The sequence below is a fragment of the Peribacillus sp. NPDC097895 genome (assembly GCF_050277555.1).
Lineage (GTDB): Bacteria > Bacillota > Bacilli > Bacillales > DSM-1321 > Peribacillus.
Map to the genome: position 1 here is coordinate 818,112 of NZ_JBNNSH010000001.1, position 230,686 is coordinate 1,048,797.

Sequence of the window (230,686 nt, forward strand, 5' to 3'; positions counted from 1 at the left end):
CACCACGGCGCTTTGCTGGGATCAGATCGGAGGCAATCGTACCCGATGCGGTGGTCGTATATCCCCAGCCAATCCCTTGGAAAACCCTCATTGCACATAACAGGAAAATACTCAGCATAAATCCAAACGAACCAATAGCCACTGCCAAAAAGGCTAGACCGAACAGGAAAACAAAGCGTCTTCCCTTTGTTTCCAAGGCTTGTCCAGCAAAAGGGCGGACAATCAGAGCGGAAAATAAAAACATGCCAGCAACTAACCCAATATACCGTTCATTTCCGCCTAGCTCTTTTACAAAAAGCGGAAGGGTAGGGGAAGTCATTTGAAACGTTAAAAAAACAAAAAAGTTAGCTAGGAAAATCATAATAAAATCACGCGTCCAGATTTTATTAACAACCGGAAGTTCTTCTGTTAACAAGGGTGCACCCATAATAGTTTATCTCCTTAATCGATAGTGATAATCATTATCATTATACTAAAGATATAGTGAATTAATCCATAAGAAAAAGGAATTAGTGTCTTACAATCATCAGAACGATTTCTCCTACTTATTACCCCATGGAAACAATATTTGGGAGATTTGTTAAGAGTTCTTATCATTAATATGAAGTTTTAATGAATGACCTTTTATTTAGCATTCATAAGGTATATTATTTGGGAAAATGAGAGATTGAAGGAGTCAATTATGGCTAGATTTACAGAGACTGTTATGGAGAAGGAAGAAGATGCTCTAAATAATAGGAAGAAACCGATGGTTGTTAAACTGAATCCTGAAGAACTTGATGACTTTATTCAAAGATTTCCAAATACCGGAGAGTTTTTGGGTTTAACCTATCACATCCATGATGATAAGACGGTTACCTTTAACTATCATTCGAACGGCAGAGATCTAGAATTACTGAATTTGGTTAAGTGAATGTACGTTGGACAGACCAGCAGAAATGCTGGTTTTTTGAGTTTTGAGCATGACCCTTTAAAGATGAGGGATAAACGGTTTTACGGAGACTATTTTTTTGTACAAAAAAAGAAGCAATAGCGAATATTGCTTCTTTGAACATCTGTTGTTTCATCTTCGCTGCAATATCGTCCTACACGAAATCCCTTAAATTTCACCTTCTTCAAGCCTCCTCCGATACTCCACTTTACTTATTAATCCTTTTGCATTACAGGTTAGGCAATCCGTATAAATATCGTAGGCTCCAGTTCCGGCACAAACATGGCATTTCACATGAGTTTCTGGTATATCCTTTTGCATAAATGAAAAAAGCTTAGCAATATACTTCAGAAAAATCATCCCCAAAACCTCCTTTTTTTCAATCATACAACGAAAAAACGCGAAGGAAGCAGGGAATACAAGAACATTACTTAAAACTAATAAAACCATTACATACTTTACATGGGGTTAAAAATCCCATGAGGATTCATGTACTGTTTATTTTATATCCTTAAATAAGCAATAATATTTCAGATGAAACATAAAAAGAAAATAAGACATACCTATTAAAAATGGTTCTTATATTTTAATTTTTCCAATGAAATCGTGCCTTCCTCCCTATTGTTCATTATAAAGAACAGTTGTAAGATGTATAGTAATCTTCTAAAATACAGCACGAGCAAAAATCAAAAGAGACTCATTCAATAACTCAAAGATTTTTATGACTAAAAAAAGCAGTTTATGGTCTTTCTTTGTGTAATTGTAATTACCAAATATATATATTTGTATAAAGTTCATGAAAATGTTACTTTTAGTTGTAAATAATTATGAAGATTGTCCGACAGAGCGGAAAGAGGTTGAAAAGATGATTGATATACACTCCCATATTTTACCGGGTGTTGATGACGGAGCTAAGCATATTACAGAAAGTTTAGCCATGGCGAAGCTTGCTGTATCAGAGGGTATTCAGACCATCATTGCCACACCTCATCATAAAAATGGTTCTTTTGAAAATGACAAATTTGATATTATAGAAAAAGTAACAGAACTAAATGAAGCGCTGAAAGCTGAGTCCATTGATTTGGAAGTATTACCAGGTCAGGAAACGCGCATTTACGGTGATTTATTATTGGATTATCAAGAAGAAAAGATTTTAACACTTAATGATGGTGGAAGGTATGTGTTCATCGAATTGCCTTCAGACCATGTTCCTGCCTATACAGAACGATTAATATATGAGATTCAATTGAAAGGGCTGGCTCCTATCATTGTTCATCCAGAAAGGAATCAGGAGTTATTAGAATCTCCAAATCACCTTTACCAACTTGTTAAACACGGAGCTTTGACACAGATAACTGCAAAAAGTATTGTAGGTGGATTTGGAAAGAAAACCAAAAAGTTTGCCTTGCAACTCATTGAGAAAAACCTGACTCACTATATAGCATCTGATGCACATAATACGAAAAGCCGTGCGTTTCATATGAGCCAAGCTTTTACTGAAATTGAACATAAGTATGGTGTCGATATGAGGTATTTATTCATGGACAATGCTGAACATCTCGTTCAAGGGAAACAGGTCTACAAGGAAATGCCGCAAAAAATAGAATCAAGAAAATTCTTAGGCATATTTTAAAAACAAAAAAGCCATATCCCCTATTGGGAGATGCGGCTTTTTTTGCATTAATACTGTTTAATAAAGAATTCTTCCAAATACAAACTCCATATTTTATAGCCATTTTCATTAGGTAATTCACGTTCTTCGTTTAAGAGGTCTTTCATTTTATCGGATGCTGGATCAGGCCAGTTACTCCAATGATTGAGGTAAGGAATCTCCTTGTCTTTTGCATACCTTTCCAATTCCTTTACCTGATTAGGATAGTATGTTGCATTATATAAAGGGTTAGGCGGTTGCAAAATGAATTGTGTTTTTTTGCTTGCTGCTGTTACATCATTAATAATCGTCGTGATATTTGCGAGTGAATCTTCGATGGGGACATTCCCATTATCCTTTAAGGTGAAAGGCTCCAATAATATTAAATCGGCCTTAGCTTTTATTAAATCTTCTTGTTTATTTTGAAGAACAAATTGTGAACTCATCAAATCGTAAATTAAACCGTCTACCTGAACGGTGTCCCCATATACATGTTTCAGCTGGTCAGCTAGATCATCAGGCAAGTTATACTTCTCATTTCCAAGAGAATTCGAACCAACAATCAAAACTCTAAAAGGTTTTCTTTCTGACAATCTTTCTTTATATAATTCTTTGCTTTCCTTCGGCCAATTCCCAATGTATTTTACTAAATCCTCACTAGTGGAACTTGATTTACTAGTTTCCTTCTTTTCTTTTATTCCAGGCTGACTGATACTAGCATCTGTAATTTTATCCTTCCAATGAATATTACCTATAACTAAGGATATGACGCATGCAAAAACAATAAAAGTAGGTAAGAAGACCTTCATATGATTCCTCCATAATATGCCAAAATAAGACATTATTTTTTGTAATTTATACCAATAATAATATACCTATACCAATTTTTTAGGAAATAGGGTTTAATATAAATATCAAATTACCTAAAATTATGACAAAAAAAACAATGAATGGCAAGGTTTTGTGTTATAATACCAATGCTGTTATTTTTAAGTTGGAGGGAATCATGGAAGAAACAATAAGTATAAAAGACCTATTTTTAACATTACGAAAACGTGTAAGCCTCATTATCACCGTTACGGCACTTGCAGTTTTAGTTAGTGGAGCTGTCAGCTATTTTCTATTAACGCCAATCTATCAGTCTTCCACACAATTACTTGTCAATCAATCGAAGAATGAAGAAGGACTTTATAACTACAATGAAGTCCAAACCAATCTGCAATTAATTAATACATATAATGTCATCATTAAAAGTTCGGCAATCTTGGAATTAGTTAAAAAAGATCTGAATCTTGACATGACAGCAGCAGAGCTAAATGAAAAAATTTCGGTTGCAAGTGAACAAAATTCACAAGTTGTCAACATCATTGTCGAGGATGAAAATCCGAAAACGGCAGTGGATATTGCCAATAAAACGGCAGAAGTGTTTCAAAAACAAATAGTAGAGATTATGAACGTAGATAATGTGACATTATTGGCAAAAGCAGAGTATAAAGAAAATCCGTCACCAATCAAGCCGCAACCGTTACTTAACATTGCCATTGCATTAGTAGTCGGTTTAATGGCAGGTGTAGGACTTGCCTTCTTGTTAGAGTATTTAGATAATACGATAAAAACAGAGCAAGATATTGAGAAACTACTAGGTGTGCCTGTCCTTGGTGTCATCGGGACAATTGATGCTCAAGGAGAAAATGGCTTACGTTCCGAAAGAACCACTTCACGTGGAAGAGGTGAGAAAATTGGCTAAAAAGAAAAATTTGGATTCAAAACGAAAATTGATAGCGAAGTTCAATCCAAAATCGCCCATATCAGAACAATTCCGTACAATTCGGACGAATATCCAATTTTCATCGGTTGATGAAGAGATGCGTTCAATCATGGTCACTTCTACTGGTCCAGGGGAAGGAAAATCCACTACAGCAGCAAATCTTGCTGTCGTGTTTGCGCAGCAAGGAAAAAGTGTCCTTCTTGTGGATGCTGACTTAAGAAAACCAACCGTTCATTATACATTCAATTTACCGAATACGTTTGGTATGACGAATGTATTAACGAAACGAATGGATTTGAAGGATGCTGTCGTTGAGACGGATGAAAAAAATCTTTTTGTGTTATCCAGCGGTCCAATCCCACCCAATCCCGCTGAATTACTAGGCTCAAAATCAATGAATGAGTTATTCGAACGATTTTACGAAGAATTTGACGTCATCGTCATGGATACACCTCCAGTATTAGCAGTAACGGATGCACAAATTCTATCCAATAAATGTGATGGAACGATACTAGTCATCTCAAGCGGAAAAACAGGAACCGAACAAGCGTTAAAGGCCAAAGAATTATTGAATGCAGCCTCATGTAACCTTTTGGGTGTCGTATTAAATAACAAAAAAATGCAAAAAAACAGCCAATACTACTATTATTACGGAAATAAGTGAGGTCACTACTTATTTCCTGGTTTTTTGATTTACAATAGAGGTAAACATTGTAATTTTAGTAGGTGTAAAGAATCGCGAAAAGAGGTGGAGGCATGATAGACATCCATTCCCACATATTACCCGGGATTGATGATGGTGCTAAATCAATTGAGGATAGTCTAGAGATGGCAAGAATGGCGGTTTCAGAAGGTATACATAAGGTCATTGCAACGCCTCATCATATGAATGGGAAATATGAAAATCGTAAACAAGATATCATTTCCAGAGTGGCAGCACTGAATGAAGTGTTGAAAGCGGAAGCTATTCCGTTAGAAATACTGCCAGGACAAGAGACAAGGATATATGGAGAGATATTAAGAGATTACAAACTTGAAGAGATTGTCACATTGAATGATGGAGGAAAGTATCTTTTCATTGAACTACCATCGGCACATGTCCCGCGTTATACGGAACAATTGCTCTCAGATATACAATTCGAGCGTCTAACTCCGATTATCGTCCACCCAGAACGAAACCAAGAATTAATCGAAAACCCGGATCTTTTATATAAGTTTGTGAACAACGGAACACTTACCCAGGTAACTGCTGCTAGCGTTTCAGGTGCCTTCGGAAAGAACATTCAAAAGTTTTCGATGCAACTAATAGAGTCGAACCTAACACATTTCATTTCATCAGATGCTCATAATATCACAAGTAGGAGCTTCAAAATGACCGAAGCTTTTGATGTGATTGAAAAGAAATTCAACATAGACTATGTTGAACTATTCCTGGATAATGCGGAATTGCTAGTAGAAGGAAAAACGGTTTATAAAGAAGTTCCTGAAAAGATTAAAAAGAAGAAATTTTTGGGGATTTTTTAATGTGTAAAACTTCATAAATTCTATCTATTTCCATGGTATTGTGTGGTTTTTAAAATCCCGATATTAGTTGGATGTTTATTCCGAACGGAGTTACTTCATTTATTAGAATATTTCCAATTTGACGAATAATTTAACATTTCATATTGGATATTAATATTGTAACAGATTAATAACAAAATCAAGGTACATATATAATTATCGGCAGCCATGATTAATTCTTAATAGTAATAACTATATTGACATGAATAAATTTAGGGGGAGAAAGAATGAAAAAGGTAAAAAAAGCAATAATCCCAGCAGCCGGGCTAGGAACAAGATTCCTGCCAGCTACTAAAGCGATGCCCAAGGAAATGCTTCCTATCGTGGATAAACCAACCATTCAATACATTATCGAAGAAGCAGTAGCTTCAGGTATTGAAGATATTATTATCGTTACCGGAAAAGGTAAGCGTGCCATTGAGGATCATTTCGATAATGCTTTTGAACTGGAAAATAACTTAATGGAAAAAAACAAATTCGAATTACTGGAAAAAGTCCAAGCTCCTTCCAAAGTGGACATTCATTACATTAGACAAAAAGAACCAAAAGGTTTAGGCCACGCAGTTTGGTGTGCAAGAAAATTCATAGGAAATGAACCATTCGCCGTTTTATTAGGTGATGATATTGTCCAAGCGGAAACACCTTGCTTAAAACAGTTAATGAATGAATATGATAAAACCTTATCTTCTGTCATTGGTGTACAAACTGTTCCTCAAGAAGAAACGCATCGTTATGGAATTGTCGATCCAAGTAACCAAAACGGGCGACGCTACCAAGTAAATAACTTTGTCGAGAAGCCAGCAAAAGGAACCGCCCCATCCAACTTGGCAATCATGGGCCGATACATCTTCACCCCTGAAATATTTATGTTCTTGGAAAAACAAGAACTGGGAGCAGGCGGAGAAATTCAGCTGACAGATGCCATTCAAAAACTAAACGAAATTCAACGAGTCTTTGCTTATGATTTTGAAGGAAAACGATTTGACGTTGGTGAGAAATTAGGATTTATTCAAACAACAATTGAGTTTGCATTGAAAGATAACATTCTTAAAGATGATATTTTAGGATTTATAGAGAACCTCTTAGAAAAACAAAAGATATAAGAATAAAATTGAGTAGGGGAGGAGCCAATTTGAAAGCTGTAGCCGCTGAGCAAAGAGTCGCTTCATCTGAACACATGTTAACAGCAGATCAAGTAAATGCTAACTTGAGCTATTTAAGAATGAAAAGATTAATTGACATTGTTGGATCACTTTTAGGACTTATCTTTCTATTACCCATTTTTTTGATTGTAGCTATTTTGATAAAAATAGAAGACCCAAAAGGACCTGTCTTTTTTAAGCAGGTTCGAGTAGGGAAAAACGAAACTGAATTTCATATGTATAAATTTCGATCAATGGTCTCAAATGCTGAAGAGCAGTTAAAAGAGCTACTTGCATTAAATGAAGTAACTGGGGCAATGTTTAAAATGAAGAATGATCCAAGGGTAACTAAAATTGGGAGATTTATCCGGAAAACAAGTATAGATGAATTACCGCAGTTGTGGAACGTTCTTAAGGGTGATATGAGTTTAGTTGGACCTAGACCACCCCTACCAAGAGAAGTAGACACATATACTGAAAATGATAAACAGCGTTTACTTGTAAGTCCAGGTTGTACTGGATTATGGCAGGTAAGTGGTAGGAGTAATATTGGATTTAAAGAAATGGTAGAACTAGACTTAGTGTATATTCGTAAAAGATCTATACTTTTTGATTCAAAATTAATATTTAAAACTTTTTTGGTTTTATTTGGATCTAAGGACGCTTACTAATTTATTTAGAAAATAAAGATTAGGTTGTGATAATTTGACAACTAAGATAATGCACGTTGGAGAATATATTAAAGGCGGCGTTTATACATATTTATACGATATACTTGAGTATCAGTCTAATATGAAGGACAGTTTAATTTATTTGGTTGCAAGTAATTACAAATCAGAAAAAAAATATCCGATAAAAAAAGAAAATATTTTTTATTATAAATACAAAAGAAATCCCTTATATATGATTTATGCAACTATATATATTTTAATCTTAATAAAAAAAATAAAGCCTGATATTATACATGTTCACAGTACATTTGCTGGATTGTTTGTTCGGTTACCATTTATTTTTTCGCCGAAAAAAGATATTAAAATAATATATTGCCCACATGGATGGAGTTTCTTAATGGAAACATCCTCATTTGCCAAAAAACTATATATAAAAATTGAAAAAATTTTAGCTAAAGTTACAACAAAGATAATAAATATTTCAAAATACGAGCAAATAGAGTCTATAAAAGTTGGATTACCTAAATCAAAATCTAAACTTATTTATAATGGTTCAAAAAAAATAAGTGACAAAAAAAATTATCCTCTTAATAAACAAGATTTTGATAAATCTAAAATAAATATATTATTTGTAGGTAGGTTTGATAGACAAAAGGGTATAGATATTTTGCTAAATGCAATTAAAAATATACAACTGAAAAATATCCATCTATATCTTATTGGTGATTCAGTACTAAGCAAAGATGATACACTATTTGATTTACCAGAAAATGTTACAAAAATTGGGTGGGTAAAAAAAGAGGAAATCGATAACTATTATCAAAGCATTGATGCAGTAATTATTCCTTCAAGATGGGAAGGATTTGGGTTAGTGGCTATTGAAGCGATGAAAAATAAAAAAGCTGTCATAGCAAGTAATCGAGGAGCGCTGCCTGAGTTAATAAAAGATGGTACCAATGGGTTTATTTTTGATATTAATAATATAAGTACACTTTATTTTATTTTAGAATCTTTGGATAAAAAGACCTTAGAAACGTTAGGAGAGAATGGATATAAACATTATATCCAAAATTTCACATACGAGAATATGAATGTCGAAATTTTAAATGTATATTCTTCTATTTTAGGTGAAAAATTAGAAATATTAAATGTTTAAATAAATCTTAAGTAGTATATTTGGGGTGTAATGTGGTTAATTTGAGCGTAATAATACCAATTTATAATGTAGAGGCATACCTTTCTGATTGTTTAGATTCAATAGTTAATAGTATGAGGAAGGTAAATATTAGTGAAAATAAAGTAGATATTATATTAGTTAACGATGGTACCAAAGATCATTCAGGAGAAATAGCTAAAAAATATAGCGATATTTATAATTTTATATACGTTGAAAAAAATAATGGAGGCTTAGGTGACGCAAGGAATTTTGGACTTCAATATGCAAAATATGAATATGTGGCATTTATTGATAGTGATGATAAAGTATCAGAAAACTTTTTTTCTGATATTTTTCGTACCTTAAAGAGTAAACCTGATTTAATTATTTTTGATTGGTATGATTATTTTGAAGATAAAGAAAAAAAGGTAGTTAAAGGCATGGAAAACTCGCAGTTTCTTTGGACTGTTCAACCTAGTGCTTGGAATAAAGTATATAAAACAAGTTTTTTTCGGAATTTTAAATTTCCTAAGGGCAAAGTGTATGAAGATGTCGGTACCATTTATAAAATTCTTTCGGAAGTAAAAGTATATACGTATTTAGAAAGCCCATTATATATCTATAGAAAAGGACGACAGAATTCGTTATTAACAACAATAAGTCCCAAAATTAATGATATTTATGATGTTTTAGAAGATACCTATAATTATTATAAGGACGTGGTAGGTAAGGATAAAGTCATAGAAGAAGGCCTATCATATCAGTATATTAAATTGTTAATGTGGTCTAACATGTACCGTCAATTGAAGCTATATAGATTTAATATTTGGGGTTTTTATAAGAAAATGAAAAATACAAGGTTACTTATTAACGGTAAATTTCCAGGATGGAAAAAATCTGTACTTTTAGAAAAAAATTCACATTTTTTTATTGATAGATTCGGCAAAGGGTATATTAGTTTAATTGATAAAATGGGTAAAAATCTTTTCTCAACTATTTATTGCCTATTTATTGTAATCCTAAAAAATTCAAATCGAAAATAGAATTCACTGTAAAAAAAATCTAGTAATATTTTTTAAATATTTATAAGTCATAAGGCAGGAGTTTTGATAATGCAAACAAAAACATTAAAAAACATGTATAAAAGTTCCAAGGATATCTATAATACAATCAAGTTTATTTTAGGGTATATCAAATATATAATATTAAATATTAATAATGATAAAAATATTAGTAATCTAAAAAATAAAAAAAAGATAATATTAATGCAAACTCCCCTACATGGTAATTTAGGTGATCAAGCAATTGCTTATGCTGAAAAGAAGTTTATTAATGAAAACTTTAAAGATTATGCATTCTTGGAAGTAAGTTTTTCTAATGTATTAAAAAAGGCAAAAAATATAAAACGAGTTCTAGGGAAAGATGATGTGATTTTTATTCATGGCGGAGGGAATATGGGAGATATGTACCTTCCTGAAGAACTTTTAAGAAGATTTATTATTAAATATTTTAGAGACACCAAGGTTATATCTTTTCCTCAGACAATAAGCTTTAGTCCAAATGCTAAGGGTAAAAGGGAACTTGAAAAGTCGAAGGGGATTTATAAAAAGAATAAACACTTAGTACTTACAGCTCGTGAAAGTATATCATTAAAGATGATGGAAGAGTCTTTTGGTAAAGAAAAAGTCATTTTTACTCCCGACATAGTTTTATCCTTAGATGAGAGATCTAATTCAAAAAGAGAAGGAATATTAACATGTTTTAGAAATGATGAGGAACAAAATATATCTAGTGATCTCAAAACAAAAATAATAAACGAAATTAAAACTAAATATAAGAAAGTTACCGTTAGTGATACTGTGATAAATAAAAATGTAAATGATAGCACGAGAGAAATAGAACTTAATAATATATGGGGAAAAATGAAAGAATCTGAAGTTGTTTTAACAGATAGACTACATGGTATGATTTTTTGTGCTATAACTGGTACACCCTGCATAGTATTTAAAAATTTCAACCACAAAATAATTTCAAGCTATAACGATTGGCTAAAGGATATTAAATACATAAAATTCATTGATATAAATGAAGTCAAAAGCACTGATGAAATAATTGAAATCATTGAAGAATATCGTAACTTGAATTTATCTTCGCTGCCCTTTACTAAATGTAAAAATTATTTCCAAAATCTTATAAACGAAGTGAATAAAGGGATAAAAAAATAAAATGGATAGTTATAATAGATTAGCGAAGAGTTCAGTTATTTTTGCTATCGGAAATATAGGAAGTAAATTAATTTACATTTTACTCGTTCCCTTGTATACCTATCATTTATCTACTGCCCAGTATGGTACAGTCGATTTAATAATTACGACTCTTTCTTTATTAATCCCAATTTTCACCTTCAGCATATTTGATGCAGTTCTAAGGTTTTCACTAGACAATAATTATGATAGAAAGCTAATACTTGCACATGGTTTAACTATTACGATAATTGGATTCTTAATTTCGTTACTAATGTATCCAATCTTTGTATTGGTTTTTCCTTTTGAACAATATATTGTTTATTTGTATATATTACTTTTCTTTCAATCTATAAATAACACATTATTACAATTTGCACGAGCAATAGGAAAGGTGAAACTTTTTGCAGGGAGTAGCCTTATTAGCGCTTTTGTAGTATTGATATGCAATATAATATTTATAGTTATATTAGATTGGAATATTGAGGGCTTTTTATTATCTCTGATTTTTTCTTATATTATTAGTTGCCTTCTGCTTTTTATTTTAGGGAGAATGCATAATTATTGGTCAACTAATTTTTTAAATACAAAAATCATAAAGGAAATGCTTTTTTACAGTGTTCCTTTAATACCAAACGCCATTATGTGGTGGGTTATGGGAGCTTCTGATAGGTATATTATTAGTTATATGATGGGAATTGGTGCTAATGGAATGTATGCAGTTGCTACTAAATTGCCCAGCATTCTAAATATCTTAAACTCTGTCTTTATACAAGCCTGGCAAGTAGCTGCTATAGAAGAAGGAAGTTCTAAAGAGAAATCCCAATTTTATTCAAATGTTTTTAACGTATTTTCTATAGGGATACTTATTCTTACTTCAATATTAATTATATTTTTAAAATTAATTCTAAAAATATTTGTATCCCCTGATTATTTTGAAGTTTGGCGCTATGTTCCATTCTTATTTTTGGGAGTAGTATTTTCTAGCTTTTCTAGCTTTTATGGGGCTAATTACATTGCTATGAAAAATACTAAAGGGGTTTTTAAAACTTCAATTTTTGGAGCTGTTTTTAATATCATCGCAAATATAATTTTAGTCCCAATCATGGGGATAAACGGTGCAGCTATTTCGACTATGTTAAGCTTTTTACTAATGTGGATATTGAGGGTTTTTGATACACGTGAGTTTGTGAATATAAATATTAATAAAAAAAGATTCATTTTTACAATTTTTATTATTCTTATACAAATAGCTATTCTTTATATTAATTTAAATATGGAATATATCATTCAAACGTTATTATTTATTATTTTATTGTCAATAAATAGAAAAGATGTACAAATAATATTAACCAAAATAATATTCTTATTTAAAACTAAATTACTAAAAAAAGTCTAATCAAAATATTTCTTATACTTAATGTGAGAGGGGAATATTTTGATAGAATTTAACAATTTATCAGTTAAAGGATTGTTAATGAGAGGTGAAAGAGTAAGAGAGAAATGGTATAACACTCATAAAATGTGTTCCTACATACTTTTAAAATGATTTATACTTTGTAACAACTCTTAGTTTCACTAAAAGAAAAAACTTAAAGCTGTACTTTTAAGTCATTAACTTAGGAGTCTAAACTGATAATGGATAGGAGGGAAAAACCTTCCTGTCTTACAAATGTAAATCATTTTTTATTATTTCGTTAAATAAAAAGAGATAGGTGAAGGTTTTGGGAGTATACATTTTTTTATTTGCTTTGATCTCCATATTATATTTAATTAGGAGATCAATTTCTTTGAAATTTCAAAACGTAATTTTATTTTTAGTATTTTTAATAATAACTATTGTAGAAGGTTTTAGGTATCAAGTTGGAACAGATACTCGTATGTATGAAGTTATATATAATAATTCTTTAAATACACAATATTCAAGTACTTTCGTGGAGATTGGTTATCTTTATTTAAATAAGTCGTTTTTAATGATGGGTCTTAGTTTCCAAATGTTCTTGTTGGCTACGGCTGTTTTTATTAATTATAATTTTATTAAAGGGTTTGTTAAACTTAAACTGGATAGTGTATCAGCATTGTTCTTTTATATTACAACAGGAATTTATTTTTCTACCTTCAATACATTAAGACAAGCAATAGCTATTTCTATTATTTTTAGCTCTTTATATCTAGTTATAGAAAAAAAATATATTAAATTTACATCGTTAGTATTTGTTTCTTTTTTCGTACACAGGAGTGTATTTGTAGCATTAATTATAATTTTACTCAGTCGGATTACTATTAACCCTTTAGTTTTTTCTTTTTTGATTACTTCTTTATTTGTAATTATAAATAGTTCTATAATAGATGAATTAATTTTGTGGTCATTTAATTATTTACCCATTAAATATTCAATGTATATGGATGAAATACTTGAGGATGGTGGGGTAAAACTATTTAATTTGATATTACCAACATTAATTCTTATTATCATAATTATTGGATATAAGAGATTTATTAAGATTAATGAAAATAATAAATTTTTCATAAATTTATATTTTATGTATTATTTTTGCTTAATTATTTCTACAAAGTTTCTATTATTTTATAGGATTTCAAGCTATTTCGAAATTTCCTTATTACTAATACTTCCCTCAATAGTTCAATTATTTAAGATTAAAGATAGGGTAATTATAGATGTATTAATAGTAGTTATCTTTGTTACTTATATATTAGGGAAAATAATATTAGGGCATTATGGCGTTTTACCTTACAATGTAAATTTTAATCTGTAAATAACGCCTTAATTTTAATGTTACTTTAGGTTTTTGGTATGATTTTTTTTATATGAATAATAAACAAGGAGGTCGTTTGTGAACCAAATTAAGTTAAAAAAACTTATAGGATTCTTAATTATAACAATTTTAATTTGTTTAACACTAGCTTATTTTAACTTAGGTGGCGATAAACCTCTAATTAAAGATAAGAGTTCAGAATTGAATAAAGACTTGAGTAAACAACTCCCGTTACCTAATGGATTTGGAGTTTCCTTTCATTTTAATGGAACTTCACCAGATACGGTATTGATGAAAAATGCAGGAATAAATATTGCTCGTACTGACTTATTTTGGTCAGAAATTGAAAAGAAACGTGGATTCTATGATTACTCTGGATATGATCAATTAACTGAGGATTTAATTGAATCTGGAATAAAGCCGTATTATATTCTTAATTATAGTAATAAACTTTATGAAAAGAATTTTTCAATTGTTACAGAAAAAGGACAGAATGCTTTTGTTGATTACGTAGATGATGTTACCTCAAGATATAGTGGATATGGGATTGTCTGGGAGATATGGAATGAACCAAATCTTATCGAATATTGGGATACACGACCTAACTATGAGGATTACTCAAAATTGGTGAAAAATGTATCAAAAGTCATTCGTAAAAATGATCCTACTGGGATTGTTGTAGCTCCAGCCTTAGCAGGTTTAAATAACGATTCTTTAATATGGCTCGAAGAAATATTAAAGAGAGGTTTGCTGGAAAATATTGACGCTTTATCTGTTCATCCTTATCGCACATCTTCACCTGAAACAGTTATTGAAGACTACCAAAAGTTAAGAGATTTACTAAATAAGTATAATAAAAAAAATTTCCCAATAATATCTGGTGAATGGGGATATTCAACAGCTAGAGAATGGAATAATTTAAACATTTCAGAAAAGCAACAAGCTCAATATCTTATTAGAATGTTTTTAGTAAATGAATGGAGTAATATACCTATTACTATTTGGTATGATTGGAAAAATGATGGAATAGATTCTAAAGAAAGAGAACATAATTTTGGTATCAGACAAAATGATGTTTCCAAATCTAAAGAGTCTTACATTGCATTAAAAGTAATGACTAAAACTTTATCAAACTATAGCCTTTCAAAAAGAATTGATGTTGGAAATCCAAGCGATTTTGTATTTGAGTTTAAAAATAAGCTGGGTGATATTTTAATCGTATATTGGACTATTGAAGGGGACCATTTAATAAAACTACCTGAACCAGAGAATGGAAGTATAATTTCTATGTATGGAGACAATCTTGGTAGATATAATTTAGAAAACGATACCATACTTGAAATAACTGCAAGTCCAAGATATTTGATTTATAAATAATTAAGAAGTACTTTCTTCGAAATTTATTTTTATTGGGCTAAGCTGGATATATAGATAGTTATTCGTAAAAAGTATTAATTTAATTTGTAAGCTTAAAGTAATATGTAATATAAGAAGATCCAAACAATAAAGATCTTATATATGTTTTGTGTTTTTGAAAAGAAAATAATTGGTTGATAATAGGAGAAAAGAAATTTTTTAAAATGATTTACTTTTATTTACTATTTTCACATTCAAATACATATGATAAAAAAATTGGAGTTAAATATTTGATTGATTATTGGATATATTTTTAGATTCATTGCATTAGTTGAATTGAGCAGAGTGTTACTGTAAATTACTAGTGGAACAACTTAAAAAGAAATTAAGCGGTATTAGGGAAGGGTCAATTAACATATGAAAAGTAAGTGGATATACCCCATTTTGCTCGTTTTATGGGCAATGCTCATCTTCTTTTTTTCCTCGCAGACGTATGAGGAGCAAAGTGTTACCCATTTTTTGGCACAGTTCAATACGCCGTATTGGTATGATAAGTTAAGTGGCATATCATTTATGTATGGAGGGGTTGAAGTGAGTGCCCAGACGGCTGGGGTGAGTGGTTTTGTGGAGTTTTTCATTCGGAAGGGTGCCCATCTTTTTATCTTTTTTGTGTTTGGTTTTTTGACGTTGGGTGTTTGGCGAAGTTTTGTCAAAAATCGTATTCTTTCGTTTTCAGGGGCTCTTATCTGTGTCCTTTTTTATGCAAGTGCGGATGAATTGCATCAAAAACTGACGGGTGGCCGTACCCCTTTATGGCAGGATGTCATCCTGGACACGTTTGGCGGTTTGCTTGGAATCTTCTGTTTTCTTTTCATTTATCTATGGAGAAAGCGTCATCGGTTCTGAAGAACTTTTTTCTAATACATTTAATGAAGGAGCATGTCTAACAACATGCTTCTTTTTTGTTGTTTATGAATGATACCCTTTGAGGGGGAGGAGAAAAAAGTAAGACTATTATTCTCTGGTGCAGGAGCTTATATCATTTTTTATGGGTCGCGAGCAGTTGAAAAAGCGTTTCAAAGCTGCGATTTAACCTATGTGCAACATCGGTGCATTGTATTTTTAAAATATGGATGTGCAGGCCTTTCAGTATGAGTGATTAGGCCAATACTTAAGAAAGTGAAGAACTGGATTCTGAATAAGGTTGGAAGGCAGCATAAAACGGCCTATGAAATTCCAGTTACACAGGTCTTCAATTCTCGCATTGGGGTGTTTATATTTAACAAAATTGCTATGTCGTTAAAGAAAAAGGCGAATGCTGTTTGTTATGGGATATCAGTTTAAAATAGATTCCTCTCCTTTTTCAGGCTCAAGTTCGTTTTATTGAAAAGGGAGAGGCGATGCTCTCATGTATTGCCGGAAATATCTACTCATCATGAAACATATTTCATTCTAGAGCGATCACTGATGGCCTTCAGAATAAACATTTTGTCCTGTTTGCTTAGCATAGCCCAGCTGCCTGCTTTGATTTTCATACAAATCCACTCCTTTTGTTTAGGATTATTTATTAATAGTTGTTGAATGATAGATGATGGAATTCCGGGTCCAAAGAATAAAAGTGTCATTTGGTGATAGGGGCAAGGGGAAGATAGAATTTTGAGCTCATACTAGATTATACCGTCTTTTTATGCCTAATAAACAACAAAAATTCCAACAAATCTCTACAAATGGTGTTCGTTTTTTGTCAGAATATTGGACAGGGAAATTGAAAAAGCTGTCAGGATGCGGGTCCGGACAGCTTTTCATTTTTTTCTATTTGATGTCTAATTGTTCTTTTAATTCGTCTTGAACCTTTTCTTTTTCATCATCCGGAACTATATTATAGTAGATACCGTCGATTTTCGTTCCATTGCCTGGAATAGTTGCTTGAGTAATGCTTTTGCTTGCGTCACGATAGTTCTTTTGAATGTCCATCATGTCATCAAACGTCAAATTCGTCTGGATATTTTTACTTAGTGCATCGAATACATCATCATATTTTGTCAAAGATGAAACGCTTGCGCCCTCTTTAATGACAGCCTCGATGATGGAGCGTTGTCTGGATTGACGGCCATAGTCACCATTTGGATCATCATATCTCATACGAGAATATTTAAGTGCATCTTCACCATTTAGATTAATGCTTCCCTTCGCAAAATGGACGCCTTCATATGTGAAGTCCAAATCGTTTTGCACAGTCACGCCGCCGACTGCGTCTACGATATCCTTAAAGCCTTCCATATTGATCTTCATGTAATAGTCGATTGGGATATCGAGGAAGTTTTCAACGGTATCCATGGACATTTTCGCGCCGCCAAATGCAAAGGCGTGATTGATTTTATCCTGTGTACCATGACCGACAATCTCGGTCCGTGTATCACGTGGAATGCTTAGCATTTTGACAGACTTCTTTTGAGGATTGACAGTCAGGACGATCATTGTATCTGAACGTCCTTTGTCGCCATCACGTTCATCGACACCGAGCATGAGCATCGAGAAGGGTTCTTGATCTGATAGGGCTAGGTCTTTCGTTCGTTTATCCGAGTTGCGGTCTATTGGTGTATGCATCGTTTCAACGGTTTTAGTTAGAGAATTCCATACGGAGTAGGCAAAGGCTCCCCCTGCTAGTATAAAAAGTAGGACAATTATCCCGACTACTTTCAGCCATGTCCGTTTCTTTTTCTTCTTTTTTTCATGTCTCATATAATACTTCCTTCCTGTTTTTGTTACCACTTAATCTATTATATTTAATTTTCCTTTAAAAGAATAGTATATTTTGTTATTTTATAATACCTTTTACATTTTTTGGTGTAATTATGTTCTGTGTAACTAGAACACTTGTGAAGGCGTTGAAGGTTGAAATCGTTAAAAGGATTAGTGCAAAAGGAGTGGTTGGTTGAGAAATCCTTTCTTATTTGGTTATTGGTTGATTAGATGGAAAATATTTAAATTCCTTTTTAGCTGCGAGGTATACGGAGTGGTTGGGCTTTTTTATCTTTGTACATAGGTCATTTTCCAATAATAAAGGTAAGAAATTCTATCATTTTACTTTTAACTGAAGCAAGTGACGTTATCAATCAAGCGAAATGCCAAAGGTCTCAATGATACATTTCTTTATGGGCAGCCACTATGCCATATTAAGCTTTGAGAAAGTGCGAGTCGGTCTGCCAAAGGGAACGTTTTGGCCAAATCAACCGCCAAGGGGAAAATGAAGGGAAAAAAGTCAGGCAAGCTGAATGTGACAGTGACAAAATTCGGTTAAAACGAGTGCCTGAATGCCATTTCAAAATGATGATCGTAACTCCGGAAAAAATTCCGGAGTTTTTTTATCAAATAGCAGGGCCTTTTTTAACAATTTGAATAGACTGGAAAAAGTGATTCTCCATATGAGTTTTCTAGGCTTACGACGATTTACTACAAAATGGGTGATTAGCAGAGTCCGTATTAGAAATAAGGCGCATATATATGCAGTACGGATATCACTAAAGTATAAATAACTATTGGAGGCTAAAGGAAAAATGGAAGAAACTGTTGGTTTATCGTACCTTGAAGCTTTAACAGGGAAATTTGTGAAGGTGTTTAAAGGCGGGCCTGAATCTAGAGAAGGCAAGCTTTTAGCAGTGTTAAGCGATTTTATCGTTCTTCAAACAGAACAAAATCAAGAAAAAAATCAAGAACAAAATCAAGAACAAAATCAAGAACAAAATCAAATCGTGTATTTCGCCATCGAGCATTTGAAAATCGTTGTCGCGAATGCGAAGAAAGCTCAGGTTGATTTTTTGCCGATCAACGACGAAGAACTTGTATATCCAGCAACTTTTTTAGCAGTGCTAAAATCACTTCAAACTAGCTGCATTCAAGTGAATGGCGGCGGTCCGGCATCAAAAATTGGCCGGGTTATTGATGTGAAAGATGAATTTTTAGTGTTATCCACGGAGAAAGAAGGTCTTGTTTTATACCCGATTTCCCATATTAAAAGTGTAACATTGGTGGAACAATCGTTCACTGAGTTCTTGCCTGAATTTGTATATAACGGTACAGATACAATTAATGGCCTATTAACTCGGTTAGTCCACAACTGGGTATCCATTAGTGCTGGAGGACCTGAGAAAGTTGAGGGCATTCTGATGGAAGTGGCTGACACGTACCTTATCGTCGTGCATCATGAAGAATTATTTTATGTGCCAACTGACCATGTCCAATTCGTAGGTTTAACTGTGAAGAGAGAGGAAGAGAAAGAAGAAAAAGAAGAGAGCGGAGAAAACGCTAAAGCTGAAGGTTCTGCAAATGGAAGCGCGTCAAACGGGTCAACACAAGAAAGCAGCTCATCAGTCGAAAGCAGCTCATCAGTCGAAAGCAGCTCATCAGTCGAAAGCAGCTCATCAGACGAAAGCAGTTCATCAGACGAAAGCAGTTCATCAGACGAAAGCAGCTCATCAGACGAAAGTAGTTCTTCATTTGAACGCTCTGCATCAAATGGTTTAGGCCGAGGCAGACGTAATCGTTCAAATGCATTCAAGCAAATATGGATTGAGAACCTAATCAAAGCATCATCTCAAAACATACGTTAAAAGTAATACCTACAGGTACAGCAACCAAAAAGAGTTGTTGTGCCTTCCTATGGAGAATGGACATGCAGTTGTAGACTGATATACTTCTTGATTTCAATACTTTCATTCTATATCAGAGCTTTTTACTATTGGAACTAACGACACAATCGTATTAAAAGATAGGTAAGGCTGCAGTATTAAAAATGGGACAAAACATAATTTGCTTTTTGGATATGATTGATTTTAATAGAAAGGAGGACAACACTTGTTATCAAATCATATTGACCAGTATATGGAACTGGAACTAACTGAAAATATACATGAAGCGGGGATATTAATTGAAGCTAACTCGGACCTCATAGTCTTGTACACGGGAAAAGTGTACCGCTACATTCCTTTTAAGCACATTAAAAATTTTTCTTTTCCCATGATCGATGAGGAGATTGGTTCGGGGGAAGTGCCGGAAATCGACGAGACATCGTTCCGAAAATTGTTGATGAACGCGAAGGGGATGTTTGTAGAAATCATGCTCACTAAAAAAGATTCGGTTCATGGCTATATCGTTGGCATCATGAATAACTATTTTGTCTTTTATTCGCCTGTATTTAAAACGATGTTCGTCTCGATGGATCATTTGAAGTGGCTTTCAGTTTGTGATGATGTAAAAGGGCCTTACGGTTTGAACAAAGCAGAGCAACTTGCACAGGTCTCTACTATAAGCTGGGCAAGGACCTTGGAGGAACAGGTGAAAAAGTTAGCTAATAAACTGGTGGTGCTGGACTTAGGGATGCATCCGAAGAATATTGGGATGATCAGTAAGGTGAAAAACGGCATCATTGAGATGGTGGATGCTCATGGGGAGGAGATTTTTGTCAATATGAGACATGTAAAAAGCTTTCATTTCCCACAATAATAAAACTCCGGGTCTGAAGCGATCCGGAGTTATTTCTTTTTCTCGATATTTTCGTAGACCAAGGCAAGGGCTTGTTCAAATTTCCCGCTCTTTTTTGGTTTGTAATATTTTTTGCTGCGAAGTTTGTTCGGTAAGTATTGCTGCTTTACCCAGCCATTTTCGTAGTCATGCGGATATAGGTAGCCGATACCGCGTCCGAGATCCGTGGCCCCTTTGTAATGGGCATCTTTAAGATGGTCCGGTACGTCTCCACTATGGCCACTGCGAATGTCAGCAAGGGCTGCATCAATTGCGGCAATGGCTGTATTCGATTTAGGTGATAGGCATAATTCGACCACTGAGTTGGCAAGTGGAATCCGGGCTTCAGGAAAACCGAGTCGTTCAGCGGCTTCGACTGCAGCGAGTGCCCTGGGACCGGCCTGCGGATTGGCAAGACCGATATCTTCGTAGGCGATGACGACCAAGCGTCGTGCGATGCTGACAAGATCGCCCGCTTCGACCAAGCGACCCAAGTAATGAAGGGCTGCATTCACATCACTTCCGCGAATTGATTTTTGAAATGCCGACAGGACGTCATAATGAGCATCACCGTCCTTGTCATGTGAAAAGCTTTTTTTCTGCATGCATTCCTCGGCAATTTGCAGATCGATGTTGATCGTTTCGTATTCATCAGGTTCGGTCGAAATGACGGCGAGCTCCAGAGCGTTAAGGGCACTGCGGACATCTCCGTTCGAAGCAGTCGCGAAATGGGTAAGGGCATCAAAGCTGACATCCGTTTTATATGCACCAAGTCCTCGCTCATCATCAAGAAGCGCCCGTTCCAGGGCTTTGATTATATCATTGGTTTCCAATGATTTGAGCTCGAATATCTGGCACCTGCTTCGGATTGCCGGATTGATTGCATGATAAGGGTTGCTTGTCGTTGCACCGATCAAGGTAATCATTCCGTTTTCGAGATAAGGCAATAGGAAATCCTGTTTCGCTTTATCGAGACGATGAACCTCATCGAGCAGCAGAATCACTTTACCAGACATTTTCGCCTCGGCTGCGACGATTTCCATATCTTTTTTATTATTGGTCACCGCATTCAGCGTCCGGAAAGCAAACTTCGTGCTTCCGGCAATCGCACTTGCAATCGATGTCTTGCCAATTCCAGGCGGACCATACAGAATCATGGAGGACAGCTGCTTGGCTTTAACCATCCTCGCGATAATTTTACCTTCACCGACCAGATGCTCCTGCCCGATGATCTCATCAATCGATCGAGGCCGCATCCGGAAAGCAAGCGGTTTAATATTCATTGCGCACCTCTCCTTTTTATATAAGGTATCACAAGTTGTGGGGGAAATGCGCTGATTATGCTGTGAATGACGGTGAATTCGTATTTAATCCGACCATCAAGCACAATAAATCGTCCTACGCAGAAATAAATCGACCTACAAGCCTGATAATTCGTCCAACGCAGGAAAAATCCGACCTACAAGCACGATAAATCGTCCAACGCAGGAAAAATCCGACCTTCAAGCACAATAAATCGTCCAACGCAGGAAAAATCCAACCTTCAAGCACGATAAATCGTCCTACGCAGAAATAATTCGACCATCAAGCACAATAAATCGACCTACGCAGGAAAAATCCGACCTACAAGCACGATAAATCGTCCAACGCAGGAAAAATCCGACCTACAAGCACGATAAATCGTCCTACGCAGAAATAAATCGACCTACAAGCCTGATAATTCGTCCTAGCTTTCTATGAGTGAACTTAGTAGATAGACTCTGCCTTTTGTATGGCCGGAATGTTCCAGTTTCATTGAAGTTAATAATTTTTTTGCGCTTGAAGGGGATTGGAGTTGGAGGAAGTTTCGAAATTCGCTGTTGGTAATGGAAGGTTTAACGAGATATACATAATCTAAAAGTGCCGATATATGAGCATCATGGGAAGTATCCAAACATGTACGGCAAATCCACTTTCTTTGCCGCTCCATGGAATATGCATGACACTTTTGGCAGAAAACACCGGTTTGAAGGGCAGCAGTAGGTATTCCATAAGTCTCTAAAGGTTTAGGAATATAAGGGGTATGTCCATCGAGCAATACTTTCGATAAACATTTCATAGCTTTTGTTGATAGGAGCACTTCCGTATACTTGTTATTTAATTCCGCAATGTTAAGGAGAATCCGGTCCTTACGTATTATTTTTCTATTAATATCCCTATTCGCTGCCCGAATGATAGTTGAAGAATTGGCACTGACAACTAGTGTTTCAACTGGAAGGTTGTTCATTTTTTTTGTTTTTAACCAGTCTAACAGATGCTTTCGCTGCCGGTTCACTTGCAATATCGGATCGTCAAAGGCTTCGGTTTTTCCATCTGGATTTGTACGGATCAGTTGATTGAATGCGTTGTCGATAAAAATTTCACCAGCCATGTTTTTGATTTCAAGAATTAAAAGGAAGGAGGGTGTGAGAATGAGGATGTCCATTTGAAAGGGAAAAGGTGATCCGCTTAGACGGAGGTCATGAAAGAGTAGATACTCTTTTTCAGGAAGGGCTTTAAGAGAATGGAAGACTCTGTATTCACCGTTGAATCCTGCCCTGATTTTTTTGATATCTTCCTTTATTACCGGTTTCCTTGCATGTCCAGGAGGTAAACGCCTAATGAGAGCTTCTAGCATGTCAATTTTTAAAGGCATCATGCAATCTTTAATGATCATGGTAATCACTCCTTTATGGATTTAAGTAAAGTATTCTCCTTTAATAAATAGGTTTCCTGTAATTTGGTGAAAATAAATGAATCAAAGAATGGAACTTACGTTTAATCCGTCCGTTCAAGGAAGAATTCGTCCTAGAGAGCGGATAATTCGGCCGTCCAAGTGAAAATCCAGCCTAGAGGGCAGATAATTCGTCTGCCATAACACTAGTGATTTCATTTATCCTATCTCTCCAATTAGGATAATTTGACAAATGAAGGGTGGGTGAATGCATTTCTGGCGGGAATATGCTATAATTTCAAAAGAATTTAGAAACGGATAAATAATTTGAGGTGTATATGTATGAAGATATCTACTAAAGGCCGTTATGGTTTAACGATTATGATCGAGCTTGCTAAACATTATGGAGAAGGCCCGAAAAGTTTGAAATCGATTGCCCAGACGCATAATCTGTCCGAGCATTATTTGGAGCAGTTGATTGCGCCGCTTCGTAATGCGGGGTTGGTGAAGAGCGTCCGCGGTGCGTATGGCGGGTATGTCTTGTCTAAGGATCCTCAGGAGATCACTTCGGGTGATGTCATCCGTGTATTGGAAGGGCCAATCACTCCTGTGGAAGGGATTGAGGATGAAGAGCCGGTTAAGCGCCAGCTTTGGATCCGGATTCGCGATGCGGTGAAGGATGTATTGGATAATACGACTCTGATGGATTTGGCGAGCTACAAGGATACGGGTGAAATCGATTCTTATATGTACTATATTTAAGTGATTAGCAATGCGCCTATTATATAGGCGCTTGCGTTTTTTAATGGAGGCGACAATAAAGTGGAAAGAATATATTTAGATCATGCTGCGACTTCTCCTATGCATCCGAATGTGATCGATAGAATGATGACAGTCATGAGCCATGACTTTGGTAATCCGTCGAGCATTCATGCATTCGGGCGGGAGGCGCGCCATGTTTTAGATGAGGCGCGTTCGAGCATTGCAACAAGTATCGGTGCCGGAAGGAATGAAATCATTTTCACGAGCGGTGGAACAGAGGCGGATAATATGGCGATCCTCGGCGTTGCGAATGCGAATAAAGAAAAAGGCAAGCACATCATTACGACGGAGATTGAGCATCATGCTGTTTTGCATACATGTCAATTCCTTGAGAAGTCTGGCTTTGAAGTCACATATTTACCTGTGAATGAAGCGGGGCTTATTTCAATTGACGATTTAAGGGCGGCATTGAGGGACGATACGATTTTGGTTTCGGTCATGTATGGCAATAACGAGGTGGGGACAATTCAGCCGATTGCTGAAATTGGACAACTCCTTAAAGGTCATCAAGCCATTTTCCATACGGATGCGGTTCAGGCATATGGTTTGATCTCTATCGACGTTCGTGGGCTTGGTGTAGATTTGCTGAGTGTTTCAGCACATAAAATCAATGGTCCCAAAGGTATCGGCTTCCTATATATGCGTGAAGGCTTGAAGCTGAATCCACATTTATATGGCGGGGAACAAGAACGCAAACGCCGTGCGGGCACGGAGAGTGTGCCGGCAATTGCTGGTTTTTCAGAAGCTGTTTTCATAGCACAAAGCATGATGGAAAAGAAAACGGAGCAATACAAGCGATTTAAAGACGTATTGCTTGCCGTCTTTGATGAGACGGATGTACAATATGAAATTAACGGATCTATGGAACAGTCGCTGCCACATGTGCTGAATGTTAGTTTTCCGGGTACGAATGTGGAATCGATGCTCGTTAATATGGACTTGGCAGGTGTTGCGGTATCAAGCGGATCCGCTTGTACGGCAGGGTCAATTGATCCTTCGCATGTGCTTGTTGCGATGTTTGGACAAGATTCGGAGCGGACGAAGAATTCGATTCGTTTCAGCTTCGGTTTGAACAACACGGAACAGGAAGTCAGGCAAGCGGCTGAAATAACCGTGAAAATTGTTAAAAGATTAGTGAGAAAATAATTCTTGCTTTAAATAAATGAGGTGACAGGATGAATAAAGCACCACAGGATACCCGCGTCGTCGTGGGGATGTCAGGAGGCGTTGATTCCTCTGTGTCAGCCCTGCTGTTGAAGAATCAAGGCTATGATGTGGTCGGGATTTTCATGAAGAACTGGGACGATACAGATGAAAACGGGGTCTGTACAGCAACGGAAGATTACAATGATGTAATAGCGGTTTGTAATCAAATCGGAATCCCTTACTATGCGGTCAATTTTGAAAAGCAATATTGGGATAAGGTGTTCACATATTTCTTGGATGAGTATAAAGCGGGCCGCACTCCGAATCCGGATGTCATGTGCAATAAGGAAATCAAGTTCAAGGCATTTCTTGAACATGCGGTAAGTCTTGGTGCGGATTATGTGGCCACTGGCCATTACGCACAGGTTGAATACCGGGATGGCGAATACAAAATGCTTCGCGGTGTCGATAACAATAAAGATCAAACGTACTTCTTGAATCAGCTAACTCAAGAGCAATTGGAAAAAGTCATGTTTCCACTTGGGCACATTGATAAGAAGGAAGTCCGTGAAATTGCGAAAGAAGCGGGTCTTGCAACGGCAACGAAAAAAGATTCAACAGGCATCTGTTTTATCGGTGAACGGAATTTCAAAGAGTTTTTAAGTAATTACCTTCCAGCTCAGCCCGGTGATATGGTCACGATGGATGGCAAAGTGATGGGCAAGCATGATGGATTGATGTATTACACGATCGGTCAGCGCCACGGTCTAGGGATAGGCGGCAGCGGCGAACCTTGGTTTGTTGCGGGAAAAGACTTGAAGCGTAATGTTTTATATGTGTGTCAAGGCTTTGATAATGATGTGCTGTATTCCAATTCCCTTCTTGCAGTGAATGTCAGCTGGGTAGCGGAACATATACCTGCAGGGGAATTTGCATGCACGGCAAAGTTCAGGTACCGTCAAGAAGATAGCGGCGTAAAAGTGAAGGTCTTGGAAAATGGTGATGTCGAGGTCATTTTTGACGAGGCAGTCCGCGCGATCACACCAGGACAAGCTGTCGTATTCTATGATGGTGAAGTATGCCTTGGTGGCGGTACGATTGATGAAGTATTTAAAAAAGGTGAAAAACTGACTTACGTAGGGTAAAATGAGCATGTCCCCAGCTGTGTTTGCGGTTGGGGACTTCTTTTTGATTGCGGGTTCGGACTGAATTAGACCACTGGCTTATGCTATACTTTTTATTATAAAAATGGAGTGTGAATGAAAATGGATAAGAACCAACAAGGAATTGAATTAATGCAACAAGGGAAATACGAAGAAGCGGCGAAAGTCTTCAATGAGGCGATCGAGGAAAATCCGAATGAGCCTGTTGCCTACATAAACTTTGGGAATGTACTGACTGCCGTGGGTGAAACGGATAAAGCCATAAAGTTTTACAAAAAGGCGATTGAGCTGGATGAAAATGCAGCAGCGGCTTACTATTCATTAGGGAACCTATACTATGAGTCCGATGCAAAACTAGTCGAAGCGAAGGATATGTTTGAAAAAGCGATCCGTTTGGGACTGGAGAACAGCGATGCTTACTTTATGCTTGGATTGACATTGATGGCGTTGGATCAACCGAAATTGGCGATGCCTTATTTACAGAGAACCGTGGAGTTGAGCCCTGAGGATGTGGATGCGCGATTCCAATATGCGCTGTGTCTGGCTAATGCGGAATTGTATGATGAATTGATCAATCAACTGAATTTAGTGGTGGAACAGGATCCGGGCCATGCCGACGCCTATTATAATTTAGGCGTAGCGTTTGCCGGGTATCGTGAAGATGCGCAAGCGGCGATTGCCTATTTTGATAAAGCATTGGAAGCACAGCCTGATCATATGCTGGCTGCGCACGGTAAGAAACTGATGGAAGAAATGAATGCAGAGTAAATAGAAGACATATGCATGGAAAGGTGGGGAGAAGCGTTGAGCCAGCAAGATTCGTTGGATTTGTTTTCAGAAGAGAAAATGTTCATGAAAGGAAGTCATTTAGTGACGATCTTTCATAATGAAGAAAATATGTACTCGGTTGTAAGAATTCGTGTGCATGAAACGAATCTGAATTATGAAGAGAAGGAAGCTGTCGTAACCGGATATTTTCCAAGGATGCATGAGGACGAGATTTATATTTTTTATGGAGCCATGAAGGAACATCCGCGTTTTGGCCTTCAATATCATGTTGAGCATTTTCGCAAGGATTTACCCCAATCCAAGGAAGGCATCGTCAGCTATTTATCCGGTGACCTGTTCAAAGGCATTGGGAAAAAAACGGCCGAGAGCATTGTTGAGACACTAGGGGAAAAGGCAATTTCCAAAATTCTGGCTCAGCCTTCGTTACTTGATGATATCCCGAAGCTATCTGGGGAAAAGGCAAAGGGTCTCTATGATACATTAGTGGAGCATCAAGGTCTGGAGCAGGTGATGATCGCCCTGAATCAATATGGCTTTGGTCCTCAGCTGTCGATGAAGATTTATCAAATGTATAAACAGGATACGATCTCGATGGTTCAGGGAAATCCTTATAAGCTTGTAGAGGATATTGAAGGGATTGGTTTTGGACGGGCGGATGAGCTTGGGCATCAGCTTGGCATTTCCGGCAGTCATCCCGACCGAATCAAGGCAGCATGCTTGTACACCCTTGAATCACAATGCCTCCAGGATGGAAATATCTACATAGAAGCTGAGCAGCTTTTGGAAGCGGTCAAGCGCCTGCTTGAGGAAAATAAACGGGATCGGATTGAGTTTACGAACATTTCCTCGGAAATAATCGAATTGACGCAAGAAGGGAAAATCGTTGTCGAAGATCAACGAATTTATCCGCCCTCACTTTTTTATTCCGAAAAGGGAATCGTAATGAACATCAAGAGATTGCTTTCTCAAACCGAGTATGAAGACCAGTTCCCGGAATCGGAGTTCTTGCTGGCACTTGGCAAACTGGAAGAGCGGCTGGATGTATCCTATGCTCCAGCTCAAAAAGAAGCGATCCAAACAGCCCTGCAGTCGCCCATGTTAATCTTGACGGGGGGACCGGGTACCGGTAAGACAACCGTGATCAAAGGGATCGTTGAACTCTATGCAGAGCTGCATGGCGTATCGATGGACATTAACGATTATAAAAAAGAGGGCAGTGATCCATTTCCATTCGTACTTGCGGCTCCTACTGGCCGTGCAGCGAAACGCATGGCTGAATCGACGGGACTCCCCGCCGTTACGATTCACCGTTTGCTGGGGTGGAACGGAAGTGAAGGGTTTTCCCATGATGAGGATAATCAGTTGGATGGCCGTATCGTAATCATCGATGAGGTTTCAATGGTGGATACATGGCTTGCCCATCAATTGTTTAAAGCTTTGCCGGAAAATGTCCAAGTGATATTGGTTGGTGATGAAGATCAGCTCCCATCAGTCGGCCCTGGACAGGTATTAAAGGATTTGCTTGCATCGAATTGTGTACCGACTGTCAGTCTTGAGCATATTTATCGTCAAGCTGATGGTTCATCGATCATTGAATTGGCCCATGATATCAAAAAAGGAAGACTTCCGGATGATGTCACGAAGCAGCAAGAGGATCGATCCTTCATTCGCTGCCAGACTGGCCAAATCGCCCAAGTCATCGAGAAAGTGGTTGCGAATGCCAGGACGAAGGGTTTTACGGCAAAAGATATACAGGTGCTGGCTCCCATGTATAGAGGTCCTGCCGGGATTGATGCATTGAATAAAATGCTACAGGAAGTCTTCAATAGCAATGCGAATAAAAAGCGGCGGGAAATTAAATTTGGTGACGTGATATACAGAACGGGAGATAAGGTCCTTCAACTGGTGAATCAGCCGGAGGAGGGTGTCTTTAATGGGGATATGGGCGAAATCGTGTCCATATTGTTCGCTAAGGAAAATACCGATCATGTCGATAAAGTAATCATATCGTTCGAGGGGATAGAAGTCACATACACGAAACAGGATTTGAACCAGATTACACATGCATATTGCTGCTCCATCCATAAGTCGCAGGGAAGCGAGTTCCCTATTGTCATTTTGCCAGTAGTGAAAAGTTATTATCGGATGCTCCGTCGAAATTTATTGTATACGGCGATTACCCGCAGTAAAAATTTCTTGATTCTATGTGGTGAAGAAGATGCATTCCGTCTAGGAATCGAACGTAATGATGAGATGCGCCGGAAAACGACTTTGCGTGAAAAGCTTCGTGAGGTTCTGAGTGAAGAAGATCAGCCAGTGGAAAAGGGAGAGGTACCTGAGGAACAGGCAAGTTATCTTGATATCCTCATGCATGCTGACCCGATGATCGGGATGGAAAATGTCACGCCTTATGATTTCATGTAGGGTGATCACTGTTACGTTCTTTCATAAATTTTGTTTTAAACTCATAGTTTTGGTGGAACCATTATAAAATATAACTTATATGTGAAAGAGTAGGGGGGATTTGAATGAAAAAAGGATGGATAATAGGGTTAGTCATTGTCGTTTTACTGATCATTTATGGGGTATCATCGTACAACGGCCTTGTTAGTGCCAATGAAGACGTCGATAATAAGTGGTCACAGGTGGACAATCAATTGAAACGAAGAGCGGATTTGATTCCGAATCTTGTCGAAACGGTAAAGGGCTATGCAAAGCATGAAACGGAAGCCATTAAAGCGGTGAGTGATGCACGCTCGAAGTTAGCTGGTGCCAATTCGACTGAAGATGCGATAGCGGCCGATCAAGAAATGAGCGGGGCCTTAAGCCGTCTTTTGGTGGTTGTCGAGAACTATCCGGATTTAAAGGCTAATGAAAACTTTAAGGGCCTCATGGATAGTTTGGAAGGAACGGAAAATCGTCTGACGGTAGCCCGAAAAGACTATAATGATGAAGTTACCACATATAATAAGGCCATTAAACGCTTTCCGAAAAATATGATGGCAGGCGCGTTCGGGTTCGAGGCAAAACCATATTTTGAAGTGACCGATCAAGAAAAAGAAACACCTAAGGTTGATTTCGGGAGCGATAAATAATGAAAAAACTCGCTGTGTTTGCGCTATTCTTCATTCTCACGTTCCATTTAGCAAACGTAGTCGCAGCACAACCTAACATTCCTAAGCCTGTTGGGGATATCTATGTCCAGGACTTCGCTGGAGTACTCGATGATCAGGAAAAATCCGAACTCATCGAACTTGGAAAACGTTTGGATGATGCCACAAAAGCACAGATTTCCGTTTTGACTGTTGATTCGATGGAAGGATCCGAGATCGAGGAGTACTCGGTCGATGCATTTAGATCATTCAAGCTTGGTGATGCCGAGCTGAACAATGGAGTGCTCATTGTACTGGCCATGGAAGAACAGAAAATCCGTATTGAAGTGGGGTACGGTTTGGAAGGGGCCATTACCGATATAAAATCTGGACAGATTTTGGATAATGTGGCTATCCCTGCGCTGAAAGAGGGTAAATATGATGTTGCCCTGACGGAAACCTATAAGGCCGTGTATAACGATGTCACGAAAGAATACGACCTAGGTGACGATTTTTATCAAGATCTCTCCGTTCAGCAAGGATCAGAGTCAGATACCTTTCAGCCATCACGTTTACAGATTTTTCTCATCATCATTGGTGTCATCATTGTGTTCATCCTTGATGCCAAGTTCTTCAAAGGATTTTTCCTTCAAACATTACTTAATATCCTCTTGATGTTCATTAGTCGCGGAGGTGGCGGAGGCCGTGGTGGCGGCGGAGGCCCGCGAGGCGGTGGCGGAGGAAGTTCCGGTGGCGGAGGTTCCAGCAGAGGATGGTAAGATGGAGGTGACCGGGAAACCGGTCTTTTTTTATGCCATGTTTTTCGTAATGATGCACAATGGAAAACCTTTCAGCACATCTATTTACAGGATGAATGAAATAATAAAAATGTTCGGAAAGGCGGGATGACCTTGCGGACGTTTTCTTTATTGAAAGGGATGCCGGTTTTTACAAGCAAAGGACAAAGGATCGGCACGGTCCATGATTTATCGATCTCTGAATCGGGCCAAGTAACAGGCTTGGTCATTCATCAACAAGCATTGTTCAAGAGAGCCTTCCATTTGAAACTGGACGATATTACTTCTTTCGGTCCAGATGGGATCGTCATCATGCAACAGGATTCAACTCCAAGGAAAGTGCCTGACGGTTCCATCTGTCTAACAAAGGACGAATTATTGGGACGCATGATTTTTTCAGAAATGGGCGAGGAGCTTGGTTTACTGCAGGATGTATATTTCAAGGAAAAATTGGGCACGATTATAGCGTATGAAACAACGGATGGGTTTTTCTCGGAGTCGACAGTGGTCGAATCAAAACAGCCGCCTACATTAGGGAAGGATACCATCATTGTTTCAGTTTATGAACAGTGAGGTGTCCAATTTTGGAAATACAATGTCCGAATTGCCGCAGTAAAGATGTAGGGAAAATTGGCGTGAATCAATATTATTGTTGGAATTGTTTTATTGAAATGACCTTATCGGAAGGCATCATTAATACGCACCAGGTCGAGGAAGATGGAAGTTTAAGCTCATTGGACGATTTGTTTGAAGAAAATGACCGCCGCTTCAGTATGTAATTAACGGAAGAGGTGTTTGCAATGGCTAGACGTTCACGCAATAGTCTTATGAACATGGGTTCGGACATGATGAACTCAAAAATGATCAAACGTAGTATGAAGAAGATACGCAAAAGATTAAAGTCATTATTTTAATGCGTTTGGGTGTCCTGATCGTGGGGGCACTCTTTTTTATGTATGAAATCCTTCCGCCTTTCGAAGAATAAATGAGCGGGAGGTGTTTAGTGTGAGTATTCGTCTAAAATGGTTTTATCGCCTGGGTTTTTTATTGCTCTTATTTTTCGTTATTTATATTTTTATGAAACTTAAGCCTATGTGGGGACCTGTTGTAACTGTATGTGTGACGGTACTTTTACCTTTTTTGATTGGTGCGTTCATCAGTTACTTGCTGCATCCGGTAGTGGAATATTTAAATGAGAAAGGAATGCGTCGGTGGCTTTCGATTACGATCATCTATTTGTTATTTTTCGGAGGGATTGGCTTTGCCGTTTATAAAGGCATACCGGTGATGGTCAGTCAGGTTCGCGAGCTGTCGGAAAGCGTACCGGAACTGGTTGAACAGTACCGGAGCAGGATAGATAAGCTCAATCATCAAACAGCTACATGGCCGTTCGGTATTCATGAAAGGTTCGAAGAAGGTGTCACCCTTTTCGAAGGTTGGTTGAATCGTATGCCTGAAAAAGCGATGGAGTATGCCATGAAGATGATTGATTTCATCGTTCTGATTGCCTTGATTCCATTCATTGCTTTTTATATCCTGAAAGATTTCACGGACTTAAAAAAAATGGCTTGGTATATGACCCCGAAAAAATGGCGCAAACAGGGAAGGGCATTCGTTCGTGATGTTGATGCTTCGCTTGGCGGTTATATTCGCGGTCAAATCATTGTCTGTGTCGTGATCGGGTTGATTTCCTCGCTGCTCTTTTGGATAGTCGGAATGCAATATCCGCTGCTTTTGGGGGCGATAATCGGTATAACCAATGTCATTCCGTATTTCGGGCCGATTATCGGGGCCATTCCTGCAGTGATAATCGCCGCGACAATATCAGTGAAAATGGTGTTGATCATCGTGGTTATCGTGCTTGTCCTTCAATTTCTTGAGGGAAATATCTTGTCGCCGTTAATAGTCGGTAAAAGCCTCCATATGCATCCGCTTTTCATTATGCTAGCATTATTGGCCGGAGGTGAAATAGGCGGTATAACGGGCATGGTCCTTTCGATTCCCATTTTGGCTGTGCTTAAAGTTTTTGTGCTTCATGCCCGTGTTCACTTCAGAAAGAAGCCGCCGCTTATTGACAAATAAAAGCCTTGTGAATATAATCCATTACATAAGACAATTCGTTGAAGGATGAAGTATGCTGAAGTCCATCTAGAAGAGAGGGGTCCCCTAGGCTGAGAGGGATTGCCAGATGAAGAGCAGCAGAAAGCTAGTCCTGAGAGCAGCTAATACCTGCCGTCATGCCGCGTTAAGGCTTTTATGAAGGTGATGGACAGAGGATTTTCCTGCGTCCATAATCAGGGTGGTACCGCGAGTTAACTCTCGTCCCTGTTTTTGGGATGGGAGTTTTTTGTGTGCTCAAAATTACATAATTATTAGAAGGAGGATATATATATGAAGTATTTAACTGGTGCTCAAATCCGCCAAATGTACTTAGATTTTTTTAGTGAAAAAGGCCATAACATCGAACCAAGTGCGTCATTGGTTCCCCATGAAGATCCATCATTGCTTTGGATCAATTCCGGGGTTGCGACGTTAAAGAAATATTTTGATGGCCGGGTGATTCCAGAGAATCCAAGGATTACAAATGCACAAAAGGCCATTCGTACGAACGATATTGAAAACGTGGGGAAAACGGCACGTCATCATACGTTTTTCGAAATGCTTGGGAACTTTTCCATTGGTGAATATTTTAAAGAAGAAGCCATCACATGGGCATGGGAGTTTTTGACGGATGAAAAATGGATAGGGTTTGACAAAGAGAAATTAGCTGTGACAATCCATCCTGAAGATGACGAAGCATTCGAGCTTTGGAATAAAAAAATCGGTGTTCCTGCTGAAAGAATCATTCGTCTGGAAGAAAATTTCTGGGATATCGGTGAAGGTCCTAGTGGCCCGAATACAGAGATTTTCTATGACCGCGGACCAGCATATGGTGATGATCCGAATGATCCGGAACTATATCCAGGCGGGGAAAATGAACGGCATCTAGAAGTCTGGAATCTTGTGTTTTCTCAATTCAACCATAATCCGGACGGTTCTTACACACCGCTTCCAAAGAAAAATATTGATACGGGCATGGGGCTTGAACGTATGGCATCCGTCGTTCAAGATGTGGCGACGAACTATGATACCGATCTATTCATGCCAATCATTCGGGCGGTCGAAGAGATCTCCGATGTGAAATATGGTGTCGATACCGAAAAAGATGTTGCATTCAAGGTCATTGCCGACCATATACGTACTGTAGCATTTGCAGTAGGGGACGGAGCACTACCATCCAATGAAGGCCGTGGTTATGTGTTACGCCGTTTACTTCGCAGAGCGGTTCGATATGCTAAGCAAATCAACATCAATCGTCCATTCATGTTCGAGCTTGTGACAGTTGTCGGTGAAATCATGAAAGACTTCTACCCTGAAGTACTCAAAAATAAAGATTTCATTGCGAAAGTCATCAAAAATGAAGAGGAACGTTTCCATGAAACGCTTCATGATGGACTTGCCATCCTTTCTGAAGTCATCAAAAAGGAAAAAGAAAAAGGCAGCACAACCATTCCTGGCAGTGACGCATTCCGTTTATATGACACATATGGCTTCCCGATCGAGTTAACGGAAGAATATGCAGAAGAAGAAGGCATGATGATCGATCAGGCTGGATTTGAAAAGGAAATGGATGCACAGCGTGAACGTGCCCGTTCAGCGCGTCAAGATGTGGATTCCATGCAAATCCAAGGCGGAGTACTGGGCGATATTAAAGTTGAAAGTGATTTTGTCGGCTATGATCAAGTTGCGGTTGAAGCAAAAGTTGCTGCCATCATAAAAAATGGCGAGCTTGTAACGGAGGCACAAGAAGGTGAAGATGTTCAGGTGATACTGAACAAAACTCCATTCTACGCGGAAAGCGGCGGGCAAATCGCTGATAAAGGAACGATGGCCAGTGAATCCGTGAAAGTGGATGTCCATGATGTTCAAAAAGCGCCAAATGGCCAAAATCTGCACCGTGTAACGGTGGTTGCCGGAACTTTAACGTCAGATTCCGATATCGTTGCTGCGGTCAATCAAGAAAACCGCATCCATATCACGAAAAATCATACAGCGACACATCTTTTGCATCAGGCATTGAAAGATGTATTGGGTACACATGTCAATCAGGCCGGTTCACTCGTACAAGCTGAGCGTCTTCGCTTCGATTTCTCTCATTTTGGCCAGATAACGGCAGAGGAGATTGAGCGGATCGAAACGATTGTAAATGAAAAGATTTGGCAAAGTCTGCAAGTGAATACGGATTATAAAAATATTGAAGAAGCGAAAGCGATGGGCGCAATGGCCTTGTTCGGCGAAAAATACGGCAAGATTGTCCGTGTCGTTCAAATAGGCGATTATAGTCTTGAACTTTGCGGTGGTGTCCATGTCCCGAATACAGCGGTAATCGGCTTGTTCAAAATCGTTTCCGAAAGCGGCATCGGTGCAGGGACTCGCCGGATAGAAGCAGTAACGGGTGCTGGCGCATACAAATTGATGACTGACCAGATCGGCGTATTAAAGGACGCTGCTGCTAAATTGAAAACGAACTTGAAAGATGTACCTTCAAGAATTGAAACGGTCTTAGCCGAGGTGAAGGACCTTCATCGTGAGAATGAAAGCCTGACTGCAAAATTAAGTAATATTGAAGCAGGAAGCCTCGTTTCTAACGTAAAAGAAATAAATGGAGTACAAGTGTTGGTGGCAAAGGTTCAAGCTACCGACATGAATAATCTGCGTGCAATGGCGGATGATTTGAAACAAAAGCTAGATTCTGTCATTATCGTATTGGGATCGGCTCAAGGCGATAAAGTCAATTTAATTGCCGGTGTGACGAAAGATTATATCGATCGCGGTTTCCATGCAGGCAAATTGATCAAAGAAGTTGCTTCCCGTTGCGGTGGAGGCGGCGGCGGACGTCCAGATATGGCCCAAGCCGGCGGAAAAGACCCTGAAAAATTGGACGCAGCACTTAATTTTGTTGAAGAATGGGTCTTATCGATTTCATAATCAATGAAAAGTGTTGTACAATGTAGGTAATAGTGGATTCTGGACGCTGAGGAGAGGTGCATGTTAATGAGTTCCTTTGATAAAACGATGAAATTTAATTTTCCCGAAGAACCATTCGAAAGAGATGTACAAGAAGTATTGTCTCAAGTTTATGTTGCACTTCAGGAAAAAGGTTATAACCCGATTAACCAGATTGTCGGTTATCTATTATCTGGTGACCCGGCCTACATCCCGCGCCATATGGATGCTCGAAACATTATTCGTAAGCTTGAACGCGATGAAATCATCGAAGAATTGGTTAAGTCGTATCTTAAGAACCATCGAGAGGAATACTAATGCGCACAATGGGACTTGATTTAGGTTCAAAAACCATCGGCGTTGCCTTGAGTGACGCGATGGGCTGGACTGCACAAGGATTGGAAACGATCAAAATTAACGAAGCTGGAAATGACTTCGGCTTAAAACGTCTCAATGAAATCATAAAAGAACATGAAGTTTCTAAGATTGTCCTCGGTTTACCTAAAAATATGAATGGAACTGTAGGACCGCGCGGCGAGATCAGTCAAGAATTCGCCAAACGCTTAGAAAATAAATTCAAGCTGCCAGTGTTTCTCTGGGATGAACGGTTGACAACCATGGCGGCTGAACGTGTCCTTCTTGAGGCGGACGTGAGCCGAAGCAAACGTAAGAAAGTCATTGATAAAATGGCAGCTGTCATGATTCTGCAAGGTTTCTTGGACAGACAAACAAATTCAATATGAGGTGAATACAAATGGAACACGGCGAAAACAACATTACAGTAGTAGATGAAAACGGAAATGAGCAGCTTTGCGAAATCCTTTTCACTTTCGACTCAGATAAATTCAACAAATCTTATGTACTTTATTATCCGATGTCTGCAGAAGATGATGAGGAAGAAATTGAAATCCACGCTTCATCTTTCGTACCAAGCGAAGATAATAAAGATGGTGAACTAACACCGATCGAAACGGAAGAAGAATGGGATTTAGTAGAAGAAATGTTAAATACATTCCTTGACCAAGAAGAAGCTGAAGAAGAATAATCACCAGTAAAAAACTGACCTCCATCGAGGTCAGTTTTTTAGTTTGTAGACAAAAGGGGTTCTATTTGGAACCGGTGTGCGAGACTCCTGCGGGCACGTTCGAAATTGATAACATAGGCAAAATCAATTACTTATTGAGTTTGTCTACAGTAACCATCAAGGTCGGTTTTTTCAAATATGCACCAGTACCCCCTTATCTTTTCTCTACGAATAAAAGAATAAAAGTTGCAAGCGGACCTAAGAATAATGATAGCATGAACCAATTTAAGGCCGTTCTATTTTTACCTTGAGCAAGTCCGGCGTTTATGAGTGCCAACGTCCCCCAACCTACAAAAAAAGAATTTTCCATCTCATTCACACCTTTCTCTCATTGAATCAATAGTAGCATACGTAAATGAATATTCCTGGTCATTGCATGAAATGCCTAATACATGCAGGAAACAAATTTGAGTGCATTTTTTAAGCTGAGTAAATAATTTTAAAAAAGTGGAGCGGAAGCGGAAATCAACGTTCGAAATCAAGATAGTTTCTAGACAAAATTGGTGTTATCTAAATGTCAAATCAAAGTGGATTGGAACGGGAGGTACGAGACTCCTGCGGGAAATACGCGTCCAAGGGAGATCCCGCAGGTGCAAAGAGCGCTGAGATCGGACCGCCCTCGGAAAGAGTACCTGGAGTGTAAATTAACTACAACCCTCAAAAAAACTGTAGACAAAGATATCACTATTTTCCTATAAAATAACGCCTGTATATTGACAAAACTAGTGCGTTTTTGCCATAAATAGAGTAGTGAAGAATGTAGTTTTGCAAAAAACATGTAATTATTTGTTGATTTTAGTATAATGTTCGAAGCAAAGATTAATTAGAGAAAGCATCATCTAGAAACCATTCTGTAGTTGGTGTGAGTTTGCAGGGGGAATGAAAATGGATGAAAAAGATAAAAATTTATCTAAAAAGGAACATATCCAAATGAAATTGTTAGAACGGCAAGGAGAAGCAAAGCTTGTACGTAAAATTATCATGATTACGATAGCTTCGCTTATTTTACTAATCGGTATAGTTGGTCTGGTAGGTTTTTTATATATTAACTCTGCCATGAAACCAGTCGATCCCGATGATGATACCATCAAGAAAGTGAAAATCCCCATCGGTTCATCGGTGAACGGAATTTCGACACTGCTTGAAGAGCAGGGGATAATCAAGGACGCACGCGTTTTCAAATATTATATTAAATTCCGCAATGAGTCCGGTTTCCAGGCAGGTGAGTATAAATTATCACCTTCAATGCCAATTGAAGATATTGTCACAAGCATCAAAACCGGGAAACTCATGAAAGAAGCGGCAATGAAGATCACGATTCCTGAAGGGAAACAGCTTATCCAAATTGCCGATATCATTGCAGTGAAGACGGGCCAAGATCCGAAAAAAGTTTTCAAGGAATTGAATGATAAGAAATTCGTAAAGTCCATGCAAGAGCATTATCCGGAGCTATTGACGTCGGAAATTGAAAATGAAAAGATTTTATATCCGCTTGAAGGGTACCTTTTCCCGGCTACTTATGATTTTTATGAGGAAAAACCAACTTTGGAATCCATAGTCATCGAGATGCTGAAGAAAACGGATGAGACCTTGCAGGCATACGAACCCCAAATGAAAAAGAACGATTATTCCGTACACAAAATGCTGACCTTCGCTTCGCTGGTTGAAGAAGAAGCAACGGCACAAGTCGACCGCGGTAAAATAGCTTCCGTCTTTTACAATCGTATCGAGGAAGATATGCCGCTTCAAACGGATCCAACCGTCTTGTATGCAAAGGGTTCACATAAAAGTAAGGTGTTTTACAAAGACCTTGAGGTGAAGTCCCCATATAATACGTACAAGAACAAAGGGCTACCTCCAGGGCCGATTGCCAATGCTGGAGCGACATCGATCGAAGCGGTATTGAAACCCGAGAAAACGGATTTCCTATACTTCTTGGCGACACCTGAAGGGGAAGTGCTTTACTCCAAAACCTTGACGGACCACAATAATAAAAAGGCAGAGCATATTTCCAATAAATAAATGCTTAGCAACTGAGGGGGGAGAGATATTACTTTCCCCTTGTTTTTATGATAGAATAGTACAAGTGAATTTATTGGATCCGATTTTTTATCGGTGACCGTAACTCGGCGAATGCCGGGTTTTATTTTGAAAGATAAGGAAATGTAGATCGAAAAAGCATCTTGTTTCAGCTCTTTGTGAAATTTATTAAAGGATTTTGACTACTTTTTTTCATGAACTGACCAAGCGCTTTCGGTTTTCTTATAATTGGAGGAAACGTCTTGAACGGAAAAATAGAACAATATCTTCATTCCTTAATTCCGGAGCGTACGGGTTTGATTAAGGAGTTGGAAGATTTTGCGATGGAAAACAATGTGCCGATCATGGAGCCAGAAGGGATAGAGGTACTGCTTCAGATTTTAAGGCTTCATCAGCCGAAGTCGATATTGGAGGTTGGCTCGGCTATTGGCTATTCGGCCATTAGGATGGCTGAGACCCTTCCGGAAGCTCAAATCGTGACACTTGAACGGAATGAAGCCCGAATTGAGCAGGCAAGAGCTAACATCAAGAAGGCTGGCCTGTCGGACAGAATAACCCTCATCGAAGGAGATGCCCTTGAAGCAGGACCGAAAGTCATGGATCACGGTCCGTTTGATATCATCTTCGTTGATGCAGCTAAAGGGCAGTACAAGCGCTTCTTTGAGCTGTTTGAACCATTCCTTGCCGATGCTGGCATTATCATTACTGATAATGTATTATTTAAAGGCTTGGTTGCTGAAAACATTGAGGAAATGGAAATGACGAGAAGAAAGCGAGCTCTCATCAAAAAAATCAGAGATTTTAACATCTGGTTACATGACCATCCAAATTTCGATACCGTGATTTTGCCGATTGGTGATGGTGTGGCCATTAGTAAACATAGAGGTGACAAAAATGAAAAAGCCTGAATTACTCGTGACTCCGACAAGTGTCGATCATATAACAGAACTCATCGATGCTGGCGCTGACGCCTTCGTCATTGGCGAACAACGTTATGCGCTAAGGCTGGCAGGTGAGTTTAACCGTGAAGATGTCAAGAAGGCGATTGAGCTTTCACATGCCGCGGGCAAGAAAGTCTACGTGTCCATGAACGCCATTTTTCATAATGAAAAGGTGGACGAGCTTGAAGAGTATGTAGCATTCCTAGCCGAAGCTGGTGCTGATCGGATCGTTTTCGGTGATCCCGCAGTCTTAATGGCGGTCCGTGCAGTTGCACCTGATATGCCCTTGCACTGGAACACTGAGATGACGGTAACGAACTGGTACACATGTAATTATTGGGGAAAACGCGGTGCTGTCCGTGCCTTGGCTGCCCGTGAAATTAGTTTGGACGAGATCGTTGAAATGAAGGAAAATGCCGAAGTCGAGATTGAAGTGCAAGTGCACGGCATGACGTGCATGTTCCAATCGAAGCGCACACTCCTGGGGAATTATTTTGAATACCAGGGCAAGGCATTGGAAGTGGAAAATCGGAAGGAACATAGAAATATGTTTCTGCATGATAAGGAACGTGAAAATAAATACCCGATTTATGAGGATGAAAATGGTACACATATCATGAGTCCCAATGACATGTGCATGATTGATGAACTTCAGGAATTAATTGAAGGGGAAATAGATTCCCTGAAAATCGAAGGGCTATTACAAACACCGGAATATATCACGGAAATGACAAAGTTATATCGGGAAGCCATTGACGTATGTGCAGAAGATCCTGATCGTTATGATGATATGAAAACGGAACTATATGAAAAAGTCAAAGCGGTTCAGCCGGATAGCCGTGAGCTGGATACAGGGTTCTTCTTTAAAGAATCGGTTTATTAAAGAAAAGGGTAAGAGAAAGAGGAGGAATAGCCTTGAATGCTATTGCTGATAAAATTTCCAAGATCATTGATGGAAAGAGAGTCATTGTAAAAAAACCGGAATTGCTGGCTCCGGCTGGAAACCTGGAAAAATTAAAAATTGCCGTTCATTATGGAGCAGATGCCGTGTTTATTGGCGGGCAGGAATATGGTCTTCGGTCCAATGCCGGTAACTTCACGTTTGAGGAAATGAAGGAAGGCGTCGAATTCGCCAAAAAGTATGGTGCTAAAGTATATGTAACCACTAATATTTTCGCACATAATGAAAATATCGATGGTCTTGATGAATATCTCGAAGGGCTTCAGGAGGCCGGTGTTCATGGAATCATCGTTGCCGATCCTTTAATCATAGAAACTTGTAAACGGGTCGCTCCGAACGTCGAAATCCATTTAAGCACGCAGCAATCGCTTTCGAACTGGAAGGCCGTTCAGTATTGGAAAGAAGAAGGGTTGGAGCGTGTTGTTTTGGCACGTGAGACCAGTTCTGATGAAATCCGTGAAATGAAGGAGAAAGTCGATATCGAAATCGAAGCTTTCGTTCACGGGGCTATGTGCATCGCGTATTCAGGACGCTGCACCCTTTCGAATCATATGACTGCGCGTGATTCAAACCGCGGCGGCTGTTGTCAGTCTTGCCGGTGGGATTACGATTTATATGAGTTGGATCAAGATGGGGAAAAAGCCTTGTTCGAGAAAGAAGATGCTCCATTTGCAATGAGTCCAAAAGACCTGAAATTGATTGAATCTTTGCCGCGCATGATCGAAATTGGCATTGATAGTTTAAAAGTCGAAGGACGAATGAAGTCCATACATTATATTGCTACAGTAGTCAGCGTCTATCGTAAAGTGATCGATGCGTATTGTGCCGATCCGGACAATTTCGAGATTAAACAAGAATGGCTGGAAGAGCTTGATAAGTGTGCGAACCGTGAGACGGCATCATCGTTCATGGAAGGGGAAATTCCTGGGTATAAACAGCAAATGTTCGGGAATCATACCGTAAAGACTCGCTTCGACTTCGCAGGATTGGTGCTGGATTACAACGAAGAAACTCAAATGGTAACCATGCAACAACGTAACTTCTTCAAGCCTGGAGATGAAGTGGAGTTTTTTGGACCGGAAATCGAAAACTTCACTCAAAAAATCGGTACGATCTGGGATGAGTCAGGCAAAGAGCTGGAGGCCGCTCGCCATCCGCTTCAAATTGTCCGCATTCAAGTAGATAATCAAGTATATGTGAACAATATGATGCGGAAGGAGAATTGACATGACAAGGAAAAAACCAATGGTCATCGGAGTTACAGGAGGTTCGGGTTCAGGTAAAACAAGTGTTACCCGTTCCATTTTCGAATTCTTTCAAGGACATTCGATCTTGATGATCGAACAGGATTATTATTATAAAGATCAAAGTCATCTGCCGTTTGAAGAGCGGTTGAAAACGAATTATGATCATCCGCTTGCGTTTGATAATGATTTGTTGATCGATCACCTTAACGCATTGCTTCGCTATGAAACGATAGAAAAACCCGTTTATGATTATTCGATTCATACGCGTTCAGCAGAAGTCGTCACTGTTGAGCCGCAGGATGTCATCATCCTTGAAGGGATTCTTGTGCTGGAGGATGAGCGCCTTCGAGACTTGATGGATATGAAGCTATATGTTGATACGGACGCAGACTTGCGGATACTCAGACGGATGACGCGTGATATTAAAGAACGCGGCCGTTCTTTGGATTCCGTCATTGACCAATACATCAGTGTCGTCCGTCCGATGCATAATCAGTTCATTGAACCGACGAAACGTTATGCCGACATCATCATTCCTGAAGGTGGTCAGAACCATGTGGCGATTGACCTTATGGTGACAAAAATTCAAACAATCCTTGAACAAAAGTCTTTTTTGTAATAACATAGCATAAATAATGATAGGTGCCATTTTCCTCCGTTTTTTAAATAATCCCGTTTATTTATTGGGAAAGACTGGACAAATGTTGGAAAACGCAATACTCTATTCTTGATACAGAATGAACCGGCTGCTCACCGCAGTCGGTTTATATACTAAGGAACGGATTGTTTCTTAGTATCGATTGCGCGTACTTTTTAAGTCGCGCACTTATATATTTTGACTCAATTTTAGGGTTAAGCACTATATAGTACATAAACTTGTCACAGCGAATGCTTGCTGTAAAGAATTAGAAGGAGTGAAGGGTTTTGGCAATTGAAAAAGAATATCCAATGACTAAAGAAGGTAAGTTAAAGCTTGAACAGGAACTGGAACAATTAAAAACGGTTAAACGGAAAGAAGTAGTGGAAAGAATTAAAATCGCCCGCAGTTTTGGAGACCTTTCCGAAAACTCAGAGTACGATTCCGCAAAAGAAGAGCAGGCATTCGTTGAAGGACGTATTACAACAATCGAAAACATGATCCGTAATGCAAAAATCATTGAAGGCAATGATTCGAATACAGATACAGTTTCACTTGGTAAGTCGGTAACATTCGTAGAACTTCCAAACGGTGACGAAGAAACATATTCCATCGTTGGAAGCGTTGAAGCGGATCCATTCGAAGGGAAAATTTCCAATGATTCTCCAATCGCGAAAAGCCTGATAGGGAAAAGGGTCGGCGACAAAGTATCGATCCAAACACCTGGCGGCGAAATGAGCGTCAAGATTGTATCCATCAGCTAATCAACGGTTTAAGAGGGTGTCCTTAGGGGCATCCTCTTTTTTTTGGAAAAATGCCGCTTGAAATTTGTTCGTAATTGTTTAAAAATTCGCAACTCGTCAACAATGGTTACGAGGTGTATTTTATGAAAAAGAAACGAATGAGGTTGCTGGCTATTTTATTGACCACTTTTATGCTGATGCTCATAGGCAGGCTTGCCTACATCCAACTTGTATCGACAGAATCTTTTTCAAAACATGATGTGAACCTAATAGAAGCAAGTGTAAAACAGCGTTCACAAATATTAAAGATTGATGATGGACGTGGAAAGTTTTATGACCGAAATGGGGAACCACTAGCCCATGAAGAAATTCCGACGCTCGTCCTGTTTCCATTTTTGAACAAAATGACATGGCCTATAGATGAAATTGCCTCGATAATCGGCAGATCGGAAAGTGAGCTGAAAAGGGCAATTGAACAAGCGGATGAACCATTCGTATTTGGCGGGGATGATCCAATAGAATTGACGCCCAGTCAATCGAAGGCTATCAATCAATTGAAAATTCCAGGGGTCTTTGCCGTGAACGAAAAATTATATCACGATCAAACCCCTGCAGCTCAATTGATCGGCACGACGAATATATCAGATGCGGAAAAGAAAAAACGTTATCCCGACTTGAATTTATCTCCTGAAACGAAAATAGGCAATACAGGACTGCAAAGGACCTTTGATGAGTTCTTACTTTCCTCTGGAGAATCGAAGCTCGTATTTCACGTGGACGCCAGTGGAGGCCCCATGTTCGGTGTCGATGTTAAATACGTCGAACCAGCGAACCCTCTTTACCCAGTGAAGGTCGTAACGACGATTGATAAAGGAATTCAGGAAAAAGCGGAGAAGCTCGTCGATGAACGCGGCATAAAAAAGGGCGGCCTCGTACTGATCGACATCGAAAAAAGTGAAATCGTTGCCATGGTATCGCGTCCAGCACTTAATATAAAAGACCCGAATGGCGAAGGAGCCGTCAATATGATGCTGACTCAAAAAACTCCAGGCTCCGTCTTTAAAACGGTCACGGCAGCTGCAGCCATTGATTATAAAGCGGCTAGTCCTTCCAGGACGTTTAATTGTAATTTGACGATTGACGGAAAGACGGATAAACAGAGGGAACTCGGCATGCTTAATTTTGAAAATAGTTTTGCCCAAAGCTGTAACAGGACGTTTGCTGAATTATCACAGGAAATTGCTGAGAAGGATCCTGACTTTTTGGATAAATATGCAAAAATGTTAGGGTTGATTGGCGAAACGGGCTGGAATGGGGACGTATATCACACCAAAGTTACTCAGTTGCACCATGAACAAACCGGGAAGGTCTGGCACGATGATGATTTGAAAAAGGATCCTAAAATGGTTGCCAAAACCGCAATTGGTCAGCAGGATGTCCAAACGACGCCGCTTGCGATAGCAAATATGATGGCTACGATTGCCCGCGGTGGTAAGAAGGAACAGGTCAAAGCCGTTTCCAAGGTCGAATTCAACAATAGTACGACCGTAGTCGATTTTCCTAATCAAAACATGGAAGGGGAGACGTTGTCTCCATATACGACGATGAAGATGCAGCAACTTCTACGGAAGGTCGTTACGGAGGAAAAAGGGACTGGTGCGTCGTTGAGAGACCTGCCTGTAGAGGTCGCAGGCAAGTCTGGAACGGCTCAGACGAATATTGAAAAAGGGGAGCTGAATAAATGGTTTGCGGGCTACTTTCCTTATAAAGATCCCAAATATGCTCTTGTTACCGTAAGTTTTGAAACGAAGGAAAACAGTACCAGCATGACGCCTCTTTTTTCAGATATTGTAAAAGTCTTGTACTCGAAGAACCAGGGTGATAACGAGAATTGACGAAAAGTGTAGGAAACCCTTCCCTTCTATCTCCAGCGAAATCATGTTAAAATGAGGCAGTAAGAAATGGTAAGGGAGGAATGGACCTTGGGCTCACGTTTCAATCAGCGAGATCAAAAAAGAAAAGTAAATAGAATATATAATATCGCAATCACCATCGTTTCCATTTTAATCGTCATCGTCGCTATCACCATTTTCTTAAGTGATGATGACACTGAAACAGTAAAAACCACGACTGAACCAAAGCAAATTGCCGATAAAGATCAGGGCAAAGTGGACAAACCTGCTGGTAAAGGGGAAGAAGATTCAGAGAAGGAAGTTGAAGACGAAGATAGTAAAGCAACAGACGAAGATAATAAAGCAACAGACGAAGATAGTAAAGCAACAGAGGAAGATACAGACGAGAAGAAGGCTGAAGAAGGTACAGACTCAGAAAAAGCTGGGAAAGCCGAACTTGAGGAAGTGGAAGGCAGCGGAGATGGCAATGTCGCGGCTACGTATACAAGTGAGAGCTGGAAACCAGTTGGGACTGAACAATCCGGTGAACACACTACAAGCTTTCAAAGGGGCTCTGTCGATTGGAATGAAATGAGTAAAGCCATTGCCAATGGAGCAGGAATCGACGAAGGCAGCATGAAGCTGTGGTGGCTTCAAAACGGCGGTTCGCCAAACACGGCAATCGGTACCGTATCAGAAGGAGACGATCCTAAAACCTTCCGTGTCCATATTGAGTGGGTGGACGGATCGGGTTGGAAGCCTGTAAAAGTCGAAGAGTTGAAGACGAACGATAAAAGGTAATGGATAAAAAAATAATAACGAAAAACCCCCGAAAGGAATTCCACTTTTCGGGGGTTTTTCATGGTGTTCACTTTTTTGCTTTAAAGTGGACGACTGCACTGTAAAAACGTCTGCCTTCCTCACTAACATACATTTGGTGTGATACGGATTGAACCTGCAGCATAATCGCTTTATTGATTTCAATTTGTGATTGGATTTTCTCTTCAAGATTCTTAATGCTTTCTGCCTCAAAAAATTCTATTTTATCTTCGAATAAGTTTAAGTCGAGTTGAAAACTCATGACTGTTCCCCTCCAACATTTAGATACTGTTAGTTTAACACCATTTTGGGCGAATCTGAACCGAATGAGTGATTTGCCTAAAAAACAAGAACAGTTTGTGTGTTTATTTCATATTATGCATATAGGTTTTATTATAAAATTATAAAAAGGTGATTGAAATGGGCATGGAATTTATAGATTAATTTGAAGAATGGTCGAAATGGAATGATGATACGGTAGGTGGAGTCAATATTGAGCATCAGGAGGTTTTTAACCATTTTGATTGGATATTGGACAGCGTCACGGATCGGGTTTAATGGTTTGGTGATGAGATCGTCGTAGTTCCGTGAACAGAGAGTCTTTCCATCGATTATTTTATATTGCATAAATCACATTAAATAGGTAGGATAACTCAGTTAGGATGTTCGAATTTGATAAACATTCAATAGGTAATTGGGGAGACGGCGATGCTGGAATTCACCCATTTCCTGCTTCCTGATGAAGTCCGAATTTTTGTCTAACTGGAATACTTTAATCCGGGGGCGAACATCGTTCAGATATTCCCGGATTCAGTGAACGATACTTTAGCAAAAAAAATGATCAGGGTGGTATATAAAATGGGCAGAGAATTTATAGATTTATTTGAAGAATGGTCGAAATCGTATGATGATACGGTTGGTGGACACGATATAGAGTATCAAGAGGTTTTTAAACATTATGACAGGATCTTGGATAGCGTCACGAATCGGGCTTATGGTCATGTGCTGGAGTTCGGAGTAGGCACCGGGAATTTAACGGAAAGACTATTGAAAAAAGGTCTTAAGGTATCGGGAATCGAGCCGTCACCTGCCATGAGGGAAATAGCGGTAAGCAAGTTGCACGGAAAAACAGAAATTGTAGATGGCGATTTCATGGATTTTCCGAAGCCGGAAAAGGTTGATTCGATCGTGAGTACGTACGCGTTTCATCATTTAACCGATGAAGAAAAAGAAAAAGCGATAGCCAACTATGGAAAGTTACTGAATACTGGTGGTAAAATAGTGTTTGCGGATACGATGTATCAATCAAGGGAAGCGCATGAGCGAGCGATTTCTGATGCAAGGCAGGCTGGCTTTCATAATTTGGCAAACGATTTGCAAACGGAATATTATACCACCATTCCTTTTTTGGAAAAAGCACTTGAAGCACATGGATATAAAGTGAACTTCGAGCGCTGCAATCAATTTGTCTGGATTATGGAGGCGGAAAAATTATAGGAAGAGGTTTTTACTAATGAAAGTAGCCATAATCGGAGCAATGGAAGAAGAAGTTACGATTTTACGTGATAAATTGGAAGGTTTGGAGCAGGTGACTATTGCCGGTTCCGAGTTTAATACAGGAACACTGAACGGTGTCGAAGTGATTTTGCTTAAATCGGGAATCGGGAAAGTGAATGCGGCGATGTCCACTACGATCCTTTTAGAAAAATTCAAACCGGATGCGGTGATCAACACTGGGTCTGCCGGTGGTTATCATCCAGCACTTAATGTCGGGGATGTGGTCATATCCACGGAGGTTCGCCACCATGATGTCGACGTGACGATTTTCGGGTATGAGTACGGTCAAGTCCCTCAATTGCCAGCTGCATTCATCCCGGATGAAAAGCTTTTCGCCATCGCAGAAGAAGCGGCTAAAGAAATCGAAAATATACAAGTGGCGAAAGGGTTGATCGTGACGGGGGATTCTTTCATGAATGATCCAGTTCGTGTTGAATTCGTCAGAGGAAAGTTTACGGACTTATACGCGGTGGAAATGGAAGCGGCAGCCATTGCACAGGTAGCCTTTCAATTCAAAACACCGTTCGTCATCATTCGTTCCCTTTCTGATATAGCAGGTAAGGAATCCAATATTTCCTTTGATAAATTCTTGGAAACGGCTGCGCTTCATTCAGCGGCACTGATTTTGAAAATGGTCGAAAAAATGAAATAAATGCCCAGTGATCAGCGGGAATCTTTTCCGCTGATTATTTCTTGCATATAACACACTAAATTGGTAGGATAACTATGAAAGGATGTCCGATTATGAAATTCTATCAAAATATTCATGAATTGATTGGGGAGACCCCGCTAATGGAAATCACCCACTTCCCTCTTCCGGATCAAGTCCGGATCTTTGCCAAGCTGGAATACTTTAACCCTGGCGGCAGCGTGAAAGATCGGCTTGGCCAGGAACTTTTGGCGCAAGCATTACAGTCAGGGAATGTGAAAAAGGGCGGAACCATCATTGAACCGACTGCAGGGAATACTGGGATTGGCCTAGCCCTTGCTGCGATAAACAGTGGTGTTGATGTAATATTTTGTGTACCCGAGAAATTCAGCGCCGAGAAACAGGAACTGATGCGCGCCCTTGGAGCAAAAGTGGTCCAGACCCCGACAGAGGAAGGCATGCTAGGTGCAATCCGCAAAGCCAAGGCGCTGCTGGATGAAATTCCAGGATCCTATTGTCCAGAGCAGTTTTCCAACCCATCCAATCCGGATGCCTATTATAAAACATTGGGGCCTGAAATTTGGGAGCAGTTGGCTGGCAATGTGGATGTGTTTGTTGCCGGTGCAGGAACTGGGGGTACTTTCATGGGAACATCGCGTTATTTAAAAGAAAAAAATCCTGCGGTCAAAACGGTCATTGTCGAACCGGAAGGATCTATTATAAATGGAGGCAAAGCTGGTCCCCATAAAACAGAGGGGATCGGGATGGAATTTTTACCAAGCTACATGGATGAAACGTACTTTGATCAGATTCATACGATAAGCGATGATGAGGCGTTCCAAATGGTGAAGGAATTGGCGCTTAAAGAAGGACTTCTTGTTGGAAGTTCTTCCGGCTCGGCTTTTGCAGCGGCCTTGAAAGAAGCAGCCAAGGCTACCCAGGGTTCGAATATCATTGTGATATTTCCGGATTCCAGTGAACGTTACTTAAGCAAAAACATTTATCAGGGAGGTCTTTGAAAATGAGGAAAAAAACACAAATGATCCATGGCGGTATTTTCGGTGATGAAAAAACGGGAGCGGTGTCGGTGCCGATTTATCAAGTGAGCACCTATAAACAGGATGGTCTGGGGAAAGATCGAGGATATGAATATTCACGTACAGGCAACCCAACCCGCCATGCCCTTGAGGAATTGATCAAGGATCTTGAAGAAGGAAAAAGAGGATTCGCTTTCGGTTCAGGAATGGCAGCGATAACGGCGGTTATGATGCTGCTGAGTCAAGGTGATCACGTTTTATTGACGGATGACGTTTATGGAGGCTCTTTCCGAGTGATGACAAAAGTGCTGAACCGCTTCGGGGTGGAAGCTACGTTCATCGATACGAGTGACATACATTCGATCCAAAACGAGATCAAAGACAATACAAAGGCACTGTTCATTGAAACCCCGACGAATCCATTATTGAAGATTACTGATCTAGAGGCGGTTTCAAAAATCGCTAAAGAAAACGGTATCCTCACTATTGTGGATAATACCTTCAGTACGCCATACTGGCAAAATCCACTTACACATGGTGCTGATATCGTGCTTCATAGCGCTACGAAGTACTTAGGGGGGCACAGCGATGTTGTAGCGGGTCTTGTCGTGGTGAATGATGAAAAACTTGGCGAGGACCTTCATTTCATCCAAAACTCCACAGGAGGCGTGCTGGGGCCCCAAGATTCATGGTTGCTGATGCGTGGTATTAAAACGCTGGGAATCCGGATGGAAGAACATGAAAAAAATACCTCACAGATCGTTCGTTTCTTATCCGGGCATAAAGCCGTTTCGAAAATCTATTACCCAGGTCTTGAAGACCATCCAAACCATGATATTGCTAAAAAACAATCGCATGGCTTCGGCGGTATGGTTTCATTCGATGTCGGCAGTGCCGAAAAAGCCGAATCCGTATTGAATAAAGTGAAATACTTCACGCTGGCTGAAAGTCTAGGGGCAGTGGAGAGCTTAATTTCGGTTCCAGCCAGGATGACACATGCCTCGATTCCAGCAGAGCGCCGTGCAGAGCTTGGGATAACAGATGGGTTGATTCGTATTTCCGTTGGTCTTGAAGACGTTGAAGACTTATTGGAAGACTTGGAACAAGCGCTAAAAGGATAAGTCGGAAGAGGGACCGCTTTATAGCTAACTGCCATTATTTACACCCTGTCATTTGGAATAAATATGGTAGAATGAGATATCGATAGCTTATTAGCTTGAAAGAAGGTGGAATGTCATGAAAAACGGCAAAAAACAATCGGCGGCAATGCTGCGTTCGAAAATGGTCGATTATAAACAATTTGCGATCACCTTGTTATGTGTAGGCACGTTCTTTTATTTAGGAACCATCCTCCCCTCTGGAGCCAAAGCGCTGATGGACACATATGTCTATATGGGAGCGACAATCATGTTTCTTGGCATATCCATACTATTTTTCCGTTTATCCAATAAATATAAAAAGACACTGGCAGAAATGGATGACCAGGACTCTTTACAACAATAGAAGCACGAAGCAAACCTGATTCTTTAAAGAATCAGGTTTTTTCGTATCTCTAACGTTATTGCCTATGATTTGGGGAGGGTCATCGTTCTTATTGCCTCCTTTAGGGGAAAATCGCTTTTAAAATTGGGAAAAAAGAAAGAAATTTTAAAAAAATGGGCAAAAGTCGTTTACAAATATCGTTTTTATGGATATACTTACCAAGTAATAAAAAATATTCCAAAGGAGGTCGAAGAAAATGAAATTGTATTTATATGGAGTCGTTTTTAATCAGATCAACCGGTCCGTTTCAAATAACAATCACATACCATTCGACCTGTGCCAAGCGGAATATTTCTAAAGCAATTTGGCTTTATTAATCATTCGGACATTGCGGCCGCAGGGAGAAGTCTTTTATCCTGCGGCCTTTTTATATTTTCTAAAAAACCCGCAGGAGGACGTAACTTTCTGCGGCCTTTTTATGCCTTTTGTGGGCCGCTCCCTTAAAAGGAGGTGATATTATGACACTGAATATGCTTTTTTTCACGATCACGATAAAAATGAAAAAAATGACTGCCGAGGAATGTTTGCAGCAGGAGAGAATCCACAAGATTCGAGAAGAACATTTAGACAAAGCACTGAAGCATCGTCCTTTTTTCTAAGATAGGCGAGGTTGGTATTCCATTCATAAATTTTAGGAAAGGTGGAGGTTAATATGATGAAATTGGTTTACGTAAGAGGAGAAAAGCGTTGCTATTGGCAGGAGAAGGATACCGGCTAACGGAATGGTACATTCAGAAGCAGGGCAATTAGTATATGAAGAAGCTCGAAAGGAATATGTATAGGGAAAACTCGGCACTCGGCCGAGTTTTTTTCTTTGCATCAGCAGCATGGGCCTGGATCGCCAAAACCAAACCCACATCCCGGGAACCACCAAAACCCGAAAATGAGCAATAAAATCAAGAGGACAATAAACAGGCCATAACCAAATCCGTAACTGGATCCGCCATAACATGGCACTGGAGGCGGATAACCATAGTTGCATCCGTATGGTCCATAGTTATATCCCATCCTAAAAAACCCCCTTTCCTTAAAAATTCACTTCATTATATGACCGTTTGTCTTTGTCCGATTGGGAATTCATCCATTCTGGTTTTAAACATTCAATACTTTCTTGATTTCTTTTAGTGGGACAGACACGAACAAGCCCACTGTTGCATAGGTATTAATAGGGAAGCCAAAGAAACGGGGGATGAAACCAATGCCCGGAATACTTACAGCTGTCGGCTATATTATTAAAGAATTTTACTTATTAGTTTCCTATGTGAAAAATAATGCTTTTCCCCAGCCATTGTCCGCTCAGGATGAAAAGAGATATCTGAAACTGATGAGTGAGGGTGATGGTGATGCTCGTAATATCTTGATCGAGCATAACCTAAGGCTTGTTGCCCATATCGTCAAGAAATTCGAGAATACGGGCGAAGATACAGAGGATTTGATTTCGATTGGGACGATTGGTCTTATAAAAGCCATTGAAAGTTATTCGGATGGGAAGGGTACGAAGCTGGCAACATATGCGGCACGATGCATCGAGAATGAAATCTTGATGCATTTACGGGCGACAAAGAAAACGAAGAAGGATATTTCCCTGCATGATCCAATTGGTCAGGATAAAGAAGGAAATGAAATCAGTTTAATCGATGTACTGAAATCGGAATCGGAAGACGTCATCGATACGATTCAGCTTAATATGGAAATTGAAAAAGTGAAAAAGTATATTGATATTTTGGATGAACGGGAAAAGGAAGTCATTGTAGGCAGGTTCGGACTGGATTTAAAAAAGGAGAAAACGCAGCGGGAAATTGCTAAAGAGCTTGGGATTTCCCGCAGTTATGTATCAAGAATCGAAAAACGTGCTTTGATGAAGATGTTCCATGAATTTTACAGGGCAGAAAAAGAAAAGGAAAAGAAAGCTAAAGGATAGGAATGATACAGTCAAAGAGAGTGCGGGGAAATTTCCCCGCACTCTTTTTTTTTAATATTTATTTCGGAACATATCTGCCAATGCGTGATAGATCTCGATTCCCTGAAAAAGGAACAGGCGTGAAGCCGTTAAAGAAAAGACCCCTATCATAATTAGTCGGAACCACATATGAATCACTCCTCGATTTTATTTTTTATAAAATGTCAGAGTGTGTGGCTACGTAATTCGCCTGAAAAAATACTGGACTGAGATAACGCTGGCGAAGATTTGAGTGAAAATAAAGAAAACTTAAAATAGATAATTCGAAAATAACAAAATGGATAATGGTCTGCCAGGAACTGAAGAAAGGGACCAAAGGTATTTTCTTGTCGGCCTTTTCCCAGTGATGAACATCGGTATGTTCTTCAAGGGTCAGCTGCTGTGCATGATGATGAAACTGCATGGGCAGAGTCCAAAGGAGAAGGATGATGGCAGCCAGGTGGATAAAGTATTTCATATGAATCGACCACCCCTTTCCCAAGATTATATTTATCATAGCATGCTTTTAATGCGGGATAAAAGAAAAATGTTAAAAAATCTGAAAATTCCTTTTAATTAGAAAAATATTGGAAAAACCTCTATAATAAGTTTATTGATAAAAAGGGGGCAATACAGGATGAAATATTCTTTGACATGGGATTTGGATATCTTTTTTAAAGGAGGAAGCTCTTCTAGTGAGTTCCTGCTTTTTTTAGATGAAATCAATGAAGAGGTACAAGAATTCGACCGACTTGTAAGCAATATTAATTCAGAAGAAAATGATGAAAGCAGTTTGATTTCTGCTTTTGATCTTTTTAAAAATACAAATATGAAATCGAGACAGGCCAGTGCTTTCATCGGATGCCTGGAAGCTCAAAATGCGCAGGATAAAAAGGCAGGTCAGCTGCGAATTAAACAAATGAAGATTGTGGCTTCGCTAAAAATGGTGTTAAGTAAGCTGGATGAAAAGTTGATGCAGCTTGATGATGCGTTTTTTCAAAAAATCCTCGATAAAGAACCGTTGAATGAATTGAAATTCGTATTGAACGAACGTCGAGATAGAGCAAGGGAAAAGCTTTCCGTGAAGGAAGAATCTTTAATCACTCAATTGTCATTGGATGGTTTCGAAGGTTGGAGCCAAATGTATGATGCGATCGTCGGTTCAATGTCCATCCCCTATAAAGGTGAAAAGCTTTCTGTAGGACAAGCGGCTAATAAATTTTCTGAACCCGATAAAAGGGACCGTAAAGAATTGTTTACTGCTTGGGAACAGGCATGGGATGAAAAAAGTGACCTTTTTGCCCGGACTTTGAATCATTTAGCTGGATTTCGCCTCAGTGTGAATGAAAAAAGGGGCTGGGATGATATTTTGAAAGAACCGCTTGAGATCGGAAGGATGAAAAAAGAAACCCTGGAGATCATGTGGAATGTAATAGCCGATCATAAGGAGCCGCTAGTAAGGTTTTTACAAAGGAAGGCGGAGTTATTGGATGTGGATAAATTAAGTTGGGCGGATTTGGATGCACCGCTCGCTGTTACAGCAGAGTCCAAAGTAATGGATTATCAAGAAGGTGCAGACTTCATTGTGCAGCAATTCTCGAAATTCGGCACTCAATTAGCAAACTTCACTCAAAAAGCGTTTGAAGACCGCTGGATTGAAGCGGAGGACAGGCCAGGTAAGAGACCAGGCGGTTTTTGCACGGGCTTCCCATTAAATAAGCAGTCCAGAATCTTTATGACGTATTCGGGAACCCCTTCGAATGTGTCCACATTGGCTCATGAATTGGGGCATGCGTTCCATTCTTACGCGATGAGGGATATCCATCCATTGAATCGTTCATATGCGATGAACGTGGCTGAAACTGCTTCTACGTTTGCCGAGATGGTCGTTTCAGATGCAGCTGTGAAGGAAGCGGCAAGTGAGGAAGAAAAGCTGGTTCTTTTAGAAGATAAAATCCAGCGTTCCGTAGCCTTATTGATGAATATCCATGCCCGATTTTTATTTGAGACAAGATTTTATAGTGAAAGGAAACAAGGATATGTCGGGGCCGAACGATTGAATGAACTGATGATGGATGCACAAAAAGAAGCTTATGGTGATGCGTTAAGTGATTATCATCCAACGTTTTGGGCTTCAAAGCTCCATTTCTATATTACTGGAGTCCCATTTTATAATTTTCCGTACACATTTGGATACTTATTCTCATTGGGCATATACGCGAACGCCCTGAAAGAACCTGCTGGTTTCGAGGAAAAATATATCGCCCTTTTAAAGGATACGGGCTCAATGAAGGTCGAGGATTTGGCGGAGAAACATTTGGGCGTCGATTTGACGACCCGGGATTTTTGGGAAGAAGCGGTTCATGCCTGCATGGAGGATGTCGAAGAATTCATGCGTTTGACTGACCCCCTTGTCCGAAAAGCATAAGATACGTTTCAGGCTGGCAATATGAACAAAAAAGCGGATGTCCGTTTAGGACATCCGCTTTCCCATTTAAACTTTCTTCATTTTAATTGGACTGACCATAAGTAATGATAATATAATCATGAGGGATAAGAAAAAGACCGGATGGAAATATGGGATGGCCAGAAAACTCAACGTTGCGATGCAGCCGGCAACCGTAATTGGAACGCCTGTAAAATATCCATTGTTTTCACTAATATTGAAGCGGGCAAGGCGAAATGCGCCACAGCCAATATAGAAAACGGTGAAGAGTGTGCCAGGTGCCCCGAATTCTATTAATATTCCTTGGTATAATAATAGAGCTGGTGCGACGCCGAAAGATATGATGTCACACATGGAATCAAGTTGCTTACCCAATTCCGATTCAATGTTGAACTTCCGTGCAACCATACCGTCAAAGCGATCTGCAAGGGCAGCCAGGAAGATTAAAAGCAGGCTTAAATTCAATTGGCCGTGCATCACGGCAATTATCGCAAATCCACCAAGGGATAAATTCATTAACGTAAGTATATTTGCTGTTTGGGCTTTTAACTTTTTAATGGTTTGGTCGAGGGCGTGTAGTAAAAACATCTTCTCACTCCTTTCAAATGAAACAAAATAATAACAAAATATAGTAAACATAAGTATTTATTATATAATAATATTTTATTTAACACAATTTATGCAAGGCATTTTTGAATAATTTTACAATTTGGAGTGGTTTTATTTGTATCAGTCTTTGTATCGCATTCTTATTGAACTGACGAATGGTAGGTATTCATCAGGTTTATTAAAGCATTTTAGCCAATCGCGCTGGAGCAGACCCTTAATTTTACTATATGTAAAAACTTTCAACCTTAATCAACAAGAATTTGGAAAGGATATAAAAGCGTATAGCAATTTGCACGAGCTATTTACAAGGCAATTAAAGGCTCAAGCCAGGCCGATTACGGCAGTCCCGTCTGCGGTGGCATGTCCCGTGGATGGTGTTCTTGAAGATTCAGGGGAAATACGCACGGATAAAAAGATCGTCGTTAAAGGAAAAGTATATTCAATGGAGGAAATGGTCGGGGATGAGCTATTTTTGGAAAAGTACTTAGGCGGCAAATATCTCGTGTTATACTTAAGCCCGAGTCATTACCATAGGATCCACGCACCAATCAAGGGTTCAGTGGTCAAACGTTGGACGCTTGGAAGGAAATCGTACCCCGTTAATAAATGGGGGATGAAATATGGAAAAGAGCCTTTGTCAAAAAATTATCGCACAATAACTGAGCTTCAAAATGAAGCGGGAAATTTGGCAATGGTGAAAGTTGGTGCCATGTATATCAATTCGATCGTCATTACTGATGAATCGGATAAATTGGAAAAAGGACAGGAATTTTCCTATTTCAGTTTTGGCTCGACAGTCGTCCTTCTTTTTGAAAAAGGCAGTTTTGAACTGGAAGGGAATTTATCCATTCCCGCCGATGTCCGTGTCGGTGAAACAATCGGATACATGAGAGCCGTTTAACCTTAACCACATATTAAAAAATAAGAAGGCTGACATATGATGTCAGCCTATGTATTTCATATTAAAATATTGATCGGATTTTATGTGTTAAGGATCTTCGATGAATTTCCGTTTCTATGAGGCGGATGAAATCGGTACTTAACTTTAAATTCTGCGCTTTAAAATAGGATTCCAGCAACAGGTCATCAGATAGTTTTTGCATTAGAACGCCACTTACGGCTGCTCACCTCCAGTAGAAATTGCGAGGAATAGTTTGGTGTTTCCTTGCATATATTGATAAGTCATCCTTGATGTACCCCTACTGTATCAGAAATAAACGTGGAGAACAATCGTTCTGTTATCCACAGTTGAAAGTGGATAACCTGTGGTTAAGTTGTTTACAAAGTGAATGAAATGATGCACATCAGTATGGGAAATGTTAGTAAAGTTATCCACAGGTTGGATAAATGAATTTTTTGTCGAAATCTTTTGGGAATAATTAGTTCTTTCGTTCTGTTCGACCCACTAATTTCTCCTTCTTTAATAAAAAATGCCTTCCCATATCAGAAAACTTACATTATGATGTTTTTTTACCGTCAGCCATTCTTTACTAATTTTTTTTGAAAGTAAGCCGAAAATTCGATATGATGGAGACGGTAAATTTTAATGAAAATATAGAGGTGCAATTATGCTTAAATTATTTTTGCCGAGTGAACATGTTAAAAGCATTTTTAATATAGATCCTCAAGAATTGAAAAAAAGAGGGATTAAGGGAGTCATTACCGATTTGGATAATACTCTCGTTGAATGGGACAGGCCAACGGCTACCCCAGATTTAATCAAATGGTTCGACAATATGCGGGACCATGGGATTTTAGTGACGATTGTGTCCAATAATAATGAAAAACGGGTTCGATCATTTTCCGATCCGCTTCAAATTCCGTTCATTCATCAGGCTAGGAAACCGATGTCAAGAGCTTTCCATAAAGCCCGTAAGACAATGGGACTGAAGTTAGAAGAAACAGTGGTAATCGGCGATCAGTTATTGACGGATGTATTGGGAGGGAACAGAGGCGGGTTTCATACGATTTTAGTGGTCCCTGTCGCCCAAACCGACGAATTCAGAACGAAAATCAATCGTTATTTTGAAAGAAAGATCATGGCGTTTTTTAAACGAAAAGGAATGATAAAATGGGAGGATCACAATTGAACAATCATCAAGAATTAGTATGCATCGGGTGTGGCGTGAAGGTCCAGACGGAAGATCCGAAGGAGTTGGGCTTTGCTCCTCAATCAGCTCTGGAAAAAGAGAGCATCGTTTGTCAGCGTTGCTTTAAATTGAAACATTATAACGAAGTTCAAGATGTATCCTTAACAGACGATGACTTCTTGAAAATCTTGAATAAAGTAGGCGAAACCGATTCCTTAATCGTCAAAATCGTCGATATTTTTGATTTCAATGGAAGCTGGCTTCCGGGCCTACATCGATTTGTTGGAAGAAATGATGTTCTTCTCATTGGTAATAAGGTCGACTTATTGCCTAAATCAGTAAAACCGAACAAATTGATTAATTGGATGAAGCAATCGTCGAAAGAGCTGGGACTGAATCCGGTTGATGTCCTGCTTGTCAGTGCAGAAAGGGGAAAGCACGTACTGGAAGCGGCTGATGCGATTGAACGGTATCGCAGAGGTAAGGATGTCTATGTCGTGGGCTGTACGAATGTAGGTAAATCGACTTTCATAAACCGACTTATAAAAGAAGTGAGTGGAGAAGGTGATATCATCACGACATCCCACTTCCCAGGCACAACTTTGGATATGATTGAGATTCCTTTGGATGATGGACAGGCATTGATCGATACACCAGGAATCATTAATCATCATCAAATGGCTCATTATGTGGACAAACGGGATTTCAAGGTGATTATGCCGAAGAAGGAAATCAAGCCTAGGGTGTATCAATTGAATGAAGGGCAGACGTTATTTTTCGGAGGATTGGCTCGCCTGGATTATGTCTCAGGGGGAAGACGTTCACTGACTTGCTACCTTTCAAATGAATTGAACATCCACCGTACGAAATTGGAAAATGCCGATGAGTTGTATAAAAATCATGCCGGGGAATTATTGACGCCCCCACGTCCTGATCAAATCGAGGAGTTTCCGAAGTTGATTCCACATGAATTCTCCTTAAAAGATGGTAAAATGGATATTGTGTTTTCTGGTCTTGGCTGGGTTACGGTCAATGAGCCGGGAGCGAAAATCGTTGCGCATGTCCCGAAAGGCGTCAATGTGATCGTTCGTAAATCATTAATCTAAAAATATAGGGGTCGTCTAGTCTATGAAAAAGATATATGGGGTAATGGGAGATCCAATTGCACATTCAATGTCACCAGACATTCATAATGATGCATTTGAAAAAGAAAATATAGAAGCGGTTTATCACCATTTTCATGTGACGAAAGAAGGTTTGGGCGATGCTGTAAAAGGCATGAAAGCCCTTGGTATAGAAGGGTTTAACATCACGATTCCTCATAAGACTTCCATCATTCCGCTCCTTGATGAAGTGGATGAACTGGCCCTTGCAATTGGGGCTGTAAATACGGTTGTTAACAAAAATGGTCGATTTATAGGGTATAATACAGACGGAAAAGGATTTTTCAAATCTTTATGCGATGAAATATCAGGTGACATTAAGGCTAAAAAAACGTTAGTGATCGGAGCGGGCGGTGCTGCGCGTGCGATTTATTTTACCCTTGTAAAAGAAGGGGTAAAGCAAGTTGATATTGCAAATCGGACAAAGGAAAAAGCGGCCGGACTTGTTTCTGATTGCCCATATGATAAAGTATCGAAGGCACTCTCGATTATCGAAGCGGAAGAAAGCTTATCACAATATGATTTAATCATCCAAACGACTTCTTCTGGGATGAGTCCGGAATTGGATCATTCACCGTTGAAGATCGACCAGCTCAAAACCGGTGCAATCGTCAGCGATATCATCTATAACCCTCTGCAGACCAAGTTGCTGCGTGAAGCGGGGGAAAAAGGGGCGGAAACGCAAAATGGTTTGGGGATGTTCATCAACCAGGCTGCGCTCGCTTTTGATATATGGACAGGCATTATGCCGGATACAGCAAGAATGACAGATATTGTCTTGAACAAACTAGGAGGTAACACATGTTAACAGGAAAACAAAAAAGATTCTTACGATCAAAGGCCCATCACCTGAATCCAATTTTTCAAGTTGGTAAAGGCGGAGTCAATGATAATCTCATCAAGCAAATTGGTGAGGCGCTTGAAGTACGTGAAATAATCAAGGTCAGCATCCTGCAAAACTGTGAAGAGGACCGCAATGATGTGGGACTTTCTTTATCAAAAGGAGCAAGGGCGGAATTGGTTCAGATTATCGGCAACACAATTGTGCTGTATAAAGAATCAAAAGAAAACAAACAACTTAAATTACCTTAAGGAACCTACCTATGAAAAAAATTGGAATTCTTGGCGGTACATTCAATCCCCCGCATATCGGTCATTTAATTATAGCGAATGAAGTGCTGGACGCTCTTGAGCTAGATGAAATTAGATTCATGCCAAATCATGTTCCTCCCCATAAGGAAAAATCGGAGGAAGTAACCGATATGGACAGGCTGGCAATGTTGGAAAACGCGATAGCCGGAAACCCATCTTTTTATATTGAGGGTATTGAAATAGAAAGAAAAGGCACATCTTATACGTATGATACGATAAAATTGCTGAAAGAACTTGAGCCAACCAATGAGTTCTATTTCATAATTGGCGCAGATATGATTGAGTATTTACCTAATTGGCACCGTATTGACGAACTGATGAACCTGGTCAATTTCGTCGGGGTGAAGCGCCCTGGCTATAATGAAAAGACCGTATACCCAATCACGATGGTAAAAGTCCCGCAGATGTTCATATCATCTTCCATGATACGCAGGAAGTTAAGAACGGGAAAAACCGTGAAATATTTAATAGCAGATCCAGTGGTGAAGTATATTAAAGGGAATGGTTTATATGAATCGTGAGGAAGCATTGGCGCTGGTCAAGGAACAAATAACCGAGCGCAGGTACATTCATACTTTAGGCGTTGTAGAATCAGCGATTGAACTGGCCGAAATGTATGGAGCTGACGTCAAAAAAGCGGAACTGGCAGCAATTTTCCATGATTATGCAAAATTTCGTCCGAAAGAGGAAATGGAGCAAATTATAATCGCTGAAAACATGTCGCCGGATTTACTCCAATATAATATGGAATTGTGGCATGCTCCTGTCGGGGCTTATCTCGTGAAAAAGGAAGCAGGTATCACCGACGTTGAAATATTGGATGCGATTGCCTATCACACGTCTGGTAGGGTTGGCATGAGCCTATTGGATAAGGTCGTATACCTTGCTGACTATATTGAGCCCGGACGTTCTTTTCCCGGTGTCGATGATGTCAGGCAGACAGCCAAGCAAAATTTGGACCATGCTGTCATCCAGGCTTTAAGGAATACAGTTGTTTTTTTAATGAAAAGAAATCAGGCTATTTACCCTGACACATTTAAGACATATAATGATTTGATCATGAATTTGAAGGAGAAGATGTAATGACTGAACGTGAACTTCTTGTAATTGCAGCAAAAGCGGCGGATGATAAAAGGGCCGAGGATATCGTGGCACTGAACATGCAAGGGATATCCCTTGTCGCGGATTACTTTTTAATCTGTCACGGTAATTCTGAAAAACAAGTACAAGCCATAGCTCGTGAAATGAAGAGCAAAGCTGATGAATCAGGAGTCAATGTAAAACGCCTTGAAGGTTTTGACGAAGCGAAATGGGTGCTAGTGGATCTTGGCGATGTAGTGGCCCACATTTTCCATAAGGATGAAAGAAACTATTATAACCTCGAACGTTTATGGGGAGATGCACCTTTTGAGGATCTAGAGAGTGAACTGACTACATGACCTACGAACGCTTTGCCTATGTATACGATGAATTGATGAAGGACGCTCCCTATGAAAAATGGCTGGTGATCCTTACGGCGAAGCTGGAGCAGTATGGAATTGGCGGAAGGAAGGTCCTGGATCTAGCGTGTGGAACCGGGGAAATGACCGTTGAATTGGCGCAACACGGATTTGAAGTCACGGGCGTGGATTTATCTGATGAAATGCTTCTGGTTGCCAATGAAAAAGCGGTCAAGCTTGGATTAGCGATTCCCCTTTTCCAACAGAATATGGCAGAACTCGAGGGACTTGGTCAATTTGACTGTGTCACGATTTTTTGCGATTCGCTGAACTACCTTCGTGACGAAGCGGATATAGTGAAAACGTTCAGCCGGGTTCATGAGCATTTGAAGGATGGCGGATTATTTTTGTTTGATGTCCATTCCATTTATAAAATGGAAAAAGTCTTTCAAAATCATACGTTTGCGGTCAATGATGAAGAAGTATCTTATATTTGGGACTGTTTCCCGGGTGAAGAACCTTACAGTGTGGAACATGATTTAAGTTTTTTCGTAAGGGACGATGAAAGTGGTCTGTATGACCGTTTTGATGAGTTGCATTATCAACGGACCTATCCAGTTGAACAATATAAGAAGTGGTTGCAGCAAGCAGGTTTTACGGTTTCTGAACTACTGGCGGATCTTGAAGAAGCACCGCTTGTAAAGGAAACCGAAAGAATTTTGTTTGTAGCCAGTAAATAATGAAGAGGTCAAGAATCCCTGTTCGTACATCACACGTACGAGTGGAGGTCTGACCTCTTCTTTTTTTTATTTTAAGAAGGAAAAGAGATATAGATTACGAATATTAATAAGGATGGCCGAACTGCTTTTCAACTTCGTAAAGATCTTCAGCAAACTTTTCATGTGTCGCTTGAAAAAGATGATGGAACATTTCCCCGGTTTCAGCTTCTAAAACCTTGATCCCCTCACCTGTTATTCCACCCTTTACACACACCTTTTCCTGTAAGGCCGGCAATGTATAAACTCCCTTACCAAGTAATTCCCCTAAGCCAATCAACATGTTCTCAGTCAAAGTCGTAGCGGTTTCCTTGTCTATCTTCGTCGTTTGGCAGGCCGCGTCAATAAATGCTTGTGCTAAATAGCTAAAGAAGGCCGGACCGCAGCTGACGATGTCGGAAGAGACCCGGGTGATATCATTTTCAATGATGACCGGTGCCGATATGGCGGATGCCAAATCAAATAAAGATGTCTTTGTCTCTGCACTGCAGCCTTTTCCAAAGCTTAGTAATGATACCCCTGAACCCACACGGTTCGTTATGCTAGGGATAAAACGGGCACAAGGGGCATTCACTGCCGATTCAAGCTGGGAGACTGAAAGCGGACTTGTAATGGAGATAATTAGTTGTTCCTTTTTTATATGATGTTTGATGCCCTGTAAGAGGCTATCAATTTGTAATGGTTTTACACAGAGAAAAATAAAGTCCGCTTGTTGGGCTATTTCGACTGCGCTTTTTGCAACCTCGATACCTGGGTGCTTTTCTTTCAGCATTAATGCTTTGGAAAGTGTTCGATTCGTTATCAATAAATCTGCCGGATTCAATTTTTTTGCCTCCAGCCACGCCTCGATTAAGATGGTACCCATATTGCCGGTTCCAATTACACCGATTTTCTTCAATGCCGATCAACTCCTCTCACTTAAAGCGATTGATTCTCCTAAAAACACTATGTATTTTTAATCTGTCCTATGACAATGTATTATCCGATATCTAGCAAGGAGGCAATGGAATGGATGGAATTTTAAAAAAGAAAATGGTGATGACAGCCGCTGCAATGGCAACTGGAGTAGCGGCGATTTACTTTTTTTTGCAACCAGGAAAGGATCCGGTTGATCAGCCGGAAGATATATTTGCCGTTTCTGCAAAAAAGGATGGAGTGGAACAAAGTGAAAATGAAACCGATGAAGAACCTCCTATCATTAAAGTCGATGTAAAAGGAGCGGTACAGGCCCCAGGCGTATTTACTGCCCAGGCGGGTGACAGGGTAATCGATTTGATTTCGGCTGCGGGCAGTTTTACGGACAAGGCCGATAAGAATAAAGTGAACTTTGCCCAAATTGTCGAGGACCAAATGGTCATTTATGTACCGGAAGTAGGTGAAGAAGACTGGGGGCTAACGGAGCATATACAAGCCGCTTCATCTGGCTCTGCTTCACTAGGGACCTCAAGTGGGCAGGTGAACTTGAACACGGCTACTCAGGAAGAGCTGGAGACCCTGACGGGAATTGGTCCATCCAAAGCGGCAGCGATCTTGGAGTATAGGGAAACGGCAGGGAAATTCGAGCAGGTTGATGACTTGAAGAAGGTATCGGGAATAGGCGATAAAACATTTGAAAGGTTACAGGATTCTATTTCAGTGAAATGAATGATTGAATAGGCTACACAAAAGGACAAGAAGAGGGTAAAATTGAAGAAAATCATTCAACCGAATTAGGGGATTGGGGATAACAACATGAACAGAATTAGTTGGGATCAATATTTCATGGCGCAAAGCCATTTATTAGCTTTAAGGAGCACATGCACACGCCTCACAGTCGGCGCGACGATCGTTAGGGATAACCGAATCATTGCGGGAGGATATAATGGATCCATTGCAGGAGGGACGCACTGTATTGATGATGGGTGTTATGTCATTGATAATCATTGTGTCAGAACGATACATGCCGAAATGAATGCTCTATTGCAATGTGCGAAATTCGGGGTGCCTACTGATGAGGCAGAAATATATGTGACGCATTTTCCATGCCTACAGTGTTGTAAATCACTCATTCAGGCTGGAATCAAAGCTGTTTATTATGCGGAGGATTACAAAAATCATCCATATGCTCTTGAATTATTCAAGCAGGCTGGTGTCAAGACTGAAAAGGTTGAATCGAAAGGGGCCATCGATGTTAATGGAAAAGAAAAACAGGACTTTGTGCATTCATTGCTAGCCCAACTTGAACGTTCAGGTATGGGAAGAGAAGCAGTATTGGAGCTGGAAAGGCAGGCAAAGCAGATATTCGGTAATTAAATTGGACGGGAGGGCAGGCATGGCCAGACACCTTCTCTTATTAGCCATTTCGGCAACATTTGGAGTTTCGGCCCATTCATTTTTTAATGCAAGGTTTCTAATCGTTATCCTTATTTTTCTTTGTTTCCTTTATTATACGGCCGGGTTGAGGGTGAAGTCACTTAGCCTGCATTTAGTGATCATGGCAATTTTTTTAGGTGCCGCCACCTTAGCTGATCATCGAAACACCACCGTCTATAATGGAACGGAAAGCGACTTTATCATCACATTTACCCACCAACCGAATATAGATGGAAATGCATTGAAAGGATTCATCGAAAGTGAGCGAGGCGAACGGCTAATGCTTCGTTATAAAATTATCACCGAACAAGAAAAGGAGAATTTGATCAGGCTTCTGCAAATCGGCTTATCCTGTCGGGCCGAGGGGGACTTGCAAATTCCCGACAAAAACAGGAATGAAAACGGATTCGATTATCAGCGTTACCTTTTGCGGCAAGGCACCCATTGGATATTTAAAGCTGATTCCATTTCATTTCAAGAATGCTTTGTGGATGGAAATTCGATGGTCGTTTCGATTCGTAATCTGCGCATGAAGGGAATTGCTTATGTTAGAGAACACTTTCCGGAAGAATCAAGTGGTTTCGTCTCAGCTCTCGTTTTCGGTGACCAGACATATATTGATGCAAGTGACCTTACTAATTATCAGCGGCTTGGTCTGGTGCATTTATTGGCGATCTCTGGCCTTCATGTCAGTTTTTTAACGGGGTTATTATTTTATCTTGGCATCCGGATTGGCATTACACGGGAAAGGATGACGGTGGCCATCCTAATCTTCCTTCCGGTTTACATGATACTTACAGGAGCTAGCCCATCCGTGGTGAGATCATGTTTAATGGCCATGCTATTGTTTTTACTCCTGCTATTCAAGAAACGAGTCTCGGCTGGTGCCGCAATCGGAGCGGTTTATATGGCATTGTTATTTTTTCAGCCTAATATGCTCTATGATATAGGTTTTCAACTTTCATTCGCGGTCACGTTTTCAATCATCATGTCTTCACGCATTTTCTCACATTATCCGCAAAAAACGATGCAGCTTTTCATCATCAGTTCCATCTGCCAATTGGCAGCCCTTCCTATTTTGCTTTTTCACTTTTTTGAAGTATCTTTTCTTGGAGTGTTCTTGAACGTATTGTATGTGCCTCTTTATTCCATCATATTGCTTCCTTTTTCACTGATTTCCCTCTTTATTCATTTATTATTGCCTTCCATTGGACAGCCCCTTATATTGATATTGAACTTCACCTTCATACTCTGTAATAAAGCCGCAGATGCAGCATCAAGTTTGCCCCTATCCTCCATTTCATTTGGAAAACCACATTTCATCATGATGATATTTCTTGTTATTACCCTTTTAGGGTTATTCCTGACTTGGGAAGAATCTTTTGAAAAAAGTAAAATCTGGTGCGGAATTATGATTGTTCTTTTACTTTTTCAATATAATGTGCAAAAGCTTTCTCCCTTTGGTGAAGTACAAATGATCGATGTCGGACAAGGTGACTCCATTTTGATTATCCTGCCGTTCAACCGCGGAAATTATTTGATTGATACGGGCGGTCAAATTACATTCCCCATCGAAACATGGGCAAAAAAACGAAAGAAGTTCAATACGGCGGAAGATATCATTATTCCTTTATTGAAAAGTAAGGGTATTCACCAGTTGGACAAACTGATTTTAACTCATGCGGATGCTGATCATGTGGGCAGTGCAAAAGAATTAATTGATCATTTCAAAGTGGAGGAAATCGTGATTGGAGGCGGGAATGAAGAGCATTTTCGAGACCTGGATTTTGTCTCAAGAGCAAGAGAAAAAAAGATGAAGACAACGGTCATGAAAAGGGGGGACCAATGGGTAATGGGCGGAGCACGGTTTTCCGTTCTAGATCCTCATGAAAAAGAAGAAAATAAAAATGATTCGTCCATAGTCATATACGCAGAAATTGGGGGATTGTCATGGTTATTAACCGGAGATATGGAGGAAGAGGGGGAAAGGGAATTGTTGGCCACTTTTCCACAGTTACAGGGGGATATCTTAAAGGTTGGTCACCATGGGAGCAAGACATCTTCTTCCTCTTCCTTTCTTGAACAGCTAAAGCCAAGAGCTGCACTTATTTCAGTTGGAAAAGATAATAGATACGGTCACCCTCACGGAGACGTAATCAGGAATCTGGAGGAAAATGGAACACGGGTGTTCAGGACGGATGAAGATGGTTCTATTATTTACAAGTTTTACAAAAGTAAAGGAACCTTTCGGAAGACTCTTCCATAGTATGTAGAAAATCAAAAAGAAAGAGACTGCAACGGCAGCCTCCTTCCGGAAAAATAAGTGCATTTTTAAAATGAAATCAGGATCCGACAGCTTTAATGACGACAGCTATGGTGAACATGGCAGCGAAGAATACAAAAGAACCGATGAATCCCATAGCGGAATCAGCGACGTCATCTGTCTTTGATTGGACATTCTTTTCGAATTCGTTCATTATTTACCCCTCCTATTTCTGCTAATAGTATAAAACATTACCAAAAAAAAATCTACCGGCTGCATTACTTCATTTCCTTTACTGACAAGAGTTGTCACAAATAGTTTGGGACTTTGAGGTCAAAATAAAGGTACAAACAAAGCAAGCAAAAAAGAAAAGCTCAATTTATGTTCTACATGAATACTTTACCCGCTTTCAAGGGAGATTACCCGGGCCTTTCTTGAAAGTGTTCATATAGATCCGGAATTAGTCCTTTAGGGGGCTAGTTCCCTTTTAGCTTGTCAAATGGTCCATCCACCTATACCATTAGAGAAGAATACATAAAAAAGAGGCGGATTCTATTGGTATTAGACGTATGGAAAAGCATAAAAAAAGGGCAATTCGCGCCAGTATACTTGTTGTATGGAACGGAAGCCTATCTAATTAATGAAACGAAGCAGCTATTGATCGAGAACGTCCTTCACGAGGATGAGATGGATTTTAACTTTTCACAATTTGATTTAGAAGAAACGCCTGTTGAAACAGCGCTTGAAGATGTTGAGACCCTTCCATTTATCGGGGAAAGACGTCTTGTCTTCATGCAAAACCCATTTTTTCTGACAGCTGAAAAAACGAAGTCGAGAGTTGAACATAATGTCAAAAGACTTGAAGCATATTTGGCTGATCCTGTTCCTTATTCTATTGTCGTATTGACCGCACCTTATGAAAAACTGGATGAACGGAAAAAAATCACCAAGGAACTGAAGCGTAAAGCGGTTCTCGTTGAAGCGAAGAAGCTTGGGGACCATGAGTTAAAGGGGTGGGTGAAGGAGCGGGTTGAAGCTTCTGCGGTCCAAATAGATGAACAGGCCACAGAGCTTTTACTTGAACTTGCCGGAACGAATTTGATGATGCTGACGAATGAACTGGATAAAATGGTGCTTTATGTAGAAGCTGATAAACACATAACAGTCGAGGTTGTGGAAAAGCTAGTCGCTAAATCCCTGGAGCAAAATATATTCACGCTTGTTGATCATGTATTACAGCGGAAGATGGAGAGTGCCATGACGATTTTACATGATCTTCTCCGCCAGAATGAAGAGCCGATTAAGATATTGAGCGTCATGGCGGGACAGGTCAGGTTAATGTATCAAGTGAAGGAGCTTTCTCGACAAGGATATAGCCAGCAAAAAATTGCAGGACAATTAAAGGTGCACCCTTACAGGGTAAAGCTGGCACTTGAAAAGACGGGTAAATTCCAGGAACGCGAACTGTTGAGCATCATGAATGACTTAGCGGAGGCGGATTATAAAATGAAGACTGGGCAAGCCGATAAGGCGATAACGCTTGAATTGCTGCTCTTGAAAATTAGATGAAAAACAGGTGGCAGATACACTGTCACCTGTTTTTACACGAAAAAACACGCACAAAAAAAACGATCCTATTGGATCGTTTATTTTTTTGTCATTATGCGTTAAGAGCGTTAAGTCTTTTCGCTAAACGAGATTTTTTACGGGCTGCCGCATTTTTATGGATTAATCCTTTAGATGCAGCTTTGTCTAATTTTACAGCAGCTGTTAAAAGAGCTTCTTTAGCAGCTTCAACGTTTTCACCAGCTAATGCAACTTCAGCGTTTTTCACTGTAGTACGCATAGTTGATCTAACAGTAATGTTATGAACGCGTTTTTTGTCGTTGATTTTCACACGTTTAATAGCAGATTTAATGTTTGGCATTCCGTTCACCTCCTACAAAGAAATCGAGATTATATGAACTCGACTTTTCAAATCCATATCAAATAGCACAAGTGATATTCTATCAGACTGCTCATAAATATGCAATACTTCAGATTGAGAATCGAAAAGGAATTATAATTTCTGGAATAAATTCATCTCGTCATAATTGATTGTACCAAAAAAATGAATAATAAAAAAGCAAAAACGACAGAATGTTTAAGAGAGACTAGTGAAATTACTAGATTAGATACAATTCAAACAGCAGGAGGGCGCTATGGAAAAACATTTGGACCTTAGTAAATACGGAATACGAACAGATTTGGCGATTGAGGCAAAGGAAATTGCCCTTGAACATAAAGGTGTTGTTGAGGAAGTGAATGTATCCCATATTGAAGGGGTCATCATTAAGGAAAAAGAAGTGGATGATCTAAAGGTATCCTTAGTCGAAGTCACGGCGGAGGGGGAAAAAGAAATTGGTAAAAAACAGGGCAGTTATTTGACCATCGAAGTCCAGGGGATCCGTCAGCAGGATACGGATACGCAGCAGAGGGTGGAAAAGGTGTTTGCCGATGAACTGGCTTATTTCTTAAAACGGAATAAAATCACCAAGGAAAGCAGTTGTTTAGTTGTCGGTCTGGGTAATTGGAATGTTACTCCTGATGCCCTTGGGCCTGCAGTCGTTGAGAACCTTGTAGTCACGAGACATTTGTTCGAGTTGCAGCCGGAGTCCGTTAAGGAAGGTTATCGGCCAGTAAGTGCTATTTCTCCAGGTGTGATGGGTATTACAGGAATTGAAACGAGTGACATTATAAAAGGAGTCATTGAGAAAAGTAACCCCGATTTCCTGATCGTCGTTGATGCTTTGGCTGCCCGTTCGATCGATCGTGTAAATTCAACGATTCAAATTACGGATACAGGGATTCATCCTGGCTCTGGTGTTGGTAATAAACGAAAGGAATTAAGTCAGGATACACTGGGAGTTCCTGTAATAGCCATTGGGATACCTACTGTCGTTGATGCTGTATCGATTGCTAGCGATACGATCGATTATATTTTGAAGCATTTTGGCAAGGAAATGAATGAAGGGGACAGACCATCACGTTCATTGGCTCCCGCCGGATTCAGTTTTGGAAAGCGTACAAAGCTGACCGATGAAGATATGCCAGGGGAGAAGGAACGCCAAACCTTCATGGGAATGATAGGTGTTCTCCCTGATGAAGAGAAGCGGAGATTGATTTATGAGGTGCTGTCACCGCTTGGTCAAAATTTAATGGTTACACCGAAAGAAGTGGATGTTTTCATTGAGGACATGGCCAATTTGATAGCTAATGGGCTGAATGCAGCACTGCATAACTCAATAAATCAAGAAAATACTGGCTATTACACCCGTTAAATCCTTTTTAGTGCCCAAAAATGGTGTTCTACCCTTTCTAGCAAAGTCATAGGTATTAATAGACAAGCTATAGAGAGGGTGGAAGGATGAAGAGAAGATATTCCCCAGGGATCATAACAGCCATTCACGGATCAACAATTATAAAAACTTTTCTAGGTATTCTCGCCTTGCTTCTTTTTGTTTTTTCAGTCAGTGGGGTCATGACTTCCCTAAGACCTGAGTATCGGATATCTTCGGATTCCGTACATACTGTAGCCAACCAATTTTCAGGGAAAATGCTGTTCTCGATGCTGGCCAATGAAAACCATTATTTTTTTAATGCCCTGCCAGAAGGCAAACAAGAATCGATGATCACGAATCAATTGATAAAGGTCTCGACCAACATTTCATTAGAGGACCCGCGAAGTTTACTTGGCCGGGAACTTCCTGGCTTTTCAATTTTTGATAATGAGATCCTCGTCGCTGGGGAAGGAACGAATTATACGAATATGCCGTATGAATCGTCGCCGCCTGTAGACGTCCTGAATGAAGAAAGGGATGCATCACTGCAAAACCTGGATGAGATAGAAGAACCGGAAAAAGGAGTGGCCAATCAGCCTAAACAAACGACCAATGGGCGGAAAGTGGTTGAGATTTATCATAGCCATAACCGGGAATCGTATCTTCCTTATTTAAAAGGAGTGACCAATCCGGACCTTGCCTACCACTCTAAGATCAATATTACGAAACTCGGGGAACGGATGGTGGAAGATCTAGCTGATAAGGGGATTGGTTCCTCGCTCGATAGAACGGATATCATGGGTAGTCTGAATAATAAAGGATTGAATTATACTAAATCCTATCAAGAATCCCGAAGATCTGTACAGGCTGCAATGGCCAATAATAATGATTTGGAATATCTGATTGATATCCATCGCGATTCGAAACGGAAAAAAAATACGACCATTACAATCAATGGAAAAGAGTATGCCAAGATCGCCTTCGTAATCGGTGGCAATAACCCGAACTTTGAAAAAAATGCCGCGCTTGCCAATAAGCTTCATAAAGCATTGGAAAAAAAATACCCAGGTATTTCACGCGGTGTTATGAAACAGGGCGGATCTAGCCATAATGGTATATATAATCAAGATTTATCAGGCAATGCCATGCTCATTGAAATTGGCGGAGTCGATAATACTTTCGAAGAAATGTACTTGACAGTCGATGCCTTTTCCGATGTTTTCAGTGAATTCTATTGGGATGCCAAGGCGGTGGATAAAACGACTGGTGAATCGGAAGCGAAGTAATTTGAAAGGAGTTCTCGATCATGGTTCGATTTTGGTTGAAATGTACAGGGATTGTGCTCGTGTTATTTTTAGGTGTTCTAATTGGGATGCAGCAGGCGAACGATGGGATGAAAAAAATGAAGGGGTATGAAGATCCCTCCTTGAATAGTGCATTCATTATCAACCAATCGGACCAAGGGGAGATGGAAGCGGATATTCTTGGCCAAAAAGTAACGAGTCATGATTTGGAGACGAAAAAAGAAAAGCTTGAAGAAATGAAGGCCTTCAATTTTTTCTCATCGATCGGCAAAACGCTTGGTGATACCATATCAGGGGCCTTTCAAGCACTTATAGATATGATCTAGTTGAGTGAGCTCTATCAAAAGTCTGCATCCGAATCCGGAATGCAGCCTTTTTTTATGCTTTGCCTTACAATGATGCTTCTTTTGTAACTATTCTGTTGAATCTTGCATTTTCTATTGATATAATAAAAAATAGTGTATTGTGTCGACTAGTGGGAGTGAACGTCATGAATAGAGAAGAAAAATTAAAAAGACAATCAAAGATTCGTAACTTTTCCATCATCGCTCATATTGATCATGGTAAATCTACATTGGCGGATCGTATCATTGAAAAAACGAACGCCATGACTCAGCGTGAAATGAAGAGTCAACTGTTGGATTCCATGGATTTAGAGCGTGAGCGTGGAATTACGATTAAATTGAATGCCATTCAATTGAAATATAATGCCAAAGATGGCGAAGAATATATTTTCCATCTTATTGATACACCGGGACATGTCGATTTTACTTATGAGGTTTCAAGAAGCCTTGCGGCGTGTGAAGGTGCTGTCCTTGTTGTCGATGCGGCACAGGGTATTGAGGCCCAAACGCTTGCAAACGTGTATTTAGCTTTGGACAACAACCTTGAAATCATTCCGGTCATCAATAAAATTGATTTGCCGAGTGCAGATCCGGAACGGGTGCGTGGAGAAATCGAGGAAGTAATCGGATTGGATGCTTCTGATGCAGTTTTGGCTTCGGCTAAAGCGGGAATCGGAATCGAGGAGATTTTGGAGCAGGTCGTAGAATTGGTGCCGGCACCGCAGGGAGACCCTGATGCCCCATTCAAGGCGCTTATTTTCGATTCACTGTTTGATGCATATCGCGGTGTGGTTGCCTATATCCGTGTTGTTGAAGGTTCCATTAAAGTGGGCGACAAAATCAAAATGATGTCCACTGGCAAGGAATTTGATGTAACCGAATTGGGTGTGTTCAATCCAAAAACTCAACAGTTGGGTGAACTGAACGTCGGTGATGTAGGTTTCCTTACTGCAGCCATTAAAAACGTCAGTGATACAACAGTTGGTGATACGATCACCAGTGCCGTGAATAGTGCGGCAGAACCGTTGCCGGGTTACCGAAAGATGAATCCGATGGTATATTGCGGTTTATACCCAATTGATGCATCGAAATTCAATGATCTACGGGATGCTTTGGAAAAATTGGAATTGAACGATTCAGCGCTACAGTTTGAAGCGGAATCATCCCAAGCATTGGGCTTTGGTTTCCGTTGCGGCTTCCTTGGACTCCTTCATATGGAAATAATCCAGGAACGGATTGAACGCGAATTCAAGATTGATCTGATCACAACAGCCCCGAGTGTTATTTATGATGTTATCCAAACTGACGGAACGGTCCTGAAAGTGGATAACCCGTCTAATATGCCTGATGCTCAAAAGATAGAACGAGTTGAGGAGCCATATGTAAAAGCAACGATGATGGCACCGACGGAGTTCGTCGGAACGATCATGGAAATCTGTCAAAATAAACGCGGTAACTTCATTGATATGGAATATATCGATGAGACTCGTGTAAGCATTCATTATGAAATACCATTATCCGAAATCGTGTATGATTTCTTCGATCAACTGAAATCAAATACAAGAGGCTATGCTTCATTTGACTATGAGTTAATCGGTTACAAACCGTCCAAGCTTGTGAAGATGGATATCTTGCTGAATTCTGAAACTGTCGATGCCTTAAGTTTCATCGTTCATAAGGATTTCGCCTATGAACGAGGTAAAGTCATCGTTGAAAAATTGAAGAAATTGATTCCAAGACAACAATTTGAAGTGCCGATCCAAGCAGCTATCGGGCAAAAAATCGTGGCCCGTTCTTCGATTAGTGCAATGCGCAAAAACGTATTGGCTAAATGTTACGGCGGCGATATATCTCGTAAACGTAAGTTGCTCGAAAAACAGAAAGAAGGTAAAAAGCGGATGAAACAAGTAGGTTCCGTTGAAGTGCCGCAAGAAGCTTTCATGGCTGTTTTGAAAATGGATGATACAACACCAAAAAAATAATGAAAATAAACGATAGAAAGAAAAAAGAGGGTAGAGGAAATCTAGCCTCTTTTTCTATCGACTCATATGATTAAAGGTTGTGAACACAATGATTAAAAGCGCCTACCTCCATATACCATTTTGTGAACATATTTGTCACTATTGTGATTTCAATAAAGTCTTTTTACAGGGACAGCCGGTCGACGAATATTTACAGATGATGAAAAGAGAAATGGTGATGCAGCTGTCCAAGTACCCGACAACGGGATTGGACACGGTTTTCGTCGGTGGGGGGACACCAACCTCTTTGGATGAAAAGCAGCTGGCATTCTTATGTGAAGCAATAAATGAAACACTGCCATTTAATCCAAAAAAAGTTGAATATACTTTCGAAGCCAATCCAGGTGATCTTTCGAAAGAAAAACTCGAGATCCTTTATCATTCAGGTGTCAACAGGCTTAGTTTTGGAGTGCAAAGCTTCAATGATGAATTATTGAAACGAATTGGTCGGACTCACCGGGCTTCTGAGGTATATGAAACGATTCATTTGGCTCAAGAGGTGGGCTTTACGAATATCAGCATCGATTTGATTTATGGGCTGCCGGGGCAAACGATGGAGGATTTCAATGACACCCTGGATAAAGCCATCGCCCTTCATTTGCCGCACTATTCCAGTTACTCATTGATTGTTGAGCCGAAGACGGTTTTTTATAATCAAATGCGAAGAGGTAAATTAAACCTGCCGCCTCAGGAGCTTGAGGCTTCAATGTATGAGCGGCTGATGGAAGAGATGGAGAAGCATGGTAACCACCAATATGAAATCAGTAATTTTGCCCGGGCAGGGTTTGAAAGCCGGCACAATCTGACATATTGGGATAATGTGGAGTATTATGGGATTGGTGCCGGAGCTCATGGCTATACTGGTGGAAAAAGAGTGGCCAATCATGGACCGGTGAAGAAATATATCGCACCATTGATGGAAAACCAGCTGCCGGTATTGGAGGAACATCCAGTTCCGCTTCATGAACAAATGGAAGAGGAGATGTTTTTGGGACTCAGGAAAACAGAAGGAGTTTCATTGGAGAACTTCAAGAATAAATTTTTTGTTGAAATGACAGAGATTTTCAGGAAACCGCTCGAAGAAGAATCTGCAAAAGGTCTGCTATTGATTGAAGGTGGGTTCGTACGCTTGACCGAGCAGGGGAAACTGCTTGGGAATGAAGTGTTCCAATCGTTTTTAGGTGTTATTGAATCAGAATAAGAAAATCTCTTGTTATTTAACGATGAATTAGCGGTTTTCATTGTTGACATCATAAGCTTCATTTGATAATTTATTAGTATATTAGCACTCAGAGAGATAGAGTGCTAACAGAGGTGATCATACATGCTAACTGATCGTCAATTATTGATTCTGCAAGTGATAATCGAGGATTTTATCCATTCTGCCCAGCCAGTCGGGTCGCGAAGCTTGTCGAAGAAAGATGAAATTACGTTCAGCTCTGCCACAATCCGCAATGAAATGTCCGATCTGGAGGAAATGGGCTTTTTAGAAAAAACCCATACATCTTCCGGTAGAGTTCCTTCTGAAAAAGGGTATAGATATTATGTGGATCATTTACTTTCTCCTCAAGCTCCGAAAAAGAATGAAATGAAGTTATTAAAATCCGTTTTTGTGGAACGAATTTATGAATTGGAAAAGATCGTTCAGAAGTCAGCGAAAATCCTATCGGAACTGACAAATTATACGGCGATAGTACTAGGGCCAAAAGTGAATGAGCATAAGCTGAAAAAGATTCAGATCATTCCGTTGAGTCCTGAAACGGCGATCGCCATCATTATTACTGATACAGGTCATGTAGAAAATCGAATGATTTCCTTACCTCCTTCGTTTGATATTAACGAAATCGAAAAGATGGTGAACATATTAAATGCCCGATTGGTCGATGTTCCGCTTATAGATCTAAAGGATAAGATTTATAAGGAAGTGGCTGTTCTTTTGAGCCGCCACATTCATAACTATGGATCGATGGTCTCGGTCCTGGCGGAGACGCTGACTGATACTAAGCCCGAAAAAATCTTTTTCGGCGGGAAAACGAATATGCTGAGGCAGCCGGAGTTTCATGATATTGCTAAAGTAAGCACGCTATTATCAATGATTGAGCAGGAACAAGGATTTTATGAACTCATTACCCAAAATCCTTCTGGCATCCACGTCAAGATTGGTCGTGAAAATCAAAATACTGTGCTCGATGACTGCAGCTTGATTACCGCAACCTACTCAATCGGACAGGAGCAAGTGGGCACATTAGCTATCTTGGGGCCAACGAGAATGGAATATTCGAGAGTGATCAGTTTGCTTTCGTTTTTCTCGAAAGATTTAACGGCCCTGATGACAAAACTGTATCAAAAATAGGAGCAAAGGTAATATTGTTAAGGTGGCGGAGTGCAGATTCCGCAGCCTGGCATATTACTTTAGCATAAATTGTATAACCCTTTTAGGGAGGTGAGATTGTGACAGAAAATAAAAACGAAGAACAAACATTGGAAAATGAAACAATCGAGGAAAGCGCTGCAGAAGCAGTTTTCGCTGAAGAAGAAATTCCAGCGGAACAAAACCAGGAGGAAACTCCGGTTGAAAAAGATGAACTTCAATTGGCTCAAGAAAAGATTGCTGAGCTTCAAGCAAAAATCGAAGAAATGGATAACCGTTATCTTCGTCTGCAGGCCGATTTTGATAATTCAAGACGCCGTGCCAAGCTTGATATGGAGGCGGCTCAAAAATATAGAGTTCAAAGTATTGCGATTGATTTAGTGGAGGCTCTTGATAATTTTGAAAGAGCTACAAAAATCGAAGCGGAAAATGAACAGACAAAATCCCTGCTATCTGGCATGGAAATGGTCTACAAAGCGATTATAGATGCATTGACTAAAGAGGGCATCGAGCCGATCAGTTCGGTCGGGGAAGAGTTCGATCCGCGTTTACATCAAGCGGTCATGCAAGTTCAAGATGAAAACTTCGGTTCAAACATCATTGTTGAGGAATTCCAAAAAGGATACCTTCTTAAAGACCGAGTCATTCGACCTGCAATGGTAAAAGTGAACGAATAAAGATTTTACATATAAATAATTGGGAGGTAGTGAAACTATGAGCAAGATTATTGGTATTGACTTAGGTACAACAAACTCTTGTGTATCTGTACTTGAAGGCGGGGAACCAAAAGTAATCCCGAATCCAGAAGGAAACCGTACAACACCATCCGTAGTTGCATTCAAAAATGGAGAAAGACAAGTTGGGGAAGTGGCAAAACGCCAAGCGATTACAAACCCTAATACGATCATTTCCATTAAACGTCATATGGGTACAAACCATAAAGAAGTCATTGAAGGAAAAGAATACTCCCCACAGGAAGTTTCTGCTATTATCCTTCAATACTTAAAATCTTACGCTGAAGAGTATCTAGGCGAAAAAGTGACAAAAGCGGTCATCACTGTACCGGCTTACTTCAATGATGCAGAACGTCAAGCAACTAAGGATGCTGGACAAATTGCTGGTCTTGAAGTGGAACGTATCATCAACGAACCGACAGCTGCAGCACTTGCATACGGTTTGGATAAAACGGAAGAAGATCAAACGATTCTTGTATTCGACCTTGGCGGCGGTACATTTGACGTATCGGTCATGGAACTTGGAGATGGCGTATTCGAAGTTAAATCCACTGCCGGTGACAACCGTCTAGGTGGAGATGATTTCGACCAAGTCATCATTGACTATCTAGTAGAAGCATTCAAGAAAGAAAATGGAATCGATCTTTCTAAAGACAAAATGGCCGTTCAACGTTTGAAAGATGCAGCTGAAAAAGCGAAAAAAGATCTATCAGGTGTAACTTCTACACAAATTTCATTACCATTCATCACTGCTGGGGACGCTGGCCCGCTTCACTTGGACGTAACGATGACTAGAGCTAAATTCGATGAGCTTTCTTCTGGTCTTGTGGAACGTACAATGGGACCTACTCGTCAAGCAATGAAAGATGCAGGTCTTTCAGCATCTGAAATTGATAAAGTCATCCTTGTTGGTGGATCAACGCGTATTCCTGCGGTTGTTGAAGCAATCAAAAAGGAAATCGGTCAAGAACCAAGCAAAGGTGTTAATCCTGATGAAGTAGTGGCCATGGGTGCTGCGATTCAAGGTGGCGTATTAACTGGAGATGTTAAAGACGTCGTTCTTCTTGACGTAACTCCACTTTCACTTGGAATTGAAACGATGGGCGGAGTATTCACGAAATTAATCGACCGTAATACAACGATTCCAACAAGTAAATCACAAGTATTCTCAACAGCGGCTGATAATCAAACAGCAGTTGATATCCACGTTCTTCAAGGTGAGCGTCCGATGTCAGCAGATAACAAAACACTTGGCCGTTTCCAATTGAGTGACATTCCACCGGCACCGCGCGGAATTCCACAAGTCGAAGTAACTTTCGACATTGATAAAAATGGTATCGTAAACGTTCGTGCGAAGGATCTTGGCACAAACAAAGAACAAGCGATCACCATCAAATCATCTTCAGGTCTTTCTGATGAAGAAATCGACCGCATGGTACGTGAAGCTGAAGAAAATGCTGATAGCGACAAACAACGTAAAGAAGAAGTTGAACTTCGTAACGAAGCAGATCAACTAGTCTTCCAAACGGAAAAAACGCTTAAAGATCTAGAAGGAAAAGTGGATGAAGCGGAAGTAACAAAAGCAAACGAAGCGAAGGACGAACTGAAAGCTGCAATCGAGAAAAATGAGCTGGAAGAAATCCGCGTGAAAAAAGATGCACTTAACGAAATCGTTCAAGCTTTGACTATGAAGCTTTATGAAGAAGCGGCAAAAGCTCAGCAAGCTAGCGAAGCTGGTGCTGGCGAAGCCGGTGCAAAAGACGATAATGTAGTGGATGCAGAATACACGGAAGTTAACGAAGAAGAGAAAAAATAAAAAGTGACCCAATCGGGACACTGATATATTGGGCAGTGAATTTCTGCCTGCCATTACAGAAAAGTCAAAGTCAGGTTATCTTGACTTTGGCTTTTTTTACAATGGATGGAATCATTGTCAGGAAGTGTCGACATCAACAATTGCTGATGGGGAAAGGATTCCTGAAAAAAAAGTGTGCAAAATGATGTTGGCATGATCAGATACAAAAAAGTGTTCAGGCCGTTTGTACTTTTCTAGTTGATTATTATCTTCGTTCAGTGATAATATTACCTTTATGTGAAACGAATCGGGAGTGGATTTTAGATATGAGTAAACGCGATTATTATGAGGTGTTAGGCCTTTCGAAGAGTGCTTCGAAGGATGAAATCAAAAAAGCGTATCGAAAGCTCTCCAAACAATATCACCCTGATATTAATAAAGCGGACGATGCTGCGGATAAATTCAAGGAAATTAAGGAAGCTTACGAAGTATTGAGTGACGAACAGAAAAAGGCCCATTATGACCAATTCGGGCATACAGATCCAAATCAGGGCTTTGGCGGTCAGGACTTTGGTGGTTTTGGCGGCTTTGAGGATATTTTCAGCAGCTTCTTTGGCGGCGGCGGCGGACGCAGGAGAGATCCTAATGCACCGCGTCAAGGGGCAGATTTACAGTATACGATGACGCTTTCCTTTGAAGAGGCGGCATTTGGAAAAGATACTGAAATCGAAATTCCGCGTGAAGAGAATTGTGATACATGTAAAGGATCTGGTGCTAAACCAGGCACAAAAGTGGAAAACTGTTCACATTGTCATGGAACCGGTCAATTGAATGTTGAACAAAACACAGCGTTCGGAAGGATTGTGAACCGAAGAGCATGTCATCATTGCCAAGGAACAGGAAAAATCATTCCTAATAAATGTTCAACATGCGGCGGCGACGGTAAAGTACAAAAACGTAAAAAGATCCAAGTCAAGGTGCCGGCCGGAATTGATGATGGTCAGCAATTGCGTGTAACTGGCCAAGGTGAGCCAGGAATCAATGGCGGTCCAGCTGGAGACCTGTATGTAGTCTTCCATGTGCGCAGCCATGAGTTCTTTGAACGTGATGGCGATGATATTTATTGTGAAATGCCAGTTACTTTTGCTCAAGCGGCATTAGGGGACGAAATAGAAGTACCGACGCTGCATGGAAAAGTGAAGCTGAAAATTCCTGCTGGTACACAAACTAGCACTCGTTTCCGTTTAAAAGGCAAAGGTGTTCCGAATGTTAGAGGATATGGCCAAGGAGATCAGCATGTCGTCGTGTTAGTGGTCACACCTAAAAAATTAACGGAAAAACAAAAGGACCTGCTTCGTGAATTCAGCGATATCAGCGGACAAGGTATAGATGAACAAGATGATGGCTTTTTCTCAAAAGTAAAGCGTGCTTTTAAAGATAGGTGAATAGAAGTAAAAGAACAAATTGGGAGTTGGTAGATTATGAAGTGGTCTGAATTTGCAATCCAAACAACGAATGAAGCGGTTGAACCTGTTTCGAATATTCTTCATGAGGCAGGTGCCAGCGGTGTTGTCATTGAGGATCCTCTAGAATTAGTCAAGGAACGCGAAAATGTTTTTGGCGAAATCTACCACTTGAACCCAGATGATTATCCGGATGAAGGTGTATTGATTAAGGCATATTTGCCGGTTAACAGCTTCCTTGGTGAAACGGTTGATGCCATTAAGGAATCAATAAATAATCTCCTTCTTTTCGATATAGACCTTGGGAAGAATGTTGTTTCAATTAGTGAAGTGAATGAAGAAGAGTGGGCGACCGCTTGGAAAAAATACTATAACCCTGTCAAGATTTCCGAACGTTTCACCATCGTGCCAACATGGGAAGATTACACTCCAGTAAGCAGTGACGAATTGATCATTGAACTTGATCCCGGCATGGCCTTTGGAACGGGTACACATCCGACAACCGTCATGTGCATCCAAGCGCTGGAACGTACAGTACGCTCTGGTGATTTAGTTGTTGATGTAGGAACGGGTTCAGGCGTTCTAAGCATTGCGGCTGCATTATTGGACGCAAAAAAAATCCAGTCCCTGGATTTGGATGAAGTGGCTGTACAGTCAGCTATGCAGAATGTAGAGCTTAATAATGTGCAGGATAGAGTGACCGTTTCACAAGGCAACTTGTTGGATGGTGTGAATGAACAAGCGGATGTCGTCGTGGCGAATATTCTTGCCGAAGTCATCATGCGTTTTACGGATGATGTGGCGAAGGTGGTTAAACCTGGCGGATATTTTATAGCTTCTGGGATCATTCAACCAAAGAAACAAGATGTGAAGGATGCGATTATAGCTTCTGGCTTCACTGTTGAGGAAACGATCTTGATGGAAGATTGGGTAGCGATAATCGCGAAAAGAAATGATTAAATGAAAAAAAGTTACTCTGGTTATCGGGTCTTTTGATAGTCAGGGTACCTTTTTTTAGCTTGAATCTTTGCACGGCTTGCACTCGGGAAACCGGACTGTTAGCCTGTGAGTTTTTTAGACTAGACGAAGTAGGTGGCAGTGTGCAACGGTATTTTCTTAACGATGAAGACATCATTGAAAACACGGTGACGATATCAGGCGATGATTTTCACCATATCGCCAGGGTGATGAGAATGGGACCAGGAGAGCGGATCATTACGGTGAAAGCTAGCGGAATGGCTGCTGTCACGGAAATTTCGGAAATTACGGATCATGCTGTTATAGGAACCGTTATCGAATGGAAGAATGAAGAAAAGGAACTTCCTGTAAAGGTTGTGATAGCGAGCGGTCTGCCTAAAGGGGATAAATTGGAATATATCGTTCAAAAGGGCACTGAACTGGGTGCCAATGAATTTATCCCTTTTATTGCTGCTCGTTCGGTGGTAAAATGGGACCACAAAAAGGTAGGTAAGAAATTGGAGAGGCTCCAGAAGATTGCAAAAGAGGCGGCTGAGCAGTCTCACCGCACGGTAGTCCCTGCCATAAAGGATCCGATGACGGCAGATCAGATAGCTGGGTATGCTTCCGGTTTTGATCATAAATTAGTCGCTTTTGAAGAAGAGGCAAAACGGGGGGAAACTTCCGTTCTTGCTTCCGTCTTGAAAGATATCGCCGCTGGGCAATCGATACTGTTCGTGTTTGGTCCTGAAGGTGGCTTAGCAGAGAAGGAAATCGAAAAACTGTCCGATGCCGGTTTTGTAGCTTGCGGTCTTGGACCAAGAATATTAAGAACTGAAACAGCACCTTTATATGCACTTTCCGCTGTTTCTTATCATGTAGAACTTTTGAGGTGATGAAAAATGGCAACGGTCGCTTTCCATACATTAGGCTGTAAAGTAAATCATTATGAAACAGAGGCTATTTGGCAATTATTCAAAACTGGAGGATATGATCGTGTTGAGTTTGAAAACACATCAGATGTATATGTCATCAACACATGCACGGTGACCAATACTGGCGATAAGAAGAGCCGTCAGGTCATCCGTCGTGCCATTCGTAAAAATCCGAATGCCGTCATAGCGGTAACGGGATGCTACGCTCAGACATCGCCAGCTGAAATCATGGCCATACCAGGTGTGGATATTGTTGTAGGAACACAGGACAGGGTTAAACTTCTTGATTACATCGAGCAATTCAAGGTTGAACGTGAACCAATTAATGCTGTCGGAAATATCATGAAAAACCGTGTCTACGAAGAGCTGGATGTACCTGCTTTTACAGACCGTACCCGCGCTTCACTAAAGATTCAGGAAGGCTGCAATAATTTCTGCACTTTCTGTATCATACCATGGGCTCGTGGCTTAATGCGTTCCCGTGATCCAAAGGAAGTCGTTCATCAAGCAGAGCAGCTTGTCGAGGCAGGGTATAAAGAGCTAGTCTTGACAGGAATTCATACTGGGGGATACGGAGACGACCTGAAGGATTATAATTTGGCTATGCTGCTGCGTGACTTGGAAAAGATCGATGGGTTGAAGCGTATCCGTATTTCGTCCATTGAAGCCAGTCAAATTACGGATGAAATCATTGAAGTGCTTACCAAATCGAAAAAAGTGGTACGTCATTTGCATATTCCGATTCAATCGGGGTCAGATACGGTTTTAAAACGGATGAGACGAAAATATACGATGGATTTCTTCGGTGATCGAATTGAAAAGTTGAAAATTGCACTCCCAGGTCTTGCCGTTACCTCTGATGTCATAGTAGGTTTTCCAGGTGAAACGGAAGAAGAATTCATGGAGACATATAACTTTATAGAAAAATATAAATTCTCCGAACTCCATGTCTTCCCTTATTCAAAACGGACTGGGACTCCGGCTGCGCGTATGGAAGATCAAGTGGATGAAGATGTTAAAAATGAACGCGTCCACCGACTTATCGCTTTATCGGATCAGCTGGCAAAAGAGTATGCCTCCCGATTCGAGGGGGAAGTTCTTGAAGTCATTCCTGAGACGAAGCTTGAAAATGGTCTTTATGAAGGCTACTCCGATAATTACATGAAAATCGTTTTCCCAGCCACGGATGAAATGGTTGGTGAAATCGTAAAAGTGAAGATTACAAAGTCTGGCTATCCTTTTAGTGAAGGTCAGTTCGTGACGGTTGTGAAAGATTTTCCGTTGCAACAAGCCATTAATATTTAAGACAGCGTTTTTCGCTGTCTTTTTTTTATCCACTATTTGATGTGTTATCTTGGAACATTAGGGTAAAGACTATATATATCGTCAAAGTGGATAAACTATGGTATGATAAGAGGTACGTACAACTAGTTTTAGATTGTTTTTTTGAGGAGGATTATTAATGTCACAAAATGTAGCAGGTTTAATTGACCACACGTTATTAAAAGCAGATGCAACGAAAGAGCAAATAAAGGTATTATGCGAAGAAGCGAGAGAGTATAACTTTGCTTCCGTATGCGTAAACCCGACTTGGGTGAAGTATGCAAGCGAACTTTTGGAAGGTTCAGAAGTGAAAGTTTGTACGGTTATCGGGTTCCCTCTTGGTGCAACTACACCGGAAACCAAAGCATTTGAAACAAAAGATGCCATCTGCAATGGCGCTCACGAAGTCGATATGGTGATCAATATCGGCGCATTGAAGGACAAGGATGATGAGTTGGTAGAGCGGGATATTCGTGCTGTGGTAGCGGCATCCACTGGTAAGGCTCTTTCAAAAGTGATCATTGAAACTTCTTTATTGACTGATGAGGAAAAAGTCCGTGCATGTGAATTGGCCGTAAAAGCGGGAACGGATTTCGTAAAAACATCAACTGGTTTTTCAACTGGCGGTGCAACTGTTGAAGATGTCGCGCTTATGAGAAAAACGGTCGGCCCGGATATCGGTGTCAAAGCTTCAGGCGGGGTCCGCAACACGAGTGATGCCCAGAAAGTGATTGAAGCGGGTGCAACGAGAATTGGTGCGAGTGCAGGTGTGTCCATCTTAAAAGGCTTAACTGCTGACTCAGATTATTAATTTTATATGGGGCTGTCCCTAAAACAAAACAGGCGGAGAAAATTTAATTATTTTCTCCGCCTGTTTTATTGAGTGGTTTATCTTATTTGAAAATAATTTAATAAAAAAATACATTTGTGATCGTATACCGCCCTTGATAACTGTTGCGATTAGGTCATGTCTAATCTTCCTAGGGTCAGGTCCTTATTTTTTTACGTGAGGGCGATGCAATAAAAGAATGAAGTTTGAGAATTGTCGTGCTATAGGCAAGACTGCCAAAGAAGTCAAGATATTGAAAATGACACTTGCATGGGCGAGTTGTATGCCCTTGTTTTCGGTGAAAAAGGCAGCCGTTCGTTCCAGTATGTCCACGAAAGGAAGGAATGCACAAACCCCGAGGACGTTTAGCCAAATATGCGCATAAGCCGTAAATGCAGCTTGTCTGCCAGAACCGATGCTGGCCATGTATCCGGTGATGCAGGTGCCTATATTGGAACCAAGCATGATGATGATGGCGGATGCGACGGATAACTCCCCATTCATTAAGAAGCTCATGGCTATCCCGATGGTTGCTGAACTTGAGTGAATAAGTGCCGTTATTATAATCCCGGCCAATAGGGCATAACTCATATGGCCCTCTATGTAATGGATGAGTGTTTGAATGGAAGGATAGGCTGCGATCGGTGTGGAAAGCATTTTAAAACCACTCATCGCCGCGAAGATTGCTGAGATGCCGATCAAGGACATCCCTAAGCTTCTCAATAATACTTTTGGCATGAAGCAAAGGAAAGCGCCGCTGATGACTCCGGGAATGATCCAACGATCCAAAGAGAAGGTCATGAACTCTGCTGTAAGAGTGGAGCCGATATTCGTTCCAAGAATAATACCTATTGTTTGCGGGAATGATAAACTTCCTGCAGAAACGAGACCGACCGTCATGACCATGACAGCCGAGCTGCTCTGCAGGATGCCCGTAAATAGGGTTCCGGCGATAAAACCTTTCCAAGGCTTATCCGTTACCTTTGAGAGGAAAGTTTTTAATGCGGCACCTGACATATTGAACAGTCCGATTCGTAAAACCGACATACCTGCAAGAAATATCCCAATGAATAAAAGGAATAAAAATAGCTCATACATGACTCTCACCTCATAATAAGCTTATGGTCCATTAAGGGGAGACATGCTATAAACAGGATTTCTTAAACGTTTAGTGAAAAATTATGATAATAACATGATAATATTCAAAATAAGTTTGGTTTTATTGGTTGACCTGTTAAAGATGATATATTATAATTGTTTAGTACATGTATAACATGTTGACAACTTGAGTTAGTGTGTTGTTTTCGGAGGGAGGGAAAGAGATGTCTAAAACCGTCGTTCGTAAAAACGAATCGCTTGAAGATGCTCTTCGTCGTTTCAAACGTACTGTATCTAAAGCAGGATCGCTTCAGGAAGCTAGGAAGCGTGAATTTTATGAAAAACCAAGCGTAAAACGTAAGAAAAAGTCTGAAGCTGCAAGAAAACGTAAATTCTAAGAGAGGGTGGAAAGATGAGTCTTCTCGAGCGTTTAAATAATGATATGAAACAAGCGATGAAGAACAAGGAAAAGGACAAACTATCTGTTATTCGGATGCTGAAAGCTTCTATTCAAAACGAAGCCTTGAAGCAGAGACAAGATTTAACAGATGATGAAGAATTGACAGTGCTCTCTCGCGAATTAAAACAACGCAAAGACTCCCTCCAGGAGTTTGAAAACGCAGGTCGTTCAGATCTCGTGGATAAAGTCCGCACCGAACTAGTATACGTAGAGGCATATATGCCTGAGCAACTTTCAGAAGAAGACATTTCTAATATCGTTAAACAAACGATTGAAGAAGTCAATGCAACATCCAAAGCAGATATGGGCCGAGTTATGGGAGCTTTAATGCCTAAAGTTAAAGGTAAAGCGGATGGTTCACTAGTAAACAAATTAGTACAACAACATCTATCTTAAACTCTAAACTTAAAACTCGAAACCTAACCGCAGGCAAATTGCCTGTGGTTTTTGTGTATTTCATGATTTTTATGCGTATATTATTGAAACGAAGCCCAAGATAATAGGGCACTTTTAATTTTATTAGCTTTTTTTGAAACCTTTCTCATATACATACGTAATAACTAAAGAACAGGGTAAAGGGTTGCTTCATTTGCTCCTTATTCGAATTTTAGTTGCGTGCTGAATTTACTGGTAGGTTCTCCACCTGAATACTGGAGGCACTTACCGCGTTTAATACGGGAAAGGGGGCGTTCCGTTGAAAATTTGGCGTTATTTATCTGTACTCTTATTTGGATTGCTGTTCACCATGTCTTCTTTTGGGGGATCGCCGGTATCTGCAAGCGAGAAGATCGTTTACCATGTACCAATAGAAGAAACGGTGGAAAAGGGACTCTCGGCCTTTTTGGAACGCGCGCTGACCACAGCTGAAGCAGCTGATGCAGATCTTGTCGTTTTCGAGGTGAATACCCCTGGAGGTGCTGTGGATGCAGCAGGGGAAATTGCAAAGTTACTCTCGGATTCACCAATCAAGACAGTCGCCTACGTCAATAACAGGGCTTTATCTGCAGGGGCATACATTTCTCTAAGTGCAGATGAGATCTATATGGTTCCGAGTGCCACCATGGGATCTGCGGCTGTGATTGATTCAGCAGGGAACGCTGCAGGTAAGAAAGCGCAATCTTATTGGTTAGCTGCCATGAAGACAGCTGCTGAACAAAATGGACGTGATCCCATCTACGCCCAGGCGATGGCGGATGTTGACATCGATCTACCCGAATATGGAGCGGAAAAAGGGAAGTTGTTGACATTTACAGCTGAACAGGCAAAAAAGGCAGGCTATAGTGAAGGCACCGTCTCTGGGAAAGCTGAGCTGTATAGTATACTTGGAGTTGAGGATGCTGATATTCGGTCAATCGAAGAAAGCTTTCCTGAGAAACTTGCCCGCTTTTTGACCAACCCGATCGTCGTTCCGATTTTATTAACGATAGCGGGAATCGGGATTGTGATGGAATTATTTTCACCCGGTTTTGGTATTCCGGGGGTCATTGGAATCACCAGTCTTGTCTTATTCTTCTATGGTCATCTTGTCGCCGGTATCACCGGATACGAATCGTTAGCTATGTTCATCATTGGGGTCATTCTTGTACTGATTGAATTTTTTATCCCTGGGGGGATTATCGGGCTGCTCGGGTTTACAGCGATTGTGGGGAGTCTGTTCCTCGCAACAGGAGATCCGGTCCATATGACGATATCCTTGCTAATTGCGGTCACCGTATCCATTTTGGTATTCATCCTACTTGTAAAGGTGTTTGGAAAACAGATGAAATTTTTCAGGAAAATGATATTAACCGATGCAACAAAAACGGAACAAGGGTATGTCAGCAATCCTAATCGTTTGGATTTACTAGGTGTAGAAGGGAAGGCCCTTACAGATTTGAGGCCTTCAGGAACAGCCTTGGTCAAAGAAGAAAGAGTGGATGTCGTGACCGAAGGAAGCTTTATTTCCAAAGGTTCGTCAATCATTATTGTTAAAGTTGAAGGATCAAGGGTAGTCGTCCGGGAAATTCCGGAATCAAATTAAAATTAAGAGATACAGGAAGGATGAATCATTAAGTGATAACTTCAGGAACGATATTTATTGTACTGGCAGTGATTGCTGCTATCATCGTATTGGCAGTGTTTTTCACATTCGTACCAGTAATGTTATGGATTTCCGCCTTAGCGGCAGGAGTCAAAATCAGTATATTTACATTAGTGGGAATGAGGCTTCGCCGTGTTATACCAAGCAGGGTTGTCAATCCTCTTATTAAGGCCCATAAGGCTGGCATCAATGTTTCAACGAATCAATTGGAAAGTCATTACCTTGCAGGCGGTAACGTCGATCGCGTCGTGAATGCATTAATTGCGGCAGAACGTGCCAATATCGTGTTACCTTTCGAACGGGGTGCGGCTATTGACCTTGCCGGCCGTGATGTTCTGCAAGCCGTTCAAATGAGCGTTAACCCAAAAGTGATTGAAACTCCATTCATCTCTGGTGTGGCGATGAATGGGATCGAAGTGAAAGCGAAGGCCAGGATTACGGTCCGTGCCAATATTGAACGCCTAGTCGGTGGTGCTGGTGAAGAGACGATCATTGCCCGTGTAGGGGAAGGGATCGTATCAACAATCGGTGCTTCGAAAATGCATACGGATGTCCTGGAAAACCCTGATTTGATTTCAAGAACGGTTTTATCAAAAGGATTGGATTCAGGAACGGCATTCGAAATTCTTTCCATTGATATCGCCGAAGTGGATATCGGGAAAAACATCGGGGCCATCCTACAGACGGACCAAGCCGAGGCTGATAAGAAAATTGCCCAGGCAAAGGCTGAAGAACGCCGTGCGATGGCTGTTGCCCTTGAACAGGAAATGGTTGCCCGTGTTCAGGAAATGAGAGCGAAGGTTGTCCAATCCGAAGCGGAAGTTCCATTGGCCATGGCCGATGCGCTGAAAAGCGGAAACCTTGGAGTGATGGATTATATGAATATCCAAAATATAACGGCTGATACGGATATGCGTGATTCCATCAGTAAAATATCCGATAATCCAAAAGATAACAACAATAACAACCATAATAATTAGATTGGGGAAGGGAGGTCTCTAAATGGGAGATTTTATTGATTTCTTTCTCAAAAACCCATTCCTTATCATTGTCTTGATCGGTATTTTATCGTCCATGTTAGGTAAAAAAAAGCAGCAACAGCAAAATGATCCTAACACTCCTCCGAAAAAGAAATGGCAGGAGGTCATGCGGGAGCTTCAAGGTGAAATGGGGCAAGGGAATCAGCAGCAAAGGCCTGCACCTGCTCCTGTCAGGAAACCTGAACCGCAGGCAACGCAGGCTGTTGAAGTAATGGATGTAATGGATGAAACGAAGAACGAAGCGAACAAAAGGATTGCAGAACTTAGACGGCTTCAGCAGAAGTACGACCAAGAGCGTTTATATCAAAAAGCGAAGGCTGATAAAATCACATCAGCGATATCTGATACCAGCAGTCCTGTTTACCGGAAGGGACCGTCTTTTGGCAAAAAGCAGCTGATTGATGGCATCATCATGTCTGAAGTGTTGGGACCGCCAAGGGCGAAGCGAAGTCTTCAGAGGTCTAGAAGATAATTCGCCAGCGGGCTTTTTCAACTCGTATTTTATGCTTGAAAAAATAGACTTCCGTTCAGATATAATTTTGTGCTAGAACCCTCTTTCATCTCATACATTGAGATGAAAGGGGGTTCTTTTTTATGGCACGGAATTGGGGAAAAAAAATGAAACAGCTTATGACCAAAACAATGGACCTTCCGCAAGATGTCATGATGGACCTGCCGCGAATTACAATGATCGGACAATTACATATTTATATTGAAAACCATCGTGGCTTATTGGCTTTTACTGACAGCGAAGTACGATTGATGCTGAAAACTGGTCAGTTGCTGATAAAGGGAAACGCCTTTGTCATAAAGACCATCTTGCCTGAAGAAATCATGCTCGAAGGCAAAATTGACAAGGTTTATTTTATCAATGAATGATCCCGGGAGGTCTCCATGAAAAACCAATGGACAAACTATTATACAGGCTATGTTAAAGTGAAGGCTTATGGTAAAGGTGCGGAACGGCTGATTAATATGCTGACGAGAAGAGGGCTTCATGTCTGGGATGTGAAGCGCGTCGGCAGCGAAGCCCTAATTTTCCATATGGAGGTCAGGGATATCCCGAAACTCCGCCAGGTCATGCGTAAGAGCGACTGTAAAGTAAAATTCATGCAGGGAAAGGGTGTCCCTTTCCTGATGAAGAGAGTGATGAAAAACAGCGGGTTTTTAGTGGGTCTCATTGCCTTCCTTCTTTGTATTTTTGTCCTTTCCAATATGGTATGGGGGATCGAGGTGCAAGATGCCAAGCCGGCAACCGAGCATGCCATCCGAAAAGAATTGGACAAGATGGGTGTGAAGATCGGTAAAGTGCAATTCTTTGTTGATGATGTGGATACAATTCAGCGTAAGCTGTCGGACCGGATTGGTGCATTGACCTGGGTAGGGGTCGAGCTCAAGGGAACGACGTACCATTTCCGCGTCGTTGAAAAACGGCAGCCGAAAGAAGTCGAGAAAACATCTCCGCAGAATTTGGTAGCTTCCAAAAAAGCGATCATCACTGATATGTTCGTTGAAAAAGGACAATCTAAAGTAAATGTAAATGATTATGTAGGAAAAGGACAGCTTCTTGTTTCAGGCCTGATTGGAAAAGAGGATAAACAGGAAATTGTATCTGCACAGGGAGTAATAAAAGGGAAAACGTGGTATAAGGCGAAAGTGGAAGTTCCGTTAAAAACCAAGTTTTCTGTTTTTAACGGAAATGAAACGAGCAGGCACTTTTTAAAAATCGGGGACTTTTCCCTCCCTGTCTGGGGCTTCAGGGATCCGGGATATAAAAAACAGGAAAAAGAAACGACAGTGAGGCCATTTCACTTTCTTCAATGGGAATTGCCCATTTCCTATAAACAGGTGACCTTAAGGAGCAAGGAAGATATTGTTCGAAGTTATACGAAGGAAGAAGCGGTGAAGGAAGGGCGAAAAATGGCTAAAGCAGAATTGGAAAAACATCTGGACGAGGAAGATGAAATCGCCGGAGAAAAAATTTTGCACGAAAGCATGGAGAATGGTAAAGTTAAATTATCTATACATTACCAAGTTATTGAAGATATAGCGATTGGACAGCCAATCATTCAAGGAGACTAACGGATGACAGATGATGTGAAAGTAATTAAGCTGGAAATAGAATCACCTAATGAAGCGATCGCTTTATTGGGCAATGGGGATTCAAATGTAAAGGTGCTTGAAGAGGAACTTGGAATTTCCGTCATTACCCGAGGTGAAGCGGTGAGTGTTGCCGGGGATATCGAGCGGGCAACGATGGGGCAGGAAATCCTGAAGGCTCTATTGACAGTGATTAGAAAAGGAATTGCAATCAGTTCGAGAGATGTGCTTTATGCGATTGAATTGGCTAGAAAAGGTACCTTGGAGTATTTCGGTGAATTGTATGATGAGGAAATAGCGAAAACCGCTAAGGGGAAATCCATTAAGGTCAAAACAATCGGGCAGAGATACTATATCCAAGCTATAAAGAAACAGGACCTGGTATTTGGGATTGGACCTGCTGGAACAGGGAAGACCTATCTGGCTGTAGTGATGGCGATCAATGCATTGAAAAATGGACATGTTAAACGAATCATCCTGACACGTCCTGCCGTAGAAGCGGGCGAAAGCCTAGGTTTTCTGCCGGGTGATCTGAAAGAAAAGGTAGATCCGTACCTAAGGCCGCTGTATGACGCTCTCCATGATCTTCTTGGGATGGAACAGACCCTAAGGATGATAGAGCGTGGAACGATCGAAATAGCTCCTCTGGCTTATATGAGGGGCCGTACGCTTGAAGATGCCTTTGTCATTTTGGACGAGGCCCAAAATACGACGGAAGCCCAAATGAAGATGTTCTTGACCCGGCTTGGTTTCGGTTCAAAAATGGTCATTACGGGAGATCGGACCCAGATTGACCTTCCGAAAGGCATGAAGTCAGGTTTGGTACGGGTAGAAGAGATCTTGAAGAATGTTAAAGGACTTTCCTTTGTTTATTTTGAACAAAGTGATGTAGTAAGACATCCGCTTGTTGCCAAAATCATTACTGCTTACGAGCAGGCAAAGGAATAAGAAAAAATCCGCCATTTTCAATCGGCGGATTTTTCGCGATGTGTCTAGAATGACATACCTTTTTTGGGTAAAAGTGGTAATGGAACGAAAGAAGCTTTACATTTATCAATACGAAGGTGAAAATTTACATAAAAACTGTTATGATTTTACATATCTAGAATAATAAACATCATTTTTTTAGGAGGACCTTCCTTGAATCGAATCCAGAAATTTTTCACTAAAATAAAAGGGCTATTGGTCCATCGCTTTTTTCAGGTGCTTTTGTTTATCATACTTGGTTTGTTTGCTTATGCGTTAATGTTTTCAAACGTTAAACCGGAAAGGGTCCAGGTAGAGCTTTTCAAGCCTGCGGAACAAACCATCCGCTCAACCAAGACAGTGGAGGATACCTATAAGACGGAACAAGAAAAAGAAGAGATTTCAAAACAAGTGGCGGATGTATATACTTTAAAAAAAGAATATGCGAAAAATAAAGTCGATCTGATCTCATCCATTTTCGATTCAGCTATCGAGGTGAATAAAGAAACGGACCCCGATAAAGATCATAAAAAAGATGAGGGTAAGGAAAATAAAAAGGAGACCATAAAGACGGATGCCCAAAAGGTTTCCATTTTAAAAGAAAAATTGACAGATGAAGTCAATAAAAATATTGAAGAATCCGTCTTCCTTGCTTTAGTGCAGGCGGATGAAGATGAGTTGGAAATAGCGAAGGATTCAACCATAACTGCCGTGAATAATGTGATGAGCTCCAGGATCGCAGCCAGTGACGTCGAAAATGCCAAGAAAAAGGTAGTAGAGGAATTGGGCTATATGAGCATAAGCAGCGATATGAAAAAAGCCTCTAATTCCCTTGCCCGTACGGCAATCATTCAGAATGTGTTTTTCGATAAGGATAAAACAGAGGAACAGCGAAGGAAAGCCATCGAAAGCGTGGAGCCCATCAGGATCCTCCAAGGTCAGATCATTGTTGAAGAAAATCAGTTAGTGGATAGGGATGTATACCGGCAGCTTGAACTTGCAGGTTTTTTAAATACGGAGTCTACGATTTACCCGTATATTGGATTGCTGCTATTCATCTTTCTGACATTTACCGCATTTTATTACTTTTTCTACTATTCCATTTCCAAAAAGGATAACAAGTATAATCAATTATTGATCTTCAGCCTTGTCTTTATCCTTTCAATGGCTACAATGAAAACGGTCAGCATTCTTGCAGACCTGAAAAACTCGAATTTGGAATACGTCTTCCCGGGTGCGATGGCGGCGATGCTCATCAAGATATTATTGAATGATAAGTTGGCGGTAGCCATGATCATATTGTTAGGTTCGTATGGTACGATTATATTTAATGGTGATACACCTGGCAATTTGGATTTCTCGATGGGGCTTTTTATCATTTTCGGTGGATTGTCGGCAATCATCATCTTATCTAGGCCTAATTTCAAATCAAAGGTACTTGTTGCAGGGTTGCTATTGTCTTTAATAAATATGGCCTTTGTATATTCACTCATCTTTATTATGGACGGCCATTATACTAGAATGGAGTATTTGTATTATGCTCTTGCTGCCATTGGCTCTGGAGTGGGTTCAGCGGTTTTGACAATGGGCTTGTTACCGTTTTTCGAGGCTGGTTTTGGAATCTTGTCATCCATGAAGCTCATTGAACTTGCAAATCCTAATCATCCTTTACTGCGGAAAATCTTGATTGAGGCTCCAGGGACTTATCATCATAGTGTCATGGTCGCCAATTTGGCGGAATCTGCATGTGAAGCCATCGGGTCAAATGGATTGCTGGCAAGGGTTGGCAGTTATTATCATGATATCGGTAAAACGAAGCGGCCTCATTTTTTTATCGAAAACCAGATGAATGCGGAGAATCCTCATGATCGGCTCCTGCCGGAAACGAGCAAGGATATCATCATTGCCCATGCCGTCGATGGCGGGGAGATGTTGCGCAGTCATAAATTCCCGAAAGAGATTGTGGATATTGCAGAGCAGCATCATGGGACCACTTTATTGAAATTTTTCTACCATAAGGCAAAAAAGGAGGATGAGACCACACTGGAGGCAGCTTACCGCTATCCTGGGCCGAGGGCGATAATGAAGGAAGTAGCCGTCATAGGCATAGCCGATAGTGTGGAAGCTGCAGTGAGATCGATGCAGCACCCAACTCCGGATAAGATTGAAGAATTGGTAAGTTTCATTATTCAGGACAGGATTCAAGATGGTCAATTTGATGAATGTGACATTACTATGAGAGAATTGAGTATCGTGAAGCATTCCTTATGTGAATCGCTGAATGGTATCTTCCACTCCAGGATTGAATATCCGGAGCCGGATAAATTATGACAGAAGGTGAAAGAATGATTTTAGAAATCGATTTATTGGATGAAACGAACGAAGTAACGGAAGAAGCTCAGCAACTTGTTGAAAGCATTCTGCAATTTGCAGCAAAAAAAGAAAACATTGAAATAGATACCGAGTTGTCTGTCACATTTGTAAACAATGAGAGAATTCGGGAAATCAATAAAGAATATCGTCATAAAGATTCAGCTACAGATGTCATTTCTTTTGCACTTGAAGAAATGGGTGAAGATGAAGTGGAAATTGTCGGCGCGGAAATGCCTCGCATGTTAGGCGATATCATCATTTCCATTGAGCGGACGAAAGAGCAGGCTGAAGAATATGGTCATTCTTTTGACCGTGAACTTGGATTTTTAGCGCTGCATGGTTTTCTGCATTTATTAGGCTTCGATCACATGAATGAAGAAGAGGAAAAAGTGATGTTCACTAAACAAAAGGAGATCTTGGAAGAATATGGACTTTCAAGAGAAGGATAAAAAAAGGTATCCTTTATTAAAAAGTTTCTCTTTTGCCTGTCAGGGAATTTTGGAGGCAGTACGAACGGAGCGCAATATTAAGATTCATTTCGCGTTAACGGCAATCGTCGTTTTCTTTGGCTGGTACTTTTCATTGAATGGGATGGAATGGCTCTTCATTTTGGCAGCCATTGCCGGGACTATTACGCTAGAGCTAGTTAATTCAGCGATTGAAAGGGTAGTAGACCTGGTAACGGATCAAATCCATCCACTCGCCAAGCAGGCAAAAGATATTGCAGCCGGAGCTGTATTCATATATGCTATATTTTCTATAATAGTTGGTTTAATTATCTTTTTGCCTAAGTTTGGCCTGTAGGTGGCAAAAATGGTACTCAATTTGAAAGGACGATGTGAATTGAATACGAATGAATTGATTGAGGAAGCTAAAAAAGCAAGGGAAAAAGCTTATGTGCCTTATTCCAAATTTAAAGTGGGCGCAGCCCTTTTAACCGCGGATGGAAAGGTCTATCATGGTTGTAATATAGAAAATGCTGCATACAGCATGTGTAATTGCGCCGAAAGGACCGCTTTATTCAGCGCGTATGCCCATAACGATAAAACATTCACTAAACTTGCAGTCGTGGCAGATACCGATGGTCCCGTATCTCCATGCGGGGCGTGCAGGCAGGTTATTTCAGAACTGTGCGAACAGGATATGCCGGTTGTTTTGACCAACTTAAATGGGGATATAAAAGAACTAACAGTACAGGAATTGCTTCCAGGAGCTTTTTCACCGGAGGATTTAAATGGATAAATTATTTGACGATACACAAGCAAAAGGTTACAAATCAGGTTTCATTTCGATTATTGGCCGACCTAATGTCGGAAAAAGCACGTTTCTGAACAGGGTTATCGGTCAAAAAATTGCCATCATGAGTGATAAACCGCAAACTACTAGAAATAAGGTTCAGGGTGTCCTGACGCAAAACGATTCACAAATGATTTTCATTGATACACCGGGCATCCATAAACCAAAGCATAAACTTGGCGACTTTATGATGAAAGTGGCAACGAATACATTGAAAGAGGTCGATTTGATTCTCTTCATGATCAATGCGACCGAAGGATACGGACGTGGTGACGAGTTTATCATTGAAAAACTTCAAACCGTAAAAACGCCTGTTTTCCTTGTTGTAAACAAAATCGATGCGATGCACCCGGACGATCTGCTTCCAATCATTGAAAAATACCAACGACTATACCCTTTTGCGGCAGTCGTTCCGATTTCTGCGCTTGAAGGAAATAATGTCGATACACTGCTTGCCCAAATAAAGGATCACCTGCCTGAAGGTCCACAGTTTTATCCAGCTGACCAAGTGACCGACCATCCGGAACGTTTTATCATTTCCGAATTGGTCCGCGAAAAGGTACTGCACCTGACACGTGAAGAAATTCCGCATTCAGTGGCCGTTGTCATCGATTCAATTAAAAAAATGGATAACAGCGATACCATAAATGTAATGGCGACGATTGTTGTAGAGCGTGATTCACAAAAAGGCATCGTCATCGGAAAGCAAGGGAAAATGCTTAAAGAAGTCGGGAGCCGTGCGAGAGTGGACATAGAGAACTTACTGGGCTCGAAGGTATTCTTGGAACTGTGGGTCAAGGTACAGAAGGATTGGCGTAACAAGGCCAGCCAGCTTCGCGATTATGGTTTCAATGAGAGCGAGTATTAATTAGCAAAATTTACGCTTCATGAAAGTTTGGAAAACGGTCAAGCTAATCATATGGTCGGATATTCATATTGCTAGTTAAAAATGAAAGGTGGGCTTTATATGTTGGATTTTACCTGGGAATTATTTAGTGAAACAGGTAATGTGGACACCTATTTGCTGTTTAAGGAGATAGAAGTCGAAAGACAGGAAAGACCCTTGGTATTGAAAGAAGAGCTAGCAGAAATTGATTTTCCTGTTTCATAGGTTAGTCTTGGCAGCATGGGTGGTGTCTTGGTGCTCCAAAAATGTGAAGGCATTGTCATAAGGCGAACTGCATATGGAGAAAATAATAAAATCATTACTATATATACCCGTGAGCTAGGAAAAATTGGTGTGATGGCTAGAGGAGCCAGTAAACCTAACAGTAGGCTTTCTGCCGTCACCCAGCTTTTTTGCTCCGGGTATTTTCTTGTAACAACATCTACCGGACTCGGAAGTCTTCAGCAAGGGGAAATGGTCGACTCGCTTCGTTTCATTAGGGAGGATCTTTTTGCCACTGCCTATGCTTCTTACATTGTTGAATTGCTTGATAAAAGTGTCGATGATAAGAAACCGAATCCATATTTGTATGAATTGCTTTCGCAAACCTTGCATTACATAAACGAAGAATATGACGCAGAGGTTTTGAAATTCATTTTTGAAATGAAAATGCTTCCCGTCAACGGGATTAACCCGGTGCTTGATCAATGTGCTGTTTGTGGCGAAACGGAAGGGGAATTCTCATTCTCGCTTCGGGAGGCGGGTTTTATTTGCCATCGCTGTCTGGGAAAAGACCCCTATCATTATAAAATTTCACCGGCAGCCGTCAAATTGCTGCGGATATTTTATTATTTGGATTTATCAAGGCTCGGAAACATTTCCGTTAAGCCTGAAACGAAAAAAGAACTGCGAAAAATCATTGATGCTTACTATGAGGAATATTCTGGCCTTCATTTGAAATCAAAAAAGTTCCTAAAACAGATTGATACGATGAAAGATATGTTTTAAGTTCTGGCCTATTGACATTCCATGCTAGTTTGTATAAAATTCTAATCATCAAAATAAGAAGATTGCGTTGATGGAAAAGAGTATCTGTCATTCTCCATAAAAAGCGAACCCGGGATGGTGGAAGCCGGGATATGGATTTACAGGGAAGGGCGTTTCCGGAGCATATTGCTTTGAAAAGAGGCCGTTTTATAAACGGCAATTAGGGTGGAACCGCGGGTAAACTCTCGTCCCTATGCATTTCGCATAGGGACGGGAGTTTTTTGTTTGCAAAAAAGTGTATGAATTCCGTTCCCGAATTTTTCAAAGAGCCGTTTTAAATAACCTGGAGGTGTACGATGAATATTCAAAATATGATTTTAACGTTACAAAAGCATTGGTCTGAACAGGGCTGCATCTTAATGAATGCTTATGATGTCGAGAAAGGGGCTGGAACGATGAGCCCATATACGTTCCTTAGAGCCATTGGACCTGAGCCTTGGAGCGTTGCTTACGTGGAGCCATCACGCCGTCCGGCAGACGGCCGTTATGGTGAGAATCCTAATCGGCTGTATCAGCATCATCAATTCCAAGTGATCATGAAGCCGTCACCAGATAATATTCAAGAATTATATTTGGATTCACTGCGGGCATTAGGGATTAATCCACTTGAACATGATATTCGCTTTGTAGAGGACAATTGGGAAAATCCATCACTAGGATGTGCTGGTCTTGGTTGGGAAGTTTGGCTTGATGGTATGGAAATTACACAATTTACATATTTCCAACAAGTAGGCGGTCTTGAGTGTAAGCCGGTTTCTGTGGAGATTACATACGGGATCGAACGTCTTGCTTCTTACATTCAAGATAAGGAAAACGTATTTGACCTCGAATGGACAGAAGGATTCACAGTACGTGATATTTTTGGACAGCCGGAATATGAGCACTCAAAATATACGTTTGAAACATCGGACCTTGATATGCTGTTTCAACTTTTCACAATGTATGAAAAGGAGGCACATCGCCAAATGGAAGAAGGGCTTGTACATCCAGCCTATGATTATGTTTTGAAATGCTCACATACCTTTAACCTTTTGGATGCCAAAGGTGCCATCTCGGTGACGGAAAGAACCGGATATATTGCTCGGTGCCGTAACTTAGCGCGTAAGGTTGCCAAAACCTTCTATGAGGAGCGGGAAAAATTAGGCTTCCCGATACTAAAATTGAAAGGGGAGAATACAAATGAGCAAGCGTGATTTGTTATTGGAAATTGGATTGGAAGAGTTGCCGGCTCGTTTTGTGACAGCATCCATGAAACAGTTGTCAGATAAAGTGCAGAAATGGCTAACGGAAAAAGCGATTGAATTCGGAACGGTTGAAGCTTTTTCAACACCAAGACGTTTGGCCATATTGGTGAAAGACGTGGAAGAATCGCAAAAGGATATCGAAGAAGAAGCAAAAGGACCGGCTAAGAAAATCGCTTTGGATAGCGAAGGCAACTGGTCTAAAGCGGCTTTGGGATTCGTCAGGGGTCAAGGGATGACTTCAGAGGATATTTATTTTAAAGAACTTAAGGGTGTTGAATATGTCCATGTGAATAAATTCATTAAAGGACAGCCGACTGTTCAGCTTTTGTCTGAGCTTGCTGAAATCATCAGCGGCATGACGTTCCCGAAAAATATGCGTTGGGCCAATCAAGAGCTCCGCTTCGTCCGGCCGATTAAATGGCTAATTGCCTTGTTCGGTAATGAGGTAGTGCCATTTACCATCGCTGACGTGGAAACGGGCCGTGAAACGAAGGGACATCGTTTCTTGGGTGATAACGCAATCATCGAAGAGCCGGCACAGTACGAAGAAACATTAAGTAAACAATTTGTCATGGTGGATACTGATAAACGCCGACAAGTTATTTTAGATCAAATTAAAAAGCTTGAGCAGGAAAAAGGCTGGATCATCCCAGTTGATGAAGAACTGCTTGAAGAAGTCAATAATTTGGTAGAGTATCCAACGGCGTTATTTGGACATTTTGAAGAAGAATTCCTTGAGCTTCCTGCAGAGGTACTGATCACTTCGATGAAGGAACACCAACGTTATTTCCCGGTTAAAGATCAAGCCGGCAAGTTACTTGCTTTCTTTGTAACGGTGCGTAACGGGGATGATCGTCATTTGGATAAGGTTTCTAAAGGAAATGAAAAAGTATTGCGCGCCCGCCTCTCGGATGCAGCATTCTTCTATAAAGAAGATCAGAAAAAAGAGATTTCAGATGCTTTGAAAAAGCTTGACAGTATCGTTTATCATGAAGAAATCGGTACGTTGGCCGAGAAAACTGCCCGAGTTACTGCAATGACCGGTGACCTGGCGGATGCTCTGAATTTAAAGGCAGAAAAAGAAATGGCACTGCGTGCAGCAGAAATTGCCAAATTTGATTTGGTGAGTAATATGGTTTATGAATTCCCTGAATTGCAAGGTTACATGGGTGAGAAATATGCACTCCTAAAGGGAGAAGCCAAAGAAGTGGCCGCGGCAATCAATGAACACTATATGCCGAGACATGCGGATGACGATGTGCCGCCTTCAGTCATTGGAGCGGTTGTTAGTTTAGCTGAAAAAATGGATACTTTGGCGTCATTCTTCGCTATTGGTGTCATACCGACAGGTTCCCAGGATCCATATGCTTTAAGAAGGCAGGCCAGTGGTGTCGTTCAAATTCTAGCCGAGAAGAAATGGAATATATCTTTAGAAGAGCTTATTGTTTTAGGCCTTAAGGGACTTGTATCAAAGAACATCTTAAAACGCGATCTTGAGGAAGTTAAAGCGGATATGTTCACTTTCTTTAAAGCAAGGGTCAAGCATTTACTACAAGAACAGCAGATCCGTTACGATTTGATTGACGCAGTTCTGTTCAATGAGATCGGTTTTATACACTCTATCGTAGAACGTGGACACGTCTTGGAGGCGAAAAAAGACGAAGCAGGTTTTAAAGAAAGCCTGGAAGCTTTAAGTCGGGTCATGAACATTGCCGTAAAGTGTGACAATAAAGTGTCAGTGGATCCAAATGCTTTTGAAAATGATCAAGAAAAAGCCCTATACGAAAAATATCAAGATATAGCAAAGCGTTATACTGAAACTAAAAATGAGAATGAACGGTTTGAACTGCTTATTTCACTCCAATCGGAAATCGAGTCATATTTCGAGAATACAATGGTCATGGCAGATGATGAAGCAATCCGTAGTAACCGTTTATCCCTAATGAAGGAAATAAGTGATTTGGTTGCAGGTTTTGCAGCCATGAACAAAATCATCCTTTAATAATTGAAGGGTGTCTGGGAAATCGGAAACCCTCAAAATAAGGGTTTCCGATTTCTTAAACAGATAAAATCGTTAATCAATAGGACAAACATGCCTTTATTACATATTTAGTATATAATTATTAAATGAAAAACTTTTGTTACTTTACTCTGCGAAAGCAGTGGGGTGGTGATTATAATCCAATTAAATAAGCGTCAGGAACTCATTTTACAAATTGTTAAAGAGAACGGTCCGATTACTGGAGAACATATTGCCGATAGATTGAATCTTACAAGGGCGACTCTTCGTCCTGATCTAGCCATATTAACGATGGCAGGTTTTCTGGATGCAAGACCCCGTGTGGGATATTTTTATACAGGCAGGTCAGGAACTCAGCTTTTGACGGACAGCCTAAACCATCTTTATGTACGTGACTACCAATCCATTCCTGTCGTTGTTGACGAGGGCATTTCCGTATATGATGCGATCGTCATGATGTTTTTAGAAGATGTAGGGACCATGTTTGTTGTCGATAAGCATGCCTTGCTCGTAGGTGTCTTATCAAGGAAAGACTTGTTACGTGCGAGCATCGGGAAGCAAGAGCTTAACTCCATTCCAGTCAATATCATCATGACTAGAATGCCCAATATTACAATGTGTTCAAAAGAAGACCTTTTGATTGATGTTGCCAAAAAATTGATCGATAAACAAATCGACTCATTACCGGTTGTAAAAGAAACAGATAAAGGCTATGAAGTGATCGGAAGAATTACAAAAACCAATATAACGAAAGCATTCGTAGCTTTGGCTGATGAAGGCTATTAGGGGGCTTGCAAAAGGAATGACGGAGAATATGAACGGTTCTATTATATATGTTGTATCGGATTCAGTAGGGGAAACAGCGGAATTGGTTACAAAAGCGGCTGCAAGCCAGTTCTCGGGGTCTGCTTTTTCCATAAAGCGAATTCCGTATATTGAAGATGAACAAAACGTGGATGAAGTGATTTCACTGGCTAAATTAGATGGGGCGATCATTGCTTATACCCTTGTTAAGCCAGCTATTAGAGCGTATATGCAAGCACAGGTGGAAAAAGAAAACCTATCTGCTTATGACATTTTAGGGCCGCTCATGGACATCCTTCAGGAAAGAGCACCAAAAGGACCGCTTAATGAACCTGGTCTGGTAAGAAAGCTGGATGATGATTATTTCAAACGAGTTGAAGCCATTGAATTTGCTGTAAAATATGATGATGGACGGGACCCTAGAGGGATTTTACGTGCAGATATCGTGCTTGTGGGTGTTTCACGCACTTCAAAAACACCTCTATCACAGTATTTAGCCCACAAACGTTATAAAGTGGCCAACGTGCCTTTGGTGCCTGAAGTGGAACCGCCGGAAGAGCTTTTCCTTGTTCCTCCTGAAAAATGCATTGGTTTAAAGATCAGTCCGGAAAAGTTGAACCACATTCGCAAAGAACGGTTAAAGTCACTGGGGCTCAATGATCATGCGATTTACGCAAATGTGGAGCGAATTAAGGAAGAACTGACATACTTTGATACAATCATATCTAGATTGAACTGTCCTATTATTGATGTAACGAATAAAGCTGTGGAGGAAACAGCCAATTTGATCATCAATATCCTTCAAAACAAAGATCGTTGATGGATGTTTTTTTATTTTATTCTTACAATTAAGGTAAACAAAAATGTGAGCTAGACACTTTATGTGTCAGCTCACATTTTAATGCTAAGGTCCTTTTGGGAAATAGCAAACAAAATTAGAAATAATTACATATAATTCCGCTTCATTTCCAAATGCAAACCCATTGATTTGAATGAAAACACGATTGGAATTTAAATGTTGGCATCTTCTAATTAAATAGACTATAATAAAAAATTGTGAGAAAAAAGTAATCTTAAGGTTTAGACTTAATTAATAAGGAATAAACTAAAGGTTAATGAGATGTCAAGGTTTTTATCATAAAAATAATTCGACATGTTCCGTATAATTTTAAATGAACCGCCTCTGATTCATGACAAAGCAGCAATTTCACTTAAATATGCAGATATATTCTTTGGAGAATAATGTTTGCTCTTTTTGAAAGTTCTCTGAACCAATGCTAAAAATTCATGATATCTTCATAAAGTTTAGGGGAGAAAAAGGATTATGCAGAAAGATGTAGAATTTAAAGGTATGAATAAACCTACCATACACGTCGATGCCGATGCATGTCCGGTGAAAGACGAGATCCTTCATTGTGCACGAATACACGATGTCGAAGTCTGTTTTGTTGCATCATACAAAAATATGATGAATAACCCTGAAGGAAAATGGGTGTATGTCGATGCAGACAAAGAAGCGGCTGATCTTTATATAGTTAATTCAGTAAAAAAGGGTGATATTGTCGTTACTGCAGATATTGGGTTGGCTGGAACCTTACTTCCCAAAAGCGTTTATGTTCTTTCACCAAGGGGAAAAGAATACACGGACGAGAATATTTTCATGCTCTTGGATATGCGTTATCAATCGGCGAAACTCCGCAGACAGGGTAAACATACGAAGGGGCCGAAAGCATTCACAAAGGAAGATCGTACATGTTTTACAAATAAACTTTTGAAAACTTTGTCGAACATTGCAGGGAATTAGGAATCAGTATCGAATTAGAAACTATCACCAATATAGCAAGGTGGAAAAATGATAAATGGCCGTATAGAAGATGAAAAAATTAACCAAATTCGCGAAGCTGTAGACATTGTTGATTTAATTGGAGAGTATGTACAGCTGAAGAAACAGGGGCGGAATTACTTTGGCCTTTGTCCTTTTCATGGTGAAAACTCGCCCTCGTTTTCCGTTTCAACGGAAAAACAAATCTTTCACTGTTTTGGTTGTGGGGCAGGCGGAAATATTTTTACCTTCTTAATGGATATAGAAGGCTACAATTTTGTGGAATCTGCAAAAGTTTTAGCTGAAAAAGGAAATGTTCCTTTGGATGTTGAAATTAATAAAGATTCCAAGCGTTCTAACATGCCTGCTGGCTCGCAGCAAATGGTTGAAGCCCACGACCTGCTGCGAAAATTTTATCATCACCTCCTCGTTAATACGAAGGAAGGTCAGGATGCTCTCGAATATCTACTTAAACGAGGGTTTACTGAAGAGACGATAGAAAAGTTCCAAATTGGTTATTCGTTGGATTCATGGGACTTCGTTTCCAAGTTTCTTTTAAAACGTGGTTTTCCACCGGAATATATGGAGCAGGCAGGGCTTATAATTTTCAGGGAAAAAGACGAGTCATATTTTGACCGTTTCAGAAATAGAGTCATGTTTCCAATTATGGATCATCAAGGAAATACGATTGCGTTCTCAGGCAGAGCGATGGGGGACGATGAGCCCAAATATTTGAATAGTCCTGAAACGCCAATCTTTAATAAAAGTAAAACTCTATATAATTTTCATCATGCAAGACCTCACATACGGAAGAAAGAACAAGTCGTTATTTTTGAAGGCTTTGCCGATTGTATTTCAGCTGTGCGTGCCGGTGTTGAGAATTCAGTCGCTACGATGGGGACTGCCTTGACGGATCAGCATATCCAGCTATTAAAAAGAAATACTGACCAGATACTTATTTGCTACGATTCGGACTCTGCTGGATTGAACGCTGCCAATCGTGCTGTTAATATGTTACAGGAACACGACTTTTCAGTGAAGGTCGCTCTCATGCCTGATAACTTGGACCCCGATGACTACATAAAGGAATTCGGTGAAAAAAGCTTTGTTTCTGAAGTAATAGGGGCCAGTTTAACCTACATGGCATTCAAAATGCATTATTTGCGCCGAGGGAAAAATGTAAATAATGAAGGAGATCGAATTCAATATATCGAAGAAGTCCTTAAAGAAATTTCGCGATTGCCCAATGCAGTGGAGAGGGACCATTATCTACGGCAGTTATCATCTGAATTTTCCCTGTCATTGGATGCGCTGGAGCAGCAGCAGCGACAAGTGTTCTTTACAGAACGTAAGAAGGGGACATTGCCGCAGCCTGCAGCCCAAAAGAAAATGGAACTGCAATATGAGCATAAATTAAAGCCTGCTCACCATAATGCTGAAACGAAGTTGATTGCCCATATGCTCAAAAGCAGGGATATGACTTTCAAGATTCAGCAGTTGCTTGGGCAAACGGTCTTTCATGTAGACGAACATCAGGCAATCATCACCTATTTATATGCGTTCTATGAAGATGGACACGAACCGGATACAAGCTTTTTCCTTACTTATTTACCGGATCCAAACTTGAGAAGGATCGTTTCGGAAATAGAAATGATGTCAGTGAATGAGGAAGTTACCGATAAAGAACTGACCGATTGTATAAATCAAGTGTTGAAATATGAAAAATTGTTAAAGATAAAAGAAAAACAAGTCGAAGAAAAAGATGCAGTGAGACGAAGTGATTATGTCACTGCTGCAAAAATTGCCATGGAAATCATTAAATTGCGTAAAATGTTGTAGTTGTTTAGGTGTAAGTCCTGGAAGGAGGGGAACTAATGGCTGAAAAACCAGCACGTTCCAAACAAGTTGATAATGAATTTAGCCTTGAACAGGTGAAAGAAAAATTACTAGAGCTAGGTAAAAAACGAGGCTCTTTAACTTTAGAAAAAATCGCTGAAATGATTGGCGGTTTTGAGTTAGATTCCGATCAAATGGATGAGTTCTATGAGGTGTTAGCAGAAAACGGAGTCGAAATTCTCACGGATGGTGAGGAAGACGATGATGAAGATGATCCTGATGAAAAGAAACTTGCAAAAGAAGAAGAGTTTGACTTAAATGATTTAAGTGTTCCTCCTGGCGTTAAGATTAATGATCCTGTCCGTATGTATTTAAAGGAAATAGGCCGCGTTGACCTATTATCGGCAGAGGAAGAAATCTCTCTGGCGACGCGAATTGAAGATGGAGATGAAGAAGCGAAACGCCGTTTAGCTGAAGCCAATCTACGTCTAGTTGTCAGTATTGCCAAACGCTATGTCGGACGGGGAATGCTTTTCCTTGATTTGATTCAGGAAGGTAATATGGGACTGATCAAAGCGGTAGAAAAATTCGATTACCGCAAAGGGTTCAAATTTAGTACGTATGCAACATGGTGGATTCGCCAAGCCATAACCCGCGCCATTGCCGACCAAGCAAGAACGATACGGATACCGGTGCATATGGTGGAAACCATCAATAAATTGATCCGTGTCCAAAGACAGCTTCTTCAGGATTTAGGACGCGAACCTTCTCCAGAAGAAATTGCAGAGGATATGGATTTAACTCCTGAAAAAGTTCGTGAAATTCTGAAAATAGCTCAGGAGCCTGTTTCCTTGGAAACGCCAATAGGTGAAGAAGATGATTCCCATTTAGGTGATTTCATTGAAGATCAGGATGCTACTTCCCCATCAGAACATGCAGCATATGAACTATTGAAAGAACAGCTTGAAGACGTATTGGATACACTGACTGACCGTGAAGAAAACGTCTTGAGACTCCGCTTTGGACTTGATGATGGCCGTACACGGACGCTTGAAGAGGTCGGTAAAGTGTTTGGGGTAACCCGCGAGCGTATTCGTCAAATCGAAGCGAAAGCGTTGCGTAAGCTAAGACACCCAAGCCGCAGCAAGCGCTTGAAAGATTTCTTGGAATAAAATATATATGCCCTTCACAGAGCCCTCTTTGAATGCCCAGCGTTCGGGAGCGGCTTTTTTTTTACTAAATTGGATGTAAAAATATCCTTGTTACAACAATATTTATACAGATATCTATTTAATGGAGATCACTGTAACTAAGTTTCCCTGTATTAATCACCAACCAACTTGAAAAAGCGGCTAAAAGCCGTTACTCATAAGAACAGATCGGCATGAGGATGTGAAATTCATGGATGAGATGAGAAAGAAAATTATCATTCAAGAAATAAACTCCTGGAAGGAAAGTCGTATGCTTCCGGAGCAATATTGTAATTACCTGCTTGCATTATACTGTCAAGGCGAATTACCGCCAACAAGTTCGACTAAAACCGGAAATGATAAAAAAGACGTTCTTACCGGGCTGTTAATTGGAGCCCTTTTTGCATTTATTGTATTTTTGAATTATTTTACTGAAATACCCATAAGAATGCAAATGCTTGTGACAACTATTTCAATCATCATCTTTGTGTTAGCGGCCCGCCGATTAATGGGCAGGAAGGTCATTTTTCAAATGGCCTTGATGGGAATGGCGCTATCATTGCTTTTATTAACAGTCAGTTTGGCTGAATTAATAGCACCCGGAAAACTAAATATCCTTTATGTTTTCTTGTTTATTAATTGCGGTCTATGGATTTTGATTGGCAAAAAACTTAAGCTGCTCCATTTTTCCATAGCAGGAGCCCTGGGAGCTGTTGTCACTGTCTACTTTTTATTTATATAAATCAATGGTCACTCTAGCGGTTTTAAATAGAAGATTTAGGGTATTATTAAATATATGTAATAAAAAGTAAAATGAATTGGAAATATACTTAAATTTTTTACAATTTTAAGAAATTATATAATATCTTCTATTTTTGGGCTTTTACTTGAAACTCTTTTCAAGTAAAATAATATATAGCTGTTTGTATATAATATTAAATATGGTAAGTTTAGGTTCTACATAGGGGAGGAAATTCTATGAATCGAAATCCAGTAATGCCTTTTATTATTATCATGGTTTTTGGTATTGGACTTATGTTTTTACTTTCGTTTAAAGGTTTGGGTGATGCCAAGGATCTTGCTAAGGAAAAAGAGGGTGGCGGAAAAACAGAGGAAACGGAAAGTGCCTCTGCTTCACCTGAGGACATCTATAAGCAGAACTGTATCTCCTGTCACGGTAACGCCTATCAAGGCGGTGTCGGACCAGCTCTGAAGGGAGTTGGCGATCGTCTGTCGGTGGACGAGGTTAAAAACGTGATCACGAATGGACGAGGTGCCATGCCATCTGGCTTAGTCGAAGAACAGAACATTGACGCCATGGCGGAATATATTCATGGACTGAAATAATGATGAAAACTGACTCAAGTAATCGTTGGAAGGCGAGCTTTTGAGTCAGTTTTTCTTTTATTCGGAAAAGGAAAGATTCCAGATGAAAGTTTCCTTTTATATAGTGATAGGGAGAGCATATATCTCCTTTCTGTAATTTTTCGATTGAACTTGTTATAATCGAATGGGAAACTAATTAAAAGGAAGACATTATTTGAAATAAGAGAGTTGATAAATATGAACCATGAAAAACTATCGAAGAGATTAGAACGTGTTGCCATACATATACAAAAAGGAAGCATCCTTGCAGATATAGGTTCCGACCATGCTTACTTGCCGTGCTATGCAGTGAATAATGGCCTGTGTGACCATGCCATAGCAGGCGAGGTTGTAGAAGGTCCTTATCAGTCAGCCCGCAGGCAAGTGGCGATAACGGGACTAGAGGGCAAGATAGAGGTCCGTAAAGGAGATGGACTTGAAGTATTGAATCCTGATGAAGCGACGTGCATTACGATTTGTGGCATGGGTGGGACTTTAATATCAAGCATCCTGGAAAGTGGAAAAGGAAAGCTCGGCAAGGCAGAAAGGCTGATCCTTCAGCCAAATGTCGGTGCAGCGAATGTTCGTAGTTGGCTAATCGATAACGGCTGGGAACTTAGTGGAGAGGAAGTTCTTGAGGAAGATGGGAAAATCTACGAAATCTTAATTGCTGAAAAAGGGGATCCACTTCGCCCTTATCGTGCAAATATGCAAACTGGCCTTATGTTCGGTCCATACTTAATGGCGCAATTCAGTGACACTTTCATTAAAAAATGGCAGCTTGAGAAAAAACATCTGGAAAGAATCATCGAACAACTGGATGAAAGCGGACGAAGCGGATTGGAAACGAAGCGCAATGAATTAAAATCCCAAGTTTCAGTAATTGAGGAGGTGCTTAGAGGTTGAAAACAGTAAATGGCCAGCAAATCATTGAAATGTTTGAACAATTCTCTCCTAAGCAATATGCAATGGAGGGAGACCCAATCGGGCTGCATGTAGGACAACTGAATAAGCCAGTTACTAAAGTCGTGATTGCCCTTGATGTATTGGAAGAGGTTGTAGACGAAGCGATAGAACATGGGGCGGAATTAATCATTGCCCATCATCCGCTTATTTATCGACCATTGAAAAGAATCGATACAATGGTTGCCGGAGGTCGTATCATCGAAAAGCTGATCAAACATGATATCGCTGTCTATGCTGCACATACCAATTTAGATGTCGCGAAGGGCGGAGTAAATGATCTACTTGCCGAAGCGCTTCAGTTACAGGATACAGAAGTATTGATTCCAACTTACGAAACAGCTCTAAAGAAATTGGTCGTATATGTTCCAAAGGCCGATGAACAAAAGGTGAGGGAAGCCCTTGGAAACGCAGGGGCAGGAGCAATCGGAAATTACAGTCATTGTTCGTTTTCGGGGGAAGGCACGGGACGCTTCTTGCCAGGCGAAGGCAGTGAACCGGTAATTGGCTCCAGAGGAAATCTTGAATCCGTTACTGAAATGCGGGTTGAAACGATATTCCCCGAAAATATTGAGAAGAAAGTGCTTTCTGCGATGATTAAAGCCCATCCGTATGAGGAAGTCGCTTATGATATATATAAATTGGAGAATAAAGGGGAGTCACTTGGATTAGGAAAGATTGGTATCCTTGCGGAAGAAATGACCCTTGAACAATTTTGCGAACATGTTAAACAGACACTTGATGTTGAAAAGGTACGTGTCGTTGGTGATTTGCAAAGTCCGATAAAAAAAGTGGCTGTGCTGGGCGGAGATGGAAACAAATACTTCACGACTGCAAAATTCAAGGGCGCGGATGTATATGTTACAGGTGATATGTATTACCATACGGCCCATGACGCGATGATGATTGGTTTGAATATTGTGGATCCAGGGCACAATGTTGAAAAAGTGATGAAAAAAGGCGTTGCGCGAATCCTTGAAGAAAAGTGCCGCGATAAGAACTTCGATGTGGAATTCATCCCATCTCAGTTAAATACGGACCCTTTCCGATTTATTTGATAGCACAAAAAAGGGCAGCCAAAGCGGTTGCCCTTTTTGTATGTGCATTCATTTTTTCACTTTAATCTTAGGTAGAATTTTATTCAATGGCGTTTTCTTTTCGGTATTCCAGGTCAATTCAACATTTGGATCAAATTGTTCTAGAAATGCGATAACTTCTTTTGTGATTGGTGTTGGTGTAGAAGCTCCGGACGTAACCGCAACCGTTTCTGCATCTTTTAGCCATTCAAGGTTAAGCTCGGAAATGTCGGCGATACGATAAGCTTTCGTGCTCGCTATTTCTTCGGACACCTGTGCAAGGCGGTTTGAATTATTACTCTTTGGATCACCGACGACAATTAAAACATCAGCTTCGCCAGCTTGCTTGGCAACCGCTTCCTGACGTACCTGTGTCGCTAAACAAATTTCCTTATGGACTTCTGCATGTGGGAATTTTTCCTTGACCTTATCCATGATATCCAAAACATCCCATTGGCTCATCGTTGTTTGATTTGTGACGATGATCTTATCACTATTCAGTGTCAAAGCTTCAACATCTTCATCCTTTTGAACCAGGTGAACGACATCGGGAGCTACTCCGACTGCACCCTCTGGTTCCGGATGGCCTTTCTTGCCAATATAAATGATTTGATAGCCTTCCGCTTCTTTTTCACGAATTAGGTCATGAGTTGCAGTAACATCGGGACACGTTGCATCGAGGGTGACTAGCCCTTTTTCTGCAGCGATCTTCCTAATCTCAGGAGAGACGCCATGGGCCGTAAAGATGACGGTTCCGCTGTCCACTTGTTCGATGATATCGTTGCGGTTGCTGCCGTCCAACGTGATGATGCCTTCTTCTTCAAATGCATCCGTCACATGTTTGTTGTGCACAATCATCCCTAAAATGTAAATGGGGCGTGGCAAGGTTTTATCTAAAGCCGCATTTCGGGCGATGACCATGGCATCGACAACGCCATAACAATAGCCGCGCGGGGAAATTTTAATCACTTTCATCTATGTGTCCTCCTTCAAAGGCAAGAAACTCTCACTTTTATACCTTTCTATTATATAAGACCATAGATGATATTACAAAACATCCTATTTGCCTAAAAACATTAACTGGTAAAATTTTTTTAATCTTTAAATATAAAGCTTGGGGCCGGATGACCTTTGCCTATTGGTATTGTTTCGAACTTGAGCTGTGGGGCTAGCTTTCATAGCTTTTTCTTGTTCATTCGACTCAGGCTTTACCTCACTATTGTTTTGTGCCTCTACTTTAGGCTCGCTTTCAACGGATGCTTCCGAATTTTCGCTAACATCAGATGATGATATACTCTGGAAAACTTTCCACATGGACGGCAAATTTTTAATCACTGGTCCGTATTGTTCCACCATAGGGGTGAATTGTTCGGCTGCCTGCAACACTTTTTGCGTGTTGGTAAGCATGTTGTTCAGAGACTCAGGGTTTTTTAGTGTTTCTAAAATCCCCCCTCCGCTGCTTCTTGAAGAACTTTGGTTAGTGGAAGCGGCAGGTGCAAACGGGTTGCGGGAAGCAGGATTTTGTTTCGACTTACCGAGTATCTTCGACAATAGCCCCTCTTTCTTTGCAGGTGGAAATTCCTGACGCTGCTGCTGGTTGAACGGGCCTCGGAAACCTTGAGGTCCCTGTGGTCCCGGGGGTCTAACTTGTGCCATCGGCCGCCTCATCTGCTGATAAGATTGGGGGATTTGCTGAGGCTGCCTGAATGGCGCTTGTGGGTGCTGCATCCTTCGACCATTGGGTGCCTGAAAACCGGGTCCGGGGTGATGATTTCTATTTGGAAACATAGGGTTCACCTCCTCTGATTTTATATGCTGGTGTTATTCTTCTATATAAATTATGCAGCTAGACAAAAAAGGTTTGAGGAAAGAGTGACTGTGCTGTTGTGAAGTGACCGGAAAGAAGGTAAGATGGTTACGGTAAGTCTTTTAGCTCCATGTCTGCGGGGGATACGCTATGACCAGGACAGGGGCTTTTCGTTTGCAGAAGTCCATTTTAAGAGAACTAGCCTTAGCGCTTAAGCTCGCTGTGAAAAAGAAGATGGACCCCTTAAGGGTCAATCCTATTTTCTTCACGAGCTGACCAAGGTGCTTGCGCTTTTTGTATAATCCAGCTTCAGCACCTAGCTCGTTGTGAAAAAGAAGATGGACCACTTAAGGCAAAAAGCGCCTTAAGGGTCAATCCCTATTTTCTTCACGAGCTGACCAAGGTGCTTGCGCTTTTTGTATAATCCAGCTTCAGCACCTAGCTCGTTGTGAAAAAGAAGATGGACCACCTAAGGCAAAAAGCGCCTTAAGGGTCAATCCCTATTTTCTTCACGAGCTGACCAAGGTGCTTGCGCTTTTTGTATAAAATTTATTATAATAGTAGGACATGTCTAATGACTGACAAGGATAAAGGAGTTTTTTGATGAAACAAAACCAATTTGAACGATTTAATTTGAAAAGCTACATTCTAGATGCGGTTCGTACTTTAGGGTTCGATAAGCCGACGGAAATTCAAGAACGCGTGCTTCCGTCGCTTTTAAAGGGAAGTAGCTTAATTGGACAGTCGCAGACAGGTACAGGAAAAACACATTCCTATTTGCTGCCGATTATGAACAAGCTTGATGCTGGTAAAAATGAAGTTCAAGCGATTATTTCCGCACCAACCCGTGAGTTAGCGAACCAAATCTATAAAGAAGCTTTGAAAATTGCTGACCATTTTCCTGAAGATGAGCAGATTTCTGTTCGTTGTTTTATCGGTGGCACGGATAAACAGCGTATGATCGATAAATTGAAGACACAGCCACAACTGGTAATTGGAACGCCAGGCCGAATCAAGGATTTGGTTGAGGCTCAAGCGCTTCAGGTGTATACAGCAAAAATGCTTGTTGTCGATGAAGCGGACCTTATGCTAGACATGGGATTCCTTGAAGATGTCGATTTATTTGCATCACGTATGGCTGAAAAAATTCAAATGCTTGTCTTCTCGGCAACCATCCCAGAAAAATTAAAGCCGTTTTTGAATAAATATATGGAGAATCCGAAATATGTTCAAGTGAATCCCAAGCAGGCGACTGCCGCTAAAATTGAACATGTTTTGGTACCGCTTCGCCATCGGAACAAAGAGCAGTTACTTCATGATATCATCGTTCGTTATAATCCATATTTAGCTATTATTTTCACGAACACCAAAAAAATGGCGGATCATGTGGCTAATTCCTTGATCGAAAAAGGGTTGAATGTCGGTCGTATTCATGGGGATTTAACGCCTCGTGAACGTAAAAAAATGATGAAGCAAATCAATGATCTGGAGTATCAATTCATCGTGGCGACAGATTTGGCTTCCCGTGGAATCGATATTGAAGGCGTTAGTCATATCATTAACTATGAATTGCCTTCAGATCTCGATTTTTACATTCATAGGACGGGAAGAACGGCTCGTGCAGGATATTCAGGCATTGCCGCTACACTTTATGATACTTCCGATGAAGACTCTTTGAACCGCCTTGAAAAAATGGGCATCGAATTCCGGGATGCCGATATCCAAAACGGTGATTGGGTTGATATAGACGAACGTAATAAACGAAAAAACCGCAAAAAACAAAAATCTGATATTGATGTTAAAGCGAGCAGGCATGTCAAGAAGCCAACTAAAGTCAAGCCAGGTTACAAGAAAAAAATCCAACGTGATGTAGAAAACTTTAAAAAACGCGAACGTCGTATACAGAGAAAGAAATAAGGGAGTAATCAGATGCTGAAGATTGGATCGCATGTTTCAATGAGCGGGAAAAATATGCTTCTTGCTGCGAGTCAAGAAGCGGTTTCATATGGCTCCAACACATTCATGGTCTATACGGGAGCCCCACAAAATACAAGACGTAAAAAAATCGAAGACTTAAATATTGAAGCTGGATTATTGCATATGGAGGAAAATGGAATCAGTGATATCGTAGTCCATGCCCCGTATATCATCAACATAGCAAATACGACGAATCCAGCCACATACGAACTAGGAGTCAACTTCTTACGAAGCGAAATCGATCGGACAGAAGCGATTGGTGCAAGGCAGATCGTACTTCACCCAGGTGCACATGTTGGTGCAGGCAGTGAACTGGGAATCAAGAGAATCATCGAAGGTTTGAATGAAGTGCTGACTGCTGATGATAAAGTTCAGATTGCCCTTGAAACGATGGCGGGTAAAGGTACCGAATGTGGCAGGACTTTCGAGGAGTTGGCCATGATTATTGATGGTGTGACCCATAATGAAAAATTATCGGTATGCTTCGATACTTGCCATACTCACGATGCTGGTTATAATATCATCGAAGATTTTGATGGTGTTCTAAATGAATTTGATAAATTGATTGGTGTGGATCGCATCAAGGTCATTCATGTTAATGATAGCAAAAACGAACGCGGCATGCGTAAAGATCGCCATGAAAACATTGGATTTGGTCATATTGGTTTTAAAGCGTTGAATGATATTGTCCATCATCCGCAATTAAGCACTGTTCCAAAAATATTGGAAACACCTTATGTTGGAGAAGACAAGAAAGATAAAAAGGCACCTTATAAATTTGAAATTGATATGTTCAAGAACAATCAATTCGAAGAAGATTTATTGGAAAAGATCATGAACCAGCAATAATCATAGAAAGGACGATTCATCGAGATAAGGATGAATCGTCCTTTCATTTTATGGTTAAAAAGTATGTCTTTCAAATTCTTTAAAAATTGGATGTAAGGTTGTTAAAGAGTGTTTCTATTTCCCTGGCAGTACTTGCTCCAGCAACTTTTGTGATTTGACCTAGAACGTTTTGTCTTTGACGTATATCAAAAATGTTAATATTTTTACCTGCTAGAAGGGCAGTGATATCCTGTGCTTGTTGTTGCGTGAGTGCAACTCCATGCTGCTTTGCAAGGGAAAGCAGTTCATCAGGGCGTATTTTGTTGATTTTATGATTGACCATCATTTCAAATAATTTCAAACGATCTCCTCCTTTTTTAATACATATGAAGGAGGATGACGTATGTGAACATTAAACTTTGGTTTGAATTGAGCAAATTTGATTTTTGCTGCCGATTTTGGCAAATCAATGCTTGTGGGCACTTGTTTTTGAGATCAGGATTCTTTACATCTGGTCTTGTTTGATTTATACTAACGAATGTTAATCGTAATGATTCTTAAAAAATAGGTGATCTCTTTGGATAATGCAGTAAATGCCATAGTTAAATTAGAAGATATATCTTACAAATATACAAAAGATCTAGTGCTGGAACATGTTTCGCTTGAAATCCCTAAAGGGGCATTCTTAGCAATCGTCGGGCCGAATGGATCCGGAAAGTCGACACTTTTGAAGTTGCTGCTTGGTCTGTTCAAGCTCCAAAAAGGAAAAATAGAGATTTTCGGGGAAGACATACGTCGCTTTAAAGATTGGCAAAAGGTCGGATTCGTTTCCCAAAAGGCGAACTCCTTCAACTCAGGATTTCCTGCCACTGTATTTGAGGTGGTTCAAAGTGGTATGACCAAAAAAATTGGATTATTTAAGTTTGCAAGCAAAGAGGATAGGCAAAAGGTCATAAAGGCTTTGGAATCCGTGGACATGCTTGAATATCAGAACCGAAATATTGGTGAATTGTCCGGAGGGCAGCAGCAGAGGGTATTCATTGCTCGTTCACTAGTCAGCGAGCCGGAATTGATGATCTTGGATGAGCCCACAGTCGGTGTTGATTCAAAGAACGTCCACCAATTTTATGAAATGCTTGAGATGTTGAATAAAAAATTAGGAATAACCCTGATTTTAGTTACCCATGATGTTGGTACTGTGACCGATAAAGTCACACATGTCGCTTGCTTAAATAAAAAGCTTCATTTTCACGGGGATGCCTGTGAATATAATGAATTGAATGAAGGCGAGCTTTCGTCCATATACGGACATGACGTCCAATTATTAAATCATGATCATTAATATGTTTTGGAGGATAGCCCAATGATATCGGGGATATTGCAATTTGAATTTTTGCAGAACGCATTCTTGACCGGAATCATCATCGGAGCGATTGCGCCATTAGTGGGCGTTTTTGTCGTGGTAAGGCGGATGTCGATGATTTCCGATGCGCTTAGTCATGTAGCACTTGCAGGTATAGCGTTTAGTTTATTGCTTCAGAAGAGCTTTCTTTCACTTGCTGGATTGAATCCGCTTTATATAGGGATGGCTTTTTCGGTAGGTGGTTCATTATTTATTGAAAAATTAAGAGGGGTGTACAAGCATTACCAAGAGCTTGCAATCCCGATCATAATGTCCGGCGGAATGGGTCTTAGTGTCATTTTCATTTCCATTGCAGATGGTTTCAATTCGGATTTATATAGTTATTTATTCGGAAGTGTCAGTGCAGTCAGCCGGGCGGACTTATATGTTATATTGGCAGTGGGGGTAGTCGTTGCTTTGACGCTGACCCTATTGTATAAAGAATTATTTTTGTTATCATTTGATGAAGAGCATGCGAAAGCGTCCGGAATACCTTATAAAGCGATTCACTTTATTTTTATTGTCATGGTTGCGTTGGTCATTGCAGCTTCAATGAAAATCATTGGAATATTACTGGTCTCTTCGCTCATGACGCTGCCGGTAGCAGCAAGCCTCCGCTTTGCGAAGGGCTTTAAGCAGATGATTGCTCTAGCGGTATTATTCGGCGAAGTGTCCGTAGTAGGGGGATTATTTTTATCATACAACCTCGATCTCGCTCCAGGTGGGACCATTGTAATAATCGCTGTGCTAATTCTCATCTTGTCAATTTTGTTTGATAAGTGGAAAAATCGATAGATGGGGTGATGTTTTTTGAACGTAACTACTGCCATGCAATTACTAAAAGATAAAGGTTTTAAACATACAGGAAAGAGGGAAGAAATGCTTCAGCTTTTCTCTTCCAGCGATAAATATTTAACGGCAAAAGACGTATTGGAGAATATGAAACAGGATTATCCCGGATTGAGCTTCGATACGATTTACCGGAATCTTTCCTTGTTTGTAGAACTAGGGATTTTTGAAGCGACCGAGTTGGAGGGGGAGAAGCATTTTCGTTTTACATGCGGCCATTCTTCCCACCATCACCACTTCATCTGTTTGAGTTGTGGAAAAACGAAAGAAATCGAATTGTGCCCGATGCAAGAGCTTCAGGAAAGTTTGAAGGACTACGATGTTTCAGGGCATAAATTTGAAATTTACGGACGCTGTCCCGCATGTAGCGTTTCTCTAGAAGCTTAAAAACCATTGACCCTTTGTCAATGGTTTTTCTTTTATCATTTTATAGGTATTGGTTTTCCAGACATCCAATTATTCACCCAAATAGACGCCTCTTTCCAATTGTTGACCCGAATCACCTTTTTGGGCACCGGATCTTGGTTATAAGGGGTATTAAATAAAATTACTGGTATATTACACTCTTCCGAAATGGCCACTGCATTATCGTGCTTGTCCTCTAAAAAGAGATCGACAGCAAACTTCTTGGCTGCAGCCACTTTATCGTGTGAACCAACAAGCTCTATATGATCATACAGGACCTGGTTCGTAGTGAACCAATTTTTTGTTACATCCAATAAACGATTGCTTCTGGCACTGATGAAATAGAGGTCTGCTTGTTCTGTCCATTTTTCCAGTACATCTTTCGCTCCTTCAGCCATCAAAGATTCGGTATAAATGAGTGGCTCAGTCTCAATGAACCAGTTAGTGAAATCTTCCTTTGGAACATTCACGAATGGGAATAAGTCATACTCTGTAATATCTTCATAAGCTAAATTCAGCTGAAAAGCTTTATTTAAAAAAGGGACCATGGAATCCGGTCTTGTAACAGTCCCGTCAATATCAATGCCAAAACGTTTTTTCATGATGAATCTCTCCTCATTTTCAGGTACTTGTAATAGTGTAACATATACAAACATACCTATGGTAAAAACACGTATTTATTTCCAAGACATGAAACCTTTTTCACGGTGGATTCCCGCGGATTTACATACACTATAAATGCTCCTACAAACGAAAGTGAGGGATGCAAGAATGGAAAAAGATCAATACTCCAGTATTGACGATGAGATGCGATTGTCTAAAGAGGGAAGTGACCCATCCATTGCGGATGATGAGCATCATGAGAGGTATTATAATGAAGATACACCTGCAGATGATAGACGTTTCGAAAATCGTGGAACGGTTACACAGTTGGATAACCGGTATCATGAAGAAACGTCTGCTGAAATCTCGCCACCTCTGCAAAACAGGAGATATAAGGATGATGAGTCAGTAGGGTCAGGGGATGTGGCATCAAGAGGAACAGCCATTGGTGTCATAGCTTTGATCATCTCCATTGTATCGTTATTCACGATGCCCTTCATCTTAGGGATTGTAGGAATCATTGTAGGGATAGTGGCACGAAGCCGAGGGTCGAACATGGGTACATGGGCCATCGTCATTGGTGCAGTCTCCATCATCGTTGGCATATTCATCCTGCCGTTCTTTTAAGCTTTATGAGGCCTTTTGATGTCATTCTCCAAAATGACATCAAAAGGTTTTTCTATGATGGAAAACAAAAAAATCCCGATAATGAAATCTCGGGATTTTTTTGTTTTATTTATTTAGTAAAGCTGCAGCAGCAGCTTCCGCCCTTTGTTTTTCATAGTACTCTTCAGCAATCTTGTCGATTTCCTTTTTCAGTTCCTCGACCATTGTCTCTTCAGGGACTTTACGTACAATTTGCCCTTTTCTAAACAATAACCCTTCGCCACGAGCCCCTGCTATGCCGATATCAGCCTCACGAGCTTCTCCAGGACCATTTACCGCACAACCAAGCACAGAAACCTTGATTGGTGCTTTAATTGTCTGAATGTACTCTTCAACCTCATTAGCGATTGAGATTAAATCAATCTCGATTCGACCGCAAGTTGGGCAGGAAATTAAAGTGGCCATGTTAGAAGCAAGTCCAAATACTTTTAGAAGCTCCCTTGCCACTTTCACCTCTTCAACAGGGTCAGCACTTAAGGAAACGCGCATTGTACTTCCGATTCCTTGGCTTAGGATGGCACCTAGTCCGGCAGCACTTTTTACGGTGCCTGAGAACAGTGTACCTGATTCCGTAATCCCCAGATGTAAAGGATAATCGAATGCTTTTGAAGCTTTTTCATATGCTTCGATGGCTAAATTCACATCAGAAGCCTTCATGGAAACGATGATGTCATGAAAATCGTGATCTTCCAGGATCTTGATATGGTGTAAGGCACTTTCAACCATGCCATCGGCAGTTGGGTATCCGTATTTATCAAGGATCTTCTTCTCAAGAGAACCGGCATTGACCCCGATACGGATAGGGATTCCTTTTTCTTTCGCAGCTTTAACGACTGCTTCAACCTTTTCACGTCGTCCAATATTACCAGGATTTATCCTGATTTTATCCGCTCCGCCTTCAATTGCCTTTAGTGCCAGTTTATAATCGAAATGAATGTCGACTACAAGAGGGATATTAATCCGTTTTTTTATTTCAGGGATTGCTTCAGCAGCTCTTTCATCCGGACATGCGACACGTACGATTTGACATCCCGCTTCTTCAAGACGAAGGATCTCTGCAACAGTTGCTTCAACATCATGTGTTTTGGTAGTTGTCATGCTTTGTACAATAACTTCATTATTGCCGCCAATCGTTAAGTTTCCGACTTTAATTGGCCGCGTCTTGGTGCGATGTATGATTTCACTCAAGTGGAATTCTCTCCTTTAGGAAAAAATCAGTTTTGATTTTTAATTTACTTCTCTGAAATATTGTATCAATGTACTTACCTCTTGACAAGGAAATAGGATGTTTTATCTTTTTTCATCAAGAAACATTTCCTATTCCTGGATATAATCGATACTTAGAAACCTATCTTAATGATTCTTGGAAAAGCGCCCCTCCCATTTGGAGACTATTTATAAACAGGAATCTTATATGTTTTGCCAATCTGCATATTTTCAGGCTTTAAACCTTCATTCAAACTTTGAAAGTCAGATATAATTGTTTCAATTTCCTGATTTGATCCGTCTTTTTCCGTTTCAACAATGGAGAGTAAGGTATCCCCGGGTTTCATGACGATTTCTTTGTAATCAGCAGTTGCGGCGGATTGCGGCTGACTTGCCGGGACAGCCGTTTCACCTGAAGAGGCTGGTGGATGGGGAGTCGGCAAGGTACCCGTCGTCAGATCGAAATAAATGATAAATAAAGTGAAACAAAATGAGATAAAAAGCATTAGCCGTTTCAATTTTCCATCCTCCCAAGCTTGTCTTTAACATATATATACTTGGAAGGGTCTAAAGTTATGCCTAAAAATGGGCGCTTTTTCAGATGGAAATGAAGTGTCATCATTCAATTTTGCTTTTTCAGTTGTATAAAATCCTTATTATTTGAGTTGGAGTTAAGAAAGCATCTGATTTCTTTTGGAGTCAGACCTATCTCTTTTGCCTCCATTATAAGTAACAGCCACTGTACATCAAGATTACTCTTCTTCACGTCTATCACCTCTTAAATACTAATTCAACTATTAGTATAGGAATAACTTGGTGAGTATTTTGTCGAATTAAGGAGATGTGAAAAAATGATGACTGCAGTCATACGCAATGAAAGGCATGGATTATCGCCGGTAATTAAGAAAAACAAAAAGATCCGAACAAGATTTGTCCGGATCTTTTTACTTTTTAGGTCAATCTAGTTTCTTGTTAGCTGGGGTTTCTTTAATGGATAAGTATAACATCATCAATGTCACAAACCAGCTAATGAATGAAGCGAATGGAACCGTTGCTTGAAAGGAATCCATGATGGTGAAGAAAATAGTGGAAAGTGTAATGCTGTAAGCACCAATTCTCCATAGATGCCTATAGGAAGACGAACGGCCAAGGGCATTTTTGAAAAGAAGACCGAAAGCTGCAAGGATTGTCACTTTTATGAAGATCCCACTAGCAGTAAACAAATATAATATAAGTAGTAGCAATGGAAGGATAATCGGTAGCACAGATTCGACTGAATCAAGCCAAGTGGATATTTCCTGATTATCTCCTTCCAGAAGGGAATATGGAGAGGATTGCACGTTGCCTCCAGATACGAAAACGAGCTCAGACTTTAAAAGAGCGACAGCTTCATCAGATTTTGCAGCCACTTTTTCCGCAGTCAAGGTCCCGGTACCATCTACAAAAATTTGATATCCGTTTTTATTCATGGCGAAAGGTTCACCATTCTCAGTCGTCAATGTGCCATTTTTGATTTCAAATTGAGGTAAGTCTTCAGATACTGTTTCGTGCATGGCATCTATTCCATCAACCATCATTGTACCGAAATAATAAGCTGAAGGGAGAAAAGCGATGAGACTAACAAAAAATACGTACAAAATCGTTTTACCGATACCTTGGTTTTGAAAGGAAGCGATATCTTTAGGAGAATATAAGCTTACCCATAGTTGTTTGAATATGTTCAATGTTTTCAGCACCTAACTATATAAGATTCCTAACCAATTTTAACTATATGGGAAAAATAAAACAACCTGTATTCTGCTACATTGGTTTCAACCATCAATAAAGGGGCAATTATGGAGATAAAGAGGCAAATTACAAATGAAATGAGAAAGGGCGTTTTTAATTGTGGATACACTATTTTGGATCATAATTATCCTCATGTTCATAATGGGCTTTGTCGGTCTGATTTTTCCCATCATACCAAGTGTTTTATTCATATTTGGCGGAATGTTGTTATATGGACTATTTTATTCCTTTGAACCATTTGGCTGGTTCTTCTGGACGGTCCAAATTTTATTCGTCATCCTTCTGTTCGCAGCTGATTATATCGCAAACATGGTGGGGGTCAAAAAATACGGCGGCACGAAAGCGGGAGTTTGGGGCAGTACGATTGGGCTCCTTGTCGGACCATTCGTGATTCCATTTGTCGGAATATTAATAGGTCCATTCATCGGGGCATTCCTGGCAGAAATTCTAGTTCATAAAAAAGATCCGGTTACTGCTTCTAAAATCGGCCTGGGTTCCGTTGTAGGTTTTATAAGCAGTGTGATTACAAAAGGGATCATTCAACTTTTGATGATTGGATATTTTATATACGTGGTATTCTCATAGGAAATATTATTGAAAAATGAAAAAATGAGGCATATGGTTTGAAACGGTTATAAAAATTTGATACTCTATTGCTAGCGAGCTTTAGGTATCTTTCGAGAACTGAGGCCCTCAAAAAAAACAGCTTACATAGGGAGGAATTTTATTATGGCTTTTGAACTTCCACAATTACCGTATGCATACGATGCATTAGAACCACACATTGACAAAGAAACAATGAACATTCACCACACTAAACATCACAACACATATGTGACAAACTTGAACAATGCTCTGGAAGGCAATCAAGAACTTCTAAGCAAAAGCGTTGAAGAAATTGTCGCTAACCTTGATGCAGTGCCTGAAGCTGTTCGTACTGCTGTCCGCAACAATGGTGGCGGTCATGCTAACCACACATTATTCTGGGAAATCCTTTCACCAAACGGTGGCGGACAACCAACTGGCGAATTAGCGGATGCTATCACTTCAAAATTCGGCAGCTTTGACAGCTTCAAAGAAGAGTTCGCTAAAGCGGCTACTACTCGTTTTGGATCTGGCTGGGCTTGGCTTGCAGTCAACAATGGCGAGTTGGAAGTAACAAGTACACCAAACCAAGACAATCCATTATCAGAAGGTAAAACTCCACTTCTTGGATTAGACGTTTGGGAACATGCTTACTACCTAAACTACCAAAACCGTCGTCCTGAATACATCAATTCTTTCTGGAATGTTGTAAACTGGGATGAAGTTGCAAAACGTTTCAGCGCTGCAAAATAATTAGTAATAAAAAAAGACAGGATTCCTTTTGTGAAAAGGAATCCTGTCTTTTTTTGTTTCTTTTACCCGAACAGGAACATTAAAGAAAAACAATTTAGGGGCAACACGTAACGCTGTTTCGCCAAAAGAAGTGAAAGGAAATTACGAGTAAACGCTGTAAGTTCACGGGTAATGCACTAATTCACGAGTAAACACTCCAATTTAGGAGGGAAATCTCCTCGAATTCATGAACATCGCTCTCATCTCGTCAGTCGAAGAGTTTTCTTTATACTGTTCTGATGAAGGAGGGGAACATGGGGTTAGACCTTTAGAGGAAAACAGTATAAGTGCAACTACTTCTCTGTCTCCGACTTCGTCTTCGCCAATCAAAGAGTTTTCTTTATACTGTTTCGGAGTGGAAGAATCTAAAAGGAAAACAGTATAAGTGCAACTACTTCTCTGACTCCGACTTCGTCTTCGTCAATCGAAGAGTTTTCTTTATACTGTTTCGGAGTGGAAGAATCTAAAAGGAAAACAGTATAAGTGCAACTACTTCTCTGTCTTCTCTGTCTTCGACTTCGTCTCCGCCAATCAAAGAGTTTTCTTTATACTGTTTCGGAGTGGAAGAATCTAAAAGGAAAACAGTATAGGTGCAACTACTTCTCTGACTCCGACTTCGTCTTCGTCAATCGAAGAGTTTTCTTTATACTGTTCTGATGAAGGAGGGGAACATGCAGTTAGACCTTTAGAGGAAAACAGTATAAGTGCAACTACTTCTCTGACTCCGACTTCGTCTTCGTCAATCGAAGAGTTTTCTTTACTTTTTTTTACATAAATCTCCTTGTTTTTTCAAACACTAGAGTGGAATTTAAAGGAGAGTTAAAACAATGGGTATTTTAGAGAGATGGTTGGGTGAAGCGGGAGGGAAGAAGGATCTGCACCTCCTTTTGTTTATTGGCGGCCTGTACAGTTTAAGCATTGCTTTATCCAATACATTTGTTAATGTGTACTTGTGGAAACAATCCGGTCAAATTGTTGATATTGCCGTATATAATCTAACCGTTGTGCTTTTTCAACCGCTAACCTTTGTTTTTGCAGGCAGGCTGGCGAAAAAAGTGGATCGAATCATTGTTTTGCGTCTAGGTGTTATCTTTTTGGCCCTATTTTATTTATCTGTCCTTTTGGTCGGCACGCGGGCGACTGATTTCCTTTGGCTGCTTGGTGCACTGTTAGGAATGGGCTATGGGTTTTATTGGCTTGCTTATAATGTATTGACGTTTGAGATTACGGAACCTGAAACAAGAGACTTCTTCAATGGTTTTTTAGGGATTTTATCATCCCTTGGGGGGATGGTTGGTCCGATTCTTTCAGGGTTCATCATTTCGAGGCTTGAAAAATTCACAGGTTATTCCATTGTATTCGGGTTGTCTTTGCTCTTGTTTTCCGTTGCCGTGTTTCTTAGCTTTTCATTAAAAAGGCGTCCAGCTCATGGGAAATACTTTTTCCTTCGGATATTGAAAGAACGTAAAAACAATCGGAATTGGCTCTTAATCACTCGTGCACACTTTTTTCAAGGGATACGAGAGGGTACATTCATGTTCATCATTTCGATTATCGTTTTCATTCAGACTGATAGTGAGCTTGCTTTAGGGAGCTACGGTCTATTAAATTCAGCCATTTCATTCGTTGCGTATTATCTTGCTTCTCGTTATATAAAACAGCCGATGCGAAAAAAGGCGATTCTTATTGGAGGAATCCTGTTGTATGCAGGGGTCTTATTGATTGCATTTGATATCACTTTCGGAAAGCTTCTCATATATGGGGCGATGGTGGCAACTGCCTATCCGATTCTTTTGGTTCCCTATATATCATTGACTTATGACATTATAGGCCGCGCTTGGAAAGCAGCAGAAATGAGGATTGAATATATCGTAGTCAGGGAGCTTTTCGTTCATTTTGGAAGGATTGTATCAATATCGGGATTCATTCTGTCCGTCCTTTTATTCGACCTAAAGCAAATGCTGCCGTTTTATCTGTTGATCGTCGGGGCGGGGCATACCGTGATATATTGGTTTGTACGGAAAATCGATATCAATGATCAAGTTTAAAATAGAGGCCTTAGAGGCCTCTTTTCAATTTCGATGACTTGCGTTTATGTATGTTATGAGCCGTAAGTCACTTTTTATGGAAAGTTCGTTAGATGTTTAATATTTCTAGAACACTAAGGTAGAAAAAAATATAAATGTTCTATAGAATAGTATAGGACTATTATGACTATGTAAAAAGGATGTGTGGCTTAGTGTGAATAAAAAGAAAAAGAAAAAGACGCATGTGCCTTTCAGATTGAATATTCTTTTCTTTTTAGTGTTTGTTTTGTTTTCCGCTTTAATTTTACGCTTGGGTGTTGTACAGATTGTATATGGTGATGATTACCGGCGTGAGATTGAAAGAACAGAGGAAGTGACCGTGAATAATTCGGTGCCCCGTGGGAAAATGTATGACCGGAATTTAAAACTGATGGTCGACAACCAACCACTGGATGCAATTACATATACACGAAAGCAAGGTACGAAACAAGCAGAAATGGTGGAAACGGCTGAGAAACTCGCAAAATTGATTGAAAAAGACACTGATAAAGTGACTGAGCGCGATAAAAAGGATTTTTGGATATTGAATAATCCAAAATTGGCCGAGAAAAAGATTACGGATAAAGAGCGAAAACAAGTCGAACAGGGCGAGATGGAAGAAAGTGATTTGTATAAGCTTCAGCTCGAAAGGATTACGGCGGATGAAATAAAACTTTCGGAAAAGGATATGGAGACTCTTGCTATTTATAGGGAGTTTGCAAGCGGGTATGCCCTTACTCCGCAGATCGTGAAAAACAAGAAAGTATCGAAAGAAGAATTCGCCAGGGTGAGTGAAAACCTTGATTCGCTTCCTGGGGTCGATATATCAACGGATTGGGATCGTTTTTATACGTATAATAAAACACTTAAATCTGTATTGGGTAAAGTTTCCTCATCTGAAGAAGGATTGCCTAGTGAAAGCCTGAATTACTACCTTGCACGTGATTACAGCCGGAATGACCGTGTAGGTAAGAGTTATATTGAGGCGCAATATGAAGATATCCTACAAGGGCAGAAAGCGAAAGTAAAGAATGTGACCGATAAATCAGGAAATGTGGTTGATTCCGAAGTGATTACTGAAGGTTCGCGAGGAAAAGATCTTATATTGACAGTTGATATGGATTTACAGCTTGCAACGGAAGAAATCATTGAAAAGCAATTGATTGCCAAGAAGAAAATGGGGAACACTAAATTCTTGGATAGAGCTTTTGTCGTCATGATGGACCCAGATACAGGGGAAGTTTTAACGATGGCCGGTAAGAAATATGAGAAGGACCCTGAAACGGGCAAATCTTCCATTGAGGACTTTGCATTAGGTAATATCACGACTTCTTATACGATGGGTTCTGCAGTGAAGGGTGCTACGGTATTAACCGGTTATCAACAAGGGGCAATCCAGCCGGGTACATACTTTTATGATACGAAGTTGAAAATCAAAGGTACCCCCGCTAAAGGTTCATATAGTAATTTTGGGAACATTAATGATTTAACCGCCTTAAAAGTATCTTCCAACGTTTATATGTTCAGAACGGCCATTAATATTGCGGGTGCGCATTATGTGCCGAATGAACCTTTGAATATTAGTTCAAGCGCCTTTTCTACGATGCGGAATTCATTTGCCCAGTTTGGCTTGGGTGTCCGCACGGGGATCGATCTCCCGAATGAAATGAGTGGATTCAAAGGTTCCGAAACATCTCCAGGTAAGCTGCTTGACCTTGCAATCGGACAGTATGATACGTACACACCGATGCAGCTTGCGCAATATGTATCATCCATTGCGAATGGCGGTAACCGAATGAAGCCGCATATGGTTAAGGAAATCCGCGATCCAGTTGACAATAACGAGGAATTAGGTCCCGTTGCCGAAGATGTTTCACCGACTGTCCTTAATCGACTTGAAATGAAGGAAGAATGGATTGAACGTGTGCAGAGCGGTTTTGAGAAAGTTTCAATGGAACAAGGCGGAACAGCATATAGGTTTTTTGGTAACAAACCATATACGGTAGCGGCTAAAACTGGGACGGCGCAAGCGTTCTATGATGGCCCGAACCGAGCGGATTATAGCGAACCTCAAGATACGATGAATATCACAATGGTCGGTTATGCACCTGCTAAAAATCCGGAAGTTGCTTTTGCTGTTGTTGTTCCGTGGGCGTATCAGGGCCATTCGGGCCATGATATGAGTAAAGAAATAGGTGAAGAAATCATGGATACTTATTTCAAACTGAAAAAAGAACGGGCTAAGAAGGAAAATACCGAAACCTCGACTGATTTGAAAGTGGAGAATGGTAAAGAAGTTCAAAAGGACCAGGCTGAAGTTAGAAAAAGCCAGGAAAATGAATAAAAAGTTAAAACACGTTTTTGGGTAAAACCGAAAACGTGTTTTTTTGCATTTTTAAAAACGAGAGCAGTCCAATTCTTTCATCTTTACAATTAGTACACAATTATTTACTGAACATTTACATTCGCTTCAAACGGGGTTTACAGTCTAAAAGTATGATTTGGGTGTAGGACAAAATTCATATAAAATTCTTAGGGGGATTTACAAATGAAACGTTTCAAAGGCATGGCAATGACTGTAGTGATGGGTGGAGTAATTGCAGTAGCGGCGGGTTGTGGATCCGATGACACTAAGACAAGCGGCAGTGAAGGAAAAGGATCAGGTCAACTGCAGGGAGAAGTAATTACGGATGGTTCTTCAACGGTCTTTCCAATCATGGAGGCAGTTGCCGAAGAATATATGGGTGCACAGCCTGATGTGAAGGTTTCAGTGGGATCGTCAGGAACAGGTGGGGGATTCAAGAAATTCATCGCTGGTGATACGGACCTAGCCAATGCATCCCGCCCGGTCAAAGAAGAAGAAAGTGCCTTACTTGATGAAAAGGGAGTTAAATATACAGAATTGAAATTGGCTTTTGACGGTATTTCAATCGTCGCCAATAAAGATAATGAATTCATCGATTCACTAACAGTTGAAGAACTTCAAAAACTGTGGGTTGATAATGGAAAAGTGAAGAAATGGTCTGATATACGTCCTGAATGGCCGAAGGAAGAAATTAAATTCTACTCTCCGGGAACCGATTCAGGCACATATGATTATTTCAATGAAGTGGTCCTTGAAGAAAAACCTATGGTGGAAAATGCGACGCTTTCAGAAGATGATAATGTTCTTGTACAAGGTGTAGAAGGTGATAAAAATGCGATTGGATTCTTCGGTTATGCCTACTATGCAGAAAATAAAGATAAGTTAAAGATCATTTCCATCGACAACGGAAAAGGGGCTGTTGAGCCAACACATGAAACGATTAAAAGTGGGGAGTATGCACCATTGTCACGTCCGCTTTACACATATGTAGCTAATAAGTCGGTAGCAGAAAAAGAACAAGTTGCAGATTATACTCAATTCGTCATTGAAAATGCAGGAGAGCTTGCTGAAGAAGTGGGTTATGTCAGCCTGCCGGAAGAAGAGTACCAGAAAGATCTTGATAAATTAAAAGAACTGGAAAAATAAACGATATTACAGGCTACTGAAATCCCGCCTTGTCTATATTAAGGCGGGGGTAACAGCTTGTAAATCCAAATATTGTGTGTCTGAAATGGAGGATGCAAGTTGGAACTTAGAAAAACAGAAACCTATTCTGTCCAGGAAATGATCCTGGAAAAGAAAAGTAAGAAAAAAATGAATATGGAAAAAATCATACCTAAGCTTCTGTTCCTTACGGCGGCAATTTCCGTCTTTACTACAATAGGGATCATCTTGACGCTTATATTTGAAACATTTATCTTTTTTGACAGAGTATCTATCGTGGAATTTTTTACAGAAGCTAAATGGCTGCCATTTGCATCTGCACCTTCCTACGGAATTATGCCCCTTATCGTTGGAACGTTGAAGATAACAGTTATAGCAGCGGTGGTTGCAGTTCCAGTAGGGCTTGCAACAGCCATTTTCTTGAGTGAATATGCATCAGAGAAAACACGGAGAATCATCAAGCCGATTTTAGAGGTTTTAGCTGGGATTCCTACTATCGTTTACGGCTTTTTTGCCTTAACTTTTGTAACGCCGGTTTTGCGGGATTTATTTCCTTCCCTTGACATGTTCAATGCACTAAGTCCTGGGATCGTTGTAGGTATCATGATCATGCCGATGATAGCCTCATTGTCGGAAGATGCCCTTGTATCGGTACCAAAGTCGATTCGCGAAGGTGCGTATGCTTTAGGAGCAACGAAACTCGAAACGACAATTAAAGTGGTATTGCCGGCAGCCATTTCAGGAATTGTGGCATCCATCGTACTTGCTTTATCCAGAGCGATCGGGGAAACCATGATTGTGAGCGTTGCCGGTGGCTCGACCCCAAATATGAGCATGGATGTCACTTCATCGATTCAAACGATGACGGCTTATATTGTACAGGTCAGCTCGGGGGATGCAGGGTACGGGACAACGATTTACTACAGCATATATGCGGTTGGAATGACACTGTTCGTCTTTACGCTTGTCATGAATTTACTGGCGCAGTTCATCTCTCGCAAGTTCAGGGAGGAATATTAAGTCATGAAACTGATAAACAAAAGTCATGTTGCAAAAAAAATGCCTGCTAGGCTCGCTGTTAACACGATTTGTAAAGGATTATTTTTCTTGGCAACATTGGTTGGTCTCCTCGTATTGGCCATCTTATTTTATCGGATATTCACTCAAGGAATTGGCAGTTTGAATGGGGATTTCCTTCAGAATTTCGCTTCCAGGAAACCTGAAGAGGCTGGTATAAAAGCAGCACTGATCGGTTCGATATGGTTGATGGTAGTGGTGGCTCCAGTTTCCCTGCTGCTTGGTGTTGGAACGGCCATTTATTTAGAGGAATATGCCAGGAAGAATTGGATTACCACTTTTATCAAAGTGAATATTTCCAATCTGGCAGGTGTCCCGTCAATAGTATTTGGACTGCTGGGCTTAACGGTTTTCGTTCGTGCTCTAGCCTTGGACCGGTCCATATTGGCAGCAGGCTTGACCATGAGCCTGCTCGTTCTCCCGGTCATCATAGTAGCTGCCCAAGAGGCCATACGTGCCGTACCTCGTGATTTAAGGGAAGCTTCATTTGGAATGGGTGCAACAAAGTGGCAAACCATATTGAAAGTGGTCCTTCCGGCTGCGATACCTGGCATTTTAACCGGGGGAATACTTGCTTTGTCACGGGCAATCGGTGAAACGGCTCCATTGGTGGTGGTTGGTATACCAATGTTCATCGCCTTTTTACCGCAATCGTTCATGGATACATTTACAGTGCTGCCGATGCAAATCTATAATTGGACATCTCGTCCGCAGGAGGAATTCCAGCAGGTTGCCGCCGCGGGAATCATCGTCTTACTCATCCTGTTAATATTCATGAATTCAATAGCGGTTATAATTCGAAATAAATTCCAGAAAAGATACTGATAGGGGGAAGGAAGCATGAATATGACCTTAACGAGAGAAAAAGAGTCACCGGCAATCGGGATTGAAAATGTCGGATCAGCTGCCTTGACGGAAAAGGTGTATGAAACATCCAATCTTAATTTATGGTATGGAGAAAACCATGCTTTGAAAAATATTAATCTGGATATGCATCAAAATGAAGTTACCGCCATCATCGGTCCTTCAGGATGTGGGAAATCCACCTACATCAAAACATTGAACCGAATGATAGAGCTAGTCCCGGATGTGAAAACGACAGGCCAGATTAAATATAGGAACCGCAATATTTTAGATCAGTCTTACAAGGTAGAAGATTTAAGGACACAGGTTGGTATGGTTTTCCAAAAGCCTAATCCCTTCCCTAAATCAATTTATGAAAATGTTGTATACGGACCAAAAATCCATGGAATTAAAAATAAAAAAATTCTTGATGAGATCGTTGAAAAGAGTTTGAAAGGGGCAGCCATCTGGGATGAAGTGAAAGACCGGCTGCATGAAAATGCATATGGACTTTCAGGTGGACAGCAACAGCGCCTTTGTATTGCCAGATGTTTGGCAATCGAACCAGATGTCATATTAATGGATGAACCGACATCTGCCCTTGATCCGATATCCACTTTGAAAATAGAAGAATTGGTCCAAGAACTGAAAAAGGATTTCAGCATCATCATCGTTACCCATAATATGCAGCAAGCAGCACGTATCTCTGATAGAACAGCCTTCTTCTTAAATGGGGAAGTCATCGAATATTCTGATACAAACACCATCTTCTCTAATCCGAATGATAAAAGAACAGAAGATTACATTACCGGACGCTTCGGTTAAAGAGAAAGGGAGATGCGATAATGATCGTTCGTGAAAATTTTGAGCTTCAGTTGAAAGAATTACAGGAGAAAATCGTGAAGTTGGCTAATTTAGCTTCAGGGGCGATATCAAAATCTTATGCCGCACTGGAAAACAATAATGTCGATGCTGCTCTTGAAGTTATTGATGATGATACAATCGCTGATTTACTGGAAGAGGAAATTAATGACTTTGCGATTTTACTGATTGCTAAGCAGCAGCCGGTTGCGATTGATTTAAGGCGTATCATTGCTGCCATAAAAATCGCATCGGATATTGAAAGGATGGCAGACTTTGGTGTGAATATTGCTAAATCAGCCATCCGAATCGGTGACCAACCATTTATTCTGCCTTTAACACCATTAAAGGAGATGCATGATATTACATTAAAGATGATTCAACTTTCGATAGAAGCATTTGAGAAGGAAGATGTTGTTCTTTCGAGAGAAATCATTGAAATGGATGATGAGGTTGATCGCTTTTATGGAGATATGATTCGAAATCTTCTTCGCCTTTCAGATGAAAAGAACCTTCAACAGGTCACTCAACTTTCCTTAATTGCCCGATATTTGGAAAGGACAGCGGACCATACAACGAATATTGCAGAAAATATTTATTTCCTGGTAAGAGGGAGATATATTGGCAGGAATGAATGAACCTATCCCTAAGTTGAAAAAAAAGAGAGGCTTTTTGGTCGGACAACGTCCATTAAAAAGTCTCTCTTATTTATTAATGGGTCAAAGTATGGGCCAATTGTCTAAATGTCATAGTATTCGTAACCACAAATTCGCCGATTTGAATTTTTTTTGAGAAATCATGTTCATTCATATATGCTTCAAACCCAGCAGCATCATCGATGATTTTTTCCTTTGAAAGCCTACTGGCAATTTCCGATGTTGTCATATTCGATTTGATTTTGATTGTATAGGAAACGATGGACAGATCCTTTTTTGAAGGTGCTTTTTCCTCTAATTCTTGATCCGTTTCCTTTGGAGTCTGAACTGTCTGTTTAGCTTCCTTCATCGGAAGTGATACGACAAATCCCTCATTCTCCAGCAATTCCTTTGCTTCTTCTGTAGTCGGGGTGGCACCTTTGATTAATCCAGTACCATAATAACAGACAGCAAAGATTGTTGTTGTAAAGATGATACCTGCGGAAAGGCCCTGCATGCTTGCTTTATTCATCTTCATTTCCCCGCAATCTTTGTTGTTCGATGACAGAAATGGTTTGTTCCCTTGTTAGTGAGGATTGTTTGGCGATTTGGTCCAAAGGAAGGCCTTGACTATATAAAGATAGAACCTGGCTTTTTAGAATTTCATGAATCGGTTCGATATCATTGGAAGTGACAGGCGGTTGTTTGAATATTTCTTTTACAGGAGAAACAGGGTCATCCTGGATAACGAATTCTTCTTCAAGAATCTTCATTTTCTTTTTTATTTGGTACATATCCTGCATATATGTTATGGTCATCTGTTCTAAATCTTCTTCTAATTTGGCAACTTTGTCTTTTCTGAAAAAGGAAAGGACAAGAAGGACGATCGCCAGCGAGAATAGAAGGATGATAAGAGTTTCCATGTTTTCACCTCAGAAGATAAATTTCGACATATACATATATTTTACACATATTTTTAAAAAAATGGTGATTTTCATATTTTAATATCTTCTATGCGGCAGTTAACTTCATTTTTTGTCTGTTTTGTGTCAAATTATTGTCGAAAAGCATCATGACTATCGCCGAGAAAAAAAAAAAAAAGCACTAAAACGGAAAAAAAACCTTTGGTAGCTAACTTACATAAAATTCGACAAAATGTGTTTATTGTCCATCAGCCAATTCAGTGCTAACATAAAGGTATAATAAATTGAAAAAACGAAATATTATGAATATTACAAATCGATAAACCCATATGAAATGGTGTGCAGATTCCAAAGTGGATAGTTTCGCTGTCAGCGCCTAACGATAAGATATACAAAAATAAAGAAGGGGAAGGGATGATTATATGAATTCGCTATTCGCATATATGCCTCAGGATAACCAGGATCTATATCGTAAGGGATTGAAGGCTGGGTTATGGATGGATGAGAGTTTTGATTGGTATCCTGAGGAAGACATGATGAGTCATCCTAATGGGGATATACGGACACTATTACAAACCTTTACACAGGGGCAGGTGACCTTTTCGAAGTTCACGATTAGGAATACCTCATTTGAGACTAAGCGTCCTAAATTATTTTTTCACTATGAAAACGCTTTCGAAAGACAGGCGGTGGCTTTTTACAGTCCGAATGAACGGGCGATTTTACATGTAGCCCCTCAATCCATTGCCTTATTAGGAGGATTGGTAAAAGGGAAAAGCATTTCACAATATTGCATTCAAGGTAAGGGGAGCCTTTATCAAGAGGGATGCTTCAAATCACTGAAAGAAGGGCTCTTGGCTTACTCACCGCTCGCAAAAGGAGAGGTCACCAGCATGTTTACATTAGAGACGGAAATCTTGCCGAAGGAATGTGTGGAAGCGGTGGCTTGGGCGATTCATGCTGAAACGAAAGAAGAAGCGAAAGTCATCAATAATCAGCTCCTCCTGTCGATGCAAAACGTAACCAGTTAAAAAATAAAAAAGATATTGTCGGATTTCCCAAAAAACATACTAGCAATTCACAGTAAATAATGCTATTATAGAAAAGTCCTATGTGAAAAAGTCAATATGTTTGGAGGGAAATACACATGCGCGTGAATATTACATTAGCTTGCACTGAATGTGGAGACCGTAACTATATTTCTAAAAAAAATAAACGTAACAATCCAGACCGTCTTGAGCTTAAAAAATACTGCTCAAGAGAAAAACGCAGCACGACTCACCGTGAAACAAAGTAAGCAACAGGATTTTTCCTGTTGTTTTTTTTATGCATTTTTTTAATCCTTTCTTTCCTTCCTTTTTCAAGAACACCATTTGGTGTATCTATTTTCCATGCAGGGAATAATTCGGCAACTTCCCACTTCGTATTTTTCGTTAAGGAACAAATATTATGAGATAATAATAGAAGTAGACCAAAGGAGTCGGAAACGATGAAAGAAAACAAGAAAATGCTCCGCCAGGAAGTCAGATCCCGTCTAATGGAGCTGACCAAAGAGGACCATGAAGAACTATCGAACAGAATAGCTGAAAACTTATTTTCGCTTGAGGAATGGAAAAAAGCTAAAACAATTGGCATCACCATTTCCATTCCGCCTGAAGTTCCAACTGTACGGATCATCGAACAAGCATGGAGTGAGGGCAAAGAAGTGGCAGTACCTAAATGTGATCCCGAAAAAAGGACAATGGAATTCAAAAAGATTTCGTCCTTCAATCAGCTGGAGTCTGTTTATTCCGGTTTGCTTGAACCGGTATCCGAAACAGCTATGGCCCACAAGGAGGAATTGGATGTATTGATTGTGCCCGGCCTTGCTTTTACCCGAGATGGGTATCGCCTAGGCTTTGGGGGCGGCTATTATGACCGTTACCTTTCTTTTTACCGAGGAGTTACAATGGCCCTTGCATACGAGCTTCAGATAATGGATGAACTCCCGATAGAGGTGCATGATAAGGCAGTCGGTAAACTCATTACCCCAACTAAGGTTTTACGTTCGTATGCCCATTAGTAGAAGAAGTTCGTTAATTATCACTTTTAGCTCATAAAAATCCTGTCCTTATATCACACTAATGATAGGAGGGATTGTTATGCTTCGATTAATTATTCAAATCTTCTTGGTTGGTTTAGTGGTTTTTACAGGATATAAAAACCGGTACCGCTTGCTAAATGTGGCGCTATCCAATGGCATACTGAGAAGATTTCTAGTGACCAAGTCCTTGAATATGCCAATGTTCAGGGATAAAATGATGCAAAGCATGTTCAGTCAGACCAAATGATGATGCCGGCATCTTAAAAAAAGGAACCTGTTCAGGGGTTCCTTTTTTATTTATAAAGCGATGAAAAGTGAGATTAAAGCAGTCTCCTTTTTTACTTTTCACTTGATTTCGTCTATAGTTTTAGTTAAGCAACAGGATTCTTTTAGAAGCTTAAGATTCATTGGAAAGTGGGGAAGGCATTGGGATTTAAAGAGGATTATTTGTTTTGGGAGATAGTAAGGGAATTGTCGGCCCATTATGATTATCGAATGATCACTGTCACGGAAAACCATCAGGAGATTTGGCTTGAAAGCGATAAGAATAAGGAATTTCCTGTCATCAGACTCATTCGCCATGATTTGGATTGGGCTAATTGGCTTAAACGCGATATCGACCGAACATTGCAGAATGGGGAAAGGATCAGAAGGAAATTATATAAAAAGCCGATAAACATATTAAGTATCTATGTAAGTAAATTTGCCCCGGTCGATGATTATGACTTTAGTTTGCAGGTGGCTTCTTTTAAAAAAACGAAGGTTAACACGTTTATTCTAACCTGTGAAACCATTCATGATTCGTTGCAAAAGCTTGAGCATGTTTTGAAAAAACCACTTTCAATTCAGGTTCTTCAAGAAGATGAAATAGATGAAGAAAGTATTCTCGCAATAAAGAAGGACGCAATCTCGGAGTCAGTCAAAAAGGCTAAGGCTGAGCAAAAGGTATTTCAAAATGCCAATAAGCCAATCTTTACATATATATTCATGGCGATACAAATAGCTGTGTTTGTCCTGATGGAGTTTAATGGAGGCAGCACCAATTCCAAGACTTTGATTGAGTTTGGGGCTAAATTTTCTCCTTATATCATTGAAGGGGAATGGTGGAGGTTCTTTACCCCAATGATCGTCCATATCGGGTTCGTTCATTTACTGATGAATACATTTTCATTGTATTTGATCGGTGCTGAAGTAGAAAGGATTTACGGTAATGCCAGGTTCCTTTTCATTTATATATTTGCTGGTTTCGCCGGAACTCTAGGCAGCTTCATCTTGACCCCGAATCTTTCAGCAGGAGCGAGTGGAGCCATTTTTGGCTGTTTTGGTGCACTTTTGTACTTCGGAATTGTATATCCGAAATTATTTATGCGTTCGATGGGCTCATCGGTCATCGTGTTAATTATCATTAACTTAATATATGGTTTCAGTGTTTCGGGCATCGACAATGCAGGACATATCGGAGGTTTGATAGGCGGGTTCTTGGCTGCTGGGGTGGTCCATCTTCCAAAAACAAAAAACCTCTTGCGTCAGTTGGCTTTTTTAATTGGAACGGCGGTTCTGACCCTATGCCTGCTACAATTCGGCTTCAACCATCAGAGCAGTGCAGCTATAGATGATAATACGATGGCCATGCTAGCCCAAAAGTATATTGATCATGAAGAAGAAGATAAAGCGGAAGAGATGCTATCCAAATATGTGGAGGAAAAACCTGACGCACCCCTATCACTCTTTATTTTAGGAAATTTATCTTATGAAAAAAAAGACATCTCCAAAGCTAAGGATTATTATGAAGAAGCAATCGAAAGGAATCCGGATTTACATGGGGCCCATTACAACCTTGCCTTAGTCTACATGAATCTGGAATCATTCGATCAGGCGAAGGAGCAAGCAAAAAAGGCCATTGAGCTTGCCCCGGAGAATAAGTCATATACTAAACTTCTCAAAGAAATTGAAACTCGACTATAGCTTTTGACGTAGCATGATGGGGGTACCGTCTTTCAGTGTAAACATGACAAGTATTTCACTTTGATTCTTCGCCAATAGCAATTGGGGGATGGTGCTACCTTGTGAACTCATAGTGGAACCATCCTCCTTTTTTATTCCTAACACATAATTTTTATAAAGTCCTTCCCACAGCTTTCCAACGACTTCTTCACGCTTGAATTGCGGGAAGGCAGAAAGCCATTGGTTTTTTTTGGATGGAAGGTCGGTTAATGAAATGATTTTGTACTGATCGAGATTAATGTGAAATGCTTGATCGGCTTTCTCCAAACCGTTTTGAACCGTTTGATCGGTTAAGCTGTCCAGCGTTTTTTTCCATTGATTATGTTCTTCGGAAAGAGGTCGATGGAAATATTGGAAGGATGGTGTCGTTACTATATAAAGTTTATCTTTACTAAGCTGCTGGGCACTGGTGAAAATGGTGTCACTTGGATGAACCTCTGCATAATGAAATGTTACCGCTTCGTAACGTCCACTTTCACTTTCTTTAGATTTCGCTTTTTGAGAAAGTTCTTGTTTATTTTGCCGCCAATTTTTTAAAGCTCCAGTCAATTTTCCATTTTTGTATAAAAGGGATACATCTTGACGTAGGTAGGCAGGCTGGTCTAATGCAGAATTTACCTTCCAAGTGATGGTATAGGTGGAATCCCCGGTTCCCTTTGGTATTAGATGTGTGGAAGCATGGTCAAAATGGAGCGAGGAATCGATGGGAAAATAAATGATGGTTTCCTCAACCTGTTTATTATTTGAAAAATAAATGATGAAAAATATGGTAAGTAAGACTAAAAAAACGGTATACTTCAATTGTAATTTCATTTTTTCCCTCCGTTTTAAAGCATGATGACTGGTTTAAAAATATTAGGCTATTTCAAATTTTGAAATCAAATCGAATGAGTCCACATTTGGCGTTCACTATCCTGTTATTTCATCATATGAATAGAGTTGGACATGTATGAGGGTGGTGGGGAAAATTATCAAGAGGGGAAATGGTCGCTTGTTACAAAGCGGCTGATTCGTTATACTTTCCTTTAGAAAAGAGTAAAGAGGCTTATTATGAAAACATATTATGATCTTCAACAATACTTGAAAAGATTCGGTACATTTATCTATATTGGTGATCGCTTAGCCGAGCTTGAACTGATGGAAGCTGAAATCAGGGAAATCAATCGTATGCAGATGATGGATACGAAAGATTATCAAACGGCGATCCTTTTAATTAGGCAGCAATTGTCCCTTGAAAGGGAGAAACAGAAAAAAGTCGATAAAAAAGGTGAGAGATGATGGAAAAGTGGCTGATGGGTGTCGATTTAGGCGGTACAACTACCAAACTAGCTCTGATCAATTCATACGGAGAGATTATTCATAAATGGGAAATCAGCACGGACATCTCCGAAAAGGGCAAATTCATTACGATTAATATTGCCAAAGCGATTGATGCGAAGCTTGTTGAACTTAATGAACCGAAGAGTAAGATAGTAGGGATAGGAATGGGGGCACCAGGTCCTGTGAATTTTGTTAATGGTTCCATTTATGAGGCCGTTAATCTAGGGTGGAAAGACTATCCTTTAAAAGATTTATTGGAAGTGGAGACTAACCTTCCTACGGTAATCGATAATGATGCCAATATGGCCGCATTGGGAGAGATGTGGAAAGGTGCGGGTAATGGTGCCAAAGACCTCGTTTGTGTAACACTTGGAACGGGTGTAGGCGGCGGGATCATCCATAATGGGCAAATCGTTCATGGAACAAGTGGTGCCGCTGGGGAAATAGGGCATATAACCGTTGTAACGGACGGTGGGGCACCGTGTAATTGCGGCAAGACAGGGTGTTTGGAAACGGTTGCTTCCGCAACGGGAATCGTTCGTTTGGCTTTAAAGGCTTTGAATACATCCACTGAAACGTCCATGCTTCAGCAGAAAGTCGACGAAGGTATTGCGATTTCTTCCAAATTGCTATTCCAATGCGCAGAGGCAGGTGATCCCCTGTCCAAAGCTGTGGTTGCTAAGGTAGGCGATTACTTAGGGCTAGCACTATCACATGTTGGGAATGTCATGAATCCAGATAAAATCGTCATTGGAGGGGGCGTTTCACAAGCGGGGGACATATTGCTTGATACTGTCCGTTCGGCTTTTGAAAAGTATGCATTCAAACGGGTTGGTAAATCAACGAAAATCAGCCTTGCAACATTAGGCAATGATGCAGGGGTAATAGGTGGGGCCTGGCTGATTAAAAGCCATTTGAATTCTTGATCTGTTCTTGCAGTCCTGTGGTAAACAGGGCTGCAAGGTAAAATGACCGAATCTTCAAAAATCACCTCGCTTAAAGGGACGGAAAGACATTTTTGCTGTGTTTTTGAATTCACGGGAGAACTTATGACCCATGATGGAAGCACGCTCTGGATCATGGCTCCAGAGCTTATTCGATGAGGAGGGACCAGGCTTGAAAGGGGTCTTCAATAATCAGGGATATTCATTGTTTTGGGTCGTATTTTTATCGCTTTGGCTTAAAACATACATTGCTTATAAAACAAGTTTTGAGATAGATATTGAAAATTGGATCCAGGAATTCATTCTATTGATCAATCCAGTCAGTTTCTTGTTACTTACTCTTGGCATGAATATATTTTTAAAAGAAAATAGACGAAAAGCGTACTTATTGACCATGAGTTTCTTCATAACCCTCGTGCTCTTTGCCAATCTTGTTTTTTACCGCTTTTTTAATGACTTTTTAACCATTCCCGTTCTTTTCCAGACGAGCAATATGAGCGATCTTGGAAGCAGTGTACAAGATTTGATCAATCCGAGTGACCTTTTGTATTTTGCCGATCTTCTGTTCTTGATGTTTCTGACGATATACAAACCAAAAACATTCCATGAACGTTCGTACAATTTGCAGGACCGTAAATTCTTTATCTTAATGGCTTTAGGAGTGACATTTTTTAATTTAGCCGTGGCGGAAGCGGAGCGTCCGGAACTACTGACCAGAACTTTTGACCGCGAAATCCTCGTTAAGAATATTGGTACGTACCATTACCACCTCTATGATGCAATACTACAGACGAAATCATCGGCTCAGCGTGCCCTAGCGGATGGCAGTGAATTGTCGGAAATTGAAAATTATGTTCGTGCCAATCAAAAAAAGGTCAATGATGATTTATATGGTCTAGCAAAGGGCAAGAATGTGATTTTTGTTTCATTGGAATCCACTCAAAGCTTTGTCATCAATAAAACTGTGAACGGAGAAGAAATCACCCCTTTTCTGAATGAATTCATTAAAGACAGCTATTATTTCAATAACTTTTATCACCAAACAGGCCAAGGTAAAACATCTGATTCAGAATTCATCATTGACAATTCCCTCTATCCATTAGGAAGAGGTGCAGTATTTTTCACACATGCCCAAAATGAATACAAAGCCACCCCTGAAATATTAACGGAAAATGGCTACTATACAGCTTCCCTGCATGCCAATAATAAAAGCTTTTGGAATCGTGACATGATGTATGATTCGCTTGGGTACCAGCGGTTTTTTAATAGTGATGACTACGAAGTCTCTGAAAAGAATTCCGTCAATTGGGGGTTGAATGATAAATCGTTTTTCGAGCAATCAATCGCTCACCTCGAAGGGATGCCGCAGCCTTTTTATGCAAAATTCATTACGTTAACCAATCATTTCCCATTCACATTGAATGAAGAAGACCGGACATTGGAACCATACGATTCGAATTCCAAAACTTTAAATCAGTATTTTCCTACAGTGCGTTATACGGATGAAGCCCTGGAACGATTTATCGCAGATTTGAAACGTGTTGGCCTATATGAGGAATCAATTATTGTCATGTATGGGGACCATTATGGCATTTCGGAAAATCACAATTCTGCCATGAGCCAATTCTTGGGTAAGGAAATCACGCCTTTCGAATCCGTCCAGCTTCAGCGTGTCCCATTGATTATACATGTCCCAGGTCAGAAAGGAAAAACGATTTCCACCGTTTCTGGTCAAATTGATGTAAGGCCAACACTTATGCATTTACTAGGTATAAAAACGGGCGATTTTATTGAATTCGGCAAAGATCTGTTTTCAGAAGAGACTATTGAATTCACGGTTCTTCGCGATAGCAGTTTCATCACGAAGGATTATCTCTATACGATGGATACCTGCTATGATAAAAAGACAGGAGCGATGACGGAAAGGGATCCATGTGAGAAGTATTTGGAAAAAGCGAAGCAGGAGCTTGAATACTCAGACAAAATCATATACGGGGATTTGCTCCGCTTTTATGAGAAAAAAAGATGAAAAAAGAAAGAAACCTGGCGCAATCCAGTTTTCAGACTGTAGACAAACTCGATAATAATGGAGTTTGTCTACAGTTTTTTAGTTTGAAATTTGACCGTTGATTTCCCCTCCGGGCACTCGCTTTCCGCAGGAGTCTCCTACACCCGCTCCAATCCACTGTGTCTTAAAACTAAGATGGACCCCAATTGCCCAAAGTTTAGTTAAAGTTTTATACTCCATGAATAGAAGAAGATGCAAACTGGACATTGCGAGTGCCAGAAATGGGCTAAAATCAAAAAGGGTTTCGTAATGAGACCATTCCGGAACCTTTTGTCTACAAACTGGAAACCTGGCGTAATCCAGATTTTTTTGTTTTTTCAGCGAATTTATGCCCATTCAGAAACAGCGCCATCCAATTATGTAACACGAAACTTCCTGAACATCTTTCTGTTAATCGTTTCATAAAATCAAACAATGAAAGGGGCGGAGGCTTTAATGAAAGTCGTGAGCAGAAACGGGGATAATTTGGCATATTACAGTGAATTGTTCGAAATTCCTAAAGTTTTGATCGAGGATGCGAATCCGGCCATTACTGGCGGAGTCTTGCCGATTGGCATGGAAGTGCAAATACCGGGGTTCGTTGTTCAGGAAGAGCCTCGGGTAGATATCACATTAGCCGATATCGCTTTACAGTATCACTTGCCTATCGATGCGATAGTATTAATGAACCAAGTTGAAGAAAAACCATTTTCCGTACCCGTTCGGGTCATGTACCCTTTCCTTGTCACCGAAAAGCCCTATGATTATCAATCACTCCTTGATGACCTTGAAATTCTATCTTTTCATTACCCCTTCATTAAAGTCGAATCGATCGGGAAGAGTGTATTAGGAAAAGAGCTCTTAGAAGTAAGAATCGGTCAAGGTGATAAGGTTATACATTATAATGGTTCATTCCATGCAAATGAATGGATCACTTCGGCGGTCTTGATGAAATGGCTGAATGATTTGCTGCTGGCATTAACGAATGATTGTACACTATGCGGGTTGGATTGTATGCCCTACTATCACGATGTGACCATTTCGATGGTTCCGATGGTTAATCCGGATGGAGTGGAGCTAGTCCTAAAGGGGGAGCAGGCAGCGGAGGGGAAAGTCGATGTCCTAAAAATAAATAACGGCAATTCCGCCTTTTATGCTTGGAAAGCCAATATCCGTGGAGTAGACCTGAATAATCAATATCCGGCCAATTGGGAGATCGAAAAGCAAAGAAAGATTCCAAAAGCTCCAGCCCCGAGGGATTTTCCGGGAGAGACCGCTTTATCAGAGCCCGAAGCATTGGCCCTGAAGGAGTTGGCTGAAAAACGGAACTTTGAAAGAGTGCTGGCACTTCATACACAGGGAAAGGAATTCTATTGGGGATATGAAGGACATGAACCCGAACAGGCAGCAAGTATTGCGCGGGAGTTTGAGGAGCGAAGCGGATATCGGGCGGTTCAATACGTTGATAGCCATGCAGGGTACAAAGATTGGTTCATTCAGGAATTCAAGCGGGGTGGATTCACAATCGAGCTGGGAAAGGGAATTAATCCACTTCCATTATCCCATTTGCCTGGAATTTATGAAGATTCCGTTAAGATTTTGATGGCAGGCTTGTATATGTGATGTCATTATCATAAGGAATATACTTCCATAAAAATATAAGATAATTATTCGCCACATTTGCTCATTTTTACTTTATAATGAAAGTCGTAAGGGTTCGATTGGTTAATCCTTACACTCTTTCTAATGTCTCGCTCACATATGCCAGGCGTTTTAGTTTTGAAGTGGGAGGTGTGTGGGGATTAAAGTATCCAAAGCGGCACTTTGTATGCGGCTTTCCATTTGTAAGATGTTGTGTTTCGTCCCATTATTTATCTCCACTATCCTTCTTATCTCGGCTTGTGAGCCTTCCAAGGACCTTAGTAAACCCGTAAATGATACGGAAAAAGAACACTCCCAATCTACCCTGGAAACTCCAGTAAGCAAATTAAAGATCCCGACTGCAGAAACGGAAAAAATCGAAGCCATATATGGATGGCTTGATTCTAAAACCATTTTATATTCTGTAAAGCGTGATGGTAGTAAAATATCCCAGCTGATGGCATGGAATTTGGAAACGAATGAAACCTCCATTTTTTATCAGCCGGCTTTTGCGTTTTCTGAAGTGTCAATCAGTCCGTCTGGTACGCATATATTGGTATCGTCCTTCACGTCTTCTGGTAAAGCATCAATCACAATACTCGATCACACAGGAAATCCGCTTTATACTGTAGCGATTCCAGCCTATGAATTATCTTATGTGTGGAATACATATCAAGATGGCGTGTTGTTTTTATCGAGTTTTTATGAAGATTGGACGTATAGCAGTTATGTGTTGAATCCAGATGATCAAACAATGGAAACACTGGACTTTCCGCAGCCCTTTGCTCAATGGGCAAGTGAAAAGGAATTGATGTTTCTTGATTGGGATAGGGAAGAACCTGCTTTGACGGCTCCCTTAGAAAGAAAAGCGCTGAATGATGATGGAGCGGATAGTCTTATGCTCGATGTCATTCACTTCAAAAAAATGAAACAAGCGCTGATGACGATTCAAGTGGAGACAGAAAAACAAGATCGGGGTACATACGCATTTTATGATCAAGCAAACAAACCGATCCACTCTTTTTCCGTGCCACTATTGAAAAACTTTACAGATTGGGTGATTCCATCTTACGATTTCAATGAAAAAAACAAGGAATTCATAACGTTTATTCCTAATGAATCAAAAGATGCGGACCAATATGAAGGAAGGTTTACCTTAACTAAATTAAATTGGGAAAAAGGCACACAAGAAGAATTGATGAAGGACATGGAAAATGAACCATTAAGCTGTTCGCTTGATGGCAACCTCTGCTTATATGGATATCAATTTGAGAAAATCATTGATATGAAAACCCATCAAATACAAAGATTATTTAAACAAACATAATGAACAATAACAAAAGCTCGCCGGTTGGCGAGCTTTTTTCTTTAATGTGCAACAGGAAAACCGCTGTTGATGACAGTCATAACAGTAAACCAGCCAAACACGACAGCACTGCCGGCTGCAAAAATGAATCCTAAGAAGTTTCTCTTTTTTAATGAAGTAAATACAGCGGCTACTCCTAAGATAGCCACAAGTCCGAAAACAACCATTAATATCATATCAAAACCCCCTTTTTCGTAATGAATACCTCATCTCTAATAATATACCCAGAGAATAAAGCAACTACCAAAAATATGTAGAAAAGATTGCATTTGTTAATATTTTAATATTTTTTCAAATATTTGTCGAGGTTTAAAAGGTGACACTTGTATGGCTTAAGTAAACTGGATTAACATTAGCAGCTTGAATTGGTGTAAGATGGAGATAGAAAATTATATTGGAGTTGATGAAATGAAATGGACACAAATTCCTCTAGGCCCGCTGCAAACGAATTGTTATGTAGTTTCCAATGAAAAGGATTGCATCATTTTCGATCCGGGTGAAGAGCCTCAGAAAATCATTCAGTACATACAAACAAAAAAATTGAGGCCTTTGGCTATTTTATTGACACATGCACATTTTGATCATATTGGTGCTCTGGATGCCATTCGGGATTATTATGAGATACCTGCCTATATCCATGAAAAAGAGGCCAAGTGGCTACTTGATCCCGCTTTAAATGGTTCCCAAAACTGGTTTCCTGAAAACCCGATGCGCATGAAGCCGGCCGATCATATCCTGGCAAATGAGCAGGAACTTACTATTGGTGATTTCACTTTCGAGGTATTTGAAACCCCTGGACACTCACCAGGCAGCGTTTCGTATTATGCAAAGGAAGAACGTCTTCTCTTCTCAGGGGACGTCTTGTTCCAGGGAAGCATTGGCAGAACGGATTTAATAGGCGGTAGCGAGTCCGTGCTGTTAAAAAGCATTGATACGAAACTGCTGACACTTTCTGATGATACTATTGTTTTTCCGGGGCATGGGCCAGTCACGACAATAGTAGATGAAAAGAACACAAATCCCTTTTTGAGATAAGAACCTTTGCAGGTGCCATTTGGTACCTGCTTTATTTTAAGTTCTTTACATGTAAAAATATTGAAAAAAGACATTTTCGCAACTATACTGATTATGCTCCATAATAAATTGAACATTTTGTGAACTTTGAAATATAGTTGGAATTATTTTCTGTAGATTGTCGATGAAATAACTTATTTTTGACCATGTAGCTAGTTCACAAAATTAGGGGAAGGATTAATCTCTAAATATGATGGCGGAGGCGGTGGCATTGTGTTGAAAAATCACTTGATTAAATTGATAGAAAGCAGCCCCCAAAAAAGAATTTCCTATCATGACTATATGGATGCTGTTTTATATTCGCCAAATATTGGTTACTATGTACGGGAAAAAGAGAAAATCGGCTCAAGAGGGGATTTTTATACGTCTGGAAATGTTGGGGATGCATTTGGGAGGACACTCGCCAGATGGTTTATTTATTTGATAAAAGTGTGCGGAGTTTCACCGAGAATCGTTGAAATTGGTGCAGGTGACGGCAAGTTGGCTAATGACATCCTCGGTTTCATTAAAGAAACGGAACCGCGTATATGGGACTCTCTAACGTATATTCTTGTTGATAGCAGTCCGTATCACAGAAAGATTCAACAGAAGCGTCTAGGGATGTTCCAACAGGCAGTATTTGCTACCAGTTTAGAAAAATGGAAGAAAATAAATGGAGTCGTCTTTTCAAATGAACTATTCGATGCTTTACCTGTACATGTGATTGAAAAGAATAATGGAGCCCTTGAAGAGGTGTTCGTCGCTGTGAAGGAAGGCCATCTGGTTGAAGTGAGGGAACCTTTGGTAAACCCTGACGTTCTATCTTACCTAACAGAGAGGGCCATCATAATAAAAGAAAAACAAAGATACGAAGTTCCGCTAAAAATGGTCGAGGAATATGAGAAAATCGCTTCGAGTATCATATCGGGTATTTTCCTTACAATTGATTATGGTTATACCGAACAGGAATGGAAGGAGCCAGCTCATCTTCAAGGGAGCTTGAGGGGCTATTATCAGCATGAAATGATTAAAGATGCCCTTATGTATCCTGGTGATATGGATTTGACGACACATATCCATTTTGACACATTAATCGGAAGTGGAAAAAGAAAGGGTCTTTCCAATGAGGGGCTTTATCCGCAAAATGAATTCCTGCTTAAAACTGGGATACTTGAGGAATTGAAGGAACACCAAGAGACCGATCCATTCTCAAAAACGGCAAAACGCAATCGGGCAATTCGGGGGTTAATCGTACCAGGGGGATTTAGTGCACATTTTAGAGTGTTGCTTCAATCGAAGAATTTATTTCAAGAAGTAAAGCTCTTTCCTGTATAAGGACAAGTAAAAACCCATGAATCAAAATTCATGGGTTATGTAAATTGCTTGTTCTTAATGCGCAGTACCCGGAGTCATCATAAATACGCTCCAGTAGGAAAATCCTGCAAAGAAAACGGTAAGATAGGCGCCGAAAACGTAAATATACATGCGCTCAGATAATTTCAAATAACTTAAAAGTACAAAAAAGATAGTTTGTGCAAAGAAAAGTAAAGAAGTTTGATGCATATGGCCAAGATAAAAGAAAATTGCCATAATTCCTGTCCAAAATCCACATACTCTGAACATTCGTTCCATCCGAATCCCTCCTTATGTCTGTCGTGTACATTCCAAATAATTATAAATGAAATTGTAAGGTAATGTAAAGGATGCCTTTTGTTTCTATGTGAGAACAGAAACCTGATAAGAACATGTTGCGCAATTGGACATCATATTTTCTATTTCCACAATATGTACATTGTCAAACAAGGCTTCGAACATCCCTTTTAAAAATGAATTGTGCATGGAACACATTGTATCTGGCTCTACTGCAGTAACTTCCTTAAACGGACAATTGAAGATACGAAAGTAAATTTTATTTTCTACTTCGCTTGCTTGTATTTCAGGTGAGAAGCCTGCAATGGTAGCCGCATTTTTAAGCATGTCGACTTTTTCCGAAAAAGCAAGTCCATCAATCGGTGTTGAGTTCAAAGATAGTTGCTCTTTGATCAATTCCCCTCCGAATAATTTTCCCGTTTCATAAAGAGCCTGTTTCCCTTGTTCTCCTAATGTCATCATCGTCTGGATTGCAATCCTTGATAGCAGCTGATAGTCCCTATACGGAAAATGAAGCTGAATGACTTTATTAGACAATCGATAAAGCCTGCCGGGCCGTCCGCCTTTCCCCGTCTTGCGAGCATCCGAAGTGAGCATATCAACATCCTCAAGTTTTGATAAATGTAAACGGGCAACATTTGGATGGATTTTAAAAGATTCGGCGATTTGCTGTACCGATACATCGCCATGGTTGTTCACAATAAATTGATAAATATAAAATCGGGTTGGATCTGCTAACACGTTTGTTATTCTTAATGTTTGTTCCATTAATACCCTCCTGCTGTAACATAGTTAATTATGCCCATTATAATACAGGCAGAAAAAAATGGAATAACAGAAAGGGCAAACTCCCTTTAGTTTAAAAAAAGTTCACATTTTAAACGGTTTTATGGTGCAAAAAGATATACAATTATTATACATATATTATACACTCGTTATATATGATATAAATATATACAAAATGTGAACGGGGGAGTGTTTGAATGGAGCAGTTAACTTTCTTTTCATACCCAAGCTGTACATCTTGCCGAAAAACAAAAAAATGGTTAAAAGCCAATCATATTTCCTTCGATGAGCGACATTTATTCAGAGAAACTCCAACTGAAGCAGAGTTAAAAAGAATTCTTGCCTTGACAACGGAAGGCCTTGATGAAGTTTTAGCAACAAGAAGTGAAGCATACAAAGGCTTACATGTTAATATTGACGAAATGTTGCTTTCTGATGTCATCCAATTATTGACAAGAGAACCGAAGTTATTAAGAAGGCCCATCCTTATTGATGGGGAAAAATTAGTGATTGGTCACAATGAAGATGCATTAAGAAATTTGGTCTCACATAAGGTGGATTTGAAAATGAGCATGTAAGTTGATTCTCGAAATTTTTTTCGGGAATTTTTTTATTTTGAAGCAGGAATTTGTCGTGGGTTGTCGAATTTTTACTAACAAGAATCATAGGAGGTGATGAATGATTTGATATCGATTGAAAAGACAGCAGAAAAAATACTTACCCGGGCGATTCAGTTATCTGCATCGGATATCCACATTTTTTTTCGCAAGGAGGGCCCCCTCATCCAATTCAGAGTAGACAATAAGCTCGTTCCTCAAGAAACAATAACGCTCTTCGAAGCTGAAAGGCTCATAGCCCATTTGAAGTTCCTTGCCGCTATGGATATAGGGGAGAAAAGGAGACCTCAGAGTGGCGCAATCACCATCAATTTAGCTAACCAAGTGGTTGGTCTCCGTCTCTCCACATTACCCACTGCCCATCTCGAAAGTTTGGTCATCCGCTTAATACCCCAACAGAATATCCTTCCTCTAGAACAGTTATCTTTATTTCCAAACACCATTCAAAAATTAATTGCACTTCTGAAGCACTCCCATGGCATGCTCATATTTACCGGTCCAACCGGTAGTGGAAAAACCACGACACTATATTCCCTCCTTCATCATGCGCATGAGTTGATCAATCGAAATATCATTACACTTGAAGATCCCATTGAAAATGTATCCGAAAAGGTTCTGCAAGTCCAAATCAATGAAAAGGCGGGCATTACGTATTCTGTCGGCCTAAAAGCAGTGCTAAGGCATGATCCGGATGTGATCATGGTTGGGGAAATCAGGGATTCCGAAACGGCGAAAATCGCAGTGCGTGCCGCATTGACCGGTCATTTGATCCTTACGACCATGCACACAAGGGATGCACAAGGAGCGATCTCCAGGTTACTTGAATTCGGTGTCAGCATGCTAGAGATAGAACAGAGTTTGATTGGCGTGACAGCACAGCGGCTGGTTGAATTGAGATGTGTTCCCTGTAAAGGGGACTGTGCTTTAGCTTGCCAAATGACTGTAAGAAATAAAAGGGCAAGTGTGTATGAATTGCTATATGGAAAAAGTTTGGCGGAGGTTATACAGATGTTGGGGGAAAAAAGAAAGACATTAATAGACTACCGTCAATTAAAGGATGAAATAGGAAAAGCGGTTGCAATGGGCTATGTGGATTCACATGAATATGAACGGTTGGTATACCATGAAGCAAAAGAGTAAATGGAAGATAAAAGAACAAGCAATCTTTATTTCGAAGTTAGGGGAATTATTGAGCCATGGCTATCCATTGGCAGATGCTTTACATTTTCTCGAGTTTCAGGAATCAAAGAAGAAAGCAGGGGATTTTACTCATGCTATACAGGATTTAAGGAACGGATATACGTTGCATCAAGTGTTGACCCATCTTCATTTTCATCCACAACTTGTAAGTTATATTTTTTATGGAGAACAATATGGCGACCTGGATCGGGCGTTGAAAGATGGAGGGCGATATTGGAAGAAAAGAACGGAAGATATGGAAAAAGTAAAAAAGTTAATGGTGTATCCCTTGTTTTTGGTGTTTTTTGTAAGTATCGTGTTTTATATTCTGCAGAGTGTCCTCCTTCCTGAATTTCAGACCATTTTTTTCACGATGAATGTTGAGCAGAATATCTTCCTCAAAATATTGTCAGCTGCTTCATTCATTCTCCCTGTTTTCCCCTTCATTTTGCTCGGATTGCTCCTATTCATGTATGTACTCAAACGATTTTGGTTTAACGGATTATGCCCATTAAGACAGAGAAGGATTTTAATGGGCATCCCGATATCAGGGACCTTCATCAAGTTATATGAAACGTATTTTTTTGCATGCCAATTAAGTGGTTTACTTTCAGGAGGGCTATCCATTAACGAGAGCATTAAGTTGTTCTCTAAAAATCAGCAGCAGCCTTTTTATCAAAAACTATGCTCGATCATTAAGGATGATCTTACCGAGGGAAGATCGCTCGAAGTGATCTTTCGGGAGCTCCCTTATTTTGATGCGAATTTACCAGTTGTAGCTGCAAATGGCCAAAAATACGGCAGACTTGATGCGGAGCTGCTTCATTATAGTCGTTTTTTGCTTGAGAGAATTGAAGAGAGAATGAATGCAATCTTGAAAACCATCCAGCCTCTTATGTTTTCTTTGATAGGTCTTTTGATCGTTTCCATTTATTTAGCGGTTTTGCTGCCGATGTTCTCTCTGCTGGAAGGTATATAAATTTTACTAATGAATTTTGGAGGTGAATCTGCTCATGAAACCTTCTGGAACCTGATGGTTTCATAAGCAGGAAGATATGAAGAAAGTGATGAATGAAAAAGGTTTTACACTAATTGAGATGCTTATCGTTTTGCTTGTCATATCCATTCTTCTAATTATTACCATACCCAATATTACAAAGAATCAATCGACGATCCACTCTAGAGGATGTGAAGCATTCGTGAAGATGGCTCAAGCCCAGGTGCAAGCATATGAGATTGACAATGGAAAACTGCCCAAAAGTATCGATGAATTGGAAAGTCAAGGGTATCTTAAACAGACTTCCTGTCCTAATGGAGATGATATAAGTTTGGATAACAAAGGAAAGATTACAGTTGTTCAGTAAGAGAAACGTGAATGTACAGCATTCGAATGGGGGGTATACCCTGACGGAAACCCTTATTGTCCTCTTCATTTTTGTGCTTCTGATTTCCCTCAGTCCCAATTTATATCCTAGCTTCACGAAAGGAATGGAAAATAGGCTATTTCTTTCTCAATTGAAAGACGACCTTTTCTATGCACAACAGTATGCCATCAGTCATGAAAGCTTGGTTTACCTCCATTTTGATAATACGAACAAGATTTATACCGTTTCATCATTTTATGATGGAATCGTTCTAGAGAGAAAGATACCAAAGGATATACACTTTTTAAGTGGCACATTAGGGTTTAGTTTTCATTTCAATCAATATGGAAATGCTTCAAAAGCCGGAACGCTGACGATTGACACGTCAAAAGGAAATTACAAATTTGTGCTCAATATCGGTAAGGGGAGGTTCAGGATTGAGAAATTGTAAGGGATATGTCTACCTTGAGCTGATAGCTGCCTTTTCTGTTTGTATATTCTTGATCCTTTCCATTTTACCGATTCTTGAGGAGTTAATGATACTTCGGAAAAATGTTGTCATAAGGACAGAAGCCCACCATTTACTATATGAAAGATTGACGGCATTTGTGGATGGGGAGATACAAGCACTTGAACAGGAAATCATTATCCAAAAAAGATCGTATGAATTGATTTGGAAGGACAAAGGGGAATTACCGGGAATGATTGAAGGGTGTGTACGTTATGAAGATGCATCAGGTAAAAGTGAATCCATTTGTGATGCTGCGAAAAAATGATGGCTTTACGATGATCGAAATGCTTTTTTCTTTAATGATTTTAATGACGACATCTCTATTTGTCTTACAGCTTTTTTCAATCATTCACACCCAGATGGTGGCCAACGACAAATTGAATCCTAAAGAGTGGGAGGTCTTTACCATGCAAATGCAGCAGGAAGTCAGGAGTTCTAAAGTTCAGGATGTAATGGGAAATAAATTGTATTTGCTATCGGGCGAACAATTATCATCCATTGAGCAATATGAAGATATGGTCCGCAGACGTGTGAATGGTATGGGACATGAAGTCATCTTGCAAAATATTTTGGAATTCGAGGTAAAAAAGGATGGCAATTTCATTGTTATCCATATAACGGATAAAGCAGGGACTACTTTTAGTCGAAGATTTCACCCTTTCCTTAGAAATGAGAAGAAAGTCGATGAATAATCAAAAAGGAGTCGTTTTCCCGATGGTCATGATTGTAGCGAGTGTTTTTATCATGTTCACGATATTAATGATCGATCAATTTATCATCGATAAAAAATTTTATAAAGAAGTGGAAGAATCGTTGGTGGCAGATCATCTTGTCCATCTTGCCGTTAAGGATGTGACAGCAGAGTGGGCAGGAGAAATCCCCAAGATCACTCAAGGGGAGATTTCATACCCAAATGGTGTGGTGCGGTATTCCTTGACGAAACAGGATAGTCCTTATGTTTATATTGAATTTACTTCCACAACTAAAAATGACCGAGTGGGCAGGGTCATCATTCAGTACGATATAGAAGTGGGGAGAGTGACAGAATGGATAGAAAAACAGGCTGTGTGATGTTCTAGGTCAACGAAGTCTTAGTTGATCATTTTAAAAGCTCCTGAAGGGTGAGGGATGTGTTTATGGAACACATGAGGAATAAAAGTGGCGTAAACCGGGCATACTTTTCATAGGGTGATGTTATATGTCTACTAATGCTTATATTAAATATCTGACTCAACAGTTTGTCGAATATTTCAATCTGACTAGAAAAGAACGTAAAGAAAAGCGCCGTCATAGAAAAGAGGATAAAAATCATGGTATATCCCATTGGTTTGGCATTGTCCCTTTCGCTTTGTCGATGTTCGTAAGGAATAATATAAAAAAATAAATTAAATGTCCGATCTTAGGAGAAATCAGACTGTAGACAAATTCGAAGAAAGCGAGTTTGCCTACAGTTTTTTTCATTAAAAAACGTTCCAGTTGTTTTCAGAAATTCGCTCCCTTTCCGCCGACTTTCTGCCAAGCCTCCTCGCCGTAAGCGTCTGCGGGGTCTTGGCTAGCCAGTTATTCGAAAGGCGTGTCGCAAATTTCTTCAATCCAATAAGCATTTCACAAATCAGTAAAAACCATAAAATATCCCCTAGCCCTATTTAAATCATGGTTCCGGATGAGACCATTCTGAATCCCCTTTTGCCAACAGATGTCCCAATCCTAGGACATCTGTTTTTTTATTAAGCAACGTTTACCTATCCCAACGCTCTATCTGAAAGGTAAAATAATCCTCCGTTAATGATGGAGATTCTAATGTTCGGTTCATATTGCGCTTTTAATGCTTCTTTTTCGGTATAATAGCTGTCACTTTTCTCATCCATATCTTTGTAAAAATGCTCCAATAAATTCAAGTCATTCTGCCAGCGCAATATGGCTTCTTCCGCCCAAGAATGGTCATCCCCTTCGAAACTTCTTCTGATGTATGTATCCAGTCTTGCCAATCCACTCTTTGGCATGATTAGCGGTGAAAGTGTATAGGAGTAATCCGGTATTTTGGGGGTGACCTTAACCGGTAAAACCCGATGGTGAAAACCTTCCATGATCTCGCCTGAGATTAAATTCAATCCGATCGACATAAAGGTATCTTTTTTACGATCGCATTGATAAGATATCTTCACATTCATGGTTAGCCAGGGGTACAATGGATTATTCCCACCTTTTGATGGAGCGGTATTCTCAAAAAGCCGAGTATACCCTGCAAGCTTTTTTGTTGATTGAATGATCTGATGTAGGCGAGGAGATCCAAAATGAATCATTTCTCCCTTCAAATCTGGTGGAGCATGTTCTGGATCGGTAATGAAAGTAATCTTGGCCGGATTCGGAATGCCACCTGTTTTTTCTAGATAGTGCCAATAAAAGGGACGATTCATTAATTCTTTATCCATTTCAATCGTCAATTGAACTGTTAGGTGGGCTGATGTATTTTCTAGTATTTCACAATCATTGGCATTAAAGTATGTTATTAAAAATTCATGAATTTCCTGTTGCTGCATGAATCTCACCTTCTTTCATCGATTGAGCGAATTGAATTAACGACGAAAAATTATCCATCTTGATTTTCATTTCGCCCTCTGTCTTGGATTCACCGACCACATCAATTAAATATTCTTCAATGTTGCTAATATCCAGTTTGGTTAGAATATCATCCAATTCACCAATTACTTTTTCAAATAAATTAATTTTTTCGTAAAGTAACTTTAGAATATGTTCTTCAACTGTATTTTTCGTGGCAAAGTTATAAATCATCACATCTTCTTCCTGACCAAGCCGATGAATCCGGCCAATTCTTTGCTCAAGTCTCATGGGGTTCCATGGCAGGTCAAAATTAATCAAGTGATGACAAAACTGAAGATTTATTCCTTCCCCGCCAGCTTCTGTAGCAATTAGTACCTGTATATTCTTTTGGAATAATTCTCGCATCCAGTCTTTCTTTCCACGCTTAAAACCGCCTCGGAAAGGAACTGAAGAAATTCCATTCTGTTGTAGGTACCATTGAAGATATAGCTGAGTGGCCCGATATTCGGTAAAGATAATCACTTTGTCATCAATTTTCTTGATCAGTTCCAAGGCTTTTTCAGCCTTGGAATTCTGAACCGTTTCATTCACTTTAGTAAATAAATCATCAAGCTTGGCCAAAAAGTCAGGCGAGGGTTGTTCGTATTTAGCTTTCATATTCTTTAATGTATAAAAAACTGCCTCTCTGCTGCTGCATGCTTCCCTTTGGAGGGTGAGAGCCGAAAAGGCGCTACCTTTTGATCCATCTGAAATCGGCTTGAATTGGGAAACGGCGTCGTACAAGGCCTGTTCAGTTGGGGAAAATTCAATGTTGATCGTTTCCACATGCCTTTTCGTCCATTCAATACCAGTATCAGCCCGCCGATTTCGAATCATTACAGTGTTGACCAGTTCCTTTAGGTGTTCATCTTCAATTATGTTCCTTCCTTTCCCTTTATATTTTTCTGAAAAGAGTGAAGCATTTCCCAAGTGTCCTGGTTTCAATAACGAAACAAGGTGAAAAATTTCCTCTACTTTATTTTGAATCGGAGTTGCTGTCAGGAGTAAACAAAATTTCTTTTTCAGATTTTGGACGAATTCATAATTCTTCGTCTTATTATTTTTAAGTTTGTGAGCTTCGTCAATAATGATGAAGTCATATTCCTGATTGAAAATGATATCACGATGTGGAGCGCGTTTCGCTGTATCTATGGATGAAATGACCACATCGCAGGAGTCCCAAACATAACTTTTTCGCTGAACGACTGCTGGAATATGAAACTTGGTATTCAATTCAAAAGCCCATTGTGTCACAAGGGAAGCCGGTACAAGAATCAATACTTTTTTTACAAGGCCTCTAATCATATACTCTTTTAGGATCAAGCCAGCCTCGATTGTTTTTCCGAGCCCTACCTCATCGGCTAATATGGCCTTGCCATTCATCTTTTCCACTACTTGTTTTGCTGCTTCCAATTGGTGGGGAAGCGGGGTTAATTGCGGAAGGTGCTTGGGCGCCTGTAAACCTTCAAAATCAGGGATGATGAGATTTTCCTCCATTTGAACAGCAAGCTTATACAGCTCCCAATTTCCCCATGGACCATCATTCTCGATCTTTTGTAAAAACTCGTCATTCCATTCAGAATTGAAGGATATATTGATTTTCATAGAAATAACTCCCTCTTAAATCATAAATTCCTTAATATAAGGTCAAAATCCGAACGTTTCATATATAAAGTAAGAAAAATATTTATCTCCAAAAGATATTGCAGAGATAAGTTTCTTAGGGTAGGATATAAGTATATTTAGAAAATTCCAATTTCCAAACGCTGAAAATGAATTATTTTATATCGATTTTTCAGTTTACGTGCCCTTAGTATGGGCAATAGGCTCCTGCTTTATCCATGATAACTGAAGGAGATCATTCAATTGGTTCCGGAAAGTTTTTGGAGTGTGGGGTCTTTAAATGCTTCCGATGCTTTACTAATGGTTGGGAGTGGTTCACTTGCTTTCATTGGTAGACATTTTATATGCGGGTGAAGATAAGGGGAGAGACTACGGATGTAGCGCCGAAGGAGCAAACTTAGCAGTGAATCTCTCAGGCAAAAGAACTCTTATTGGACGCAACTCTGGAGAGCGCCGCCCGTATTGGGATGGCCACCAAAGGGGAAAACCTATTATATAGGTAAACTTTCAGGTTTCAGGACAGAGAAAAAGCTCAAACGGGCTTTCTCTGTCCTTTTTTGTGCTTTTTTTACATCATGACTCAGGATTTCTGATGGGTATGACAAGAAGCTTTTTGAAGCCGATTTAATTATAAAAAATCCGAGGGGGGTCATTTTTTGACCAATTTAAAAAGAACACCACTATTTGAGGTTTATCGTGAATGCGGAGGGAAAACGATTGATTTTGGCGGCTGGGAACTTCCTGTCCAATTTTCGGGTATCAAGGATGAACATGAAGCCGTACGTACCAAAGCGGGTTTATTCGATGTTTCCCATATGGGGGAAGTGGATGTTAAGGGTCCTGGAAGCCTTTCTTTTTTACAGAAGATGATGACCAATGATGTATCAAAGCTGCAACAGGGTGGTGCCCAATATACGGCTATGTGTTATGAAAACGGAGGCACGGTAGATGATCTCATCGTTTATAAAAGGGCTGAGGATGATTACTTGCTAGTAGTCAATGCAGCGAATACAGAAAAAGATTTCAATTGGCTGCAAGCTAATCTTTCTGAAGATGTCCAAATTACGAATGTATCTAGTGACTATACACAGCTAGCACTTCAAGGACCATCTGCAGAGAAGATATTGCAAAAACTATCAGAAAATACTGCCTTAAGTGAAATTGGATTTTTCAAGTTCAAGGAAAATGTCATGATAAATGGTATCTCCACAATGGTATCCCGTACTGGATATACGGGTGAAGATGGTTTTGAGATATATAGCCGCAGTGAAAATGGCCCGGATCTTTGGAAGGCAATTCTTGATGCTGGCAAGGAAGAAGGGATACAGCCGATAGGTTTAGGTGCCCGTGATACCCTGCGTTTTGAAGCAAAACTGGCGCTTTATGGGCAGGAGCTTTCAGCGGACATCACCCCAATTGAGGCCGGGATTGGCTTTGCGGTTAAAGTGGATAAGGAACCTGACTTTTTCGGAAAAGCCGTTCTTGCTGAGCAAAAGGAGAACGGGGCTCCTCGCAAGCTTGTAGGAATTGAAATGATTGACCGTGGCATTCCTCGTCATGGTTATAAGGTTTACAGCGGAGACAAAGTCATTGGCGAGGTCACCACTGGTACCCAATCTCCAACATTGAAGAAAAATGTTGGATTGGTACTTATCGATAAAGAATTTTCGGTATTGGATGCCGAAGTCGAAGTGGAAATCCGTTCCAAACGATTGAAAGCCGTTATCATACAAACACCTTTTTATAAAAAACCACGTAAATAGAGGGGAATGGTCATTAGATGAAACATCGTTATTTACCCATGACAGAGCAAGATAAAAAAGAAATGCTGGAAGTGATAGGGGTACCTACTGTTGAAGACCTTTTCAATGATATCCCTGAAAGTGTTCGCTTTCAAAGAGAATATGACATCAAACAAGCTAAATCAGAGCCTGGACTAATGAAAGAATTATCGAAGCTTGCTGCCAAGAATGCGGATCTAAAAAACTATGCATCATTCCTTGGCGCGGGTGTGTATGACCATTATGCACCAGTCATCGTCGATCATGTTCTATCACGTTCTGAATTTTATACGGCTTATACACCCTATCAGCCTGAAATTTCACAGGGGGAGCTTCAGGCCATCTTTGAATATCAAACGATGATCTGTGAATTGACGGGAATGGATGTAGCCAATTCCTCCATGTATGACGGAGGAACGGCGCTAGCTGAAGCAGCCATGCTAGCTTCAGGCCATACACGCCGTAAAAAGATCCTCATTTCAGGAGCAGTACACCCTGAATCAAGGGAAGTTGTGAAGACCTATGCAAAAGGCCAACGCGTGGAAGTGATCGAAATTCCTTATAAAGACGGTGTGACGGATATGGCTGCTTTAAGGGAATTGGCCAATGAGGACGTTGCGGGAGTGATTGTGCAATATCCGAACTTTTTTGGACGCATCGAACCATTGAAAGAAATGGAAGAAATCATTCATGGCGTTAAGTCCATGTTTATCGTTTCCAGTAATCCGCTTGCACTAGGAGCCTTGACACCACCAGGTTCACTCGGCGCAGATATCGTAACGGGAGATGCCCAGCCATTCGGCATTCCAGCTGCTTTTGGTGGCCCCCATTGTGGATATTTTGCAGTCACGAATAAACTTGTTCGCAAAGTGCCGGGCCGTCTAGTCGGTCAAACGGTGGATGAAGATGGAAAAAGGGGATTTGTGCTGACGCTCCAAGCACGTGAACAGCATATTCGCCGTGATAAGGCCACGTCCAATATTTGCTCCAACCAAGCTTTGAATGCCTTGGCAGCTTCTGTTGCGATGACCGCGCTTGGGAAAAAGGGAGTCAAAGAAATGGCCGTGCAAAATATTCAAAAAGCACATTATGCAAAAAAAGCTATTAGGGAAAAAGGGATAGAACTGAAGTTCGATGGTCCATCGTTTAATGAATTTGTGATTAAACTTCCTTCTTCGTTTTCAGAAATCAATAAAAACCTATTTGAAAAAGGAATGATTGGCGGCTTTGATTTAGGGACCGTTTATCCAGAGCTGAAAGACCATATGCTTGTCGCAGTAACGGAACTTAGAACAAAAGAAGAAATTGATGCACTTGCGCAGGAATTGGGGGATCAACATGAATAATCAAGATCAATCACTCATTTTTGAAATCAGTACATCCGGCCGAATCGGATACAGTCTGCCAGAAATGGATGTGGCAACTATTCCGCTCGAAGAAATTCTTCCTGCCGACTACATCCGTAATGAAGAGGCAGAGCTTCCTGAGGTGTCTGAACTGGATATCATGCGCCATTATACGGCACTCTCCAAACGTAATCATGGGGTGGATTCGGGTTTTTATCCGCTTGGTTCATGCACGATGAAATATAATCCGAAAATAAATGAAAATGTGGCCCGTTTTAACGGTTTTGCCCACATCCATCCATATCAGGATCCGACTACTGTTCAGGGAGCTTTGGAGCTTTTGTTTGATTTGCAGGAACATTTAACGGAAATCACAGGGATGGATCAAGTGACGCTGCAGCCTGCAGCAGGTGCACATGGTGAATGGACAGGGCTAATGATGATTCGTGCTTTTCACGAGGCGAATGGCGATACAGGACGGACGAAAGTGATTGTACCTGATTCTGCACACGGTACGAATCCAGCTTCTGCCACTGTTGCCGGACTTGAAACGATAACAGTGAAATCCGATGAAAATGGATTAGTCGACCTTGATGATTTAAAGCGTGTGGTTGGATCGGATACGGCGGCATTGATGCTGACGAATCCAAATACGCTGGGATTGTTTGAAGAAAACATTTTGGAAATGGCACAACTTGTCCATGATGCTGGTGGGAAGCTTTATTATGACGGAGCCAATCTGAATGCAGTTCTATCGAAAGCCCGCCCGGGTGACATGGGCTTTGATGTGGTTCACTTAAATCTCCATAAAACGTTCACAGGCCCGCATGGCGGCGGCGGACCGGGTTCTGGTCCTGTTGGCGTAAAGTCGGATTTGATTCCCTTCTTGCCTAAACCGCAGGTGGTCAAACAAGATGAGCAATTTGTTCTGGATTATGATCGCCCGCAATCCATCGGCAGGGTAAAACCTTATTATGGAAATTTTGGAATAAATGTAAGGGCATATACGTATATTCGTTCAATGGGTCCTGATGGTCTTAAAGCCGTCACCGAGAATGCGGTCATCAATGCAAATTATATGATGCGAAGGTTAGAACCATTTTTTGACTTACCATATAATCGCCATTGTAAGCATGAATTCGTATTAAGCGGACGTCGCCAAAAGAAATTGGGCGTTAGGACTCTCGACATAGCCAAAAGGCTGCTTGATTTTGGTTATCATCCGCCAACCATTTACTTCCCGTTGAACGTGGAAGAAGGAATGATGATAGAACCGACTGAAACGGAGTCAAAAGAAACACTTGACGCGTTCGTCGATGCAATGATCCAGATAGCCAAAGAAGTGGAGGAAACTCCGGAAGTTGTTCAGGAAGCTCCACATACAACTGTTATAAAGCGGCTTGATGAAACTCTAGCAGCAAGAAAACCGGTTCTGCGTTATCAAGTCTAACCTGATAGCTAACATGAAAAAAATCCCTGCCTGCCGGCGGGATTTTTTCATGTTATGTATTTTGTGAAAGAATTCATCAAAGTCGATGAGCTAACTTTCATTTTTACATGAAGGCATTTTAATTTAAAAGAGCCCATGCAAAGATGGGGTCTTATTTCTTTGCTTTGATTTTCCCGGTCCACATTTTGAAACCGCCCTTTAGATGAAATAGTTCCCTGTAGCCCTTTTTGTATAGCATGGCTGCAGCTCTTCCGCTGATGATTTCGCTTTGAGCGTACAAGTATACAGGCTTGTCCGGCCTGATTTCGACCAAGCGGGTTTTCATTTGCGTCATAGGGATGTTTCTTGCGCCTAAGATATGACCATTATCAAAATCATTCGGTTCCCGCACATCGATTAGTTGCACTTTTCTGTAGTTAGCGATAAATTCGTCCTGTGTTAATGTTTTAACGATTTTACGCTGGCGGTACCAATTAAAAAGTGAATACACAATAACCGCTCCTACGACGATGAGCAGTGTATATAATAGTTCCAAACATAAAAACTCCCTTCTACCTTAACGAATACAGACAATACTTATTATATAATTGCTTTACTTAATAATCAAAAAGAATTTTCATCAAATTCTCTATCGACTTAATAGCACTTTCTTTTTTAGAGTGTTAAAGTCTGTTAAACTACTACATGTGAGTTTTTTTGGGGAATAACGGACTTATCGAAAAACAGTCTATTTGAAATGAGGGGTAAGGATGACAAAAGTAAAATGGGGATTTATAGATTCTGGGTATTGTTCACCGGCTTTTAATATGGCGCTGGACGAGGCCCTTTTAAATTGGCAAAGCAAAGGGGAAATTCCGCCAATCATACGCTTTTACGGTTGGGATCCAGCGACATTGTCGATTGGTTATTTTCAAAAGGCAGAAGCGGAAATTGATTTGGAAGAGGTCAAAAGGCAGGGCCTTGGTTTTGTTCGCAGGCCAACAGGAGGACGAGCAGTACTGCACGAACATGAATTGACTTATAGCGTAATCGTTCCAGAATCATATCCGGGAATGCCAACTACCGTTACTGAGGCATATCGGGTCATATCGGAAGGAATATTAATGGGGTTCAGGAACCTTGGATTGGATGCTTATTTTGCCGTGCCTCGAACCGAGCAGGAGAAAGCGGCTTTAAAAGCACCGAAATCATCCGTCTGCTTTGACGCTCCAAGCTGGTATGAATTGGTCGTTGAGGGTAGAAAGGTGGCTGGCAGTGCGCAAACCAGGCAAAAGGGAGTCATCCTTCAGCACGGGGCCATTTTACTTGATCTTGATGAGGAAAAGCTATTTAGCGTATTTAAATTCTCGAATGACAGGGTTAAAGAAAGAATGCAAAAAAACTTAAGGAACAAAGCTGTGGCGATAAATGACATTGCCGGTAGAAAGATTTCCATCCCGGAAGCGAAAGATGCTTTTGAAAAAGGTTTTGCCGATGGACTATCGATTGATTTAGAGCCATATGTCCTCACTGAACAGCAATTGTTGGAAGTGAAAGCCATTGCAGAAAGCAAATATGAAAGCGATGAATGGAATTTCATGAGATAGAAAAAGCAGAGTGATTAGAATGGAAAATAAAAAAGTTTTTTCAGATTTGTTTGACCAAATTAGCTATTCCTTGCAGGGATAAGCCCTAAAAGGGATGGGGAAAAAGCAAGGTCCAAATTAGTTGAAATCTGATGAAAAATTATTGTAAATCGACATTTTCCTCCCTTTTGCTAACTATATTAATTGATTTATCGTTTGACAAAATTAAAAGTTATTCAAAACAAACACAATATATAGTGGTTGAAATATTTAAAGTGACACTATATGTTGATTTTTGAGTTTCGCTATGATAAATTTAGGGTACTTGTTAAGCGAAACGGACATGTAAGGCTACATATAGATTTTTGCGGCGGCAAGAACGGATCTTGAAACATATAAAGGAGAGGGAATTATGTCGGTTGTAATAAAAGAAGCTTTAAAGGTTGATCTAGAAAGGTTGAATAAGGATATTTCTTTATTTCCCCAGGTGCACCCTGTAACGGCTGATATGAAAATGACGCATAAGGGAGTGTCCCGTCTAGTCATGCTTGACCGCTATTCTTTTAAGGATACTGAAAAAGTCACGCTCTCGGCAGGAGATTTCGTCGTGTTGACGATTAAGGAAGATCCGAAATTCCCGGCACGGGGTCTCGGTCACATCGTTGAAATAGATTGGGAAACGAAAAAAGCCAAGGTATTGGTGGATGATGAATTCCGTGGTGTATTGGATAATCCGGAAGAAGTGAAGACGGGGATTATAAACCGCCCGTTGGATATTATCGAAAAGCCGCTTGAAATATACTATGAACAAATTGCGAAACGTAATGCAACGGGTTTGGCTTCAGTTGAAACCACGGAAGAAAAAAGAACGGAATGGTTCAATAAATTCTATGAAGAATTAAAGAACCTTAATTTTGTCCCGGCAGGACGCGTATTATATGGGGCAGGTTCCAATACGGATGTTACTTATTTCAACTGCTATGTGATGCCATTCGTACCGGATTCACGTGAAGGGATTTCCGAACATAGAAAACAAGTGATGGAAATCATGAGCCGCGGCGGCGGAGTGGGTACGAACGGATCGACACTGCGTCCAAGAAACACGCTGGCAAAAGGGGTTAATGGAAAATCCTCGGGTTCAGTGTCATGGCTTGATGATATTGCGAAATTGACGCATCTTGTTGAACAGGGCGGAAGCAGACGCGGTGCGCAAATGATCATGCTTGCTGATTGGCATCCGGATATTGCAGAATTCATCATTTCAAAAATGCAAAATCCCCGAATCCTGCGTTACCTAGTGGAAAACACTAAAGATGAAGCCATCAAGAAATATGCGATGGATAAATTGAAGTTCACGCCGCATACCGAACAGGAATCTGCTATGTACCAAGGAATCATCAATTATAAAGAGATTCCCGGTCTAGGTGGATTTAGCGAGAAAATCATTAAGGATGCAGAGGAAAAGGTACGTACTGGCGGAACGTACAGTGTCCATAATTCAGATTTTCTTACAGGTGCCAACATCTCGATTTGCTTGACCAAGGAATTTATGGAAGCAGCAGAACAAGATGCAGAATATGAATTGCGTTTTCCTGATGTTGAAAGCTATAATGCCGAAGAAATGGCTACTTATAATGAAGAATGGCATAAAGTCGGTGATGTTCGTGAATGGGAGAAAATGGGTCACAAAGTTCGTGTTTACCGTAAAATCCGAGCTAAAGAGCTTTGGAACTTAATAAACATTTGTGCGACATACTCTGCAGAACCTGGTATTTTCTTTATCGATAATGCTAATGAAATGACTAACGCTAAAGCATATGGTCAACAGGTCGTAGCTACGAACCCATGTGGTGAACAGCCATTGGCTCCATATTCAGTATGTAACCTTGCTGCTGTCAATTTAGCGGAAATGGCTGATAAAGACAACAAAACGGTTGATTTCGAAAAGCTTAAAGTTACCGTTGAAGTCGGTGTGCGTATGCAGGACAATGTCATTGACGCAACTCCTTACTTCTTGGATGAAAACAAAAAACAGGCTCTCGGCGAGCGCCGGGTTGGACTTGGTGTAATGGGTCTGCATGACCTGTTAATTTACTGTGAAACGGAATACGGATCTGAAGAAGGAAATATCCTGGTTGACAAGGTGTTTGAAACGATTGCGACTACAGCTTACAGGGCTTCCGTGGAACTTGCTAAAGAAAAAGGCAGTTTCCCGTTCCTGATCGGGTCAACGGATAAAGAAACCGATGAGCTTAGAACACGCTTCACACAAACAGGGTTTATGGAAAAAATGCCGGAAGATATCAGGGAAAGTGTTGCTGCACACGGAATCCGCAACTCTCATTTATTGACTGTTGCTCCTACAGGAAGCACAGGAACGATGGTTGGGGTATCAACAGGACTTGAGCCATATTTCTCCTTCACGTATTTCCGTAGCGGACGACTTGGTAAATTCATTGAAGTTAAGGCTGACATTGTACAGGAATATTTGGACCGTCACCCAGAAGCGGATACAGAAGAGCTTCCAAAATGGTTCATTTCCGCAATGGAATTAGCTCCTGAAGCACATGCTGATGTTCAGTGCATCATTCAACGCTGGATTGACAGCTCGATCAGTAAAACGGTCAATGCTCCTAAAGGATATACTGTTGAACAAGTTGAAAAAGTATATGAACGTCTATATAAGGGCGGAGCAAAAGGTGGTACGGTGTATGTGGATGGCAGCCGTGACAGTCAGGTTCTTACGCTCAAAGCGGAAGAAAACCAAATGGACGAGCAGCTTGAAATGGACGAATTGAATGATGTGGAAGTTAAGAAAAAAGTCGTATTGGTCGATACGATAAATGAACTGCGTTCGACGAATGTTACAATTGGGTCGGAAGTAGGCAACACTTGTCCAGTCTGCCGTAAAGGTGAAGTACAGGAAATGGGCGGATGCAACACTTGCACGAATTGTGGAGCACAATTAAAATGCGGGCTGTAAACTGAAAGAACGAAGGTCGTTAAGTGCGCTGGAAAGTTAATCTTAACGGGGTTTTATAAAAAATCAAAAGTTCAAGCAAGACAAAAAGTATAGATAAAGAAGAGAGGACCGAATCCAAGGATTCGGTCCTCTCTTTGCATTATTCAACCATTTTCATTTTGCTGGGCTATTTCCTTTTCGGCTAGGTATTGGTTCCCATCTTTCAATACGGAAAATTTATCGACAGAGTCTCCAGGGATATTCCTGGGATTTGGATATTTATTATCTGTTTGGACAGTCATCACTTGTTTTCCTATTCCATTTGTCAAGAATTCTTGTTTATTAGCCATTTTGCAACTCCTTCATTTGATTTTACCAATTAAAAACAATCATGAGGATAACAGAATAAAGAAAAACTATCCTTATTAATTAGATTGTCTAGTTTGATTGAAAATATGACAAATCCACAAAAGAATGGAGAAGGTAATGAAGCCATTTATCCCACAGTTAGTATATATCGAGCCTAGGGCACTGGATTACCCACTTGGCCGGGAATTGAAAAAGAAATTCGAGGATATGAATATTGAAATCCGTGAGACCACATCACATAATCAAATTAGGGATCTTCCTGGAGAAAATGATTTACAAAAATATCGTGTCGCCAAGTCGACGCTTGTGGTCGGGATCAGAAAAACATTGAAATTCGATTCATCCAAGCCCTCTGCTGAATATGCCATCCCGCTTGCTACTGGTTGTATGGGGCATTGTCACTATTGTTATTTACAGACAACACTCGGATCGAAACCATATATTAGGACATATGTGAATCTTGATGAGATTTTCGAGGCAGCCGAAAAATATATTAATGAGAGAAAGCCTGAAATTACCCGTTTTGAAGCAGCCTGTACATCCGATATCGTTGGAATTGACCATTTGACACATTCATTAAAAAGAGCAATCGAATATTTTGGGAAAAGTGAATATGGAGTTCTCAGGTTCGTAACGAAATTTCATCATGTTGATCACCTTTTGGATGCAAAGCATAATGGAAAAACAAGATTTCGGTTCAGTATAAATTCACGTTACGTGATAAAGAATTTCGAGCCCGGCACTTCGAGCTTTGAGGAAAGAATGGAAGCTGCGCGCAAAGTGGCAGGCGCCGGATATCCCTTAGGTTTTATCGTAGCTCCAATTTATCGTCATGAAGAATGGAAGGAAGGCTACCATGAATTATTCGAACGGTTAAGTGATGCATTAAAAGGGGTGGATATTCCGGATTTGACTTTTGAACTAATCCAGCATCGGTTCACTGGTCCAGCAAAAAAAGTGATTCAAAAAAACTACCCGAAAACAAAATTGGAACTGGATGAAACGAAGCGTAAATATAAATGGGGCAGATATGGAATTGGTAAATATGTTTATCAAACCGAAGAAGCCGCAGAACTGGAAACGACCATTCGAGGGTATATAGCGGAATTTTTCCCTAAAGCGGATATTCAGTATTTTACCTGATGAAGGGAATTTCTATATAAAACTGTCATAAATCGCTCTAATCCTGCTTAGAAATGTAAAGACCGGATTAGGGGAGGGCAGCTATGATTATTGACGGCGTTTTTTCCGGAGGCGGGATTAAAGCCTATGGTTTAGTGGGGGCCCTGCAGGAATTAGAGGAACAGGGTTTTGTATTCCATAGGACAGCGGGTACAAGTGCAGGATCCATCATTGCCGCTTTCGTAGCCGCTGGATACACGGGAAAAGAAATGGAAGAGCTTTTTTTTGATATAGATTTAAGCAGCTTGTTGGATAAAAGGCGTGGTCTTTTACCTATCCCGCTTGCCAAATGGCTCCTTGTATACTGGAAACTAGGCCTTTATAAAGGGGACGCTTTGGAAGCATGGATTGCCAGCAAGCTTTCCGAAAGGAATGTAGTTACTTTTAAGGATATCCGACCGAATTCCCTCCGTATCATAACCTCTGATATTACGAATGGTAAATTGGTGGTACTTCCTGATGATTTACCGAACTATGGAATTGATCCGATCACGTTTCCAGTCGCCAAGGCAGTAAGGATGAGTTGCAGCATTCCCTATTTCTTTGAGCCCGTAAAGCTTGATGTTGGGAAAAGCACATTCCTTTTCGTTGATGGCGGTGTATTAAGTAATTTTCCAATGTGGTTATTCAATTCAGATCATGTAAGAAAGGAACGGCCAGTCATTGGGCTGCGCCTTAGTGTCGATGAGATATGGAAACCTCACGAGGTTGATAATGCGCTTGAATTGTTCTCCGCTCTATTCAAGACGATGAAAGACGCCCATGATGCACGGTATATTTCCAAGAAACACGTACAGAATATTGTGTTTATCCCGATGAAAGGAATTTCAGCATTGGATTTCAATCTGAATGATGAAAAAAAGGGTGAATTGATGAATCGGGGCAGAGAGCGTACGAAAGAATTCCTAAAGTATTGGACATATTGAATAAAAAGAAAATCGGGCTCTTAAAAAGAAGCCCGATTTTTCTTTTTATTCTTTTTCCCTTCGATGACAGTTAAGTGACTATCGCTTTTCCTTCTTACTTTAAATTTTTTTGATGTTTTTGCTGCTGAGAAGCTAGCCACATTATCCTTTTTCGAAGTTCGGCTTTTTAGCCTTTTTTTCGATTGGCGGGCAGCCTTTCGGAATGCTTGCTGCTCTTTTTTTACTGGTTTCCCCTTTGTTAATCCGGTATAAATCATATAAATAATCCCTGCGACAATGGCTATTATGAGAATGTTTCTAAAAAAGCCAATCGGGTCATTAAATAGTCGGCTCATTAGTCCGAGGACTCCGAGGGCGATGATTCCGTATATCATGAAAGATATGAAACGTTTCAACAAAGACACCTCCTTAAGAGCATCATAAGCATTTTTTGCTTATTTTAAACATTCTTCAAGTGAAATTTTTGAAAAAAACGAAGATCTTTCCTTTAGGTAGTATATGCTTTTTCATAAACAGAATGTGTATGATGTTTTACACAATTACATCCGATTCCAAACCTTTTTCGGTATTTTTTTCCATCCTTAACAATTCGGTGAAGGATGCCAATGCGACTTCGACTTGATCGTCGGAAGGAGCTTTGGTTGTCAATAACTGAAGCCAAAGGCCAGGATAGCCAAGGTAACGCAGAACAGGTGTATCTCTTACTTTGTTGGTCAACTGCAATACCTCGAAGGCTATGCCAAGAACCACGGGGATAAGCAAAACACGATCCACGACACGGAGCCATAATGGATCGGTCGGAACAAGCAAGTAGACGAACATCCCTACAATGACAGTAAATAAAATAAAGCTGCTGCCACAGCGATAATGAAGGCGTGAACTTGCCTGCACATTTGCTACGGTCAATTCTTTTCCGCTTTCAAAGCAATTGATCACCTTATGCTCAGCTCCGTGATATTGAAAGACCCGCTTGATCAAAGGCGTCATGGATACGACGTAAATGTATACGAGCAATAATATCAATTTGAACAAGCTTTCCATTAAAACCTGGGCCATATGGCCATTGAAAATGGGCCTTGTCAATTCGGCAAGAAAGACAGGAATCAAAGTGAAAAGCAACTTCCCAAATAGGAAGGAGAGAACACCGATTACGGCAACTCCCAGCCATACGCTTAATTTAGATGATTCCTTTGTTTCTTTTTTCTCTTCTTCCTGCTTTTCCCCGTTTTCTTGTTCATACTGTTCAGTGGAAAAGTTTAAATGTTTCGAACCGGTAGCACTCGACTGAATCAGTGCTACGATTCCCCGTATAAACGGGACTTTTTTCAAGCGGTTTACAGCAGGTTTCGATTCACGCGGTAAATGATAATAGACAATCGTTGAATCTTTGCGGCGGACCGCAGTGACTGTGTGATGCTTGCCGCCGAACATGACGCCTTCCACAACAGCCTGCCCTCCATAAACGGGTTTTTGGACCTCAGACATTTCTACACCAACCTAATAGTTATTCACGTAGCTCTCTCATGGGTGCTAACATGTTTATTATCAAGTATCACAAGAGCTAATGACGCGCTTCAAAATGAATCGCGCTTTTATCCTTGCAAGTACTTTATGAATGTTGAATCACAGGAAGGTAGCATTATCCTGTGTACATTATAAACTTCAACAGAGGATGGATATTTTCCTCTGAAAAAAGCAGATTATTTATGATTTAATCATACAGAATAAATCATAAAACCTCTAGTGATTCTCCTTCTTAAGAATAAAAAAAAATAGTTCTATTTAACAGAGGGCATACTATGTAGCGGAGGTGTTTGATATGTCTTCTAATGAAAATGGACAAAATCAACTGGAAAATCAAAACGTGTTAATCTATGATGCACTAGCTATCGGTTTTGTTGGGGGGGCAGCTGCGAGTTTAGCCGGAATAATCGCGCATTATGTGAATTTTATGGAATTCAGCCCCAAATTCATACTTACTTCTTGGTCGAATATGACCTGGATTGATCACTGGCTTGGTACGGTCATGACCATACTTGTGTTTGGACTGATATCCGTAGGTATTGCTTTAATATACTATAGCCTCTTTAAAAGGATGAAGAGTATTTTTTCAGGTATTTTTTTTGGAGTGGTTTGCTGGCTTTTGCTGATATTTGTCTTAAAACCGATGTTCTCCGATTTGCCAACCGTTTCGAAAATGTCGTCAAATACAATTATAACCAGTATTTGCATTTTTATTTTATATGGTCTTTTTGTAGGATATTCTATATCATACGACCACCAGGAATATATACGTCAAAAAAGCAACAACGCCGAAAAGCAGTCGGAAAGCTGAATGCTTCTTGGTTGTAAAAAAGTAGTAAGACAATTTGTAATTATGATAGAATGTTCATGGAAAGCATTCTTTTAATTATGAGCAGGTGTTTAGTGATGATAAAAATCTTATTAATCAATGGTCCGAATTTAAATCGCTTAGGGAAGCGGGAACCTGCACATTATGGATCCTCGTCGCTTGCGGATTTGGAAGCTTTATTACAAAAGCAAGCTCAAGGGTTAAATGTGGAATTGACCTCTTTTCAATCCAATCATGAAGGAGCGATTATCGACAAGCTCCATTGGTCGGAAGATCATGGGTTTGACGGGATTATCATTAATCCTGGAGCTTTTACTCATTATAGCTACGCGATTCGTGATGCAATTGCCGGAATTGATGTTCCAGTTGTGGAAGTGCACATTTCGAACATCCATGCCCGTGAAAGCTTTCGGCATGAATCAGTGACCGCGCCGGTATCGGCGGGACAGATTGTCGGCTTGGGGATACACGGATATGAATTGGCGTTGCAGGCGATCACAAAGATTGCAAAGGGGGAGAAATTAAATGAATAAACTTACGCGTTTAAGAGCCTCAATGGAAAAGGTGGGCATTGATGGTTTTTTGATTACCAGTACATATAACCGCCGTTTCATGACCAATTTTACGGGAAGTGCAGGCGTTGTCCTGATCTCCCAAAAAGAAGCTAAATTCATCACTGATTTCAGATACGTGGAACAAGCGGGCAAGCAGGCGACGGACTATGAAATCGTACAACATAAGGGAACCATCATCGAAGAAGTCGGTAAACAGGCTAAAGAGATGAATATCGGCACGCTGGGCTTTGAGCAGGAACATTTGACTTTTGCGACATATAAGGCATACGAAACGGCCATTGAAGGCCAACTTAAGCCTGTGTCTGGAATTATTGAGAATTTACGCTTGATAAAGACTTCATCAGAGATTAAGATATTAAAGGAAGCGGCCGCTATTGCCGATGCTGCCTTTACACATATTCTGGATTTCATCCGCCCAGGGGTTACAGAACTGGATGTATCCAATGAACTTGAATTCTTTATGAGGAAACAAGGGGCAACTTCTTCTTCCTTTGATATTATTGTAGCCTCTGGTATAAGGTCCGCTCTTCCACATGGAGTGGCTACGGCTAAAATCATTGAAAAAGGCGATTTTGTCACATTGGATTACGGAGCATATTTTAACGGATATGTTTCAGATATAACTAGGACATTAGCAGTTGGCAAGCCGAGTGAAGAACTTATTAACATTTATGACATTGTTTTAGAAGCTCAACTGCGCGGAATGGCTGGGATCAAACCAGGGATGACGGGCAGGGAAGCGGATGCACTAACTCGTAATTTAATTGAAGAAAAGGGATTTGGGCAGTATTTTGGACATTCGACTGGACATGGAATCGGTCTTGAAGTCCATGAAGGTCCAGCATTGTCCTTAAGGTCCGATATCATTTTAGAACCAGGTATGGCCGTGACCGTTGAACCAGGCATTTACTTGCCGGGTGTTGGCGGAGTGCGGATTGAAGATGATACAATCGTTACAATTGAAGGTAACGAATCACTTACTCATTCAACGAAAGAGTTAATCATTCTGTAAACATGTACATGTAGGAGGACAATTTTATGATTTCTGTAAACGATTTTCGCACGGGTGTAACGATTGAAGTAGATAATGGAATTTGGCAGGTTATCGAGTTCCAACATGTTAAACCTGGTAAAGGTGCTGCATTTGTACGTTCTAAACTTCGTAATCTTCGTACAGGTTCAATCCAAGAGAAAACATTCCGTGCAGGTGAAAAAGTTGCGAAAGCACATATCGAAAACCGCAAAATGCAGTACCTTTATGCAAGCGGAGATAGCCATGTATTCATGGACAACGAAACATATGACCAAATCGAGCTACCAGCTTCAAGCATTGAACGTGAATTGAAATTCCTTAAAGAAAATATGGAAGTGCATATCATGACTTTCCAAGCCGAAACCCTTGGGGTCGAACTGCCAAACACAGTTGAACTTGAAGTGGCTGAAACTGAGCCGGGAATAAAAGGCGACACATCTTCAGGCGGAACGAAATCAGCCGTACTTGAGACGGGCCTTTCAGTTCAAGTTCCATTCTTCATCAACCAAGGTGACAAATTATTGATCAATACAAATGAAGGTTCATACGTATCACGCGCATAATTGGTAGAAGACCGAGATTAATATCTCGGTCTTTTTTTTGTTCTTTTTTGGTGATTGAAGTGATAAAAAATCAATAAAAGTCCAGTTTCTTTCTAAGCTTGTCATCATTACGATCGGATCTGCATATATTTTATTGCAAGTGGTGTATACAGGAGGATTGTCAAAATGGAAACGATTCTTTCTTTTTTACCGAAAAAATTATACGAGCAGCTCCGGGGTATGACACCGATGATGATCGAAAAAATGGAAGAGCTGCGGATTCGGGTTGGAAGACCGCTTGAGGTCATTGTAGGAGGGGAACCTTTCTTCTTTTCCTATCAAGTGAGCCAATCGGATGCAGATCAATTATTGAATCAAATAGGTCAATTTTCGTTATATACGCTTGAAGAAGAATTAAAGCGAGGATATATAACCATAGCGGGCGGACATCGTGTAGGTCTTGCCGGGAAGGTGATCCTTGAAAATGGGTCGGTCAAAGCAATCAGGGATATCTCCTCATTCAATATTCGGATTGCACGTGAAAAAATAGGGGCAGCAGAACCGCTCATTCCTTATTTATTCAATGGAGAATGGCAACATACAATGTTGATCGGTGCTCCGCAAACAGGAAAAACGACCATATTACGTGATATTGCAAGAATGATATCCAGTGGAAATGAAAAAAGAGGCATTCCCCCTCAAAAGGTGGGAATAGTGGACGAGCGTTCAGAAATTGCCGGATGTGTTCATGGAGTGCCACAGCTTGAATTTGGAACAAGGGTGGATGTGCTCGATGGATGTCCTAAAGCGGAAGGGATGATGATGATGATCCGTTCGATGTCCCCGGATGTATTGGTCGTTGATGAAATAGGACGCGCTGAGGATACACAAGCTGTGCTAGAAGCTGTAAATGCAGGTATTAAACTCATGATAACTACACATGGCCATACCCTGGATGAAATCAAGAAGCGGCCCTTTATCGCAGAAATATTAAAGCAAAACATCTTTGAACGTTTTATAGAATTACAAAGAAGTAAATCAGGAAAGAGGAGCTATAAAGTCCTTGATGCAGCAGGGGTTCCTTTATTCTTGAGTGAAAGTGTGAACCCGCATGTTTAAGATAATTGGAGCAGCCATCATTATTATTACCACGACATGGGCTGGCTTCGAGGCTGCGAAAAAATTAAGCATGAGGCCTCGTCAACTGAGACAGCTGAAAGTCGCCATGCAATCGCTTGAAGCTGAAATCATGTATGGTCATACACCCTTGAAAGAAGCAGCCAGGAAACTTTCTAAGCAGCTGGCCAAACCTTTATCCATCTTTTTCGATACATTTGCAAATCGACTCGAATCGGGTGAGACCACCGTTAAAGAAGCATGGGATGAAAGTTTGAAGAAAATATGGCAATCCCTAGCTTTAAAACAAGGAGAGTTCGAGATTCTTTCACAGTTTGGGGAGACCCTTGGAAAAAGTGATAAATATCATCAGCAAAAGCAAATCATGCTAACGATGGCACACTTGGAACGTGAAGAGATCGATGCGCTCGACCGACAGGGAAAGTATGAAAAAATGATGAAAAGTCTTGGTTTTTTAACAGGACTATTATTAATTATTTTGTTGATGTAGGAATATGTGGGGGGAATGAAAATGGGCATTGATGTGGACATCATATTTAAAATAGCGGGTGTGGGGCTTGTTGTTGCATTTCTTCACACGATACTCGATCAGGTTGGGAAGAAGGAATATGCCCAGTGGGTGACACTATTCGGATTCATCTATATTTTATTCATGGTAGCTTCTGTAGTAGAGGATTTATTTCAAAAAATTAAATCTGTATTCCTATTTCAGTAAGGGGGGATTCGCGATTGAAATCATAAAAATCGTGTCCATTGCCCTGGTCGCCACCTTTTTGGCCCTGATCGTCAAAGAACAAAAACCAAATTTTGCTTTCCTGCTAGTCGTTTTTGTAGGCTGCTCCATTTTTCTTTTTTTAGCGGATAAAATATATGAAATCATTCTTATGTTAGAAAAAATTGCAGTTAACGCGAATGTAAATACGGTATATCTAGAGACCATCTTAAAAATAATCGGAATTGCCTATATTGCTGAGTTCGCTTCTCAAATTACAAAAGATGCAGGGCAGGGATCGCTTGCTTCCAAAATAGAATTGAGCGGAAAAATCTTGATTCTGGCGATGGCGATTCCGATTTTGACGGTCATTATCGAAACGATTATACAAATGCTCCCAAGTTAACGGATTATTCCTACTAGTCAATGAGGTGAATGTATGAAGCAGCGGATGCCTTACTTATCCATTCTATTCGTTTTACTCTTTTTTTTGCATACATCTATTGGACAAGCTGCCGAAAATCCTGAGAATGGTGAAATCAATCAAGAGCCAATCATGCAGTCTGAACTGGTACAAGCCCAAATAGAAAGACTGGGTGTTGATGAGCTTAAACAATATTGGGATGACATTGTCACGGAATATGGAGGATTCCTGCCCGAAAGCCAGAAAGGGAGCTTCATGGATTTTGTAAGTGGTGATAAGAAATTCTCCTTTGACCAATGGATAAAGGGAATTATAAAATTCATTTTTCATGAGCTGCTCGTAAATGGCAAACTGCTGGGATCACTCATTTTGTTAACGGTTTTCAGCATGTTCCTGCAGACTTTGCAGAACGCGTTCGAGCAAAGCTCGGTAAGTAAGGTTGCTTATGCAATCGTTTATATGGTGTTGATCATCTTGGCACTTAACAGTTTTCATGTCGCGATTGAGTATACAAAAGATACGATAGATTTGATGATTTCTTTTTTAATGGCGCTGATCCCTTTGCTCCTGGCTTTAATAGCCGCTTCAGGTGGACTTGTATCAGCAGCATTCTTTCACCCGGTCTTAATGTTTTTAATGAATACCAGCGGCATCTTGATACAGTATATCGTCCTTCCGTTATTATTCTTTGCAGCGATTTTAAGCATTGTCAGCACGCTGACCGAACATTACAAAGTGACCCAGCTGGCACAACTTCTCCGTAACTTTGCCATCGGGATCCTAGGGGCATTCATGACGATTTTCCTTGGTGTCATTTCCGTTCAAGGAGCATCCTCCGCTGTAGCAGATGGAGTGACGATCAGGACGGCCAAATTCGTGACAGGTAACTTTATACCGGTAATAGGGCGCATGTTTACTGATGCAACGGATACGGTCATAAGTGCCTCCGTTCTTCTGAAAAATACAGTTGGCTTGTCAGGCGTCATTATTCTCTTGCTCATAACCACATTTCCCGCCCTGAAAATCTTAATGATTTCTTTTGTTTATAAATTGGCAGCAAGTCTTTTGCAGCCGCTTGGTGGGGGGCCTGTAATAAAATGCCTTGACATTATAAGTAAAAGCATGATTTATATTTTCGCTGCTTTGGCCATTGTCTCACTCATGTTCTTTTTAAGTATCACCGTAATCATAGCCTCTGGAAACATAACACTGATGGTTCGGTAGAAAGGAGGAGGGCTAGGTGAGTTTTTTAGCTGGCTGGGTATCCAATATTATCGTATTTGTATTGCTGGCTACTGTTATCGATATGCTTCTTCCCAATTCGGCTTTACAGAAATATGCCAAATTGGTGATCGGGCTTTTACTGATTGCGATCATCATCACTCCTATATTGGGATTATTCAATAAGGATTTCGACGAAATTCTGTCTGCGGCTACAAGTGAATTTGAAAGTCAGAAAAAAAAAGATTTAGGAAATTTGACAGAATTGAAGAAAAAAGAAATACAAGCTACCCAGGGTGCATATATTTTAAAACAAATGGCTGTTGACTTACAGGCAGAAGTGGAAGAGGAGCTGATGGTGGATTATAACATGAAGATTAGTTCTATTGATGTTGGAGTCAAGAATGAGGAAGAACCAAGTGTTGATAGTGTTGATGATTTGCAAAACATTACGATTTCATTGGAAAAGGCAGAAGAAAAAGAAGACTCGGAGATAGAGGCCGTAGCGAAGGTTGATATTAATGCAAAGACACCGTCCTCTACCAATGAAGCCAATCTAGATGCTGTCAAAAGGTTTCTGGCAACAAGTTGGTCTGTCGATGAAGAAATCATTGAAATCGCCGGGGAAAGGAAGTGACTGAGTATTGAACAAAGACAAAGGTCCATTATCCTGGCTGCAAAAACTATTAAATAAAGACCCTGACCAAAAAGAGCCTAAGGAAAAAAAACCTTCCCTGTATGTCTATGCTTTAATTGTAGTCCTTTTGGGAGCGGGAATTATGATGGTCGGGAATTTGTTAACCACCAACCAGACGGGACAAACACCTGAAGCAAAGTCTGTATTCAATAATAAACAGGAAGATGAGGGCAATGATGTAGAAACATTCGGCCAGAAGAATCAATCTGAATTCAAGACGACAAAAGATTATGAGATATATCTTCAGAATGAAATGAAGGAAGCGCTTGAATCCATCGCGGGTGTCAAGGAAGTGAAAGTCGTAATCTACGTGGATGCCTCCGAGAAAAAAGTATATGAAAGAAATAAAGTCACCCAAAAACAAGTCACTTCAGAAACTGACCAGGAAGGCGGCAAAAGGACGGTCGAAGACACATCGGTAGATGAACAGCTAGTTTTGGTCAAAAGCGGGGAAAAAGAAGGGCCAATCATTTCGGAAACAAAAAAACCTAGTGTGCGAGGAGTCCTGGTAGTCGCTAAAGGAGCCGAAAACATTCAAATAAAGAAGTGGATCATCGAAGCTGTCACACGATCACTGGATGTACCGAGTCATAGGGTTTCTGTCATGCCTAAAAAATAAGGGGGAAAATCTACATGTTATTAAAAAAACAAACCGTTTGGTTATTGACTATGCTAAGTTTGGTCGTTGTACTTTCAGTCTATTATTTAACCGCTCCTGAAGAAAATGCCGCCGATATGACGGCGACCGAACAAAAGGAACAGGCAGAGAATAAAACAGAAAGTAAAACCGAAAGCAAAGCGGACACAAAAGTTGAAAATAAAAGTGGAAAAGAAACGTCCAAAAATGCAGAAGGTTCCTCTGTAACCATTGCATCAGGGGATGAGTTCGAATCGTTAAGGATGCAGATTGAAGATGAACGGGCGAAGCTGAATGAAGAATTGACAGCAAAGATGGGCAACACAGACCTTTCCGCTGAAGAAAGAGACGAGGCTTATGCGAAAATCGAACAATTAAGTGAAACGAAAGTAAAAGAAAATATCATCGAAAACTTAATTGTGGCCATGGATTATAATGCAGCATTGGTTCGAGTGGATGGAACGGATGTAAAGGTAAGTGTCAAGGCTGATAAACAAACTAAAACAGAGGCCAACAACATTATCCGCCTTGTAAGAAAAGAAGTGAACGATGCACAAAATGTAGTGGTCGATTTCCAACCTGAAAAGTAAACTCACATACAGAAAAAAAGAGCTGATACACAACAGTCCGCAGCCGAAAAAAACTTGAAGGTCCCTCTTTATAAAAAAAGGGGTCTTTTTTATTTGTATTTTTTCCAATATCATAAAGGAGGGAAACTTTAGAGGAAAAGTATTTTTATGCCAAATGGTATGGGGAACTCAAATAGAAATGGCGTTTATACTTCTCCTTAATATTCCAGAAAAGTAATAATGGTAGAGGGGTCTGCTGAATTCCCAATCTGAATTGGTAAATTTCAAGGCAAAACGCCATGGGGTACAAGATGAAAAAATTCACAATATTATAATAAAGGTGTAAGATAGAAGTATGGATATCAAGTTCCAACTAATCTATCATTGAATTTGCATAAGCTAATATTGTATGATGTTAGAAGCTGGTCATAATCTTTTCAATTCTTTAAAGGAAACAATATTTTGATAAAGTGAAATATCTGTTATAATACAGATGAGGTATGCATTCAGTTTATTTGCAATCGTATCGAGAAAGCGCTCGATTGTGTAGAATTGGACAAGGTATGGATAAGCTACAGGTAAAGGATTACATAAAATATCATTGCCTCAAAAACTCATATTAAATTAGACAAGGGGTGCCACAAAATGAAAGTGCAAGAAATTCGTGAAATTATTAAGCTAGTCGATCAATCCAATATCAGTGAATTCGTTTTTGAAAATGAAGGAACGAAAATTAAATTGAAAAAAACGGAAACAGGTACAGTAGTACACCAAACAGCTGCTCCAGAAGTTGTTCAAGCCAATACAGCAGTAGAGGTCAAGCCCGCAGCGGCCCCTGCCCCTGTAGTGCCGAAAGCTGTTGAACCTGAAAAGCCGGCTGCTGCCGCAGCTGAACAGGAAAATTTACATAAAATCACTTCTCCAATGGTAGGGACATTCTACCAATCTCCAGCACCGGATTCACCTGCTTACGTAAAAACAGGTGATAAAGTAACGGGCGATTCCATCGTCTGCATCGTGGAAGCTATGAAACTTTTCAATGAAATCGAAGCTGAAGTAAGCGGTGAAATCGTTGAAGTCCTAGTAAAAGAAGGTCAGCTTGTGGAATATGGTCAACCATTATTTTTAGTAAAGCCGGAATGAGGAGCTGTTTCTAAATGATTAAAAAGGTATTAATTGCCAATCGTGGGGAAATTGCAGTCCGAATAATCCGGGCATGCAAGGAATTAGGAATCGAGACTGTTGCTGTCTATTCAGAAGCAGATAAAGAAGCATTACATGTTCAAATTGCTGATGAAGCATATTGCATCGGTCCTAAATTATCAAAAGACAGTTATTTAAATACAACGAACATCATCAGTACAGCCAAGAAAACGGGATCGGATGCCATTCACCCTGGATATGGATTCCTTGCTGAAAATGCGGATTTTGCTGAGCTATGCCGTGAATGTAATATCATTTTCATCGGTCCAAGCCCAGAAGCCATCAATAAAATGGGAACAAAGGACGTAGCTAGGGAAACCATGCGCAAAGCTAGTGTACCGATTGTTCCAGGTTCTAAAGGCATTATCAAAGATACGGATGAGGGTGTAGCCCTTGCTAATGAAATGGGCTATCCAGTCATCATCAAAGCAACTGCCGGCGGTGGCGGTAAAGGTATCCGCGTCGCAAGGACCGAAGAAGAACTCATAAAAGGCATAAACATCACGCAACAGGAAGCCGCGACTGCATTTGGTAATCCAGGTGTGTATATTGAAAAGTTCATCGAGGACTTCCGTCACGTTGAAATTCAAGTCATGGCTGATAATCATGGTAACGCGATCCATTTAGGTGAGCGTGATTGTACGGTTCAACGACGTTTGCAAAAACTTGTTGAAGAAACTCCATCTCCTGCACTTGATGGTGAAATGCGTGCGGAAATGGGACAGGCTGCAGTAACGGCTGCCCTTGCCGTTAACTATTCAGGTGCCGGTACCGTTGAATTTATTTATGATTATGTGAATAGAAAATACTACTTCATGGAAATGAATACACGTATCCAGGTTGAACACCCAGTTACGGAAATGGTAACGGGCGTGGATTTGATTAAAGAACAGATCAAAGTCGCTTCAGGAGAAAAATTATCACTTTCACAAGCAGATGTCACTTTTAATGGTTGGTCTATCGAATGCCGGATCAATGCGGAAAATCCGGAAAAGAATTTTATGCCATCAGCAGGTAAAATTCACATGTATTTACCGCCAGGAGGCTACGGGGTACGTGTAGATTCTGCTGCATACCCTGGGTACTCGATACCGCCGTATTACGATTCCATGATTGCTAAATTGATCGTTCATGCACCTACGAGAGAAGAAGCGATCGAGAAGATGAAACGCGCTTTAGGTGAGTTTGTCATAGAAGGTGTCAATACGACAATTCCTTTCCATATTAAGTTACTTCAGCATGACCAATTTGTTTCCGGAGAATTTAATACCAAATTCCTTGAAATATATGATGTAATGAACTCATAATGTAAAGGAAGACAGGAGGTGCTTTTGAATGAGTGAAATGGAAGGCCAATTACTCGAAATGAATGATTATAATAGTGGACTGGGCAAAGTGGAGATTGCGCCTGAGGTGATAGAAGTAATTGCGGGTATAGCTGCATCGGAAGTTGAAGGTGTTGCACATATGCGCGGGAATTTCGCTACAGGTGTAGTTGAAAAGCTTGGTAAAAAGAACCACGGTAAAGGCGTGAAAGTGGACTTAACGGGAGAATCCATCAAAGTGGAACTTTATTGTGTCATGAAATTTGGTGTCTCAATTCCGAAAGTCGCTCAGGAAGTGCAAGACAACATTCGCGAAGCTTTATTGAATATGACTGCTATCGACGCGGGTGAAGTGAACATTCATGTAGTGGGCATAGCGTTTGAAAACGCGAAACAAGAAGCGGATTACGAACAAGAAGTGTAAGTGGCATCATTCGATTCACACCTGCAAAAACCCGGCAAAAAGCCGGGTTTTTGTTTTTTTTAATGTATACTCGGTGATACACCGCTTTTGGAACCTGCTTATAATATTAAATTTAAATGAACATAATAAGGCAGTGTGTGGAAGTTTCCCTTTAATTCAAGGGTGATTTCTGTTAGAGTGTAAAAGGTGAAATATGAGCATGAAAGCTAGGCAATGAGCTTTTTGACACTTTTTTTATTGGCCGTTTACTAAGAGGGGCATCCTGGGGATTGTTGTCTGCAAAAATCCAGATGTTTGAGTCTTTTGGCCTTTGTTTTAATGGGATTGAGCTTAATTATGAAAGAATTTAGCGAAAATCTTAATATTTTCGAAAAAATGTTATTTAATGTTCGTTTGTTCTAGCATTTTCATATATAATAGTAGATGTTAAAGGAGTAAGATTATGAAAAGAAGAGTAGCCCGTGAAAAATCCCTTCAAGCACTATATCAAATAGATATTGCCAAGTCGAATGCAGAAGAAGCAATGGAAAGCGTACTGGATGGTGCTCCTACTGATGAATATTTCAAGAAGTTAGTAATGGGGATAACGGAAAATCGTGAACAACTTGATGGAATGATCAGGGACAATTTAGAGAACTGGACGCTGGAAAGACTGGCGAACATTGATCGGAATTTGCTGCGGATCGCGGTTTATGAAATGGTTCACAGTGAAGATGTTCCTGTAAGTGTTGCAATGAATGAAGCTATTGAAATTGCTAAGAAATTCGGTGATGATCAATCGAGCAGCTTTGTAAATGCCGTTTTATCCAAAATAAAGGTGAAAAGCGGCAGCTAAGCTGCAGCCTTGAACAAGGATTCACTCAGCAATTTCTTTAGCAAAAATCAACTTGGGAGGAATATACACATGTCAGCTCAAATCATTAATGGTAAAGAAATTGCAGAGGCAGTTAGGCAGGAAATCAGTAAGGAAGTTCAACAGTTACGTGAAAAAAACATCGTTCCGGGTTTGGCTGTAATTCTGGTGGGCGATAATCAAGCATCACAAACTTATGTGCGCAATAAGCAAAAAGCTTGTGAGGATTTGGGCATGCATTCTATATTAATTAAAAAGCCTGCGGAGCTTTCTCAGGAGGAATTAATTCAGAGCATTGATGAATTAAACCAGGATGACAGCATTCATGGTATTTTGGTGCAGTTGCCATTGCCTGGACATATTCAGGAAAAAGCGATCATTGAAGCGATTTCCCCTGAAAAGGATGTTGATGGATTCCATCCGATTAATATCGGGCGGATGATGACGGGCCAGGATGCTTTTTTACCTTGTACGCCTTACGGAGTCATGGTGATGCTGGAGCATATCGATTATGACCTTGAAGGTAAGCATGTGGTCATAGTAGGGAGAAGTAATATCGTCGGAAAACCAGCCGGACAATTGTTTTTGAATGCAAATGCAACCGTAACATACTGTCATTCAAAGACAAGGGACCTTGCTTATTATACCAAGCAAGCAGATGTCGTTGTAGCAGCTGTCGGAAAGAGGGACACGATCACGAGTGACCATATTAAAGAAGGTGCCGTCGTCATTGATGTAGGAATGAACAGGAATGATGAAGGAAAGCTTTGCGGTGATGTGGCGTTTGATGATGTAAAAAATAAGGCTTCATACATTACACCAGTTCCAAAAGGCGTTGGTCCCATGACGATTACAATGCTTATGAAAAATACAGTCAAATCTGCTCAAAAAACATTGAACAGGACTAGCAAGCACTAAAATGCTGAAATAAACGTTAAATTATTTTAAAGAAGCGGACCTCTTGTTTTATAATAACGGGAGACCGCTTTTTTCCATTCATAGATTTAATCAAGTTTTAAGTGTAACCTATAGGTGAGCTTTCTTTATATCCGATTTCCATCGGAAGGAGACATTATATGAGCAACCAACAATATTTGAGCGTGTCGGCTTTGACCAGGTACATTAAAAGGAAGTTTGATGCCGACCCGCATTTGCAAAATGTATACATAAAAGGCGAAATATCTAATTTTAAACAACATACAAGCGGACATATGTATTTTACGCTAAAGGACGAGAAGGCCCGCCTCCTCTCCGTTATGTTTGCCGCTAATAACAAAGGGATGAAATTTCTGCCCGAAAATGGAATGAAGGTCCTTGTAAAAGGTGATATTTCATTATACGAAGCGGGCGGGCAGTATCAGCTTTATGTGAAAAGCATGGCCCCGGATGGTGTGGGGGATTTGTATCTTGCATATGAACAGTTGAAGAAAAAGCTAGAGGCGGCCGGTTTGTTTTTGGCCGAACATAAGAAAACGATTCCACAGTACCCCAAGACTGTAGGCGTCATTACATCTCCGACTGGAGCTGCACTAAGAGATATCCTGACAACCATTAAGCGGAGATACCCAATTGCCAAAATCATCGTGTACCCAGCTCTTGTACAAGGGAATAATGCCGCTAAATCGATTGCTAAGGCAATATCGATGGCTAACGCAAGGGCGGAAAGCGATGTACTCATTGTCGGAAGGGGCGGTGGGTCGATCGAGGAGCTTTGGGCCTTTAATGAGGAGATAGTGGCTGAATCGATCTATGATTCTGATATACCGATAATTTCTGCTGTCGGACACGAAACCGATTTTACAATTGCTGATTTCGTCGCCGATATGCGTGCTCCGACACCAACTGGGGCAGCAGAGCTAGCGGTTCCTCACTTGAATGAAATACTAGAACGTCTGATGAACCGTAAGAATCGCTTGACCCGTTCCATTCGTGAAGGCGTGAATTTTGAACGGACCCGATTGACAAGGATGGAGAAATCGTATGCTTTCCGCTATCCACATAAAATGTATGAACAGAAGCTTGAACAACTAGATAAGACGATGGACAGGCTAGGGAAAACAAGTACGCGATATTTCATGAAAAAGAGAGATGAGCTTAAGCAGTTGAACGATATTCTGAAAAAGCAGCATCCTGAACAAGCGGTGAGGAATTCAAAAGATGAATTGCAGCAGCATGAAAAAAGTTTGCGGAGAGTCATGGAAGCCATCTATCGGCAGAAATCTCAGCAGTTCGTTCATCTTACAGCCACTTTGTCGGCCCTCAGCCCATTAAAAATCATGGAACGGGGCTATGGATTGGTTTTTGCTGAGGATGAGACGTTAGTGAAAAGTACACAGCAAGTATCAAAAGGGGATAAAATAGCCGTTTCCATAAAAGATGGAACGCTTGAATGTGAAATTAAAGAAATAAAGGAGCGAATTGAACCATGACAAAAAAACAAGAAGCTACATTTGAAGAAGCAATGGAGAATCTCGAGAAAATCGTAGAACAGTTGGAAGAAGGCGACGTGCCCTTGGAAGAAGCGATCTCCATTTATAAACAAGGAATGGATTTATCAAGGCTTTGCCACTCCAAGCTTAAGGCGGTTGAAGATCAGTTGACTCAAATCTTACGCGAAGACGGGGAACTTGAAAACTTCGTTGTACAGGAGGAAGAATAACATGGGTACTGCGTCCTTTGAAATGTTTTCTAAAGAATATAAGGCGGTTATAGAACGGGAAATCGTGGAATATGTCAATAAACTTAATGCGCCGGCAGTGGTCAAAGAAGCCATGATCTATTCATTGGAGGCAGGCGGTAAACGGATTCGCCCATTATTGGTCTTTGCGGTTCTGGAGGCCTTTGGGAAAAACTTGAGGATGGGGATTCCTGCAGCGGCTGCCATTGAAATGATCCATACATATTCTTTGATTCATGATGATCTTCCGGCGATGGATGATGATGATCTCCGACGCGGAAAACCGACGAACCATAAAGTGTTCGGTGAGGCGGTAGCGGTACTGGCAGGAGATGCCCTCCTTACATATAGCTTTCAATTGGTGACGGATATGATTGATCCCGAGGTAACGGCTGAAATGAAACTGAACCTTGTAAGTGAAATTGCTAAGTCTGCCGGAGCCGAAGGGATGGTTGGAGGTCAAGTTGCCGATATGGAAGGTGAAAATAAACAGTTGACCCTTCAGGAATTGGAGTATATCCATGAACATAAAACAGGAAAGCTAATGACTGCAAGCATCATTTCCGGTGCTATATTAGCCGGAGCGAATGAAGAACAGCACCTGAATTTACGGGACTTTGCATATCACCTGGGGCTTGCTTTTCAAATTCGGGATGATATTCTGGATATTGAAGGGTCAGTCGAGTTGATCGGCAAGCCGATTGGCAGTGATGTAGGAAATCACAAAAGCACATATCCTTCTTTACTTACGCTTCAAGGGGCAAAGGAAAAGTTGGAGCATCATGTTGGACTTGCTCATGCCGCGTTAGGAAAAACAAACTTACAAACGGGTTTGTTGAATGAACTAACTGATTTAATAGCGAACCGTAACCATTGATTGTGGCTAAATTTGTTATCAATTGAAGTTTTATGGTATACTCATTGTGCAAAAATAGGTGAAAATCATCATGAATTTTTTTATTGAGATACGTGATAAAATAGGTATAATTAAGCCGCCGAAATCACCTGGGTGTTGGCGGCTATTTTTTAACTTAAAACCAATTTTTCGGTCAAGTCTTCCATAGCCCTCTTTTATGAGGCTTTGTTTATGCTTACAACCGAGAATGACAGAAAGTGAGTGGTCCTGTTTGGATCTTCTATCTATAAAAGACCCTTCTTTTTTGAAGAAGATGAATAATGAAGAACTAGTCGAGTTAAGTGCGGACGTACGTAAATTCCTTGTGGAAAAATTATCGGTTACCGGTGGGCATATTGGTCCCAATTTAGGTGTAGTCGAATTGACTATAGCCTTGCATAAAGAATTCGACAGTCCGAATGATAAAATTTTATGGGATGTCGGGCATCAATCATATGTCCATAAAATCCTGACTGGCAGAGCTGGAGAGTTCGATACCTTAAAGAAATATAAAGGTCTTTGCGGCTTTCCTAAAATGATTGAAAGTCCTCATGATGTTTGGGAAACCGGTCATAGTTCCACTTCCCTTTCGGCTGCAATGGGAATGGCAGCTGCACGTGATATCAAAGGTGAAAAAAGTTTTATTTTACCTGTCATCGGGGACGGAGCCCTTACAGGCGGAATGGCGCTTGAAGCTTTGAATCATATCGGGGATGAAAAAAAGGACATGATCGTTATCCTGAATGATAATGAAATGTCGATTGCCCCTAACGTAGGTGCCCTGCACACGATTTTAGGAAGATTGAGGACAGCGGGTAAATATAAATGGGCAAAAGATGAAATGGAGTTGCTTTTGAAAAAAATCCCTGCAGTTGGAGGGAAACTTGCGGCTACTGCTGAACGGTTGAAGGACAGCATGAAGTACTTATTGGTCTCGGGGATCTTTTTCGAAGAACTCGGTTTCACATACCTTGGACCAGTTGATGGTCATAACTATGAAGAACTGTTAGAGAATTTAAGATATGCCAAGAAAACGAAAGGACCCGTTCTGCTGCATGTCATCACGAAAAAAGGAAAGGGCTATTCCCCGGCCGAGTTGGATACAACAGGGAATTGGCATGGGACAGGCCCATACAAGATCGAGACAGGTGATTTCGTAAAATCCCCTAGTAAAGGTCCTGCTTGGAGCGCTCTTGTAAGCGATACGGTCAGCAGGCTCGCACGTGAAGATGAGCGGATTGTCGCGATTACACCAGCAATGCCCGTAGGGTCAAAATTGGTGGGCTTTTCACGAGAGTTCCCAGAGCGTTTCTATGATGTAGGAATTGCCGAGCAGCATGCTGCCACTTTTGCAGCTGGATTGGCAACGCAAAAAATGAAACCATTCCTTGCCATTTATTCAACCTTCCTGCAAAGGGCGTATGACCAAGTGGTGCATGATATCTGTCGTCAGAATTTAAACGTATTCATAGGGATTGACCGTGCCGGATTGGTTGGTAACGATGGTGAAACTCATCAAGGGGTTTTCGATATTGCTTTCTTACGCCATATTCCAAATATAGTTTTGATGATGCCGAAGGATGAAAACGAAGGTCAGCATATGGTCAATACGGCCCTAAGCTATAATGATGGCCCGATTGCTATGCGTTTCCCTCGCGGTAATGGCTGGGGAGTTGTGATGGATACCGAATTGCAGCAGATACCAATCGGTTCATGGGAAGTTCTGAAAGAAGGAACGGATGCTGCCATCTTAACATTCGGCACAACGATTCCTATGGCTCTTGAAGCGGCAAAACAGCTAGAGAAAGAGGATTATTCCGTTAAGGTGATCAATGCCCGGTTCATCAAGCCGTTGGATGAGAACATGTTAAGCAGTCTCCTTGGTGAGAAAATGCCTATCTTGACTATAGAAGAAGCGGTTCTTCAAGGTGGCTTTGGCAGTTCTGTACTTGAATATGCTCATGATCAAGGGTTCTATGGGGCTATTATCGATCGCATGGGCATCCCTGACTATTTCATTGAACATGGCAGTGTCGATGAACTTCTTGAAGAAATCGGTTTAACGACTGAGACAGCCATTAAAAAGATTAAAATGATAACACTCAAAAAAGAAAAAAGGGCCTGACAATATGAAAGTAATGAAAGAAAGAGTAGATGTAGTACTTGTAGAACAAGGATTGGCCGATACACGTGAAAAAGCGAAGCGTATGGTTATGGCCGGTCTTGTCTACGCGAATGAAGAGAGGTACGAAAAACCGGGGGAAAAAGTTCCGGTCGATCTCGAATTTACGATTAAAGGTAAAGTTATGCCTTACGTTTCAAGAGGCGGGCTTAAACTTGAGAAGGCCTTAAAAGAATTCGACTTACAGGTGAACGGGAAAATCCTCCTTGATATCGGATCATCGACTGGGGGATTCACGGATTGCGCCTTGCAAAATGGTGCCACCATGTCCTATGCACTTGATGTAGGCTATAATCAACTTGCCTGGAAGCTTAGGCAGGATGAGCGGGTAAAAGTAATGGAACGGACCAATTTCCGCTACGTTACACCTGCTGATCTGGATGGAGAGATGCCAAACTTTGCAAGCATTGATGTTTCGTTCATCTCGCTCACGTTAATTTTACCGGTGCTAAAAACCCTGCTTGTTCCGAAAAGCGACGTCGTTGCCCTAGTTAAACCGCAATTCGAAGCCGGGAAGGATCAAGTGGGTAAAAAGGGGATTGTTCGCGATCCCAAAATCCATAAACAAGTGTTGGATAAGATCATTTCCTTTGCAAAAAAAGAAGGCTACGATATTTTGGATGCCTCCTTCTCACCGATTACCGGCGGCGATGGAAATATTGAATTTTTGCTTCACTTATACTGGCAAGGGTCAAAAGAAGATGGAGCGATATTGCTTTCTAAAACGATTGATGACATCGTTGGAGAAGCCCATGCCCAGTTTAAAAAAGAATAGCTGGAACTTTGTATGGCTCCTTTGGCTGATTGGTTGGCTAAAAGGAGCTTTTTACCTTTAAAAGAGGGTTGAAAGCACTTGAATGATTGGAGGAAGGCTACACAAATAGGTAAGAACAAAAAATAGTCTTGTTATGCAAATTAGAGAAAAAGTTGTACAATTGCATAAAAATCCGATAACATTAATATTAACCACTTATGAGAGCGGTCTATTTGCACGTACGGATGAACCGAAGCAATCCCATATTGGTCAGCCTGTCTAAGCCTGTTATGAAATGGATAATTTTTATAATTAAATGAGCAACAGTTGAGAAGAGGTGCTTCTACTTATGAATAAAGGACAACGACATATAAAAATAAGAGACATAATAACGAACAATGATATTGAAACCCAGGATGAACTGGTTGAAGAGCTGAAATTTGCTGGGTACAATGTAACTCAAGCCACGGTATCAAGGGATATTAAAGAGCTTCACCTTGTAAAGGTTCCGTTAACGGATGGAAGGTATAAATACAGCTTGCCTGCCGACCAACGTTTCAATCCACTTCAAAAATTAAAGAGAATCCTGGTTGATGCTTTTGTACGCATCGATGCGGCCAATAATTTGCTTGTCATGAAAATGCTCCCTGGTAATGCACAGGCGATCTGTGCACTAATTGATAATTTAAATTGGCAAGAAATACTCGGGACGATCGGCGGCGATGATACTTGTTTAATTATCTGCCGTTCTGAGGAAGATGCAAAGATCATTTCCGGCAAATTCTTGGACATGCTCTAATAATTTTGTGAGGTGACCCAGTTTGTTAACAGAACTATCGATTAGGAATTTTGCGATCATAGACAGCCTGTCCGTATCTTTTGAGAAAGGCTTGACTGTCTTGACCGGAGAAACAGGGGCAGGGAAATCAATTATCATAGATGCCGTTCATCTATTGGTTGGGGGACGTGGCTCGGCAGAGTTCATTCGGCATGGAGAGTCGAAGGCCGAAATAGAAGGATTATTTCAGATTGAAGATGAGTCGCATCCCGTCTTTGCCAAGGCAGAAGAATTTGGCTTGGATATGAATGATGGGATGGCCATTCTTCGAAGGGATATCTCACTCAGTGGCAAAAGCGTATGCAGGGTAAATGGTAAACTTGTGACGATTGCCATTTTACGTGAAATAGGCCGGACACTGATCGATATTCATGGTCAGCATGAACATCAGGAATTGATGGATGAACGACTGCATCTTCCGCTGCTGGATCAGTTCGGCGGTGAAAAAATCGCCTCGGCACTCACTGAATACCAAAAACTATATAAACGTTATGAAACCGCTTCTAAACAATTGAATGGTTTAAGCCAAAATGAACAGCAAATGGTCCACCGCCTTGATTTGATTCAATTTCAATTCGATGAAATCCATAAAGCTGATTTGAAACTTAACGAAGATGAAGAATTGATGGAAGAGCGGAAGAAAATTAATAATTTCGAAAAAATCCATGAAGCGCTGCAAACCAGTTATAATGCTTTAAATGGTGAGCAACATGCAATTGATTGGCTTTCCGTAGCCATGAATAACCTGGAGGAAGCGGCAGGGCTTGATGAGGGATTAAAAAACAGCTCCGAGACCGTTTCAAATAGTTACTTTCTTCTTGAAGAGGCAGTGTCAAACATCCGGGATCAATTGGACTCTTTGGATTATGATACCGAACGTGTTGAATTCATTGAAAGTCGCCTTAATGAAATAAATCAATTAAAACGCAAATACGGGAGGACCATCGAGGAAATCCTTGAATATGGTGCTGGTATCGAAGAAGAAGTTGAAAAACTGCAAAATAGGGAAACCCATATTGCGAAGCTTGAAAAGGAAATAAAATCGATTAAGGCTGATTTAATTGTTGAAGCAAAGAATCTGTCTGATCTTCGTCAGACATTCGCTTTGCAGTTAACAAAAAAAATTCATCAGGAATTAAAAGATTTATACATGGAAAAAACAATTTTCGAACCACATTTCCTTCAAACGGCTTATACTTTCGATGAGTTGTCAGATAGGGGCATTAATCAAACAGGCCTGGATAATATGGAATTTTATATTTCCACCAATCCAGGAGAACCGTTGAAACCTCTTTCTAAAATTGCATCGGGTGGAGAGTTGTCGAGGATCATGTTGGCTTTGAAAAGCATTTTCTCCAAGCATCAGGGCATTACGTCCATTATTTTCGATGAAGTGGACACCGGTGTAAGCGGACGGGTTGCGCAATCCATTGCCGAAAAGATCTATAAAGTGGCAACGGGATCTCAAGTTCTGTGCATATCCCATCTACCACAGGTGGCAGCAATGGCGGATACTCACCTTTTCATCGCGAAAAATGTGAAGGCTGGGCGGACGAATACCTCTGTAAAACCACTTATAGAAACGGAAAAAATAAAAGAAATTGGCAGGATGATTTCAGGTGTCGAGATTACGGACTTGACGAAGCAGCATGCCAATGAATTAATTCAGCTGGCCAAAAGGCTGAAGATCACATCTTGATAGGCCCACAAGAAGATTATTTAAAATTCTAATAAGCATTCATTGTAAAGCTATCCAAAAACGGATAGCTTTTATTTTTTGCTCCTGTTATAAATGACTGTCATGAGGGCTAAATTAAAGGTGTAGCCATAAAGTTTCAGAGAGCGAGGAGAGTGAATGGATTGAAATTTTTATGGATAAACAGGATCATCGGTGGAATTCTCCTTGTTTCGCTATTAACATTAGGGTTATACCAGCCATCTCGTGAATATTTTTTAATTCCAAATCATCTTGTACTATTTGAAGGAAGTCAATATAGTATTTCCAAATCATTACCTGTTTCTGCAAAAGCTTCGGGTTCCAGTGATGGGATTTCGCTTCATGATGAACAAGCTTCGATCACGCTTGGTGCCGAGAAACCAGGTACGAATGAAGTTTTACTTGATGTAGCGGGCTTGCCTGCCAAAAAGGTTGACATTAGGGTGTTAAAAGACTTTAAAGTCATGCCTGGAGGCCAATCCATTGGCGTTAAGCTTAATACTCTCGGAGTGCTCGTAGTAGGTCATCATCTAATTGATACTACACAAGGGAAAAAATCACCAGGAGAGAAAGCGAAAATCGAAATTGGTGATATTATTACAGAAATCAATGGTCAGACGATAAAGAAGATGGGGGATGTAACCCCTTTTGTTCAGCAGGCAGGTGAAAAGGGAGAAGCGTTGAATCTTGTCATCAATCGGGATAATGAAGTGCTTCATAGTACCCTTTTACCTTTAAAAGATAAGAATGAAGGAATATACAAATTAGGTTTGTATATCCGTGATTCGGCAGCTGGTATCGGAACGATGACGTTTTATCACCCGGATTCAAAAAAATATGGGGCTTTGGGACATGTCATTTCCGATATGGATACAAAAAAGCCGATTGTTGTAAAGGACGGGCAGATTGTTCAATCGACGGTCACTTCCATTGAAAAGGGAAGCAATGGTGATCCTGGGGAAAAATTGGCACGCTTTTCTTCTAATAAAGAAAAAATAGGAAATATTAATCGCAATAGTCCCTTTGGGATTTTTGGGAAATTAAATCAAGATTTTAAAAACGGCGTTAATGACAAGGCACTCCCCATCACTCTTTCCCATGAGGTAAAGGAAGGACCAGCAAAAATCCTGACAGTGGTGGATGGTTCTAAAGTAGAGGAATTCGATGTGGAAATCGTCAGTTCCATTCCACAAAAGTTTCCTGCGATCAAAGGAATGGTCTTAAAAGTGACGGATAAAGAATTGCTTCAAAAAACGGGTGGGATCGTTCAGGGTATGAGCGGCAGTCCTATCATACAAAATGGGAAATTAATCGGTGCAGTCACCCATGTATTTGTTAATGATCCTACTAGTGGGTATGGAGTCCATATCGAATGGATGTTAAACGAAGCCGGTATTAATATATACGACAAAGATAATTATGAAAAGGCAAGTTGAAGAAACCGGGTATCCTTTTGGATGCCCCTTTTTAATGGGGAGCGGTGATTGGCAATAATAAGGGATGGCAATGGTTTAAATATGAAATATAAAAAATAGAGGATTTTTTGAAACGATGTGATAAAATGATAACGATATGAAGATTTTTCGACAATCGGTTTATTCGAATAGCAAACGAAGTCGAAAACAAGAGATATCCGGAGAATAATATTGAATTCCTTATATTTTTTCAAAAATAAAAGGAATTTAGTTTCCATTGTCGAAAAGTTCAATTACAATAGAATTTAGTCATATAGAAAAAAAGACCAATTGTAGTTGAGGAGGAAATCAAGCGTGAAAAAAATTAAGGTGTGCGTTGTAGACGATAATAGAGAACTTGTTGGCCTTCTGGAAGAATACATTTCAGCACAGGAAGACATGGAAGTGATTGGGGTGGCACATAACGGACAAGATTGCTTGGGGATGCTTGAAAGCGTTGATCCGGATATATTGATCCTCGATATTATCATGCCTCATTTAGATGGGTTAGGTGTACTTGAAAAACTTCGTGAAGTAAAACGGGGTGCTATGCCTAATGTAATTATGCTTACTGCCTTTGGTCAAGAAGATGTCACGAAAAAAGCAGTTGATTTGGGCGCGTCTTATTTTATCCTAAAGCCTTTTGATATGGAAAATCTGGCTAATCATATTCGTCAGGTGAGCGGTAAAGGCCAGGCTGTTTTAAAAAATCATAGTCAGTTTAGCTATCGTCCCCAAAATGAACCAAAGCCGAAAAACCTTGATGCCAGCATTACAAGCATCATTCACGAAATTGGAGTGCCTGCACATATTAAGGGCTATTTGTATTTAAGGGAAGCCATATCCATGGTATACAATGATATTGAACTATTGGGATCGATCACCAAAGTTTTATATCCGGATATCGCCAAAAAATACAATACAACGGCAAGCCGAGTTGAACGTGCGATTCGACATGCAATTGAAGTGGCCTGGAGCCGTGGCAATATAGAATCCATTTCATCTTTATTCGGTTATACGGTCAGTATGACTAAGGCTAAACCTACCAATTCCGAATTCATAGCAATGGTTGCTGATAAGCTTCGCCTTGAACATAAAGCATCTTGACAGGGGTAGGGGCGTTGATTTGACGGCAATTTGGACGGGAATTTAACCGTGAATTTATCGCCAACTCCGGTAAACTTTGCGGTGGAATACCAATAAAGACTGATCGTATTTGGTAGATAAACCAGTCAGACTACGAGTCAGTATATAGGAAAATTCCGCAGTCGTCCAAACTGGGCGGCTATTATTTTCGCGTAAGGGGTTGGTACTTATGTCCATCCGTAATCGATTGAATGAATTACGTCATGATCTTCGTATGACCCAAACGGAATTTGCCGCATTTATAGGGCTAATATCAGTGTAACCGTTACGAAAGGAAGCCCGCGAACCTACGCTCGACAAAGCCATGCTCAATAGCGAAAGGCTCGGTATGACGGTAAACGAAATATTTTATAGGGAAAAATCATGACGTCCATTGCTGGGCGTTTTTTTTTATGCCTTAGTCTTGTCAACTCCGTTTAATTTTGTTAGGCCGCGACTTGGAACGTCCGATATGAAAACGGAGAAAGACAAAGATGTTCGACCAACTCTATGCGTAAAAAAGCCCCGACAATTAGCGGATCATTCCGTAAGGTCGGGGCTTTTTCTTGAACAAACGAAAGTGCTATACTGCTGATTTAATTCGTCACGATGCTTTCAAGTGGTATATGGGTGTTCAAACATAAACTTTAGGGTACGGGGATAGTCAAAAGGGACCTAAATAGTCCCTTTTGATTAATAAAATAATCGATGTGCTCGGTTATACAGACTATTAAAAGTTTTCTTTGACAAATTCTGCTTCTTGTTCAGGAGTAAGAACTCCGGTAGCTTTACCAACATTTCCATTTTGGGCACCCCAAAGGTAGTTGTGATCTTCCACTATATTTTCGAAGTTTCCTTCTTTCCAGTTTCCTGCGATTCTCAGCAATTCTCTTTTAAGTGTGAAGCCGATGTCAATATCTTTAATAAATGCATAAACGACATTAATGTTTTCGGGAGTCATCTCAAGGTTATACCATTTTTCTTCAGAAATTACTTTTTGATGAGTCATACTATGCATCGTTTTCATCACGTCTTTTGCAGTTGAAGCCGGGCCAAGACCTAATTCATATAGAACTTGTTCATATTCTGAAGTTTGTTCTTCCATATCCTTATCTTTCTTAATTTTCCCCTTAACATCCATAACAGCAATATCAGTATTTGGTTGATTATGCGTTGCTTCATACTTTTTAGCATTCTGCTGTAATGTTATTACCACTGCAAGAACGGCTGCAGCAACTATAACTGAAACCACTGACCATCTAAATTTATTCATGATAAGTTCCTCCGAGTCATAGTTCAATTATTCACTCATTTCAATTACAACCTTTTATGGATAAGCTAACCAGTATTATATTAACATAAAATATTCACAAATAATCGTGAAACAATGATGTAGCCATATAGGCAAATATAAATGGAAACCAATACAGAGTATCCTGAGACTACTGGTGACTAAATGAACAGGCGCATTGGCGATACGTCCGTATAAGTAAAAAAAGCGACTGCAATTGGTCACCTCCCTGCTTATATATAGTCGTCCACGTGCATTTTAGTGTTGCCTTTTTCGAAAAGGTTTTCCGGTAAATGATATGGATGAAAATAATCTTCCGTTTCTTTTCATAAAATTGGGGATATAACGATTTTTGGAGAGGTGGCAGATTTCATCATGACCTTAATCTTTGCTCATCGAGGCTCAGCAGGTACCCATCCGGAAAATACGATGTCGGCCTTCAAAGAAGCAGCCCGTGTTGGGGCAGACGGAATTGAAACGGATGTCCAGCTCTCGAAAGATGGAGAAGTAGTCATCATTCACGATGAAAAGCTCGATCGGACAACGAATGCCTCAGGGTATGTGAAAAATCGGACCTTAATGGAGTTGAAAACTCTCAATGCGTCCTCAAATTATAAAGGTAAATGGGGTAAAGAAAAAATTCCGACACTTGAAGAACTATTGATATGGCTCAACAATAATCAGCTTTTTTGCAATATTGAATTGAAAAACACGCTTTTTCCGTATCCAGGCTTAGAAGAGAAAGTCATAAGGCTCATCCGTGCCTACCAAATGGAAGAAAGGATCATTCTTTCTTCTTTCAATCATTATAGCTTGGTTCATTGCCACCGATTGGCACCTGAAATGGAAACGGCACCGCTTTATAGGGATGGGCTGTACATGCCGTGGATTTATGCCAAGGCAATAGGAGGGAGCGCCATCCATCCAAATATCCGGGTTGCCCCTGATGTCATTATTCGAGCATCGTTAAGCATGGGTGTTCCTGTACGGCCCTATACCATTAATAAAGAAGCTGAGATGAAGCGTTTATACAAACTGGGGTGCAGCGGCATCATAACCGATTTTCCCGAGGCAGCCGTACGGATCAGAGAAGGATTGAAATCAAAATAAAGAAAGAAGGTGCCAATTCTTACATGGCACCTTCTTTTTGCGCATTAAAATTTATTGAATCTGCTTTGAACCTTATTTTGTTTTCGATCTCGATGAAGGACGAAGCCGGCGATGAAGGCTATCCCGCCAATTGTGATAAGCAGGCCGATTAAAAATTGCAACCATAGGACTGGATAGGGAGGCTGTAAAATGCCGAACACCATGTCCCTCATTATTTTTATGCCATAGGCAGCAAATGCCCCGGGAATAAAAAGAATCAAAAAAGCGATCAAACGTTTCATGCGGTCAAATCCCTTCCGAAAATTCCGTCTTTTAAAAATGATAAAGGATATAAAATATTTGTCAAGTTTCGGGAAACTAGAAAATGACTGGAAGGGGTTGACTGTTTTAAAGGGATATCAATATGGTAAAATGAGAGGGTGTGGAGTATGAAAAAAATTGCAGAGATGAATCTTTTAATGGGGTAAATAAATCATAAGGGGGGATGGCTCATGCAAAAAGTCATGATAGTAGGGGGAGGAGTGGGAGGGACGACCGTGTTGAAACTCCTTTCGGAAAGCGAAGTATTCTCAATTGTTTGTATGGCTGATACGAATGGATCCGCAGAAGGGATGCTTGCAGCAAAAGAACGAAGGATTCCTACAGTGACTAATTGGAGCAAGGGATTGGATGGGGATTTGGATATCATTTTTGATACGACTGGAGATCCGTCTGTCTATAATGAGATAAAAAGGGATATGCATGATCAAACGATACTCATTCCTGGAAGTGTCGCCCACATCATGACGAAGTTGTTTGAAGAGAAAAATCGTTTAATAAATAAATTGGAGAATGCTTCGGCAAAAATGGACCTGATCCTGAATACGACCAGTGAAGGGATGGTGGTGATTGATCAGGATGGATTCATCATCATGTTCAATGATAGTGCCGAACGAGCATCTGATACAAAACGTGTGGACGCGATTGGCAGACATATTAAAGATATCTTCCCTACAACTGGATTGCTTCGAGTGATGGAAATGAACAAAAAAGAAGTAAATCAGGAGATCACCCTTTCTAATGGGATGGAACTCATAACGACAAGGATTCCTCTGGTAAATGCCGATAAGGAAATCATCGGGGCTTTTTCCGTGTTAAGGAATAAAACGGAAGCTGTACAATTGGCGGAGCAGATCACTGATTTAAAAGAGATACAGACAATGCTCCAGGCGATCATTCAATCCAGTGATGAAGCCATATCTGTCGTGGATGATCAAGGGAGGGGACTATTGATCAATCCGGCCTATACAAGAATCACCGGCTTGACAAAGAACCAAGTGATTGGTAAGCCAGCATCCATCGATATTTACGAAGGTGAAAGTATGCATATGAAAGTGCTGCAGACGAAAAAGCCTGTTCGGGGTGTCAATATGCGTGTCGGGCCAAAACATAAGGAAGTGATTGTGAATGTAGCTCCAATCATTGTGGATGGGTGTCTGAAAGGGAGTGTTGGCGTCATTCATGATGTATCGGAAATTCAAGCCTTGACTCATGAATTGAATCGGGCGAGACAGATTATCCGGACATTGCAGGCTAAATATTCCTTTGATGATATAATAGGAGCCTCCGAAGAGATGAAGCTTCCCATTGAGCAGGCGAAATTATCGGCAAGGACACCGGCTACTGTCTTATTGAGAGGGGAATCAGGGACAGGCAAAGAGTTATTTGCACACGCCATCCATAATGCAAGCGATAGGAGATTCAATAAATTCGTACGTGTAAACTGCGCGGCGATCTCGGAAGCATTACTGGAAAGTGAACTGTTCGGTTATGATGAGGGAGCGTTTACAGGTGCAAGCAGAGGCGGAAAGGTCGGTTTTTTTGAAGAGGCAAATCAAGGGAGCATCTTATTGGACGAAATTGGTGAATTACCAGCGAACATCCAAGCAAAATTACTGAGGGTTTTACAAGAGCGGGAAATCATCAGAGTGGGGGGAACAAAGCCGATTCCCATCAATGTCCGGGTTATAGCCGCTACGAATATCAATCTTGAACAGGCGATAGCAAGCGGATCATTCAGGGAAGACTTATATTTTAGACTGAACCGCATGCCGATTTTCATTTCTCCTTTACGAAAACGTAAAGAAGATTTAAGAGAATTGGCGGAGCATTTAATTCATAAAATCAATCAGGAGTATGGACGGAGCATAGAGGGAATCACTGCAGAAGCTATACATAAGATGCAAATTTATAACTGGCCAGGGAATGTGAGGGAACTGGAAAATATTTTAGGACGGGCGATCATTTTCATGAAATTGAACGAGACGATCATTGATGTACAGCATATTCCGGACTTTATCGAATCGATTCCAATAATACAGGAGAAAGACTCAATGGTGCCATCTGGTTACGTATCGGGCAGACCGCTCTCGGAGATAATAGACCAGTATGAAGCAAAAATCATTCAGCAAGCTATAAATACACACAAGGGAAATAAAACACTTACGGCAAAAGCGCTGGGGATATCGGTTAGAAATCTATATTATAAAATGGAAAAATTCGAACTGTGAATATATTTGCATGCTAAAAATTGCGCACTATGAAAAAAACTGCGTGGAATATTCTGATTTATTTTAATTTAAGTGTAAGTCCACTTCTAACATGAAATTTTTTTAAATTTGGTATAGGCTATAGTTGTTCACCTTATTAACCAGCATCTCCTTTTTTTGGTTAAAAAGGCTCTCGCATTTCAATTTATTGGCATGTTATTTGCATATTTAATGGTACATGGATTTTTCACGGGAACCATTCCCAATGGGGAAAATAACATGTGATTAGCGGATTTCATTTAAAAAGAACGTAGTAACCAGTAAGAATGAGGAGTAATGCATATCCTCATATCTGACACGACTTAAAACATCTAGGGAGGATTCCTTTATGGAAATTTTTAAATATCTTGAGAAGTATGACTACGAACAACTGCTGTTCTGTCAGGATAAACAATCGGGTTTGAAAGCGATTATTGCCATTCATGATACGACATTGGGACCTGCACTTGGCGGCACACGGATGTGGACGTATGCTTCTGAAGAAGATGCCATAGAAGACGCTTTAAGGCTTTCAAAAGGAATGACATATAAGAACGCAGCTGCCGGCTTGAATCTAGGCGGAGGAAAAACCGTCATCATCGGCGATCCGCGCAAGGATAAAAATGAAGAAATGTTCCGAGCATTCGGTAGGTATATCCAAGGGCTTAATGGACGTTATATAACAGCTGAAGATGTAGGGACGACGGTCGAGGATATGGATCTCATCCATGAGGAAACGGATTTTGTCACTGGGATTTCCCCTGCATTCGGTTCTTCAGGTAACCCGTCCCCTGTAACTGCTTATGGTGTATACCGCGGTATGAAAGCTGCTGCAAAAGAAGCATTCGGCACAGATTCTTTAGAAGGCAAGGTAGTAGCAGTCCAGGGCGTCGGGAATGTAGCTTATAACTTATGCCGTCACCTTCATGAGGAGGGCGCTAAGCTGATCGTTACGGATATCAATAAAGATAGTGTGGCCCGTGCGGTTGAATCCTTTGGGGCGATAGCAGTGAATCCTGATGAAATTTATGGGGTTGAATGTGATATCTATGCTCCATGTGCATTAGGGGCTGTCATAAATGATCAAACAATCAATAAAATCAAGGCGAAAGTCATTGCAGGTGCAGCCAATAATCAATTGAAGGAAGCTGTTCATGGTGATCAAATACATGAAAAAGGTATCATATATGCTCCTGATTATGTAATTAATGCAGGTGGAGTCATCAACGTTGCTGATGAGCTTTTAGGGTATAATCGGGAAAGAGCCCTTAAGAAAGTGGAAACGGTTTATGATACCATTGAACGAGTCATTGAGATTGCAAAACGTGATCAAATTCCAACCTATAAAGCAGCTGATAGGATGGCAGAAGAGCGAATTGCACGTATGAGGAACTCCAGGAGTCAATTTTTACAAAATGAAAAGCATATTTTGAATGGTCGAAAATGATTTTAGTAGTACAAGATTTTAATTCCTGTGTTTTTTTAACGAAACACAGGAATTTTCAACATTGATAACGTAATAAACATAATACAAGTAAAAACGGTGACTATCTTTTATTAGTGAGGAGGAGTGGTTTTGGCTGAAGAATTTGACCTAGTTATCCTCGGAGGAGGAACAGGCGGGTATGTTGCAGCAATAAGGGCTGCTCAATTAGGATTGAAAACGGCTGTCGTGGAGAAAGGCAAGCTCGGCGGAACGTGTCTACATAAAGGCTGTATCCCTTCGAAAGCACTTTTACGGAGTGCGGAGGTTTATCAGACTGCAGTGAAAAGTGAGGAATTCGGTATAGTTACCGGGGATGTAAAGGTAGATTTTCTTAAGGTGCAGGAAAGAAAGAATAAAGTGGTTGATCAACTCTATAAAGGCGTTCAACACTTGATGAAACAAGGAAAGATAACGGTTTATGAAGGGATAGGACGGATTCTTGGTCCATCGATATTTTCACCGATGCCTGGGACAATTTCCGTGGAAATGAACAATGGCAGTGAAAATGAAATGCTTATTCCTCAGAATGTCATCATTGCTACCGGTTCGCGTCCGAGGACACTGCCTGGTTTACAGATTGATGGGGAATTGGTGCTAACTTCCGATGAAGCCCTAAACCTTGAGAGCCTGCCAAAATCAATCATTATTGTAGGTGGTGGAGTTATCGGCATTGAATGGGCTTCGATGCTGAATGATTTTGGTGTGGATGTGACAGTGCTTGAATATGCAGATAGAATCATACCGACTGAAGATCACGATATTTCTAGTGAAATGCTTAGACTTCTAACAAAAAAAGGCGTCAAATTCGTTACAGGTGCCAAAGTATTATCGGAAACCCTGAAAACGGATGTTTCAGTTTCCATTTCTGCTGAAGTAAAAGGTTCGGTAGAGGAATTCACAGCTGAAAAAATGCTGGTTTCCGTAGGAAGATCAGCAAATGTTGAAGGGATCGGCCTGGAAAATACAGAAATTGTGAAGGAAAATGGTTTTATTGAAACAAATGAGTTCTTCCAAACGAAGGAAACACATATCTATGCGATTGGTGATTGTATAGGCGGTTTGCAGTTGGCTCACGTTGCCTCCCATGAAGGAATTACAGCCGTTGAACATATGGCAGGTAAAAAGCCGGAACGGATCGATTATTCACTGATTTCAAAATGTGTGTATTCAAGCCCTGAAGCTGCAAGTGTCGGTTTGACGGAAGAACAGGCAGAAAAGGAAGGCTATGAGCTTAAAGTGGGAAAATTCCCATTCCGTGCAGTTGGTAAGGCCTTGGTATTCGGGGAAGCCGATGGTTTTGTCAAAATCATTGCAGATAAGAAAACGGATGATATCCTTGGCGTTCATATGATAGGACCACATGTTACGGATATGATTTCTGAAGCAGGGCTTGCAAAAGTGCTTGATGCGACACCTTGGGAGATAGCAAAAACAATTCATCCGCATCCAAGTCTTTCTGAAGCAATTGGCGAGGCGGCGCTTGCAGTCGATGGACTTGCCATTCATTCATAAAGAATAAGGTCAGGAGGTTTTATGATGGTAGAAAAACGTCATGAGCAATTAGGCTTAAATGAGGAAACGGTTTTAGATATGTACCGGACAATGCTTTTGTCCCGCAGGATTGATGAACGGATGTGGCTGTTAAACCGGTCCGGAAAAATTCCTTTTGTGATTTCCTGTCAAGGGCAAGAGGCAGCGCAAGTAGGGGCAGCGTTTGCACTGGATCGGCAAAAGGATTATGTACTTCCTTATTATCGGGATGTGGGTGTGGTACTTACCTTCGGGATGACCGCAAAAGACTTGATGCTATCTGGTTTTGCGAAAGAAGAAGATCCCAATTCCGGCGGACGCCAAATGCCTGGACATTTTGGTCAAAAGAAAAATAGAATCGTCACTGGTTCATCCCCTGTAACGACACAGGTGCCGCATGCAGTTGGAATTGCCCTAGCAGGGAAGATGGAAGGTAAGGATTTAGTTACATTCGTAACGTTTGGGGAAGGTTCATCAAATCAGGGCGATTTCCATGAAGGTGCCAACTTTGCAGGTGTGCATAAGCTACCGGTCATTTTCTTGTGTGAAAATAATAAATATGCCATTTCCGTGCCTATTTCGAAACAGTTATCATGTGAAAATGTTTCCGATAGGGCGATTGGCTATGGAATGCCAGGAATAACGGTGGATGGCAATGATCCATTGGAAGTGTATGCAGCCGTGAAAGAAGCGGCAGACCGTGCACGAAGGGGAGAGGGCCCTACCCTTGTTGAAACCGTTTCTTACAGGCTTACGCCTCATTCCAGTGATGATGATGACCGAAGCTACCGAACTGCGGATGAAGTGGCCGAAGCGAAAACAAAGGATTCCATAAAGACATTTGGAGCGTATTTAAGAGAAGCGGGAATCATGGATGATGATATTGAGAAACAAATGAATGATGAAGTCATGAAAATAGTGAACGAAGCAACTGATTATGCTGAAAATGCTCCATATCCGAAGGCTGAAAGTGCGATGACTCATGTGTATGCACAAAAGTAAGGGGGTAATAGAATGCCAGTGATTTCATATATAGATGCCGTAACAATGGCAATGAGGGAAGAGATGGAACGTGATTCCCGTGTATTCGTATTGGGAGAAGATGTTGGGAAAAAAGGCGGGGTCTTCAAAGCTACTAATGGTTTATACGACCAATTTGGTGAAGCCAGGGTCATTGATACCCCGCTTGCTGAATCTGCAATAGCAGGAGTGGGGATTGGAGCAGCCATGTATGGGCTACGACCAATAGCAGAAATGCAATTTGCTGATTTCATCATGCCTGCCATTAACCAAATTGTCTCAGAGGCAGCCAAAATTAGATATCGTTCTAATAATGACTGGAGCTGTCCTATCGTAATTCGTGCTCCATATGGGGGAGGAATTCATGGAGCTCTTTATCATTCACAATCGGTTGAAGCAATCTTTGCTAATCAGCCAGGGTTGAAAATTGTGATGCCTTCCACACCATATGATGTCAAGGGGTTGCTTAAAGCTGCCATTCGCGATGAAGATCCAGTGCTTTTCTTTGAACATAAACGAGCCTATCGCTTGATTAAGGGTGAAGTGCCCACTGAAGATTATGTACTTCCGATCGGAAAAGCGGATGTGAAAAGGGAAGGGGAAGACATTACGGTCATATCCTATGGACTTTGCGTGCATTTTGCCCTTCAGGCTGCAGAAAAATTAGCAGCAGATGGAATCTCTGCACATGTTCTGGACTTGCGCACCGTCTACCCTTTAGATAAGGATGCTATCATAGAGGCAGCATCTAAAACGGGAAAAGTTTTACTGGTCACCGAGGATAATAAAGAAGGCAGCATTATGAGTGAGGTCGCAGCAATCATTGCTGAGCATTGCCTTTTTGATTTGGATGCCCCGATAAAACGATTGGCAGGACCTGATGTACCTGCCATGCCATATGCACCTACGATGGAAAAACATTTTATGGTGAATCCTGATAAAGTGGAAAAAGCGATGAGGGAATTAGCTGAGTTTTAATGACTGTTAAGAAGGAGGAACGATTCATGGCTATGGAATTAATGAAGATGCCTCAACTGGGCGAAAGTGTCACAGAGGGAACCATCAGTAAATGGCTTGTAAAGCCTGGAGATCATGTAACGAAATACGATCCGTTAGCTGAAGTGATGACGGATAAAGTAAATGCTGAGGTTCCTTCTTCCTTTACCGGCATCATCAAAGAATTGAAAGCGGATGAGAACCAGACGTTGGCAGTCGGGGAAGTCATTTGCTCGATTGAAGTTGAAACGACAAAGACGGATAACGAAAATGAAGGGAAAGCGATTTCTCATGGAGAGGAAAACGCTGATGCAGCCGTAACAAGAGATATACAGCAGGCAGTGGGGGAGCCGTCAAGAAAAGCTCGCTTCTCACCGGCAGTGTTAAAACTCTCCCAGGAGCATGGGATCGACCTTTCAAAAGTAAAAGGAACGGGAAGTGAGGGGCGAATCACCCGTAAAGACTTACTGAAACTTGTTGAATCCGGAACACTTCCTAAGGCGGATGAACCTGCCGCACTATCCGATTCGACTCATGAAGAGATCGCCCCTCAAGTTAATCGTCAAACCAGTCCAGTAACAAACGTGCAGACTGTTGCAGGCGACAAGGAAATAGCGGTTACCGGCATACGTAAGGCAATTGCGTCCAATATGTTAAAAAGTAAGCACGAAATTCCGCATGCTTGGACAATGGTGGAAGTTGACGCAAGCAATATGGTAAAGTTGCGTGATAATCTCAAATCCGATTTTAAACAAAAAGAAGGATATAACTTAACGTACTTTGCATTTTTTGTAAAAGCGGTCGCTCAAGCTCTTACCGAATTTCCAGAGCTCAATTCGATGTGGGCAGGCGATAAGATCATTCAAAAGAAAGAAATCAATATATCAATAGCCGTTGCAACGGAAGATGCCCTATTTGTCCCGGTCATAAAAAATGCAGATGAAAAATCCATTAAAGGGATTGCAAGGGAGATACAAGAACTTGCATCCAAAGTGAAGGCAGGCAAGTTAAAAGCAGAGGATATGCAAGGTGGCACGTTCACTGTCAATAACACTGGCTCATTCGGTTCTGTTCAGTCCATGGGAATCATCAATTATCCACAGGCAGCTATTCTACAAGTTGAAACGATTGTAAAACGGCCAGTGGTCATCAATGACATGATTGCAGTACGAGACATGGTGAATCTCTGTTTATCACTGGATCATCGTGTTTTGGACGGACTGGTATGCGGACGTTTCCTTGCAAGAGTTAAGGAGATCATTGAAAAGATTTCCAAAGATAACACGCCGATATATTAAAAAATTAAAGGAGGATAACCTTAATGGTATCCTCTTTTTTATGGTGTGGCCGGCATGGGTCTAATCTACAGGATGTTGCTCTCGAACCATGAAGGCGGTAGTGGTGGCTTCATGCTAGGTATACTTGAATGAGCTGACCAAAGGTCAACTATGAGCAATAGATGTATGATCCTAACTGTAACAGAACATCTTTCGGTCGAAGTCAAAGAAGATCCATAAGTATTGAATCAGGGAAATACAGAACCAAAGTAAATAGAATGAGAAAACTAAGTAAGATTTAAACTGATTTGCCGTATCCCAAACCATATGGTGGTATGAGGGGTAGGGGGCTAGGCGCCTCCTTCTGCTCGATTAATCTTTACCTGTTAATGGAATAAAATTCTATTCTATGTAGAAAAACATCGACAAATTTTTTTTTTATGCTTATTATTTTATAGAGAGCTGTTCTAATACACAACTGACTATACCTCATAAAAGATAATACATTGTTGATTATTTTACTAGCTGGGCATTGGTCTTTGTAAAAAAATCATTCATCCTTATCTGTGTGCAAAACCGGACCATTTCTTGTGTTAAGGTACATTTCCTTTTATTGTTCACAAAAATGGACACTTTTTTCATTTGTTAACTCGTGAAAGCAATCTTTTCAATGATATTATCTTTTGGCATTATTTTTGCATATTGAAATAAGGAATATATTTTTATCAGATCAAATTGATGGGAGGGTGGTTTTCTTATCTAAACTGACTGAGCGTTCGTTCTCCCAAGAATGGGTAGGTCGTTTTAAACGTCAGATGATAAGAAAGCGATTACAGATGGAACTGAAAGATGTAAAAAACATTACCTTTCCTAAGCCTTCTTATGAAGAGTGGAAAGAAGCTGTGGAAGTCAGTTTAAAAGGTAAAAGTGTAGAAAAATTAAAAACGAATACATATGAGGACATTACTCTATATCCGCTCTATACAGAAAATACAGATTCGAAAAACATTGCAGCGGAATTGCCAGGATTCTTTCCTTTCACGCGCGGTACGTCTCCAGCGGGTTATTATGAAAAGCCTTGGCTTGTCGTCCAACCTGTAAGCGGTATCACAGCTGAAGAGGCAAATGATAAAATGCGTGCGTCATTCAAGCGCGGTCAAAATGTCGTGGCATACCCTGCGCGATTGCTTGCTGAGGGAGCAAGGGTTGAAAAATTGCTTAAGGATATCCCATTAAAGGAAATCCCGATTTTCATTGACCTTAAAGGAAAACAAAAAGGTTTATTCCCGCAATTTAAAGCCGTTGCAGAATCACAGAATGTCCAATTGACAGGAGTAGTTGCAGAAGATCCGATTGCAGAATGGCTCATTTGCGGTCACCTACCTGAAGATACGGACCAATATTTTGCAGAGTGGTTGAAAACGATTCAAGATTATCAAAAGGTAGGTCCAGATTTAAAGACCATCATGATTAATACATCTGTATACCATAATGGAGGAGCTAACGCCGTACAAGAAATCGCCTACGGATTATCGGCTGCCGTCCAATATATATTGGAAGGGCAAAAACAAGGACTCTCAATTACTGAAGTTTCCGAAAGAATCGTATTTTCTTTTGCAGTGGATTCCAACTACTTCATGTCAATCGCTAAATTGCGGGCGGCCAGGAGGCTATGGGCCAGTCTAGCTGAAGCCTTTGATACAGCTCCGGACTATTTTAAAATGGCCATTCATGCCGTTACATCCGAATTGACTGAAACGCTATATGATCAACACGTCAACATTCTTCGGACCACCAACCAGGCATTCGCTGCCGTCATTGGAGGCATTCAATATCTTCAAATTCATCCATTTAATCACGCAAGTGGTGAATCTGATGATTTTTCAGAAAGAATTGCCCGCAACACTCACCTGGTTTTAAAAGAAGAAACAAATATCACGTCGGTTGTCGATCCTGCAGGCGGTTCATGGTATGTTGAGCAATTAACGGATGAATTGGCTGAAAAGGCTTGGGCGAAATTCCTTGAAATCGATGAAGCAGGAGGGATCATCGAACTGGTCAAGCAGGGCATCCTCCAGAAAGAAATAGCTGAAGTTTACCAAGGAAGAGTCCTTAATGCGGCATTTAGAAAAGAAAGTATCATCGGAACGAATGTGTATCCGAATCCATCGGATAAGATTAAAACTCAACCACAGGATAACGGTGTGTCATATATGAAAGTGGTGAAGCCGGTCGATATTACGCCCATTATCTTGGAGCGGGTATCGGTTCAGTTTGAACAGATAAGACAGCGTAGTGAAACATATAAAAAAAATGATGGAACGGCTCCGACCATCGGAATGATTAATTTGAAAGACCTTAAATCCTATAAACCTCGCGCGGATTTTGTTAAGGGGCTGGTTGCGGCAGGTGGCATTGAAACAGTAGGAAGTAAAGGGTGTCAATCGATTACTGAAGCAGTCGATTTTGTTGCTACGACCAATCTTCCCATCTATTGTGTTTGTGGAAGTGATGAAGACTACTCCGAATTAGCGGCGAACATCATCAAAGAAATTAAAAAGAAATTTCCTGCAATCAACATTTATATTGCTGGCAAGCAACAAGAAGAACTGGAAATGACGCTAAGTGAGGCCGGTGTCAAAGATTCTATTCATGTTAAAACGAATGCTATAGCCATTTTAAGAGAGCTATTGCATGAGCTAGGGGTGAACTGAAATGAAAAAACCGAATTTTTCTACTATTAATCCTGCCAAGGCTGAGACTAAAGGGACGGTAGAAGCATGGAAAAAAGAAGCTGCCAAGTCTGTTGGGCTTAATATTGATGATCTCCTATTTGAAACGAATGAACAAATCAAAATCAAACCGCTTTACGTTAAAGAAGATAATCACGCATTGGAACATATGGAAAGTGTACCAGGCATCGCTCCGTTTACAAGAGGCCCCTATCCTTCGATGTATGTCAATCGTCCTTGGACGGTACGTCAGTATGCAGGTTTTTCGACTGCTGAGGAATCCAATGCGTTTTACAGACGTAACTTGGCGATGGGGCAGAAGGGGCTTTCGGTTGCCTTTGATTTAGCTACACACCGTGGTTATGACTCCGATCACCCGCGCGTTGTCGGTGATGTGGGAAAAGCGGGAGTTGCCATTGATTCCATCCTTGACATGAAGATCCTGTTCGACGGAATCCCGCTAGATCAAATGTCAGTGTCAATGACGATGAATGGTGCAGTATTACCCATTCTGGCATTTTATATCGTGACAGCTGAAGAGCAAGGCGTTACACAGGATAAGCTTTCAGGGACGATTCAAAATGATATCTTAAAGGAATATATGGTTCGGAATACGTATATCTATCCGCCAGAAATGTCCATGAAAATCATAGCAGATATTTTCGAGTATACATCCAAGTACATGCCCAAATTCAATTCCATTTCCATCTCCGGTTATCATCTGCAAGAAGCGGGTGCACCGGCGGATATTGAACTAGCCTATACGTTGGCTGATGGTCTTGAGTATGCACGTACAGGCATGAAAGCCGGCATTGATATCGATAAGTTTGCACCACGACTGTCATTCTTCTGGGCTGTAGGATTGAACTATTTCATGGAAGTGGCGAAGATGAGGGCAGCTCGTTTCATTTGGTCAAAACTGATGAAACAATTCGAACCGAAAAATAAGAAAGCGATGGCATTAAGGACTCATTCCCAAACCTCAGGCTGGAGCCTCTCCGAGCAGGATCCGTTTAACAATGTCGCACGAACCTTGATTGAAGCGCATGCTGCGGCACTTGGGCATACACAATCCCTGCATACGAACGCACTGGATGAGGCGATTGCACTGCCAACTGATTTCTCGGCCCGCATTGCCCGTAACACGCAGCTTTATTTGCAGGAGGAAACGGGAATTACAAAGGTCATCGATCCATGGGCTGGATCATACTATGTAGAATCGCTCACGAATGAACTAATAGAACGCGCTTGGGCTCACATAGAAGAAATCGAGGGTCTTGGAGGGATGGCAAAGGCAATTGAAACCGGTCTTCCTAAAATGCGAATCGAGGAAGCGGCAGCAAAACGTCAGGCTAAAATCGATTCTCAAGAGGAAACGATCGTCGGCGTCAATAAATATCGTTTGAAAAAAGAAGATCCGATTGAAATACTGGAAATTGATAATACCGCAGTTCGTGAGAGCCAGCTTAAGCGGTTGAGCGAATTAAAAGCGAAACGTGATCAGACAAAGGTGGATGAAGCCCTTCAGGCGCTATCCATGGCTGCTAGAGCAGGTGAGGGTAACCTGCTTGAGTTGGCTGTACAGGCTGCTAGAGTACGGGCGTCACTAGGGGAAATCTCTGATGCAATCGAGGAGGTGGCTGGTCGTCACAAAGCAACGATCCGTTCTATCAGCGGAGTGTATAGCTCCGCATACTCTAAAGAAGCAGAAATCGAGGAAGTCGTCCGAATGACGGAAGAGTTCCTTGAAAATGAAGGAAGAAGACCCCGTTTGTTAATGGCTAAAATGGGTCAGGACGGTCATGATCGTGGAGCTAAAGTAGTAGGAACGGGGTTTGCAGATTTAGGCTATGATGTCGATATCGGTCCATTATTCCAAACACCAGAGGAAACTGCCTTACAGGCCGTGGAAAATGATGTGCATGTAGTCGGCATGAGTTCACTTGCTGCAGGCCATAAAACATTGTTGCCGCAGCTTATGGCGGAATTGAAAAAATTGGGCCGTGAAGACATTATAGTTATCGTCGGCGGTGTCATCCCTGCACAGGATTATGATTACTTGATGGAAAATGGCGCTTCCGCCATTTTTGGACCAGGTACGGTCATTCCGCAGGCAGCGAAAAAAGTGCTTCAGGAAATATACAATCGCCTCGGTTATGAGGAAGTGGCCCAATAATGAGTGAAGACAAGAAGCCGGAATGGGTCGATCTTAACAATCAGGAAGGTTTTGCTTCATCATTAAAGCCAGGTGTGGAAATAGAAGCCAGCCATAACAAAACTTCAAAAAGTAAATTCGTCAAAAAACAAAATGTAACCATACCGATCCAAGAACTTAAAGAAGGAATCATAAAAGGGGATAGGGCCAGGCTTGCTAAAGGAATTACACTGCTTGAAAGCAATGCTCCACACCACTTTGATCCTGCGCAGGAATTGTTGCACTCCATCCTTCCCCATACCGGGGATTCGATTCGAATCGGGATTTCCGGAGTGCCAGGTGCCGGAAAAAGTACGTTTATCGAGACGTTTGGAACCTACTTATGTGACAGGGGCCATAAGGTTGCAGTACTTGCGGTCGATCCAAGCTCTTCGATCAATGGGGGAAGTATACTGGGCGATAAGACGAGGATGGAAGAGTTGGCGAGAAATCCAAATGCCTTCATCAGACCCTCGCCATCCGAAGGTACTTTAGGAGGGGTTCATCGCAAAACAAGGGAAACGATGTTGCTTTGTGAAGCGGCAGGATTTGATGTCATTCTGATTGAAACTGTTGGTGTCGGTCAGAGCGAAGCAATCGTGAGAAGCATGGTCGACTTCTTCATGCTCCTTGTCCTAACGGGTGCAGGGGATGAATTACAGGGAATGAAAAAAGGGATCATGGAACTTGTTGACGGAGTTGTGGTCAATAAAGCGGATGGCGAGAATATTCCGCTTGCGATTCGGACAAAGTCCGAATATAGCAGAATCTTGCACTTCCTTCAGCCAGCAACAAAGGGATGGGCGGGAAAGGCCTATACTTGCTCTGCCATAACCGGTAAAGGAATTCCTGAACTTTGGGATGCATTAAATGAATTTTCCGTTATGACCAAGGAATCGGGTGTTTTCCAAGAACGGAGAAGAATGCAATCCAAGGAATGGCTGTATTCGTTAATGGATCACCAGCTTAAAGCGATGTTCTATAAAAATGAAACCGTCAAAGGACTGCTCCCTATACTCGAGAATCAAGTGATGTCAGGGAATAAAACGGTCACTGCTGCTGTTAAGCAGGTCTTTCAATCTTTTAAGGATACGTTTAAGACAGATTAAAAAAGAAAAGGATGGGGCATGCTTCTCACGCATGGCCCATCCTTCATTATGAAGTGAAGTCTTCTTGTTGATACATATTTGATTCCCCCATCCATCTCGTTTTAAACTTGTTTGGAGACCTTTATGCAGAATTAGCAGGTAAATTTATTGAATCACGATGGGGCAATTGTTATGATAGGATTGAAGAGAAAACTTGGAAGGAGCACAAACCATGAATATGGATTTTAATTTTTTAATGAACGACGTAGTCAAACAAGCTCGCGATGAAATTAAGACTGCTGGATATACAGAATTAACTACTCCTGAGGAAGTAGAAGAAGTATTTGCACAAAAAGGAACCACACTTGTAATGGTCAACTCCGTTTGTGGCTGCGCCGGAGGAATCGCTAGACCTGCAGCGGCTCATGCGATTCATAATGATAAACGCCCAGATCAGCTTGTAACGGTTTTTGCAGGGCAAGATAAAGAGGCAACGGAGAAAGCTCGTGATTATTTCGAAGGATATCCCCCCTCATCTCCATCATTTGCCTTGCTGAAGGATGGCAAAATCATCACGATGATAGAACGCCATGAGATTGAAGGGCATCACCCGATGTCCGTAGTTGAAAAGTTGCAAAACTACTTCGATCAATATTGCGAAGAAGTATAAGTCATTTTGCTATTAGCTAAAAAACCCGTCCAATAGGCGGGTTTTTTTTATTCAACAATTTGCATAAATAAGGGACGTTTAGGAAAGAAGAAAGATAAGGAAACCATATAAATTCGCTTTGAAGTGAACGTGCGAGTCTCAAAATGAAACTATGTTAATATTCTGAAAAGTGAATCTATTATTTACGTTATTGAATAATTATTAGAGTGTGTTAAAATACACATTAGTGTATGAATATTAGTTATTCAAATTAATTGATATTTTAACCAAGATCAAATTTAATAACAAGAGAATCGAAAATATCATTTTGGAGGAATAATAATGAAGTTGAAAAAGCAGTTAGCATTGTTGCTTACTTCTGTTTTATTAGTAGGTATTTTAGCGGCATGCGGTACATCAGAGAAAGAAGATAAAAACACAGCTGGCAATGAAGACAAAGACAAAAAGGTCCTTGTAATGGGAACATCTGCGGATTATCCGCCATTTGAATTTGTTGAAACATCTAAAAGCGATGAAATTAAAGGATTCGACATTGATATTGCTAAGGCAATCGGTAAAAAATTAGGATATGAGGTTCAAGTGAAGGACATCGACTTTAATAGTCTTGTTCCGGCGCTAGAAAACAAATCCGTCGATTTTGTTATCTCTGGAATGACACCTACAGAAAAACGTGAGCAATCCGTTGATTTCAGTGATATTTACTATACAGCTAAAAACATGATCATTACGACACAAGACAGTAAAATTAAAACTGTTGAAGATTTAAAAGGGAAAACGGTAGGCGTACAGCTAGCATCCATACAAGAAACATTGGCAAATGACTTGAATAAAAGCGAAGATATCGGGATGAAAATTGAAAAACGGAATCGTATTCCTGAGGTTGTTCAAGAAATGTCTACAGGACGTTTTGACGCCGTGATCATGGAAGATACCGTGGCAAAAGGCTATTTAAAAGACAATAAAGATTTGGTTGGCTATTTAATCAAATCTGGTGAAGAAGATGCCGGTTCGGCAATCGCTTTCCAAAAAGGAAGCAAGTTAACTGATGAATTCAATGCCGAATTGAAAAAAATGTTAGAAAATGGTGAAATGGAAAAATTAATTCTAAAATGGTTCGGTGGCAGCGAATCTAAATAATACAGAGAGATGAAAAGCGTTCAGAAGTGTTTTAATAGGCCTTCTGAGCGTTTTTCCGCGCTTTATTGTGTGTAAAATGAAGCAGGAAGGCCTAGGATAACGGCCTTCATAAGAGAGGATGAATGGAGTGAATTTGGAATTTGAAAGGATTATGCCCTCCCTACCATATATCCTGGAGGGAATACCGACTACATTAAAGGTTGTAGCGGTTGCGGCTGTAATCGGTTTTGTTTTGGGAATATTTTTATCTATACTTAAAATCAGCAGAATTAAGCCATTGAATTGGATTGCTGACTTTTATACTTCCATTTTCCGCGGTACCCCTTTAGTACTGCAATTAATGCTGATTTATTTTGGTTCGCCGCAAATATTGGGGATTCAAATCGAAGCATTCCAAGCCGCATTTTTAGCATTCGGGCTGAACTCTGCTGCATACATCTCTGAGATTATCAGGGGAGGGATTTTAGCGGTCGATAAAGGACAACGTGAGGCAGCGCTTGCGCTTGGGGTTCCCTATTCAGGGATGATGCTCAATATCATCCTTCCGCAGGCTATCAAGAATATCCTGCCGTCCCTTGTGAACGAATTGATTTCCTTAACGAAGGAATCAGCCGTCGTCACAATTATTGGATTGGGGGATATCATGCGCCGTTCGTATATTGTTGGCGGTGAGACATATAAATTCTTCGAGCCGATTTTATTTGCCGGTCTCATTTATTATGTGATGGTTATGGTTCTTACCATCTTGGGCAAAGTGATTGAAAGGAGAATGAGACGCAGTGATTAAAATTGATGAACTCAAAAAAAATTATGGTAAGCTAGAGGTTTTAAAAGGAATCAGCACCGAGATAGGACAGGGTGAAGTGTTAGCCATTATCGGTCCATCCGGTTCGGGAAAGTCAACTTTCCTGCGTTGCATCAATCTGCTGGAAACTCCAACTGATGGTCAAATTTGGTTTAAAGATCAAATGATCACTGAAAAAAAGACGAACATCATGAAAGTGCGTGAAAATGTCGGAATGGTATTTCAACATTTTCATTTATTTCCTCATAAAACCGTGCTGGAGAATCTGACATATGCACCCATGAAGGTGAAAAAATTATCAAAGGCCGAGGCAGTGAAGCAAGCTCGTGAGCTCTTGACTAAAGTCGGTTTGGCCGATAAAGAATCGTCTTATCCAAACCGTCTATCAGGCGGGCAAAAACAAAGGGTCGCCATTGCACGGGCATTGGCAATGAATCCGGAAGTCATGCTGTTCGATGAGCCCACTTCAGCGCTTGACCCCGAGATGGTAAAAGAAGTACTAGAAGTCATGAAGTCACTGGCACATACAGGGATGACCATGTTGATCGTAACGCACGAAATGGGATTCGCTAAAGAAGTGGCAGATCGTGTACTATTCTTGGACGAGGGCCTGCTCGTTGAGGAAAGTGCTCCGGAAGAATTCTTTTCCAACCCGAAAAGCCAGCGTGCAAAAGACTTCTTGGAAAAAGTTTTATAAGCCGAGGCATATACTATATAATAATGAAAAAAGGTAACGTATTAGTTACCTTTTTTTATTTTATTCATATAATGTAACTTTCAGTGAATTAATGCTGAAAAATAAGAAAATTCATGAACAAAGGTCTGTAAAAATATTTGAAATCCTGATAGTATTATAATAGATAGTGAAAGAGCCGGGTGATACATAACAATGTTTAAAATCGGATATAGAACGATTAAAACTGCTTTGGGGGCTACCTTGGCAATTATTATTGCACAAATGCTTAACCTGGAATATTTTTCGGCTGCGGGAATCATAACGATTTTATGCATTCAAGTTACAAAAAAGAAGTCGGTGTATGCCTCCTGGCACCGGTTTTTAGCTTGTTTGATCGCAATGGCCTATGCATCCCTATTGTTTCAGTTCATCGCGTTCCATCCGCTGATAATAGGATTGATCCTCTTGATTTTCATTCCGACGACAGTTGCCTTGAAGATTAATGAGGGGATCGTAACAAGCAGTGTAATCATCATGCATCTATATGGGGCGGGTGACATCACTTTCGCTCTGCTGCTCAATGAAACGATATTAATTGCCGTTGGGGTTGGAGTGGCGTTGGTGATGAATCTGTACATGCCCAGCGTTGATAAAAAATTGCTTGCCTATCAGGAAAGTATCGAAACTAACTTTAGTGTGATCTTGATGGGAATTGTCCGCTATTTAAGGGATAACGATCACACATGGGATGGAAAGGAAATTACTGAAACGGCCAATCTTCTTAATCAAGCCAAAAGCCTTGCTTTCAGGGACGTGGAAAATCATTTTTTAAGGGAAGAAGACCTGTATTACCATTATTTCAAAATGCGTGAAAAGCAATTTGAAATAATTGAGCGAATTCTTCCTCTCGTCACAAATATTCCGTTGGTCGTCAAGCAAAGCGGGATATTGGCTGAATTTATAGAAGATCTGGCAGAAAACGTCCATCCTCAAAATACGGCCATTCTTTATCTGAAAAAGCTTGAAAAAATGGAGCTGTTTTTTAGGGGAATGGCACTTCCGCATACACGGGAGGAGTTTGAATCAAGGGCTGCATTACTGCAGCTCATGAAGGAAATGGAACGCTATTTATTGTTAAAGCATTCCTTCAAAGGATTGCCTAAGCAAGTCAATAATCGAATGAAAAAGAGGCACTTGGCTTAAACTAAGCAAAAAAGTAAAGGAATTGATACGAATGAAATGGATCCTTACTTTAATGCTTATACTATCTTTGTTGCCTCTACACGTACAAGCTCAAGCTCATTCGGTTAAGCCTGGCGATCCTTTTATCATCATCAATAAAGCCAACAATAAATTGGCTTTCATTGATGATAACGAGGTCAAGGAGATTCTGCCTGTCGGTACCGGCAAGAGTCAGGAATTGACACCAGAAGGGATTTTTACGGTCAAGGTCAAAGCGGTCAATCCCTATTATCGAAAAAAGAATATTCCGGGCGGCGATCCCAGGAACCCTTTGGGATCAAGGTGGATTGGATTTGACGCACGAAATACCGATGGCAGGATTTATGGAATACATGGAACGAATCAGCCGTGGTCAGTGGGGAAATTCATTTCAAATGGCTGTGTACGGATGCATAAATCCGATGTAGAGCGTTTGTACGAAAAAGTCCCTATCGGTACAAAGGTGTTAATCACCATTTCGAAAGAGGATTTTAAAACCTTGGCAAAGAAAAACGGAGCGATAAAATAAAAAGAGGGAAGCTTTTTGCTCCCCTCCCCATTGTGATATCTATTACAAAAGAAATGCGATACCTGATAATAGGGTCGTTAATAACATTGAGATAAGCATTAAATACACAACGATTTTTCTTATTTTTTTATTTCCCATATGCTCTCTCCCTCAAAACAGATTAATTGATTTCATTTTAACTTGAACATTTAGTAGAAACAAGTAAAAGTATAATGTTCATATTATTTCGAATCTTAAAGGCTTTCATGCAAGAATAGAAGTATTTTAATAGAATCATTCAAGCATACATAACATGGGGGTTTAAAAGATGATAAAAAATATTGATCATATCGGTATTGCCGTTAAGTCACTAGATGAAACCTTGCCGCTTTACACGGAAACGCTGAAGTTGGAACTCGAGGGAATTGAGACAGTGGAGAGCCAAGGAGTAAAAGTGGCCTTCATCTTGGCAGGCAATACCCGTTTGGAGTTATTGGAAGCGTTATCACCGGAGAGCCCGATCGCTAAATTCATTGAAAAACGCGGGGAGGGCATCCATCATGTTGCACTTGGCGTCGATGATATCGAAGATCGAATTAAAGAAATTAAAGAATCCGGAATACGCATGATTGATGATTCATCGAGAAAGGGAGCGCATCATGCTGATGTTGCTTTCGTTCATCCCAAGTCTACTGCGGGTGTTTTATATGAGCTTTGTGAACGAGCTGAATTAAAGGAGGAGCAGAAATGACAGACATTTATGAAACGATCAATGACTTATATGACAGACGCCGTAAAGTGGAAATGGGCGGCGGTGAAGCAAGAATCGATAAGCAGCATGAAAAAGGGAAGCTTACGGCAAGGGAAAGAATCGAACTCTTGGTTGATCCGGGAACTTTCATTGAACTGAATCCTTTTATCAAGCACCGTAACACCAATTTCGGCATGGAAAAGGAAGAAGGACCAGGAGAAGGGGTTGTCACTGGTTACGGAAAAGTAAACGGCCGTGACATTTATCTCTTTTCACAGGACTTTACTGTATTTGGCGGTGCTTTAGGGGAAATGCATGCTCTGAAAATTGCCAATGTTATGGATTTGGCAGCGGAAAACGGAGCCCCCTTCATAGGATTGAACGATTCTGGTGGAGCACGTATTCAAGAAGGTGTGGTTTCTCTAGACGGCTATGGTCAAATATTTTATCGGAACTCTATATATTCAGGGGTCATCCCGCAAATATCCGTTATCATGGGACCTTGTGCAGGTGGAGCCGTATATTCCCCAGCCATAACGGACTTTGTCTTCATGGTTGAAAAAACAAGTCAAATGTTCATCACAGGACCGAAAGTCATTGAAACGGTTACAGGAGAAAAGATTTCATCTGAAGGATTGGGTGGAGCGACTGTACATAATACTATTAGCGGTAATGCACATTTCAAGGGAGCATCTGAAGAACAAGTATTGGCAGACGTCAGGCGTCTCCTGAGCTATCTGCCGCAAAATAATGAAGAGAAGCCGCCGGTTCTGGAAGCGGACGATGGAGATGACTATCGTCCGGACTTGACGGATGTTGTCCCTTATGAAGGGATCCGGCCATATGATGTTAGGAAAGTATTGGAGCAAATTGTCGATGAGGATTCATTCATGGAAGTCCAAGAGGGCTTTGCAAAAAATATAGTTGTAGGATTAGCGCGGATCAAAGGGAAATCAGTTGGACTTGTCTGTAACCAGCCAAAAGTATTGGCAGGGGGGCTGGATATTGATTCATCCGACAAGGCTGCCCGTTTTATTCGTTTCTGTGACTCATTTAACATTCCGTTAATTACGTTTGAAGATGTTTCAGGGTTCTTTCCAGGCGTCAAGCAAGAGCATGGCGGGATTATCCGCCATGGGGCAAAGCTGTTATATGCTTATTCGGAAGCAACAGTGCCAAAATTGACGATCATTCTTCGTAAAGCCTACGGAGGTGCTTACGTGGCCCTTAATAGTAAATCCATCGGTGCTGACCTTACGTTTGCATGGCCAAATGCCGAAATCGCGGTAATGGGTTCAGCAGGAGCGGCAAATATCATTTTTGCCCGTGAAATTCAAAATAGTGAAGACCCGGAAGCGACTCGTGAAGCTAAAATTGAAGAATACCGTGAGAAGTTCGCTAATCCGTATGTAGCTGCAAGTCTTGGAATGGTGGATGATGTCATTGATCCTCGTGAAACTAGGATTAAGATCATTCAATCTCTGGAAATGCTTCGCAACAAAAAAGAAAAGCGTCCATGGAAAAAGCACGGCAATATTCCGTTGTGATACGATTGCAAGGGCCCAAAACAGTTGTTTTGGGCCCTTTGCTATACGGAGACTTATCATTCTTGAAGGAAATCTAACGCATTGGTTCATCATTTTTAAACGAATGTTTGGATGGCGAATAGCCATCATTCTATTTAACGGGGGTGCTCTTCAGTTTCACATTATTTGCCGGGGCGCCGCTTTTAGCAGTATAATTAAAGAGGAAAACTTTTTTGGAGGTTTTATTTTATGATTAATGAAGAACGTTTAGTTAGTGAATTTATGGAATTGGTACAGATCGATTCCGAGACGAAAAATGAAGCTGCCATCGCCAAAGTGCTTAAAGAAAAATTCAAGGCACTAGGTGTAGAGGTTTTTGAAGATGATACAACAGCAGTTACCGGTCATGGTGCAGGAAATTTAATATGTACTTTGAAAGGAACGAAAGAAGGCGTAGATACCATTTATTTCACCTCCCACATGGACACGGTTGTCCCTGGTAATGGAATCAAGCCTTCCATCAAAGATGGATACATAGTGTCGGACGGAACGACCATTTTAGGGGCGGATGACAAAGCTGGATTAGCGGTCATGTTAGAGACGCTTAAAGTGTTGGAAGAACAGAATATCGAGCATGGAACAATCGAATTCATCATAACAGTTGGTGAAGAATCTGGATTGGTTGGGGCAAAAGCATTGGACCGCTCCCTTGTAACGGCTAAATTCGGTTTTGCACTTGACAGTGATGGAAAAGTGGGCAATGTGGTGGTTGCTGCACCTACTCAGGCGAAAGTTTCTGCGACTATTTTAGGCAAGACGGCTCATGCTGGTGTTGCTCCTGAAAAAGGAGTTTCGGCGATTACGATTGCTGCCAAAGCCATCTCTAGAATGCCATTAGGCCGAATCGATGAAGAAACGACAGCCAACATCGGACGTTTCCAGGGCGGACAGCAAACCAATATTGTTTGTGACCATGTTGAAATCCTTGCTGAAGCAAGATCCTTAATTCCTGAAAAAATGGAAATACAGGTAGCGAAAATGAAAGAAGCATTCGAGACTGCAGCCATTGAAATGGGTGGACGTGCTGAAGTTGAAGTTAACGTCATGTATCCTGGTTTTAAATATGGAGCTGGTGATCATGTTGTCGAAGTTGCAAGAAAGGCTGCAGAGAAAATCGGTCGTCCATGCGAGTTGGTTAAAAGCGGAGGCGGTAGCGATGCGAATGTCATTGCCGGTTTTGGAATTCCTACTGTCAATCTTGCAGTGGGCTATGAAGATATCCATACTACGAATGAAAGAATTCCAGTTGAAGAATTAACGAAGCTTGGTGAAATGGTTGTCAGCATCATTAAGGAAGTATCCGGGGAATAATTTACCTTCTCGCTGTGACTTGTTGTACAGGCCCGTGAAATACTTGATTTAACGGATAGACTTATTAGGCAATCAAAAAAACTGGATATAGGCAGGGGTTGCCATGTGGGCAGCCGTTTGATTTCTATCATTGATCCGCAAAAACTCGTATCTCTAGAATGCGTTCAAGTATTGCAGGAATAAATGTACAGTCATCAATAACATGATGGCTGTTTTTCTTGGAGTATAAGCTTCTTTACGGTGGTTACCAAAGATAAATGGGTATCTAATATTTTTTGGACCCTTTTATCCGGCGGTTTTTATTTTTACAAGGATGTGACGCTCACACATGAAGGACATGTATCCCAAAAATGGCAGGGTCATTCTCCATGTAGACATGAATAGTTTCTATGCTTCAGTGGAAATGTCGTATGATGCTTCATTGAAAGGTAAACCGCTTGCCATTGCAGGGAATGTAGAAGAGAGAAGAGGTATCATTGTCACTTGCAGCTATGAGGCAAGGAAGTTCGGGGTTAAAACGACCATGCCGATTTGGCAGGCGAAAAAACTATGTCCTCAATTAGTCATTCAGAAACCGAATTTCGAGCGTTATCGAAAGGCATCACTGGCAATTTTCGATGTTTTGAGGCAATATACAGAGATGGTTGAACCCGTTTCAATCGATGAAGGGTATCTGGATATCAGTGAATGCGCCGAATTGGGTTCACCTTTAGAAATAGCCAAAAGCATTCAGGAAAGAATTTTTAATACGATGGATCTCCCTTGCAGCATAGGGATCGCCCCTAATAAATTTTTGGCCAAAACTGCTTCTGATATGAAAAAGCCAATGGGAATCACCGTATTAAGGAAAAGAGATATTTATCAGAAGCTCTGGCCTTTACGAGTGGCTGAAATGCATGGAATCGGCGATAAGACTTCGGAAAAACTTCATACAATCGGCATAATGACGATCAGGGACCTTGCACATGCACATGAGAGCCAGCTGAAACAATTACTTGGGATCAATGGCATCCGCTTGAAAGATAGGGCCAATGGAATTGACCCCAGGGTTGTAGATCCAGAATCGATTTTTGATCATAAAAGCATTGGGAACTCGACAACTCTTCCACATGACTCCACCAATCAAAAAGAACTGATTGGTGTATTGGAAAAGCTTTCAGAGAAGGTTGCTTTCAGATTGAAAAATAAGCGGCTGCTTGGCCAAAAAATAGGTGTGACGATCCGTTACAAAGACCGCCGCACAATTACAAGAAGCAGGACGGTTCCAAATCCTGTTTTTGAAAAAAAGGATATTTTGAATGGAGCTACCGATCTATTCTTGAAAAATTGGAATGGGGATGGAATCAGGCTTCTTGGTGTAACTGCCTATGATGTCATCGAGAAAGATTCGGCCTTCAAACAACTGGATATTTTCTCCTTTCAAGAGGATGCAGAAAAAGAACCACTGTATGAAGCGATGGAACACTTGCAAAATAAGTACGGAGAAAATATTATTAAAAAGGGATTACCCTTGAAGAACCGTTCGATTGGAACAGACACTAGCTTCAGTAAAGATTTCTTTGAGCAATCTAGGAGAAACGATCCTTCTTTTGACAAAGAATAGCTGTGTAAAGATATAGAGAAGGGAAAGATGATCATGACAAAACAACAGATTGGTGTTATCGGACTTGCCGTAATGGGTAAGAATCTTGCATTTAATATTGAAAGCAGAGGATATTCCATTTCCGTCTATAATCGCTCTGGGGCAAAAACTGACGAAATGATGAAGGAAGCGGATGGCAAAAACGTAAATGCCACTTATACGCTTGAAGAATTCGTCAATTCTCTGGAAACACCACGCAAAATTTTATTGATGGTTAAAGCAGGTGCTGCAACAGATGCAACAATCGAGCAATTAAAACCGTTGCTTGAAAAAGGCGATATCGTGATTGATGGAGGGAATACGTTCTTCAAGGACACTCAGCGCCGCAATGAGGAGTTAAGCCAGTTGGGCATCCATTTCATCGGTACAGGCGTCTCAGGTGGGGAAGAAGGAGCTCTAACGGGTCCGTCCATCATGCCTGGAGGCCAAAAAGAAGCATATGAACTTGTTGCACCGATCTTGAAGGATATTTCAGCTAAAGTCGATGGTGATGCTTGCTGTACGTATATCGGACCGGATGGAGCAGGTCATTATGTGAAAATGGTACATAATGGTATTGAATACGGTGACATGCAGTTGATTTCCGAATCTTATTTCCTTTTAAAGAATCTTCTTGGACTATCTGCTGAAGAATTCCATGAAGTCTTTACGGAATGGAATAATGGGGAACTTGATAGCTATCTAATTGAAATTACTGCTGATATTTTCAAAAAATATGATGAAGAAACTGGCAAGCCGATGGTCGATGTCATCTTAGATAAAGCTGGCCAAAAAGGAACGGGAAAATGGACAAGCCAAAGTGCGCTTGATCTTGGTGTTCCACTTCCAATCATTACGGAATCCGTATTTGCCCGCTTTATTTCAGCAATCAAGGAAGAGCGTGTTGAAGCGAGTAAAATCCTTCGCGGTCCAAAAGCCGAATCATTTACTGGAGATAAAAAGGCTTTGATTGAAAGTATCCGTAAAGCACTTTATATGAGCAAGATCTGTTCCTATGCACAAGGCTTTGCACAAATGAAGGCAGCATCCGAAGAAAATGACTGGAACTTGCAATATGGTGAAATCGCAATGATTTTCCGTGGCGGCTGTATCATTCGTGCACAATTCCTACAAAAAATCAAGGAAGCATACGATCGTGAAGCGAACTTGAATAACCTGCTTCTTGATCCTTATTTCCAAGGGATCGTTGAAAGCTACCAAGGAGCTTTACGTGAAGTGGTATCAACTGCAGTGATGAACGGAATTCCGGTTCCTTGCTTGTCATCAGCACTTGCTTATTTCGACAGCTATCGTACAGAAACGCTGCCAGCTAACCTAATTCAAGCTCAACGTGATTATTTTGGTGCCCATACGTATCAACGCATTGATAAAGAAGGAACATTCCACACCGAATGGATGGAAAAATAAATAGCAAGCCGGCTTAAAAGTGAACTGCACCCTAATTGTTAGACAATAGTCTAACAATTGGAGGTGTATTTTTTAAGGGGAGATTTTTTGAATAAAGTAATTGGTTTTGCAGTACTTGGAAGGAAAGGATTCCAATATAGTAAAGATAATTTAAATACAAGTAAATATTTTTAAAGTGAATTATCTTAATGTTTTTTATAATGAGAAAAAATGAGTACCTCTTGCTTATTATTAAGTCTATCGTTTAGGGGAACAACTATTCGGAAAGGCCATTGTGAATGTCTTATAATTACATTAACAGTATTTATTTTAATCATTAATGGAGGTTTGAAATGGATAAATTCATGGAACGAGCAGTAGAACTGGCGGTAGAAAATGTTCGTGAGGGTGGACAACCTTTTGGTGCAGTACTTGTGAAGAATAACAATGTTGTAGCTGAAGGTGTTAATGAGTTGCATAAAACTTATGATGTTAGTGGACATGCGGAATTACTGGCTATCCGACGCGCGCAAGAGCATTTACAGACGAATGACCTATCAGGCTATACTATGTATGCAAGTGGGGAGCCTTGTCCGATGTGTCTAACGGCAATGTACCTTGCTGGAATCGAAAAGGTTTTTTATTGTGCTTCAGTTGAGAATGCGGTTGAAGTGGGATTAGGTAAATCTAAAATTATATATGAAGATTTACAAAAAACAAAAGCAGAACGCTCACTTTCGATGATACAAATGCCATTAGATGAAGGGCAAGAAAATCCAATGAAGCTTTGGAAGGAGAGAACGTAGTCTTTGGAAACTGTAGGTTTATGATTCAGAATACAAGTTAATATAAGTTTATTGATTCTGTTAGCAAACGGGCGCATTTTCTGAATAAGGATAAGAGCCCGTTTTGCATATAAGGGCATCCTTAATAGTAAATTAGGTTATTTTTAATGTACAATTCGGTCAATAACCGAGGTCTTAACATCAATCTAAAGCCAGAGAACTTCTTTCCATTTATTGATTTCTGAATCTACTTTTTTGAAGGATGATGGATTTGATGTGAAACTGCCCAAAAGGCTCATAGATGGACATGCTATGTTTAAGTCCAGGCGGATTTACTGTGGAGCTACTTAGTTGAGTCAGGACTACATTTTAGAGCAATACGATTTTTGGAAATATAATCAACTATTCTCTATAACTGCCTCATATTCAATAAAAAATTAAAAGGTTTCGGAAAGGAGATCATTCCGAAATCCTTTTGTCTACAAACTGAGAGGGCGCTCCAATGCGCCCTCTTTTTTACTATCTCCGATGCTCTACGAGGTCAATGACCCCTAATACAACATGTGCCAAACCGAAACCAAAAACCGTATTAGCTACCATTTTGTTTGAGCCCCGGGTCTGCTTCATTGCATAACCCGCAGCTGTTACGGCTGTGCCCAACGCTGTTGGAATTAATCCTTCACGAATGTCCATCGTTTAATCCCTCCACATCGAAGTTAGTGGTGCCGTCACCAGCACCTTTTCTAGTGTAACCTCAGCCAGGCTTTACCATTCTTTATCCATGAAGAGATTGAAAGGTTAAAAATGGTAAAAATGAACTAGTTGTAAATAGTGCCAATTCATTTTCCTTTTATATGGAAAATATAGTATGATGTATGTCATTCATCCATGGCTTTTAGGTTTAAACACCTGCGGAAAAAGGAATATAAACGTTGAAAGAGATGAGCGGACCGTAGAATACAGTAGGCAGAAAGAGAGAAGGAGCGGATGACTTATGTTCATCATCTGGTTGGCTGTATCCATTTTTTTATTTTTTATTGCCTTAGAATGTGGTGTTTCATTTTGGCTAAATTCAGAAACGGATGGAGTAATGTCCAAGCCCAAGGAAATGTTTCATTTTATCAGGAGAAGATTAGTCAGGAAGGGTGTTTCATGAATGAAGAAGGGATGCAGATTCAAATCTGCATCCCTTCTTTGTTTAATCAATTATCACTATTTTCGTTTTTCTTGATTTGCCACCATATATGTCCATCTTCTGCCAAAAGTTCATCGGATGCAAGTGGACCTGTGGATCCTGCATCATAGTTAGGGAAAGACTCTTCTTTAGTATTTTCCCATGCATTGGAAATGGTGTCGACAAACTTCCATGAGAGGGCAACCTCGTCCCAGTGGGTGAAGTTTGTAGCATCTCCGCGCATACTGTCAAACAATAGCTTTTCATATGCCTCCGGAGAATTGATGTGCTCGATCCCTTTGTTCGAGACTGTCAGCTTCATGGGCTTAGTATTGGATGTCGTCCCGGATTTCTTGACATTTAAGTAAAGTGTGATACCTTCGTCAGGTTGGATATGGATAACGAGAAGATTCGGGTTCAAGGTTTCTTCCGTTTTATAATACAGGTTCATTGGGATATCTTTGAATTGGACAACGATATTGGTAGATTTGACATCCATTCGCTTACCAGTCCGGATATAAAAAGGTACACCGGCCCAGCGGAAGTTATCAATCATCAATTTACCCGCAACATAGGTTTCAGTGTTGGACTCCGGATTCACGTTATGTTCATCGCGGTATGCCGGAAGAGTTTGACCATCTATTGTTCCTTCACCATATTGGCCGCGGACGAAGTATTGATTGACTTCGTCCACTTTCATTGGCCGTAGTGAACGCAATGCCCGCACTTTTTCGCTACGAATCTCCTCCGTTGTCAACGCGATCGGAGGCTCCATGGCAAGCAAGGCAACCATTTGCAATAGATGGTTTTGGACCATATCCCTAAGGGCACCGCTGGTTTCATAATAACGCCCACGTTCTTCAACGCCAAGTGTTTCGCTTGAAGTAACCTGGATGTTTGATATGTATCTGTTGTTCCATAGTGGCTCGAATAGGGCATTTGAAAAACGTATGACTTCAATATTTTGAACCATTTCTTTACCTAAATAATGATCGATTCGGTAGATTTCATCTTCGGCGAATGCAGTTCGGATCTGCTCATTCAATTTTTGAGCTGTTTCAAAACTGTGTCCAAATGGCTTTTCTATGACAAGGCGCTTATAACCATTCGTATCAGTCAGGCCTTGAGCTTTTATCTGTTCGGCAATCGTTCCGAAAAACTCAGGTGCCATCGCCAAATAGAAGATCCGGTTTCCTTCCAATTGATATTGGCCATCTAATTTTTCTGCAATGTCTTTTAATTGCAGGTATGATTCTGAGCTCGATACGTCATGGGAGTGATAATGGAAATGGGAAATGAATTCGTCGACCTTTTCTTCCGCATGTCCGAACGTAAGTATGGAGTCTTTGACACTTTTTTGAAACTCCTCGTTCGTTAAAGGTCTCCTCGCTACGCCAACAACGGCGAATTTATTGATTTTTTCTTTTTGAAATAGTCGATATATGGAAGGAAACAATTTCCTTTTCGCTAAATCTCCGGTCGCACCAAAAATCATGATTAATGCTGTGGGTTTATTGTTATCTGTCATGTTAAAACCTCAACTTTCCGTTAATTCTGTCTCTAAAGTTGGAATTCCCGTATGTGTACCAACTACTAATTTTACGGTTAGCTTTCCCTCAAAGCAAACAATTTGCGCATTTTTTCTCATTTTTCATGAAAAGTATAAAGTGGATCCTATTTTAATAGGTCATATATGAAAGAGTGCCCTTGGTTATGCTATAGTTAAATTATAACGTATTTGCAACGGAGGTAGGATGAGTGGATTTTGTTTTATTGGGTACAGGGGCTGGTGTTCCGGCTAAAGCGCGTAATGTGACGTCAATCGCACTTCAATTATTGGAAGAACGAGGGACGGTTTGGTTATTCGATTGTGGTGAAGCAACACAGCATCAAATTTTAAAAACGGCAGTCAAACCTCGGAAGATAGAAAAGATTTTCATCACTCATTTACATGGTGATCACATCTTCGGACTCCCTGGTTTATTAAGCAGCAGATCCTTTCAGGGTGGAGTGGATAAACTGACGGTATATGGTCCAAAAGGCATTGATGCTTATATTAATACAAGCTTACAGGTGAGTGGCACTCATTTAAAATATCCATTGGAAATCATCGAAATAGAGGAAGGCATCGTGTTCGAGGACGAACAATTCACAGTTACGGCCATGTCGCTTGATCATGGCATTTATAGTGTCGGCTACCGGATTGTGGAGAAAGAACGTCCAGGAAGCCTGTTGGTTGACCGGCTGCTGTCTGAAGGTGTGAAGCCGGGTCCGCTTTTTAAAGCATTGAAAAATGGACAAAATGTTTGCCTCGATGATGGCCGTGTCTTAAACGGGAAAGATTATCTCGGTGCTCCTCAAAAAGGTCGGATCATTACGATTCTTGGTGATACAAGAGTTTGCAGTAATGCCCTCATCCTTGCTGAATCTGCAGATTATCTTGTTCATGAAGCTACATTTTCAGCAGCAGAAGCTGAAATGGCATCTGCCTATTATCATTCGACCACCGTTCAGGCTGCTGAAACGGCTTTGAAAGCGGGAGCTAAGCATCTAATCCTTACACATATCAGCTCACGGTATACTGTCGAGGATTCTGAGAGATTAAAAGAGGAAAGCAAAGCGATCTTCGCAAACACAATCATGGCAGAAGATTTAATGGCGATAAGAGTTCCTTTATATGCAGAGGAATAGGAAGCTGAAATCAAAGCGAATGTTTGATATAATGAATCAATTGTTCATTGGATATTTAAAGGAGTGTAACCTATGACTGACCAAAGTAACCTACATAATAAAGCAATGGATTTTCTCTTAAAAACAAGCAGGACTTTTTTCATTCCAATCAGCTACCTTCCAAAGGGATTACAGGAGGCCATCGGGGCAGCATACCTTTGCATGCGCGCTATCGATGAGATAGAGGATCACCCCGGTATTCCTGCCGATACCAAGGTTTCCCTGTTACAGGCTCTTAGTGAGTTGCTTTTGACTGATTTTAGTGAAGGGGAATGTCAATCGTTATTTGAACCATATAAGAATGATTTGCCGGAAGTGACCCTGCTTCTACCGGACTGGATTCAATATTGTCCTCCTGGTGCAAAAGCGAAAGTATTGGAGTCCACGAGGGAAATGGCCGAAGGCATGGCAAAATGGGTTACAAAGGACTGGCAAATTCATAATGAAGAAGAACTCGATGATTACACTTATTATGTTGCGGGTTTGGTTGGAGTCATGCTGTCTGATATGTGGAACTGGTACGATGGAACGGAAACGGACCGTGAACTTGCCATCGCATTTGGCCGTGGACTCCAAACGGTCAATATCCTGCGTAACCGTGAGGAAGATGCAGAACGCGGTGTAAACTTTTATCCGGATGGATGGGGTTTCGATGAAATGCTTGCCCATACGGAACATAATCTTGCTTTAGCTGATGCGTATATTGAAGAGATCGAAACGAAAGAGATCATCCAATTCTGTAAAATACCCTTGGAATTGGCAAAAGCAACATTGAAGGCCTTAAAAGAAGGCAAAGAAAAAATCGATCGTGCGACAGTTACCGAAATTGTTACCCAAGTAGTCGAACATTGATATTTCATTAAGCTGCTGTGAAAAGTAAACATTCCTTTCACAGCAGCTTTTTTGATGTTTTTTATAAAAGAACTCGAAAAATTCTAAAAAGTAAAAAAATATATTGGAATAATTGGGACTAAACGATTATAATTTAGGACATAAAACCAAAAAGTTGGTGTCGTTAAAAAGACCTATCAAAAATAAGAAAAAAGCGGGGGGAAAATATGAAAAAGAAATTATATTCGACTGCAGCGATGACATTGGTTGCAGGGTTACTACTGGCTGGGTGTGGAAATGACAAGGAAAAAGATACGGCGAAGGATGAAAGTAAAAAGGATACCTTCAATATTGGGGTAACACAAATCGTTCAGCATGATTCGCTGGATCAGGCTTATGAAGGATTCCAGGCAGCATTGAAGGACAGTGACATCGATGCCAAGTATGATCTTCAAGTTGCACAGGGTGATCAAAATAACAGTCAAACGATCGCCAATAACTTTGTTGGGGATAAAGTGGATCTAATCTTTGCCAATTCTACTCCTAGTGCTCTAAGCGCTTTGAATGCGACAAAGGATATACCAATCGTTTTTACATCGGTTACCGATCCTGTAGCGGCGGAGCTTGTTACATCTTTGGATAAGCCAGGCGGAAATGTGACGGGTACGACGGATTCCCATCCTGAAGCCATTGCCAAATCAATGAAATTCCTAGCAGAAGAACTTGGCGCCAAGACCGTTGGAACCGTTTATAATACAGGGGAGCAAAATTCCGTCGTCCAAATAAAAAACGTGAAAGCGGAAGCGAAAAAAGCGGGATTGAAAGTCGTGGAAGCATCCGTCTCCACTTCAGCCGAGGTTAAACAGGCAACGGAATCATTAATCGGAAAAGCCGATGCTTTCTATATCATTACTGATAATACCGTTGTTTCCGCATTAGAATCGGTCATTTCGGTGGCAAATGATAAAGATATCCCATTGTTTGTTGGTGAGCTTGATTCCGTGAAAGCTGGTGGTTTTGCAGCATATGGCTTCAGTTACTATGATATTGGTTATGAAGCGGGGCAAAAAGCGGTTGAAATCTTGAAGGATGGCAAAAAGCCTGGAGATATCGCAGTTCAATATCCACAAAAACTGAAGTTGGTCATCAATGAAAAAGCAGCAAAAGATATGGGTGTTGAAATAAAAGAAGAATGGAAAGCAGATGCTGAGTTTGTAAAATAAACTCTGCTTTTGTTCGGGGAAGGAAGAAAAAAAATGTTCTCAGCTTTATTCAACTCTTTTGAGTCGGGAATGATTTATGCGATCATGGCACTAGGTGTCTATTTAACATTCAGGATTCTCGACTTCCCGGATATGACAGTGGAAGGTAGCTTTGTGACAGGGGCCTCTGTGGCCGCCATTATGATCGTTAACGGTTTCTCGCCAGTCATGGCCACGTTTTGTGCCATGGTGGCAGGTTTCATCGCTGGGACAATAACGGGATTCCTGCATACGAAAGGAAAAATCAATCCACTCCTGGCAGGTATATTAATGATGATCGCCCTCTATTCCATCAATTTAAGGATCATGGGTGCATCTAACATTCCATTGCTTTCTCAAACGACCATTATCACGAATATCCAGGATGCCTGGGCTGGCACTGGACTGGACAATATGTTGAATGGTCTTTTATCAATCGTGGGCCTAGGTGATAGCTTGCCAAAAACGTGGGCCATACTAATTATTATGTTGATTGTGGCTTTAATCATTCAAGCTGGAATGTCAGCTTTTTTAAAAACGGAAATCGGTCTTGCTTTACGTGCGACGGGTGATAATGAAGCAATGGTCAAGAGTTTTTCCGCCCATACAGGCAATATGAAGATTCTGGGACTTGCGATTGGAAATGCACTTGTGGCTTTCTCGGGATCCTTGGTTGCCCAATATAACGGATTTAGCGATATTGGCATGGGGATTGGAATCATCGTCATCGGATTGGCATCCGTCATAATTGGCGAAGCATTATTTGGCTCAAAAACGATTGCACGTGCGACACTTGCGGTCATTGGGGGAGCGATCATTTACCGAATTGTCGTAACATTGGCACTACGCGTGGAATTCCTTGATACGGGTGATGTTAAATTAATTACGGCACTTATTGTGGTCGGGGCACTAGTCATTCCGAAAATTACCGATAAACAAAAGGAAAAAAGCCGTAAGAAAAGGCGTCTCAAAGAAATACAGATGCGCCATGGTGGGACTTTATCGAAAGGGGGAGAAGGATATGCTTCAGTTAAATCAGATTTATAAGGTCTTCAATGAAGGGACACCAGATGAAAAGCTTGCCCTTGGGAATCTGGAACTGCATATGACAAAAGGCGAATTTGTAACAGTCATCGGGAGTAATGGGGCAGGTAAATCGACGCTGATGAACATGATATCCGGCAAAATTCTCCCTGATGCCGGTGAAGTCATCATTGATGGGGAAAACGTGTCAGCCATTGAGGAACATGCTCGTGCTAAAATGATTGGCCGCGTTTTTCAGGATCCCATGCTTGGTACGGCACCACATATGACAATTGAAGAAAATATGGCGATCGCCTATGGCAGGACCAATAGAAGAGGTTTAGGCTTCGGGGTGACAAAAAAACGGAAAGAGCTTTTTAAAGAAAGTTTGGGTACCTTGCATTTAGGATTGGAAAACCGCATGACGGCAAAAGTCGGATTATTATCAGGAGGGGAGCGCCAGGCATTATCATTGTTGATGGCGACCTTCACCGATCCTAAAATCCTGCTTCTTGATGAACATACAGCCGCTCTCGATCCTTCCAGGGCAGAGCTTGTTACAAATCTGACGAAGGAAATCGTCGAAAAGAACAA

The 230,686-nt window shown here is 40.6% G+C and carries 237 protein-coding genes, 2 riboswitches and 1 other annotated feature (2 of these 240 only partly in view); of the genes, 196 read left to right on the plus strand and 41 right to left on the minus strand.

Annotation, left to right across the window (positions count from 1 at the left end):
- A protein-coding gene (locus tag ACQKMH_RS03810) for an MFS transporter (RefSeq protein WP_427586152.1) crosses the window boundary here: on the minus strand, nucleotides 1–427 show its start. It extends 752 nt beyond the left edge of the window; 427 of the gene's 1,179 nt are visible here — the first part of the coding sequence; it begins with the start codon at nucleotides 425–427; the stop codon falls past the left edge of the window.
- 255 nt (nucleotides 428–682) lie between these two features.
- Here ACQKMH_RS03810 and ACQKMH_RS03815 point away from each other — a divergent pair, with 255 nt between their 5' ends.
- The gene (locus ACQKMH_RS03815) at nucleotides 683–913 is read left to right on the plus strand and encodes a hypothetical protein (RefSeq protein ID WP_427586153.1); all 231 of its coding nucleotides are present in this window, start codon (nucleotides 683–685) and stop codon (nucleotides 911–913) included.
- Between the two features lie 186 nt (nucleotides 914–1,099).
- Here the strand turns inward: ACQKMH_RS03815 and ACQKMH_RS03820 are convergent, their stop codons facing one another.
- On the minus strand, nucleotides 1,100–1,291 hold the full coding sequence (locus ACQKMH_RS03820) for a hypothetical protein (protein ID WP_427586154.1): 192 nt from the start codon (nucleotides 1,289–1,291) through the stop codon (nucleotides 1,100–1,102).
- 505 nt (nucleotides 1,292–1,796) lie between these two features.
- Between ACQKMH_RS03820 and ACQKMH_RS03825 the strand changes: the two genes are divergently transcribed.
- Entirely contained in the window at nucleotides 1,797–2,564 is a 768-nt protein-coding gene (locus tag ACQKMH_RS03825; protein WP_427586155.1) for a tyrosine-protein phosphatase, read from the plus strand.
- Nucleotides 2,565–2,611: 47 nt separating this feature from the next.
- On the opposite strand, the gene ACQKMH_RS03830 is transcribed toward ACQKMH_RS03825, so the two are convergent.
- A complete protein-coding gene (locus tag ACQKMH_RS03830; protein ID WP_427586156.1) occupies nucleotides 2,612–3,391 on the minus strand; it encodes an SGNH/GDSL hydrolase family protein in 780 nt (259 codons plus the stop codon).
- Between the two features lie 197 nt (nucleotides 3,392–3,588).
- On the opposite strand from ACQKMH_RS03830, the gene ACQKMH_RS03835 reads away from it, so the two are divergent.
- From ACQKMH_RS03835 to ACQKMH_RS03890, 12 genes are all read left to right on the plus strand, one after another.
- The gene (locus ACQKMH_RS03835) at nucleotides 3,589–4,329 is read left to right on the plus strand and encodes a YveK family protein (RefSeq protein WP_427586157.1); all 741 of its coding nucleotides are present in this window, start codon (nucleotides 3,589–3,591) and stop codon (nucleotides 4,327–4,329) included.
- On the plus strand, nucleotides 4,274–5,014 hold the full coding sequence (locus tag ACQKMH_RS03840; RefSeq protein WP_427587500.1) for a CpsD/CapB family tyrosine-protein kinase: 741 nt from the start codon (nucleotides 4,274–4,276) through the stop codon (nucleotides 5,012–5,014). The genes ACQKMH_RS03835 and ACQKMH_RS03840 overlap by 56 nt, the downstream gene beginning before the upstream one ends.
- 92 nt (nucleotides 5,015–5,106) lie before the next feature.
- Entirely contained in the window at nucleotides 5,107–5,874 is a 768-nt protein-coding gene (locus ACQKMH_RS03845; RefSeq protein WP_427586158.1) for a tyrosine-protein phosphatase, read from the plus strand.
- 266 nt (nucleotides 5,875–6,140) lie between these two features.
- On the plus strand, nucleotides 6,141–7,016 hold the full coding sequence (gene galU, locus ACQKMH_RS03850) for a UTP--glucose-1-phosphate uridylyltransferase GalU (protein ID WP_427586159.1): 876 nt from the start codon (nucleotides 6,141–6,143) through the stop codon (nucleotides 7,014–7,016).
- Nucleotides 7,017–7,045: 29 nt separating this feature from the next.
- Nucleotides 7,046–7,726, plus strand: a complete 681-nt coding sequence (locus ACQKMH_RS03855; protein WP_427586160.1) for a sugar transferase — start codon at nucleotides 7,046–7,048, stop codon at nucleotides 7,724–7,726.
- 34 nt (nucleotides 7,727–7,760) lie between these two features.
- Nucleotides 7,761–8,882: a glycosyltransferase gene (locus tag ACQKMH_RS03860; protein WP_427586161.1), complete on the plus strand. Its 1,122-nt coding sequence runs from the start codon at nucleotides 7,761–7,763 to the stop codon at nucleotides 8,880–8,882.
- A 32-nt stretch (nucleotides 8,883–8,914) separates the two neighbouring features.
- Nucleotides 8,915–9,925: a glycosyltransferase family 2 protein gene (locus ACQKMH_RS03865; protein WP_427586162.1), complete on the plus strand. Its 1,011-nt coding sequence runs from the start codon at nucleotides 8,915–8,917 to the stop codon at nucleotides 9,923–9,925.
- A gap of 69 nt (nucleotides 9,926–9,994) precedes the next feature.
- Entirely contained in the window at nucleotides 9,995–11,107 is a 1,113-nt protein-coding gene (locus tag ACQKMH_RS03870) for a polysaccharide pyruvyl transferase family protein (protein WP_427586163.1), read from the plus strand.
- A gap of 1 nt (nucleotide 11,108) precedes the next feature.
- Nucleotides 11,109–12,524 (plus strand): polysaccharide biosynthesis C-terminal domain-containing protein, encoded by a 1,416-nt coding sequence (locus ACQKMH_RS03875; RefSeq protein WP_427586164.1) that lies wholly within the window; start codon nucleotides 11,109–11,111, stop codon nucleotides 12,522–12,524.
- Between the two features lie 391 nt (nucleotides 12,525–12,915).
- Nucleotides 12,916–13,902 carry an EpsG family protein gene (locus ACQKMH_RS03880; RefSeq protein WP_427586165.1) on the plus strand — a complete coding sequence of 329 codons (987 nt, stop codon included), beginning with the start codon at nucleotides 12,916–12,918 and terminating at the stop codon, nucleotides 13,900–13,902.
- Between the two features lie 78 nt (nucleotides 13,903–13,980).
- Nucleotides 13,981–15,279, plus strand: a complete 1,299-nt coding sequence (locus tag ACQKMH_RS03885) for a cellulase family glycosylhydrolase (protein WP_427586166.1) — start codon at nucleotides 13,981–13,983, stop codon at nucleotides 15,277–15,279.
- A 396-nt stretch (nucleotides 15,280–15,675) separates the two neighbouring features.
- On the plus strand, nucleotides 15,676–16,164 hold the full coding sequence (locus ACQKMH_RS03890) for a VanZ family protein (RefSeq protein ID WP_427586167.1): 489 nt from the start codon (nucleotides 15,676–15,678) through the stop codon (nucleotides 16,162–16,164).
- 906 nt (nucleotides 16,165–17,070) lie between these two features.
- On the opposite strand, the gene ACQKMH_RS03895 is transcribed toward ACQKMH_RS03890, so the two are convergent.
- The gene (locus tag ACQKMH_RS03895) at nucleotides 17,071–18,000 is read right to left on the minus strand and encodes a LytR family transcriptional regulator (protein WP_427586168.1); all 930 of its coding nucleotides are present in this window, start codon (nucleotides 17,998–18,000) and stop codon (nucleotides 17,071–17,073) included.
- 815 nt (nucleotides 18,001–18,815) lie between these two features.
- Here ACQKMH_RS03895 and ACQKMH_RS03900 point away from each other — a divergent pair.
- Together ACQKMH_RS03900 and ACQKMH_RS03905 are read left to right on the plus strand one after the other, a co-directional pair.
- The gene (locus ACQKMH_RS03900; protein ID WP_427586169.1) at nucleotides 18,816–19,868 is read left to right on the plus strand and encodes a hypothetical protein; all 1,053 of its coding nucleotides are present in this window, start codon (nucleotides 18,816–18,818) and stop codon (nucleotides 19,866–19,868) included.
- Nucleotides 19,869–20,112: 244 nt separating this feature from the next.
- A complete protein-coding gene (locus ACQKMH_RS03905) occupies nucleotides 20,113–20,760 on the plus strand; it encodes a DUF2642 domain-containing protein (RefSeq protein WP_427586170.1) in 648 nt (215 codons plus the stop codon).
- Nucleotides 20,761–20,789: 29 nt separating this feature from the next.
- Here ACQKMH_RS03905 and ACQKMH_RS03910 read toward each other — a convergent pair whose 3' ends face one another.
- On the minus strand, nucleotides 20,790–22,061 hold the full coding sequence (locus ACQKMH_RS03910; RefSeq protein ID WP_427586171.1) for a replication-associated recombination protein A: 1,272 nt from the start codon (nucleotides 22,059–22,061) through the stop codon (nucleotides 20,790–20,792).
- A 443-nt stretch (nucleotides 22,062–22,504) separates the two neighbouring features.
- Nucleotides 22,505–23,473, minus strand: a complete 969-nt coding sequence (locus ACQKMH_RS03915; protein WP_427586172.1) for a nuclease-related domain-containing protein — start codon at nucleotides 23,471–23,473, stop codon at nucleotides 22,505–22,507.
- 339 nt (nucleotides 23,474–23,812) lie between these two features.
- Here ACQKMH_RS03915 and cymR point away from each other — a divergent pair, with 339 nt between their 5' ends.
- The 14 genes from cymR to ACQKMH_RS03985 all read left to right on the plus strand — a co-directional run bounded on the left by cymR (nucleotide 23,813) and on the right by ACQKMH_RS03985 (nucleotide 37,370).
- A complete protein-coding gene (gene cymR, locus ACQKMH_RS03920) occupies nucleotides 23,813–24,232 on the plus strand; it encodes a cysteine metabolism transcriptional regulator CymR (RefSeq protein WP_034308657.1) in 420 nt (139 codons plus the stop codon).
- 60 nt (nucleotides 24,233–24,292) lie between these two features.
- The gene (locus ACQKMH_RS03925; protein WP_427586173.1) at nucleotides 24,293–25,438 is read left to right on the plus strand and encodes a cysteine desulfurase family protein; all 1,146 of its coding nucleotides are present in this window, start codon (nucleotides 24,293–24,295) and stop codon (nucleotides 25,436–25,438) included.
- A 29-nt stretch (nucleotides 25,439–25,467) separates the two neighbouring features.
- Nucleotides 25,468–26,583, plus strand: a complete 1,116-nt coding sequence (gene mnmA / locus ACQKMH_RS03930; RefSeq protein WP_427586175.1) for a tRNA 2-thiouridine(34) synthase MnmA — start codon at nucleotides 25,468–25,470, stop codon at nucleotides 26,581–26,583.
- A gap of 120 nt (nucleotides 26,584–26,703) precedes the next feature.
- Entirely contained in the window at nucleotides 26,704–27,369 is a 666-nt protein-coding gene (locus ACQKMH_RS03935) for a tetratricopeptide repeat protein (protein WP_427586176.1), read from the plus strand.
- A 15-nt stretch (nucleotides 27,370–27,384) separates the two neighbouring features.
- Nucleotides 27,385–29,814 carry an SF1B family DNA helicase RecD2 gene (gene recD2, locus ACQKMH_RS03940; RefSeq protein WP_427586177.1) on the plus strand — a complete coding sequence of 810 codons (2,430 nt, stop codon included), beginning with the start codon at nucleotides 27,385–27,387 and terminating at the stop codon, nucleotides 29,812–29,814.
- 104 nt (nucleotides 29,815–29,918) lie between these two features.
- Entirely contained in the window at nucleotides 29,919–30,485 is a 567-nt protein-coding gene (locus ACQKMH_RS03945; RefSeq protein WP_427586178.1) for a LemA family protein, read from the plus strand.
- A complete protein-coding gene (locus tag ACQKMH_RS03950) occupies nucleotides 30,485–31,261 on the plus strand; it encodes a TPM domain-containing protein (RefSeq protein ID WP_427586179.1) in 777 nt (258 codons plus the stop codon). Before ACQKMH_RS03945 ends, ACQKMH_RS03950 begins: the two co-directional genes overlap by 1 nt.
- 132 nt (nucleotides 31,262–31,393) lie before the next feature.
- Nucleotides 31,394–31,852 carry a PRC-barrel domain-containing protein gene (locus ACQKMH_RS03955; RefSeq protein ID WP_230155156.1) on the plus strand — a complete coding sequence of 153 codons (459 nt, stop codon included), beginning with the start codon at nucleotides 31,394–31,396 and terminating at the stop codon, nucleotides 31,850–31,852.
- 17 nt (nucleotides 31,853–31,869) lie between these two features.
- Nucleotides 31,870–32,058 (plus strand): hypothetical protein, encoded by a 189-nt coding sequence (locus ACQKMH_RS03960; RefSeq protein WP_427587501.1) that lies wholly within the window; start codon nucleotides 31,870–31,872, stop codon nucleotides 32,056–32,058.
- 226 nt (nucleotides 32,059–32,284) lie between these two features.
- Entirely contained in the window at nucleotides 32,285–33,361 is a 1,077-nt protein-coding gene (locus ACQKMH_RS03965; protein WP_427586180.1) for an AI-2E family transporter, read from the plus strand.
- A 309-nt stretch (nucleotides 33,362–33,670) separates the two neighbouring features.
- On the plus strand, nucleotides 33,671–36,307 hold the full coding sequence (gene alaS, locus ACQKMH_RS03970; protein ID WP_427586181.1) for an alanine--tRNA ligase: 2,637 nt from the start codon (nucleotides 33,671–33,673) through the stop codon (nucleotides 36,305–36,307).
- 66 nt (nucleotides 36,308–36,373) lie between these two features.
- Complete coding sequence (locus tag ACQKMH_RS03975; protein ID WP_034311358.1) at nucleotides 36,374–36,643, plus strand: IreB family regulatory phosphoprotein; 270 nt, start codon at nucleotides 36,374–36,376, stop codon at nucleotides 36,641–36,643.
- A complete protein-coding gene (gene ruvX / locus ACQKMH_RS03980; RefSeq protein ID WP_230155163.1) occupies nucleotides 36,643–37,068 on the plus strand; it encodes a Holliday junction resolvase RuvX in 426 nt (141 codons plus the stop codon). Before ACQKMH_RS03975 ends, ruvX begins: the two co-directional genes overlap by 1 nt.
- Nucleotides 37,069–37,079: 11 nt before the next feature.
- Complete coding sequence (locus ACQKMH_RS03985; protein ID WP_063232962.1) at nucleotides 37,080–37,370, plus strand: DUF1292 domain-containing protein; 291 nt, start codon at nucleotides 37,080–37,082, stop codon at nucleotides 37,368–37,370.
- Nucleotides 37,371–37,563: 193 nt separating this feature from the next.
- On the opposite strand, the gene ACQKMH_RS03990 is transcribed toward ACQKMH_RS03985, so the two are convergent.
- Nucleotides 37,564–37,719, minus strand: coding sequence for a hypothetical protein (locus tag ACQKMH_RS03990; RefSeq protein WP_427586182.1), 156 nt, complete (start codon nucleotides 37,717–37,719; stop codon nucleotides 37,564–37,566).
- Nucleotides 37,720–37,923: 204 nt separating this feature from the next.
- Here ACQKMH_RS03990 and ACQKMH_RS03995 point away from each other — a divergent pair, with 204 nt between their 5' ends.
- The 9 genes from ACQKMH_RS03995 (at nucleotide 37,924) to ACQKMH_RS04035 (ending at nucleotide 46,671) form a co-directional block, all read left to right on the plus strand.
- Nucleotides 37,924–38,052, plus strand: coding sequence for a hypothetical protein (locus tag ACQKMH_RS03995; protein ID WP_427586183.1), 129 nt, complete (start codon nucleotides 37,924–37,926; stop codon nucleotides 38,050–38,052).
- Between the two features lie 242 nt (nucleotides 38,053–38,294).
- Nucleotides 38,295–39,431: an endolytic transglycosylase MltG gene (mltG, locus tag ACQKMH_RS04000; protein WP_427586184.1), complete on the plus strand. Its 1,137-nt coding sequence runs from the start codon at nucleotides 38,295–38,297 to the stop codon at nucleotides 39,429–39,431.
- Nucleotides 39,432–39,691: 260 nt separating this feature from the next.
- Nucleotides 39,692–40,357, plus strand: a complete 666-nt coding sequence (locus ACQKMH_RS04005; protein ID WP_427586185.1) for an O-methyltransferase — start codon at nucleotides 39,692–39,694, stop codon at nucleotides 40,355–40,357.
- The gene (locus tag ACQKMH_RS04010) at nucleotides 40,344–41,273 is read left to right on the plus strand and encodes a peptidase U32 family protein (protein WP_427586187.1); all 930 of its coding nucleotides are present in this window, start codon (nucleotides 40,344–40,346) and stop codon (nucleotides 41,271–41,273) included. Before ACQKMH_RS04005 ends, ACQKMH_RS04010 begins: the two co-directional genes overlap by 14 nt.
- Before the next feature lie 32 nt (nucleotides 41,274–41,305).
- A complete protein-coding gene (locus ACQKMH_RS04015; protein ID WP_427586189.1) occupies nucleotides 41,306–42,577 on the plus strand; it encodes a peptidase U32 family protein in 1,272 nt (423 codons plus the stop codon).
- A gap of 1 nt (nucleotide 42,578) precedes the next feature.
- Nucleotides 42,579–43,217 carry a uridine kinase gene (gene udk / locus ACQKMH_RS04020; RefSeq protein ID WP_427586190.1) on the plus strand — a complete coding sequence of 213 codons (639 nt, stop codon included), beginning with the start codon at nucleotides 42,579–42,581 and terminating at the stop codon, nucleotides 43,215–43,217.
- A 305-nt stretch (nucleotides 43,218–43,522) separates the two neighbouring features.
- Nucleotides 43,523–43,999, plus strand: a complete 477-nt coding sequence (greA, locus tag ACQKMH_RS04025) for a transcription elongation factor GreA (RefSeq protein WP_230155180.1) — start codon at nucleotides 43,523–43,525, stop codon at nucleotides 43,997–43,999.
- 122 nt (nucleotides 44,000–44,121) lie between these two features.
- Nucleotides 44,122–45,873 carry a peptidoglycan D,D-transpeptidase FtsI family protein gene (locus tag ACQKMH_RS04030; protein WP_427586191.1) on the plus strand — a complete coding sequence of 584 codons (1,752 nt, stop codon included), beginning with the start codon at nucleotides 44,122–44,124 and terminating at the stop codon, nucleotides 45,871–45,873.
- A gap of 87 nt (nucleotides 45,874–45,960) precedes the next feature.
- Nucleotides 45,961–46,671, plus strand: a complete 711-nt coding sequence (locus ACQKMH_RS04035; RefSeq protein ID WP_427586192.1) for a DUF1510 family protein — start codon at nucleotides 45,961–45,963, stop codon at nucleotides 46,669–46,671.
- A gap of 67 nt (nucleotides 46,672–46,738) precedes the next feature.
- On the opposite strand, the gene ACQKMH_RS04040 is transcribed toward ACQKMH_RS04035, so the two are convergent.
- The gene (locus ACQKMH_RS04040) at nucleotides 46,739–46,951 is read right to left on the minus strand and encodes a DUF2536 family protein (RefSeq protein WP_061464144.1); all 213 of its coding nucleotides are present in this window, start codon (nucleotides 46,949–46,951) and stop codon (nucleotides 46,739–46,741) included.
- Between the two features lie 575 nt (nucleotides 46,952–47,526).
- Here ACQKMH_RS04040 and ACQKMH_RS04045 point away from each other — a divergent pair.
- From ACQKMH_RS04045 to ACQKMH_RS04070, 6 genes are all read left to right on the plus strand, one after another.
- Nucleotides 47,527–48,186, plus strand: a complete 660-nt coding sequence (locus tag ACQKMH_RS04045; RefSeq protein ID WP_427587502.1) for a class I SAM-dependent DNA methyltransferase — start codon at nucleotides 47,527–47,529, stop codon at nucleotides 48,184–48,186.
- 16 nt (nucleotides 48,187–48,202) lie between these two features.
- Nucleotides 48,203–48,898, plus strand: coding sequence for a 5'-methylthioadenosine/S-adenosylhomocysteine nucleosidase (gene mtnN, locus ACQKMH_RS04050; protein WP_427586193.1), 696 nt, complete (start codon nucleotides 48,203–48,205; stop codon nucleotides 48,896–48,898).
- 92 nt (nucleotides 48,899–48,990) lie between these two features.
- Entirely contained in the window at nucleotides 48,991–49,914 is a 924-nt protein-coding gene (locus ACQKMH_RS04055) for a PLP-dependent cysteine synthase family protein (RefSeq protein ID WP_427586194.1), read from the plus strand.
- Between the two features lie 2 nt (nucleotides 49,915–49,916).
- A complete protein-coding gene (locus tag ACQKMH_RS04060; protein ID WP_427586195.1) occupies nucleotides 49,917–51,053 on the plus strand; it encodes a bifunctional cystathionine gamma-lyase/homocysteine desulfhydrase in 1,137 nt (378 codons plus the stop codon).
- A gap of 115 nt (nucleotides 51,054–51,168) precedes the next feature.
- A complete protein-coding gene (locus ACQKMH_RS04065) occupies nucleotides 51,169–51,435 on the plus strand; it encodes a YrhC family protein (RefSeq protein WP_427586196.1) in 267 nt (88 codons plus the stop codon).
- Nucleotides 51,436–51,932: 497 nt separating this feature from the next.
- Complete coding sequence (locus ACQKMH_RS04070; protein WP_076365157.1) at nucleotides 51,933–52,073, plus strand: YrzI family small protein; 141 nt, start codon at nucleotides 51,933–51,935, stop codon at nucleotides 52,071–52,073.
- 220 nt (nucleotides 52,074–52,293) lie between these two features.
- Here ACQKMH_RS04070 and ACQKMH_RS04075 read toward each other — a convergent pair whose 3' ends face one another.
- Nucleotides 52,294–52,482, minus strand: a complete 189-nt coding sequence (locus ACQKMH_RS04075) for a hypothetical protein (RefSeq protein ID WP_427586197.1) — start codon at nucleotides 52,480–52,482, stop codon at nucleotides 52,294–52,296.
- Between the two features lie 190 nt (nucleotides 52,483–52,672).
- On the opposite strand from ACQKMH_RS04075, the gene sigK reads away from it, so the two are divergent.
- Entirely contained in the window at nucleotides 52,673–53,395 is a 723-nt protein-coding gene (gene sigK, locus ACQKMH_RS04080) for an RNA polymerase sporulation sigma factor SigK (protein WP_230155204.1), read from the plus strand.
- 193 nt (nucleotides 53,396–53,588) lie between these two features.
- Here the strand turns inward: sigK and ACQKMH_RS04085 are convergent, their stop codons facing one another.
- Nucleotides 53,589–53,891: a hypothetical protein gene (locus ACQKMH_RS04085; RefSeq protein WP_427586198.1), complete on the minus strand. Its 303-nt coding sequence runs from the start codon at nucleotides 53,889–53,891 to the stop codon at nucleotides 53,589–53,591.
- Nucleotides 53,892–54,050: 159 nt separating this feature from the next.
- Here ACQKMH_RS04085 and ACQKMH_RS04090 point away from each other — a divergent pair, with 159 nt between their 5' ends.
- On the plus strand, nucleotides 54,051–55,841 hold the full coding sequence (locus ACQKMH_RS04090; protein ID WP_427586199.1) for a M3 family oligoendopeptidase: 1,791 nt from the start codon (nucleotides 54,051–54,053) through the stop codon (nucleotides 55,839–55,841).
- 66 nt (nucleotides 55,842–55,907) lie between these two features.
- Here ACQKMH_RS04090 and pssA read toward each other — a convergent pair whose 3' ends face one another.
- Nucleotides 55,908–56,447, minus strand: coding sequence for a CDP-diacylglycerol--serine O-phosphatidyltransferase (pssA, locus tag ACQKMH_RS04095; protein ID WP_427586200.1), 540 nt, complete (start codon nucleotides 56,445–56,447; stop codon nucleotides 55,908–55,910).
- A gap of 136 nt (nucleotides 56,448–56,583) precedes the next feature.
- Between pssA and ACQKMH_RS04100 the strand changes: the two genes are divergently transcribed.
- A complete protein-coding gene (locus ACQKMH_RS04100) occupies nucleotides 56,584–57,369 on the plus strand; it encodes a phosphatidylserine decarboxylase (RefSeq protein WP_427586201.1) in 786 nt (261 codons plus the stop codon).
- Nucleotides 57,370–57,430: 61 nt separating this feature from the next.
- On the opposite strand, the gene ACQKMH_RS04105 is transcribed toward ACQKMH_RS04100, so the two are convergent.
- Nucleotides 57,431–57,571: a sporulation histidine kinase inhibitor Sda gene (locus ACQKMH_RS04105; RefSeq protein WP_034311351.1), complete on the minus strand. Its 141-nt coding sequence runs from the start codon at nucleotides 57,569–57,571 to the stop codon at nucleotides 57,431–57,433.
- A 465-nt stretch (nucleotides 57,572–58,036) separates the two neighbouring features.
- Between ACQKMH_RS04105 and ACQKMH_RS04110 the strand changes: the two genes are divergently transcribed.
- From ACQKMH_RS04110 to ACQKMH_RS04145, 8 genes are read left to right on the plus strand one after another with little or no spacing between them, the layout of a single operon-like run.
- Entirely contained in the window at nucleotides 58,037–58,558 is a 522-nt protein-coding gene (locus tag ACQKMH_RS04110) for a YqeG family HAD IIIA-type phosphatase (protein WP_427586202.1), read from the plus strand.
- A complete protein-coding gene (yqeH, locus tag ACQKMH_RS04115) occupies nucleotides 58,555–59,664 on the plus strand; it encodes a ribosome biogenesis GTPase YqeH (protein WP_427586203.1) in 1,110 nt (369 codons plus the stop codon). Before ACQKMH_RS04110 ends, yqeH begins: the two co-directional genes overlap by 4 nt.
- A 22-nt stretch (nucleotides 59,665–59,686) precedes the next feature.
- On the plus strand, nucleotides 59,687–60,529 hold the full coding sequence (gene aroE, locus ACQKMH_RS04120) for a shikimate dehydrogenase (protein ID WP_427586204.1): 843 nt from the start codon (nucleotides 59,687–59,689) through the stop codon (nucleotides 60,527–60,529).
- Nucleotides 60,523–60,813 (plus strand): ribosome assembly RNA-binding protein YhbY, encoded by a 291-nt coding sequence (gene yhbY, locus ACQKMH_RS04125; RefSeq protein WP_230155220.1) that lies wholly within the window; start codon nucleotides 60,523–60,525, stop codon nucleotides 60,811–60,813. Before aroE ends, yhbY begins: the two co-directional genes overlap by 7 nt.
- Nucleotides 60,814–60,824: 11 nt before the next feature.
- The gene (locus ACQKMH_RS04130) at nucleotides 60,825–61,394 is read left to right on the plus strand and encodes a nicotinate-nucleotide adenylyltransferase (protein ID WP_427586205.1); all 570 of its coding nucleotides are present in this window, start codon (nucleotides 60,825–60,827) and stop codon (nucleotides 61,392–61,394) included.
- On the plus strand, nucleotides 61,384–61,956 hold the full coding sequence (gene yqeK, locus ACQKMH_RS04135) for a bis(5'-nucleosyl)-tetraphosphatase (symmetrical) YqeK (protein WP_427586206.1): 573 nt from the start codon (nucleotides 61,384–61,386) through the stop codon (nucleotides 61,954–61,956). The genes ACQKMH_RS04130 and yqeK overlap by 11 nt, the downstream gene beginning before the upstream one ends.
- Nucleotides 61,956–62,312, plus strand: a complete 357-nt coding sequence (rsfS, locus tag ACQKMH_RS04140) for a ribosome silencing factor (protein WP_427586207.1) — start codon at nucleotides 61,956–61,958, stop codon at nucleotides 62,310–62,312. Before yqeK ends, rsfS begins: the two co-directional genes overlap by 1 nt.
- Nucleotides 62,309–63,052, plus strand: a complete 744-nt coding sequence (locus tag ACQKMH_RS04145) for a class I SAM-dependent DNA methyltransferase (RefSeq protein ID WP_427586209.1) — start codon at nucleotides 62,309–62,311, stop codon at nucleotides 63,050–63,052. The genes rsfS and ACQKMH_RS04145 overlap by 4 nt, the downstream gene beginning before the upstream one ends.
- 103 nt (nucleotides 63,053–63,155) lie before the next feature.
- Here the strand turns inward: ACQKMH_RS04145 and comER are convergent, their stop codons facing one another.
- Nucleotides 63,156–63,986 carry a late competence protein ComER gene (comER, locus tag ACQKMH_RS04150; RefSeq protein WP_427586210.1) on the minus strand — a complete coding sequence of 277 codons (831 nt, stop codon included), beginning with the start codon at nucleotides 63,984–63,986 and terminating at the stop codon, nucleotides 63,156–63,158.
- Nucleotides 63,987–64,096: 110 nt separating this feature from the next.
- Here comER and ACQKMH_RS04155 point away from each other — a divergent pair, with 110 nt between their 5' ends.
- The 3 genes from ACQKMH_RS04155 (at nucleotide 64,097) to ACQKMH_RS04165 (ending at nucleotide 67,706) form a co-directional block, all read left to right on the plus strand.
- The gene (locus ACQKMH_RS04155) at nucleotides 64,097–64,732 is read left to right on the plus strand and encodes a helix-hairpin-helix domain-containing protein (protein ID WP_427586211.1); all 636 of its coding nucleotides are present in this window, start codon (nucleotides 64,097–64,099) and stop codon (nucleotides 64,730–64,732) included.
- A gap of 87 nt (nucleotides 64,733–64,819) precedes the next feature.
- Nucleotides 64,820–65,380: a ComE operon protein 2 gene (locus ACQKMH_RS04160; protein ID WP_427586212.1), complete on the plus strand. Its 561-nt coding sequence runs from the start codon at nucleotides 64,820–64,822 to the stop codon at nucleotides 65,378–65,380.
- 19 nt (nucleotides 65,381–65,399) lie between these two features.
- On the plus strand, nucleotides 65,400–67,706 hold the full coding sequence (locus ACQKMH_RS04165; protein ID WP_427586213.1) for a DNA internalization-related competence protein ComEC/Rec2: 2,307 nt from the start codon (nucleotides 65,400–65,402) through the stop codon (nucleotides 67,704–67,706).
- Nucleotides 67,707–67,782: 76 nt separating this feature from the next.
- Here ACQKMH_RS04165 and ACQKMH_RS04170 read toward each other — a convergent pair whose 3' ends face one another.
- Nucleotides 67,783–67,917, minus strand: a complete 135-nt coding sequence (locus ACQKMH_RS04170; RefSeq protein ID WP_081108861.1) for a YqzM family protein — start codon at nucleotides 67,915–67,917, stop codon at nucleotides 67,783–67,785.
- Nucleotides 67,918–68,258: 341 nt separating this feature from the next.
- Here ACQKMH_RS04170 and holA point away from each other — a divergent pair, with 341 nt between their 5' ends.
- Nucleotides 68,259–69,272, plus strand: coding sequence for a DNA polymerase III subunit delta (gene holA / locus ACQKMH_RS04175; RefSeq protein ID WP_427586214.1), 1,014 nt, complete (start codon nucleotides 68,259–68,261; stop codon nucleotides 69,270–69,272).
- Nucleotides 69,273–69,363: 91 nt separating this feature from the next.
- Here holA and rpsT read toward each other — a convergent pair whose 3' ends face one another.
- Complete coding sequence (gene rpsT / locus ACQKMH_RS04180; protein WP_034308554.1) at nucleotides 69,364–69,630, minus strand: 30S ribosomal protein S20; 267 nt, start codon at nucleotides 69,628–69,630, stop codon at nucleotides 69,364–69,366.
- Between the two features lie 274 nt (nucleotides 69,631–69,904).
- Between rpsT and gpr the strand changes: the two genes are divergently transcribed.
- The 13 genes from gpr (at nucleotide 69,905) to deoC (ending at nucleotide 85,081) form a co-directional block, all read left to right on the plus strand.
- Nucleotides 69,905–71,023: a GPR endopeptidase gene (gene gpr / locus ACQKMH_RS04185; RefSeq protein WP_427586215.1), complete on the plus strand. Its 1,119-nt coding sequence runs from the start codon at nucleotides 69,905–69,907 to the stop codon at nucleotides 71,021–71,023.
- 86 nt (nucleotides 71,024–71,109) lie between these two features.
- On the plus strand, nucleotides 71,110–72,309 hold the full coding sequence (spoIIP, locus tag ACQKMH_RS04190; RefSeq protein ID WP_427586216.1) for a stage II sporulation protein P: 1,200 nt from the start codon (nucleotides 71,110–71,112) through the stop codon (nucleotides 72,307–72,309).
- Nucleotides 72,310–72,329: 20 nt separating this feature from the next.
- Nucleotides 72,330–72,653, plus strand: a complete 324-nt coding sequence (locus ACQKMH_RS04195; RefSeq protein WP_230155240.1) for a YqxA family protein — start codon at nucleotides 72,330–72,332, stop codon at nucleotides 72,651–72,653.
- A gap of 164 nt (nucleotides 72,654–72,817) precedes the next feature.
- Nucleotides 72,818–74,653: a translation elongation factor 4 gene (lepA, locus tag ACQKMH_RS04200; protein WP_427586217.1), complete on the plus strand. Its 1,836-nt coding sequence runs from the start codon at nucleotides 72,818–72,820 to the stop codon at nucleotides 74,651–74,653.
- A gap of 88 nt (nucleotides 74,654–74,741) precedes the next feature.
- A complete protein-coding gene (gene hemW / locus ACQKMH_RS04205) occupies nucleotides 74,742–75,893 on the plus strand; it encodes a radical SAM family heme chaperone HemW (protein ID WP_427586218.1) in 1,152 nt (383 codons plus the stop codon).
- Between the two features lie 123 nt (nucleotides 75,894–76,016).
- Entirely contained in the window at nucleotides 76,017–77,045 is a 1,029-nt protein-coding gene (hrcA, locus tag ACQKMH_RS04210; RefSeq protein ID WP_427586219.1) for a heat-inducible transcriptional repressor HrcA, read from the plus strand.
- Nucleotides 77,046–77,143: 98 nt separating this feature from the next.
- Nucleotides 77,144–77,740, plus strand: coding sequence for a nucleotide exchange factor GrpE (gene grpE / locus ACQKMH_RS04215; RefSeq protein WP_427586220.1), 597 nt, complete (start codon nucleotides 77,144–77,146; stop codon nucleotides 77,738–77,740).
- Nucleotides 77,741–77,777: 37 nt separating this feature from the next.
- Nucleotides 77,778–79,613, plus strand: coding sequence for a molecular chaperone DnaK (gene dnaK, locus ACQKMH_RS04220; protein ID WP_427586221.1), 1,836 nt, complete (start codon nucleotides 77,778–77,780; stop codon nucleotides 79,611–79,613).
- 305 nt (nucleotides 79,614–79,918) lie between these two features.
- The gene (gene dnaJ, locus ACQKMH_RS04225) at nucleotides 79,919–81,037 is read left to right on the plus strand and encodes a molecular chaperone DnaJ (RefSeq protein ID WP_427586222.1); all 1,119 of its coding nucleotides are present in this window, start codon (nucleotides 79,919–79,921) and stop codon (nucleotides 81,035–81,037) included.
- A 36-nt stretch (nucleotides 81,038–81,073) separates the two neighbouring features.
- On the plus strand, nucleotides 81,074–82,015 hold the full coding sequence (prmA, locus tag ACQKMH_RS04230) for a 50S ribosomal protein L11 methyltransferase (protein WP_427586223.1): 942 nt from the start codon (nucleotides 81,074–81,076) through the stop codon (nucleotides 82,013–82,015).
- A 140-nt stretch (nucleotides 82,016–82,155) separates the two neighbouring features.
- Nucleotides 82,156–82,908 (plus strand): 16S rRNA (uracil(1498)-N(3))-methyltransferase, encoded by a 753-nt coding sequence (locus ACQKMH_RS04235; RefSeq protein ID WP_427586224.1) that lies wholly within the window; start codon nucleotides 82,156–82,158, stop codon nucleotides 82,906–82,908.
- A gap of 6 nt (nucleotides 82,909–82,914) precedes the next feature.
- A complete protein-coding gene (gene mtaB, locus ACQKMH_RS04240) occupies nucleotides 82,915–84,252 on the plus strand; it encodes a tRNA (N(6)-L-threonylcarbamoyladenosine(37)-C(2))-methylthiotransferase MtaB (protein ID WP_427586225.1) in 1,338 nt (445 codons plus the stop codon).
- A 157-nt stretch (nucleotides 84,253–84,409) separates the two neighbouring features.
- Nucleotides 84,410–85,081 carry a deoxyribose-phosphate aldolase gene (gene deoC, locus ACQKMH_RS04245; protein WP_427586226.1) on the plus strand — a complete coding sequence of 224 codons (672 nt, stop codon included), beginning with the start codon at nucleotides 84,410–84,412 and terminating at the stop codon, nucleotides 85,079–85,081.
- Nucleotides 85,082–85,264: 183 nt separating this feature from the next.
- Here the strand turns inward: deoC and ACQKMH_RS04250 are convergent, their stop codons facing one another.
- A complete protein-coding gene (locus ACQKMH_RS04250) occupies nucleotides 85,265–86,197 on the minus strand; it encodes a Na/Pi symporter (protein WP_427586227.1) in 933 nt (310 codons plus the stop codon).
- A 224-nt stretch (nucleotides 86,198–86,421) separates the two neighbouring features.
- Between ACQKMH_RS04250 and rpsU the strand changes: the two genes are divergently transcribed.
- From rpsU to ACQKMH_RS04380, 26 genes are all read left to right on the plus strand, one after another.
- Nucleotides 86,422–86,595: a 30S ribosomal protein S21 gene (gene rpsU / locus ACQKMH_RS04255; RefSeq protein ID WP_028391853.1), complete on the plus strand. Its 174-nt coding sequence runs from the start codon at nucleotides 86,422–86,424 to the stop codon at nucleotides 86,593–86,595.
- Nucleotides 86,596–86,609: 14 nt separating this feature from the next.
- Nucleotides 86,610–87,053 carry a GatB/YqeY domain-containing protein gene (locus tag ACQKMH_RS04260; RefSeq protein WP_101222605.1) on the plus strand — a complete coding sequence of 148 codons (444 nt, stop codon included), beginning with the start codon at nucleotides 86,610–86,612 and terminating at the stop codon, nucleotides 87,051–87,053.
- Between the two features lie 349 nt (nucleotides 87,054–87,402).
- A complete protein-coding gene (locus tag ACQKMH_RS04265) occupies nucleotides 87,403–88,677 on the plus strand; it encodes an NfeD family protein (RefSeq protein WP_427587503.1) in 1,275 nt (424 codons plus the stop codon).
- 50 nt (nucleotides 88,678–88,727) lie between these two features.
- Nucleotides 88,728–89,717 carry a flotillin-like protein FloA gene (gene floA / locus ACQKMH_RS04270; protein WP_427587504.1) on the plus strand — a complete coding sequence of 330 codons (990 nt, stop codon included), beginning with the start codon at nucleotides 88,728–88,730 and terminating at the stop codon, nucleotides 89,715–89,717.
- 22 nt (nucleotides 89,718–89,739) lie between these two features.
- On the plus strand, nucleotides 89,740–90,249 hold the full coding sequence (locus ACQKMH_RS04275) for a hypothetical protein (protein WP_427586228.1): 510 nt from the start codon (nucleotides 89,740–89,742) through the stop codon (nucleotides 90,247–90,249).
- Between the two features lie 122 nt (nucleotides 90,250–90,371).
- Complete coding sequence (yqfC, locus tag ACQKMH_RS04280) at nucleotides 90,372–90,656, plus strand: sporulation protein YqfC (RefSeq protein WP_230155285.1); 285 nt, start codon at nucleotides 90,372–90,374, stop codon at nucleotides 90,654–90,656.
- Nucleotides 90,657–90,671: 15 nt separating this feature from the next.
- Nucleotides 90,672–91,859 (plus strand): sporulation protein YqfD, encoded by a 1,188-nt coding sequence (yqfD, locus tag ACQKMH_RS04285; protein WP_427586229.1) that lies wholly within the window; start codon nucleotides 90,672–90,674, stop codon nucleotides 91,857–91,859.
- 3 nt (nucleotides 91,860–91,862) lie between these two features.
- Nucleotides 91,863–92,825 carry a PhoH family protein gene (locus ACQKMH_RS04290; RefSeq protein ID WP_427586231.1) on the plus strand — a complete coding sequence of 321 codons (963 nt, stop codon included), beginning with the start codon at nucleotides 91,863–91,865 and terminating at the stop codon, nucleotides 92,823–92,825.
- Between the two features lie 192 nt (nucleotides 92,826–93,017).
- Nucleotides 93,018–95,174, plus strand: coding sequence for an HD family phosphohydrolase (locus ACQKMH_RS04295; RefSeq protein ID WP_427586232.1), 2,157 nt, complete (start codon nucleotides 93,018–93,020; stop codon nucleotides 95,172–95,174).
- A 14-nt stretch (nucleotides 95,175–95,188) separates the two neighbouring features.
- Nucleotides 95,189–95,665 carry an rRNA maturation RNase YbeY gene (ybeY, locus tag ACQKMH_RS04300; protein WP_427586233.1) on the plus strand — a complete coding sequence of 159 codons (477 nt, stop codon included), beginning with the start codon at nucleotides 95,189–95,191 and terminating at the stop codon, nucleotides 95,663–95,665.
- Entirely contained in the window at nucleotides 95,643–96,020 is a 378-nt protein-coding gene (locus tag ACQKMH_RS04305; RefSeq protein WP_063233011.1) for a diacylglycerol kinase family protein, read from the plus strand. The genes ybeY and ACQKMH_RS04305 overlap by 23 nt, the downstream gene beginning before the upstream one ends.
- Before the next feature lie 39 nt (nucleotides 96,021–96,059).
- A complete protein-coding gene (gene cdd, locus ACQKMH_RS04310) occupies nucleotides 96,060–96,458 on the plus strand; it encodes a cytidine deaminase (RefSeq protein WP_230155384.1) in 399 nt (132 codons plus the stop codon).
- Complete coding sequence (era, locus tag ACQKMH_RS04315) at nucleotides 96,451–97,380, plus strand: GTPase Era (RefSeq protein WP_427586234.1); 930 nt, start codon at nucleotides 96,451–96,453, stop codon at nucleotides 97,378–97,380. The genes cdd and era overlap by 8 nt, the downstream gene beginning before the upstream one ends.
- A gap of 99 nt (nucleotides 97,381–97,479) precedes the next feature.
- Nucleotides 97,480–97,623, plus strand: coding sequence for a YqzL family protein (locus ACQKMH_RS04320; protein WP_427586235.1), 144 nt, complete (start codon nucleotides 97,480–97,482; stop codon nucleotides 97,621–97,623).
- A gap of 30 nt (nucleotides 97,624–97,653) precedes the next feature.
- Nucleotides 97,654–98,406, plus strand: a complete 753-nt coding sequence (gene recO / locus ACQKMH_RS04325) for a DNA repair protein RecO (RefSeq protein ID WP_427586236.1) — start codon at nucleotides 97,654–97,656, stop codon at nucleotides 98,404–98,406.
- Between the two features lie 58 nt (nucleotides 98,407–98,464).
- Nucleotides 98,465–98,641: a binding site (T-box leader), on the plus strand.
- Nucleotides 98,642–98,741: 100 nt separating this feature from the next.
- Nucleotides 98,742–99,638 carry a glycine--tRNA ligase subunit alpha gene (gene glyQ / locus ACQKMH_RS04330; RefSeq protein ID WP_427586237.1) on the plus strand — a complete coding sequence of 299 codons (897 nt, stop codon included), beginning with the start codon at nucleotides 98,742–98,744 and terminating at the stop codon, nucleotides 99,636–99,638.
- Entirely contained in the window at nucleotides 99,625–101,691 is a 2,067-nt protein-coding gene (gene glyS / locus ACQKMH_RS04335; RefSeq protein WP_427586238.1) for a glycine--tRNA ligase subunit beta, read from the plus strand. The genes glyQ and glyS overlap by 14 nt, the downstream gene beginning before the upstream one ends.
- Nucleotides 101,692–101,856: 165 nt before the next feature.
- Nucleotides 101,857–102,495 carry a helix-turn-helix transcriptional regulator gene (locus tag ACQKMH_RS04340; RefSeq protein WP_427586239.1) on the plus strand — a complete coding sequence of 213 codons (639 nt, stop codon included), beginning with the start codon at nucleotides 101,857–101,859 and terminating at the stop codon, nucleotides 102,493–102,495.
- Between the two features lie 16 nt (nucleotides 102,496–102,511).
- Nucleotides 102,512–103,333 carry a pyruvate, water dikinase regulatory protein gene (locus ACQKMH_RS04345; RefSeq protein WP_427586240.1) on the plus strand — a complete coding sequence of 274 codons (822 nt, stop codon included), beginning with the start codon at nucleotides 102,512–102,514 and terminating at the stop codon, nucleotides 103,331–103,333.
- A gap of 504 nt (nucleotides 103,334–103,837) precedes the next feature.
- Entirely contained in the window at nucleotides 103,838–104,317 is a 480-nt protein-coding gene (locus ACQKMH_RS04350) for a YaiI/YqxD family protein (protein WP_230155299.1), read from the plus strand.
- A 51-nt stretch (nucleotides 104,318–104,368) separates the two neighbouring features.
- Complete coding sequence (gene dnaG / locus ACQKMH_RS04355; RefSeq protein WP_427587505.1) at nucleotides 104,369–106,174, plus strand: DNA primase; 1,806 nt, start codon at nucleotides 104,369–104,371, stop codon at nucleotides 106,172–106,174.
- 35 nt (nucleotides 106,175–106,209) lie between these two features.
- A complete protein-coding gene (rpoD, locus tag ACQKMH_RS04360; protein ID WP_285768943.1) occupies nucleotides 106,210–107,343 on the plus strand; it encodes an RNA polymerase sigma factor RpoD in 1,134 nt (377 codons plus the stop codon).
- 229 nt (nucleotides 107,344–107,572) lie between these two features.
- Nucleotides 107,573–108,103 (plus strand): hypothetical protein, encoded by a 531-nt coding sequence (locus tag ACQKMH_RS04365; protein WP_427586241.1) that lies wholly within the window; start codon nucleotides 107,573–107,575, stop codon nucleotides 108,101–108,103.
- Nucleotides 108,104–108,339: 236 nt separating this feature from the next.
- Nucleotides 108,340–108,708: a cytochrome c550 gene (cccA, locus tag ACQKMH_RS04370; RefSeq protein ID WP_230155304.1), complete on the plus strand. Its 369-nt coding sequence runs from the start codon at nucleotides 108,340–108,342 to the stop codon at nucleotides 108,706–108,708.
- 216 nt (nucleotides 108,709–108,924) lie between these two features.
- Complete coding sequence (locus ACQKMH_RS04375; protein ID WP_427586242.1) at nucleotides 108,925–109,632, plus strand: tRNA (adenine(22)-N(1))-methyltransferase; 708 nt, start codon at nucleotides 108,925–108,927, stop codon at nucleotides 109,630–109,632.
- Entirely contained in the window at nucleotides 109,629–110,747 is a 1,119-nt protein-coding gene (locus ACQKMH_RS04380; RefSeq protein WP_427586243.1) for a Nif3-like dinuclear metal center hexameric protein, read from the plus strand. Before ACQKMH_RS04375 ends, ACQKMH_RS04380 begins: the two co-directional genes overlap by 4 nt.
- A 48-nt stretch (nucleotides 110,748–110,795) precedes the next feature.
- Here the strand turns inward: ACQKMH_RS04380 and ACQKMH_RS04385 are convergent, their stop codons facing one another.
- Together ACQKMH_RS04385 and vrrA are read right to left on the minus strand one after the other, a co-directional pair.
- Entirely contained in the window at nucleotides 110,796–111,740 is a 945-nt protein-coding gene (locus tag ACQKMH_RS04385; protein ID WP_427586244.1) for a 4-hydroxy-3-methylbut-2-enyl diphosphate reductase, read from the minus strand.
- A 126-nt stretch (nucleotides 111,741–111,866) separates the two neighbouring features.
- Entirely contained in the window at nucleotides 111,867–112,421 is a 555-nt protein-coding gene (gene vrrA, locus ACQKMH_RS04390) for a VrrA/YqfQ family protein (RefSeq protein WP_427586245.1), read from the minus strand.
- A 301-nt stretch (nucleotides 112,422–112,722) separates the two neighbouring features.
- On the opposite strand from vrrA, the gene ACQKMH_RS04395 reads away from it, so the two are divergent.
- The 3 genes from ACQKMH_RS04395 to ACQKMH_RS04405 all read left to right on the plus strand — a co-directional run bounded on the left by ACQKMH_RS04395 (nucleotide 112,723) and on the right by ACQKMH_RS04405 (nucleotide 115,398).
- Nucleotides 112,723–112,848: a hypothetical protein gene (locus ACQKMH_RS04395; RefSeq protein ID WP_427586246.1), complete on the plus strand. Its 126-nt coding sequence runs from the start codon at nucleotides 112,723–112,725 to the stop codon at nucleotides 112,846–112,848.
- Nucleotides 112,849–113,175: 327 nt separating this feature from the next.
- Complete coding sequence (locus tag ACQKMH_RS04400; RefSeq protein WP_427586247.1) at nucleotides 113,176–114,489, plus strand: DEAD/DEAH box helicase; 1,314 nt, start codon at nucleotides 113,176–113,178, stop codon at nucleotides 114,487–114,489.
- Nucleotides 114,490–114,501: 12 nt separating this feature from the next.
- Entirely contained in the window at nucleotides 114,502–115,398 is an 897-nt protein-coding gene (locus ACQKMH_RS04405) for a deoxyribonuclease IV (RefSeq protein WP_427586248.1), read from the plus strand.
- A 79-nt stretch (nucleotides 115,399–115,477) separates the two neighbouring features.
- Here ACQKMH_RS04405 and ACQKMH_RS04410 read toward each other — a convergent pair whose 3' ends face one another.
- Nucleotides 115,478–115,738: a DUF2624 family protein gene (locus tag ACQKMH_RS04410; protein WP_230155315.1), complete on the minus strand. Its 261-nt coding sequence runs from the start codon at nucleotides 115,736–115,738 to the stop codon at nucleotides 115,478–115,480.
- 216 nt (nucleotides 115,739–115,954) lie between these two features.
- Between ACQKMH_RS04410 and ACQKMH_RS04415 the strand changes: the two genes are divergently transcribed.
- Genes ACQKMH_RS04415 through ACQKMH_RS04425 form a run of 3 tightly spaced genes read left to right on the plus strand, consistent with a single transcriptional unit; the run spans nucleotide 115,955 to nucleotide 118,015 of the window.
- A complete protein-coding gene (locus tag ACQKMH_RS04415; RefSeq protein WP_427586249.1) occupies nucleotides 115,955–116,719 on the plus strand; it encodes a metal ABC transporter ATP-binding protein in 765 nt (254 codons plus the stop codon).
- Between the two features lie 21 nt (nucleotides 116,720–116,740).
- A complete protein-coding gene (locus ACQKMH_RS04420) occupies nucleotides 116,741–117,574 on the plus strand; it encodes a metal ABC transporter permease (RefSeq protein WP_427586250.1) in 834 nt (277 codons plus the stop codon).
- A 15-nt stretch (nucleotides 117,575–117,589) separates the two neighbouring features.
- Nucleotides 117,590–118,015: a Fur family transcriptional regulator gene (locus ACQKMH_RS04425; protein WP_427586251.1), complete on the plus strand. Its 426-nt coding sequence runs from the start codon at nucleotides 117,590–117,592 to the stop codon at nucleotides 118,013–118,015.
- Between the two features lie 35 nt (nucleotides 118,016–118,050).
- On the opposite strand, the gene ACQKMH_RS04430 is transcribed toward ACQKMH_RS04425, so the two are convergent.
- On the minus strand, nucleotides 118,051–118,635 hold the full coding sequence (locus ACQKMH_RS04430; RefSeq protein ID WP_427586252.1) for a 5' nucleotidase, NT5C type: 585 nt from the start codon (nucleotides 118,633–118,635) through the stop codon (nucleotides 118,051–118,053).
- Nucleotides 118,636–118,804: 169 nt separating this feature from the next.
- Between ACQKMH_RS04430 and ACQKMH_RS04435 the strand changes: the two genes are divergently transcribed.
- The gene (locus ACQKMH_RS04435; RefSeq protein WP_427586253.1) at nucleotides 118,805–119,263 is read left to right on the plus strand and encodes a DUF4190 domain-containing protein; all 459 of its coding nucleotides are present in this window, start codon (nucleotides 118,805–118,807) and stop codon (nucleotides 119,261–119,263) included.
- 105 nt (nucleotides 119,264–119,368) lie between these two features.
- On the opposite strand, the gene ispG is transcribed toward ACQKMH_RS04435, so the two are convergent.
- The 4 genes from ispG to ACQKMH_RS04455 form a co-directional block, all read right to left on the minus strand.
- On the minus strand, nucleotides 119,369–120,481 hold the full coding sequence (gene ispG, locus ACQKMH_RS04440) for a flavodoxin-dependent (E)-4-hydroxy-3-methylbut-2-enyl-diphosphate synthase (RefSeq protein ID WP_427587506.1): 1,113 nt from the start codon (nucleotides 120,479–120,481) through the stop codon (nucleotides 119,369–119,371).
- A 212-nt stretch (nucleotides 120,482–120,693) separates the two neighbouring features.
- A complete protein-coding gene (locus ACQKMH_RS04445; protein ID WP_427586254.1) occupies nucleotides 120,694–121,026 on the minus strand; it encodes a hypothetical protein in 333 nt (110 codons plus the stop codon).
- A 104-nt stretch (nucleotides 121,027–121,130) separates the two neighbouring features.
- Entirely contained in the window at nucleotides 121,131–121,283 is a 153-nt protein-coding gene (locus ACQKMH_RS04450) for an anti-repressor SinI family protein (RefSeq protein WP_356713726.1), read from the minus strand.
- Nucleotides 121,284–121,464: 181 nt separating this feature from the next.
- Nucleotides 121,465–122,232 (minus strand): DUF1189 domain-containing protein, encoded by a 768-nt coding sequence (locus ACQKMH_RS04455; RefSeq protein WP_427586255.1) that lies wholly within the window; start codon nucleotides 122,230–122,232, stop codon nucleotides 121,465–121,467.
- A 163-nt stretch (nucleotides 122,233–122,395) separates the two neighbouring features.
- On the opposite strand from ACQKMH_RS04455, the gene ACQKMH_RS04460 reads away from it, so the two are divergent.
- The 9 genes from ACQKMH_RS04460 (at nucleotide 122,396) to phoU (ending at nucleotide 132,687) form a co-directional block, all read left to right on the plus strand.
- On the plus strand, nucleotides 122,396–122,881 hold the full coding sequence (locus ACQKMH_RS04460; protein ID WP_230162860.1) for a DUF456 domain-containing protein: 486 nt from the start codon (nucleotides 122,396–122,398) through the stop codon (nucleotides 122,879–122,881).
- 144 nt (nucleotides 122,882–123,025) lie between these two features.
- A complete protein-coding gene (gene sodA, locus ACQKMH_RS04465; RefSeq protein WP_427586256.1) occupies nucleotides 123,026–123,634 on the plus strand; it encodes a superoxide dismutase SodA in 609 nt (202 codons plus the stop codon).
- An 866-nt stretch (nucleotides 123,635–124,500) separates the two neighbouring features.
- Nucleotides 124,501–125,721 carry an MFS transporter gene (locus ACQKMH_RS04470; RefSeq protein ID WP_427586257.1) on the plus strand — a complete coding sequence of 407 codons (1,221 nt, stop codon included), beginning with the start codon at nucleotides 124,501–124,503 and terminating at the stop codon, nucleotides 125,719–125,721.
- Nucleotides 125,722–125,914: 193 nt separating this feature from the next.
- Nucleotides 125,915–128,083, plus strand: a complete 2,169-nt coding sequence (locus tag ACQKMH_RS04475; RefSeq protein WP_427586258.1) for a peptidoglycan D,D-transpeptidase FtsI family protein — start codon at nucleotides 125,915–125,917, stop codon at nucleotides 128,081–128,083.
- Between the two features lie 204 nt (nucleotides 128,084–128,287).
- Nucleotides 128,288–129,250, plus strand: coding sequence for a PstS family phosphate ABC transporter substrate-binding protein (locus ACQKMH_RS04480; RefSeq protein ID WP_427586259.1), 963 nt, complete (start codon nucleotides 128,288–128,290; stop codon nucleotides 129,248–129,250).
- A gap of 138 nt (nucleotides 129,251–129,388) precedes the next feature.
- The gene (gene pstC / locus ACQKMH_RS04485; RefSeq protein WP_427587507.1) at nucleotides 129,389–130,288 is read left to right on the plus strand and encodes a phosphate ABC transporter permease subunit PstC; all 900 of its coding nucleotides are present in this window, start codon (nucleotides 129,389–129,391) and stop codon (nucleotides 130,286–130,288) included.
- Nucleotides 130,289–130,291: 3 nt separating this feature from the next.
- Nucleotides 130,292–131,170: a phosphate ABC transporter permease PstA gene (pstA, locus tag ACQKMH_RS04490; protein WP_230162851.1), complete on the plus strand. Its 879-nt coding sequence runs from the start codon at nucleotides 130,292–130,294 to the stop codon at nucleotides 131,168–131,170.
- 15 nt (nucleotides 131,171–131,185) lie between these two features.
- Nucleotides 131,186–132,013 (plus strand): phosphate ABC transporter ATP-binding protein PstB, encoded by an 828-nt coding sequence (gene pstB, locus ACQKMH_RS04495; protein ID WP_137016281.1) that lies wholly within the window; start codon nucleotides 131,186–131,188, stop codon nucleotides 132,011–132,013.
- 20 nt (nucleotides 132,014–132,033) lie between these two features.
- On the plus strand, nucleotides 132,034–132,687 hold the full coding sequence (phoU, locus tag ACQKMH_RS04500) for a phosphate signaling complex protein PhoU (protein WP_427586260.1): 654 nt from the start codon (nucleotides 132,034–132,036) through the stop codon (nucleotides 132,685–132,687).
- A 73-nt stretch (nucleotides 132,688–132,760) separates the two neighbouring features.
- Here the strand turns inward: phoU and ACQKMH_RS04505 are convergent, their stop codons facing one another.
- Nucleotides 132,761–133,216, minus strand: coding sequence for a hypothetical protein (locus ACQKMH_RS04505; RefSeq protein WP_427586261.1), 456 nt, complete (start codon nucleotides 133,214–133,216; stop codon nucleotides 132,761–132,763).
- Entirely contained in the window at nucleotides 133,209–133,607 is a 399-nt protein-coding gene (locus ACQKMH_RS04510) for a hypothetical protein (protein WP_427586262.1), read from the minus strand. The genes ACQKMH_RS04505 and ACQKMH_RS04510 overlap by 8 nt, the downstream gene beginning before the upstream one ends.
- A gap of 422 nt (nucleotides 133,608–134,029) precedes the next feature.
- On the opposite strand from ACQKMH_RS04510, the gene ACQKMH_RS04515 reads away from it, so the two are divergent.
- From ACQKMH_RS04515 to ACQKMH_RS04535, 5 genes are all read left to right on the plus strand, one after another.
- Complete coding sequence (locus tag ACQKMH_RS04515) at nucleotides 134,030–134,638, plus strand: hypothetical protein (protein WP_427586263.1); 609 nt, start codon at nucleotides 134,030–134,032, stop codon at nucleotides 134,636–134,638.
- A 116-nt stretch (nucleotides 134,639–134,754) separates the two neighbouring features.
- Nucleotides 134,755–134,904: a 50S ribosomal protein L33 gene (rpmG, locus tag ACQKMH_RS04520; protein WP_028391797.1), complete on the plus strand. Its 150-nt coding sequence runs from the start codon at nucleotides 134,755–134,757 to the stop codon at nucleotides 134,902–134,904.
- Between the two features lie 192 nt (nucleotides 134,905–135,096).
- Nucleotides 135,097–135,669 (plus strand): 5-formyltetrahydrofolate cyclo-ligase, encoded by a 573-nt coding sequence (locus tag ACQKMH_RS04525; RefSeq protein ID WP_427586264.1) that lies wholly within the window; start codon nucleotides 135,097–135,099, stop codon nucleotides 135,667–135,669.
- Nucleotides 135,670–135,748: 79 nt separating this feature from the next.
- Nucleotides 135,749–135,937, plus strand: coding sequence for a hypothetical protein (locus tag ACQKMH_RS04530; RefSeq protein WP_427586265.1), 189 nt, complete (start codon nucleotides 135,749–135,751; stop codon nucleotides 135,935–135,937).
- A 179-nt stretch (nucleotides 135,938–136,116) separates the two neighbouring features.
- The gene (locus tag ACQKMH_RS04535; RefSeq protein WP_427586266.1) at nucleotides 136,117–137,655 is read left to right on the plus strand and encodes a rhomboid family intramembrane serine protease; all 1,539 of its coding nucleotides are present in this window, start codon (nucleotides 136,117–136,119) and stop codon (nucleotides 137,653–137,655) included.
- On the opposite strand, the gene ACQKMH_RS04540 is transcribed toward ACQKMH_RS04535, so the two are convergent.
- Nucleotides 137,650–138,507, minus strand: a complete 858-nt coding sequence (locus ACQKMH_RS04540; RefSeq protein ID WP_427586267.1) for a hypothetical protein — start codon at nucleotides 138,505–138,507, stop codon at nucleotides 137,650–137,652. The genes ACQKMH_RS04535 and ACQKMH_RS04540 overlap by 6 nt on opposite strands.
- A 237-nt stretch (nucleotides 138,508–138,744) precedes the next feature.
- Between ACQKMH_RS04540 and ACQKMH_RS04545 the strand changes: the two genes are divergently transcribed.
- The 5 genes from ACQKMH_RS04545 to ACQKMH_RS04565 all read left to right on the plus strand — a co-directional run bounded on the left by ACQKMH_RS04545 (nucleotide 138,745) and on the right by ACQKMH_RS04565 (nucleotide 144,973).
- Nucleotides 138,745–138,972 carry a YqgQ family protein gene (locus ACQKMH_RS04545; protein ID WP_427586268.1) on the plus strand — a complete coding sequence of 76 codons (228 nt, stop codon included), beginning with the start codon at nucleotides 138,745–138,747 and terminating at the stop codon, nucleotides 138,970–138,972.
- Nucleotides 138,969–139,940, plus strand: a complete 972-nt coding sequence (locus ACQKMH_RS04550; RefSeq protein ID WP_427586269.1) for an ROK family glucokinase — start codon at nucleotides 138,969–138,971, stop codon at nucleotides 139,938–139,940. Before ACQKMH_RS04545 ends, ACQKMH_RS04550 begins: the two co-directional genes overlap by 4 nt.
- A 130-nt stretch (nucleotides 139,941–140,070) precedes the next feature.
- A complete protein-coding gene (locus ACQKMH_RS04555; protein WP_427586270.1) occupies nucleotides 140,071–141,987 on the plus strand; it encodes an LTA synthase family protein in 1,917 nt (638 codons plus the stop codon).
- Nucleotides 141,988–142,461: 474 nt separating this feature from the next.
- Nucleotides 142,462–143,628: a M14 family metallopeptidase gene (locus tag ACQKMH_RS04560; protein WP_427586271.1), complete on the plus strand. Its 1,167-nt coding sequence runs from the start codon at nucleotides 142,462–142,464 to the stop codon at nucleotides 143,626–143,628.
- A gap of 172 nt (nucleotides 143,629–143,800) precedes the next feature.
- Nucleotides 143,801–144,973, plus strand: coding sequence for a hypothetical protein (locus tag ACQKMH_RS04565; protein WP_427586272.1), 1,173 nt, complete (start codon nucleotides 143,801–143,803; stop codon nucleotides 144,971–144,973).
- Nucleotides 144,974–145,014: 41 nt separating this feature from the next.
- On the opposite strand, the gene ACQKMH_RS04570 is transcribed toward ACQKMH_RS04565, so the two are convergent.
- Entirely contained in the window at nucleotides 145,015–145,188 is a 174-nt protein-coding gene (locus tag ACQKMH_RS04570) for a DUF2759 domain-containing protein (RefSeq protein WP_034308396.1), read from the minus strand.
- 232 nt (nucleotides 145,189–145,420) lie between these two features.
- On the opposite strand from ACQKMH_RS04570, the gene ACQKMH_RS04575 reads away from it, so the two are divergent.
- Nucleotides 145,421–146,047 (plus strand): MBL fold metallo-hydrolase, encoded by a 627-nt coding sequence (locus ACQKMH_RS04575; protein WP_427586273.1) that lies wholly within the window; start codon nucleotides 145,421–145,423, stop codon nucleotides 146,045–146,047.
- A gap of 252 nt (nucleotides 146,048–146,299) precedes the next feature.
- Entirely contained in the window at nucleotides 146,300–147,400 is a 1,101-nt protein-coding gene (locus ACQKMH_RS04580) for a class I SAM-dependent methyltransferase (RefSeq protein WP_427586275.1), read from the plus strand.
- Between the two features lie 54 nt (nucleotides 147,401–147,454).
- Here ACQKMH_RS04580 and ACQKMH_RS04585 read toward each other — a convergent pair whose 3' ends face one another.
- Nucleotides 147,455–147,697, minus strand: a complete 243-nt coding sequence (locus ACQKMH_RS04585) for a DUF2626 domain-containing protein (protein WP_076365317.1) — start codon at nucleotides 147,695–147,697, stop codon at nucleotides 147,455–147,457.
- 84 nt (nucleotides 147,698–147,781) lie between these two features.
- On the minus strand, nucleotides 147,782–148,483 hold the full coding sequence (locus ACQKMH_RS04590) for a helix-turn-helix transcriptional regulator (protein ID WP_427586276.1): 702 nt from the start codon (nucleotides 148,481–148,483) through the stop codon (nucleotides 147,782–147,784).
- A gap of 215 nt (nucleotides 148,484–148,698) precedes the next feature.
- Here ACQKMH_RS04590 and ACQKMH_RS04595 point away from each other — a divergent pair, with 215 nt between their 5' ends.
- From ACQKMH_RS04595 to ACQKMH_RS04635, 9 genes are all read left to right on the plus strand, one after another.
- A complete protein-coding gene (locus ACQKMH_RS04595) occupies nucleotides 148,699–149,079 on the plus strand; it encodes a Spx/MgsR family RNA polymerase-binding regulatory protein (RefSeq protein ID WP_427586277.1) in 381 nt (126 codons plus the stop codon).
- A 105-nt stretch (nucleotides 149,080–149,184) separates the two neighbouring features.
- A complete protein-coding gene (comGA, locus tag ACQKMH_RS04600; protein ID WP_427587508.1) occupies nucleotides 149,185–150,258 on the plus strand; it encodes a competence type IV pilus ATPase ComGA in 1,074 nt (357 codons plus the stop codon).
- On the plus strand, nucleotides 150,218–151,276 hold the full coding sequence (gene comGB, locus ACQKMH_RS04605; RefSeq protein WP_427586278.1) for a competence type IV pilus assembly protein ComGB: 1,059 nt from the start codon (nucleotides 150,218–150,220) through the stop codon (nucleotides 151,274–151,276). The genes comGA and comGB overlap by 41 nt, the downstream gene beginning before the upstream one ends.
- A gap of 76 nt (nucleotides 151,277–151,352) precedes the next feature.
- Entirely contained in the window at nucleotides 151,353–151,661 is a 309-nt protein-coding gene (comGC, locus tag ACQKMH_RS04610; protein WP_427586279.1) for a competence type IV pilus major pilin ComGC, read from the plus strand.
- Nucleotides 151,651–152,112 (plus strand): competence type IV pilus minor pilin ComGD, encoded by a 462-nt coding sequence (gene comGD, locus ACQKMH_RS04615; protein WP_427586280.1) that lies wholly within the window; start codon nucleotides 151,651–151,653, stop codon nucleotides 152,110–152,112. Before comGC ends, comGD begins: the two co-directional genes overlap by 11 nt.
- Nucleotides 152,099–152,437, plus strand: a complete 339-nt coding sequence (locus tag ACQKMH_RS04620) for a hypothetical protein (RefSeq protein ID WP_427586281.1) — start codon at nucleotides 152,099–152,101, stop codon at nucleotides 152,435–152,437. Before comGD ends, ACQKMH_RS04620 begins: the two co-directional genes overlap by 14 nt.
- The gene (gene comGF / locus ACQKMH_RS04625; RefSeq protein ID WP_427586282.1) at nucleotides 152,385–152,864 is read left to right on the plus strand and encodes a competence type IV pilus minor pilin ComGF; all 480 of its coding nucleotides are present in this window, start codon (nucleotides 152,385–152,387) and stop codon (nucleotides 152,862–152,864) included. Before ACQKMH_RS04620 ends, comGF begins: the two co-directional genes overlap by 53 nt.
- The gene (gene comGG / locus ACQKMH_RS04630; protein WP_427586283.1) at nucleotides 152,857–153,243 is read left to right on the plus strand and encodes a competence type IV pilus minor pilin ComGG; all 387 of its coding nucleotides are present in this window, start codon (nucleotides 152,857–152,859) and stop codon (nucleotides 153,241–153,243) included. Before comGF ends, comGG begins: the two co-directional genes overlap by 8 nt.
- A 127-nt stretch (nucleotides 153,244–153,370) precedes the next feature.
- Nucleotides 153,371–153,556, plus strand: coding sequence for a YqzE family protein (locus tag ACQKMH_RS04635; protein ID WP_427586284.1), 186 nt, complete (start codon nucleotides 153,371–153,373; stop codon nucleotides 153,554–153,556).
- A gap of 358 nt (nucleotides 153,557–153,914) precedes the next feature.
- On the opposite strand, the gene ACQKMH_RS04640 is transcribed toward ACQKMH_RS04635, so the two are convergent.
- Both ACQKMH_RS04640 and ACQKMH_RS04645 read right to left on the minus strand, forming a co-directional pair.
- A complete protein-coding gene (locus ACQKMH_RS04640; RefSeq protein ID WP_427586285.1) occupies nucleotides 153,915–154,712 on the minus strand; it encodes a YqhG family protein in 798 nt (265 codons plus the stop codon).
- Nucleotides 154,690–156,378, minus strand: a complete 1,689-nt coding sequence (locus tag ACQKMH_RS04645) for a DEAD/DEAH box helicase (protein WP_427586286.1) — start codon at nucleotides 156,376–156,378, stop codon at nucleotides 154,690–154,692. Before ACQKMH_RS04645 ends, ACQKMH_RS04640 begins: the two co-directional genes overlap by 23 nt.
- 368 nt (nucleotides 156,379–156,746) lie before the next feature.
- A riboswitch (glycine riboswitch) is annotated at nucleotides 156,747–156,834 on the plus strand.
- 3 nt (nucleotides 156,835–156,837) lie between these two features.
- Nucleotides 156,838–156,921: riboswitch (glycine riboswitch) on the plus strand.
- Nucleotides 156,922–157,052: 131 nt separating this feature from the next.
- Between ACQKMH_RS04645 and gcvT the strand changes: the two genes are divergently transcribed.
- Genes gcvT through gcvPB form a run of 3 tightly spaced genes read left to right on the plus strand, consistent with a single transcriptional unit; the run spans nucleotide 157,053 to nucleotide 160,973 of the window.
- Complete coding sequence (gene gcvT / locus ACQKMH_RS04650) at nucleotides 157,053–158,159, plus strand: glycine cleavage system aminomethyltransferase GcvT (protein WP_427586287.1); 1,107 nt, start codon at nucleotides 157,053–157,055, stop codon at nucleotides 158,157–158,159.
- 17 nt (nucleotides 158,160–158,176) lie between these two features.
- The gene (gene gcvPA, locus ACQKMH_RS04655; protein ID WP_427586288.1) at nucleotides 158,177–159,523 is read left to right on the plus strand and encodes an aminomethyl-transferring glycine dehydrogenase subunit GcvPA; all 1,347 of its coding nucleotides are present in this window, start codon (nucleotides 158,177–158,179) and stop codon (nucleotides 159,521–159,523) included.
- Nucleotides 159,516–160,973, plus strand: coding sequence for an aminomethyl-transferring glycine dehydrogenase subunit GcvPB (gene gcvPB / locus ACQKMH_RS04660; RefSeq protein ID WP_427586289.1), 1,458 nt, complete (start codon nucleotides 159,516–159,518; stop codon nucleotides 160,971–160,973). Before gcvPA ends, gcvPB begins: the two co-directional genes overlap by 8 nt.
- 151 nt (nucleotides 160,974–161,124) lie before the next feature.
- Here the strand turns inward: gcvPB and ACQKMH_RS04665 are convergent, their stop codons facing one another.
- Nucleotides 161,125–161,508 carry a rhodanese-like domain-containing protein gene (locus ACQKMH_RS04665; protein WP_427586290.1) on the minus strand — a complete coding sequence of 128 codons (384 nt, stop codon included), beginning with the start codon at nucleotides 161,506–161,508 and terminating at the stop codon, nucleotides 161,125–161,127.
- Between the two features lie 214 nt (nucleotides 161,509–161,722).
- Here ACQKMH_RS04665 and ACQKMH_RS04670 point away from each other — a divergent pair, with 214 nt between their 5' ends.
- Entirely contained in the window at nucleotides 161,723–162,559 is an 837-nt protein-coding gene (locus ACQKMH_RS04670; protein ID WP_427586291.1) for a lipoate--protein ligase family protein, read from the plus strand.
- A gap of 391 nt (nucleotides 162,560–162,950) precedes the next feature.
- The gene (locus tag ACQKMH_RS04675) at nucleotides 162,951–165,521 is read left to right on the plus strand and encodes a vitamin B12-dependent ribonucleotide reductase (protein WP_427586292.1); all 2,571 of its coding nucleotides are present in this window, start codon (nucleotides 162,951–162,953) and stop codon (nucleotides 165,519–165,521) included.
- A gap of 143 nt (nucleotides 165,522–165,664) precedes the next feature.
- On the opposite strand, the gene ACQKMH_RS04680 is transcribed toward ACQKMH_RS04675, so the two are convergent.
- Entirely contained in the window at nucleotides 165,665–165,850 is a 186-nt protein-coding gene (locus ACQKMH_RS04680) for a hypothetical protein (RefSeq protein WP_427586293.1), read from the minus strand.
- Between the two features lie 136 nt (nucleotides 165,851–165,986).
- Here ACQKMH_RS04680 and splB point away from each other — a divergent pair, with 136 nt between their 5' ends.
- Together splB and ACQKMH_RS04690 are read left to right on the plus strand one after the other, a co-directional pair.
- Complete coding sequence (gene splB / locus ACQKMH_RS04685) at nucleotides 165,987–167,012, plus strand: spore photoproduct lyase (protein ID WP_427586294.1); 1,026 nt, start codon at nucleotides 165,987–165,989, stop codon at nucleotides 167,010–167,012.
- 83 nt (nucleotides 167,013–167,095) lie between these two features.
- Nucleotides 167,096–167,977 carry a patatin-like phospholipase family protein gene (locus tag ACQKMH_RS04690; protein WP_427586295.1) on the plus strand — a complete coding sequence of 294 codons (882 nt, stop codon included), beginning with the start codon at nucleotides 167,096–167,098 and terminating at the stop codon, nucleotides 167,975–167,977.
- Nucleotides 167,978–167,997: 20 nt separating this feature from the next.
- Here the strand turns inward: ACQKMH_RS04690 and ACQKMH_RS04695 are convergent, their stop codons facing one another.
- Both ACQKMH_RS04695 and ACQKMH_RS04700 read right to left on the minus strand, forming a co-directional pair.
- Nucleotides 167,998–168,372 carry an SA1362 family protein gene (locus ACQKMH_RS04695; RefSeq protein WP_427586296.1) on the minus strand — a complete coding sequence of 125 codons (375 nt, stop codon included), beginning with the start codon at nucleotides 168,370–168,372 and terminating at the stop codon, nucleotides 167,998–168,000.
- 136 nt (nucleotides 168,373–168,508) lie between these two features.
- On the minus strand, nucleotides 168,509–169,462 hold the full coding sequence (locus ACQKMH_RS04700) for a DUF1385 domain-containing protein (protein WP_427586297.1): 954 nt from the start codon (nucleotides 169,460–169,462) through the stop codon (nucleotides 168,509–168,511).
- Between the two features lie 334 nt (nucleotides 169,463–169,796).
- On the opposite strand from ACQKMH_RS04700, the gene ACQKMH_RS04705 reads away from it, so the two are divergent.
- The 26 genes from ACQKMH_RS04705 (at nucleotide 169,797) to spo0A (ending at nucleotide 193,306) form a co-directional block, all read left to right on the plus strand.
- Complete coding sequence (locus ACQKMH_RS04705; RefSeq protein WP_427586298.1) at nucleotides 169,797–170,312, plus strand: YqhR family membrane protein; 516 nt, start codon at nucleotides 169,797–169,799, stop codon at nucleotides 170,310–170,312.
- A gap of 95 nt (nucleotides 170,313–170,407) precedes the next feature.
- Nucleotides 170,408–170,863: a type II 3-dehydroquinate dehydratase gene (aroQ, locus tag ACQKMH_RS04710; protein ID WP_427586299.1), complete on the plus strand. Its 456-nt coding sequence runs from the start codon at nucleotides 170,408–170,410 to the stop codon at nucleotides 170,861–170,863.
- On the plus strand, nucleotides 170,856–171,917 hold the full coding sequence (locus tag ACQKMH_RS04715; RefSeq protein WP_427586300.1) for a M24 family metallopeptidase: 1,062 nt from the start codon (nucleotides 170,856–170,858) through the stop codon (nucleotides 171,915–171,917). The genes aroQ and ACQKMH_RS04715 overlap by 8 nt, the downstream gene beginning before the upstream one ends.
- Nucleotides 171,918–171,943: 26 nt before the next feature.
- Nucleotides 171,944–172,501, plus strand: coding sequence for an elongation factor P (efp, locus tag ACQKMH_RS04720; RefSeq protein WP_034308328.1), 558 nt, complete (start codon nucleotides 171,944–171,946; stop codon nucleotides 172,499–172,501).
- A 165-nt stretch (nucleotides 172,502–172,666) separates the two neighbouring features.
- Entirely contained in the window at nucleotides 172,667–173,599 is a 933-nt protein-coding gene (gene spoIIIAA, locus ACQKMH_RS04725; RefSeq protein ID WP_427586301.1) for a stage III sporulation protein AA, read from the plus strand.
- A complete protein-coding gene (spoIIIAB, locus tag ACQKMH_RS04730; RefSeq protein WP_427586302.1) occupies nucleotides 173,592–174,107 on the plus strand; it encodes a stage III sporulation protein SpoIIIAB in 516 nt (171 codons plus the stop codon). Before spoIIIAA ends, spoIIIAB begins: the two co-directional genes overlap by 8 nt.
- Nucleotides 174,108–174,128: 21 nt before the next feature.
- Nucleotides 174,129–174,332: a stage III sporulation protein AC gene (spoIIIAC, locus tag ACQKMH_RS04735; RefSeq protein WP_034308319.1), complete on the plus strand. Its 204-nt coding sequence runs from the start codon at nucleotides 174,129–174,131 to the stop codon at nucleotides 174,330–174,332.
- A gap of 22 nt (nucleotides 174,333–174,354) precedes the next feature.
- Nucleotides 174,355–174,735, plus strand: coding sequence for a stage III sporulation protein AD (gene spoIIIAD, locus ACQKMH_RS04740; protein WP_427587509.1), 381 nt, complete (start codon nucleotides 174,355–174,357; stop codon nucleotides 174,733–174,735).
- A 33-nt stretch (nucleotides 174,736–174,768) separates the two neighbouring features.
- Nucleotides 174,769–175,977 carry a stage III sporulation protein AE gene (gene spoIIIAE, locus ACQKMH_RS04745; protein WP_427586303.1) on the plus strand — a complete coding sequence of 403 codons (1,209 nt, stop codon included), beginning with the start codon at nucleotides 174,769–174,771 and terminating at the stop codon, nucleotides 175,975–175,977.
- Between the two features lie 16 nt (nucleotides 175,978–175,993).
- Entirely contained in the window at nucleotides 175,994–176,611 is a 618-nt protein-coding gene (gene spoIIIAF, locus ACQKMH_RS04750; protein WP_427586304.1) for a stage III sporulation protein AF, read from the plus strand.
- Between the two features lie 7 nt (nucleotides 176,612–176,618).
- The gene (gene spoIIIAG / locus ACQKMH_RS04755) at nucleotides 176,619–177,290 is read left to right on the plus strand and encodes a stage III sporulation protein AG (RefSeq protein ID WP_427586305.1); all 672 of its coding nucleotides are present in this window, start codon (nucleotides 176,619–176,621) and stop codon (nucleotides 177,288–177,290) included.
- Between the two features lie 14 nt (nucleotides 177,291–177,304).
- The gene (locus tag ACQKMH_RS04760; protein ID WP_427586306.1) at nucleotides 177,305–177,898 is read left to right on the plus strand and encodes a SpoIIIAH-like family protein; all 594 of its coding nucleotides are present in this window, start codon (nucleotides 177,305–177,307) and stop codon (nucleotides 177,896–177,898) included.
- Nucleotides 177,899–178,522: 624 nt separating this feature from the next.
- Nucleotides 178,523–179,020, plus strand: coding sequence for an acetyl-CoA carboxylase biotin carboxyl carrier protein (gene accB, locus ACQKMH_RS04765; protein ID WP_427586307.1), 498 nt, complete (start codon nucleotides 178,523–178,525; stop codon nucleotides 179,018–179,020).
- Nucleotides 179,021–179,034: 14 nt separating this feature from the next.
- Nucleotides 179,035–180,387, plus strand: coding sequence for an acetyl-CoA carboxylase biotin carboxylase subunit (gene accC, locus ACQKMH_RS04770; RefSeq protein ID WP_427586308.1), 1,353 nt, complete (start codon nucleotides 179,035–179,037; stop codon nucleotides 180,385–180,387).
- A gap of 37 nt (nucleotides 180,388–180,424) precedes the next feature.
- On the plus strand, nucleotides 180,425–180,829 hold the full coding sequence (locus ACQKMH_RS04775) for an Asp23/Gls24 family envelope stress response protein (protein WP_222620245.1): 405 nt from the start codon (nucleotides 180,425–180,427) through the stop codon (nucleotides 180,827–180,829).
- Between the two features lie 442 nt (nucleotides 180,830–181,271).
- Nucleotides 181,272–181,664 (plus strand): transcription antitermination factor NusB, encoded by a 393-nt coding sequence (nusB, locus tag ACQKMH_RS04780; RefSeq protein WP_144526716.1) that lies wholly within the window; start codon nucleotides 181,272–181,274, stop codon nucleotides 181,662–181,664.
- A gap of 69 nt (nucleotides 181,665–181,733) precedes the next feature.
- On the plus strand, nucleotides 181,734–182,600 hold the full coding sequence (gene folD, locus ACQKMH_RS04785; protein ID WP_427586309.1) for a bifunctional methylenetetrahydrofolate dehydrogenase/methenyltetrahydrofolate cyclohydrolase FolD: 867 nt from the start codon (nucleotides 181,734–181,736) through the stop codon (nucleotides 182,598–182,600).
- Between the two features lie 158 nt (nucleotides 182,601–182,758).
- Nucleotides 182,759–184,111 carry an exodeoxyribonuclease VII large subunit gene (xseA, locus tag ACQKMH_RS04790; protein ID WP_427586310.1) on the plus strand — a complete coding sequence of 451 codons (1,353 nt, stop codon included), beginning with the start codon at nucleotides 182,759–182,761 and terminating at the stop codon, nucleotides 184,109–184,111.
- On the plus strand, nucleotides 184,108–184,341 hold the full coding sequence (locus ACQKMH_RS04795) for an exodeoxyribonuclease VII small subunit (RefSeq protein ID WP_230156800.1): 234 nt from the start codon (nucleotides 184,108–184,110) through the stop codon (nucleotides 184,339–184,341). The genes xseA and ACQKMH_RS04795 overlap by 4 nt, the downstream gene beginning before the upstream one ends.
- 1 nt (nucleotide 184,342) lies before the next feature.
- A complete protein-coding gene (locus ACQKMH_RS04800; protein WP_427586311.1) occupies nucleotides 184,343–185,236 on the plus strand; it encodes a polyprenyl synthetase family protein in 894 nt (297 codons plus the stop codon).
- Between the two features lie 250 nt (nucleotides 185,237–185,486).
- Nucleotides 185,487–187,379, plus strand: coding sequence for a 1-deoxy-D-xylulose-5-phosphate synthase (gene dxs / locus ACQKMH_RS04805; RefSeq protein WP_427586312.1), 1,893 nt, complete (start codon nucleotides 185,487–185,489; stop codon nucleotides 187,377–187,379).
- Between the two features lie 4 nt (nucleotides 187,380–187,383).
- Nucleotides 187,384–188,211, plus strand: coding sequence for a TlyA family RNA methyltransferase (locus tag ACQKMH_RS04810; RefSeq protein ID WP_427586313.1), 828 nt, complete (start codon nucleotides 187,384–187,386; stop codon nucleotides 188,209–188,211).
- A gap of 328 nt (nucleotides 188,212–188,539) precedes the next feature.
- Nucleotides 188,540–188,989 (plus strand): transcriptional regulator AhrC/ArgR, encoded by a 450-nt coding sequence (gene ahrC, locus ACQKMH_RS04815; protein ID WP_230156806.1) that lies wholly within the window; start codon nucleotides 188,540–188,542, stop codon nucleotides 188,987–188,989.
- 22 nt (nucleotides 188,990–189,011) lie between these two features.
- Nucleotides 189,012–190,727: a DNA repair protein RecN gene (recN, locus tag ACQKMH_RS04820; RefSeq protein WP_427586314.1), complete on the plus strand. Its 1,716-nt coding sequence runs from the start codon at nucleotides 189,012–189,014 to the stop codon at nucleotides 190,725–190,727.
- A gap of 161 nt (nucleotides 190,728–190,888) precedes the next feature.
- Nucleotides 190,889–192,181, plus strand: coding sequence for a SpoIVB peptidase (spoIVB, locus tag ACQKMH_RS04825; RefSeq protein WP_427586315.1), 1,293 nt, complete (start codon nucleotides 190,889–190,891; stop codon nucleotides 192,179–192,181).
- A gap of 333 nt (nucleotides 192,182–192,514) precedes the next feature.
- Complete coding sequence (gene spo0A / locus ACQKMH_RS04830; protein WP_427586316.1) at nucleotides 192,515–193,306, plus strand: sporulation transcription factor Spo0A; 792 nt, start codon at nucleotides 192,515–192,517, stop codon at nucleotides 193,304–193,306.
- Between the two features lie 748 nt (nucleotides 193,307–194,054).
- On the opposite strand, the gene ACQKMH_RS04835 is transcribed toward spo0A, so the two are convergent.
- Complete coding sequence (locus ACQKMH_RS04835; protein ID WP_427586317.1) at nucleotides 194,055–194,597, minus strand: DUF6241 domain-containing protein; 543 nt, start codon at nucleotides 194,595–194,597, stop codon at nucleotides 194,055–194,057.
- A gap of 393 nt (nucleotides 194,598–194,990) precedes the next feature.
- On the opposite strand from ACQKMH_RS04835, the gene ACQKMH_RS04840 reads away from it, so the two are divergent.
- A complete protein-coding gene (locus tag ACQKMH_RS04840; protein WP_427586318.1) occupies nucleotides 194,991–195,725 on the plus strand; it encodes a glycerophosphodiester phosphodiesterase in 735 nt (244 codons plus the stop codon).
- 44 nt (nucleotides 195,726–195,769) lie between these two features.
- Here the strand turns inward: ACQKMH_RS04840 and ACQKMH_RS04845 are convergent, their stop codons facing one another.
- Nucleotides 195,770–196,006 carry a DUF2627 domain-containing protein gene (locus ACQKMH_RS04845; protein ID WP_101222519.1) on the minus strand — a complete coding sequence of 79 codons (237 nt, stop codon included), beginning with the start codon at nucleotides 196,004–196,006 and terminating at the stop codon, nucleotides 195,770–195,772.
- A gap of 210 nt (nucleotides 196,007–196,216) precedes the next feature.
- On the opposite strand from ACQKMH_RS04845, the gene ACQKMH_RS04850 reads away from it, so the two are divergent.
- The 15 genes from ACQKMH_RS04850 (at nucleotide 196,217) to ACQKMH_RS04920 (ending at nucleotide 215,653) form a co-directional block, all read left to right on the plus strand.
- Nucleotides 196,217–198,274, plus strand: coding sequence for a sigma 54-interacting transcriptional regulator (locus ACQKMH_RS04850; protein WP_427586319.1), 2,058 nt, complete (start codon nucleotides 196,217–196,219; stop codon nucleotides 198,272–198,274).
- 367 nt (nucleotides 198,275–198,641) lie between these two features.
- Complete coding sequence (gene bcd, locus ACQKMH_RS04855) at nucleotides 198,642–199,739, plus strand: branched-chain amino acid dehydrogenase (protein WP_427586320.1); 1,098 nt, start codon at nucleotides 198,642–198,644, stop codon at nucleotides 199,737–199,739.
- A 129-nt stretch (nucleotides 199,740–199,868) separates the two neighbouring features.
- A complete protein-coding gene (gene lpdA, locus ACQKMH_RS04860; protein WP_427586321.1) occupies nucleotides 199,869–201,290 on the plus strand; it encodes a dihydrolipoyl dehydrogenase in 1,422 nt (473 codons plus the stop codon).
- A 24-nt stretch (nucleotides 201,291–201,314) separates the two neighbouring features.
- Nucleotides 201,315–202,310: a thiamine pyrophosphate-dependent dehydrogenase E1 component subunit alpha gene (locus tag ACQKMH_RS04865; RefSeq protein WP_427587510.1), complete on the plus strand. Its 996-nt coding sequence runs from the start codon at nucleotides 201,315–201,317 to the stop codon at nucleotides 202,308–202,310.
- Nucleotides 202,311–202,322: 12 nt separating this feature from the next.
- Entirely contained in the window at nucleotides 202,323–203,306 is a 984-nt protein-coding gene (locus ACQKMH_RS04870; RefSeq protein ID WP_427586322.1) for an alpha-ketoacid dehydrogenase subunit beta, read from the plus strand.
- A gap of 26 nt (nucleotides 203,307–203,332) precedes the next feature.
- Nucleotides 203,333–204,622: a dihydrolipoamide acetyltransferase family protein gene (locus ACQKMH_RS04875; protein WP_427586323.1), complete on the plus strand. Its 1,290-nt coding sequence runs from the start codon at nucleotides 203,333–203,335 to the stop codon at nucleotides 204,620–204,622.
- 725 nt (nucleotides 204,623–205,347) lie between these two features.
- Nucleotides 205,348–207,315, plus strand: a complete 1,968-nt coding sequence (locus ACQKMH_RS04880) for a methylmalonyl-CoA mutase family protein (protein ID WP_427586324.1) — start codon at nucleotides 205,348–205,350, stop codon at nucleotides 207,313–207,315.
- A 1-nt stretch (nucleotide 207,316) separates the two neighbouring features.
- Nucleotides 207,317–209,509 (plus strand): methylmalonyl-CoA mutase, encoded by a 2,193-nt coding sequence (scpA, locus tag ACQKMH_RS04885; RefSeq protein WP_427586325.1) that lies wholly within the window; start codon nucleotides 207,317–207,319, stop codon nucleotides 209,507–209,509.
- Nucleotides 209,509–210,636, plus strand: a complete 1,128-nt coding sequence (meaB, locus tag ACQKMH_RS04890) for a methylmalonyl Co-A mutase-associated GTPase MeaB (RefSeq protein WP_427586326.1) — start codon at nucleotides 209,509–209,511, stop codon at nucleotides 210,634–210,636. Before scpA ends, meaB begins: the two co-directional genes overlap by 1 nt.
- A 211-nt stretch (nucleotides 210,637–210,847) precedes the next feature.
- On the plus strand, nucleotides 210,848–211,285 hold the full coding sequence (locus ACQKMH_RS04895; RefSeq protein WP_214743789.1) for a BrxA/BrxB family bacilliredoxin: 438 nt from the start codon (nucleotides 210,848–210,850) through the stop codon (nucleotides 211,283–211,285).
- A 327-nt stretch (nucleotides 211,286–211,612) separates the two neighbouring features.
- Nucleotides 211,613–212,422 (plus strand): transporter substrate-binding domain-containing protein, encoded by an 810-nt coding sequence (locus ACQKMH_RS04900; protein WP_427587511.1) that lies wholly within the window; start codon nucleotides 211,613–211,615, stop codon nucleotides 212,420–212,422.
- Between the two features lie 127 nt (nucleotides 212,423–212,549).
- Nucleotides 212,550–213,209 (plus strand): amino acid ABC transporter permease, encoded by a 660-nt coding sequence (locus ACQKMH_RS04905; protein ID WP_427586327.1) that lies wholly within the window; start codon nucleotides 212,550–212,552, stop codon nucleotides 213,207–213,209.
- A complete protein-coding gene (locus tag ACQKMH_RS04910; protein ID WP_427586328.1) occupies nucleotides 213,202–213,924 on the plus strand; it encodes an amino acid ABC transporter ATP-binding protein in 723 nt (240 codons plus the stop codon). The genes ACQKMH_RS04905 and ACQKMH_RS04910 overlap by 8 nt, the downstream gene beginning before the upstream one ends.
- Nucleotides 213,925–214,116: 192 nt before the next feature.
- Nucleotides 214,117–215,106, plus strand: a complete 990-nt coding sequence (locus ACQKMH_RS04915) for an aromatic acid exporter family protein (protein ID WP_427586329.1) — start codon at nucleotides 214,117–214,119, stop codon at nucleotides 215,104–215,106.
- Nucleotides 215,107–215,137: 31 nt separating this feature from the next.
- A complete protein-coding gene (locus tag ACQKMH_RS04920) occupies nucleotides 215,138–215,653 on the plus strand; it encodes a L,D-transpeptidase (RefSeq protein ID WP_427586330.1) in 516 nt (171 codons plus the stop codon).
- Between the two features lie 42 nt (nucleotides 215,654–215,695).
- Here ACQKMH_RS04920 and prli42 read toward each other — a convergent pair whose 3' ends face one another.
- Nucleotides 215,696–215,791, minus strand: a complete 96-nt coding sequence (gene prli42, locus ACQKMH_RS04925) for a stressosome-associated protein Prli42 (protein WP_155727341.1) — start codon at nucleotides 215,789–215,791, stop codon at nucleotides 215,696–215,698.
- A gap of 169 nt (nucleotides 215,792–215,960) precedes the next feature.
- On the opposite strand from prli42, the gene mce reads away from it, so the two are divergent.
- From mce to ACQKMH_RS04955, 6 genes are all read left to right on the plus strand, one after another.
- Nucleotides 215,961–216,383, plus strand: coding sequence for a methylmalonyl-CoA epimerase (gene mce / locus ACQKMH_RS04930; protein WP_427586331.1), 423 nt, complete (start codon nucleotides 215,961–215,963; stop codon nucleotides 216,381–216,383).
- The gene (locus tag ACQKMH_RS04935; RefSeq protein WP_427586332.1) at nucleotides 216,380–217,930 is read left to right on the plus strand and encodes an acyl-CoA carboxylase subunit beta; all 1,551 of its coding nucleotides are present in this window, start codon (nucleotides 216,380–216,382) and stop codon (nucleotides 217,928–217,930) included. The genes mce and ACQKMH_RS04935 overlap by 4 nt, the downstream gene beginning before the upstream one ends.
- Before the next feature lie 228 nt (nucleotides 217,931–218,158).
- A complete protein-coding gene (locus ACQKMH_RS04940) occupies nucleotides 218,159–219,280 on the plus strand; it encodes a tripeptidase T (protein WP_427586333.1) in 1,122 nt (373 codons plus the stop codon).
- Nucleotides 219,281–219,608: 328 nt separating this feature from the next.
- Nucleotides 219,609–220,883 carry a DNA polymerase IV gene (locus ACQKMH_RS04945; protein ID WP_427586334.1) on the plus strand — a complete coding sequence of 425 codons (1,275 nt, stop codon included), beginning with the start codon at nucleotides 219,609–219,611 and terminating at the stop codon, nucleotides 220,881–220,883.
- Nucleotides 220,884–220,916: 33 nt separating this feature from the next.
- Nucleotides 220,917–222,329 (plus strand): NADP-dependent phosphogluconate dehydrogenase, encoded by a 1,413-nt coding sequence (gndA, locus tag ACQKMH_RS04950; protein ID WP_427586335.1) that lies wholly within the window; start codon nucleotides 220,917–220,919, stop codon nucleotides 222,327–222,329.
- A gap of 332 nt (nucleotides 222,330–222,661) precedes the next feature.
- The gene (locus tag ACQKMH_RS04955) at nucleotides 222,662–223,114 is read left to right on the plus strand and encodes a nucleoside deaminase (protein WP_342602236.1); all 453 of its coding nucleotides are present in this window, start codon (nucleotides 222,662–222,664) and stop codon (nucleotides 223,112–223,114) included.
- A 498-nt stretch (nucleotides 223,115–223,612) separates the two neighbouring features.
- Here the strand turns inward: ACQKMH_RS04955 and ACQKMH_RS04960 are convergent, their stop codons facing one another.
- Complete coding sequence (locus tag ACQKMH_RS04960) at nucleotides 223,613–223,786, minus strand: hypothetical protein (protein ID WP_034308217.1); 174 nt, start codon at nucleotides 223,784–223,786, stop codon at nucleotides 223,613–223,615.
- Nucleotides 223,787–224,295: 509 nt separating this feature from the next.
- A complete protein-coding gene (zwf, locus tag ACQKMH_RS04965; RefSeq protein WP_427586336.1) occupies nucleotides 224,296–225,795 on the minus strand; it encodes a glucose-6-phosphate dehydrogenase in 1,500 nt (499 codons plus the stop codon).
- Between the two features lie 230 nt (nucleotides 225,796–226,025).
- Between zwf and rnz the strand changes: the two genes are divergently transcribed.
- The 5 genes from rnz to ACQKMH_RS04990 form a co-directional block, all read left to right on the plus strand.
- Nucleotides 226,026–226,958: a ribonuclease Z gene (gene rnz / locus ACQKMH_RS04970; protein WP_427586338.1), complete on the plus strand. Its 933-nt coding sequence runs from the start codon at nucleotides 226,026–226,028 to the stop codon at nucleotides 226,956–226,958.
- Nucleotides 226,959–227,030: 72 nt separating this feature from the next.
- A complete protein-coding gene (locus tag ACQKMH_RS04975; RefSeq protein WP_427586339.1) occupies nucleotides 227,031–227,849 on the plus strand; it encodes a squalene/phytoene synthase family protein in 819 nt (272 codons plus the stop codon).
- A gap of 206 nt (nucleotides 227,850–228,055) precedes the next feature.
- Nucleotides 228,056–229,051, plus strand: a complete 996-nt coding sequence (locus ACQKMH_RS04980; RefSeq protein WP_427586340.1) for an ABC transporter substrate binding protein — start codon at nucleotides 228,056–228,058, stop codon at nucleotides 229,049–229,051.
- A gap of 33 nt (nucleotides 229,052–229,084) precedes the next feature.
- Complete coding sequence (locus ACQKMH_RS04985) at nucleotides 229,085–230,116, plus strand: ABC transporter permease (RefSeq protein ID WP_427586341.1); 1,032 nt, start codon at nucleotides 229,085–229,087, stop codon at nucleotides 230,114–230,116.
- On the plus strand, nucleotides 230,091–230,686 hold the 5' portion of the coding sequence (locus ACQKMH_RS04990; protein WP_427586342.1) for an ABC transporter ATP-binding protein. The gene runs 199 nt beyond the window's last position; 596 of the gene's 795 nt are visible here — the first part of the coding sequence; it begins with the start codon at nucleotides 230,091–230,093; the stop codon falls past the right edge of the window. Before ACQKMH_RS04985 ends, ACQKMH_RS04990 begins: the two co-directional genes overlap by 26 nt.

Bases quoted from the DNA above. Each gene is read 5' to 3' on its own strand.
- ACQKMH_RS03815 (WP_427586153.1), top strand. From the start codon at position 683: ATGGCTAGATTTACAGAGACTGTTATGGAGAAGGAAGAAGATGCTCTA.
- ACQKMH_RS03820 (WP_427586154.1), bottom strand. From the start codon at position 1,291: ATGATTTTTCTGAAGTATATTGCTAAGCTTTTTTCATTTATGCAAAAG.
- ACQKMH_RS03825 (WP_427586155.1), top strand. From the start codon at position 1,797: ATGATTGATATACACTCCCATATTTTACCGGGTGTTGATGACGGAGCT.
- ACQKMH_RS03830 (WP_427586156.1), bottom strand. From the start codon at position 3,391: ATGAAGGTCTTCTTACCTACTTTTATTGTTTTTGCATGCGTCATATCC.
- ACQKMH_RS03835 (WP_427586157.1), top strand. From the start codon at position 3,589: ATGGAAGAAACAATAAGTATAAAAGACCTATTTTTAACATTACGAAAA.
- ACQKMH_RS03840 (WP_427587500.1), top strand. From the start codon at position 4,274: ATGGCTTACGTTCCGAAAGAACCACTTCACGTGGAAGAGGTGAGAAAA.
- ACQKMH_RS03845 (WP_427586158.1), top strand. From the start codon at position 5,107: ATGATAGACATCCATTCCCACATATTACCCGGGATTGATGATGGTGCT.
- galU (WP_427586159.1), top strand. From the start codon at position 6,141: ATGAAAAAGGTAAAAAAAGCAATAATCCCAGCAGCCGGGCTAGGAACA.
- ACQKMH_RS03870 (WP_427586163.1), top strand. From the start codon at position 9,995: ATGCAAACAAAAACATTAAAAAACATGTATAAAAGTTCCAAGGATATC.
- ACQKMH_RS03875 (WP_427586164.1), top strand. From the start codon at position 11,109: ATGGATAGTTATAATAGATTAGCGAAGAGTTCAGTTATTTTTGCTATC.
- ACQKMH_RS03890 (WP_427586167.1), top strand. From the start codon at position 15,676: ATGAAAAGTAAGTGGATATACCCCATTTTGCTCGTTTTATGGGCAATG.
- ACQKMH_RS03895 (WP_427586168.1), bottom strand. From the start codon at position 18,000: ATGAGACATGAAAAAAAGAAGAAAAAGAAACGGACATGGCTGAAAGTA.
- ACQKMH_RS03900 (WP_427586169.1), top strand. From the start codon at position 18,816: ATGGAAGAAACTGTTGGTTTATCGTACCTTGAAGCTTTAACAGGGAAA.
- ACQKMH_RS03910 (WP_427586171.1), bottom strand. From the start codon at position 22,061: ATGAATATTAAACCGCTTGCTTTCCGGATGCGGCCTCGATCGATTGAT.
- ACQKMH_RS03915 (WP_427586172.1), bottom strand. From the start codon at position 23,473: ATGATCATTAAAGATTGCATGATGCCTTTAAAAATTGACATGCTAGAA.
- cymR (WP_034308657.1), top strand. From the start codon at position 23,813: ATGAAGATATCTACTAAAGGCCGTTATGGTTTAACGATTATGATCGAG.
- mnmA (WP_427586175.1), top strand. From the start codon at position 25,468: ATGAATAAAGCACCACAGGATACCCGCGTCGTCGTGGGGATGTCAGGA.
- ACQKMH_RS03935 (WP_427586176.1), top strand. From the start codon at position 26,704: ATGGATAAGAACCAACAAGGAATTGAATTAATGCAACAAGGGAAATAC.
- recD2 (WP_427586177.1), top strand. From the start codon at position 27,385: ATGGAAAGGTGGGGAGAAGCGTTGAGCCAGCAAGATTCGTTGGATTTG.
- ACQKMH_RS03945 (WP_427586178.1), top strand. From the start codon at position 29,919: ATGAAAAAAGGATGGATAATAGGGTTAGTCATTGTCGTTTTACTGATC.
- ACQKMH_RS03950 (WP_427586179.1), top strand. From the start codon at position 30,485: ATGAAAAAACTCGCTGTGTTTGCGCTATTCTTCATTCTCACGTTCCAT.
- alaS (WP_427586181.1), top strand. From the start codon at position 33,671: ATGAAGTATTTAACTGGTGCTCAAATCCGCCAAATGTACTTAGATTTT.
- ACQKMH_RS03975 (WP_034311358.1), top strand. From the start codon at position 36,374: ATGAGTTCCTTTGATAAAACGATGAAATTTAATTTTCCCGAAGAACCA.
- ruvX (WP_230155163.1), top strand. From the start codon at position 36,643: ATGCGCACAATGGGACTTGATTTAGGTTCAAAAACCATCGGCGTTGCC.
- ACQKMH_RS03985 (WP_063232962.1), top strand. From the start codon at position 37,080: ATGGAACACGGCGAAAACAACATTACAGTAGTAGATGAAAACGGAAAT.
- ACQKMH_RS03990 (WP_427586182.1), bottom strand. From the start codon at position 37,719: ATGGAAAATTCTTTTTTTGTAGGTTGGGGGACGTTGGCACTCATAAAC.
- ACQKMH_RS03995 (WP_427586183.1), top strand. From the start codon at position 37,924: ATGTCAAATCAAAGTGGATTGGAACGGGAGGTACGAGACTCCTGCGGG.
- mltG (WP_427586184.1), top strand. From the start codon at position 38,295: ATGGATGAAAAAGATAAAAATTTATCTAAAAAGGAACATATCCAAATG.
- ACQKMH_RS04010 (WP_427586187.1), top strand. From the start codon at position 40,344: ATGAAAAAGCCTGAATTACTCGTGACTCCGACAAGTGTCGATCATATA.
- udk (WP_427586190.1), top strand. From the start codon at position 42,579: ATGACAAGGAAAAAACCAATGGTCATCGGAGTTACAGGAGGTTCGGGT.
- ACQKMH_RS04030 (WP_427586191.1), top strand. From the start codon at position 44,122: ATGAAAAAGAAACGAATGAGGTTGCTGGCTATTTTATTGACCACTTTT.
- ACQKMH_RS04040 (WP_061464144.1), bottom strand. From the start codon at position 46,951: ATGAGTTTTCAACTCGACTTAAACTTATTCGAAGATAAAATAGAATTT.
- ACQKMH_RS04045 (WP_427587502.1), top strand. From the start codon at position 47,527: ATGATCAGGGTGGTATATAAAATGGGCAGAGAATTTATAGATTTATTT.
- mtnN (WP_427586193.1), top strand. From the start codon at position 48,203: ATGAAAGTAGCCATAATCGGAGCAATGGAAGAAGAAGTTACGATTTTA.
- ACQKMH_RS04055 (WP_427586194.1), top strand. From the start codon at position 48,991: ATGAAATTCTATCAAAATATTCATGAATTGATTGGGGAGACCCCGCTA.
- ACQKMH_RS04060 (WP_427586195.1), top strand. From the start codon at position 49,917: ATGAGGAAAAAAACACAAATGATCCATGGCGGTATTTTCGGTGATGAA.
- ACQKMH_RS04065 (WP_427586196.1), top strand. From the start codon at position 51,169: ATGAAAAACGGCAAAAAACAATCGGCGGCAATGCTGCGTTCGAAAATG.
- ACQKMH_RS04070 (WP_076365157.1), top strand. From the start codon at position 51,933: ATGACACTGAATATGCTTTTTTTCACGATCACGATAAAAATGAAAAAA.
- ACQKMH_RS04075 (WP_427586197.1), bottom strand. From the start codon at position 52,482: ATGGGATATAACTATGGACCATACGGATGCAACTATGGTTATCCGCCT.
- sigK (WP_230155204.1), top strand. From the start codon at position 52,673: ATGCCCGGAATACTTACAGCTGTCGGCTATATTATTAAAGAATTTTAC.
- ACQKMH_RS04085 (WP_427586198.1), bottom strand. From the start codon at position 53,891: ATGAAATACTTTATCCACCTGGCTGCCATCATCCTTCTCCTTTGGACT.
- ACQKMH_RS04090 (WP_427586199.1), top strand. From the start codon at position 54,051: ATGAAATATTCTTTGACATGGGATTTGGATATCTTTTTTAAAGGAGGA.
- pssA (WP_427586200.1), bottom strand. From the start codon at position 56,447: ATGTTTTTACTACACGCCCTCGACCAAACCATTAAAAAGTTAAAAGCC.
- ACQKMH_RS04105 (WP_034311351.1), bottom strand. From the start codon at position 57,571: ATGCAAAAACTATCTGATGACCTGTTGCTGGAATCCTATTTTAAAGCG.
- ACQKMH_RS04110 (WP_427586202.1), top strand. From the start codon at position 58,037: ATGCTTAAATTATTTTTGCCGAGTGAACATGTTAAAAGCATTTTTAAT.
- aroE (WP_427586204.1), top strand. From the start codon at position 59,687: ATGAAAAAGATATATGGGGTAATGGGAGATCCAATTGCACATTCAATG.
- yhbY (WP_230155220.1), top strand. From the start codon at position 60,523: ATGTTAACAGGAAAACAAAAAAGATTCTTACGATCAAAGGCCCATCAC.
- ACQKMH_RS04130 (WP_427586205.1), top strand. From the start codon at position 60,825: ATGAAAAAAATTGGAATTCTTGGCGGTACATTCAATCCCCCGCATATC.
- yqeK (WP_427586206.1), top strand. From the start codon at position 61,384: ATGAATCGTGAGGAAGCATTGGCGCTGGTCAAGGAACAAATAACCGAG.
- rsfS (WP_427586207.1), top strand. From the start codon at position 61,956: ATGACTGAACGTGAACTTCTTGTAATTGCAGCAAAAGCGGCGGATGAT.
- ACQKMH_RS04145 (WP_427586209.1), top strand. From the start codon at position 62,309: ATGACCTACGAACGCTTTGCCTATGTATACGATGAATTGATGAAGGAC.
- ACQKMH_RS04155 (WP_427586211.1), top strand. From the start codon at position 64,097: ATGGATGGAATTTTAAAAAAGAAAATGGTGATGACAGCCGCTGCAATG.
- ACQKMH_RS04160 (WP_427586212.1), top strand. From the start codon at position 64,820: ATGAACAGAATTAGTTGGGATCAATATTTCATGGCGCAAAGCCATTTA.
- ACQKMH_RS04165 (WP_427586213.1), top strand. From the start codon at position 65,400: ATGGCCAGACACCTTCTCTTATTAGCCATTTCGGCAACATTTGGAGTT.
- ACQKMH_RS04170 (WP_081108861.1), bottom strand. From the start codon at position 67,917: ATGAACGAATTCGAAAAGAATGTCCAATCAAAGACAGATGACGTCGCT.
- rpsT (WP_034308554.1), bottom strand. From the start codon at position 69,630: ATGCCAAACATTAAATCTGCTATTAAACGTGTGAAAATCAACGACAAA.
- gpr (WP_427586215.1), top strand. From the start codon at position 69,905: ATGGAAAAACATTTGGACCTTAGTAAATACGGAATACGAACAGATTTG.
- spoIIP (WP_427586216.1), top strand. From the start codon at position 71,110: ATGAAGAGAAGATATTCCCCAGGGATCATAACAGCCATTCACGGATCA.
- ACQKMH_RS04195 (WP_230155240.1), top strand. From the start codon at position 72,330: ATGGTTCGATTTTGGTTGAAATGTACAGGGATTGTGCTCGTGTTATTT.
- lepA (WP_427586217.1), top strand. From the start codon at position 72,818: ATGAATAGAGAAGAAAAATTAAAAAGACAATCAAAGATTCGTAACTTT.
- hemW (WP_427586218.1), top strand. From the start codon at position 74,742: ATGATTAAAAGCGCCTACCTCCATATACCATTTTGTGAACATATTTGT.
- hrcA (WP_427586219.1), top strand. From the start codon at position 76,017: ATGCTAACTGATCGTCAATTATTGATTCTGCAAGTGATAATCGAGGAT.
- dnaK (WP_427586221.1), top strand. From the start codon at position 77,778: ATGAGCAAGATTATTGGTATTGACTTAGGTACAACAAACTCTTGTGTA.
- dnaJ (WP_427586222.1), top strand. From the start codon at position 79,919: ATGAGTAAACGCGATTATTATGAGGTGTTAGGCCTTTCGAAGAGTGCT.
- prmA (WP_427586223.1), top strand. From the start codon at position 81,074: ATGAAGTGGTCTGAATTTGCAATCCAAACAACGAATGAAGCGGTTGAA.
- mtaB (WP_427586225.1), top strand. From the start codon at position 82,915: ATGGCAACGGTCGCTTTCCATACATTAGGCTGTAAAGTAAATCATTAT.
- deoC (WP_427586226.1), top strand. From the start codon at position 84,410: ATGTCACAAAATGTAGCAGGTTTAATTGACCACACGTTATTAAAAGCA.
- ACQKMH_RS04250 (WP_427586227.1), bottom strand. From the start codon at position 86,197: ATGTATGAGCTATTTTTATTCCTTTTATTCATTGGGATATTTCTTGCA.
- rpsU (WP_028391853.1), top strand. From the start codon at position 86,422: ATGTCTAAAACCGTCGTTCGTAAAAACGAATCGCTTGAAGATGCTCTT.
- ACQKMH_RS04260 (WP_101222605.1), top strand. From the start codon at position 86,610: ATGAGTCTTCTCGAGCGTTTAAATAATGATATGAAACAAGCGATGAAG.
- ACQKMH_RS04265 (WP_427587503.1), top strand. From the start codon at position 87,403: ATGTCTTCTTTTGGGGGATCGCCGGTATCTGCAAGCGAGAAGATCGTT.
- ACQKMH_RS04275 (WP_427586228.1), top strand. From the start codon at position 89,740: ATGGGAGATTTTATTGATTTCTTTCTCAAAAACCCATTCCTTATCATT.
- yqfC (WP_230155285.1), top strand. From the start codon at position 90,372: ATGGCACGGAATTGGGGAAAAAAAATGAAACAGCTTATGACCAAAACA.
- yqfD (WP_427586229.1), top strand. From the start codon at position 90,672: ATGAAAAACCAATGGACAAACTATTATACAGGCTATGTTAAAGTGAAG.
- ACQKMH_RS04290 (WP_427586231.1), top strand. From the start codon at position 91,863: ATGACAGATGATGTGAAAGTAATTAAGCTGGAAATAGAATCACCTAAT.
- ybeY (WP_427586233.1), top strand. From the start codon at position 95,189: ATGATTTTAGAAATCGATTTATTGGATGAAACGAACGAAGTAACGGAA.
- ACQKMH_RS04305 (WP_063233011.1), top strand. From the start codon at position 95,643: ATGGACTTTCAAGAGAAGGATAAAAAAAGGTATCCTTTATTAAAAAGT.
- era (WP_427586234.1), top strand. From the start codon at position 96,451: ATGGATAAATTATTTGACGATACACAAGCAAAAGGTTACAAATCAGGT.
- ACQKMH_RS04320 (WP_427586235.1), top strand. From the start codon at position 97,480: ATGTTGGATTTTACCTGGGAATTATTTAGTGAAACAGGTAATGTGGAC.
- glyQ (WP_427586237.1), top strand. From the start codon at position 98,742: ATGAATATTCAAAATATGATTTTAACGTTACAAAAGCATTGGTCTGAA.
- glyS (WP_427586238.1), top strand. From the start codon at position 99,625: ATGAGCAAGCGTGATTTGTTATTGGAAATTGGATTGGAAGAGTTGCCG.
- ACQKMH_RS04345 (WP_427586240.1), top strand. From the start codon at position 102,512: ATGACGGAGAATATGAACGGTTCTATTATATATGTTGTATCGGATTCA.
- ACQKMH_RS04350 (WP_230155299.1), top strand. From the start codon at position 103,838: ATGCAGAAAGATGTAGAATTTAAAGGTATGAATAAACCTACCATACAC.
- rpoD (WP_285768943.1), top strand. From the start codon at position 106,210: ATGGCTGAAAAACCAGCACGTTCCAAACAAGTTGATAATGAATTTAGC.
- ACQKMH_RS04365 (WP_427586241.1), top strand. From the start codon at position 107,573: ATGGATGAGATGAGAAAGAAAATTATCATTCAAGAAATAAACTCCTGG.
- cccA (WP_230155304.1), top strand. From the start codon at position 108,340: ATGAATCGAAATCCAGTAATGCCTTTTATTATTATCATGGTTTTTGGT.
- ACQKMH_RS04375 (WP_427586242.1), top strand. From the start codon at position 108,925: ATGAACCATGAAAAACTATCGAAGAGATTAGAACGTGTTGCCATACAT.
- ACQKMH_RS04385 (WP_427586244.1), bottom strand. From the start codon at position 111,740: ATGAAAGTGATTAAAATTTCCCCGCGCGGCTATTGTTATGGCGTTGTC.
- vrrA (WP_427586245.1), bottom strand. From the start codon at position 112,421: ATGGCACAAGTTAGACCCCCGGGACCACAGGGACCTCAAGGTTTCCGA.
- ACQKMH_RS04395 (WP_427586246.1), top strand. From the start codon at position 112,723: ATGACCAGGACAGGGGCTTTTCGTTTGCAGAAGTCCATTTTAAGAGAA.
- ACQKMH_RS04400 (WP_427586247.1), top strand. From the start codon at position 113,176: ATGAAACAAAACCAATTTGAACGATTTAATTTGAAAAGCTACATTCTA.
- ACQKMH_RS04405 (WP_427586248.1), top strand. From the start codon at position 114,502: ATGCTGAAGATTGGATCGCATGTTTCAATGAGCGGGAAAAATATGCTT.
- ACQKMH_RS04420 (WP_427586250.1), top strand. From the start codon at position 116,741: ATGATATCGGGGATATTGCAATTTGAATTTTTGCAGAACGCATTCTTG.
- ACQKMH_RS04430 (WP_427586252.1), bottom strand. From the start codon at position 118,635: ATGAAAAAACGTTTTGGCATTGATATTGACGGGACTGTTACAAGACCG.
- ACQKMH_RS04435 (WP_427586253.1), top strand. From the start codon at position 118,805: ATGGAAAAAGATCAATACTCCAGTATTGACGATGAGATGCGATTGTCT.
- sodA (WP_427586256.1), top strand. From the start codon at position 123,026: ATGGCTTTTGAACTTCCACAATTACCGTATGCATACGATGCATTAGAA.
- ACQKMH_RS04470 (WP_427586257.1), top strand. From the start codon at position 124,501: ATGGGTATTTTAGAGAGATGGTTGGGTGAAGCGGGAGGGAAGAAGGAT.
- ACQKMH_RS04480 (WP_427586259.1), top strand. From the start codon at position 128,288: ATGAAACGTTTCAAAGGCATGGCAATGACTGTAGTGATGGGTGGAGTA.
- pstC (WP_427587507.1), top strand. From the start codon at position 129,389: ATGATCCTGGAAAAGAAAAGTAAGAAAAAAATGAATATGGAAAAAATC.
- pstA (WP_230162851.1), top strand. From the start codon at position 130,292: ATGAAACTGATAAACAAAAGTCATGTTGCAAAAAAAATGCCTGCTAGG.
- pstB (WP_137016281.1), top strand. From the start codon at position 131,186: ATGAATATGACCTTAACGAGAGAAAAAGAGTCACCGGCAATCGGGATT.
- phoU (WP_427586260.1), top strand. From the start codon at position 132,034: ATGATCGTTCGTGAAAATTTTGAGCTTCAGTTGAAAGAATTACAGGAG.
- ACQKMH_RS04505 (WP_427586261.1), bottom strand. From the start codon at position 133,216: ATGAATAAAGCAAGCATGCAGGGCCTTTCCGCAGGTATCATCTTTACA.
- ACQKMH_RS04510 (WP_427586262.1), bottom strand. From the start codon at position 133,607: ATGGAAACTCTTATCATCCTTCTATTCTCGCTGGCGATCGTCCTTCTT.
- ACQKMH_RS04515 (WP_427586263.1), top strand. From the start codon at position 134,030: ATGAATTCGCTATTCGCATATATGCCTCAGGATAACCAGGATCTATAT.
- rpmG (WP_028391797.1), top strand. From the start codon at position 134,755: ATGCGCGTGAATATTACATTAGCTTGCACTGAATGTGGAGACCGTAAC.
- ACQKMH_RS04525 (WP_427586264.1), top strand. From the start codon at position 135,097: ATGAAAGAAAACAAGAAAATGCTCCGCCAGGAAGTCAGATCCCGTCTA.
- ACQKMH_RS04530 (WP_427586265.1), top strand. From the start codon at position 135,749: ATGCTTCGATTAATTATTCAAATCTTCTTGGTTGGTTTAGTGGTTTTT.
- ACQKMH_RS04540 (WP_427586267.1), bottom strand. From the start codon at position 138,507: ATGAAATTACAATTGAAGTATACCGTTTTTTTAGTCTTACTTACCATA.
- ACQKMH_RS04545 (WP_427586268.1), top strand. From the start codon at position 138,745: ATGAAAACATATTATGATCTTCAACAATACTTGAAAAGATTCGGTACA.
- ACQKMH_RS04550 (WP_427586269.1), top strand. From the start codon at position 138,969: ATGATGGAAAAGTGGCTGATGGGTGTCGATTTAGGCGGTACAACTACC.
- ACQKMH_RS04555 (WP_427586270.1), top strand. From the start codon at position 140,071: ATGATGGAAGCACGCTCTGGATCATGGCTCCAGAGCTTATTCGATGAG.
- ACQKMH_RS04560 (WP_427586271.1), top strand. From the start codon at position 142,462: ATGAAAGTCGTGAGCAGAAACGGGGATAATTTGGCATATTACAGTGAA.
- ACQKMH_RS04570 (WP_034308396.1), bottom strand. From the start codon at position 145,188: ATGATATTAATGGTTGTTTTCGGACTTGTGGCTATCTTAGGAGTAGCC.
- ACQKMH_RS04575 (WP_427586273.1), top strand. From the start codon at position 145,421: ATGAAATGGACACAAATTCCTCTAGGCCCGCTGCAAACGAATTGTTAT.
- ACQKMH_RS04585 (WP_076365317.1), bottom strand. From the start codon at position 147,697: ATGGAACGAATGTTCAGAGTATGTGGATTTTGGACAGGAATTATGGCA.
- ACQKMH_RS04590 (WP_427586276.1), bottom strand. From the start codon at position 148,483: ATGGAACAAACATTAAGAATAACAAACGTGTTAGCAGATCCAACCCGA.
- ACQKMH_RS04595 (WP_427586277.1), top strand. From the start codon at position 148,699: ATGGAGCAGTTAACTTTCTTTTCATACCCAAGCTGTACATCTTGCCGA.
- comGB (WP_427586278.1), top strand. From the start codon at position 150,218: ATGAATATGAACGGTTGGTATACCATGAAGCAAAAGAGTAAATGGAAG.
- comGC (WP_427586279.1), top strand. From the start codon at position 151,353: ATGAAGAAAGTGATGAATGAAAAAGGTTTTACACTAATTGAGATGCTT.
- comGF (WP_427586282.1), top strand. From the start codon at position 152,385: ATGAAGATGCATCAGGTAAAAGTGAATCCATTTGTGATGCTGCGAAAA.
- comGG (WP_427586283.1), top strand. From the start codon at position 152,857: ATGAATAATCAAAAAGGAGTCGTTTTCCCGATGGTCATGATTGTAGCG.
- ACQKMH_RS04635 (WP_427586284.1), top strand. From the start codon at position 153,371: ATGTCTACTAATGCTTATATTAAATATCTGACTCAACAGTTTGTCGAA.
- ACQKMH_RS04640 (WP_427586285.1), bottom strand. From the start codon at position 154,712: ATGCAGCAACAGGAAATTCATGAATTTTTAATAACATACTTTAATGCC.
- ACQKMH_RS04645 (WP_427586286.1), bottom strand. From the start codon at position 156,378: ATGAAAATCAATATATCCTTCAATTCTGAATGGAATGACGAGTTTTTA.
- gcvPA (WP_427586288.1), top strand. From the start codon at position 158,177: ATGAAACATCGTTATTTACCCATGACAGAGCAAGATAAAAAAGAAATG.
- gcvPB (WP_427586289.1), top strand. From the start codon at position 159,516: ATGAATAATCAAGATCAATCACTCATTTTTGAAATCAGTACATCCGGC.
- ACQKMH_RS04670 (WP_427586291.1), top strand. From the start codon at position 161,723: ATGACAAAAGTAAAATGGGGATTTATAGATTCTGGGTATTGTTCACCG.
- ACQKMH_RS04675 (WP_427586292.1), top strand. From the start codon at position 162,951: ATGTCGGTTGTAATAAAAGAAGCTTTAAAGGTTGATCTAGAAAGGTTG.
- ACQKMH_RS04680 (WP_427586293.1), bottom strand. From the start codon at position 165,850: ATGGCTAATAAACAAGAATTCTTGACAAATGGAATAGGAAAACAAGTG.
- splB (WP_427586294.1), top strand. From the start codon at position 165,987: ATGAAGCCATTTATCCCACAGTTAGTATATATCGAGCCTAGGGCACTG.
- ACQKMH_RS04690 (WP_427586295.1), top strand. From the start codon at position 167,096: ATGATTATTGACGGCGTTTTTTCCGGAGGCGGGATTAAAGCCTATGGT.
- ACQKMH_RS04700 (WP_427586297.1), bottom strand. From the start codon at position 169,462: ATGTCTGAGGTCCAAAAACCCGTTTATGGAGGGCAGGCTGTTGTGGAA.
- ACQKMH_RS04705 (WP_427586298.1), top strand. From the start codon at position 169,797: ATGTCTTCTAATGAAAATGGACAAAATCAACTGGAAAATCAAAACGTG.
- aroQ (WP_427586299.1), top strand. From the start codon at position 170,408: ATGATAAAAATCTTATTAATCAATGGTCCGAATTTAAATCGCTTAGGG.
- ACQKMH_RS04715 (WP_427586300.1), top strand. From the start codon at position 170,856: ATGAATAAACTTACGCGTTTAAGAGCCTCAATGGAAAAGGTGGGCATT.
- efp (WP_034308328.1), top strand. From the start codon at position 171,944: ATGATTTCTGTAAACGATTTTCGCACGGGTGTAACGATTGAAGTAGAT.
- spoIIIAA (WP_427586301.1), top strand. From the start codon at position 172,667: ATGGAAACGATTCTTTCTTTTTTACCGAAAAAATTATACGAGCAGCTC.
- spoIIIAB (WP_427586302.1), top strand. From the start codon at position 173,592: ATGTTTAAGATAATTGGAGCAGCCATCATTATTATTACCACGACATGG.
- spoIIIAC (WP_034308319.1), top strand. From the start codon at position 174,129: ATGGGCATTGATGTGGACATCATATTTAAAATAGCGGGTGTGGGGCTT.
- spoIIIAE (WP_427586303.1), top strand. From the start codon at position 174,769: ATGAAGCAGCGGATGCCTTACTTATCCATTCTATTCGTTTTACTCTTT.
- ACQKMH_RS04760 (WP_427586306.1), top strand. From the start codon at position 177,305: ATGTTATTAAAAAAACAAACCGTTTGGTTATTGACTATGCTAAGTTTG.
- accB (WP_427586307.1), top strand. From the start codon at position 178,523: ATGAAAGTGCAAGAAATTCGTGAAATTATTAAGCTAGTCGATCAATCC.
- accC (WP_427586308.1), top strand. From the start codon at position 179,035: ATGATTAAAAAGGTATTAATTGCCAATCGTGGGGAAATTGCAGTCCGA.
- ACQKMH_RS04775 (WP_222620245.1), top strand. From the start codon at position 180,425: ATGGAAGGCCAATTACTCGAAATGAATGATTATAATAGTGGACTGGGC.
- nusB (WP_144526716.1), top strand. From the start codon at position 181,272: ATGAAAAGAAGAGTAGCCCGTGAAAAATCCCTTCAAGCACTATATCAA.
- folD (WP_427586309.1), top strand. From the start codon at position 181,734: ATGTCAGCTCAAATCATTAATGGTAAAGAAATTGCAGAGGCAGTTAGG.
- xseA (WP_427586310.1), top strand. From the start codon at position 182,759: ATGAGCAACCAACAATATTTGAGCGTGTCGGCTTTGACCAGGTACATT.
- ACQKMH_RS04795 (WP_230156800.1), top strand. From the start codon at position 184,108: ATGACAAAAAAACAAGAAGCTACATTTGAAGAAGCAATGGAGAATCTC.
- ACQKMH_RS04800 (WP_427586311.1), top strand. From the start codon at position 184,343: ATGGGTACTGCGTCCTTTGAAATGTTTTCTAAAGAATATAAGGCGGTT.
- ACQKMH_RS04810 (WP_427586313.1), top strand. From the start codon at position 187,384: ATGAAAGTAATGAAAGAAAGAGTAGATGTAGTACTTGTAGAACAAGGA.
- ahrC (WP_230156806.1), top strand. From the start codon at position 188,540: ATGAATAAAGGACAACGACATATAAAAATAAGAGACATAATAACGAAC.
- ACQKMH_RS04835 (WP_427586317.1), bottom strand. From the start codon at position 194,597: ATGAATAAATTTAGATGGTCAGTGGTTTCAGTTATAGTTGCTGCAGCC.
- ACQKMH_RS04840 (WP_427586318.1), top strand. From the start codon at position 194,991: ATGACCTTAATCTTTGCTCATCGAGGCTCAGCAGGTACCCATCCGGAA.
- ACQKMH_RS04845 (WP_101222519.1), bottom strand. From the start codon at position 196,006: ATGAAACGTTTGATCGCTTTTTTGATTCTTTTTATTCCCGGGGCATTT.
- ACQKMH_RS04850 (WP_427586319.1), top strand. From the start codon at position 196,217: ATGCAAAAAGTCATGATAGTAGGGGGAGGAGTGGGAGGGACGACCGTG.
- bcd (WP_427586320.1), top strand. From the start codon at position 198,642: ATGGAAATTTTTAAATATCTTGAGAAGTATGACTACGAACAACTGCTG.
- ACQKMH_RS04865 (WP_427587510.1), top strand. From the start codon at position 201,315: ATGGTAGAAAAACGTCATGAGCAATTAGGCTTAAATGAGGAAACGGTT.
- ACQKMH_RS04870 (WP_427586322.1), top strand. From the start codon at position 202,323: ATGCCAGTGATTTCATATATAGATGCCGTAACAATGGCAATGAGGGAA.
- ACQKMH_RS04875 (WP_427586323.1), top strand. From the start codon at position 203,333: ATGGCTATGGAATTAATGAAGATGCCTCAACTGGGCGAAAGTGTCACA.
- scpA (WP_427586325.1), top strand. From the start codon at position 207,317: ATGAAAAAACCGAATTTTTCTACTATTAATCCTGCCAAGGCTGAGACT.
- meaB (WP_427586326.1), top strand. From the start codon at position 209,509: ATGAGTGAAGACAAGAAGCCGGAATGGGTCGATCTTAACAATCAGGAA.
- ACQKMH_RS04895 (WP_214743789.1), top strand. From the start codon at position 210,848: ATGAATATGGATTTTAATTTTTTAATGAACGACGTAGTCAAACAAGCT.
- ACQKMH_RS04915 (WP_427586329.1), top strand. From the start codon at position 214,117: ATGTTTAAAATCGGATATAGAACGATTAAAACTGCTTTGGGGGCTACC.
- ACQKMH_RS04920 (WP_427586330.1), top strand. From the start codon at position 215,138: ATGAAATGGATCCTTACTTTAATGCTTATACTATCTTTGTTGCCTCTA.
- prli42 (WP_155727341.1), bottom strand. From the start codon at position 215,791: ATGGGAAATAAAAAAATAAGAAAAATCGTTGTGTATTTAATGCTTATC.
- mce (WP_427586331.1), top strand. From the start codon at position 215,961: ATGATAAAAAATATTGATCATATCGGTATTGCCGTTAAGTCACTAGAT.
- ACQKMH_RS04935 (WP_427586332.1), top strand. From the start codon at position 216,380: ATGACAGACATTTATGAAACGATCAATGACTTATATGACAGACGCCGT.
- ACQKMH_RS04940 (WP_427586333.1), top strand. From the start codon at position 218,159: ATGATTAATGAAGAACGTTTAGTTAGTGAATTTATGGAATTGGTACAG.
- ACQKMH_RS04945 (WP_427586334.1), top strand. From the start codon at position 219,609: ATGAAGGACATGTATCCCAAAAATGGCAGGGTCATTCTCCATGTAGAC.
- gndA (WP_427586335.1), top strand. From the start codon at position 220,917: ATGACAAAACAACAGATTGGTGTTATCGGACTTGCCGTAATGGGTAAG.
- ACQKMH_RS04955 (WP_342602236.1), top strand. From the start codon at position 222,662: ATGGATAAATTCATGGAACGAGCAGTAGAACTGGCGGTAGAAAATGTT.
- ACQKMH_RS04960 (WP_034308217.1), bottom strand. From the start codon at position 223,786: ATGGACATTCGTGAAGGATTAATTCCAACAGCGTTGGGCACAGCCGTA.
- zwf (WP_427586336.1), bottom strand. From the start codon at position 225,795: ATGACAGATAACAATAAACCCACAGCATTAATCATGATTTTTGGTGCG.
- ACQKMH_RS04975 (WP_427586339.1), top strand. From the start codon at position 227,031: ATGACTGACCAAAGTAACCTACATAATAAAGCAATGGATTTTCTCTTA.
- ACQKMH_RS04980 (WP_427586340.1), top strand. From the start codon at position 228,056: ATGAAAAAGAAATTATATTCGACTGCAGCGATGACATTGGTTGCAGGG.
- ACQKMH_RS04985 (WP_427586341.1), top strand. From the start codon at position 229,085: ATGTTCTCAGCTTTATTCAACTCTTTTGAGTCGGGAATGATTTATGCG.